The sequence below is a fragment of the Bacillus sp. NMTD17 genome (genome assembly GCF_002998735.1).
Taxonomy (GTDB): Bacteria; Bacillota; Bacilli; order Bacillales; family Bacillaceae; genus Bacillus.
Genome location: NZ_PVRH01000004.1, coordinates 115343 through 346028 on the forward strand (window position 1 = coordinate 115343; position 230686 = coordinate 346028).

Here is a 230686-nt window from a genome sequence, read left to right on the forward strand (position 1 = left end):
GAAAACGGAAGCGATGAAAAAGGTGCTTGAAGGTCTAGTGAAAGGGCAATGTCCTCTTTTTCAGCCCGCTCAAAAAAGGAGTGCAGGGTTGAGGCCAAATAAGCATTTTCTCCTTTAATCCATGGGAAATGTTTCACGTATTGCTGAATCAAATCCTTGATCTCATGTTCGTCGTTCGACGCGGAAAAGGCATTTAAATGTCTAGCTGTTTCATGATGTTTACTGCGCAGCTCAAGCAGCAATTCATTGGTTCTTGATTCTGCGTTGATCAGCTCTTGAAGCCGTCCATTTAACCGTCTCTCCGTCTGCATCATCTTCAATGAAAGGATATCTGCTGTCATGATGATTATAAAAGCCAAAAGAGAGCTCAGCCCATTTCCTTGCGTCAGAAAAAGGGAAAGACCTGCACAGGTGAAGAGCACAAAAGCGCCCAGCATCACATAACCACTCACATGAGACAAAAACCTTTTGTACATGAAGAATGTATAAAGACAAATCACACAAAAGGTGAGGAGCCACAGCACCCCAGATGATAGCGGCAGAAAAGCTTCAACAGCTGCATGAAATGCAAGACCTAGCCATATGAGAGCATACATGCGGAATCCAAGATAGAAAGCGTTCACGTTCGTTCTCCTTAAAAATAGTATTTCTTAAAGTATTCTAATTGCTGCTTGGTCATCATGGCTTTTTTATCCGTACCTTCAAAAGACACGATAAACGAATTTTTGGCATACGCCGAGAAGTTCTTAATGTAATGAATATTGATGATAAACGATCGGTGGGAGCGGATAAAATCTCTTTCAGCCAGATCGCCTTTTAACTCGTTTAATGTCTGATATGTCTGGATATCTCCTGTTGTTGTGACAATGGTGGTTGACCGTCCTGTTCGCTCAACAAAAATGACATCCTTCTTTTGCAGCACATGAATATCTGACTGCTGCTTAATGAGAAGCCGTCCATGAATGCTTTTCTCCTGCTTGGTGGACAGATAGCGATCTAAGGATTTGGCAATTCGATCGGCTTGATAGGGCTTCATAATATAATCATGAACATTTAAATCAAACGCATGGACCGCATATCCGCTGTTTCCTGTCACAAATACAACATCGACATTCAGTGCGTGAGAGTGAATGAGATCCGCTAATTCATAACCGGACATTCCGGGCATTTCAATGTCTGCGAACAACAGGTCAATGTCTCCCTGTTTGACCTTCTCGTATGCATCCTCTGCTGACTGCGTGACAAAGACAATGTCCACAGCCTCCATTCTGCCCACAATGGCATGCAGTTTTTCTAAATCTACTCGGTAATCATCAACGAGACCTACTTTTATCATAAAAATCACCTGTGACTCTTCTTATTATTTGTCTATTTTACCATTTGTTTTTTTAAAATAGATCATTTCAAGACAGAAAAAGGACGTTTCGCGACATTTTTATGTCAGGGAAGCGTTATTTTTTCTATCATAGACTTAGAAAGTTGAAAGGGGCGAACCAAATGATTACTCTCAGCGATTGCAGCTGCTGGTTTAAAGATAAGAAAAAAGTCGTGAAAGCAATGAAACACATGACGTTCTCTGTGAAGGAAGGGGAAGTCGTTGGCATCTTAGGAGAAAATGGTGCAGGAAAAACCACATTATTGCGCGCCGTAGCCACATTATTAGAGCCTACGCACGGAACAGTCACTGTCGCAGGCTTTGATACGGTGAAAGAAGCAACTGAAGTGAAAAAGCGAATTGGTGTTTTGTTTGGCGGTGAGACGGGGCTTTACGATCGTTTGACGGCACGAGAAAATCTTGAATACTTTGGCAAATTATATGGCTTAGATCAGCATGAAATCAAAGCAAGAATAGAGGATCTGGCAAAGCGTTTTGGGATGAGACAATATATGGATCGCAAGGTGAAAGGATTCTCAAGAGGAATGAAACAAAAGGTGGCAATTGCCAGAACCTTGATTCATGATCCTGACATTATCTTATTTGATGAGCCGACAACAGGCTTGGATATCACATCAAGTAATATTTTCAGAGACTTTATTCATCAGCTCAAGCAGCAAAATAAAACCATCCTTTTTTCAAGCCACATCATGGAAGAAGTCAGCCAGCTTTGTGACAGTGTCATGATGATTCATCAAGGAGAGCTTGTGTACAAAGGAACACTTCCAGAATTATATACACAGGAACAAAGTGATGACTTGAACTATATCTTTATGTCGAAGCTCGCTAGGGGGATTTCATAATGTGGAAAACCGTATTTTTAAAAGAAATGACAGATGCGCTAAGGGACCGAAAAACCTTACTCTTAACAGTGCTGATTCCTCTTTTGACGATGCTTGGACTGGTGTTCTTTTATGAAAGCATGATTGCAGATCCAGGGGATGAAACCTATACGGTCGCAATCAATGAAAAGCTTCCAACTGAAATGAATCAAATGATCAAAGAGGTCAAAAACCTCACGCTTGAAACATTTGATGACCCGCAGCAAGCTGTCAAAGAAGGGAAGGCGAATGCTTACCTGGAAATGCCGAAAGAGGCTGACGACATGCTTCAGCATCAAAAATCATTTGCGATTAAAATTCATGGGTACACAACAGATGATGATTCGGTCATCGCGGTTCAAATGCTGCAATCCTTACTGGAGCAGTATCAAAACCAAATCGTAGAAAAGCGTTTAGCCGCTGATCAAATCAATACATCTGTTATTCATCCATTTCAGGTGCAGGCCGTTGATGTAGAAGAAGGCGATGAAGGGGAAAATGGAATGACCGCTATGCTTTTGTCGATTCTCCTTCCGATGATTTTGGTGACCTCCGTTATCTCAGGAGCTTTGCCAGCTGCGCTTGATATTGTAGCGGGTGAAAAAGACCGGAAATCCATTGAAGCGTTGTTCCTGACACCTGCCAGCAGACTTCATATTCTCATAGGAAAATGGCTTGCTGTCTCCATGTTCGGGATTTTAAGTGGAATTGTGGCGATCGGCATGCTGCTTTTATCCACGCTGCTCTTTACAGAAAAGCTAAAACAAGCACTGAACTTTGGTGATCAAATGTGGAGCATTATCGCCGTCATGTTTGCGGCGCTTATCATCTTCTCATTCATGGTATCGATGATTGAACTGCTGCTCAGTGTCGTTTCAAGCTCAGTGAAAGAAGCGCAATCGTACATGTCCATGATCATTACATTAGGTGTGATCCCAATGTTCTTTACCATGAGAGCAGGTGCTACGCAGCTAGATACGTACTACTTTGCTGTCCCATTCCTTAATATTCATGCATTGTGTAAGCAATTGATGTTTGGCATCATCGATCCGATGTCCATCACTCTGACACTCGGCTCCTCAGCCCTCGCAGTCGTCATCTTGTTTGTCATCGTGAGAAGCTTGTTTATGAAAGAAAAGTGGATGCTTGCAAAATAAAGAAACGCCCTCTATGATAGAGGGCGTTTTCAAGTGAATGCCGATCACCGTATGTTTTAGTTTAAGAAACCGAATTGATCCAAGTTCTCTAAATAAAATTGAAAATACTCGTTATGAATATCAACTGGATATTCTTCTAACTCATTTTCAATAATTGCACCTACAATTAAAGCATTTAAATACCTATCAAGCTTTTCGCAGCTAGCTCTTACTTGAGATTCTGAAATATATAATCCATCTTTACTTTCTAAAATGATATCAATTCTTCTACCTTCTTGTTCATCAAGCAATAAGTGATTATACTCCCATTCTTTGACTCTCTTGGGGTTTAAGGGATGTTCACGATTATCAAGTATTTCTTCACGATGATTCTTTTTTTCCTCATTTGAAAACAATTGAATCAATATACTTGGATCATCTATGACAAAACATTTATATATCTTATTATACTCAAAGTGATCATCATTTACTAAATCTAAAATTTTTGTTTTTGAAAATTCTCTAGCTTTAAATTTAGACGTTATCATCTCAGCAACTCGTTCTTTAGTAAAAATCAATTGATCTTTTTTATATAAATACTGTTTATATAGCTTTTCGTAATTATACATGATTCACCTCTATTAATTATTTAACAGGACCTCCGTAGAATGAATGAGCTTTTGGAGTTCTTTTATAGGGATGCCAGTGATAATAATACCATGAGAGCAGGAGCTACGCAGCTAGATACGTATTACTTTGCTATCCCATTCTTAATATTCACGTACTATGTAAGTAATTGATGTTTGGCAGCGTGAGAAGTTTGTTTATGAAAGAAAAGTGAATGCTTGCGAAATAAAAAAGCTAAAAACTTGTAGATTTTTTCTGCAAGTTTTTTTATATCCAGAGATTCATATAAAAGAGGTTCACGATCGGACAAAAGAAATGGCATAATAGAAGGCGAAATGACATTATGATCCTAATTTAATTAAAGAGGTGATTGGTGTATGTCTTATCAAACAGATGATGATGATGTGCTAGAGTTATGTAATATATATGCTCAACAAACACACCATTTTGAAGCGTTTATTTTGGGAAACAGGAAAGGGTTATTGGAATTAAGAAAAGCGATAGATGAGGCATTAGAAACGGGTAGTTCCGTTGCACATTTATATCCATCTGATTTTGAAGGATATGAAACGTATGTTGCTTTAGTAGATGATGAGCAAAAGTTTGAGAAATTAATGGACCCTTATGTAGAGGAATACGCACAAGAGGAGGATGCGGTTGATCCGGTTGAGGTGATAAAAGAGTATGAAGCTGTAAAAGAAAATCCTTCATAATAGACCGTATCTTACTTTCTTGGCTGCAATTCGGAACTAAATATAGGGATCAAACAAAAAACCCCCGGCATCGGGGGTTTTTCATTAGTTCTTGATGAACTTTTCAACTAATGAGCTTGTTTTGTAATCGTTCAAATCAAGTTTCCATTGGTCGATGTCATTTTTCTTCATGTTGACTTCTACTGTTTCTTCAGAAGATGAAGGTCCTAATTTTTTGAACTCTTCTGGGTAGATTGAGAGTAAATATTTTTGTGCTTCATCATAAGAGGCTGTGCGGTTTTTGCTGTAGAACTCAGTCGCTTTTTCTTTTAAACGATCAACAAGCGGGCTTGCGTCAATTGGTGTGAGAGTCACAGTCACGACGGCTTTATCACCGCTGATTGATTTTGTTTTTGTTGAAACTTTTGATTTTTCAGCTAATGTTTCTTTCACAGCTTTTAGCAGCTTATCAAGGTTTTCATCTTTCGCTGAACTAGAAGAAATACCTGATGACGTGATGTAGCCTTGTTTGAATGATTTATTAAATTCGTTGACAACGGTTGATTTGTTATCACCTGTTAGTTTTTCGAACTCGTCGTTATTCTTACCAAAAATCATCACATCAATATAAGAAGAAAGGGCTTTTGCAGATGCTTGAAGTGTATCTGCTTTTTTCATTAAGTCTTTCCCTTTAATATCAAACTCTAGTGTTTTGTCATCTTTTTTAGAACCAGTGCCTGGCTCTGTGTATACAAGCTGATAGTCTTTGTCTTTATCAACAACAAAGAAAAGACCGCCTTTTGATACTTTGTCTGCATTTAGAGAGCTTGAAGATAATACTTCGTTGTAGTCATCTGGAGAAATCGTAGACACCTGTGCGTCATCTTGGTAAAGCGTAAAGTTGCTTTTATCAACATTGAGAGGCTCTTTGCTGATATTTTTTACAGATACGTTCACTTTTAATACATACTGATCATCCTGTACAGATGTATCGTATTGAGGTGGTAATGTGTATTCAGCACTTTCTACCTTTACCTCTGCTGCATCAAGGGATTTTGTATCTTTTTCCTTTGCAGCTGACTTTTCTTTTCCACCACTACAAGCAGCAGCGACAACAGTGACACACAAGATCAGAAGAAACAGGGATAATTTCTTTTTAAACATGACGTGTTTTCCTCCTCGGGTTTATGATGAATTTCATTGGAAAGCTTTAGTTCATATCGTTCTTTTTGCACAAAAAGAAAAATACTGTATGTTTTTTACTGTAGAATGAAGCGAAAGTACTGTCAATACTTCAGTGCGTTTCAAAGGTCGCACAGCTTCAAGTAGTAAAAATGACACTAAGTTGAGAGGAGAAACTTGTAATTTATTATTTGATATCTCCTGTAAAAACTCAACATTTTATATTTTAAGGTTTTGAGTCGGATTATTGAATAGGTTCAAATGACTGTTTTTGACGAAGGTGTAGCAATTAGAAGGATTTTTATCACTTGTAAATGAGTCTATAGTAATGAATATTTTTTCCTGTTATGTGTATGATCACTTGGTTTGTGTGTTGTTGGCAGAGAGACACATGTCCAGCAAAATGTTGAGGTGTTTAGACAGGCTCTCGACACTGAATGTGTCTTTTCCCGTCAAAATGGCAGTCATCTAGACAGAAAGACCACATAAAATAAAAGAGAAACGAAATGGAGGTGGATGTATGGCAGTGGTAAGAGCGACAAGCTCTGATATTGATCTAATGGCCAGACTGCTGAGAGCGGAGGCAGAAGGTGAAGGGAAGCAAGGGATGCTGCTCGTAGGAAATGTAGGCATCAACCGGTTGCGTGCCAACTGCTCTGACTTTAAAGGGCTGCGTACGATTCCACAAATGATTTATCAGGAGCATGCATTTGAAGCGGTCACGCATGGTTATTTTTATCAGCGAGCACGAGAAACGGAAAAAGCACTAGCGCGGAGGAATATTAACGGAGAACGATTTTGGCCGGCAAAATTCAGCCTTTGGTATTTTAAACCGCCTGGAAATTGTCCACCGACTTGGTACAATCAGCCGTTTGTGGCAAGGTATAAGTCGCATTGCTTTTATCAGCCAACCGGTGAAACATGTGAAAATGTCTATAACACCTTTTAGCTTGATGAACAGCACAATCCTCTTAGTCAACGATTGCAGAGGGTTGTGTTTTTCTTTTTTTCAAAATGGGTAACCATTGTGTATCAACAAGATGAAGCACGTGATTGGGGGAAATGAAGATGTATCAAGATTTAAAAGGAAAAACAGCCATTGTCACAGGTTCTTCAAAAGGAATCGGACAAGCCATCGCATTACGATTTGGACTAGAGCAAATGAATGTGGTTGTGAACTATAAAGGCGATGAAGAGGGTGCTGAAGAAACGGTACAAGCTATTCAGCAGCGCGGAGGTCAAGCGGTGAAAGTACACGCAGATGTCTCCAAAGAGGAAGGAATTCAAGCCATCATGGATACAGCACTGGAGCATTTCGGTACAGTAGATGTGTTCGTTAATAATTCAGGCTTTAATGGCGAAGAAGCGATGCCGCATGAGATGACGCTTGAACAATGGCAAAAAGTCATTGATGTCAATATCACAGGCGCCTTTTTAGGAGCAAAGGCTGCGATCGCCTATATGATGGAGCATGACATCAAAGGGTCCATTTTAAATATATCCAGTGTCCATCAGGAAATACCGCGCCCGTTCAATGTTCACTATTCCACTTCCAAAGGTGGAATGAATATGATGACGAAGACGCTGGCTCTTGATTATGCGGAAGCAGGGATTCGGATCAATGCGATTGCACCAGGTACAATGGGAACCGAATCGAATGATGATTTGCAGGATGAACAGAAAAAACAAAAGCAGCTTGAAAAGATTCCGATGAGAGCCTTTGGCGAACCGAAGGAGATTGGGTCCGCCGCTGCATTCCTCGTATCTAAGGAAGCTTCGTATATCACAGGCACCACCTTATTTGTGGATGGAGGAATGACGCTTTATCCTTCTCAAATCAATGATTAATACAAAAAGCATCCGCCCGATCAGCCGGCGGATGTTTTTTGTTCGTAGCGGTGTGCTGTTTTGGCTGGTTTGCCGAGCAGCATCGGATACTTGCTCAGGAAGGAGATACACGGCACCATAAGCAGCAAAGTCCCGATTGTATAAAAGAGTGTCCAAGAGAGCTGCGCTGTATCCGCAATATTGATACCAAGTCCATAATAAACAAATGCTTTCATGATATCGATGCCGGCAAACTGCAAGACAAGAATAACAATAGAATTTCGTCCGAGATACGTCAAAATTGGGGACGTTTTGAATTTAAAGCTTAAATAAATCACGGCAGCTGAACCGAGCAGTGCACATGCATAGAAAAGAAAGAGATCGCCATAGTCGTTAACGCGCATATCGATCCGTGAATTCAAGCTTTGCATGTAAGCCGTCAGTACAAGCAGACCTGTACATAGAAGAAGGGTTGGATCTGTTTTTAATTCCACAAACCATTGCTTTGCCAAAAATCCAATTGAATAAAACACAACAGCCGTCAAGGCGACATTGGCATTCCAAGGAAGACTTTGGTCTAAAAGCAATGTAGAGACATATCCAGCACCTCCGCAAAAAACGGTCAGTAAGATCAGGACAGCAGGTTTCCCTTTTGTCAGACGGTGCATAAAGAAAAATATAATTTCCACTAAAAAGAGCGTCGTTAAAAACCAGATGGCTGGGTTATGCGTGAGTCTAGCTTCATCTGCATTGGATATAAAAATACCTGTAAACGGAACGAAAGGGTCAATATCCGTTTGTCCCTTAAAGGCAAAAAAACGAGTAACGGAGAACCAGAAAACATACGTAATGATGGAGAAATAGAGATAGGGTAAGAGTAAGCTCTTGGTTTTCTTCTGAATAAATGACAGAGCAGGGTGTGAGGATGATCGAAACATCATGCCTGATAGTAAAAAGAAAAGCGGCATATGAAAAGAGTAAATGAATTGCTTTAAAGAATCTGGAATGGGCACATGCGCCATGACCACGAGCAGAATGCCGATTCCTTTAGCCGCATCGACCCAATCGAGTCTCTTTTTCATGGCCTGTCATCTCCTTCCTTCTAGCGTCGTAAACGATTCTTTGAATATGTACCTCTACTATATAAAAGGTACACCCCTTATGCGTTTACAGTTCGCTAACGATTAGAAGACACATTTGCGATCAGATGACAGACGGAAGGATTTTGACATCTTGATGTTACATTTCCCATTTTCTATGACAATGATAAAAAGAAGCCAAGGGGATTGGCTTCAAAATAATTCTGCGATTCGTTTGAAGGAGCGCTGTTTTTCGATCGGATCAAAGGAATTGTTTAGAATCATGATGTCATCCGTTTGATAGCGGTCCATCAAGCTAAGTAATTGGTCTTTCACCGTTGCCTTTGAGCCAACAATCATCCGCTGGCGGTTTTGTAACACTTTTTTCTTTTCCTGCGTGGTGTAGTGATAGGAACTGGCTTCTTCTATAGAAGGTACGCGGCTGTCCAGTCCTTTTTCAACACGCAGCAGCCATAAATCTGTACTGCTGGCGATCTGGTCGGCCTCTTCATCTGTTTCACCACAGATGACAAAAACAGCAAACATAGCGTGCGGCTGCCCGGAAAAGACAGATGGAGAAAAGTGAGACCGGTACGTCTCAAATGCTTGCTTGCCGCGTGCAGGGTGGATAAAATGACCAAAAATATAGTTGATCCCAAGCTCCGCCGCCTGCATGGCACTATTTTCTCCTAGCCCAAGCAGCCAAACCGGCGGATGAGCATCAACAAGCGGAGAAGCTTTGACTCCTGCATGCGGGTGCCCAGAAGGCAGGCTGTCTGATAAGTAAAATAGAAGATCCTTCAGCTGGCGGTCAAACTGAGACAGGTCTTTATGCACGCCGTCCGTCAAAGCCAGTCTCGTCCTTTCAATCCCGCCCGGAGATTTGCCGACACCGATTTCAATTCGTCCAGGATAAAGGGCCTCAAGCTGCCGCGTGACCTCTGCTACTTTAAAAGGGCTGTACTGCGGAAGTAAAATGCCGCCAGACCCGGTACGTAAGGTTGATGTATGAGCGGCAATATGAGCCATTAATATTTCAGGTGCTGTACTAGCGAGCCCTCTTGTGCTGTGGTGTTCAGCAAACCAATAACGCTCATACCCAAGAGTTTCCGCAAGCTGAGCCAGCTGCGTTGTGTGAATCAATGTCTCTTGGGCTGTCTGACCTTTAGGAATAGCGACTTGATCTAATATGTGAAGTGATGGCATCATCAACATCCTTTCATCGACACGGTCAATGTTCTTCATCTCAAGTATAAAGAAATCCATGAATAGAAGGAAACGAAAGGGTTTATCTCTCGATCGCAAGCTTTTATATTTTCTATATCAACATATAAAACCAACGTGAAATGATGCCTACACTTCGTTCATTCAGCTAGAGCTGCTTACCGGGAACATTCGACAATGTTTCACATGAAACACTTCATTTACGACATGAACCATTTTCAACATGGATCTTTCGTTAAAAAAATATCATCTGTTTGAAACCTATCTTGAACATAGATCGTATATACTAGTAAATAGAAAAAAGAGTAAGAGGCTCCAATGTCATATCATGAATTTTGTCGAATTTTCATGTATGATAATTTTAATAGGGTCCATCGCTTAATAAATAGATTTTTATTATGCTGGAGGAGTGATTGATTTGGCGATTACATTAGAAAAAGGTCAACGTATTGATTTAACAAAAGGCAAAGCAGGGCTAACGAATATTCTTGTTGGACTTGGCTGGGACCCTGTATCACAAGGCGGCGGATTTTTAGGAAAGCTGTTTGGCGGCGGAGGCGGCGCTGATGTTGATTGTGATGCTTCAGTTCTCATGCTGAAAAATGATAAGTTTACGGAAAATAAAGATTTGATTTATTTTGGCAACTTGAAAAGCAAATGCGGCAGTGTCGAGCATACAGGTGACAACCTAACTGGTGAAGGAGACGGAGATGATGAACAAGTCCTCGTCAACTTGAGCAAGGTGCCAGGCAATGTGAATAAATTGGTGTTTGTTGTGAACATCTATGATGCACTAAGAAGAAATCAACATTTTGGTATGATTCAAAATGCGTACATTCGCATCGTGGATCGTTCAAACAATCAAGAATTAGTGAAATATAATTTAAAAGATGAGTATGCAGGGAAAACATCGTTAATCGTTGGAGAGCTTTATCGTCATGAGAATGATTGGAAGTTTGCGGCTGTTGGAAACGGTACAAATGATGCGAAGCTTGCCGATATTACGAGAAACTATATTTAATCAGAAGGGAGAGATTCCTAGTGGGAATTTCTTTAGCGAAAGGTCAAAAAATTGATTTAACAAAAACGAATCCAGGTTTAACAAAAGTGGTCGTCGGTCTTGGCTGGGACGTCAATAAGTATGACGGCGGACATGACTTTGATCTAGACGCAAGTGTATTTCTTTTAGATGCAGCAGGTAAGGCAAGCTCTCCATCGGATTTTGTCTTTTACAATCAAACAACTGGCGGTGGCGGCAGTGTCGTACATACAGGCGATAACCGCACTGGTGAAGGAGACGGAGATGACGAGCAAGTCAATATCGACTTATCAGCTGTACCAGCGAGTATTGAGAAGATTTCATTTGTCATTACGATTCATGATGCGGAAGCGCGCAGTCAAAATTTCGGACAAGTAACGAACGCATATGTGCGTATTTTAAATGCGGCATCAAATGAAGAACTCATTCGCTACGATTTGGCAGAGGACTTCTCCATCGAGACAGCGATTATTGTAGGTGAATTATACCGTCATGGCGGGGAATGGAAATTCTCAGCTGTCGGATCGGGCTATCAAGGCGGACTTGCCCGCATTGCAACGGACTTCGGTTTAGATATCGGGTAACGGCTAGTTTCATATTTTCAAAGACAGGAGAGGTACGAATATGGCGATTCAGCTTTCAAAAGGACAACGTGTCGATTTAACAAAAACCAACCCAGGGCTGACGAAAGTGATGATCGGTCTTGGCTGGGATACGAATAAATATTCTGGTGGAGCCGAATTTGATTTGGACGCTTCGGCTTTCTTAGTCGATGCAAACAATCGTTGTCAGCAAGACACAGATTTTGTCTTCTATAATAACCTTCAGCACCCAAGCGGCAGTGTCACTCATACAGGTGATAACCGGACGGGCGAAGGAGATGGAGATGATGAGCAAATTCTCGTTGATTTCTCAAAAATTCCTGCTAACATTGATCGTATCGGAATTACAGTTACGATTCATGATGCAGAGACGCGCAGCCAGAATTTTGGACAAGTCTCTAATGCGTTTGTTCGTGTTGTAAATGAAGAGGGCGGGGAAGAATTGATTCGCTTTGATTTAGGGGAAGACTTCTCAATTGAAACAGCTGTTGTGGTATGTGAGTTGTACCGCCACGGAAGCGATTGGAAGTTTAACGCCATCGGAAGCGGATTCTCTGGCGGACTTGCAGCTCTTTGTCAAAATTATGGGTTAGAAGTGTAAACGATAGAAACAAATCGATTCAAGTGGCGCTGCCAATGACTCATATGAGGGCCTTTTCCAAAGTGAGAAAGAAACAGCGGTCAAGAATAACAGCAGGCGAAAGCCTGCTGATGCTTCTACACTTATAGGAGGAAAACCAGTTGGATATTTTGAAACATATGTTGGACACGTATGCCTCGTTTTTTGATTGGCATATGTGGGCAGAGGTATTAACAAACCCTGTCTCTTGGGGGCTTATTGGGACCCTTGTTGTGCTTGAAGGATTGTTATCAGCAGATAACGCGCTTGTATTAGCTGTCATGGTGAAACATTTACCAGAAAAGCAGCGTAAAAAGGCATTAACCTACGGATTAATTGGCGCTTATTTCTTCCGTTTTCTATTCATTGGCGTAGGGATGCTGCTTATTAAGTTCTGGTGGATTAAGGTCCTCGGAGCTGCATATTTAGCATGGCTTGTCATTAAGCACTTCTGGTTAGGTGACGGCGATGACGAAGCGAAGGAATTGAAAAAAGAAGGCTGGATGGTTCGTGTATTTGGCGTGTTTTGGGCAACTGTTATTTCTGTGGAAATTATGGACCTTGCCTTCTCGGTGGACAGTATTCTTGCGGCATTCGCTGTATCTGAGGAAGTATGGATTCTGCTATTAGGCGGAATGCTTGGAATTCTCATGATGCGTACAGTGGCACAGTTATTCCTTGTCCTCATTGACCGTATTCCAGAGCTTGAGAATACAGCGTTTATTCTCATTGGAATTATTGCCATCAAAATGGGCTTAAGTGCTGCTCATATTGAAATTCCGCATGTCGCATTCTTTGCAATTATTATCCTAGCATTTATCGGGACGTTTATTGTTCATAAAATCAATAAGAAGAAACATCAAGATGTGACAAACGAAGCTGCGGCTTCAAAAGAAGAATAGGACGATCAAAAAGGAATGGAGTTGACTAGCGGCTCCATCCTTTTTTGAATCATCAGGTCATTTATTTTCTCTAAACAACAGGAGGTGGCACAGCATGCGGTATTTTCGATTTTTATCAGAGGCGAGGCAGCACGATCTTTTTTTCAAGCGGCCAGGGGCGATGCATTCACTGACACCGAGGCATGTACTTGCGCATGCATTAGGTGCTACTTTGTATATGCCTGCGACAAGACAAGATATAGCAGATATGCTGCTGTCGCAGAAATATGAAGCGCTTTGCTCTGTTGTATTTTGCTTGGAGGATGCCATCGGTGATCAAGAAGTGGACATGGCCGAACAGAATCTAGTGACACAATTGGCCAGTCTCAAAGAGAAAGTAACGCATGCTCCTGAAACGGCTGAACAATTGCCTCTTTTATTTATTCGAGTTCGTTCGCCGAAACAGCTGCTTAAAATGGCAGACTTGCTCGGTTCCTCTCTTCAATTACTTACCGGTTTTGTGTTCCCGAAGTGTTCAGTTCATAATGCGAAGGATTATTTGGACAGTCTGAAACAGGCATCGTCCCAAACGCGGACAACACTTTATGGGATGCCCATTTTGGAAACACCCGATTTATTAGAAAAAGAAACAAGATATACGGTGTTGTCTGAGTTAAAGCAGATCTTGCTGAATGATGAAGAATATATTTTGAATATTCGCATTGGGGCAACGGATCTTTGCGGTTTGTACGGTATTCGCCGTGATCGTGACACGACCATCTATGAGATCAAATTGATTGCAGATTTAATCACAGATATCATCAATTATTTTGGGCGTTCCTTTGTAATTTCTGGGGCTGTGTGGGAGCATTTTGGCCCTGCTCGAAAGGAACAAAAGCCATTCATCCGTGCGCTTTCTCATAGGAGCGGTGAACCGTCTTTATCTGAATTTGATGACGTACAAGGTTTACTCAAGGAGACAAAACTCGATGTGGCTAACGGCATTCATGGAAAGACGGTCATTCATCCAACACATCTTAAGCCGGTGCAAAGTATGTATGTTGTGACGAAGGAAGAGTATATGGATGCATTAAGCATTCTTGAACATGCAGACGGTACAGTTGGCGTAATGAAGAGTACCTTCTCTAATAAAATGAATGAAACGAAGCCGCATTACCGGTGGGCAGAGCACATTTTAATTAAGTCAGATATTTACGGGGTGTTTCATGAAAATAGAAGCTATATCGACATACTCACAGAAGCACAAGCCGCATACGCTGAGCATCTTGGAACATATGGAAGTTGAGCTTGATCTCAAAAAAGGTGCGCTTCAGCTGGAAAAAGAGCATCTTTTTGACATGGCAGCAAGAGTGAACAAAAAAAGAGCCTTTTTATTCGTTAGTAAGGTGCTCGGTAAGCATATTCCTGTTCATCCAGTAAAACCGCTTCTTGTCTCGGGTCTTTTAGCCATGGCGTATGCACAAGAGCAAACAGGCAAGACGTCTCCGCATCAAGACCTTTTAGTAGAAGCACTCAAGACGGATGACCACACGGCATTAACTAAAGCCTACGAAGCACTCAAAAAAGAGAAGCTTTCATCAGGAAAACAGCCGATCGTGATCGGCTTTGCAGAAACAGCAACAGCACTGGGTCATGGTGTGTATGACGTAATAGAAGGAGCATCTTACATCCATACGACACGTGAACAGCTGCTGGACCTTGATCCTTCATTGGTATTTGAAGAAGAGCATTCGCATGCAACGGATCAGCTTTGTTATGCAGACGAAGCATTACTTCGCACAGACCGTCCCATCGTGCTAGTAGATGATGAAGTCACGACAGGCCGTACGAATATCAATATCATTCGGGACCTTCATGCAAAGCATCCGCGGCATTCTTACACGATTCTTTCTATTTTGGACTGGCGGACTGAGGAGCACGAGAAAGCCATGTGTGAGCTTGAAGAGGAGCTTGGTATTCACATCACATCATTGTCTTTATTAAAAGGGCAAATGGTCTTTCGGGGCAAAACGCTGGATGAGCCAGCTTATTCGTATGAGATTGCTGAGCAAAAGGATCTGCCAAGTCTCTCTGTTCACTCTCTTCAATCTTTCTTTAAGCACGAGCCGTATGCACTTTCTCATGCAGCAAATTCGGCGGGTCATTCGCCATATATACATGAAACGGGCCGTTTTGGTTTAAACGCAGCAGATACGGCAGCCATCGACCAAGCAGCTGCAGAGGCTGGGCTGAAACTGAAGAAGGAACGTAAAGGAAAGCAGACACTTTGTTTAGGAACAGGTGAGCTGATGTATGTGCCAATGAGACTGGCTGCACATATGGGAGAAGGCGTTCTCTTTCATTCAACGACGAGAAGCCCAATTCACCCTGTTGAAAAGGATGGATACGCTGTTCAAAATGGGTTTACCTTTGTGAGTCCAGAGGATGCCCGAATTCAGCACTACGTGTACAACATACCAAAAGATCAATACGATGATGTATTTCTCTTTTTTGAGAAAAAGGTCTCTCAGGAGGCATTGCGTCCGCTTGTTCACTTATTTGCCGAGCGGCATGTGAAGCATGTGCATATTGTGACTTTATCAGACGAGGTGAAGGTGAATGGCTAATGTGTATACAAAGATGGGAAGCTATCCAGAGCAGGATGTAACCTTCTTACTCAAAGATTTATCATCCATTGAGATGGAGAAAAGTACAGAAGAGCGGGAGCGTTCGATTCAGAGCGGTGCGCATTATTCAGAAATGCTGCCGATTGAGTATAAACCAACGGAATCTTATATGGATTTATTCTATCAATCTCTGAAAGAAAGTAAGGAAAAGGTAGCAGAAGCAGTAGCTGTGGTAGCAGAACAGATTGTGAAAAAGCGAGGCTTCCAAACGGTTCTTTGCAGTTTGGCTAGGGCGGGAACGCCGATCGGGGTGCTCATCAAACGATATATTCGAAAGACATATGGTCTTGAACTGCCTCATTACAGCATCTCTATTATTCGTGACCGAGGAATAGATGAGAATGCGCTGCATTATATGCTCAAGGAACATCCGGGCTTTGAGATTGCCTTTATTGATGGATGGACCGGAAAAGGTGCGATTTCGAGAGAGCTCCAAAAAGCTGTGATTGATTTTGAAAGAAAGTATGATATTCGTCTTTCTAGTGAACTGGCTGTACTAGCTGATCCAGGCTATTGTACAAATGTCTACGGAACGAGAGAGGACTTTCTCATTCCAAGTGCCTGCCTGAATTCGACGGTATCAGGACTTGTCAGTCGAACGGTACTAAACAACCGCTGGATCAATGCCGATGATTTCCATGGGGCGAAGTATTATGAAGAGCTGCTTGATGAGGATGTGTCCAACCTGTATGTGGATACAATTGAAGAAGCATTTTCTAGCCTCGAACCAAATGTACGAGAGAAAGCAGAGACCATCCTCACACAGGGAATGCCTGCGGACTGGCGGGGGATGGCTTCCATTGAAGCGATCGGTCAGGAGTTTCAAATTAAAAATACCCATTTGATTAAGCCGGGTGTTGGTGAGACGACCCGTGTGCTGCTTAGAAGAATCCCTTGGAAAATCCTGATTCAGCCGGGGTCTCAGGAGAAGCTGAAGCATATTTTGCTTCTGGCAGAGGACAGAGGCGTTCCTGTCATTGAATATGCCAATATGTCCTATACGTGCTGTGGACTTATTCGTCCGATGGAACAGACGTCATGAAGACATGTGCGTTTGCCAGTGATTTAGACCGGACGCTGATTTACTCACATCGAGTGCTGGACCAGTATGAGTATGAAGGAGATTATGATTTAGTTGAGGTGCTGGACGAACGACCGCTTTCCTATATGTCGGTTGAAACGAAAAAATCCTTGCAGACAATTCATCAATTAGGCTGGTTCATTCCAGTGACGACAAGAACGACTGCTCAGTATGAACGGATCACCTTCTTTCAGCAAGAGCTCCAACCGGAGTATGCCGTCACGACAAATGGGGGCTGTATCCTTCATCACGGCAAGCCGCTTGAGGATTGGCAGGCCATCGTTGATGAGAGGCTCAAAGCGTGTATGTCAGTCAGAGAGATGCTAAGAGCCATCTCCGACCTTCCAGTTGCGGCATGGGTGAAGCGTACCCGGACAGCAGAGGGGAAATTTCTTTATTTGATTATGAAAGATGAGTATTTGTCTCACATTCCACTTGCTGAATTGAAGCTGTGGGGCGAGGAGAGAGGCTGGCAGGTTTCTCTTCAAGGACGGAAGCTTTATTTTATTCCGGAGCCGCTTAATAAGTGGGATGCTGTTGCTTTTTTAAAGGAACGGCTGGAGCTTGAATATGTATATGGTGCAGGCGATTCCCTTTTAGATGCAGGTCTTATTCGTCAGGCGGATATGGGCTTTGCCCCGAGGCATGGGGAAGTGCTTGACTTTGACCCATTACTTGAGCCGACAGCAGCATCTGGCATGGCAGCAGCAGATGAAATCACCGCTTGTGTCAAGAAGCAGATGACGACCGTAAAAAAGCCTTCGATTCGATAGCAGAAGTAGAAGGGTGAATGATATGATAGTAGTAGCTTTCGAGAAAATATAGGAGAAAGGAAGGAGCGGCGTGAGTTATAAAGAAATCGATGTCAACCATACACGGGCGGAGCAGGAAGCCTGGAAAAACGTGCTGAAAAAGCCGCTCCCTGAAAGAGACGGTTATGTAAAGGACGAGCATACATTGTCCTTGCCGCGTCTCGCCGCCCGGGTCCTTGGAACTCCGCATGATGCAACCGATTATTTTATTTATTTACATGAATTATATGAAACAGATGGCGTTCATATTTTAAGTGAAACGCTCAATCGTCATATTGAGCCGGAGCATTTTCAAGCGCTTCAACGCATTCATTTGATTAACCAAGAAGAAAAGGGATTGTCCGTGAATCGCTTTGTGGCTTTTTTAGATGGTGAACAGCTGATTGTACGCCATCCAAACCCTGTGATGAACCGGCATATCCGCCTTTCATTGATCAAGGTGTTTGAGCATTTCAAACAGATGCATGAGGGTGGATTTCAGCATCCCGATTTCCGCCGGGTTCTGCTGGATGTAGTGAAGTTTTCAAATAATCATCTAGATCCATGGCTGAAGGAAGTCAATATAGAAGAAAAAATGCCGGCTGTCATTTGGTATGGAGAGGCGAATAAAAGTCAGCTTTATTTTCTTTACTATGTCATGCTGATTGGCTGTGATGTTGTGCTATTTCATCCAGAGGGCGAGGATTCGTTCCGCGAATTAGATCCAGAAGAAAAGCTGACTTTTATTGATCAGTATCCGGGAAATTCAAAGCTTGAACCGTTCCCTACTGAAAAGCCTGAGAGGAAATCAACGGTGGCGTACCGCTCGACAAGAGAGCTTGAAGAGGTGCTCCACACGGAAGATTCAATGCTGTATAAGCCGTGGCAATTCAGAGATCATACCCCTCATTCCATTACGCTGAAGACAACGTATGATGAGCTGTTTTTAATTGCAAAGGAACGTTCCTTTATTCGCCCTAATTTTCAAGCAGACCGGGACACGATACAGATTCCGAATCTCTTTGCGAAAATGATGGGGATCACACGAGACAAGCGTGAATACTGGGATCGTATCCATACGTTAATGGAAGGGAAAGAGACGAAGACCATTCGCCATTTTCCTTTTACGAAAGAAGTGTCTTCGAATTATCAATTTCATTATCAGCATGCCCTTTCTTCTGCTGGAGAGATTGATCCTGAATTATTAATGAAAAGCAATGTATGGCAGTTTTCTCATCTATATGAGGGCGCGCAGCGTGCGATAGCAGAGGCGATATCTCGAATCTGTCACCATCCAAAGCTATTAAAAGAAGGCAATGAGACCGAATTAGATGTCCGTATTTATTTATTCAAACAGATACTGCATATCGGCCAGGAGCTCATTGAACTCATTCAAACCTTTGATTATGCACAAACCGTACCGAAAGTGATTTTATACCATACGGAATATAATGGTGAGCTGACTCGTTCTGATGCGGCTGCCCTCATTTTCCTAAACGAAATGGGGGTGGATCTCTTCGTGTATCATCCGGCGGGATACCAGTGTATCGAGCGGTATATAGATGACCAATTATTTGATACCCATTGGCTTGATGAGATGGTCATGAATCAGGAGTTTAAAGAGCCATCCATCGTCAGAAAGTTATTTCAATCCATTAAAAATCGATAAGGAGATCAAAGCTTATGACAAATACAAACGGAAATGACATCATTTCAATTGATAAAGAGGAAATCTCCATTGAGAAGGCAGACGATATCCGCGTTCAGCTTCGAAATGAACCAGAAGTGCAAAATATTGCGAGACAGATCGATGCGAAAAATCAGCTGGAGCTGCTTGAATACGGAAAACAGCCGGCCGTTGAAATCTCTAAGTTCTCTGATCGTATTCTTTCGATGATGCGTTCAACAAGTGTCACTGACTCAGGAACGATGCTGACGCAGCTTGGAAAAATTATGGATCGTTTTGATAAAAATGATTTTGACGAGCCAAAGGGTGGTTTGTTGTCAAAAATCTTTAAGCGCGGCGGCAGCATGATTGAAAAGATTTTCAGTAAATATCAAACGCTCGGTGCAGAGATTGAAAAAATTAATGTAGAAATCAGTAAATATAAAGACGAAATGACTAAATCGACTGTGACGCTTGAAGAAATGTATGAGCATAACATTCAATACTATATGGAGCTTGAAAAGTATGTTGTTGCAGGTCAAATGAAAATCGAAGAATTAAAGCAATTGGTTCCTTCTTATGAAGAAAAAGCGGCTAGTGGAAACCAGCTGGCACAAATGGAGCTTGATACACTTCGTAACGGCATTCAAGCATTGGAAGAGCGTGTATATGACCTTGATATGGCACGGATGGTGGCTCTTCAAACGGCACCGCAAATTCGTTTGCTGCAGCGTGGGAATACGAAATTAATCGGTAAAATCAACTCAGCGTTCATCATCACCATTCCAATTTTTAAAAATGGGATCATTCAAGCTGTTACAGCGAAGAGACAAAAGCTTGTGGCTGATTCAATGAGTGAGCTGGATAGAAGAACAAATGAAATGCTGAAACGAAATGCTGAAAACATCTCAAGTCAAAGTGTGGAGATTGCCAAATTGTCTGGACGTCCAAGTATCGACATTGAAACGATCGAATCTTCCTTTAATACGATTGTACAAGGGATGAAAGAGACGAAACAGATCGAAGAAGAAAACAAACGATTACGCGAAGATGGAACAAAACGTATGCTTGAATTGCAAGATAATATTAAGCGGGCTGCCCTAGAGTCCTAAAAAATAAGCTGTCTGTAACTAAAGTTGCAGGCAGTTACTCATGAATTTTATTAAAATTTGAAGAAAAAAGGTTTTTATGTGACCATTTTCGGGTAAATCCTGTTCAGGGGAATGGTTCGCCCATGTTTGAAAAAGTCCGCTATGGTGAGGATTCGAGTTATTTTTTAGCACAATTAGGAATTTCCAGTAAAATATTGTCTGATGAGAGGAAATACCCCGTAAAATATGTAGTTTATGAAGCATTCTATAGGATTTACGAGTAATACGGCGTATAAACTCTAATCACCAGACCTCTATATGGAATTCATACATATTGTGCGGAAATAAGCGAATTCTAAAGATTGTTCGCATCATAACGCTTATGTTACGGTTATAAAGATGCTAATTTGGAGGGAAAATATGAATTCTGAAGAGAGAACTATCAAAATCAAGATAAATAATGTATCTAAAATTTTCGGTAAAAATGCTAAAAAAGCATCTCAAATGCTTGGAAAAGGGAAAACAAAAAGAGAGATTCTAAAAGAGACCGGCGCAACAGTTGGTGTCAATCGAGCAAATTTTGATGTGTATGACGGCGAGATATTTGTCATCATGGGGCTATCAGGGAGCGGAAAGTCCACACTTGTGCGGCTGCTAAATAGGTTAATCGAACCAACCTCCGGAGAAATATTTATTGATGGGGATATGATAACAAATATGTCAAAGGATCAATTGCGTGAAGTCAGACGGAAAAAGATCAGCATGGTCTTCCAAAACTTTGCATTGTTCCCCCACCGTACGATTCTTGAGAACACCGAGTACGGTCTTGAATTACAAGGTGTAGACAAAGAAGAGCGCCGCTCAAAAGCGCTTGAATCCTTAAAGCTTGTTGGACTTGAAGGCTTTGAAGAACAGTACCCAAACCAATTAAGTGGCGGGATGCAGCAGCGTGTTGGATTGGCACGTGCATTAGCAAATGACCCTGATATTTTATTAATGGATGAAGCATTCAGCGCACTCGATCCATTAATTCGTAAAGATATGCAGGATGAATTGCTTGAGCTTCATACATCTGTAGGAAAAACGATCATTTTCATTACCCATGATTTAGATGAGGCGCTTCGGATTGGCGACCGCATTGTGCTCATGAAGGACGGAAATATCGTTCAAATCGGAACACCAGAAGAAATTCTGATGAACCCATCGAATGAATATGTTGAACGTTTCGTTGAAGATGTCGACCTTTCTAAAGTATTAACCGCTGGTCATATTATGAAACGTGCAGAAACAATTCAGATCGACAAAGGGGCACGTGTTGCGCTCACGCTCATGAAAAACCTTGGGATTTCGTCTATCTATGCAGTAGATAAGAAAAAGCATTTATTAGGTGTTATTTCTGCACAAGCAGCGAAAAAGGCAGCAGAAATGGGAGCGTCGCTTGAAACAGTTCTCGATAAAGAATTCACGACAGTATTGGAATCTACGTATTTGACAGAAATCTTTGACGCAGTGTCTGATGCAGCAAACATTCCGATTGCCGTTGTCGATGAGAAAAACAGAATGAAGGGTATTGTGGTCAGAGGTGCATTAATTGGTGCGTTATCAGGTAATGATGAGTATATCAACATGTCTTCTAACAAACTTGAGGAAATTAAAACACAAGAGCCTTCTGCACAGGAGGTAGAATAAGATGTTTAGTATGAGTGATTTACCTAGAATTCAGTTCGCGGATTACATTGATCGATTTGTTGACTGGTTAACATTAACGTTTGGTGGTTTCTTTGATGGCATCACAAATGGATTAGCAGGCACAGTAAATGGAATTGTGGCAGCACTTGGTGTGATTCCATCTATTATTTTAACCCTTATTTTTGCCGGCATTGCCTGGTGGATCAGTACAAGAGGAGTTGCTCTTTTCACACTTATTGGATTTTTGCTGATCGACTATTTAGGCTACTGGCATCCAATGCTACAAACACTTGCGCTCGTTTTGACAGCTGTGGTCATTTCCATCGTGATCGGGGTTCCGATCGGTATTTGGGCATCACAGAAGGAAACTGTGCGTAAGATTGTAACACCTATTTTAGATTTAATGCAGACAATGCCTGCATTCGTTTATCTATTACCAGCAATCTTCTTCTTTAACATTGGCGTTGTGCCTGGGGTTGTGGCATCAGTTATTTTCTCCATGCCGCCAACGATTCGTATGACGATTCTCGGTATTAAACAAGTACCAGCTGATTTAATTGAAGCAACAGAAGCATTTGGTTCAACGACATTCCAGCGTTTATTCAAAGTTCAGCTTCCACTTGCAACAAAAACCATCCTAGCTGGTATTAACCAAAGTATCATGCTTGCTCTATCAATGGTCGTCATTGCGGCAATGGTAGGTGCTCCAGGACTTGGTTCGGAAGTATATAGTGCGGTAACGCAGCTGAAAACAGGAATTGGTTTTGAAGCAGGTATTGCCATTGTGATTGTGGCGATTACACTCGACCGTATTACACAAAACATTAAAACGAAAAAAACCAGGGGGAATGCTTAATGTGGAAAAAGTCTCTCTACATTGGGATGACCGCCCTGCTTGTCTTTTTACTAGCCGCTTGTGGCGTGAAGTCAGATTCAAATGCGAGTGCAGCACAGCAGGTGAATAAAACCATTATCGGCATTGATCCGGGTTCAGGGATTATGGCGCTAACGGATCAAGCGAAAAAGGATTACGGCTTAGAGGATTGGACGGTTGTGTCTGCATCAAGTGCAGCTATGACCGCAACGCTCAAGAAATCTTACGACCGTAAAAAGCCAATTATTATCACTGGCTGGAATCCACACTGGATGTTTACTCGCTATGATTTAAAATATTTAGAGGATCCAAAGAAATCTTACGGTGAAGCGGAAGAGATTCATACGATTTCACGTAAAGGTTTTGCAAAAGATCAGCCGGAAGCAGCCAAAATGCTTAGTCAATTTAAATGGTCTCAAGATGACATGGGCGAAGTCATGATGGATATCCAAGATGGTATCAATCCAAAGGATGCCGCCGTTAAATATGTGAAAAAACATAAAGACCAAGTAGCGAAATGGACAAAAGGCGTGAAAAAGTCGAATGGTGACAAAGTCAATCTTGCCTACGTTGCGTGGGATAGTGAGATTGCAAGTACCAATGTCGCTGCAGAAGTACTGCGTGAGCTCGGATTTGAAGTGACCTTGACTCAGGTGGAAGCAGGTCCGATGTGGACAGCAATTGCAACTGGAAGTGCAGATGCATCGTTATCTGCTTGGCTGCCAAATACGCATAAAACGTATGCAGCGAAGTTTAAAGGGAAATATGATGATCTAGGCACAAGTATGAAAGGTCTTCGTATGGGGCTAGTTGTTCCGACATATATGAAGAACGTCAACTCGATTGAGGATTTGAAAAAATAGCCTATAGTGATGAGGTTCCCTTATAATAGAAGGGAGCATATGAAAAAGCAGTCTGCTCAAAAAGCGGCTGCTTTTTTCTTATATAAGGATGGTGGACGAGTTGTCGATGATGGATAAGCCAATCATGATTTTCCTGCATGGCGGAGGAGTCAGCAGCTGGATGTGGCAGGAGCAGATGGAAACATTCAAGGAAGCGTATGAATGCTATACGCCTGAACTGATTGGTCACGGGACAAGAGCAAATGAACAGTCATTTTCCATGCGAGAAAGCGCTCTTGAAGTCATCTCGTGGTTCAAGCAGCATGCGCACGGCCGTAAAGTGATACTCATTGGATTCTCTCTAGGTGCACAGGTTGCCGTTGAAGTGTTATCGAATGAGCCTGATATCGTAGACATAGCCGTCATCAACAGCGCTCTTGTGATGCCGCTGCCATGGCTTTACTTGATGGTGAGACCTCTTCTCCCTCTTACGTATCCATTATTAAAGAAAGATTGGTTTATCCAGCTCCAAGCTGAAAAGATGGGGCTTCCAAACGATGTACTGAATGACTATGCGGCGGATTCGAAGAGTTTGCAGAAGAAAACCCTTCTGACGATGTTTCAAGAAAATCTCCATTACAAGCTCCCAGACACGTTTCAACAAGCGAAGGCACGGATTCTTGTCACAGTGGGAGAAAAGGAAAAAGGTATCATGAAACGGTCAGCAAAGAAAATAACGACATCACATCCGAAGGCAACAGGTGTCGTCGTTCCTGATATTGGACATACATTTACGTTTGAAAAGAAAGAACTGTTTATTGATATGATTCAATCCTTTATAGAAGAGCGTGCGTTACCGGTGGAATTAAAGGAAATCAAGTAGCCGAAAGTGAAGACAGGCATAAAAGAGGCAGTTAGATCTTAGAACCTATATGATATAGGCATAAAACGCTTACAGATGAGCTGCAGTCTGACTGAAAGCTCATGAGCCGTAGAAGGAGGAGCTATGAGTAAAAACTATATCATATTCGGTGCGAGTCAAGGCTTAGGGGATGCTTTTGTAAAAGGTCTTCCTTCAAGTGGAGATACAGTTTGGATTGTGTCTCGAAGTGAACCGAGCAGTTTGAACATAGATGACGGTGTACATAGAATTTGGCTGAAAATTGATTTATCAAGCCAAACCCACATCCCTTTTATGCTCGAAGCATTGGAGAATAAAACCATTGATGTTCTCATCTATAACATTGGTTTATGGGAAAAACGAGGCTTTGAAGATGATTATTCATTCGATCACGATCAGCCAGAGGATATCGCTCATTTAATCAATGTGAATGTCACCTCTACGATTACTTACATCCAAGCACTGCTTCCGCACGTAAGGAAATCGGAGAATGGAAAAATCATCGTGATTGGCTCAACGGCGGGACTAGATCATACAAACCTGCCGCAGGTTTCTTTTGTCGCTTCTAAATTTGGCCTGCGCGGAATTGTGAATGCACTGAGAGAACATGTGAGAAAAGATAAAATATCCGTCACCTGTATCAATCCAGGAGAGCTGGCGGCAGAGGTTCCATATGAAGATGGAGCCGAAAAAGCCATCACTCTATATGGTGAAACGAGAATCCCTGTACAGGATATTGTAGAGCTTGCGAGATGTGTGATTCATTTATCAAGGGTATCCTGTGTAAAAGAAATCAACGTCCCAGCCATGACAGATTTGAATGCATAATATAAAGCATACCACCCGTTTAAAGAAAAAACGGGTGGTTTTTTGATTTTATGATGAATGCTGCTGAAGGGTTTGATAGACAGCTTCCGTCAAGATCTCAATGCCGGTAAAGATAGCAGAGCGGTCGAATGTCATATATGGATGATGTAGACCGGGCTCTAGATCACAGCCTAAACCAAGCATCGTGGATTTGATATGCGGAACCTTTGCTGCATAAAAGTGAAAATCCTCTCCGCCTGTCGTGACGATCGGGGGATCGAGCTGCTCTTTGCCTAAAATCTGTTCAATTGCATTAGACATGATCTGGACAGCTTCCTCATTTAAGGTTGCGGCAGGCAGACGGTGATCGGTTGAAAGTGTAATGGAAGCGCCAAAGGCATCCGCTACAGCATGTACGGCTCTTTCAATTTCTTTTTCTAGTTCATCCATCACATCATTTGTTTGTGCCCTGACATCTAATGTAAAAGAAGCTTTGCCAGGGATGATGTTTGAACTGCCCCCGCCAGCATGTAGGTTGGTCATTTTTACAGAATGTGCAACTCTTGGGTCGACATGGATATGCGCGAGTCTCTGCACGAGGGTAGAAGCCACTTCAATGACGTTGACCCCAAGATGCGGGCGTGCACCGTGGGCTTCCTCTCCAATAATTGTGCCGATGTAATGATTACTCGATCCATGTAAAATTGCAGGTGCACAGCGTCCGTTTAATGTTTCTTGAATTGGGCGCACATGCACTCCGTATAAGTAATCAACGTCTGCTAACATACCTTTTTCAATCATTTTCAGCGCGCCGCCGCCTTTTTCCTCAGCAGGCTGAAAAATGAAGCGGATGGTGCCGTTCGGGAGCTCCTTTTCCTTTAATGCCATGAAGGCGCCGAGAGCCATTGTCATGTGTGCATCGTGACCACATGAATGATTGGGTTGAAACTCACCATCTACTTCCTGCCAAAGTGCATCAATATCGGCTCTCACAGCGACCACTGGTGCGCCTTCTCCAATTTCACCAATCACTCCTGTACAGTCGTCAAATGTTCGAGTCTTGCAGCCCATTTTTTTTAATATGCCTTCAAGATAAGCCGTCGTATTCGTTTCTTCCCAGCTTATTTCTGGGTGGGCGTGCAGGTGTTCAAAGATGTCTGTCACGGTCTGTTGCATTTCGTTTGTCAAAGTTGTCATGAGTAGCCTCCTTGCTGACAGAAAATCTGCCAAAACATTCTTTTAGTGAAATAATATTGATCTTAAATATCATCAGTGTTTATAATATAACACATCATTTGATTATTCTGAAAATTAAGTGAAATTCCGATCGGGACAAAGGGGTTTTGACACATGAAAACAGCGGCAGTATCAGCACCAGAGAAACAAAAACGAAAACTTCAAATGCCGGATGCGTATGTTCTCTTATTTATCATTGCGCTCATTTGTACCATTGCAACGTATTTTGTACCAGCGGGTGAGTTTGACCGAAAGACATCAGGGGAAATCACAACAGCTGTTCCTGGTAGCTATCACCGCATTGATCAATCACCCGTAAGTCCCGTTGGCTTTTTTACAGCCATTCAGGAAGGGATGGTAGGGTCCTCTTCTATTATTTTTCTCATTCTATTTACTGGCGGAACCATTGCCATTTTGGAGAAAACAGGTGCCATTAACGGAATGATTCACCATGTCATCAGCAGGTTTCAAACGAAGCAATTATTGTTTATTTGTATTGTTGGAGGATTATTTTCGGTGCTTGGAACGACCGGCATTGTCGTGAATTCTGTTATAGGATTTATTCCAATCGGGATTATTGTGGCAAGGTCCTTGAAATGGGACGCTGTGGCAGGAGCAGCGGTCATTTACATCGGCTGTTATGCTGGATTTAACGCAACCATTTTGTCTCCATCTCCACTAGGTTTATCTCAAACGATTGCAGAGCTGCCGATCTTTTCTGGCATTGGCCTGCGTGTCATTATTTATCTTTGCTTTCTTATATCTAGTATTGTGTACATCTATTTATATACAAGACGCCTGAAGAATAAAGAAAAGGGAAGTCTTCTTGGTGATCAATGGTTTCCTGCGAAGGGGCTTGGCGGATCTGATGCAGAATCTGTGGACAAGCCTGCATTTACCGGCAGACATAAGCTGATTTTAGCGGTGTGCGGATTGTCTCTTGGGGGCTTCTTATATGGCGCGCTTCAGCTTGGCTGGACCGATAAGGAAATGGCAGGTGTGTTCATTTTTATGGCCATTGCTGCTGGATTGCTTGGCGGATTAGCAGCCAATGATATTGCGAAAACATTTATTGTCGGCTGTCAAAGCCTTGTGTACGGCGCACTCATTGTCGGAATGGCACGCTGCATTTCTGTCATTTTAGAAAACGGTAAGCTGCTTGATACAGTGGTCAATGGCTTGGCGAGTATGCTGACAGGATTTAGTCCAATTGCTGGTGCGATTGGGATGTATATTGCGAGTGCACTTCTTCACTTTTTGATTTCATCAGGATCAGGAGAAGCGGTTGTCTTTATTCCAATTCTTGCGCCACTGGCTGATTTAATGGGCATCACAAGACAGGTAGCTGTTGAAGCGGTTATGCTTGGCGAAGGGGTGGTCAACTGTATCAATCCGACGTCAGGTGTGTTGATGGCTGTGCTTGCTGCAAGTGGTATTCCTTATGTGAAGTGGCTGCGTTTTATGGTACCGCTTGCGCTCATTTGGTTTGTCATTGGTCTTGTCTTTATTTGTATCGGCGTTATGATCAACTGGGGACCTTATTAAACATGTATAAAGCTGCTGACAATTGTTTGGCAGCTTTTTTCTTGTGGAAATATGCATGGAGACAGCGCTTTGAAAGCACAATAAGTGTGTTCACAAATTCGCTACATATTTTTTTTGAGCAACCCCCTTGCAAAAGTTTGTGAAGTATTGCACAATAAGAATGTGAAATACTTCACATACGAAAAACAACCTAGTTTTACTCAGGAGGATGAGATAAATGACAAACGAAAAAGTAAACAAAGTAGCACTTATTGGAGCAGGTTTTGTAGGCAGCAGTTATGCCTTTACATTAATAAATCAAGCGATCACAGATGAATTGGTTGTCATCGATTTAAATCAAGATAAAGCAATGGGTGACGTCATGGATTTGAACCACGGGAAAGCATTTGCTCCGCATCCTGTGAATACATGGTATGGAGATTATGAGGATTGTAAGGATGCAGACATTGTATGTATCTGTGCTGGTGCGAACCAAAAGCCAGGTGAAACGAGACTTGACCTTGTTGAGAAAAATTTAAATATATTTAAAGGCATTGTAGACAATGTGATGAAAAGTGGATTCGATGGTATTTTCTTAGTCGCCACGAACCCTGTTGATATTTTGACATATGCCACTTGGAAATTCAGTGGCCTGCCAAAAGAGCGAGTGATTGGCAGTGGAACCACACTTGATACTGCAAGATTTAGATACATGCTCAGTGAGTACTTTGAAGCAGCGGCACACAATGTGCATGCGTACATCATTGGAGAGCATGGGGATACAGAGCTTGCTGTGTGGAGTCATGCGAATATCGGAAGTGTACCCATTACAGAATTAATGAAGAGAAATGATCAATACAAACAAGAAGATTTAGATGAGATGATGGAAAATGTCCGCCATGCCGCTTACCAAATCATTGAGAAAAAAGGCGCCACTTACTACGGCGTAGCGATGAGTTTGGCCCGCATTACAAGAGCGATCCTGCACAATGAAAACAGTATTTTGACCGTTAGCACTTACTTAGATGGAGAGTATGGAGCAGAAGATGTCTACATTGGTGTACCTGCCCTTGTGAATCGAAATGGCGCAACAGAAGTGATGGAGCTTGCACTTAATGATACAGAAAAAGAACAATTCGCACACAGTGTGAATGTGTTAAAAGAGATTTTGGCTCCTCATTTTTAATCAAAAGCAACCTATCTGAGCAGAAAAGGATGAATCACTATGTGGCAGCAAATATATAATCCGTTTGGTAATGAGTTCGTGAGTGCATTGGTAGCAATGCTTCCAATTTTGTTTTTCCTGCTTGCATTAACTGTATTTAAGTTAAAAGGTGTTTTAGCCGCTTGTTTTACCTTAATCGTCAGCTTTGTAACAGCTGTTTTCTTCTTTCATATGCCAATTGAAAAGGCATTATCTGCTGTGCTGCTCGGTATATCTAATGGGCTGTGGCCGATTGGATATATCGTCATCATGGCGGTATGGCTCTATAAAATTGCTGTGAAATCTGGTAAATTCGATGTCATTCGTTCTAGTATTGCAGGAATCTCTCAAGATCAACGTCTTCAGCTCTTATTAATTGGTTTTAGTTTTAACGCATTTTTAGAGGGAGCCGCTGGGTTTGGTGTACCGATTGCGATCAGTGCCGCTCTCTTAACAGAGCTTGGGTTTAAACCGCTGAAAGCTGCGATGCTCTGCTTAATTGCCAATGCTGCGTCTGGCGCATTTGGTGCTGTGGGTATCCCAGTCATTACAGGGGCGCAAATGGGCAATATGACGCCGCTTGCGTTATCTCAAACCCTTGTGTATACGATACCGTTTATTTCATTCTGTATTCCGTTCCTCCTCATTCTCATTGTGGACGGATTCAAAGGGATTAAAGAAACGCTCCCTGCCTTGCTTGTTGTAAGTGGAAGCTATGCCATTTTACAAGCTGTCACAATGGTGACAATGGGTCCTGAGCTTGCCAATATTATTTCAGCTTTAGCAAGTATGGGCATTTTGGCTTTATTTCTTCGAAAATGGCAGCCGAAACACATTTATCGTGAAGAAGGAGCACCAGCCATTGAACAGAAACAAACGTATCGCGGCATTGAAGTGCTGAAAGCATGGTCTCCGTTCTATATTTTAACCGCCGTTATTACGGTATGGAGTCTGCCAGCATTTAAAGCATTGTTTGCTGCAGGAGGCCCGCTCAACTGGACGACGATTTTAGTGAAGATGCCGTTTTTGCATCAGCAAATTGTGAAATTACCACCAATTGCACAAACAGAAACACCTATTGATGCAATCTTTAAAATTGATGTCATCAGTGCAACGGGTACTGCCATTCTGATTGCGGTGATGCTGACAGGGTTGTTTAGCAGACATATTACATTAACAGAAGGCGCTGCCTGCTTAAAAGCATCAGTGAAAGAGCTTTGGGTACCTGTTCTTACCATTTGTTTTGTCATGGGCTTTGCCAACTTGGCGAACTTCGCTGGACTAAGTTCAGCCATTGGGCTTGCACTTGCCAAAACAGGCGATTTGTTCCCGCTTGTCAGCCCGGTGCTTGGCTGGATCGGGGTGTTTATTACAGGATCTGTCGTGAGTAACAACGCCTTATTCGGCAACCTTCAAGCGGTCACTGCTTCTCAAATCGGCTCACAGGCAGGTTTGTTAATCGGGGCAAATACAACTGGCGGGGTCATGGCAAAATTAATTTCTCCACAATCCATTGCCATAGCTACAGCAGCTGTTGGAGAAACAGGTAAAGAATCTGAGCTCTTCCAAAAGACTGTGAAGTACAGCTTCATCCTGCTCGTTATTGTGTGTATATGGACATTCATTCTTGCTCAATTTGTATAGGTTTAAAAAAAGACTGAGACAGCTCTCAGTCACAGCGTGTAGATAAACCCTCGCATTCTTTGTCAGGTCTGTGCTCCGGTGCTCACGAATGTAAAATTCGCTCCGCTCCGGTGCTCGCCTTTCCTAGACTGCAAAGGTTTTCTATCACGCTGCAAGAAGGAAGACAAAGGGCTAAAACAAAGATCATTTTAGCCCTTTGTCAACAAAAAAGACTGAGACAGCTCTCAGTCTTTTTTGTTTATGTCGATTCCCTTGTCACAAGCCGGGTAGGCAGATGGATATGTTCACGCTGTAATGGTTTTTGGTCTTGCAGGATCTCGATTATTTGCTGCACAGACCGCTGGCCAAGCTCTACGATCGGGATGTCAATTGTGGTGATTGTTGGAGCTGTCACCTCGCAAATGTCTTGATTGTCATAGCCGATCACCGCTAGATCCTTAGGGATTTGATAACCGTATGAAATGGCCTGTTTAATGAGCCCTGCTGCGACTTGATCATTACCCGTGAAAATGGCATCAGGTGCATTCTTCATGTCATGGATGACATCCATTAAGCGAAAACCGTCTTCAATGGTGAAGGCCTCCCCAAAAAGCCAATCGTCATGCAGCGGCAAGCCGTGTGCAGAAAGTGCATCAAGATAGCCCTGTTTCCTTTGTTTTTGTGCTTCACTGCTTTCAGTATCAAAGCAAAACCCAATCGATCTTCGCCCTGACTGAATCAAGTAGTCAACCGCTTTATAGGCGGCTTCCCGCTCATCGTATCCAATAATCGGGATGTCTGCTGTTTGATGATATTCGTTCGCCATGACAATAGGGCCGTTCGTTAAAAATGGCTCGATCTTTTCCCACGGATTTTCTAATGCCCCTAATATGACCCCATCTACTTCTCTTTTTTTTAATAATTGAAGCCCTTCAAGCTCTAACGATTCCTGATAAAACGTCTGAAGCACGATGGCTTTATAACCTTGATCCAGTACTTCCTTTGATATGCCTTTAATCAATTGTGCAAAAAAAGGATGGTCCACAGCCGGGACAGACACAGCAATGGTTTTTGTCTGATGTGAACGAAGAGTGCGAGCCGCTGAACTTGGTGTATATTCCATTTCTTTCATCACCTGTAAAATAAGCTGACGCTTTTCCTCTGACACATATGGATGATGATTCAGCACTCTGGAAACGGTGGTGGTTGAAACCCCGCAGCGTTTGGCAATTTCATAAATTGTACACATATTAACAAATCCTTTACACAAAGTTATTGTTCTGAAATCGATAACATCATTTACAATGTGAAACAAGTTAAATATTAACAAATGGAATTGATTAATTGGAGGGAATGGAATGCAAATATTGACGAAGATATCAGGTAAAAGCAAGGATTATCTTCCTTTGCTGGATATGATCAATCAAGGTGTTCAAGTAAAGTCTGATTCAGTTGAGAAGCACCTAGCAAATGAAAAGCTGGTGACGTTCCTTGAGCAAGATATAGGGCGCACAGGCTTGGAAAAAATTCTCTTCCATTATAAACAAAATAAGGAAAAAAAGATACCGTTTCTGCCAGTTGATAAACTGATTTCAGAGGATGAGATCGATGATATCATGCAGGTGTTGAAAGAAGTATTGAGTTCTGGCCGTTTTACTTCAGGGCCATATATTCCGGCGTTTGAAAAGCAGCTCGCTGAGTACTTAGGGAAGAAATATGTCATTGCCACGTCAAGTGGAACAGATGCCCTAATGATCAGCCTCATATCAGCAGGCGTCCATCCGGGAGACGAGGTCATTTTGCCAGCGAATAGCTTTGCTGCAACAGAAAATGCAGTGCTTGCGATTGGGGCTGTTCCGGTCTATGCCGATATTGATTCAGATACTTACTGCTTGGCACCGAGTGAAATTGAGAAGCATATCACAGATCAAACGGCATGCATTCTTCCGGTTCATTTATATGGAAAGCAAGCGGATATGAAGGCCATTTCGGCGATTGCGAAACAGCATGGGTTGAAAATCATTGAAGATGGCTGTCAGGCGATCGGCAGCAGCGGCCTTGGTGCATATGGAGATGGACTTGTTCTCAGCTTTAATCCATACAAAAACCTTGGCGTCTGCGGTAAGGCAGGGGCTATCGCCACAAATGATGAAGCCTTAGCGGAAAAATGCATGGAGATCAGCTATCACGGCTTTGAAGTAGGAAAGAAAAATGTCAAACGCAGTGACTATGGATTTAATTCTAAAATTGATAATTTGCAGGCAGCGATCGGACTCGAACGCATGAAGTATTTAGGATTACAAAACTTTAAACGCTTTTACTTAGCAAAGCGATACATTGACCAGCTGCAAACGCTTGAGGAAGAAGGATACTTGAAGCTTCCGAAGCTGACGGATGATCATGTCTGGCATCTGTTCCCGATCAGAGTGCTAAAGGGCGAACGAGATGAGCTTGCAGCGAAATTGCTGGAAATGGGCATAGAAACAGATGTTTATTACCCGATTCTATCGCATCAGCATCAAACAAATCTTGTTTCTCAAAAGTATAAACGTACGACACTTCCACACACGGAAAAAGCAGCACAGCAATTACTTCACTTGCCGCTGTATCCAGGCATGCCGCTGCAAGATCAGGAGAAGGTCATCGAGGGGGTTCATCATGTTATCAAGTCTTCCATTCAATAAAAAGCTGCTGAATCAGCCGGAAAATCCGAAGTGGATCGTCTTCTGTGACTTTGATGAAACCTATTATTCTCACGGAATGACCAATGAGCAGAGAGAGGATGTAAAGCGGCTGGAAGCCTTTGTGGCAGAAAAGAGCGAAGCAGGACAGCTCATGCTTGGCTGGGTCACGGGAAGCAGCCTCGATTCTGTCACAAGTAAAATGGAAAAAGGAGGTTTTCATCAATTCCCGCATTTCATTGCGTCGAACTTAGGAACTGAAATTGTGTATACATCGGAAGCCCGTTTTGGACAGCCAGATGCGGAATGGATGAAGCGGCTGGATGCGCAGGGCTTTTCAGATGAAAAAATTGAAGACATCCTGGAAACCGTACGTGAAAAGGGAATTCATCTCAGACCGCAAACGCAGCTGGGCAGCTCAGGGTATAAGAAGAATTTCTATTATCAGGAGCAGGATGAACGGACAGATCTTCATCATCTATCATTCATCCAAACACTTGCCAAAGAGCGCGGGGTGGCGGTCAACATTAACAAATGCAATCCGCTCGCAGGAGACCCTGCGGATTGCTATGATGTCGATTTTTTACCAGTCGGCACAGGGAAGGATGAAATTGTCCGCTTTATGCTGAACCAATATGATCTATCAAAAGATCAAGGCTTTGCCTTTGGAGATAGTGGGAACGATTTGCGGATGCTTCAATCCGTCACGCATGGTTTCCTCGTCCAAAATGCGACGGCCGAAGCCAAGCGGCACCATCATCAGATTTGTCATCATGGGTATGCAAAAGGAATCTATGAAACACTGAAAACAGTGATGTATAAACATGAGGAGGCACATTCATGAAGAAAATTGGAATTGTTGGAGCAGGGAATATTGCAAAAGCTCATGCAAGAGCATTATCAACAATCAAAGGTGCAGAGTTATCCGGTGTCTATGATTTGCACGAGTCAGTTGCACAGGGATTCATTAAACAGTACGGCGGACGTGTGTATTCAAGTATCGAAACACTAGCAGATGCATCTGATGGGTTGATCATTGCCTCCCCTAATTTTTGTCACAAAGACCATGCCCTTCAGGCACTAAGAGCAGGACAGCCCATTTTATGTGAAAAGCCGATGGCTGTGTCGCTGAAGGAAGCGAAGGAAATGGTGGAGACAGCCAAACAGTTCCAGGTTCAAGCCAGTATGGGCTTTAACTATCGTTACTTATCCTTTGTGAATATTTTGAAGAACTTGATTGCCAATGGTGAATTAGGCCGCATTTTGACCGTCAGGACTCATTTTAAGAAAAACAGTGCCCTCAGAAGAAAGACATTTTCATGGAGAGACGGCGGTGAGAGTCTGCGCACGAGCGGTGCATTAGGGGATCTTGGTATTCATTTAATTGATATGCTGTGGTACTTATTTGGCAGTGACATGAAGAAAGAATCACTTAATACCAAGATGCTGACACATGTAAAGGAAAAAGAAGAGAAAAAGGTGCAGGTGGATGATCATACAGAAATTTTCGGTCAGATGGAGAATCAAGTATTCTTTCACTTGGTCACATCCAAAAGCACGCAGCCTGAGGAATGCGGATTTAGTGTAGAAGTCGTTGGTCATGACAAGGTATTCAAATACCATACGAACATGAAAAACGAATATGAGATCAGTGATGGATTGTGTGTGGAGCGTCATCAAATGCCGCAAACCCTGCTGACAGATCCGCCAAATGAATTTTACGGATGGTCTGATACGTTCCGTGATCAGCTAATGCACTGGGTGAATACTGATCCATATCCATGTCATATGAAAGTGGCTGATTTTGTAGATGGGTATCGCGCACAGGCTGCGCTCAATACATGCTTCGAGAGGGAAGAGGCTGTCAAGTCTGCCCGGGCATATTAAAGAGGTGGAGCGGAGGATGTCATGACTCCGCTCCTTTTTAGAGGAAGTGAAAAGATGAAAAAAGTATTTTATTTTGGCTGTGTCTTTTATTTTTTTATTGGGACCATTCATGTGTTTTTTGGCAGCTTAACTCCTTATTTACTGTCAAGTTACGATAAGGGTCCCGGGGAATTATCTTCTTTAATCTTTTTTCAGTTTATTGGTTTTTTGACAGGTGTTCTGTTATCCCCCATTCTTGTGAGGAAAAAAGGCTATGGCGCTGTTCTGACCATGGGTCTTTTGCTGATGATCGCGTCACTTCTCCTTGGGCTTTTGGTGCCGGGCTGGACAACACTTGTACTGGCAGGTTTTTTTCTTGGGAGCGGTGCAGGCAGTCTTGAGACCACAGCCGGAGCGTATGTGATTTCGATGGCAAACAGTGCGAAGCGAATCAGCATCATGGAGGTCTTTTTTGGGTTAGGAGCGCTGTTATTTCCACTTGTGATTCTGCTCACTGTCACTGAACAGACGTGGCACTATGTGTTTTTATTTCAAGTCGGTGCACTGACTTTCTTTCTTATGCTCTGGCTTGCCTTTATGAACAAATTGCCTCGTGGGCAGATGGATTCTTCTTCCAATTCCAATGGGATGAGAAAACCGTCCTTACTTGTTGATCGAAACAATCGAATGATTGTGGTGCTCATGATCTGTTTTGCTTTTTTCTACGCAGGGATTGAAACGAACTTTGCGAACTTTTTGCCGTCGATCATGCTGGAAAAAGGGGGAGACAACTGGAGTCTTTTTGCGGTTTCTACCTTTTGGACAGCGATCGTCATTGGCAGAACTGTCATTGCGAGAAAAGCTGATCAGCTGCATCCGCTGCGTTTTTTAAAGCTAAGCGCAGCACTCATGATTCTGCTGCTCGTTGTATTTGCCCTGACAACCCACATCGCCGCGCAGCTGCTTCTCATCTTTTTCATCGGCCTGTGCGCAGCTGGCATGTTCCCAATCGCACTGACTGCATCTGCATTAATGATTGAAAATGCCATCGACGAGGCAACGAGTTACTTTATTGCAGCCGCAAGTTTAGGCGGAGCCTGCTTGTCCTTCTTGATTGGCTTTAGTCTTGAATGGGCAGGAGCAGCAAGTGCCGTCTTTGTTTTCGCCTTCTTAGCTGTTCTTCTGTTTGCAGCTGCGATTCAAATGAATCGTGCTAAGAAAAAGGATACGGTTCTGTCGCAGCAATCGGCGCTGAAAGCCGATCGGTAAGCAATATCCAATGTCTCCTTGAGTCCACCTGAAAAGATACAAAGGACTTGTACTAAAACACAGAACGTTTGAATAATATGTACAAGTCAGCATCAAAAGGAGGACGTCTATGTGGCGGTGTTTTTTGGTTATATCTTTTTAGGGTTGTCACTTTCAGCGCCTGTTGGGCCAGTCAATGCAGCCCAAATCGACAGAGGGATTAAAAGTGGATTTTGGCACGCGTGGATTTTTGGTGTGGGGGCGATGGCCGCGGATATTGTCTATATGCTCCTCATCTATTTTGGTGTCGCCCAGCTTTTGACTGCACCTCTAGTGAAAACCTTTTTGTGGCTGTTCGGCTTTTTTGTTCTGACCTATACGGGCATTGAAAGTCTGCGTAAAATCAATTTGCAGGAGAGCCCGAAAAAGGATGGTGGAAACACTTCGGTTGGTCAGTCGTTCATGACGGGGTTTTTCATTTCTCTTTCCAATCCGCTCAGTATTTTATTTTGGCTTGGCATCTACGGCAGTATTTTGGCTAATACGATTGAAAAGTATGGGGCATCTCAAATGCTGATGTACAGCATGGCTATTTTTATCGGCATGCTGATCTGGGATTTCAGTATGGCGCTTCTTGCTAGTTCGTTTAGGCGCTATTTAAGTGAACGTGTCTTACATGGCTTATCCGTTCTTGCAGGCTTATCTTTACTTGGTTTCGGCGCCTATTTTGGGTATCAAGGGATCATGGCGTTGATTGGGTAGAAAAACAGACTGATACATTCAGTCTGTTTTTTTGTAAGGATTGACAGACATAACACATTCTTGAATAATGGTGGGATATTGCCATCCGTATTTTTCTTCCAGTATTCAACTATGTGTGCATGCTGATCTTATCAGTTATCACAGCAACATTGTCTATCTATTTAGCTTTTGCTCAGCCCTCATTTATTGGGTGCTTGATTCTGTCTTTTTGATGAAGAACAGATCATAGGAATGATACAAAAGCGCTCTATTAAAAGAAGCAGTTTGACGGCTGCATACACTTGTCTGTTCATGCATCATGGAGTGAAAGACACACATACATGCTCAATTTGAACGAGAATATCCACCTCTTGCGTGCGCAAGGAAAGTCGTTGAAGGACAGTCACCACAGCCTTTTTTTCTCATAGGCTATGGAGAAGACGCTAAAACGAGGTGGAAGAAATGGCCCAGTTGTATGCAAAAAGTTGCCTTGATCAAAATCTACGATCACTAGAAGAATGGAAGCAGGATGCTTTTACTCAATTTGGAGAGATGGTAGGAGATGAGGCAGATACATTCCCTTGTGTACCGGGAAGACAGGGGTTTTTTCTCGATCATTTACGCTATGGGTTTGTTGGTGATCCGAGGAAAGAGGAAGCGGTTGATGAATTAGCCCAGCTGCTGAGAGAATATCAAAGCTGTGCGAAAGAAACGGGTCAATATGCTTCATTTATTTGTTTTTTTGAAACACCGCAGGATTTAAAAGAAAGTTCACTTGAACAGTTTGAGCAGCAGTTTTGGTCACTGCTTCAACGACTGCACCAGAAAGATGAAGTGCCATGGCCTGAGGATATTCCACTAGATACTCATCATCATGAGTGGGAGTATTGCTTTCACGGGGAAGCGTATTTTATTTTATGCTCCACACCGGCTCATAAGCTCAGAAAAAGCCGCCACTTCCCTTATGTCTTGATGGCATTTCAGCCTAGATGGGTGTTTGAGAAATTGAATGGATCGACCAAGTTTGGTCAAAAAATGAGCCAGCTCGTTCGCAAGCGGCTCAAAGCGTATGATGAGGTCAGCGTTCACCCATCATTAAAATGGTACGGTGATCCGACCAATCATGAATGGAAGCAATACTTTCTCCCAGATGAAGAGGCGGAGAAACCAGCCTCCGCCAAATGTCCTTTTACTGCATTAAAAAACATGATGAAATTATGATGCGGTCTGATCCTGCTGCTTCCACTTTTTTCTCATAAATAGCACCATGATGGCAATCACTGCAATGATCCCAAGGCTGATAAAAAAGCCAGGTCGTCCGCTTGCCTCTGTTAAAGTGCCTGAAATGGCGGCTCCAATCAAGAGAAGCGCAAGAATCATTTCGCACGTTTGGCGAGTGGATGGCTTTGATAGCTTTTTACTTGAGAACAGAATGAATACCCATGTGTACAGAAGGGTAAGGCCGGCTGCTGTTGTGAGATGCTCGTAGATGTGTTTAGACAAAAAGAGCGCAAGCAAAATCGAGACAATTAAGCCAGCAGCAGTTAAGATAATCGAAGGCCATCCGACATGAGTTGGGTCTTTTTGTTTAAAACAAGCAGGTGCATCTTGATGCTCCGACATTGAGCCAAGCAGTGTCGTGACCGCATAAAGAGAGGCAACCAATGTCGAAAAGCCGGCAATAATGAAGATGCCATTAAAGATATGAAGAAAGATCGATAAATGAAACGGCTCCAATGATGTAATAAATGGACTGCTGTTCTTGTCAAAGGCTGTTACTGGGACAAGCAAGAGAGCAAGTCCAATTGAGACGATATAGATGACCGCTAGAATGATCAGCATGACGCGTCCAGACTTTGCCGCATCCTTCGGGTCCTTTAAATGAACCGCCATCAGCCCCATGACTTCAATTCCCCCAAATGCATAAAACGCGTAAATCAATCCATTCCAAAGACCAAGCGGACCGAGGGGCATCCATTCGTGATCTTTGTTTGGCAGATGCGGGGTCGGTTTATGATCTGTCAGAATGCCGAATAACACAAGCACAGCAAGGATCATAAATAGAAAAATCGCCGCTGTCTTCAGTACTGCAAGGACATTTTCTGTCTTTTGAAAAGAAGAAAGCCCTATGATAATCACGAGCAGGGCAAGAGCGGAATAAATCGCAGAAAACACCCAGAGCGGAACAGATGGAAACCAGTGGCGGGTAAAAAGAGAAATCGCTGTTAACTGACTTCCCGTAATCAACATTTCTGCAAACCAATACACCCAGCCATTGCTAAACCCTGCCCAGCGTCCATATGCTTTACGAGCATAGGAACAAAATGACCCTTTATCAGGGTTATCGGCTGTCATCGCAGCCAAATGTTTAAAGACGAGATAGGTTCCGACCGCAGCAAGCAAAAAAGAAATGCAGACGGAAAAACCGGACTTTGTAATGGCAATGCTGGAACCAAGGAAGAAACCAGTGCCAATTGTACAGCCGACTCCGATGAGAGAAAGCTGCCACCAAGATAAAGTTTGTTCTTCTTTCAAAGCATGTGCAACACCTTTCGATTTCAATGACATTAGCTTGTGACCGCCGTCTTTTTTTATACATGATCAAGGGGACGTTTTGGGCATACTGACATGGAAAGGAGTGCATGTGATGAACGGAGAATATGTCATTTTACCAAAGGATGGACACGGCTTTCGCTTAGGAAAAGGCCAATGTATGCGGGTCGTTGATATTGAAGGTCAGCAAGTAGCAGATGTCATGGCCTATCATGAAAAGGATTTTTATGAAAAATTTGACCAAGGCGCGACAATGGACAGCCTATTTTCGTCAAAAGTGAAAAAAGGGGATAAGCTCTATTCTAATTTATATAAACCGATGTTTACGGTCATTGAAGACACAGTCGAATGCCATGATTTATACATGCCCGCCTGCCGGCAAGAAATGTATCAGCTTTTATACGGACGGACGCATTTAGAGGTCATGCATACATGCTACGATAATTTGCGGACTGCCTTTGAGCCATTTGGGATTCCTAAGGAGGATATGTACTATCCTTTTAATGCCTTTATGAATACAGTCATTGATGAAAAAGGAAAACTGTCTGTGGAGCTCCCAAAATCTCTTCCCGGTGATTACATTCGTCTGCGAGCCGAAATGGATCTCATTGTGGCCGTATCCGCATGTCCTTCTGATATTGGGAATTGTAATGGCGCAAGCTGTACATCTATACGGGTAGAAATTGATTGAAAAAGAAAAGGGCCAGTCCATATAGACATGGTCTTTTTCTTTTGTGAATGTTTGATCATTGATGAAATAGGGGAACGTCTAACAAAATGTTCTTCCTGAAAACATGGTATAATGAAGACTTAAAAAACGTTGTCAAACCAATGAATTCAGAGTAAAACCTGTTCTCTTCATGTAGAGGATGCTTAGGAGGAAAAGTGTATGAGTTTGCAGAAAAAGATCAGCCAAGAGTTGCATGTGCAGCCCTCAATTGACCCAAAGCAAGAGATCGAAAAGCGGGTTGGATTTCTAAAGGAATACTTGAAAAAAACTGGCGCAAAAGGATTCGTCCTCGGCATTAGCGGCGGACAGGATTCAACGCTCGCTGGCCGTCTTGCACAGCTGGCTGCATCTGAGCTGCGTCAAGAAGGAAAAGAAGAGGCAGTCTTTATTGCGGTGCGCCTCCCGCACGGTGTGCAGCAGGATGAAGATGATGCACAGCTCGCTTTATCATTTATTCAGCCGGACAAGTCGTGGAAATATGATATTGCGCCTGCCGTGACGGCATTTAGTGAACAATATCAAAAGGACACAGGCGGCCCGTTGTCTGACTTTAATAAAGGAAATGTCAAAGCACGTATGAGAATGATCGCGCAGTATGCTGTCGGAGGAGAAGAAGGATTGCTTGTCATCGGTACAGATCATGCAGCTGAAGCAGTAACCGGCTTCTTCACGAAGTATGGCGATGGCGGTGCAGATGTTCTTCCGCTCACAGGTCTGACGAAACGCCAAGGCCGGATGCTGCTAGAAGCGCTGCAAGCACCTGAGCGCCTATACTTAAAGAAACCGACAGCGGATCTGCTTGATGACAAACCTCAGCAAACGGATGAAACAGAACTTGGCATTACGTACAATGAAATTGATGATTACTTAGAAGGTAAGCCAGTGTCAGATCAAGCAGCAGAAGCGATTGAAAAGCGCTATGTTCAATCAGAGCATAAACGCCAAGTACCAGCTTCCATGTTTGATGACTGGTGGAAATAAGAAAATGCAAGAGACCTCTCCTGTGATGGAGAGGTTTTTTATAGTAAAAATACTGTTTGGAAAATATAAAATTATTTATAATGGTCTCTTATTGAATATGTATTTAGGATGATAATCAGCAACTTTAACCAGCAGATATTGCTTAATCATTTAAGAAATAAAACAAACCTATATTATTTACTAGAAAAATGAAATTGATTGTATTTTTATTTGAATAATAAAAATTTTCTAAAAATTTAGTTGACAATCTCCGTTATGTCATTTTATGATTGTTTACGTAAACGCTTACCGTAAACGTTTACTATAATCGAAAGGGGAGGAATTTGTTGATGAAAAATAAAGAAAAATGGAGCGGTGTATTCCCGGCTGTCTTAATTCCTTTTAAAGATGACTATTCAATTGATGAACCTGCTTTTCGTAAGCTTGTCCGTTGGGTGGCGGAGCACAAAGGGATTAACGGTATCGTTGTCAATGGACATACTGGCGAGATTATGACTTTACTGCCACATGAACGAGCTGAGGCTGTGCGCATTGCAGCCGACGAATTAAAAGGGGAAGTACCTGTCATTTCTGGGGTTTCTGCTGAAGGGACAATTGAAGCGATCCAACATGCAAAAGCCGTTGAAGAAGCTGGCGGAGAAGGTATACTTCTCATGCCGCCACATTCATGGCTAAGATTCGGTATGCAGCCTGAGTCACCTGTCCAATTCTTTAAAGAAGTTGCAGAAGCGATTGACATTTCAATCATCGTACATCAATATCCAACTTGGACAAAAACCTCATATACAACCAATCAATTACTAGAAATGTCGGAAATTGAGAATGTTGTCTCGTTTAAAATTGGTCAAAGAGACATGGCACAATACGAGGTCGATGTGCGGGCATTGAAAAAACATGCACCAGATGTATCGTTACTCACATGTCACGATGAATATTTATTGCCAACATTAATTCAAGGGATTGATGGAGCACTTGTAGGTTTCGGCTGTTTTGTGCCAGATTTGATCGCTGAACTTGTGAAATGTGTGGAAGAAAAAGATCTTGTAGCGGCCAATAAAGTTTACGATAGAATCTTCGAATTAAAGCATGCTGTGTATAAAATGGATGAACCTTCATCTACCTCTCATCTGCGAATGAAGGAAGCGATGTACCAGCGAGGTCTAATCAGTAGTTCGCTTGCTAGGAAGCCGGTCTTACCTTTAACTCATAAGGAGAAAGAAGAGATTCGCCAGGGCCTTCAAAGTGTTGGTTTGCTTAAGGAAAACGTCAGTAGATAACAGACCATTAATTTCATGATGAAGGTGAGTCAGGTTATAATAGAGGACAAAACAACAGACTCCCGGAGGTATGAAATGTGTCAGTAAGTATTAAAGATGTAGCATTGAAAGCTGGAGTGTCTATAGCATCTGTTTCCCGAGTATTAAGTGGTAAACCAGGAGTAGGTGCTCAAACGGCTGAAAGAATCAAACAAGTAATTGATGAATTAGGCTATCGTCCTAATTTAGGAGCTAGAGGGCTCGTCAAAAGGAAGACTGGGAATATAGCTGTAGTGGTTCCGCGTGGTTCATATATTTTGAATAATCCATTTTTTTCAACGATTCTAGATGGAATAGCGAAGGAATTAGATGAGACGGAATTCAATATGTTGATGTCGTTTACATCTGTACAACAGCAGCGATTACTTGAAACGCAGGCAGTAGATGGAGCCATTCTATTTTCACCAAGAAATGAAGAACTAAGCATGGATTGGTTAAAAAGTTTAGCCATTCCCATTATAGTTGTCGGAAGTTATCTAGAGGATTCTCCATTTCCATGTGTCAGGCCAGATGATGAAGAAGGTGTGTGTCAATCAATAACGGCCTTATTTGATAAAGGTCATCGAACCATTGGGCTGGTCAATGGTCCAATGAGTTCGATGCATAGTGTGAGGTATTACAAGGGATATGAGCGCACACTTAAAAATTTAGGGTTAACAATAAACAAAGAACTTGTGTTTGAGTTAGATGAATTTGATGGGGGAAAAGTAGTAGAAGTGGTTTCTCAATTTCTCCAAGGAAACCAGCACATGACTGGAGTTGTTTGCTCTTCAGATTTTTTGGCGATGGGGGTCATGAAAGCGGCAAATAACGCAAATGTGTCAATACCTCATGATTTGTCTGTCGTTGGTGCCGATGATGTGCCCATTGCAAGTTTTCTAACCCCTTCTTTATCTTCAGTTCATGTTGATTTAGTTGGAATGGGAAGAAAAGCTGTTTCTTTACTAACACAGTTATTGGAAGGAGAACAGTTAGATGCGATGGAACATATCTTCCCTATGTACTATATAGACCGGGGCACCACGGGAACGCCAAAAAAGAAATGATAGATGCTGAAAACTCGTATGAACGCTTTAGAATGTCTCTTGGTTTAAAATGTAAGCGATTTCTTTAGCGCTCTTTGGCATGTACTTTTGCATCATTTCCTCTAATAAGGAGGAGATAACATGACGTTAGAATTCAGCGGAAATTCAAATTCTCATGATGGAGAAGTTGTTGATAGAGCTTCACAATTATTGACTAGGATGGAAAGTGTACCTTTTTCTAGATGGCATTTAAAACCTCGTATCATTATGGGATCTGCTACTTTTTTTGATGCTTTTGATGCTCTATCTTTAGCGTTTGTTCTCCCAGTTCTCATCGGAATGTGGAGTTTATCACCTGCTCAAATTGGTCTTCTTATTGGGTCTGGTTATATAGGACAAGCGATTGGTGCTATTTTCTTTGGCTGGTTAGCAGAAAGGCGCGGCCGTGTATTTAGTGCAAAGTGGACTGTACTCCTCATGTCCGTCATGAGTATTGCATGCGTGTTTTCAGGTAATTTTATGGCCCTGTTTATTTTTCGTTTTATACAAGGGATTGGGGTAGGAGGAGAGGTGCCGGTAGCAGCCTCATATATCAATGAGCTGTCCCGGGCTCAAGGGAGAGGCAGATTTTTTATGCTTTATGAGATGATTTTTCCTTTAGGATTAATGATCTCAGCTCAAATAGGCGCATTTGTTGTACCTAGCTTTGGGTGGAAGTGGATGTTTTTGATTGGGGGCATTGGAGGTTTAATCGTCTTTGTATTCTTTTTCATGTTGCGCGAATCTCCAAGGTGGCTTATTTCGAAAGGCAGGTTAGATGAAGCCGAAAGAATTATTGAAGAAATTGAAGCTAGTACTGACAAACGAATGCCTGTAGCAAAGCAAGTATCTAGTAGTACTGAAAAAGGCGACTGGAAAGAGCTTTTTTCAACTTTTTATCGTAAAAGAACATTGATCGTATGGGGACTATGGTTTTCTGCCTACTTTGTTTCGAATGGTTTAAATAACTGGTTACCGAGTCTTTATAATACTGTTTACAATTTGCCAGTTGGAGATTCATTAAGGGCAGCATCTCTAACAAATATTTTACAGACCATAGGGGTATTCGCTTGTGCATTTTTAATTGATAAAGTAGGACGAAAGCGCTGGGCAACCATTGCATTTATTGTAACAGGTGCTTTATTAACTGCTTTATGGATCAGCGGAGCTAATTCTCCAGAAAGTGTTATATATTTAGGGTCCGCTGCTTACGGAATGATGGGGACAATTACAGTTCTTCTCTATCTATATACACCTGAAATTTATCCAACACGTATGAGGGTGATTGGAACGGCATTTGCTACAGCGTGGCTTAGGCTGGCCTCAGCGATCGCTCCTATTATGATAGGCTTTATTTTAGAGGTAAGCGGTGTTTCAACTATTTTTATTCTTTTCGCAAGTGTGACTGTAGTGGGAGCAATTCTTGCTTTTAAAATGATCGAAACGCGCGAGAAAGTATTAGAGGATATTGCACCGTGAGTTACGCACGCAGTGAAGAACTTATTCCAAAGAGGGTAGGTTCTTTTTTCTATGCAGATGATCTACGTACAATTTTTCAAATTGCCTATCTTTTCGCGCGCCATTTATCATATAATAGATACATTATGTAGCATTCCTTGTCGTAAGGAGGACGTGTCACGAATATGAAAAACAATAGAGAAATCCCTGTGAGACAGCGAAATATTGTCCTCATTGGCTTTATGGGTGTTGGGAAAACAACCATTGGGCAGCTGGTTGCCAAAAAGCTATATAGAGATTTTATTGATGTGGATCAGGAGATTGAGAAAAAGTATAACATGACGATTCCAGATATCTTTCAGCAAAAAGGAGAAGCATTCTTCAGGCAGGCTGAAAAAGATTATATCGTCGATTTATGTGAACATACGCAGCTAAAGATCGTTTCTCTTGGAGGCGGCGCATTCAAACAGGAAGAAATCAAACGCGCCTGCTTGAAGCATTGTACGGTTCTTTTCCTTGATTTATCCTGGGAGAATTGGAAACAGCGGCTGGATATTTTAATTGAAAACCGCCCTGTTCTTCACAACCGGACGCTCGATGAGATGAAAGAGCTGTTTGAAGAGCGCCGGGAAATATATGCCCTTCATAACTCAAGAGTCGAAACAGATCATCTAGAAGCTGAGGAAGTCGCCAATTATATTGTGGACACACTCAAGCTTGGCTGGGATTTATACTCGAAATAAAAAAGTCTACCAACGAGGGTAGACTTTTTCTATAAGTTCAATTCTTCATTCCTTGAATGAGTGCAGCTTTTAAACAGAAGGAAATAGGCTGCTGCTGTGCATCGAATTGAAGTTGAAACAGCTGCTTTGTATCAGGGTCTGCGGATTGAAGATGGGAAACGATCTCTTTTTGAACATTCTCTGGTGTGCGTCCACGCATCATCCAGTCCTGATAATCAATTTGCAGATCCCAGTAACGCTTTTCTTTTTGAGTCAGTTGGTTGGCAGCGAAGAGCTCTTTCCATTCTGATAACGAGCTTTCTCGCACATGAGAAGGATCTCTGAGTCTATTTAAGTGATTAATGAATGAATCCTGTGCAGTGTTTTCGGGTGCGTAATGATCGACGAGCAGGAATGTGCCGCCTTTTTTTAAGACACGGCTGATTTCAGACATGGCTGCCGGCAGGTTTGGAAAGTGGTGAGCGGCAAAGCGGCACGTCACGATGTCAAATGATTCATCAGCGAAGGGCAGTGCTTCTGCGGCTGCCCGCTCAAAAGTAATATGTTTCAGTTGGCGTTCTTCCGCAAGTGCTGCTGCAACCTCGATCATTTTTTGCGTGACATCAATGCCGATTCCTTTAGAAATGATATCTGAAAAGGAAAAAACGGTATGTCCTGCCCCGCAGCCGATATCAAGTAAATGCTCGTGACCCTTCGTATTGGCTGTTGCTTTCATCCATTCCAGCTCTTCTCCGGCTGCAAATATAGGTGAATCTCGATAGTTCTCGGCATTTTGTGAGAATTGGTTTTCGGCTTTAGCATATGGATTCATTTCTTCTCCCCCTTTGTTGTCTCTTTATCGTAAAATTCATTTTGTTATTTGTCTAAGACATAAAAGATATGACATGAATAGTTAAAACCTATGAGGTGATGAAAGTGGATATACGAATGATGGAATATGTCATGGAAGTGTACCGGCAGAAAAGTTTTACAAAAGCAGCGGATCAACTTCACATTGCACAGCCTTCTTTAAGCCAACAAATGAAGAAGCTGGAAGAGGAATTAGACACACCCCTCTTTATTCGAAAGTATGGACAAGTCACGCCCACACCTCAAGGGAGTCGATTCATTAAAAGGGCTGAGAACATTTTGAAGGAAAGAGATGATTTGCTGCGTGAAATGGGAGAAGCAGCTTATGAGGTGGGGAAAGAGCTGAACATTTGAGCGCCAGCAGTCACAGGGGGCTATGTCTTGCCCGGTTTATTAAAAACCTTTTGTCGAACGTATCCTCATGTTCACGTTCAACTAATAGAAGAATCACCTCGTGAGCTAGAAAAACTTCTATTGGCTGGAAAGCTGGATTTGGCTATTTTATCTATGCCTGTCGAGCATGAATCATTGAAAACGAAACACATGCTGACAGAGCCGCTTCTTCTCGCAGTTCCGCAAACTGCCCAGCCCTGGTCAACAGATGAATTGAACGAAATCATCAATCAAGCAGATCAGAAAGGGTCTGTTCCGTTTCGCCTTCTGGAAGACGCCGCATTTATTATGTTGAAAGAGGGATATGGCTTTCGGCAAGTGGTCATGGAACTATGTCTTCATCATGGTTTTCAGCCGAAGATTACCTTTGAAACAAGTCATATTCAAACAGCGCAGGCATTGGTCAAAAATGGACTAGGTATGACAGTTGTGCCGAAAATGGTGGCACAAGAGGAAAGGAACGAAGTCACTTATTTGAAAATTGATTCATGCCCAACCCGCACTCTTGTGTTTGCATATGTGGAAGAAAGGTATTTAACGAAAGCCGCTCAAGCCCTAATGGACCTTTACCAGAATCAAGCTTAAACAAACGTTTAATTAAATGCAAAAAGCAGGGGAGCACCCTGCTTTCTAATAGATATCCAGACGCTGATCCGTCATCACAGGAATTTGCTGTCTCACTTCATCCACTAGCTGAAGATCAATTTCCGCATAATAAATGTCTTCCTCATGGCTTGTTTCAAGCAGAATACGGCCAAGTGGATCAATCACCATGGAGTGGCCAGGGAATTCAGTGTCTCTGCTTGTGCCTGTTCTGTTAACAGCAATCATAAATGACTGGTTCTCAATCGCTCTTGCGATGAGCAGGCAACGCCAATGATCCACTCTTGCTGACGGCCATTGCGCCGTATTGATGAGCACTTTCGCCCCTTTGTTTACAAGTGTTCTGGAAAGCTGCGGAAAGCGAAGGTCGTAGCAGATCATCGCACCGATCTTCACATCCTCATCATAGTCAAATAAACCAAGCTGATCACCAGCTGTTAAATAGTTGTGCTCATCCATTAAGCGGAATAAGTGAATTTTATCATAATCCACTAAGAGCTCACCTTGGCGGTTAAAGACATACATCGTGTTGGTGATGTTGTCATCTTCTGTGCGCTTGTTCAATACACTTCCTGCGATGAGAACCACTTGGTGTTTGCGGGCAAAGGAAGAGAAGAGCTGTTTTGTGCGTTCACCGTTTACATCTGCAAGCTGCTCGGCTTGTTCAAGATCGTAACCGGTATTCCACATTTCGGGTAAAATGATCAGATCAGGCTGCTGATGGATGGCTTCTTCTAAAAACGCTTCTGCTTTTTGAAAGTTCACATTAGGTTCTCCAATTTGTACGTCCATTTGGACAAGGGCGATTTTCATACAGGTTCCTCCTTTATTCGATGGTGTAAATGTGAAAATCCATGAATGTCTATCGATTTGTTTTGCCTGAGAACATCTAGTCTTCAAGCCAGTTTCTTTATCATAAAGGTTTCAATCCTCTTTGCCAATAGAAATGTCAGAAGGTTTTGTCTTTTGTAGTGAAAATGACTTTCTAAGTCAAGAAAACAGTGATATGATACTCATAACTAATAAAACAAAGGGGAATAGTATGGTATGCAATTGTTCGATTTACCACTAGAAGAGCTAAAAGTATATAAACCGAAGAAAACAGCACGACCTGATTTCTCAGACTTTTGGAAGGCGTCGCTCGAAGAACTGCGCCAAGTGGAGGCTCAGCCAGCACTTGAACCTTATGATTATCCAGTGAAAGGCGTCAAGGTGTACCGCCTGACGTATCAAAGCTTTGGTCATTCTCGAATTGAAGGCTGGTATGCGGTACCAGATCAAACAGGTCCGCATCCAGCGCTCGTTCGTTTTCATGGCTATAATGCCAGCTATGACGGCGGCATTCACGACATCGTCAACTGGGCACTGCATGGCTATGCGACATTTGGTATGCTCGTCCGCGGTCAAGGCGGCAGTGAAGATAAGACAGTGACACCAGGCGGGCAGGCTTTGGGATGGATGACAAAAGGCATTTTATCGAAGGAGACCTACTATTATCGAGGTGTTTATTTAGATGCGGTTCGTGCACTCGACGTTATTCAGTCCTTTCCGGAAGTGGATGAACACCGTATCGGCGTGGTGGGTGGAAGCCAGGGAGGTGCACTGGCGGTTGCAGCTGCGGCACTTTCAGACATTCCAAAGGTCGTCGTGGCAGATTATCCTTACTTATCAAATTTCGAGCGTGCAGTGGATGTGGCATTGGAGCAGCCTTATTTAGAAATCAATTCATACTTTCGAAGAAACAGTGATCCAGAAGCGGAAGAAAAGGTATTTGAGACATTGAGCTACTTTGATTTGATCAATTTAGCCGAATGGGTGAAACAGCCCACATTGATGGCCATCGGTCTGATCGACCAAATCACCCCGCCATCTACTGTGTTTGCGGTATACAACCATTTAGAAACAGATAAAGATTTAAAGGTGTATCGCTACTTTGGACACGAGTACATCCCGGCTTTTCAAACAGAGAAGCTTGCCTTCTTACAAAAGCATTTAAGGATCTAAAAGAAAAGAGGCCGCTCTAGGAGGGCCTCTTTTTTAATAGCTCGTATTCTGTCTCGTTTTTTCATCAGGCACTAACGCAGTGATAATCAGGGCAAGGGCAGTGATGATATGAAGAATGAATCCGAGAATTGGAATCCAAGCAAGGCAGGATGTGACAATTCCGATGATGCTTCCAATCATTGGTCCCTGGTCTCGCTTCGATAAGACGAGTGTGATAATATGCAGAATAAGCATGACCATGAGCGGTGAATAGCCATTGCTGATAACGAATAGACCTCCGATCACAGGGATGGCAAGGCAGGCTTCAAAAATCCCGGTGATCCATTTCATAATGCGAGATATAGACATCAGATCCAACTCCTTTTTTATATGTCTTATTCGTATTTTCCCAAAACGTGAAGAAGTCATGCAGAATTCTATAGAAAGAGTTGATGGATGTTGAGAGAGAGAATCAAGGAAGAGCTGAAAATCATCGAAGAAACGTATGACGTAAAGATTTGCCTCGCCGTTGAATCAGGCAGCAGGGCATGGGGATTTCCCTCGACTGATAGTGATTATGATGTTCGTTTTTTATATGTTCCCCGGAAAGAATGGTATTGGGCGATGGAAGAGCATCGTGATGTCATTGAACGGCCGATTGATGACGTGCTTGATATCAGCGGCTGGGAGCTTAGAAAGGCACTTCGCTTATTCAATAAATCAAATCCATCCATCATGGAATGGCTATCTTCTGACATCATCTATGCTGAATCTTTCTCTTTAGCAAAGCAGCTAAGAGAATTAAAGGATCGAGCGTTTTATCCTGCAGCATTGATGTATCATTACCTCAATATGGCGAAGCGGAATGAAAGCCGGCATTTACGAGGGGAGCAGGTGCGAATCAAGAAGTATTTCTATGTGCTTCGTCCGCTATTTGCCTGTCAGTGGATTGAACGCTACCGGACGGTTCCGCCGATGGACTTTCATGAACTGCTCGAGGAGCTAGTGGAGGAAGGCCCGCTTTTAACAGAAATTCACGAGCTGCTCAAACGTAAAATGGACGGAGAGGAAATGGATGTAGAGAACCGTCTCGCCTATGTCCATCCATTCATCGACAAAGAGCTGGCGCGTTTTGATGAATTGGTGAAAAGCTACAATCAGCCGAAAGACAATCTCACGCTAGAATTAAATGAGCTGCTGCAGTCTACCCTTGATGAGGTGTGGGCGTAGGAGGGAAGAGCCAGCCGGATAGCGGCAGGCTCTTTTTTAACTCTTATTGTGATAAAACCACAAAAAAAGTCAGAATTTTTGTCATCTTCAAATATTGTAGCGGACAGCTTATGAGCCTTACAATAAAGACATAGCTTACAAAGAGTGGGAGGTGCCCTTTATGGAGTCGGTCACAAGAAATTTCTTCTTGTTTTTGTCAAAGAGCAGTCTCTTGAACCATATTGCTCGTAATTGGGGAAGTGCTGTTGCATCTAAGAAAATCATCGGTGGGAAGGATTTTGAGAGCGCTATCTCTGTCATCAAACGATTAAATGATCAAGGAATGGCTGTAACAGTTGATCACCTTGGTGAGTTTGTCACAAAGGCAGAGATTGCAAATGAGCGGACGAATGAGTGTATTCAAACCATTCAGCGGATTGCTGAGGCGGGACTCAATTCCCACGTGTCACTCAAAATGACATCACTAGGCCTGGATATTGACGATGACCTTGTGTATCGCAATATGAAAAGCATTTTAGATACGGCAGAGAAACACCGTATCATGGTGACAATCGATATGGAGGATGAACAGCGCTGTCAAAAAACGCTGGACATTTTTAAAGAGATGAAATCTCAATATGAGTATGTCAGTACGGTCCTGCAGGCGTATTTGTACAGAACAGAAAAGGATCTTGATGACCTAAATGAGCTTCAGCCATTTTTAAGACTTGTAAAGGGTGCCTATAAGGAATCCGCTGAAGTGGCGTATCCAAACAAAAAAGACGTCGATCAGAATTATCAAAAGCTGATCGAAAAGCAATTACTCACAGGGAACTATACAGCCATTGCGACACATGACGATCAAATGATCGAGTTTACGAAAAATATTGTGAAAAAACACAATATACCGACAAGTCAGTTCGAATTTCAAATGCTGTATGGCATGAGGTCAGAAACGCAGCAGGCACTTGTGAAAGAGGGCTATCAAATGAGGGTCTATACCCCGTATGGACGAGAGTGGTATGGCTACTACATGAGACGTCTTGCAGAACGGCCGGCAAACATTGCCTTTGCTTTAAAAGGGATGACGAGAAAATAATTTGAAACGGGAGCGTGACAAAGATGACAACACCTTACAAACATGAACCATTCACGGATTTTAGCCAGGAAGAAAACCGCAAAGCGTTTGAACAAGCATTAGCAAAGGTAACAGAATCACTTGGTCAAACCTATCCGCTCGTGATTAATGGAGAAAGAATCGAAACGAAAGACCAGATTATCTCGATCAATCCAGCGAAAAAGGATGAAGTCGTTGGAACCGTATCAAAGGCCGGGAAAGAAGAGGCAGAGCAAGCGGTTCAAGCTGCGGCGAAAGCATTTGAAACATGGCGCTATACGTCTCCAGAAGAAAGAGCCAGCGTCATATTCCGTGCTGCGGCAAGCATCCGCCGTAAAAAGCATGAGTATTCAGCCCTTCTTGTAAAAGAAGCAGGTAAGCCTTGGAACGAAGCGGATGCAGATACAGCAGAAGCAATCGACTTCCTTGAATACTATGCCCGTCAAATGCTGGAGCTGGCGAAAGGCAAACCAGTGAACAGCCGCGAAGGGGAACGCAATCAATATGTTTACACACCAACTGGCGTGACGCTCGTCATTCCGCCGTGGAACTTCTTGTTTGCCATTATGGCAGGAACAACAGTAGCACCAATCGTTACAGGGAACACAGTTGTCTTAAAACCAGCGAGTGCAACTCCTGTGATTGCGGCACGTTTTGTGGAAGAGCTTGAGCAAGCAGGTCTTCCAAAGGGTGTGGTGAACTTTGTACCAGGAAGCGGAGCAGAGGTCGGAGATTACTTAGTCGATCATCCGAAAACAAGCCTGATTACATTCACTGGCTCAAGAGAAGTAGGGACACGTATCTTTGAACGCGCGGCAAAAGTACAGCCAGGTCAGCAGCATTTAAAGCGCGTCATTGCTGAAATGGGCGGTAAAGATACAGTGGTTGTAGATGAGGATGCAGACGTCGAATTAGCGGCTAATGCCATTTTCACATCAGCCTTCGGTTTTTCAGGTCAGAAATGTTCGGCTGGATCTCGGGCTGTCGTCCACGAGAAGCTGTATGACCAAGTGGTCGAGCGAGTGAAGGAAATCACAGAAACAAAAACAACAGCGAATCCTCTTTCTGCGGATGTCTACATGGGACCTGTCATTGATCAAGCGTCCTTTGACAAGATCACGGATTATATCGAGGTGGGCAAGGAGGAAGGCCGTTTAGTGACTGGTGGAACGAGTGATGATTCGGAAGGATACTTCATTCACCCAACCATTTTTGCAGATCTTGAGCCAACATCTCGCTTGATGCAAGAAGAAATCTTCGGACCAGTCTTGGCCTTCTCGAAAGTGTCTAGCTTTGATGAGGCACTTGAAGTAGCCAACAACACGGAATATGGTTTGACAGGTGCTGTCATTACCAATAATCGTGATCACATCAACCGTGCGAAGCAGGAGTTCCATGTAGGGAATCTCTACTTTAACCGTAACTGCACAGGAGCCATCGTGGGATACCACCCATTTGGCGGATTCAAAATGTCAGGAACCGATTCAAAAGCAGGCGGTCCAGATTACCTAGCTCTACACATGCAGGCGAAAACGATTAGTGAAATGTTTTAAGATGGAAAAGCATGAACCTGTGCACACGGGTTCATGCTTTTTTTGCTTGTCTACGACTTGTTTCTATACAAATCTGTCCGGAAAGAAGTATGATAAATGTATTACTTAATCAGGGAGCAATCGGGATGGAAGAGATATTAGAAAAGCTTCATACATTTTTTGATGTCGATAAGTTAATTGCATTTATTAGCGGGTATTTAAAAAAACCAGTCATTTTAGAAAGCACAGAGTGCCAGCTCCTTGCTTATAATTCTTACAGCATTCAGCAGTTTGACCCAGTCAACCAGCAAACGATTTTCTCAAAGGAATGCCCGGGGTCTGTAGTCGATTGGTTAAAGAAAACAGGGGTCATCGAGCGACTTCACACGGATTCAAAGCCTTTTTATGTGAGCGGTCATGACGAGCTCGGGTTTAATCGGCGGGTGGCTGTGAGCGCCAAGCATAAACAAGAAGTTGTGGGCTTTATTTGGGTGCAGGACATTGAGGATTCCCTCTCTCAGGAGGAGCTGCAATTTTTGCACGAAGCTTCCTTTCAAGTGGGAAAAGTGATTTATAAGAATAAGAAACAGCTGGAGAAAAAGGAAGGCAAGATTGAAGAATTTTTCAAAAAGGTCATGGATGATCATTTTTATACAGAAGAAGAACTGAAGTGGGAGGCTGAGAATTTAAGTATCCCATTGCCGGCAGTATTTACTGTCATGGTCGTACATGCTGCCGATAACAAAAGTGAGACGGCAGAAGACGTGAAGGATGTCATTCGAACGTATTTGCAGCTAGAAGATAAGGTGAATCACGTATACTCCGTTCAAGCCGACATTGTCGTGATATTGGGCAGCTTGTCAGACCGGCACTCACCGAAAGCAACTGCTGCCGACGTCATCGCTCATCTGCAATCGAAAACGCATGCCCATCCTTCGCCGCTGTATATCGGGATGGGAAGAGAGTATCGAGATGTCATGAAAATGAGTACAAGTCGATTTGAAGCGATAGAGGTCGTGAAGGCTGTGAAAATTGTTGGGGGACAAGAGCTGATTCCATATGATTACGAGAATCTGGGGGTTTTCCGGTTCTTAGACTCGATTTACAGCCATCAAAAAAAGAAAAATGATTTCAATCCAGATTTGTTACGTTTGAAGGAAAAAGACCGTGACAGCCAAACTTCTTTTTTAAAAACGCTTGAAGTCTACTTATTGAATAACTGCAAGCTAAAGCCTGCTGCAGAGCAGTTGTTTATTCATCAAAATACATTAAACTATCGAATGAAACAAATCTTTGATATGACCTCAATCGATTTAAGTCACTTCAGCCAGCGATGTGAGTTATTTATTGAATTGATGCTGATGAAAAAAGATCAATAGTCATCGAATCCGCAGGTGCCCGGGATCACCTGCGGGTTTTCATGTGAAAATGGCATACAACTGCTGCGTTACGTTGTATGATAGATAAGGATTTTATGAAAGGGGGGCCACCTTTGGGAGCAGTCACCTTGGCCATTTTGATTTTTATCCTGACCCTCGTCCTTGTCATTTGGCAGCCAGGACGTTTAACCATTGGATGGTCAGCATGTGGAGGCGCCATTCTTGCACTTGTCTTTGGTGTCGTTCATCTGGGCGATGTGTGGGAAGTGACGCATATAGTATGGAACGCGACATTTGCGTTTATTGGCATCATTATTATTTCGTTAATTTTAGATGAAATTGGGTTTTTCGAATGGGCTGCACTGCATATGGCAAAAGCCGCAAAAGGGAACGGTGTCCGCATGTTTATTTATTTAACATTGCTCGGCGCTGTCGTGGCTGCTTTTTTTGCGAACGATGGAGCGGCACTGATTCTGACCCCGATCGTCTTGTCTGTGGTGAGAGCGTTAAAACTGGATGAACGGATGATCCTGCCTTTTGTGATGGCGAGCGGCTTTATTGCAGATACAACCTCCTTGCCATTTGTGATTAGTAACTTGGTTAATATCGTATCAGCCGACTATTTTCATATTGGATTTCTAGAATATACAGCAAACATGTTCGTGCCAAACCTTGTGTCGCTTGGAGCGAGCATGCTAGTGCTTTATGTGTTTTACCGGAAGCTCATCCCAAAAACATACGATCTGTCACAAGCGAAAGAGCCGGCATCAGCTATCCGAGATATCCGCATGTTCCGCTTGTCTTGGTATGTGCTTGGCTGTCTGCTTGTCGGTTATTTTGCAGGGGAACTCATTGGGGTTCCGGTCTCCATCATTGTGGGCGGTATTGCTCTTGTCTTCTTGTGGCTGGCGAGAAGAAGTCCGCAAGTGGCGACAAAACGCGTCATAAAAGAAGCACCGTGGTCCATAGTCTTTTTCTCAATTGGCATGTATGTCGTCGTATATGGACTAAAGAATGTCGGTCTCACAGAAATATTGGCGGCATGGATCGAACAAGGCGCATCGCATGGCTTGCTTGCGGGAACGATGTTTATGGGCGTGCTTGCCGCAGTGCTGTCCTCTGTCATGAACAATCTGCCCACTGTGTTAATCGATGCGATTGCGATCGGTCATACAGATACAGCAGGCGTCATGAGAGACGGACTGATTTATGCCAATGTCATCGGCTCCAACCTTGGTCCGAAAATGACCCCTATCGGCTCATTGGCGACATTGCTGTGGCTTCATGTTCTCAAGAAAAAGGGCGTCCATATTTCTTGGGGTGCATACATGAAAGCCGGAATCATCCTGACCATCCCAACCTTGATCCTTACTTTACTAGGGTTATATGTGTGGTTATGGCTGATACATTAAAGCTAAATACAAAAGAGAGCAGATCCATGAGATCTGCTCTCCTTTATTACAGATATTTCGCATAGCGCTTTTCTAAAAAGTCTTGAAGCAATGAGACTACGCTGCAAATGCCCCAGTATATGAGTGCGACCAAAATATACATGGTCATATAATCGAATTCGCGTCCACCTACAATTTTTGCTTGCTGGAAGAGCTCGGGTACAGTAATCATCGCAGCCAGTGAGGAGGCTTTGATTAAATCGAGCATGACATTGGTTAAAGGCGGCAGTGCGATGCGGACAGATTGAGGTAAAATGACACCGCGCATCGTTTGCCAATAGCTGAGACCTAGTGACTTGGCAGCTTCCACCTGTCCACTCGGAACAGAGGAGAGGGCCGCCCGGTTGATTTCTGCAATATAGGCAGCGCTATTGAAGCTGAACCCAATAATGGCAGCGGTGACCGCTGTAAACTCAATCCCGATATAAGGGAATCCAAAATAAAGAATAAACAAAATCACCAGAATGGGCACGCCTCGCATGAATGAGATATACAACCGTGCAGGCAGGCGAAGCATCCACGTGTTCGCCATTCTGGCAAGCGCAATAAAAAAGCCAAGAATTGTACCAAAAAACATGCTCACAAAGGAAATGAGCAGCGTCAGCCAGATGCCTTTCATGACAAATGGAAATGACGCCTTTGCCAGTGCAGGATTAAATATATATTCTAAATGAATATCTCCCACGATTGCGGCTCCTTATTTAGAAATGTCGACATCTTCGACATCAGCATCTATTTTCTTTGAGACGTCTGCATGATTAAAGAATTTTTCGGAAATCTTTTTCATGGTTCCGTCTTTTTTCATGTCTTTTAAGACACGATTTAATTCTTTTTGAAGCTCTGTGTTGTCTTTCTTCATCACAAAACCTTGTTCGTTTGGCATGTATTTTAAGTCAGGGTGAATTGTAATATTTAGTTTCGGGAATGCAGCAAGAGCTAGTGTCTGCAAGTAATAATCATTTAGAATGACATCTGTACGACCATTAGCGACATCCTTTAAGTATTGCTCGTTTGTCGCATTATCATAAATGACTTCCTTCGCACCGTACTTGCGAGCGACATCCATGTAAATCGTTGTGGCAGCTCCAGCTGCTTTCTTTCCTTTTAAATCTTTTAACGTCTTAATGCCAGACAAATCATCTTTTCGTACGATCGCCGTGCCATAGGAATATTTATAAGGAGTTGAAAAGGCAAACTTATCTTTTCTGTCATCTGTGATGTCAATGTCGTTTGCAGCGGCATCCACTTGACCAGAATTAATGGCGCTCAGCATGCCATCATAGCCCATTTCTTTAAATTCTACTTTCACATCAAGGCGTTTAAACGCTTCTTTGACCACTTCCACTTCATAACCAGTCAATTGATCCTTGCCATTAGATGTATCATGATATGACGTTGGATAAAGGGTGCCTGAAGTAGCAACCACGATTTTCCCTTTCTTTTGAATCTCATCCCACTTTGAATCTCCAGACTGAGAAGAGCTTGATTGACTGCAAGCAGACATGACAAGTATGAAAGCAGACACAACAAGCATCAACCATATCGATTTTCTATGATAAAAACGACTCATTTAAGAATCCTCCTCTATTTTTTATACAAAACAAAACATAGCACGCTTTTTCTGTTAGGACAACGTTTTCAGAAGAAAAGCGAAAAAGTAAGAATATTATGTGCAATTTGCGTGGTGAAATAATGTATAAAAAAGGAAAGTGCGTACAAAATAATTGCGAATAAAGGAGGGAATAACAATGATGAAAAAAGTAAGTGGCTTAATCATATTATCGATGATGCTGTTGTCTGGTTTTTATATGGAAACAGCTTATGGTGAAACACCCCAAATGGAAAAGCGTCCAGTAACGCATCAAGTAAAATTAACGACAGAACAACAAAAACAAATTGAAATGCTTGAGCAGCAAATTCTTTCTAAACGAAAAGAAGTGATTGAGAAATACGTTCAATATGGTGTGTTAACAAAGGAACAAGGTACACATATTACCAAACGAATGGATGAGCATTACAATCATTTGGAAAATAACGGATTTGTTCCATTGCTGAAAAAACCACAGCACCATCGACCATAATGATGAAACCGGCAGCGAGGTGCCGGTTTTTTATTATTTATGAATCTTTTCAGAAGGTGAGACTTTCACCATCTTTAGGGACAAAAATGGCTTGATCTGCATGATGCTCCTGAATGTAAGCTTGTAAAGAAGCTCTTGTTAGCAAGCAATGGTTCACTGCCTCAAGGTGACAAGCGACAATTTGTGCTTTTGGCTGAGAACGGTGAACGTCTAAAATATCTTCCTTCGTCATGGTAATCGGATCGCCTTCTAAAAATTGAGCAGCTCCGCTATTAACCACAATGACATCTGGCTTGCATGTATTGACAACCTCCTTCGGCTCATCACACCAAATGGTATCACCTGCAATGTAAAGGGTAGGTTCATCAGGGTGAGAGAAAACAAAACCGCTGACCTGTCCCATCCGCTTCGCAGTTTCTCCTGTCCCATGCTGTCCACCTGTCCGCTTAATATGAACACCGCAAATGTCTATTTCATCTTCAATGCATGTGACATGCTGGAAACCGGCTTCTTCAACTTCTTTTTTGTCATTCTCCGATTGCGTATAAATGGGCTGGTCTTGAGCTAATTTTTGTTTTGCCTCGTCATCAAAGTGATCCACGTGCAAATGAGTGAGTAAGACAGCATCTGGGTGTAACATGTTGTCTAAGTCAATGTTTACAGGCAGATCAACAATAGGATTGTTCAAATGTTGATTGGCTGTATGAGGAAACGGTGGATATGTTCCTTTTGCTGCTAAAAAGGGATCAATGAAGAAAGTTGCCTGACCATATTGAAGGTATAAAGTAGCATTCCGAATGAGCGTGATTTTCATGAAAGGCCTCCTTTTTTTCTGATTAAGTTTACAGTATATTAAAAGAGTTCCATATGACAGAGGGTAATGAAAGTCTTTCAGCAGAAGGACTTGATTTTTGAAAGAGGTGAGTCAATGTTAGACCAAACCGATATGGATATATTAAAAGAGCTCTCTAAAAACAGTCGATTGACCATGAAAGCGCTAGGTGAAAAAGTTCATTTAACCGGTCAAGCTGTTGCAAATCGTGTGTTAAAGCTTGAAGAAGAGGGTGTGATTGAAGCATATACCATTTCGATTGACTGGCGGACTCAAAAGACCATCCAAACATTTATGCAGCTCTATACCCGCAGTCATCATCACGAACCACTTCTGTCGTTTCTCGACCAACAGGAAGAGATCAAGAACTTGTTTAAAATAAGTGGTGAGGGCTGTTATATGGCTGAAGGCCATTTTTCCAGTCATGATGAACTGGATCTGTTTTTAACGGAGCTGACAAATTACGCAAATTATAAACTGTCTATTGCGGTTAAACGTCTCATTCATCAGTAATAGAAGAGACGCAGGAGGAAAAGGAACGATGAAAAAATTAATCAAAAATCAAGCTGAACCGATGACAAAGGAAAGAATCAAAGCAGACTTGGTTCAACTTGGTGTGAAAAAAGGCATGATTTTATGTGTTCACTCATCTTTATCATCTATCGGCTGGGTAAACGGAGGCGCTGTTGCCCTCATACAAGCATTGATGGAAACCTTATCAGAAGAGGGGACACTGATCATGCCGGCACAAACGTTAGAGCTTTCTGATCCCGCTGATTGGATCAATCCGCCTGTTCCTTTTTCGTGGTGGAAATCGATCAAAGAGACGATGCCTGCATTTGATCCAGCATACACGACGCCAACAGCAATGGGAAAGGTAGCGGAAACGTTTTGGAAATACCCAGGCGTGGCGAGAAGCAATCATCCTCATTTTTCATTCACAGCCTGGGGCAAAAGGAAACATGAGCTTCTGAAACACCACGCACTTTCTTTTGGATTAGGAGAACATTCGCCTCTAGCCCGCATGTATGATCTTCAGGCTCAGGTGCTGCTGATTGGTACGTCATTTGAGAGCCTGACAGCTTTCCATCTTGCTGAATATCGCATCCCTCAGCAAGACCTCATGACAAGAGGAGCTCCCATCTTAGAAAATGGATGGAGGGTATGGAAAGAGTACCAAGATATTATCACAAGAGAAGAACTATTTGAGCAGATCGGTCGTGATTTTCTACAATCAGGAGGCACTCATGATCACGGTCAAATCGGACTTGCCAGTTCATATTTATTGCCGGTGAGAGAATCAGTAGACTTTGCGGAAAAGTGGCTTGATTTGTACGATCAGTCGTGATCTACACAGTTTGGAAATTTATATGATAAAGGTCTTGATCAGGCTGCTGTGAGGTATAGCAGGTGAGCTGATAGTCTCCCTTTGGAATAGGGAAAGACAGCACCTGAGCCATGACGCTTGTGATATAAACTTGATCGCTTGCATGCGTAAAAGGCACTGTAACTATTCTGTCAGCCGAGGCTGGGGGCATATCGCTATTTAAAGTTACGGTAACAGATGCTTTTCCGTTGTTGACCCCTTCAAAGGACACACCCTGATCTCCCATGGCGAATCCTTGAAGAATGTCATCATCTGACCAATCAATCACAGGTGGTGTTTTGCTTCCGGTGTATACGGTGATTTGGTGATAAGAGATAGATAGGGAATAGGCTTGGTTTAACTTATTCATTTAAAAAACTCCTTTATACATAGATTTTCGTTGGAATGTGAATGGTTGAAAGAATGATTCTTGAAGAGAATGTTAGGCAGCAAGACGATTGTCGCCGTCTTGCGCTTCTATTTGAGGAATCTAGATGTGAAATTGCGAAACCATTGCTTTTAAATCTCCTGCTAAATGGGCAAGAGCTTCTGATGATGCTGTTACTTCTTCCATTGCGGCAAATTGTTCTTCTGTTAAACCGGCTACTTGCTGTGAATGTTCACTCGTTAGTATAACGCCTTCTGTGATAGTGGCAAAGGATTGTTTCGCATCGTTTGTATAAGCTGCGATTTTTTGTGATGCACTAGATAAATGTTTGATGCCATCTGCCATTTCTCTCATTGACTGTTGAATATCAATAAATGATTCTTCTGTATGAGAAATAAGTACAGTCCCTTGAGCCGCTTCCTCTTTTACTCGTTTGATGGCATTCGTCGAATGAGTCATCTCTTTTTGGATTTCAGAAATGAGATGGGAAATCATATTTGATGATGCTTGAGATTCTTCAGCGAGCTTTCTCACTTCGTCTGCGACAACCGCAAAACCTTTTCCATGCTCGCCTGCTCGTGCTGCTTCAATTGCTGCGTTAAGAGCAAGCAGGTTTGTCTGATTAGCGATGTCTGTAATAACATTGGAAATATGATCAATTTCAGCTGAACGTGTTTCTAATGCTTGAACGGCTGTCCCATTTTCCTCGATTGATTTTGCAATAGATGTCATTTGTGAGTTTACTTCCCCAATATTCTGTACACCTTTTAGGGCCATTTCTTGTGCAAATTGACTTCTTGAAGCCATTTGTTCCGCATTTTCCGTGATGTTTGCCAGCTCGTTAGATACTTGAATCATCGTGTGCTCACTTGTTGTCATTTGAGCTGATTGTTCTTCTGATGATTGAGCTACTTCTTGAATACTGTGGGTGATTTTTTCTGATGCTGCACTTGTTTCTTCTGCGCTAACTGAAAGCTGCTCAGATGAGGTGGCCACTAATTCAGATGTGTTCATGACATTAAGAATGGTTTGATTTAATTTTTCCCGCATCTTATTGAAATGACCAGCCAGGTCAGACAGTTCATCGCCTGCCGTATCCGACACATTGATGGTTAAATTTCCTTCGCCTGCACTTTTAATGGCAGAAGCTATGCACTTGAGGCGTGACTGAAACCGCTTTGTGAAAATAGAAATAATGATAACTGCAACAATTAAACTTAACAACAGAACAATGACAAATTGAATATAGAATGACTGAAGCATTTGTGAAATCATGCTTTGATTGGCGCCCGTATAAAAAATACCAATCGTTTTGCCTGCTTCATTTTTGATCGGCATATAAGCCGTTTGATAGTCTTTCCCGGCAACATTTGCTGTGCCGTAATAGTTTTCTCCTTTATCTAATACAGTGGCCTTCACTTCAGGTGAGACTTCTGTACCGACAGCTCGTTTTCCGTTTAACATGACATTCGTCGCGACACGGGTATTCCCTTGGAAAATTGTGATGGTATCATCGGTATATTCAGCTAATTGGTCAACCAATGTATCATGATCATTGATTTGGGTATCCCCTTTATAAAGCTTGCCATCTTTTATCTGCCATGAGCCTGCCACTTTTTCATCTAGGTAGGCATAGCCTAGCTTTAAATCACTTTTTGCTTTTTCAGTGGCCATGTGCTTGATGTTTTCTGTCATTTCACGATTCACCACATAACCAACAACTGCTGAAAAGATGATGAGGACACTTAAAAAGATCAGCAAAATTTTGGCACCAAGCCTCAGTTTTCCCTTTTTTTTCATGCTTTTTGACTCCTTTAGGTATAAGGTAGGTTAAACCTCCTTAAGGATTATCGGCATGAAAAAAATGTTTGAAATACCTGTATGCAGTTACGAGAAAATTTTTTTAGATAGAAAAAGGAAATGGCGTTAATCGATGATAAATTGTATTCTTGTGCCGTCAGGATCATCCGATAATTGATGACCGACCCATGAGCCTGCTCCCCTATTATCTGAAGGACTGATATATTTGACAGAAGCTCCTGTTCCTCCTTCCTTACACATCGCCATCGGCCATTCGTCCCGATCATACCCGCGCTTTGTTGGGATGCCATGAAGTGATTGGTCTCTCTGTTCATCGCTATGTTTACGGTCAATCGTACATACGGATGAATGGCCTTCATCAATTGCCTCTTCTATGTGCTTCGCGGTTTCTGGGTAACGATCTGATGGGAAGTGAATGGTTTTGTCATAAGATGAATTCGTCGTCTCTTGTTTACTTTGCTCCAGCTGAATATAGCCTGTTGTTACACCAACGACGATTAGTAAAAGCAAGAGAATGATTTTAAGAAGTTTCATAGATGCTAGCTCTCTTTCTTGTTTGCGTATTTTGTAAACAGAAGTATAGCAGAATTACTTACCAATTTCTCCTGGTTTTGAAAAAACGCCTTTTAAAGTTCGAAAAACGGTTTTTATCCGTTTTCTTGCTTTTTATATTTGTAAAAATTCATAAAAATTTTAATTTTGCTGGTCAAAAAAAGATTATGCTTTATCAAAATGGCTTTATCACTGCTTTTTGGGCTAATTTCAAGAATTTAACACACAGAAATTTTAAAAAAATAAAATTGACTAGACCGATATGCTTTAATAATATGGAGTCAAATATCAAAAAATGTCGTAATTTATCAAAATATGATTCTATTTACATTGCAGGAGGGGAGTACAAATGGCGGATGTCTCTTATCGGCTTGGTATAGACATAGGAGGAACATTTACTGATTTATCGCTGATGAATGAAGCAACAGGGGCGCTGACTGAACTCAAAACACCCACAGTGACTGACGACCCAGCCCAGGGAATTATCAATGGGCTAAAACTTCTAAAAGACAGGGGTGTTGATTTATCTAAAATCCAATATCTCGTACACGGAATGACAATCGGTCTTAATACATTATTGCAGCGAAAAGGAGCAGACTTAGCCCTTTTTGTGACGGAAGGCTTTCAAGACATATTGTCACTACAACGTTTACGGTTACCCATTCCTTATGACTTCAATTCTCGTTTGCCGGAACCATTGATACCACGAAAGCATGTATACCCAATCTCTGAAAGGTTGATACACGATGGTACGATCAAAAAACCTCTCCATCTGCAGCAATTAGATCATGCTGTCCAGCAGGTCATGTCTAAAAGGCTAGCAGGTATTGTCATTTCTTTTTTACATAGTTATCAAAATCCAGTTCATGAATTACAGGCAAAAGCCTATATCAAACACCATTATCCGCAATTAGAAGTTCTTACTTCATCTGAATTATGGCCTCAAATGAGAGAATACGAGCGTACTGTGATGTCTGTTGTCAATTTGTACATTCAACCAAAGGTAAAACAGTATTTACAAACATTGAAAAGCCGTTTGAAGGAAGAAGGTGTACCAATTTCTCCATACATTACACAATCAAATGGTGGTTTAATGGATGCAGAAAGTGCAGCAACCTCACCTGTTAAAACACTTTTTTCTGGTCCAGCAGCTGGTGTCATTGGTGCGGCAAGAATCGCAGCCTCTGCAAACGAATCCAACCTGATCACTTTTGATGTAGGGGGGACGAGTGCAGATATCTCCATTATTCAAAAGGGGCAGCCTACAATGGCTCAGTCTAATCAGCTTTCAGGTTTTCCTATCATTCTTCCATCTGTTGCGATGTATTCAATAGGGGCAGGCGGAGGTTCTGTCGCGTGGATTGATCAGGGCGGGCTTCTCAAAGCAGGACCAGAATCAGTTGGCTCACAGCCGGGACCAGCTTCGTATGGTAAGGGAAAGAAAGCCGCCTTAACTGATGCGTTCCTCATATGCGGTTATCTCAATCAAGAGCGTTTTGCCGGAGGACATTTACAACTACAGCTGTCCGCGGCGGAAAAAGCCTTTCAGCCAATTGCTGACCAGCTCAACAAAACGGTAGAAGAAGCGGCTGACCAGCTGATTCAAGTAGCTGTCGCCAATATGTACACAGAATTAAGCAATGTCATGGAGCAGCAGGGGTTTGACCCAAGAGATTTTAGTTTACTAGCGTTTGGCGGAGCAGGACCGGTTGTGGCGAATTTCCTTGCGCGAGAAATCCATGCGAAAAACGTGGTCGTTCCTCCAGGTCCAGGAACATTATGTGCATTAGGTGCTCTGACCGCTGATTTTATTCATGATGCGGTGCTGTCGAAGAAAATATGCTTACAAGACTACTCGATAGATCAACTAAAACAAGATTATGAGATGCTTTCGCGAAAAGCGACTGATTGGTTCAGTCGGCAGAACATTCAGCATATTAAACAGACATCCATTCTATTATTGGCAGATGCACGTTATCAAGGACAAGCCTTTGAGATTGAATTACCATTATCAGCTGAATGGCTGAAGCAAGAACAAGATATCCACCAACTCATTGAAGCCTTTCACAAACTGCATCAGCGTCAATATGGTCATAGAGATGATCAGGCGAACATCGAGTTTACTCATTTACGAGTTCGAGTCATAGGCGAGACGCCGCCGCTGCCTTTCACACCTGTTCATGAAAGCAGCGGACAATCTTTGAAGCCATATGAATACAGGCGAATCTTTATAGAAGAAAAAGAACATGAAGCAGCTATTTATTACAGAGATACTTTGTCAGTAGGTTCTGTCATCAATGGACCTGCCATTATTGAGCAGGATGATACGACAACATTGATTCTGCCAAATTGGACAGGCAGCATTGATCAATCAGGGAACTTGGTGATTTCAAGGGAGGCGGCTTTACATGAGAACTGATCCAGCAAAGCTTGAGATGATGCGCAGTTATTTTAATGCAATTGCGTCTGGCATGGGACATGTCATTGAGCGGACGTCTTTTACGACTTTCGTCAAAGAATCAGCTGACTTTGCGACAGCGTTAGCCACGCCTTCTGGAGATTTCTTTGTTTATCCGAAGACAGTGGGTGTAACGATCTTTTTAGGGCTGAGTCTTAAAAAAGCGATTGAAGAGAGCGGGGCGATGCAGCCGGGAGATATTATCATCACAAATGACCCTTATACGACAGATGGTTTAGCGACTCACCTGCCGGATGTCCATATCATTAAGCCAATTTTCGTAGATGGTGAAATTGTCAGCTATGCTTGGTCTTTTGTTCATGTGAGTGATGTGGGCGGACTTGTGCCCTCGAGTATTTCACCGACAGCAACAGATGTCCATCAAGAAGGATTAAGAATCCCGCCAGTGAAAATTTATGAAGGCGGGAAAGAGAATCAGGTCGTTCGTACCTTTTTAAGAGCCAACAGCCGAGCCAGTCATTTAAATGATGGGGATATCAATGCGATGATTGCTGCAGTAAATACAGCAGAAATTCGGTTAAAAGAAATGATCGGCAAATTTGGAAAAAATGAAGTGAAACAAGGAATGATGGACCTGCTGAAGCAAGCTGAGATACGTGCAGGAAAGGTCATTGAAGCCATTCCGGATGGAACGAGTGAATTCGCTGATTATTTAGATGATGATATGATCTCGGATGTGCCGATCCGATTGAAAATCAAGTTAACGGTCAAAGGAAAGCGGCTGACGCTGGATTTCTCTGAGTGTGACCCGCAAGTGAAAACAGCTTTTAACCTTGTCACTAATGGTCAGAAGCATTCCTTCCTATATCAAGGGTTGATTAATTACATTATTAGTAAAGATCCCTTTATACCGATTAATGGCGGAATAACATATCCGATTGAAGTGATTTCACCTAAAGGGACGCTGGTGCATCCAGAATACCCGGCCTCTGTTGGTATTCGGCATTCGATTACGATGAGGCTGTATAATGTCGTGCTAGGCGCCATTGGTAAGCTGTTACCTGAAGCAGTGCCGGCAGCAGGTGCAGGTCAATCTGCTATTGTTGTTCTCTCTGTTCCTGATGATCAAACAGGTGGCAGGAAAATGTCTGTTGTCGAACCATTAGGCGGAGGCGGCGGTGCTCAAAATGGAACGGATGGAGTAGATGGCATTGATCATTCATCTGGCTTTTTGAAAAATACACCCATTGAGAGTTTAGAACAGCATATTGATATTCATGTTCACCGATATGAGCTTTTGCCGAACACAGGCGGGGCAGGAGAAAACAGAGGTGGACATGCGATTGGTTTGGAATTTGAAATGATCAAGCCTGAATCTATGGTGACCGCACGAGGAATGGAACGAATGAAGTTTCAGCCTTGGGGGTTAATGGGCGGCCGAGCAGGAGCTGTTGGTGAGGTCAAGCTGATCACAGCAAAAGGTGAAAAACAAGACCAGCCAAAAATAGATGTCCTGCGTCTTGAAAAAGGCGATATTGTGCAATTAATATCACCAAGTGGAGGCGGCTGGGGAAATCCATTTGCTAGAAATAAAGAAAAAGTCCTTCAGGAAGTGGAAGCAGGTCTATTAAGTGAAGAAAGAGCGCTGCAGCAATATGGCGTTAAAGTGTATCTAGACCAAAATGAATGGAAGATTGATGAAAAGCAAACGAATAAGCTTCGTGAAAAGGTTGATCATCCTGCTGATATCATGTGGGATTTCGGAGAACACAGAGAAGCTTATGAGAAAGTATGGACGGATGAAGCCAGCAGCGAGCTTGCCGTGCAGCTGCGTTCTTACCCAGCTAATGAACGTACGCATTATAAACATGCAGTTCATCAACATTTCAGTCATAGAAATGAGCCGTTAACAAAGAAAGATATTATTCAAGCACTTCGTCATATGGATGGACAAAAAGGGGGAAATCAATCATGAAAAGAAGATTAATCACTATTTTTGCAGGTGTACTATCAATGATTCTACTGCTGACAGCTTGCGGTGGAAATGGACAGGATCAAGGTAAACAGCAGCAGACTGTGATCGTTGGCGTATACGGAGGCGATTGGGAAAAGAATATCAAACCAATCCTCGAAAAGTTTGAAAAAGATACGGGAATTAAAGTCCAAACCGTCTCTGGAGCGGATTCTGAATGGTTTACGAAATTAAAAGTGTCCAATGGAAAAAATCCACCGTATGACCTGCTTATTTTACAGCCTGATACGATTCAAAGAGGCATTGCAGCAAATGTTCTTGCGCCGATTGACGAAGAGCAAGCACCGAATGTCAAAAAACTTTACCGTTCTGTCCAAAAGAAGCTCACTATTGATGGGAAACAATATGCAGCAGGCTTTAGCATGGGGCAGCTAGGAATTGCTTATCGAAAAGATCTTGTGAAGCAGGAACCAAACAGCTGGACAGACCTATGGAGCAGTCAGCTAAAAGGGAAGGTGGCGATATCATCTCCGACTTATTCAGCCGGTTTGCAATTTTTCTCTGCGCTTGTCCATGCTCAAGGTGGGACAGAATCAAATCCTAAGGATATTGATAAAGCCTTTAAAAGCCTTTCACAATTAAAAGGACATGTAGCTGCTTTTCCAGATAATCCAGGGTCTATTCAAACCTTGTTAGAACGTGGTGACGTGGCAGCAGTTCCATATTGGGATGGACGAGTATTTGCACTTGAAGAAGAAGGAATGGATATTGGTTTCTCATATCCGAAAGAAGGCGCTGTTGCAGCTGTTGCGAGCTGGGCTTTAACGAAGGGAAGTCAGCATGAAGAAGCGGCTTACAAACTATTAAACTATTTAAGTGGAAAAGAAGCTCAGGAGGCTTTCTCGGAAAAATCTTATTATGGCATGTCGAATTCTGATGTGAAATACGGTGACAAGATTAAGGGGAAGGTCAAGGTTGGAGAGAATTATTATAGCAAGCTGACTTGGGTAGATTACGAAACAGCAACTTCAGAGCTTGGCAATTGGACAAATCGATGGAACGAAGTATTAGGCGGAGGAAAATAGGTGATCGCATGAGTGGAATCCATTTAGAACATATCAGCCAGCATTTCGGCGAGCAGATTGCTCTTAACGATGTCAGTCTTACGGTGAATGAGGGAGAGTTTTTCTCCCTTCTTGGCCCTAGCGGCTGCGGAAAATCAACGTTATTAAACATCATTGGCGGTTTTTTAGAGCCAACAAAAGGTGTCGTCTATATTGGTGATCAGGATGTGACGACTTTACCGCCTTATCAAAGAAAAACGGGTATGGTCTTTCAAAGCTATGCACTCTTTCCGCATCTGACCGTATTTGATAATGTGGCGTACGGGTTAAAGGTTCAAAAGAAAAAGAAGGCAGAAATCAAAGAGAAAGTAATGGAATGTTTGTCTCTTGTGCAATTAGAGGCGTTTGCGAAACGTATGCCGCATCAATTAAGTGGTGGACAGCAGCAGCGGGTAGCGATTGCAAGGGCGCTTGCGATTCAGCCGTCTGTTCTTCTTCTTGATGAACCGCTCAGTAACCTAGATGCAAAACTTAGAAAGAATATGCAGACAGAGCTTCGAAATATTCAAAGGAATGTCGGAATTACAACCATCCTCGTGACCCATGACCAAGAGGAAGCATTAAGCCTTTCTGATCGGATTGGGATTTTAGGTGAGGGAAGAATCCAGCAGATTGGGACGCCTTTAGAGGTGTATCGCCAGCCAAACAATCGATTTGTTGCTGAATTTATCGGACAGGTGAACCTATTTGAAGCAGTATATGATGAAGCTAAAGCTGCATTTATCGTTCCTCATTTAACCCAGTCAAACGGGCAGCATGTTGAGTTAAAGGCTGCGGCACACCAAGAGAAGAAGGGGAATCATTTACTCATGCTCCGTCCAGAAAGAATCGGCATATCTTCTGAGTGGGAAGACGTTCAGCCCAACCATGTATCAGGCGTGCTGGCAGATGTCAGTTATATTGGTCACTCATTACGTTTGGTGGTGGGGCTCGATAGCGGTGAAATGATTGTCCATGCTTCTGATGCAGCATTTCCTGAACTGCCGAAAGCTGGAGAAGCTATTCATATCAATTGGCAGCCTGAAGATATTGTTTTCCTAGATTCGAAGGTGCACACGTGATGCGTATCAAGAAAAAGAATCAGCGATTTCATTGGTTCATGCTGCTGCCTGCGTGTTTGTTTCTTGTTGTATTTCTTCTAGCGCCGCTTGTGATGATGTTCGTCCTCAGTTTTCGCGATGTGGATTCAATGATGAATACATTACAAACATATAGCTTTTCTCAATATATTCATGTGTTCACGACAGATGCGTATGTGAAGGCGATTGGAAGTACAGTGTGGGTAGCCTTGCAGACAACGGTGATTTGTTTATTGATGGCATACCCCGCAGCATACGTGCTCGTCAAGGCACCTCATCCGCGTCTGCGGGCATTTTTCTATATCTTACTTGTCTCGCCGCTTTTGACAAGTGTTGTGATTCGGACGTTTGCATGGATTGTCCTTCTTTCGCAAAATGGTCTGGTCAATGGCATGTTATTAGATTTACATGTGATTGAAAAGCCGCTCTCTATGCTGTGGAATATGAATGCGGTGATTATTGCTTATGTTCAGGTCATGCTGCCTTTTGCAGTGCTGCCTATCGCGACGAGCTTAACCGATATGGATCGTCATTTACGACCGGCTTCTATGAGTCTAGGAGCTGGACGTATTCGAACCTTCTTTCATGTGACCTTTCCACTGACCATTCCAGGTATGGTGACTGGAGCTATTATTGTCTTTTCACTGGCGGCTGGGAGCTATATCACCCCGCTGTTAGTCGGCGGAAGGATGCAGCCTCTGCTGCCGCTGTCTATTTATCAGCAGGTCATGCAGGTGTATAACTTGCCTCTTGCTGCAGCGATGTCCTTTACGTTATTGGTTTGTGTGCTTGTGGTGGTCAGTTTATTAAGCTATCTATTGAAGCGTTGGGAGGCGAGGATGCATGCGTAAAAAATCATTAGGTGACCGCTTGCTTTCAATCCTGATTTGGACTGCTGGGTCATTGGTTTATCTCTTTTTAACCATACCTGTTCTTGTCATCGTCTTATCTGCTTTTAGTCCAAATGCCTTTCCTGAATTTCCGCCGACTTCGTTCTCCGTTCGTTGGTTTCAAGAGGTCGTGTCGAATCCAGAATGGATGGAGTCTCTGCGTATTAGTGTGATTTTGCTATTCATCGTAACGCCTCTCACGGTTCTTTTAGGCACGATGGCTTCGTATGCTTTAGCAAGGCTTTCCTTTAAGGGAAAGGAGGCCATCCAAGCCTTCATTTTGTCACCTCTTATGATTCCTCAAGTGGTGTTAGGGATTGCCATGCTTTATTTGTTTACGGCTATGGGGTTTACGGGATCTTTGTGGGCGCTTGTCATAGGTCACGTCATTATTGGCTTTCCCTATGTGGTTCGAACAGTAGGCGTCAGTGTCTCGAATTTGGACCCGCGGCTTGAGCTAGCTTCAATGAATCTTGGCGCAGGACCCATTCGCACATTCTTTCGAGTGACGCTGCCTTTGATTAAGCCAGGAATTATTGCAGGCGGGGTGTTTTCAGCTGTGACGTCATTTGGGGAAATATCGATCAGTTTGTTCGTTTCCTCTCCCCAAACCATTACGATTCCCATCAGGACGTTTAATTACATTGAGCAAACCTTTGATCCGAGTGTCAATGCGATATCTGTCATATTTATTATCATTTCTATCATTGCGTTGCTCATCATTGAGAAAACGATTGGCCTGTCTAAGGTGATGTAAATATAATGAAGAAACAAGGGAGCTGTCATTTGAAATGGCAGCTCTTTTTGTGTTGTTTTTACGGTAAATATTTTCAATTTTTCAGGGAATATAGTTCTTAAGATTTAAGAAATTTTGGAGAATGAAAGGAGACCTCTATCCTGCATTTTCGGTCATATTTGCAAATTTTAAGGGGAAACATGAAATTTTTGCGGTATTTAGTCGATTATTTTCGGTTGAACGCAACTATTATTAGTTATTTTCGGTAAATATCGTAAATTATCATGTGATTCATTCGGTATAACGCATGAATCTTTACACCCATTTTTCGGTGAAAAAAACAATAATTTCATATAAAGTGGACGTAAATAGAAAATATTTAAAAAGAAAAGAAGAAAAAGGCAAATCTATGGAAACGTAGAGACGCAAAGCCATGTCCTAAGGTAAATGTTGCTTTTTTACTATGGTCGGCAGGTTACCGAATCAAAATGGGAGTCCCTCCGTTTTATTCGGGGTGGGCTTCTTTCCGTATTGCGTCTATTTAATCAAATAGACTTGGTTCTTTTGATATAGAGGGTTCAGGGTGTCACATTGGTGGAGAAAACATAGAAGAGGCGGAGGATAAGAATGAATACAGTTTATTACCCCTTAACACATGCGCAAAAGCGAGTATTCTACACGGAAAGATTTTATCCAGGTACAAGTATTTCTAATTTGGGTGGATTCGCCAGATTGAGATCGGTATCAGGTTTAGATCCATCTTTAGTCGTTGACGTGCTTCAAGCGTACATTCGCCAAACTGACTCCCTTCGTTTGAGGCTGGTGTATCGACATGAGCAGGAGGAGCCTGTTCAATATATGAAGCCTTATGAAGAACAGCCGATTCGCATGGAGAAGGGCTGGAGTGAAGAAGAAGTGAGGGCTTGGGCGAATGAGCAAATCCGTGAGCCAATGCCGTTAATTGACAGCCCCTTGATTGAATTTACGGTCTTTCAAATCAGTGATCAAGAGTGCTGGCTGTTCTGTAAAGCACATCATATTGTGGCGGATGGTATCTCGATTATCTTGATGGGAAATCGCATTATCGACTTATACCAGGACATGCTGCACGGGGTAGACATCTCACCGGTTGAGGAGATTTCCTTCGTTGATCACATCATGAGTGAGCAAAGCTATGAAACTTCTAAACGTTTTCAAAAAGACCAAGCCTTTTGGAATGAGCAATTTGCCAATATTCCAGATTTCGCTTCTTTAAAACCGCATAAGGGATACGAGATGAGTTTACATGCGCAGCGATTTTCGGGGGATATTCCAGATTCTTTGAAGGAGAAACTTCGTGCTTTTTGTGAAGAGCAGAAAGTCAGTATGCTCTCGATGTTTATGTCCACTGTTTATGTATATTTACATCGTTTTAGCGGCATGGAGGATGTTGTTCTTGGAACCTTTATGGGCAACCGAACGAATGCCAAGGAAAAAAAGATGATTGGTATGTTTGTTTCCACGATTCCAATGCGTGCATCTGTTCAGGGGTCGCAAACATTTCTTGATTTCGTAAAACAGGTCATGGCGGATCAAATGAAGATCTTGCGTCACCAAAAGTACCCTTACAATCTCCTCATGAATGATTTGCGAGAAAGAGAAGGGTTTACAGGGCGCCTTTTTGATATTTCTTTAGAATACCAGGTCATGCAGTGGCAGAAAAAAGAGAATCTGTCTTTTATTACTGAACCGATTTTTAGCGGGAGCGGAATGAATGATATTTCAATCCATGTAAAGGACCGCTGGGATACAGATACATTGACCATTGATTTGGACTACCGTACAGATGTATTCACCGAAGAAGAAATCAGTAAGATGTTTGATCGATTTTTGATCATACTAGAGGCGGCGGTCTCTCAGCCTGACCAGCTGATCGGGACACTTCCTTTACTTCCATCAGATGAACAAAAGGAACTGCTGCAACTATCTGAGAGAATCCCGTTTGAAAAACCAGCTGAAAAACCGGTTCACCACATGTTTGATGAGACAGCAAATAAGTATGCAGAGCGGACAGCCGTTGTAGCGGAAAATGGAGCATTTACTTATGGAGAGCTGTATCAAAAGGCAGAAAAGCTGGCGCGGTTTTTACAAATGAAAGGTGTCTCGCGTGATGTGCCTGTTGCTGTCCTAATGGATCGGAAGGCAGATGCTATGGTGGCGATCTTCGGCATATTAAAGGCTGGCGGGGCGTATGTACCGATTGATCCGGCATTACCTGAGGAGCGCATTCAATATATTGTGGAGGATTCTGGTGCTTCCATTGTGTTAACAGAGGAATCGTTCGTTTCAACATACCGTGCCCTCTCGGAAAAAATGGTCGTTCAGCAGCAAATCGAATTAGATGATGGTCTGCTGCCTGAGCTTGTAAATCAGTCGGCACCTGAGGATTTGGCTTACATGATTTATACATCAGGTACGACTGGAAAGCCGAAAGGCGTCATGATTGAGCATCTTCAGCTGCATCATTTGGTCCATGCCTTGCATCATGAGATTTATCAAGGGGCGAGTGAGCTTCAAATGGCGCTTCTTGCACCATTCCATTTTGATGCATCGGTGAAACAAATCTTTGCTGCTCTTTTATTTGGGCATACGCTTCATATCATCCCGCGAGAAACGACGAGAAATGGTGTTCAATTAGCGGCTTATTATAAAAAACATCAAATTGAAGCAGCAGACGGAACACCGGCGCATGTGCAGCTTTTACTTGCAGCGGATTTGGACGGGCTGTCATTGACACACATGTTGATTGGGGGAGAAGCATTGCCTGCGAAAGCAGCACACTCTCTTATCGAAGCGCTTCGTATGAGTGAGCCTGATTTTACTTTGTGGAATGTGTATGGTCCGACTGAGACGTGTGTCGATGCGGCGGTTCATCGTCTGGAACTAAGTGAGCTGCGCGAATCATCTGAACAGCAGCGTTATGTGTCGATCGGAAAACCACTCGGTCATCACCGTCTTTATATTTTAAATGACCATGATCAATTACAGGTGCAGGGGGCTATTGGAGAGCTATGCATTGCAGGGATAGGTGTTGGACGAGGCTATGTGAATCAGCCTGAATTAACGGAGAAGGTATTCACGACAGATCCGTTTTCTCCACACGAGCGGATGTATCGAACGGGGGATCTAGTCAGATGGCTTCCGGATGGCACCATTGATTATCTTGGCAGAATGGATGATCAAGTAAAAATAAGGGGTTACCGCATAGAAACAGGCGAAATTGAAGCAGTGATGGAGCAGGTAGATGGAGTCGATCAAGCTGTCGTACTTGTGGTTGATGAAGCGGATGGGGAAAAGGCGTTAAGTGCTTACTATCAAGCTCGTCAAGAAGGTGTGTCAGTTGACATGCTGCAAGCCGCTATCAAACATCAGCTTCCAGCTTACATGATGCCGCTCTATTTCAAAGAGCTCGATGCATTTCCACTCACAGTCAGCGGTAAAGTCGATCGTCGTGCACTTGCTGCTTTAAAAGGCGACAAAGCAGTTCATGCTGTATATGTTGCACCTAGAAACGATCTCGAAACGAAGCTTGTGCGTTTGTGGGAAGAAATCCTTGGTCAAGAGAAGATGGGTGTATATGATTCTTTCTTCGAGCGAGGTGGTCATTCACTTAAAGCGATGACAGTACTCACACATGTTCAGCGAGACTTTCAGGTGGAAGTGCCGCTCTCCATTTTATTTGAACAGCAGACCATTGCTGCTTTGGCTGCCTACATTGAGCAAGCGGAAACATCTTCTGAAACGGTGATACCAAAAGCGCCGGCAGCAGACCACTATCCATTGTCACCTCCACAGCAGCGCGTTTATATGGTGAGTCAATTGGAACAAAGCACCGCTTACCATATGCCAGCTGTTGTGAGGTTAAAAGGAACACTGCAGCGAGAGAAGCTGACTGAAGCCTTTGAAAGACTCATCACACGTCATGATATGCTGCGTACTTCTTTTCATACGTTGAAAGGTGTTCCATGTCAGCAGGTAGCTCCATCAGTGCCATTTCAAATAGAGCAGCTGACAGGCGGCACGATGGAAGAAAATATGCAGCAATTTGTCAGACCTTTTGACCTTGAGTGTGCACCACTTCTTCGTATTGGCTTGAAGTCATTACATGATCAGGAGCACCTGCTCTTTTTCGATATGCATCATCTCATCTCAGATGGTCTTTCGATTGATTTAATGCTGCGTGAGCTGTCAGATGCTTACGAGGGATCGGTCAAAGCACCATTGAAGCTTCAATATCAAGATTATGCTGTTTGGCAAGAACAGCAAGATTTTCAAAAAGAAGAGGCATTCTGGCTGCAGGAATTTTCGGGTGATCTTCCTGCTTTACAGCTGATGACCGATTATCAACGCCCAGCGGTCCAGTCTTTCACAGGGGATCGTGTGATCAAAGAAATAGATGAAACGTTAAAGGAACAATTGCAGGGGCTTGCGGCAAAACACCACACGACACTGTATACGGTTCTGCTTTCTGCTTACTATACAATGCTTGCGAAGTGCACGGGTCAAAAGGAATTCGTGGTTGGAACACCGGCGGCAGGGCGTGTGCATGCAGACCTGGATGACATGATCGGCATGTTTGTCCAGACACTTGCTTTGCGGTCAGAGGTTGATCCGAATGGAACCGTGTCGCAGTTGATCGAGCAAGTTAAGGAAAAGACGATGCATGCATTTGAGCATCAGCAATATCCATTTGAACGGCTGCTTGAAAAGCTGAATGTACCAAGAGATTTTAGCCGTCATCCTTTATTCGATACCGTTTTTACACTCATGCCAGATCATGGAGCAGCCCAGCATATTGGAGAGATGCAAGTTGAAATTGAAGAAACCAATTTCCATATTGCAAAGTTTGATTTAACGCTGCAAGCGATGGAGTCAGATCAAGGTTTATCCTTTGTCCTCGATTACAGTACGGCGCTATTTAAACGAAGTACAGCCGAGCAAATGCTACATTATTATATGTATTTGCTGGAGCAGATGGTCCAATCGCCGGAGGAAGCGATTCGATCCTATCGATTACTGTCTGAACAGGAAGCGGAAGCTCAACTGAATCTGTGGAATCCGTTACCGACGCCTTATCCGGCAGAAGAAACCATTGTGACGCAGTTTGAAGCACAGATGCAGGAGCATGGTCATAAGTCTGCACTCCAATGTGAAGGTGTGATTCTTTCTTACCAAGAACTGAATGACCGAGTGAACCAGCTGGCTCATTATTTGCGTGAACATGGGTTTGAAAGAGGGATGAAAGCGGCCTTATTCTTTGAGCGATCTAATGAAATGGTACTCTCTGTTCTAGCTGTACTTAAGGCGGGCGGCGTCTATGTACCAATTGATCCTGATTTCCCTGATGAGCGCGTGAAGCACTTTTTGACAGACAGCGGTGCGCGATTCTTATTGACACATCAAGTGCTGCGCCATCGCTCGGTACTCGCTTCTTTCGAGGGAACCATCATCGAAACAGAAGATCAGGCAATTGACCAGCAATCAGACAGCCCTATAGATGTTGGTATTTTACCAGAGGACTTGGCGAATTTGACCTATACATCTGGTACAACAGGAAAACCTAAAGGAAATATGGTGACACACCGGAATATTTTGAGAACGGTGAAGCAATCAAATTATCTTACCATTCATCATGAAGACACGGTGATGAGTCTATCAAACTATGTATTTGATGCTTTTATGTTCGATGTGTTTGGTGCTTTATTAAACGGTGCGAAACTGATTGTTCTGCCAAAGGATCATATCTTAAACATGAATGAGCTTTCTGGAGCGATTGAGAAGGAAAAAGTCAGTATTTTAATGATCACGACAGCTCTTTTTCACTTACTCATCGATATGAAAAAAGACAGCCTGAAGAACGTCAGAAAAGTTCTGTTTGGCGGAGAGCGAGCTTCCGTGCCTCATGTCATGACTGCACTTGAAACGGTGGGGGAAGGCAAGCTTGTTCATATGTACGGTCCTTCTGAAAGCACGATTTTCACTACGTATTATCCAGTGAATCACATTGAGAAGCAGGCGTTATCCATTCCAATTGGAAAGCCAGTGAGTCAAACGGCTGTTTACATTGTAGATGAATTTGGACATGTGCAGCCGCCGGGTGTTGCGGGAGAGCTATGTGTCGCTGGTGATGGACTGGTGAAAGGATATTATGGGCAGCCAGAACTCACAAGCGAAAAATTTGTGGAAAATCCTTTCCGCCCTGGTGAGGTCATGTATAAAACGGGTGATCTTGCACGATGGCTGTCAAATGGAGAGATTGAATTCATTGGACGGATTGATCATCAAGTGAAGATTCGAGGTCAGCGTATTGAACTTGGAGAAATTGAGCATCAGCTGCTTCGCCATCCGCAATTGAAGGAAGCCGTCGTCATTGCAGCTCCAAATGACACATTATGTGCATATTTTACAGCCGAAGGGTCCGTCTCATTAACTGATTTGCGCGAGCAAGCAGGGCGTGAACTGCCTGTGTATATGATGCCGTCGTTCTTCATGCAATTAGACGAGCTTCCGCTGACGAATAACGGCAAGGTAGATAGGCGCGCCTTACCGGTGCCTGACCTAAGTGAGCAGGGGGTAAATGAGTACATCCCTCCTCAAACCGAAACAGAGCATCACGTAGCGCGCATTTGGGAGGAAGTTCTTGAAGTGCCGAGAATCGGCAGGGACGATCATTTCTTTGAATGCGGTGGCCATTCGCTGCGCGGCATGAAAATGCTGAACAGGCTGTATGAAGAGATGCACGTGGAGCTCACTTTGAAGTCTTTATTTGAATCTCCAACATTAGAGGCGTTTGCCTTTGCGGTTGAACAAGCGGATCAAACGGAGATCAAGCGGGTGGAGGTTGCAGAAGAAGCGGCCTATTATCCAGTGACATCTGCTCAGAAAAGGCTGTTTGTATTGGAGAAAATGACCGATGCGGAGCAAAGCTATCATATGCCGGCTGCTTTAAAGCTGGAAGGGGCCTTTGATGAAAAACGATTTGAAAAGGCGATTGAACAGCTTGTCCATCGTCATGAAGCATTCCGAACAAGCTTTGATTTCGTTCAGAATGAACCTGTTCAGCGGATTGAAACAAATATCTCTGTAGACATTGAAAAAATCGAAGGGAACGGACGAGACATACAGGAATTGATGAATGACTTTATCCGTCCATTTGATGTAGGAAAGGCGCCTTTACTCAGAGTAGGTCTAGTTTCTGTTTCCGTAAATGTCCATTATTTACTGATTGATATGCATCATATCATTTCAGATGGCGCATCTGTTGGCATTTTAATTGAGGAGCTTTCAGCCTTGTATCGAGGAGACAAACTAGAGGAATTACCTGTTCAATATAAGGATTATGCGGTTTGGTCAAAAAGTGAGACGTTTGCTGCACAAAAAAGAGCTGAAGAGGCATTTTGGCTGGAGCAATTACAAGGAGAGCTACCTGTACTGGCACTGCCGGAAGACCTGCCAAGACCAAAAGTGCAAACATTCGCAGGAGCGCGCGTCTCATTTACAATCAATGGGCCGCTTAAAGCGAAATTGGATGAGCTGGTCAGAGCGCTCAACAGTACGACGTATACAGTCCTACTCACTTGCTACAGTACCCTTTTAAGCAAGCTATCAAGACAAGAAGATATCATCATCGGTTCACCGATTGTGGGCAGAACTCACCCTGATATTCAATCTGTCATTGGTATGTTTGTGAACACGCTGGCACTTAGAACAAAGCCAGCAGGACATCTGACAGCTGCAGAATTTGCGTCAAATGTTCATCAACTTGTGTTAGAGGCAAATGAGCATCAGTTGTACCCATTTGAAGAATTGGTAGACCAAGTACAAACGGTTCGAGACACTAGCCGTCACCCAATCTTTGATGTGGTGTTCTCGATGGAAAATGCGGATATCCGTGATTTAACGATGGATGGACTTCACATCGTTCCAGAGCCATTTGAAGAAAATATCGCCAAATTTGATTTGACCTTAACTGGAAACGAATCGGCTGATCACATTGAGCTTGTGTTCGATTTTAATACTTCTATCTTTCAACAGTCTTCGATTGAAAAGTGGAAGGAGTTTTTCCTTCATTTATTGGAACAAATGGTATCAGCGCCAGATCAATCGCTAGATCAAATGCAGCTATTATCACCGAAGCAGCAGCAAAAACTGCTCAGTGAATGGTCAGGTCCTGTCCTAGACGTTCCGTCAGATCAAACCATTCATAAACTGATCGAGGCTAAAGCATTTGAAGCACCGCACCAAAAAGCGGCAACCTTCTGCGGAACAAGCTGGACGTATGAAGAACTGAACAGTCGGGCGAATACAGTCGCTTCAAGGCTCATCTCAAACGGCATAAAACGTGGAGATCGCATCGGCATTCTCACCCGTCCGTCCCTTGATATGACGGCAGCTGTCCTTGGCGTCTTGAAGGCAGGTGCGGCATTCGTTCCAATCGATGCGGATTATCCGGATCAGCGCATTACCTACATGCTGGAAGACTGCGGGGCAGAGGTTCTTTTGATGCAAAAAGGATTGACTGCACCATCTTCATTCACAGGTCATTTCCTATTGATAGAGGATGCCGTAAAAGGTGAAGCGCAAGAAATTCAGATTCATATGAAACCGACTGATCTCGCCTATATGATTTACACGTCTGGAACAACAGGACAGCCGAAGGGTGTCATGGTCGAGCACCAGTCCCTTGTAAACCTAGCGTTTTGGCACAATGATGCCTTCCAAGTGACCAATGCGGATCGAACCGCCAAATATGCCGGCTTTGGCTTTGATGCCTCCATTTGGGAAATGTTCCCGACATGGATCGCCGGCGCAGAGCTGCACATCATCGATGAAGCGATTCGTCTCGATATGATCAAGCTCAATGCGTATTTCAATCAAGAAGGTATCACCATTGCGTTCCTGCCGACCCAGCTATGTGAGCAGTTTATGTCGATGGACAATCACTCCTTGCGTTACTTACTAACAGGAGGAGACAAGCTAAAACAGGTAAAACCAGTTCCATATCAACTCGTGAATAACTACGGTCCGACGGAAAATACAGTCGTGGCGACAAGCGGGATTATCAATCCAGATCAAGGAACGCTTCCAATCGGAACAGCGATTGCCAATACACGTTTTTACATTATGGGTTCGTTATATGACCTCTCGCCGCCAGGCGTACCGGGTGAGCTTGTGATCGCAGGAAAAGGACTGGCTAGGGGGTACTGGAATCTTCCGGAGGAAACAGATAAACGATTTGTCCCAGATCCATTTTATCCAGGTGAGCGCATGTATCGCACAGGCGACTTAGTGAAATGGACAGAGGATGGCGAGCTGATCTATCTCGGCAGAAAAGACCATCAGGTCAATATCCGAGGCTTCCGTATTGAACTGTCAGAAGTTGAGGCGCAGCTCCTTGCGCTGGCGGAAGTCAAAGAAGCAGTCGTGACAACGGTCAAAGATGCCAGCGATCAAGATGCCCTTGCCGCTTATGTCATCACGGATGAAGAAACGACAGATCTCAAAGAAAGTCTAAAACGCACGTTGCCAGACTATATGGTGCCTTCATGGATCATCAAGCTAGACCAACTGCCGATGACGGCAAATGGCAAAGTCGATCTGAAAGCATTGCCAACACCAGATATGGAAGCCAACCAAACGGCTTACGAAGCGCCAAGAGACGAAGTCGAAACGCTTCTATGCGGCATTTGGGAAGACGTACTTGGCGTGAGCCAAGTCGGCATTCACGATCACTTCTTCTTCCTTGGCGGAGATTCGATTAAAGGCATTCAAATGGCAAGCAGACTCACACAAGCGGGCTGGAAGCTCGATATGAAACTACTATTCCAGTACCCAACGATTGCAGAGCTACGCCCATATATCGAAGAAGCTGATCAACTGACAGCCGACCAGTCACCTGTCGAAGGGGAAGTCATTTTCACACCGATTCAGCGCTGGTTCTTTGAGCGAAACTTTACGAGTCAGCACCATTGGAACCAATCGGTTATGCTCCAAGCGCCAAATGGTTTGGATGAAACCATCGCTCAGCAAGTGTTGGAGCAGCTTATGATCCATCACGATGCCTTGCGAATGGTGTATCCGATTGAAGAAGGACGCGTGATCCAGCGTCATCGAAAAATCGAAGAAAACTTGGTGGCTGTTGATGTAATGGAAGTACGAGGGGAACTGTCGGAGCAAATCCTGCAGGTAGAAAAGCTGGCAAATGAAGTGCAGGCGAGTATATCGCTAGCAGAAGGACCTTTAGTAAAGCCAGCTATTTTCCGAACGGATCAAGGGGATCATTTACTGCTCGCTGTACATCATCTTGTCATCGATGGTGTGTCATGGCGTATTTTCCTTGAAGATTTTATGGCTCTTTATGAACAGTCGAAGCGCGGGGAAATCCTGACACTTCCTGAAAAAACACACTCTTTCCAAGAATATGCCCAGAAGCTGACGGAATACGCGATGTCAGATGAGTTGCTGTCGGAAAGAGCCTATTGGAAAAAGGTACTTGCGCATTCCGTTACACCGATTCAAAAGGATTATGTGACAGAAGATCAGCGGATGCTTCATACACAGACCATTCGTTTTACATTGTCTGAGGAGGAAACACGCAGTCTGCTGACAGATGTACATGAAGCATATCAAACAGACATCAATGATATTTTGCTGACAGCACTTGGATTGTCCATGAAAGAGTGGACAGGTGAAGACAGACACTTTATTCATCTTGAAGGACACGGGAGAGAGAACATCCTCCCTGCAATCAATGTATCACGGACGATTGGCTGGTTTACAAGTATGTATCCTGTGTTACTGGATATGTCGCATGCAGACGATCTTTCTTATCAGATCAAGCATTTAAAAGAGGAACTCAGGCACATTCCGAACAAGGGAATCGGCTATGGCATATTAAAATATTTAACCCCTGACAAGATGAAGGACGATATCTCATTTGATCTCGCGCCAGATATCAGCTTTAACTATCTTGGTCAGTTTGATGAACAGATCAGCGGTGAGTTAAGCCGCTCAACGTGGCATCCAGGACAATCGCTGAGTCCTGAATCAGAGAAACCTCATGCACTTGATATTGTGGGATTCGTCGAACAAGCCATGTTCCATGTGACGATTTCTTATCATCAACTTGAATTTGAAGAACGTACGATGGAACAATTCAAGGATCTTCTTGAAAAGAATGTGAGGGCGCTGATTTCACATTGCGTATCACAGGAGGAAACCCAGATGACACCTAGTGATGTAGGGGATGAAGATCTCACGATGGATGAACTTGAAAAGCTAATGGATATATTTTAAGCAAACGAAGAGGTGGACATATGAGCAAGCAGAAGATTCAGAAGGTATATCCTTTAACACCCATGCAGGAGGGCATGCTGTATCATGCCATGCTAGACCCTAATTCCTCCTCTTATTTCACACAGCTTGAGCTTGGAATAAGCGGAGAGTTTGATCTCGCTCTTTTTGAAAAAAGTCTCAATGAGCTCATACGGACATATGACATTCTCCGTACAGCCTTTGTCTATCAACAATTGCAAAAGCCTCGTCAGGTTGTACTGGCTGAACGTCATCTAGATGTGTATCGAGAGAATCTATCTCATCTGAATCATCAAGAGCAGCAAAAGGTATTGGGTCAATATAAAAAGCAAGTGAGAAAGCAAGGATTTCACTTAACAAATGATCTGTTATTGAAGGTCGCTGTTTTTCAACTAAATGAAACAAACTGGCATCTAATTTGGAGCAACCATCACATCATCATGGATGGTTGGTCCATGGGTGTTTTAATGAAAAAACTGTTTCATTACTATGAATCTTTTCGGAACGATCGAACGCCGGATCGCTCACAGGGAAAGCCTTATGCAGATTATATCCAGTGGCTTGGAAAGCAAAATAAACAAGAAGCGGAAAGTTATTGGCAGGAGCGTCTAGATGGAGCGGTTCAGCATCAAGGGCTGCTGCAGCAAAATGAAGCGAACGGACAATACGACCATCAGGAATGGACGTTTACATGGGATGCTCAAACGGTACAAGCCATTCAAAATGTAGCAAGAAAATGCCAAGTGACAGCCCCGAACCTGTTTCAGGCTGTCTGGTCTGTTCTATTAGGCACCTATCATGCAGCTGATGATGTCACATTCGGCACCGTTGTATCGGGCAGACCTCCAAGTGTATCTGGAATTGAGCGCATGGCAGGGCTGTTTATCAATACGATACCCGTTCGAGTGACATTGGATCAGGGGCAGACGTTCAAACAGTTGTTTCAAAAGGTTCAGCAGCATGCACTGGAAGCGGAAAACTATGATTTTATGCCGCTTTATGACATTCAGCAAAAGACAGCTGCTGGAGGGCAGCTCTTTGATCATTTGGTTGGGTTTGAGAACTATCCTTTAGATCAGGAGCTGTCTGGTGATACCATGTCTGCACGGCTTGGTTTTTCCATTGATGTAAAGGACGGATTTGAACAAACGAATTTCGACCTAAATGTCCTTGTTTATCCAGGTGAAACGTGGACATTGAAAATCAAATACAACGCCATAGCTTTTGAAGAAAAGATCATTGAAAACATATCAAAACATCTGACCAATCTCATGAAGCAAATCATCCAGAACCCTGATGTACGCCTTCATGAAGTGACATGTATCACAGAAGAGGAGAAGCAGCAGATTGAAGCTTGGAATCAGACAGAGCGAGATTATCCGAAGCATCTGTCTATTCCTGAGCTGCTTAATGAACGTATGAAGGCGCAGCCTGACCATCTGGCATTAGTTGAAGGCGATCGAACATTCACGTACGAGGAGCTTGGACAAGAAATCCGTCGTTTAGCCGGCAGTCTTGTTGAAAACGGCGTACAGCCCGGAGATGCTGTCGCGGTGTATATGAACCGATCAGCAGATGCGGTGATCGCCATTTTAGCAGTTCTGCACGCAGGGGCAGCTTATGTGCCGATTGATCCTTCCCAGCCTGAGGAGAGAATCCGATGGATGCTTGAAGACAGCGGCGCATCCATTTTGCTGCATGCTGACAATCAGCCGCCAGTTGATGAACATATCAAGGCTGTACATGTGACCAGCATGCCTCATCGCTCACACGTGGATTTCTCAGTCCGGACGTCTCCATCTCAATTGGCGTATATCATGTATACATCAGGATCAACTGGACAGCCCAAAGGGGTTCAAATTGAGCATCAGCATATTGTGAGATTGGCTTGCTCTCAGGAGAAATTAGGCTTGACCAAGTCGGATCGTATGGCGCATACAGGGGCCGTCAGCTTTGATGCTATTACCTTTGAGATATTTACCACGCTGCTAAATGGGGCGACGCTTTATCCTGTTGACCGTGATACTTTATTGGATATCCATCGATTCGAACAATTTATCCAAACACATCAGTTGACGGCGCTCTTTTTAACAACTGGATTATTTAATCAGCTCGCTCAGCAGCGGCCGCAAATGTTCGAAGGATTAACCACATTAATTACAGGCGGTGACGTCATCAATGTGAAGAGTGCGGAGCTTGTGAAACAGCATCATCCAGCACTTGTTTTACTGAATGCCTATGGTCCAACTGAAAATACAACCATCTCGACCATTTACGAAGTAACAGGAGATGAAACGGGTCCGATCCCAATTGGTCAGCCGATCAACCATTCGTCGGCTTATATTTTAGATGATGATCAAAGATTGCAGCCAATTGGAGCGCCAGGAGAGCTGTATGTTGGCGGAGATGGTGTCGCAAGAGGGTATCTCCATCGTCCGGATTTGACCAATCAAGTGTTCATGGCAGATCCTTTTAAACCGTCAGGCCGTTTGTATCGAACAGGGGATTTGGCTAGATATGGCGCGGATGGCCAGATCGAATTCCTCGGCCGGACAGATGATCAGGTGAAAATTCGAGGCTTCCGTATTGAGCTTGGTGAAATTGAAACAGTGCTTCAGCAAAAAGCGGGCATAGATGATGCGGTTGTGCTTGTCCATTCGTTTTCCTCAGATGAAAAGGAAATCACCGCTTACTTCACAGGGACAATGACAGAAGAAGAGGTGCGGGATTTATTCAATCAAGAGCTGCCAGCTTATATGGTGCCGCACCATGTGATGAAGCTGGATGCTTTTACGCTCACATCGAACGGGAAGGTAGATCGAAAAGCTTTACCAAAGCCGGACGAAGCGCATCAGGAGAAAAAGGAAATCATTTCGCCTGAGACGGAGACAGAAAAGGCACTTGCTCAAATTTGGGAGGAGCTCCTTGGGAAAACGGTAGGAGTAGATGAACATTTCTTCATGGCTGGCGGGCACTCTCTCAAAGCAATGATGATGTCCGCGAAAATTCAAGAGGTGCTTCAAAAGGAAGTACCGATTCAAGTGATTTTTGAGAAGCCGACGATTCGTTCATTAGCGGCATATATCGATCAGGATGGTCAAGAAGAAAAAGGACATCCCATCTTACCAGCAGAGCAGGCGGACGAATATCCGGTATCACCAGCTCAGCGCCGTTTATACATTTTGCAGACACTCGAACCTGACAGCACGAATTATCATATTCCGATCGTCTTAACGCTTGAAGGGGCACTCGAATATCAGCGGCTCAGATCAGCGTTTGATCAGTTGATCCAAACGCATGAAATCTTAAGAACGAGTTTTCATATAAATGGAGAAGACATCGTCCAAAGGGTGAATGAATGGACTGCATTTGACCTTCCCGTTCATGACATCAAAGAAGAAGAGGCAGAGGCATTCCTTTCTGAACGTCAAACACCATTTGATTTAACAGCTGCGCCTCTATTGCGAGCTCAGTTGTTGAAGGTCAGTGAGAACCGTCATCTTCTCGTCTTGGAAGCACATCATCTCATTACAGATGGCAGCTCCATGAAGACGTTCATTCAAGATTTGGCGAAGGCCTATGATGGAGAAGCTCTTGCAGAAAGAGCCATTCATTATAAAGATTACGCTGTCTGGCAGTTAAGTGAAGAAGAGACGGAGAAACAGAAGGAGCATGAAGCATATTGGTTGAAGCAATTCGAAGGAGACTTACCGGTATTAGAGCTGCCAACTGATTATCCGCGTCCAGCGGAACGTTATTTTTACGGAGAACGATTCATGTTTGGCTGTGATCAAGCGACGACTCAGCGGATTCATGAATTGCTTCAGAAAACAGATACGACCATGTACATGTTCTTGTTATCTGCCTTTCAAGTGCTGCTTGCCACCTATAGCGGCCAGGAAGATATCATCGTTGGTTCCCCTGTTGCAGGACGGACACACCCTGATATACAGGACATGCCGGGGATGTTTATCAACACTGTTGCGATGCGCGGAAAACCAGAACAAACGAAGACATTTTTACAGCTGCTTGAAGAAATAAAAGAAACGAGTGTTGACGCTTTTGCTCATCAAAGCTATCCACTCGAAGAGTTAATTGCACGTCTTCCGCTAGATCGTGATACAACCCGAAGCCCGCTCTTTAGCGTGTCATTTAACATGCAGAACATGGAGGTTCCGGCGCTAAAGCTCGGCGATCTGCACATTTCGCCTTATGCCATTCAGCATCACTCTGTCAAATTTGACTTGTCTCTAGAAGCATTTGAACGAGAGGGAGCATTAAAGCTGAGCTTTGACTATGCAGCGGCATTATTTAAAGAAGAGACGGTCCGCAGGTTCGGAACTCATCTTCTAGCGATTATTCGTGAAGCGGTCCAACACCCGGATGAACAGATCGGCTTGCTCCGTATCCTTGATCAGCATGAGCAAATAGAGCGATTGGAGAAAAAAGACGAAGTGCAATCGAATCGTCATGAGCCCTTCCATGTCCAATTTTCGCGTCAGGTAAAGGAAACACCAGATGCCATTGCGGTGATGGATGATCAACGGAAGCTCACTTACCGCGAGCTGGAAGACATGGCAAATGCGCTTGGCAGTGAACTGAAGGTACGAGGCGTCGAGAAAGAAAAGACTGTAGCACTGATTCTTGACCGCTCTGTCTATGTCATCGTCTCAATGCTTGGTGTGATGAAAGCAGGTGGTGCATTTGTACCAATTGATCCGGCCTTCCCTGCGGAACGTATCCGTTACACATTAGAAGATTCAGGTGCACAAGTGATCGTGACAAATGAGTCTCTTGCAGGTTCCTATCAAGATCACAAGTCGATTCAGGTGGTGCAGGTTGAAAAAGCAGTGCAGCAAAGCCGCTCGCTAGATCTGCCGGAAGGCTCAGCCGATCAGCTCGCTTATGTAATATACACATCTGGTACAACAGGGAAGCCGAAGGGTGTACAGCTCACACATCGTAATCTATCACACTATGTCAACTGGCTGACAAATGAGGTGACATTGCAAGAATGCGATCGGACGGCACTGCTTTCTTCTTATGCATACGATCTCGGTTACACAAGCATTTTCCCTGTTTTAAAAGCAGGGGGGACACTCTATGTGCCTCGTGAAGATGTGTATACAGACCCGGTGCGTCTCATGCGTTTGATTGATGAACAAGAGCTGACGTATATCAAAATGACACCATCCTTATTTCATATGATGGCAGATTCGAAGGATCATGCATTTAATGCTTTACGCCTTGTGATACTTGGAGGGGAACCGATTGTCTCTGAGGATGTTGAAACGTTTATGGAGCAGCACCCATGTGTGGCAGTGATGAACCACTATGGCCCGACAGAGACAACTATTGGGACTGTGACCAAGCTGATCACACCGCAAGAGCTAGGCGCTTTGATGGATCGCTCTGTGATCGGGCAGCCAATTGCTCACACAAGAGCGCTCGCACTCAATCGTCAGCAGCGCCTTGTCCCTTATGGCGCACCTGGAGAGCTTTATATATCGGGGGAAGGTGTATCGAGAGGGTATTTGAATCAGCCTGAATTAACAGCAGAGCGTTTTCTTGAAAATCCATATTATCCTCAGGAGCGAATGTATCGCACAGGGGATTTGGTCAGACAGCATGCAAATGGAGACATTGAGTTTCTCGGAAGAATAGATGATCAAGTGAAAATCCGCGGTTATCGTATTGAGAAACAGGAAATTGAGCATGCCGCGCGTGCACGATTATCCATTCAAGAGGTGTATGTCAAAGTAATTCACATGTCCCGTTTACCGGAGCTTGCACTCTATTACACAGCGCCTGAGCCAATTGGAACACTGACGTTTAGAGAAAAGCTTGCGGAGACACTGCCGGATTATATGATTCCAACGTACTTTGTCAAAGTCGACCACATTCCGCTCACACAAAACGGAAAGGTAGATGCGAAGTCTATGCCGCTTCCGCACGAGGTGCATATGAACCGCGCGGTGCATGCAGCACCAGAAACGGCACTTGAGCAGTCGCTGTGTGACATTTGGTCAGAAGTACTTGGGGTTGAACAAATAGGTGTTCATGATCACTTCTTTGAATTGGGAGGTCATTCTCTCAAAGGCATGGTGCTCATTTCGAAGGTACAAGCCAAGCTGAACAAGCATGTGCCGCTCAAAGTCCTTTTTGAAAAGCCAACGATACGGGCGATGGCAGCCTATTTGGAAGAAGTGGATTCTTCGGACATCACATCCATTCATCCGGCGGAGAAGCAAGATTTCTATCCTGTCTCTTCCGCTCAAAAGCGGATGTATGTGTTACAGCAGCTGCATCCAGAAGCAGTTACTTACCATATGCCAGCTGTTTTGATGATGGAAGGCAGCCTTGATGTGAAGCTGCTAGAAGAAGCGCTGCAAGCCTTGATCGAACGACATGAATCATTGCGGACAGCCTTTGTAGAAATTGACGGCGTACCAGTTCAAAAAGTCTATCGCCGAATGCCGTTTACGTTAGAGGTTGTTGAAGTAGAGAGAGGTCATGAACAACCTGTCATAGACGCATTCATCACCCCATTCTCATTACATCAAGCACCATTAATGAGGGCAAAGGTGGCGAAGCTTTCTAATGAAGAATATGTGTTCATGATGGATATGCACCATATCATCGCAGATGGTGTCACACGCAGTTTGCTCATTCAAGAATTGGCAGAGTTGTATGAGAAAAAGACATTACCGCCAGTTCAGCTGCACTACAAGGATTATGCGGTATGGCAGCAGGAAGAAAAGCAGCAAGCGCTGCTCGAGAAACAGCGTCAATATTGGCTAGAGCAATACGCTCAGCCGCCTGAAGATTTGGCGCTGCCACTTGATTTTCCGCGCCCTCATGTTCAGTCATTTGAAGGAGACCGAGTCGATAGATGGTTATCTGCTGAAAAGGTGCAGTCCATTAAAACGCTCATGGCTGAAAAAGGTGTAAGCTTGAACATGGTCATGCAAACGGCATTTGCCATTTTCCTTTCCAAATTAACTGGGCAGACAGATATCGTTATAGGCGCTGTGACAGCAGGACGTACGCATGCTTCAATGGAACGGGTTCCGGGCATGTTTGTGAATACACTGGCTCTTCGACATGAAGTGCAGCTGGAGGAAACGACAGCACAATTGCTTGAAAAAATGAAAGATCGCAGCCTATCAGCCTATGAACATCAAGATTTCCCGTTTGAGGAATTGGTGGCACAGTTAGATCTTCCGACAGACACGAGCCGCAATCCATTGTTTAGTGTCATGCTGACAACGGATGACCGAGACCTGACGTTACCGGATCTGGATGGACTCAAGCTTTCGCAAAAACAGCAAGAGACAGTTCAAGCAAAATTTGATGTAACGCTCGGTGTATTTGAAGAAAAAGACCAAGTGGGCCTGCGTTTTGAGTATGCAGCGGCACTGTTTAAAAAGAAGACCATTCAGCGTTGGAGTCAATATTTTGAACAAATCATAGACGAAATGCTGGCTAAGCTCAATCAGCCAATTTCAGCGCTATCGATCTTAACTGAAGAGGAAAAACGAGAACTGATCAATGAATGGTCAGGTCCTGTCCTAGACGTTCCGTCAGATCAAACGATCCATGAACTAATTGGAGCTAATGCGCACAAAGCGCCTCACCAAAAGGCGGCGACATTCTGCGGAACGAGCTGGACATATGAGGAACTGAACAATCGGGCGAATGTAGTTGCTCAGAAATTGATCTCTCTTGGCACAAAACCCGGAGATCGCGTCGGCATACTCACCCGTCCATCGCTTGACATGACGGCAGCCGTCCTTGGCGTCCTGAAGGCAGGTGCGGCATTCGTTCCAATTGATGCGGATTATCCGGCTCAGCGTATTGCGTACATGCTAGAGGACTGCGAGGCAGAGGTGCTTCTGATGCAAAAAGGACTGACTGCACCAACTTCTTTCACAGGTCATGTTCTGCAAATAGAAGATGCCGTAGAAGGAGAAGCACAAGAAATTCAGGTACATGTGAAACCAACAGATCTCGCCTATATGATTTACACATCGGGAACGACTGGACAGCCGAAGGGTGTCATGGTCGAGCACCAGTCCCTTGTCAATCTTGCTTTCTGGCACAATGATGCCTTCCAAGTGACAAATGCGGATCGAACCGCCAAATATGCCGGCTTTGGCTTTGACGCCTCCATTTGGGAAATGTTCCCGTCATGGATCGCCGGCGCAGAGCTGCACATCATCGATGAAGCGATTCGTCTCGATATGATCAAGCTCAATACGTATTTCAATGAAAAAGGGATCACCATTGCGTTCCTGCCGACCCAGTTATGCGAGCAGTTTATGTCAATGGACAATCATTCACTGCGCTACCTACTGACTGGCGGAGACAAGCTGAAACAGGTAAAGCCTGTTCCATATAAACTCGTCAATAACTATGGCCCAACAGAAAACACAGTCGTAGCGACCAGCGAGATCATCAACCCAGATCAAGGCACACTTCCGATCGGAACAGCGATTGCCAATACTCGTTTCTACATCATGGGTTCGTTATACGACCTCTCGCCGCCAGGCGTACCGGGTGAGCTCGTGATCGCAGGAAAAGGACTGGCAAGAGGGTACTGGAATCTTCCAGAGGAAACAGAGAAACGATTTGTCCCAGATCCATTTTATCCAGACGAGCGCATGTACCGTACAGGCGACTTGGTGAAATGGACAGAGGATGGTGAGCTGATTTACCTCGGCAGAAAAGACCATCAGGTCAACATCCGAGGCTTCCGTATTGAACTGTCAGAAGTTGAGGCGCAGCTCCTTGCGCTGGCGGAAGTCAAAGAAGCAGTCGTGACAACGGTCAAAGATGCCAGCGAACAAAATTCGCTTGTGGCATATGTCATCACCGATGAAGAAACGACCGACCTGAAAGAAAGTCTAAAACGAACGTTGCCAGACTATATGGTGCCATCATCCATCATCAAGCTTAACCAACTGCCGATGACGGCAAATGGCAAAGTCGATCTAAAAGCATTGCCAGCGCCTGATATGGAAGCAAACCAAACGGCATACGAAGCGCCAAGAGACGAAGTTGAAACACTGCTTTGCGATATTTGGGCAGATGTCCTTGGCGTGAGCCAAGTCGGCATTCACGACCACTTCTTCTTCCTTGGTGGAGACTCAATTAAAGGCATCCAAATGGCAAGCAGACTCACGCAAGCGGGTTGGAAGCTCGATATGAAGCTATTATTCCAGTACCCAACGATTGCGGAGCTGCGCCCATATATCGAAGAAGCCGATCAATTGACAGCTGACCAATCACCAGTTGAAGGGGAAGTCATTTTGACTCCAATTCAACGCTGGTTCTTTGAGCGAGCATTCAGTGACCAGCACCATTGGAATCTCTCGATGATGCTTCATGCGCCAAACGGATTTGACCTTTCGATTACAGAACAAGTGATGCAGAAATTACTTTCACATCATGATGCACTGCGTATGGTATACAGGCAGGAGCATGATGACATTCTGCAATACAATCAGCGGGAGCTCACGGAATCGATTGCGATTATTTCTCATGATGTCTCTAAAGAGCACGACGTGAAAAAGGCCATTTCCACATATGCCAACGAGTATCAGCGTCAGCTGAACCTCGAAACAGGTCCACTCATGAAAGTGATTTGTTTCCGTGCAAAAGATGGCGATCACTTACTCATCGTGACACACCATCTTGTCATTGACGGTGTCTCATGCCGAATTTTACTAGAGGATTTTATGTCTCTTTATCAGCAGGCAGCTCAAGGACAAACGCTCGTCCTTCCGCCAAAAACCCATTCCTTTAAAGAATGGGCAGAGGCAATCGAACGATACGCACAGTCCAAGCCGTTAAAAAGCCAAAGTGAGTACTGGACAGAGATTGACACTCTGCCATTGACCACTTTACCTGTTGATCATGAAGTAACGAAAAGAAAAGTTGCTCAAACAAAAGCAGTACAGATGCAGCTTTCAGAGTCCGAAACCGAGCATCTCTTAACCGATATTCATCTACCGTACACAACGGAAATGAACGATATTCTTCTATGTGCTCTCGGGCTTGCCGTTCAGGAGTGGACAGGGAAGTCCCATGTACATGTGCAGCTTGAAGGTCATGGAAGAGAGGATATTTTATCAGGGCTGGATGTCTCCCGCACGGTTGGCTGGTTTACGAGTATGTATCCAGTTGTTCTTGAAGCAAAGCCGGATCAGACCATAGCTGATGCTATTAAAGGAACGAAAGAGATGCTGCGGCGTGTGCCAAATAAAGGAATTGGCTACGGGATTTTGAAATACATGACAGCCACTGAGCCGTCAGGACAGCACGTACATCCTGAAATCAGCTTGAACTATCTTGGGCAGATCGATCAGGAAGTGACGACAGAACTCTTTGGACCGTCCACCTATGATATGGGACGACAAGCAAGCCCTGATTCAGAAGCTGTCTATAAGCTGAACCTCAGTGGTCTTGTTCAACACAATCGATTCATGTTGTCGTGTTCCTATTGTACAGATGAATATGAAGAACAAACGATACAGCAGTTCATGGCATTGTTGAAAGAAAAAATCCAATCCATCATTACCCATTGTTTAGCGCAGCACGAAAGAGAATTTACGCCAAGTGACTTCTCTGCGGCTGATCTTGAAATGGATGAAATGGACGACATTTTTGACATGCTTGAGGAAAAATTGACCTAACAACACGAGATCAGTCATACAAACGGGAAGGGAGGATGAAATAGATGAGTTCATTTAAAAGGGATCAAGTTCAAGACATGTATTATCTGTCACCGATGCAAGAAGGAATGCTGTTTCATACCCTCCATCATCAAGAAAAGGGCTTTTATGTAGAGCAAATGGATATGAACGTAAAGGGCACACTGCGTCATGACTTACTTGAGAAAAGCATGAATGTCATCGTGGAACGGTACGATATTTTTCGTACCGTATTTCTCCACGAAAAAGTGAAGCGCCCTGTCCAAGTTGTGCTGAAGAAACGCCCTTTTACGCTTGATGTGGTGGACATGCAGGATCTTTCTGAAGACGAACAGCTTGTACGTATTGAGACATTTAAACAACAGGATCAGCTGAGAGGATTTGATCTCTCGAAGGATTCTCTCATGCGGGCATCCGTTTTCCAAACGGGTCCTGCCAGCTATCGCTGGATATGGAGCTATCACCATATCCTCCTTGATGGCTGGTGCTTTGGGCTTGTGGTGCAGGAGTTATTTGCAATTTATCATGCACTTTTGCATGACGTCCCTTACAAGCTGGAACCGGTTAAACCATACAAAGAATATATTCAATGGCTGGAAAAACAAGATAAACAAGCATCACTTCAATATTGGCAGCAATCATTAGCCGGGTTTGATGGACAATCAACCTTTAAAGAACAGAGAAAACAAACGAATGAACATGAATTAGGCGAAATGGAATGGTCGATGAGCAAAGAAGAAACGGCTGCTTTATCAGAGTTAGCGTTGCAGCAAAATGCCACGTTAAGCAGCGTGCTTCAATCGGTGTGGTCAATTCTGTTGAGCAGATATCAGCGTTCAAATGATGTGTTGTTTGGCACGGTTGTGTCGGGACGTCCGGCAGATTTGGCTGGTGTTGACAGAATGGTTGGCTTGTTCATCAATGTCATCCCAAGAAGAATTCAGCTGACAGATGACATGACATTCCGTTCTCTTCTATCAGAGACTCAGCAGCAGTCTCTTGCAGCCGAGCCGCACCAATATATTCCGATTTATGATATTCAGGCAAAGACAGGTCAGCAGCCACTCATTGATCATATTGTCGTGTTTGAAAACGTCCCAGCCGCAAAGAAGGACGAGCAAGAGGCGCGATTAGGGTTTACTGTGGAAAACATGAATGTGTATGAAAAATCGAACTATGATCTCAATTTGCTGGCATCACCAGGAGAACAATTGCAATTGAAGCTGGCCTTTAACCAAAAAGCATTTGATCCTCAATTTGTCCACCGGTTAAAGGAGCAGCTGAGTCTATTGATGAGCGAGGCGATCAAGCATCCTGATCAATCGGTTCATACACTTACACTCGTCACGAAACAGGAAAAGCAGCTGATTCTTGAGGAATGGAATGCGCCTGAGCTTGAGCATGACCAGCTGTATTTGTCGAAATGGTTTGAGCATAATGTCCGCAAACAGCCGAATGCAGTGGCATTATCAGCAGGTGAGCACACGATGACATATGCGGAGCTGAATGAACAAGCCAATCGATTGGCAAGGCATTTGCAAAAAAATGGGGTCACGCATCAAACGGTCATCGCCATTTTAGCCGACCGCACGCCTAAACTTATTGTCAGCCTGCTGGCTGTCTTAAAAGCAGGCGCAATCTATGTGCCAATTGATCCCGATTATCCAGAAAGCCGCATTCAATACATGCTTAAAGACAGCGGGGCAACGCATCTTCTGACTCACTCATCCTTTATCGGTCAGGCGAAGGCACTTGCGTTTGATGGTACGTATCTGTTTGCGGATGATCAGGAAATTTCACTGATGAGCTCAGAGAATCTTCTGCTAGAAGCAGGCTTACACGATACGGCTTACATCATGTATACATCTGGTACAACAGGTCAGCCAAAAGGCATCATGACGACCCATTCCAATATTGCCCGGGTGGTCAAAAATACGAACTACTTAACCATTTCAGAAACAGATACACTGCTGTCACTATCCAACAGCGTATTTGATGGCTTTACATTTGATGTATATGGCGCACTTTTAAACGGAGCAAAGCTTGTCTTGCCGAAAAAAGAGACCATTTTAAACATGGGCGAGCTGACGGGGTTGATTAAAAGGGAAAACATTTCTGTCATGTTTGTTCCGACGGCATTATTTAATCTCCTCGTTGATGAAGAAACCGACTGGATGCGCAGTGTGCGCAAGGTGCTGTTCGGAGGAGAGCGGGCATCGGTACAGCATGTGAGGAAAGCCTTTGATGTCATGGGGAAAGACAGACTGATCAATGTCTACGGTCCAACCGAATCAACGGTCTTCGCCACCTATTATCCAGTAGATGAGGCTCTGCCGGTAGAGACGCGTTCGATTCCAATCGGAAAGCCGCTCAACCAGACGGGTGCTTATATATTGAGCCCGCACGGACAGCTTCAGCCGATTGGAATGGTCGGAGAACTATGCCTGAGCGGAAAAGGGCTTGCGAAGGGGTATTTGAATCGTCCTGATCTGACAAAACAAGCCTTTATCGCCCATCCATTTGCTGCGGGAGAAAGGCTGTATCGTACGGGAGACTTGGCCTATTTTCGAGCAGACGGTTTGATTGAGTATGCAGCCAGAGTGGATGACCAGGTGAAAATTCGCGGTCATCGAATTGAGCTGACAGAAATTGAAGCCCACCTTCTCATGCATCCAGGCGTAAAGCAAGCTGCCCTTATAGCTGATCAGCATAACACGCAGCATACAAGGCTGCTCGCCTATATGACGTGTGAGGAGGAGTGGAAGGACAAACTCGATGTGATCAAGTCAGGGCTGAAGGAAAAACTTCCGGCTTACATGCAGCCTCATGAGCTGATCAGACTTGAGAAAATGCCGCTTACGCCAAATGGAAAGGTTGATAAACGTCAGCTGCCAAAGCCAGAGGCGCCTCAAGGAAACCGCCATGTGAAGCTTCCAGTAAATGAGGTAGAACAAAAGTTGCTTGTGATGTGGAGGGAAGTGCTTGAAAGAGATGATATCAGCACAGATGACCATTTCTTTGAGCTTGGCGGGCATTCATTAAAAGCGATGTCGCTTTTATCCAAGGTGTCGAAGGAATTCGATGTTCAGGTGCCCATTCATTTGCTGTTTGAGACGCCTACCATTGAAGCAATCAGCCGTTATATTCAACAGCAGGATCAGGAAGCCGCAGGCTATCTTGTGTTCAATGAATCTCAAACGCCAACAGTCTTTGCTCTCCCGCCATTACCAGGCTATGGCTTTATTTATCAGGAAGCCGCAAAAACGCTTGATGGTGTTCGTTTGATCGCCTTTGACTTTATTGAAGCCGATCATCGAATTTCGCAATATGTTCAGCATATCCAGCACCTTCAGCCTGAAGGACCGCTGACTTTGATGGGATACTCTGGCGGGTGCTACCTAGCCTTTGAGCTTGTTCAATCGCTCGAACAAGCAGGGCGGACCGTCGAAAAGGTCATCATGATCGATTCCTATAAGAAAATAGGAGAAAGTGATTTAGAAGGACGATCCATTGATGACGATATAGCAGCGATCGTCCATCAGTCGCAGCAAAGTGAACTTGCCCAAGCGGAGCTCATCCAAGACGCGCTGGCTCAAAAAACGAGAGCCTACTATGAAACTTTTGTTAAGGGGGTGAACCAAGGAGAGATACAAGCAGACATTGACTTCATCCAATCCGAAGAGCAAATTGCGATACCAGACTGGATGGAAAATTGGGAAGCTGCGACGACCGGCGCTTATCGACAATATCAAGGCTATGGTCAGCACGCTGACATGTTCAAAAACAAAGAATGTGCCGCTCAAAATGCACAGCTGATCCAAAAGATAGTCCATCATAAAAATAGAGAAGCAGTCTTGTAAACTTTAGATTAGGCAGGGGTGCACACTGGCAGCCCTGCCTGACAAAAAAGGAAAGGAACTCATATGAAACCATCAACCATCAATCAATCGAATGTACATGAATCAATGGATACGATTTTACAAGATGTACAGAAAACCATTTTACAAACCAACGAAATCGAACGCTTCGCTGTTTTTTCTCGTGAAAAAACCATTCGACCTCGGCCATATCACCTCTCTCATTTATTTCTCGACCATCACATGGAGCAGGAGGCCGCAGTTGAATGGATACAGACGCAAATGGCTTCGCCTATTTTAGCGGACATGCCCCCAGCCATTTCCTATGGGGGGGATATAGATGTTAGTGCAGGAGCTCAAACCTTGCAGGACGCTCTAACTGAGGCAGCCAAAACGACAAACGGGCTGACTTATATCATCAATAGTGAAAATGAACTCACGCAATCCTACGCACAGTTAAAGGAGGATGCCGAACGGGTTCTGACGGGTTTAAGGGCACTAGGGCTTGAGCCAGGTGATCCTGTCTTCTTTCAATTTTCATCGAATCATGCGATGGTCACGGCCTTTTGGGCATGTGTGTTAGGCGGATTTGTCCCAACACTTGTATCGGCAGCCCCGACCTATCGGGAAATGAATGCCTCAGTGAAGAAGCTTCATCACGCTTGGAACCTGCTGGAACACCCGCTCATTCTCACGGATGACTCGCTGATTGATGAGGTGCAAGGCTTAGCTTTACTGTGGCATACAGATCAATTACGTGTGGCAGCCGTTGAACCGATGCTCACTTTAGAAAGAGATCTAGAAGCACATCCAGTCACGCCTGATGATTCAGTCTTTTTTATCTTAACGTCTGGAAGTACGGGGATGCCTAAATGCGTAGAGCATTCTCATAGAAGTGTGCTGGCGAATGTCAAAGGGACAGTGGCAGCCAATCAGTTTACACAAGAGGATGTCTCGTTAGACTGGATGCCATTAGATCATATTGGCGGCATTGTGATGTTCCACCTTGTCAATGTGTACACAGGCTGTGAACAGATTCGGGCAAGGACAGATGACTTCATCGCTCAGCCGCTGCGCTGGCTTGACTGGATGGAACGCTATCGTGCAACGAAGACGTGGGCACCTAACTTCGCATTTGCGATGATCAATGATTATGAGAAAGACATTTCTTCAGGATCTTGGGATCTTTCTGCCATGACGTGTATGATCAATGGGGCAGAAGCGGTCGTACCGAAGACAATTCACCGGTTTTTACACCTGCTCGCTCCGCACGGCTTAAAGGGAGACGTCATCAGACCGGCTTTCGGCATGTCTGAAATCTCATCAGCCGTTGTCTTCTCTTTTGCGATTGAGCGGGGAGATGAAAACAGCGGGGTTCTGACCTTTGAGGAAACGTCGCTGACAGAGCAGCTAAGACCAGCGGAGGCACGTGAGACAGGAACCGTCAGCTTTACAGAGCTGGGGAAACCGATTCCGGGTATCACGATTCGTATCGTCAACCATCAGCATGAGCTTCTTCCCGAAGATCATATTGGCAGCGTGCAAATCAAAGGGCCGACGACAATGAAGGGCTATTACAAGAATGACGAAGCGAATCAAGAGGTTTTTCAAACAGAGGGCTGGTTTCACACGGGTGATTTAGGTTTTCTGCACGAAGGAAGGCTGACATTAACCGGTAGAGAAAAAGATATGATCATCATCAACGGGAAAAATTATCACAACTATGAGATTGAAGCCATGGCAGAGGAAGTACCAGGCGTAGAAACGAGCTTTGTGGCTGCTTGCTCCGTTCGGATGGAGGCATCTGCATCCGATGAACTGATTCTCTTTTTTACACCGAAGCTGTATGAGCCTGCTTATATCATGAGGGCTAGCCAGCATATTAAAACCCATATTGCGACAAAAATGGGTCTGTCTGCATCAAAGGTTATCCCTGTCCAGAAGCATGCCTTTCCGAAAACAAGCTCTGGAAAAATAGAAAGGGCACAGCTCAAGACAAGGTGGCAGGAAGGTGAATTCGACGAAATCATCAAGGAACTGGACATCAGACTTGAAAATGAACACACCTTGCCTGATTGGAGTTATCAAAAGAAGTGGACACCTGCTCCGCTTCATGAAACTGAAAAGCAAACAGCAGGGGACATGGTGATCTTTGCAGATGCATTAGGGCTGGCAGATCAATTGAGATCCCTCTCAAACAATGAACAAACCTATATTACGGTTGAACCGGGTCAAGCATTCACACAACTCACACATACTCACTTCATCATCCACCCGAATCGGCCGTCAGACTACGAACAACTCTTTGAGACGCTCCGTTCGTATGGCGTTTCGGTGAAACAAATCATTCACCTTTGGAACTACACAAACAAGGAAGACACACTTCAAGCGGCAATGGCGAAGGAAGCGCAGAAAACTGGCAGCATGAGTGCATTATATGTAACAAAAGCGATTGCCACCTATGAGGAACCTGTAGAGATCACCTTTGTCTCAGCTCATGCGATGAATTTGCCAGAAGATCAAACGCATCATGTGGAAAAAGCAACGACAACAGGATTGATGACAGCTGTACAGCATGAATGGCCGTTTATCAAGGTGCGATGTCTTGATTTTTCTCTAACAGAACCGGCTGACCGTTCTCATGCATCAGCGATCATGACAGAGCTTACACATGACACAAGCCATCATATCGCTGCTTACCGTGAAGGTGTTCGTTATATTCCTCTTTTATCACCGCTGCATCTGGAAAAAGATCAAAAGAGGAAGAAACCGCCATTTGAATCATCTGGGCTTTACGTGATGACAGGAGGGCTTGGCGGCATTGGGCGGATGCTGAGTGAACACCTTCTGACGTCCTATCAAGCGCATCTTGTGCTGCTTGGAAGAAAAGCACGAAAGGCTTTATCTGCGGAGCAGCAAGACGTTTTGACCTCACTTGAGAAACAAGCGAAAGACCATGGCGGCACAGTTTTTTATGAAGAAGTGGACATGACGGACGCAAAAGACATTGAAGCGCTCATCTCAAGACAAGAGGCGGCTCAAGGAAAAAGGCTGCATGGCGTGATTCATTTCGCTGGCATCATTCAAGAGGAGCTGCTTGCTGACATGACGTCTGCGTCCTTACATGCGATGTACGAAGCGAAGGTATATGGCACGATTGCGCTTCATGAAGCGGCTTCTAAACGGCAGAACGTCTTATTTCTATCTAGCTCGTCAGCACGAACGTTAAAGGGCGGGATGACCGTCGGCGCTTATTGCGCTGCCAATGAGTTCGTTGAACAATTTGCTCATTATCAAAGGCTGACATCTACAGTGAAGCCGTATTGCTTTAGCTTTAGCATGTGGGATGAGGTCGGCATGAGCGAGGGTTCGATGATCAAAGGCATGTTAAAAGAAAGAGGCTATCTTCCGATTCCAAAGCGGGCGGGCTTCCAGACAATGCTGGCATGTTTGATGACAGATGCACCTCTCATTTATATGGGATTAGATCGGTCAAAGCAGGACATTCAAGAAATGAGCCAAGCGGAGAGGCAAACAGAGCAAGCCATGTATGTCTTTTTTAAAACCGACAAAACAAAGGCTATTGAAGAACGGCTGTATCAGTCCATTTATACGTGTTTGCAGTCTCATCTATCTGGTGAATATTCCGTACATCTATTTCCTGAGGAATACTGGAAAGAATCAGAGGATGGCATGCCGGATGAAGCGTATTTCAAAGCATTCATTGAGGAAAGTGGACAGGAGGCAGAGGACAGAGCGCCTCAAACGGAGACGGAGAAACTTTTGGCAAACATTTGGTCCGAGCTGCTTGATGTCTCAAATGTCAGCTGCGGTGATCATTTCTTTCTACTCGGGGGTCATTCGCTCAAGGCAACGCAAATGCTGTCTGCGGTGAGACAAAGAATGGGATTTGACGTGCCGCTCGCTGTTCTTTTTGAGCATACGAGACTTGGGGAATTAGCGGAATGGATCGATTCGCATGCAAAAGTGGATGAAGCGGTTCCGATGCGGAAAATGGAAAAGGGTCAGGAGATTCCGATGTCTTATGCCCAGCAAAGGCAGTGGTTTCTCTATCAATTACAGCCCGATCTGCCATTTTATAATAATACAATTTCCTTTCGGATGAATGGACCTTTAGATGTGAAGGTGCTTCAGAGGAGTCTGCAGCAAATGGTGCAAAGGCATGAATCGCTCAGAACTTCCTTTACCATGAGCGGCGATGAACCAGTGCAGATCATACATGAGCATATGACTCTTCCAGAGCTTGAAGTGGTGGATCTATCAGATCTGACAGCACAGAAAGAAAAAGAACAAAAAGCGGCTGAATGGGCAAAAAGAGAGGCGGGCACACCTTTCCGCTTAGAACATGATCCGCTCTTTCGAGTGAAACTGATTCGGCTGTCGGAAACAGATCATTTGCTGCTGATGTCCATTCATCACATTGTGTCAGATGGCTGGTCGGTTGGGATTGCCGCAAGAGAGCTGTCTGAGTGGTATACAGCGATGATTGACAAGAGAGCGCCTGATCTTTCGCCGCTGCCAATTCAATATGCGGATTACGCACTATGGCAGAAGAAGTATTTGACTGGAGAGACGCTGCATAAGCAGCTTTCCTATTGGAAGGAGCAATTTGCGGTTCCTGTAGAAGATTTGGTTTTGCCGTATGACTACCCGCGGCCAGCCGTTCAATCCTACAAGGGAAAAACGAAAAAATACCACTTGTCGAAGTCGCTATCTGAGCAGCTGGCTGCCCTTTCTAAAAAGACAGACAGCACCCTTTATATGACGTTACTGACTGCCTTTTCTACCTTGCTGCATCGATTGTCTTCACAGGATGAGTTTGTGATTGGATCAGTCATTGCTGGGAGAAATCGGACGGAGATGGAGCATCTCATCGGATTTTTCGTAAATACGCTGGCACTTCGGATCGATCATAGCGGGAATCCTGCTTTCACTGAACTATTAGAGCGGGTGAAAGAAACAACAATGGGCGCCTATGCGCATCAGGATGTGCCGTTTGAGATGGTCGTAGATGAGCTGAATATTGTACGTGAGGCTGGCAAGCAGCCGCTGTTTCAGGTCATGTTCGTTCTGCAAAACCTACCGCTTGAAGCTTCTCCGATGGGGGAGGCGACATCCGTTTTAGCCATTGAAGATAACGATACCGCCAAATTTGATCTATCCCTGTTTGTTTTTGAAGGGGCGGAGGGTCTTCAATTAAAACTGGAGTATGATGTGGACTTATTTTCTGACGACACGATGGATCGGTTCCTTCGGTACTACGAGCATCTGCTTGCGTGTATTTGTGAAAATCCAGCACAGCCGATCAGACAAATGAATTACCTGCCAGAGAAAGAAAAGCATCAGCTGCTCTATGAATGGAGCGGTAAAACCAATCAGCCTGCAGGCCCGCTTCTCATCACGGAACGGTTTGAAGCGCAGGTGAGAAAGTCACCCGATGCGATTGCTCTCGAATTCGGGGAAGAGCAGTGGACGTATCGTGTGTTACAAGAGAAAGTCGACCGGCTTGCTGCTTCTCTGCAACAGCGAGGTGTGACGCCGCATGAACCAGTAGGGCTGCTCATCGACAGGTCGCCTCAAATGATTCTTGGGGTGCTGGCGATTGTGAAAGCAGGAGGCGCCTACGTGCCAATTGATCCTGAATATCCAGATACACGGATTGATTATATGCTGAGGGATACAGGTATTAAGCTGTTACTGACAAAAAATGAATGGCTCAAAAAGGTGTCCATCAGCCAAACCGAACTCATTTGTCTTGATGAGGGATATGAAGAGTTTTTATCAGAAGCAGAACTCATACCTGCTGCCCTAAAACCTGATGGACTCGCTTATATCAATTACACGTCAGGATCAACTGGACAGCCAAAAGGGGTTTTGATCCCGCATCAAGCAGTCATCCGGCTTGTCTGTGAAACAGATTATGTCACCCTTGATGAACATACGCGTATTTTACAAATCGCCAGCTTCTCCTTTGATGCCTTTACGTATGAAATATGGGGAGCCCTGCTAAATGGGGGAAGGCTGATCCTGACCGATCGAGATACGATTTTATCAATGGATACGCTGGCTGACACGCTGACATCATACAAGATCACAACAGGATTTCTGACGGTGCCGCTGTTCAACCGGTTAACAGAGGAACATCCTGAAGCCTTATCTGGATTCGATGCATTATTGGTTGGTGGTGATGCGCTCTCAGCTGCTCATATCCGCAAGGCACTGCCGTATTTACCTGAAGGGCTTTTAAACGGCTATGGACCAACTGAGAATACGACGTTCTCCTGTGTGCATCACATTCGCTCATTAGACGAAGGGCAGGCGACAGTTCCTATCGGTCAGCCAATTGCTTATTCACAAGCCTATGTATTAGACGACCAGCTGCAGCCGGTTCCGCAGGGTGTTATTGGAGAGATCTACGTTGGCGGAACAGGGCTGGCACTCGGTTACCTTGGAGATGAAGAAAAAACATCGCAATCATTTATCCCGCATCCTTTCCAAAAAGGAGCGCGTTTATATAAAACAGGCGATATGGGCCGCTGGCTCCCAAATGGCATCATCGACTGCCTTGGAAGAATGGATCATCAAGTGAAAATACGCGGACACCGCGTCGAATGCGGAGAAATTGAAGCCGCTATGCTGAGTGTTGAAGACATCATAGAATGTGCGGTCATTCCGCTTCAGCACGAGAGTGGTCATAAGCGCCTCATCGGTTACTTTGTCCAAAAAGGTGCATGGACCCAGCAAGACATTCGCGGCGCCTTGAAAGACATGCTGCCAGATTATATGGTACCAAGTCTATTCATAGAGCTAGAGGAACTGCCGCTCACGCCAAACGGCAAGGTAGACCAAAAGCGTCTCCCGCCGCCAGAGTGGAGACAGGAAGAAGCAGACAAACCAGCAGATAAGGCACTCAGTGAGGAAGAACGAGTGCTGGAAAAAGTGTGGACTCAGCTTCTTGGCACTCCTTCAATTGATGTACATGATAACTACTTTGAACTAGGCGGAGATTCCATTATTGTCATACAGATGGTGGCACGCCTAGCACAGGAAGGCTACATCATTCAGCCAAGAGATGTATTTGAAAAACAGACCATTTCACAGCTGGCACGCGCTATGAAAAGAGCGGATGTGTCTGTGTCCTATGATCAATCGCCTGTTACAGGAGAAGCTCGTCTGCTTCCAATCCAATCTTGGTTCCTTGAGCAATCGATGACAAACCAAGATTATTGGAATCTATCAGCGCATATTGAATTCAAGCTATCCGTACAAGCCGAACAGTTGTCACAGGTTCTCTCAAAGCTTGTCGACCATCACGATATGCTGAGAGCCATTTATACAAAAGCAGCAGACGGCACATGGATTCAAACCATTCGTGCGCCTGGCATCATCCCTTGTGTCACATTCTTTGATTTGACGGATGTTTCTCATGAGGAAGCGCTAGAGCAAATTCGTTTGGAGACAAGCGCTTGTCAAGGAACATTGTCATTAGAGCGGGGAGAAGTGATCAAAGCCATTCTTTTTCAGACAAGTGATCGTACGTCTGAACTCTTTATCGCAGCCCACCATCTTGTGATGGATGGAATATCGTGGCGCATCATACAGGAGGATTTATTAAATGGATTGAAGCAGCTTGCGGCACGGCAGGAGATCGCGCTTGCAAAGAAAACCGCTTCCTATCAGCAGTGGGCAGATGCACTCTATGAATATGCACAAACCGATCAATTACAAGAGCAGGTTCCTTTTTGGCAAAAGATCATGGATCAAGAGGAAGAAGGTTCTCCTTTTCAAACACCTGCGCTTTTCAATATAGAAGAACATGCAGAGATCCTGACTGTTCAATTGACGAAGGATCAAACAGACATTTTACTAAGGCACGCATCACAAGCGTACCGAACTGAGGTCAACGATTTACTTTTATCAGGACTTGCGCAAGCTGTTGGAAAGCCAATATTGATCACGTTAGAAGGGCACGGACGCGAGGATTTATTTGAACAGATGGATTTGTCACGGACAGTCGGCTGGTTTACAAGCTCTTATCCTATTTTTATTCCTTTTATTCAAACCGATGTGGAGAGACAAATCAAAGATGTCAAAGAAACCTTAAGAGCTGTGCCGCAAAAGGGGATCGGCTATGGCTTGCTTCAATACATGACAGCATCTCGCTTACTCAAAACGGCAGCGCCGCAGATGAGCTTTAATTACCTTGGACAGTTAGATCAAATAGATGGTGAGGCAAATCTGTATTTAGCAGATGAACGAAATGGACATGTACATGATCCAAAAGCAGAAAGACAGCATTTAATCGATGTGTACGGATACGTTGTCAGTGGTCAGCTTCAGATGAATTTTATGATCAATCGTGAACTGCTTCAGCATGAAGAGGTGCGTCATTTACCTGAACGGTTCAAAGAAAAAATGGAGGACATTCTGACGCATTGTATAGAGACAAAAGGCGGCTTTACGCCATCTGATTTTCCAATGGTCCAGCTGACGCAAAAGCAAATAGATGAGCTTCCAGATCATGTGGTGGATGTGTATCCACTATCTCCGATGCAGCAAGGGATGCTGTTTCATGCACTGTTAGATCAAGCGTCACAGGCTTATTTTGGTCAGGTGCATATGACGCTCGAAGGCTTAACGGACGGCGAAGCCTATGAAAAAGCATGGAATCTGCTTGTAGAACGTCATTCGATTTTGCGGACAAGATTTGCTTGGGAGGGGCTAAAGGAGCCTGTCCAATTGATTCAATCAGAAGGAAGCATTCACCTCACTCAGCACGATGTGCGCCACCTGAGTGAAACGGATCAGAAGAAAACCATTGAGCGTTATTTACAATCCGATCGTTCAAAGGATTTCGAATTAGAGGATGCGGCTGAACCGCTCATTCGTATCGCTTTATTCCATCGTGACGAGAAAACATGCACGTTTGTTTTTAGCTTTCATCATATTTTAATCGATGGCTGGAGCCTGTTCGGCTTGATTGAGGAATCCTTTTCAATGTATCGCTCTCTTGTGGATGAACGAGAGATAAACCTTCCTGTTGTACGTCCGTATAAAGATTTTATCGAATGGCTGCAAAAGCAGGATCAAGAGAGGGCGCAAGAGTTCTGGAAACATTATATGTCAGGAGTGGAGGAAGCCACACCACTTCCTGGGGACGGAGAGCAGACTTCGAATGAAGGAGCAGGTATTGATCAATTTAGTATCAAACTGACGCCTGAAATGCAGCAGAAGCTGGAGAGGATGACAGGCACACAGAAGGTCACGATGAGCACACTGATTCAGGCGGCATGGGGGCTGCTCTTGCACCTTCATTCAGGCTCAGAGGATGTCGTGTTCGGTGTCACAGTATCTGGGCGGCCGGCGGACTTACCAGAGGTTGAAAGCATGACAGGGCTCTTTATTAACACCTTGCCGCTCCGTTTGCCGATCACACCAGACAGGACCATTGCCGAGCTGCTGGCACAGACGCAGGAAACGGTTTTTCACATGCGAGAATTTGAGTATACCGTACTGCCAGATATTCAGCAGATGACCAAAATCCCGAATGGAGAATCATTGTTTAACAGCATTGTCGTGTTTGAAAACTATCCGATTGAATCTGTAGAGCCGTATGGTGTACGGATATTAGACATTGCAAGTCATGAAGAAACAAACTATGACCTGACCCTTGTGGCTGTCCCAGGAGATACGCTGGAGCTTCGAGTCACATACCGCTTCAATCAATATACAGAAAAACAAATACAATCGCTGATGCAGCAGCTGATCCACACACTTGAAGCCATGACAGAACAAGTGGAGACACCACTCTCTGATTTCACGATGGTGACAAATGAAGAAAAAGAGCGGATGATCACCGATTGGTCGAAAAACGCACAAGTCAGCGTGCTGTACCCAGATCAAGAAGAGGTCTACTCAGGTGTGCACGATCCTTCCTGTGAGACGGAAATATTTGTGCTAAGCGAAGAGCATCAGCTCATGCCGGTAGGATTTTCTGGAGATATTTTTATCGGCGCGAAGAATATCAAAGCACTTTGCGGGGAGCTTGCCGATTGGATGGAGACGCATAAAATTCCGCATCCATTCAAACATCAAACAGGCGAATACCTTTATCCGACAGGGGATGTCGGCGTTTGGACTGAAAAAAACAAGATTCAGATTTTGGATTGGATGTAGGAGGAGAAGAACGATGTTAGTTAGTAGACGAAAAGGACATGCAGCAAATCATATCGTCAGAATCAACGGAAAACGAATCGATCTGAAAGCATTAGAGCAAGTCATGATGCTTCATTTTCCGCTAAAGGAATGTGTGTTAATCCCTAAGAAAAATCAAGAAGGCAGCCTCTCGCTTGTGCTATTTGCACAGGCGAAGGACCCTTCGCTGACAAGAGAGGACTTGATGAAAGGCCCGCTTCATCCCCATGAAGTACCAGCCGCTCTCGTCTTATTGCCTTCCTTGCCAAGGGCAGAAAGTGGAGCCATCGATACAGAAGCACTGCTTTCGATCGACATCATTGATGAAGAGGGTTTAAGAAAGATAGAAGAGCGTACGAAAGCCATAGATGGAGTGGAGGAAGCGGCCGCTCTCATTGAAAGTCAGACAGAAAAACAAATGCCTTATCACCTAGATGATCTGTTTCCTAATCGGCAGCGTGCGCAAGGGAACATATCGATCTCGAAGAATGAAGAGGGCGAAACAAAGCAAGCATCCGCTCATGAAAAGCCGCCAGCACTTGTGTATGGCGGGGATGTCATCAAAAAACCAGGCACACCTGTCACACTGACAGAGGTGCTGATTCGATCAGCCTTTATGTCACCTGACCGCGGGGTGACCTATATCAAAGAAGGCGGGCGCACATTGACCCAAACCTATCCTGAGTTACTCACAAACGCAGAACGGGTTCTGTCTGGTTTAAGGAAAGCAGGCCTGACAAATGGCGATCAAGTGTTATTTCAATTAAAAGATCATCACGATTTCATCACCGTGTTTTGGGGCTGTATTCTCGGTGGCATCATTCCGACTCCAGTCTCTGTTCCGCCTGTTTATGATGAGATGAATCAAGGAGTGAACAAGCTCAAGGGCGTGTTTCAGCTGCAAAATGAACCGTTTATTATTACAAACGAAGCAAGTGCTGAAGACATTGCTGGGCTGCGTGAGACATTTGAGGCAAAAGACATGCCTATTTTAACAATCGAAACATTGCTCTCGTGTGAACCTGATGAACAGCATTATGAGCCAGAGCCGGATGAGCCTGTGCTTCAGCTGCTCTCTTCAGGAAGTACGGGTGTGCCTAAGTGTATCCGTCACAACCATCAAAGTATTTTATCTAGAATCATCTCCTTTGAGCAGACAAATGGCTTTACGCATGAGGATGTGTCGCTTAACTGGATGCCGCTTGATCATGTAGGAGGCATTGTCATGTTTCATGTGCATGACGTCTACCTTGGCTGCCAGCAGATTAGTCCATCCATCGATCAATTTATCGAGCGGCCGATGGTGTGGCTGGATTGGATAGAAACATACGGCGTCACAAGGACATGGGCACCGAATTTTGCTTTTGCCATGATGAATGAATATGAGGACGACATTCGCAAGGGGAGCTGGGATCTCTCCACACTGACTTATATTATGAATGCAGCCGAAGCGGTTGTTCCAAAAGTGACGCAGCGCTTCATGCATATCATGGGTCAGCACGGATTAAGCCGCCATGCGATGGTGCCGGCGTACGGCATGTCTGAAACATCCTCAGCCATTGTTCAATCAAAGAAATTCATGCGGCATGATGATCAGGATGGACAGCTGACGATTGATCAGACCTCGTTAACAGGTGAGATCCAATACGTGGAGCAAGATCATCCGCACAAAATGACGTTTACAGAAGTCGGCGTACCTATTCCGTCTGTATGGATTCGGATTGTAGACGAGCATCATCATGTGCTGCCAGAAGATCAGGTCGGGCGCTTACAGGTGAAGAGTCCAACGATTATGATGGGCTATGATCAAAATGAGGAAGCCAATCAAGAGGTATTTGCGGAAAATGGCTGGTTTCACACAGGGGATTTAGGGTTTATTCACGAAGGGCGTCTTGTTCTGACAGGCCGGGAAAAGGACATCATCGTCATCAACGGAGCCAACTATTTGAATTACGAAATTGAAGCGGTTGTGGAAGAGGTGGACGGGGTTGAAGTCACCTTTGCCGCTGCGTACGGCATTTACAATCCCGAATCAAGCAACGACACGCTTGCCGTCTTTTTTGTCTCGCAAAAAGATTCGATAGAGGAACAAATCACGATGATTCAGCAGATTAGAGAGGCCATCATCCGAAAAATCGGGATAGAGCCTGATCACATCATTCCGGTGAAAAAAGACCAATTTCCGAAAACAGAGAGTGGGAAAATCCAACGTGCCCAGTTAGGTGCAGCGCTAAAAGAGGGAGTATTCCGTGACATTGAAAGGGCACTGGATCTTGCTTCTGAAAATGAACAAACACTCCCAGATTGGTTTTTCAAACGCACTTGGGCAAAGGAGCATATTGGTCCGTCTCAGCCTTCTGCTGATCATGTACTCGTTTTCGAGGATGAAAAAGGGCTGTACCAATCGCTTTACGCACAATTAGAACAAAGAAATCAGTCCTATGTTTCTGTGAAAAAAGGGCATGAATTTTTGCGTCTGTCCAAAGGAATGTATCAAATGAACCCGAGAATCAAGGGGGATTATGTCAGGCTCGCTGCAGCACTTGAAGCAGATGAATTAAAGACCGGGCAGGTGCTCCACCTGTGGAATGTGACAGACAAAGAAGCCATCGTTGAGCCTGCGCAGTTCAAAGAAATGCATGCGAGTTTCAATCAATCTATTTTGTACTTGTATCAAGCATGGAGACAAGAAAACAAAGAGCCGATCCGGCTTGTCGTAGTGACAAAGGGTGGTCAATTTGTAAGCCCTGAAGACGATCTTCATGTGGAGAAAACGTCGCTCGTTGGTTTATTAAAAACCATCCCGCAAGAATGGGAAGGAGCAGAGGTGTCCCATATTGATATTGAAGCGGAGCATGTGGAACAGGATGCAAAGCACATTGCTGAAGAGCTGTCAGCGATTCATATAAAAGCAGAGGTGTCATACCGAAACGGGCACAGGTTCGTACCAAAGCTGGAAAAAGTCAATATGATGAAAGCACCTCAAACAGAAGGGTTTTTAGAATATGAAGGTCTTTATTTGCTGACTGGAGGTCTTGGCGGTATTGGATTTGAGCTGTCTAAGCAGATGCTCCAATTTGGCCTAAAGCTCGTATTGATTGGAAGGACATCTCTGGAAGGCAGCTTGGAAAAGAAAGAGGCGCTCTCACAGCTAAAAGACTTCGGTGACGTCATCTATGTACAAGCGGATGTGACCGATTTAGCTGATGTCGAGCGGGCGATTTACAAAGCAGAAAAACATTTTGGTCAATCGATCCGAGGCGTGCTGCATTTAGCTGGGGCTGGCAATGTGTCAGAGCATTTTCAGCATGCGGATAAGTATGCATTGGCTCATACGTCAGAAGAGGATTTCACAAAGGAGCTGTCAGGGAAAGCAGACGGAGCGTTTGTCCTGCAGGAAGCCTTCAAGCATGACCCGGCAGTACCACTCGTCTTTTTTGGATCGGTGAATGGCTTTTTTGGCGGCACAACATTCGGGGCATACTCTGCAGCCAACAGCTTTTTAGATGGACTTGCGCACGCTCTCACCTTTCAAGAAGGAAGACGGGCAATCTCTTTGAACTTCAGCATGTGGGATAATCTTGGTTTGTCTAAGGGACATACCGGCGCAGCGCTAACCGTTCGCAAGGGATTTCAATTGATTGGAAAGAAGCAAGGTCTCCATTCATTATGTCTAGGTGCCCGGCTGAATGAAGCGCATCTATTTATCGGCCTAGACGGAGCCAATCCAGAAATCGCTGAGTATCTTCAGCCAGCACCAATACCGACTTTTGAGAAAAAGCTTTTTTACACGGTTCAGTCTGGCAAAGAAGTGCATCTTGAAGATATCGCAGGCGTAACAAAAGGTGACTGGGATATTCAGCAAGTACAGGAAATACCGAAAAAACAAGATGGCTCTATTGATCATGAAGCCCTCAAGCTGAATCATCACAAAAATGGACAACCCCTTGAAAAACAATTGCCAGAAACGAAAACAGAGCAAATTCTTGCTGCCATATGGGAGGACATTTTAGACGTAGATCGTGTGTACAAAGAGGATCAATTCTTTGACCTTGGCGGACATTCATTAAAGGCGACTCAAACTATTTCTCGGATCAATCATGAATGTTCAATCAAGGCGCCTTTAAAAATATTATTTGAAAGTAAGCATCTGGCCCATCTGGCGCAAATGGTTGATGACATCAAAGGGGCACCGGCTGTTCAGGAAGCCAAGATTCCAAAGCTTGAAAAGCGAACAAGCTATGAGCTGTCACATGCTCAGAAGCGCATTTGGTTCTTATCCACATTAGAAAAGAGCCATCATTACAATATATTAGGTGCTTGGAAGCTGACAGGACAACTGCACATTCAAGTGTTAACAAAAGCGATTGGTCTCTTAACGAAACGTCATGAAGCACTGCGTGCAACATTTAAATCGCTTGGCGGCAAGCCAGTTCAACTGATACGTGAAGACCTTCCGCCATCCGTCACAGTTGCGAATTTCTCATTATTTAATGAAAAAACGAGAACGAGAAGACTCAAGCAGCTTATTCAGCAAGAGGCAAACCGCGTCTATGATTTAGAAAGAGGACCTCTTGCGCAGTGGACGATTGTGGATATGGGCAATGAGGAATTTTATCTTCTTTGCGCGCAGCACCACATCATTTCAGATGCATGGTCGCTCAGCCTGCTCATTCAGGAGTTAGAAGTGGCATATGACGGGCTTCTTTCAGATGAATCGCCTCAGCTCCTTGCGCTGGAAATCGAATGGACAGATTATGTTCATTGGGAAAATGAGCAACTAACGCATCATCAAGCAGACCAAACCTATTGGCTCGATACCTTACAAGGTGAACTTCCAGTGCTAGAGCTGCCGTTTGACCGCCCTCGTCCGCCGGTTCAAACATTTAACGGCGCTACAGAGCAAATCGTCTTGGAAGAACCGCTTATCCGCCGTTTGCAGGCTTTGTCCAAGCAGCAGGGCACAACGCTGTTCATGACGATGCTGTCAGCATACTACGTCCTGCTTCACAAGCTGTCCGGACAGACAGATATCATCATTGGCTCGCCGATCGCAGGGCGAGATGCCAAACAATCAGAGAAGCTCGTTGGGATGTTTGTGAATACACTTGCGCTGAGGCAGGATATTTCCACAGCAGATACGTTTGCTGATGTCATGGAAAACGTGAAAGAGCTGACGTTAAAAGCATTTGAGCATCAGCGTTATCCATTTGACAAGCTTGTCGATGATCTTTCGTTGGATAGAGATTTAAGTCGATCGCCTATTTTCCAAGTGGCCATGGGGTATGTAACAGATTCGCTCAATGTAAACCTCAAAGGGCTGACAAGTGAACATGTGATGGTCCATCATACAGTGTCTAAATTTGATCTCACCCTGCATGTATTTGAACAGGGAGATCAGCTGTCGATCCATGTGGAATACAATACAGATTTATTTGATCAAGAGACCATCCATCGTTATATGAATTATTATCTTCATCTGCTAGATGGTATGACGGCTCAGCCTGAACGTACATTTTCTGACTATTGCTTAATGGACAAAGCGGAACAGGCCGCCATGATCATAGGAAAAAACCAAACGGCTACATCATATCCAAAACGGACCCTTCAAGAGCTGTTTGAAGAACAGGTGCAGCGTGATCCGCACCGTATTGCCTTGTCCTATTTGGAAGAGCACATGACGTATCAAGAGTTGGATGAGAAGGCGACACAGCTTGCTGCTTACTTGCAGTCTAAAGGAGTTGGACCAGGTTCACTGGTACCGATGCTTTTTGATCGTTCCTTTGACATGATTGTCTCGGTGCTAGGTATCGTCAAGTCTGGTGCTGCGTATGTTCCGATGTCACCTGAATATCCAGATGCACGCATCCGCCTCATCGTTCGCGATACGCAAAGTGATGTGATCATCACTCAGTCTCATTTTGCGAGTCGTCTAGTAGGCTTTACAGGTACAAAGATTAACATGGACAAGCCGTTATCAGAAACAGATGCAGTGTATCAAAGAGAACAATCGATCATAGGGGAAGCCCAGCTGGCCTATGTCAACTACACATCAGGCTCAACAGGTACACCAAAAGGCGTGATGCTCCCTCATGCAGGAGTTGTCCGCCTGGTTAGAGAAACAAACTATATTGAACTAGGTCCAGATGACAAGATGCTTCAGCTCTCAAACTATGCTTTTGATGCCTTTACATTTGAATTATGGGGAATGCTGCTGAATGGCGGTCAGCTGATTCTGATCCCAAAATATGCCGCACTGAATATGGATGAATTATCACGGTTGATCAAAACGCATCAAGTGACAGCCAACTGTCTGCCAACCGCATTATTCAATCGGCTGGTGGAGCACGATCCAAAAAGTGTAGCAGGCTACCGCACATTACTTGTTGGCGGAGAAGCGATGTCTAGTGAGCATGCACGAAAGGTACTCCCACATATGGAGGGTGTGCTCATCAATGCTTACGGTCCAACAGAAAACACGACCTTAGCAGCAACACATCAAGTCACGCACATGCCAGAGGGTGCAAGATCAGTTCCAATTGGTGTCCCGGTATCGAACTCAACTGTCGTCATACTAGATGAAGCGCTCAACCCAGTGCCAGCAGGCGTCAAAGGAGAAATCTATATCGGCGGCACAGGGCTGGCAAAAGGATACCTTCATGATCCAGAGCGAACGCAGGAGCGTTTTATTGACAATCCATTTCCTGAACTAGAGGGAGACAAGCTGTATCGTTCAGGTGATCTTGGTACATGGCGTTCAGATGGCACCATTGAATATCTCGGCCGAAAAGACAACCTCGTAAAAATTAGAGGCTACCGGATTGAATGTGGGGAAATTGAAACAGCTCTCCTCAAGCATCCGCAAGTAAAGGAATGTACAGTCATCGCCAAAACGTATGGCAGCTCTAAACGGCTGGCAGCCTACCTTGTCACAGACGGGGAGAATCCTGTTCCGGGCTGGAAAGCATTTTTGCAGGAAAGCCTGCCAGGCTACATGATTCCAAGTTACTTTATTGTAATGGACGAAATGCCAGTCACAACGAACGGAAAGGTTGATCAAAAAGCACTGCCAGAGCCGACAGAAACGATCTCTCTTTCCCAGGGTGATGACAAACCAATCACCGAAACGCAGCAGCGGATTGTCACAGCTTTCAAGGAAGTGCTTGGTGTCAAACAAGTAGGCATGCATGACTCCTTCTTTGATTTAGGCGGCGATTCGATTATGAGTATCCAGGCTGTTGCCAAATTAAAAGAAAAGGGGATTCGTGTTGATCCAAAATGGATTTTCATGCATCCAGCACCGGCTCAGCTAGCCGCACATGTAGACGCAATGCCAGAGGCCGGGGAGCATGTCGAAAGGTCTCCGAAGGACTATGTGATTGAGCTGAAAAAAGGCGATCCAGCTGAACCGAGAATATTCTTTGCACCGCCTGCCGGTGGAACGGTCATGGGCTATATCGATGTTGCTAAGCTGATGACACATCAAGGCGCTGTTTATGCCATGCAGTCTCCTGGCTTATATGAGGATGAAGAACCGCAATTCCTTCATTACACAGAGCTTGTCACCATTTTTATTGAAGCCATTGAGACCTTCTATCGACCAGGCATTGACTATCTAGCAGGGCATTCAATGGGCGGGCATCTTGCCTACGGAATGAATCAGCGGCTCTGCCATGCAGGAAAAGCGCCGAAAGGATTGATCATTTTAGATACGGTGCCCGTGCTAAGAGATGAGGCAGATCAGGCGCTCCATGCCGATATGAACGAAGAAGAAGTGAAAATGCTTGCGCTTGTCCTTGGAATGGGAAATCTCGTCGGCATCCAGCCAGAAGCATTACAAGGGCTGAGCTTCCAAGAAGTGAAACAGACAATACTCAAAGAGGCAGAAAAGGATGAAGTGGTTCATCAATTTATGAATGATCAATATTTAGATAAATATTTGCAAATGCAAACGCATAATACGATCATGTCACAAGCCATTGAATTAGAAAAAGAACCATTCCCTGTGCCGTTTTATATTGTACAAAGCAGTGATCACGCCATCGATTTCCAGAAGAAGTTCTCAGACTGGGAGGCTTATACGAAAGGAACGTGCTCGTATTATCACATCAAAGGAGACCATGTCACCATGATGAAAAGGCCGCAGGCAGATGAACTGGCACGGATTCTTCAAACGATTATAAAGGGGTAAGGACGTATGAATCAGTTATTTAAAACCTTTGAAAAAAAATCAGACCTTATTCAGCTTATTTGTTTTCCTTTTGCAGGCGGTTATTCCGCCTCGTACCGTCCACTTTTTGAACAGCTAAAAGGCTCTGCCGAAGTAACAGCAGCAGAGCCCCCAGGACATGGAACCAATCTCATGCCGCTCGAAACGAGCATTGACCAATTGGCTGAGCTGTACAAAGAAGGGCTTACAGGCAACCTGAACCGCCCATTTATCCTGTTCGGACATTCCATGGGAGGACTTGTCGTGTATAGACTGACGCAGCTGCTAGAAAAGGAAGGGGTCTATCCGGCAGCAGTTGTGATCTCGGCCATTCAGCCGCCGCAAACAAAACGGCAGATCCTGACCCATTTATCCAATGAAGCATTTGTTCAGCATATTGCCGAAATGGGCGGGATTCCAAAGGAATTATTAGAGAACAAACCAATGATGGATTACTTTACGCCGTCCTTACGTGCAGACTATCAGGCGCTGGAAACCTTCCAGCACAAAGATCAATCCGTCATCGAAACACCGGTTTATTTATTCAATGGAACACAAGATGAAAAATGCATGCAAGATGCAAATGGCTGGCTGCCATGGGCAAAGACCATCAAACGCACCAATTTCGATGGAGGCCACATGTACATCAACACACACCTCGAGCACTTCGCAGAACAGATGAGACATGTGATTGACCTTGCAGCCAAACAACACTTCATCAGACATTAAAAGAAAGCGGTCCTCGTTTGAGAGACCGCTTTTTCTTATGAATTCCGCTTCTTCACTACATTCCCGCCAATCACTCCGCCAATGACCAGCACACCTCCGATGAGATGATACCAATCGATTGTTTCATGTAAAATGAGAACCCCAGCGGCGACCGTAATAAACGCAGATAAATTGTTAAAGATGCTGACCTTTGCCGCTTCAAGCTGAGAGAGGGCATAGTTTGATAAATATGCCGTGAGAAGTGAAGAAAGAATGCCTAAAAAGAGCATCGACCATACAAAGGATGCTTGTGTAAATGGGCTGAAAAATTGCGGCATTGTCCCGTTAACCGAATGCCGAATGAGCGCAGCGGCATTGAAGAAGACAAACCCAAAGAATGTCATCACGAAGGTGAGTTCAATCACATGGAAGCGCCGTGTAATCACCCGGGCAAATACACTATATGCACTGGAGGATAAGGCTGAAAGCAATATCAGCACATAGCCGATCATGTGTGAATGCTTTACATCAATTCCCTTCATGACAAAGAGAAGCATCACCCCGCACACAGAAAGAAGGGTAAACAGTACTTGTATCCATGTCGCGCGTTCCTTTAAAAACCACGCGGCCAGCACCATCGTCAGAATGGGAATCGTTGCCTGAATAATACCAGCCTCTGACGAAGAAGTATACATCAGCCCCCATACTTGAAAAGCAAAAAACAACACAGGGTAAAGCAAGGAAAACGGTACGATGTAGAGAAGGTCACGCCATTGAATGGAGAAGCGGTTCTTCTTTCGTAAAAATGGATACAGCAATAGTGCGGCTGCAAAAGAAATCGTAAAGCGGTGTGCCAATAAATCGATCGGGTTTGCTGATTCTAATGCAATTTTGACAAACAAAAATGAAAAACCAATAATCGTGGCGTAGCCTATCGCGGCAGCATACGCTTTCTGTTTTGAAATGTTCACAACTTGACTCCTTACACGAGCATGCATGCTTCAGTTGAATTGACCGGTTCTGTTCTTCTATCGTAATCGGATCATCTAAGGTGTACAATAAGAGAACATGATATCTGTACCGGTACAAGGAGGAAGCGGTGTGAGGAAATATGATCAGCTTATTCTCAGCTTAAAAGAGAAAATGGCGTCTGGTGAATACAGTGCTGGCATGAAGATCCCTTCCATTCGTCATTTAGCGGCTCAATATGGAGTGAGTAAAAGCACTGTCATCAAAGCACTGGACACATTAGAACGTGAACATCTGCTGTATTCTGTAGAAAGAAGCGGCTATTATGTCGTGAAAACGAAGCAGTCAGCGGGTAAACAGGACAGCACATGGATTGATTTTGCTTCATCTGCACCTGATCCCGTTGTGTTTCCATATGTCGATTTTCAGCACTGCATCAACCAAGCGATTGATTTGTATCAAAATGACTTGTTTATTTATGGCACAGCCAACGGCTTACCATCGCTGCTGCCAGTCATTTCTAAGCGATTAATGGATTATCAAGTATTTGCAAATCCAGAACAGATCGTCATGACCTCTGGTATTCAGCTGGCGTTATCCATTTTAAGCACCATCCCTTTTCCGAATGGAAAACAGACCATACTAGTCGAACAGCCTGGCTATCACCTATATCTCCAATATTTAGAGAAAAATCAACTGCCTGTGCGGGGGATTCAGCGGACGGAAAAGGGAATTGATCTTCAGGAATTGGAGCGTATCTTTCGAGAAGAGGAGATTCGTTTTTTCTATACGATGCCAAGGTTTCAAAACCCGCTTGGAACGAGCTTGTCAAAACAGGAGAAAAGAGCGATTGCAGCCCTTGCTGAGAAATATGATGTCTATATCGTTGAAGATGATTATATAGCCGATTTAGAATTCGACGCAAAAAGAGACCCGATCTATTCGTATGATCAGGCGGGTAAGGTCATTTATTTAAAAAGCTTCTCCAAAATCATCTTTCCAGGACTTCGAACAGGAGCAGTCGTTTTACCTGAGGAACTGATTGGACCTTTTAGTGAACACAAACGGCTCATTGACATCGACAGCTCCATGCTGTCACAGGCAGCCTTAGAAATATATTTAAAAAGCGGGATGTTTGAACGGCATCGAGACAGAATGCAGACAACCTATCGCAACCGATCCAAACAGCTGGTGACTTGTCTGAAAAATGATCAAATCGCTTATCAACTGGGAGAAGAGGAGCCAGCTACCCATACACATCTTCGTGTCGATCGATCAATTCCGATGAATCAGCTCATTCAGCAGCTGAAAAAGGCATCTGTTTCCGTTCAGTCAATCGGCCGCCACTACCTGTCGACCCATCAAAAAGACCCCATTCTTCAGCTGAACATCTGGCATGTGAAAGAAGACCAAATCACACGTGGAGTCGAATTGCTAAAGACAGCACTTCAGCAAATTGGGCGATATTAAAGACGGGACAGTACATCTTTGCAAGAGAGTATCTCAACACGTTCAGCCGCAGAAGGTTTTCGTGTGCACACCGCCATTTGGTAGGCAGGATCGAGTGAGTATGTTTGAACAAAGCAGGGCGCTTCATGATCAGGTAATGTCAACGTCGCCTGTCCATCCTCTGACAGACGGGCTGTAAAGGACGAAAGACCATAAGATAATCCCTTTCCAGTCAGCTTGATAAAGGCCTCCTTCATTGACCATAGATGAAAGAAGTAGGCTTCCTGCCGTTCTGCCGGTTGTGAAAGTAAATCCTCATACTCATCTGCTGAAAAAAATCGTTTAGCAATCGCTAGATCAATCGGTTTGATCTCCTCAATATCAATACCTACAGGTGCATCATCTATTGCGCATACGACCCAATCACCAGAGTGAGAAAGATTAAAGTGAAAAGAAGGAATGTGCCGGACGACAGGCTTGCCATTGCCCTCTGTTGCAAAAACGATTTGATCAATAGGCAGATCGTACATATCATGGATCATTTGACGAACCAGCACCTCACCTAACAGGGTCCTTCTTGCATCGACAAAAAAACGAAAGCGCTCAGCCGCAGCACGCTTTGCAGGTGATACAAAGGGTTTCAGGCAATCGATTTGTTGTCGTGCACCTATTTCATCTAAGTGTAGTAATTGGATAGCAAATATCTTCATAACGAACCTCAATTTTTTACATTGATTGTAACATTGGTGAGCGCCGTACAAAAGGGAAACAGCCTCCTTTTCACTGAAAGCCTAAAATGACAGATGTAGGCTTATTTCATCTTATGAATATAAGAAAAATCTGTTTATTTATTTCAGCACAAGAAAAGCCATTCTTTTTGTAGAATGGCTTGTTCTTATCTGATAAGCGTTTGAACAGGTTTCTCTGCTGTTTTAGTAATAAGCAGCTGCAGGAGCCGTGTAGACTGCGGCAAGGAGAAACGAAGGACGATACCTGTAAAAATAGCAGTCAGAATCGTGCCAATGCCAATCGGTCCGCCGAGCATCCATGCAAATAAAAGCACTGTTAACTCAATGCCATTTCGAACCCACTGCACGTTCAATCCTGTTTTCGCTGAGATGAGCAGCATTAATGAATCTCTTGGCCCGGCGCCAAGATTGGCTGAGACATAAATGCCAACACCATACCCTGATACCACAACGCCTGTAATAAACACATATAAAGCGGGTAAATACCCATGTGGTGCAGGCAATACCGCATTAAAGAAATCTATAAACACGCCAATCAGCACCATGTTCAATAATGCGCCGATCTTTGGAAATGATTTCGTAAAAACAGAAGTCAGTGTCACGATCAGTGCACCAATAATGATGGACCACTGTCCAATCGTGAGTCCAAAGTGCTGAAACAGTCCGTAGTGGAAAGCGTCCCAAGGACCAATCCCAAGAATCTTTCCTTTCACTGTCAGCGATAATCCAAAAGCTAGTACGATCAATCCAACAAAATAAAAAAACCAACGTAAAAGATGTTCCCGCTTCAAAAGCATTCCCTTCTTTCTTAAACACTCGAATTCAATCGTAACATACTCCCACGCCCCTTTAAATGGCTTTGCTCAATTGTAATCGCTTACTTTTAAAAATATGAAAAAAGGCTGCTCTCATCACGTGAGAACAGCCTTTTTTCATCATACTGGATTCAAAATCCGGTTTAAGAATTGTTTTGTTCGTTCTTCCTTCGGTCGTTTGAAGATTTCTTCCGGAGGGCCTTGTTCGACGATGACGCCGCCATCAATAAAAATCACTTCGTCTGCCACTTCTTGGGCAAACTTGATTTCATGTGTGACAACTGCCATGGTCCAGCCTTCTTTCGCTAGATCCTTCATGACCTTTAAGACTTCCCCGACAAGCTCAGGGTCAAGTGCAGAGGTTGGTTCATCAAAAAGCATGAGCTCTGGCTGAATGGCAAGTGCACGGGCGATCCCGACACGCTGCTTTTGACCGCCTGAGAGCTGGAATGGATACAGATCCTTTTTATCTTCAAGACCGACCTTTTGCAAGAGCTGGATGGCTTCTTTTCGAACCGTTTCCTTTGGACGGCGCTGTACTTGAACAGGACCTTCCATCACATTTTCAAGCACTGTGCGGTGTGGAAACAGGTGATAATCCTGAAACACCATTCCTGATTTTCGGCGAAGTTTCAGCAGGTCAGCTGATTTATTTTTTTTCGAAAAATCTATCGAGAAATCATCGAAGGTAAAGGAGCCGCCATTTGGTGTTTCAAGTGCATTTAAACAGCGAAGCATCGTTGTTTTTCCTGAACCTGATGGGCCAAGAATGGCTACAACCTGCCCTTTGTTGATCGTAAAATCTATTGACTTTAAAATCTCATTTTCACCAAAGGATTTCTTAAGACCTTTGACTGTTAGCATGTCGTTCCCTCCTTACCTTGCGACATATCGATCAAGTCGTTTTTCAATTTGATGCTGAACGAGCGATAGAATGAAGCAGAATACCCAATAGATCAGGGCTGCTTCCATATAAATGAACAATATCTGATCCAAGTTCGCTGCAGCAATTTCCTGAGACTTACGGAAAAGCTCTGCCACGAGGATTTGAGAGGCAAGAGATGTATCCTTCACCAAACTAATGAATGAATTAGATAGCGGCGGAATCGATACACGCACAGCCTGCGGTAAAATGACGCGGACGAGTGTTTTACGATGCGTCATCCCGATCGAATAACCAGCTTCCCATTGTCCTTTTGGAACAGACAGGACGGATGCACGAATAATTTCCGATGCATACGCACCTACGTTTAATGAAAAAGCAATAATGGCACTTGGATATGGATCCAGTGTGATATTAAATGTCGGAAAGAAATAGAAAATAATAAACAATTGCACAAAAAGCGGCGTTCCACGAACGGCCGACACATAGATGGAGAAAATCCATCTGAGGGCTTTGATTTTAGACATTCTAGCAAGAGCTGTCACAAGCGCGATAAAAATACCAATGATAAAGGCAATGATGGCGAGGGGAATTGTATAATAAATCCCCTGCATCACCATTGGCCAAAAAGATTGCTGAAGAAGATCCCAAGGAATGACGACTCCCAGGGTATTACTTTGTAACATCTTCACCAAACCATTTCTTAGAAATCTTAGCAAGTGTACCGTCTTTTTTCATTTCTTTTAATGCGCCATTCACTTTGTCAACGACTTCGCCGCTGCCTTTTCTGAATGCAAAGTAAGTTTCTTGAGGATCTCCTGTTTCAAATGCAACTTTTAGGTTTTTGTTCCCGCTTGTTTTCAAGTAATTCAATACAGCCAGCTTGTCATTGAACGTCAGATCAGCACGTCCTTGCTGAATCAATTGAATCGATTGTGCAAGGCCTTCAACGCCTTCAATTTTAGCACCAGCATCTGTAGCTAGTTTATTGTAATTACTTGTTAAAGATTGTGCTGCTTTTTTGCCTTTTACATCAGATAGTTTCTTGATGTCGTTGTTATCTGATTTTGTCACAACAATGGCTTGAGACGTTGTGTATTTATCAGAGAACTCATATTGATTTTCACGTCCAGTTTTACCAACTTGGTTCGCTACCACGTCAAAACGTTTTGAATTCAGTCCAGCAAACATGCTGTCCCATTGTGTTTCTTTGAATTCAGGTTTTAAGTCAAGACGTTTTGCTACTTCTGTGATGACTTCTACATCGTAGCCAGTTAATTTATCTGTCTTTTTGTCATGGAATGTGAAAGGAGCATAAGTACCCTCTGTTCCGATCGTCAGAACACCTTTATCCTGAATGGATTTCCAAAGGTCACCTGATTCCTTAGACCCAGATTGTTTATTCGCGTTGTCGCTTGCACCAGATCCACATGCCGTGATCAATGCAACACAAGCGCCTAACATAATGGCAAAGAACATTTTTTTCATTTTATTCCCCACTTTTCTTGTTGGTATTTACAACATATGATCTTACAGAGAAGCAACCTAAAAGTAAAGCATTTGAAACTAGCTTGAGCGAATCTCACCAACTTTATGCCCGCAACCCATTTCTTTCAAACCTCTAACGTCTATAAAGCCTATCATCTTTTATTTGTGCGAACATTACTAAAATAAAGACTTTGAGACAGTGACCATAGAAGGAAGAATATTTATTATAAAAGATGTATAATTAGTAGGTTGTTTTGAAAATGGAATGAATCACATGGAGACATGTTTTGATAACTGAGCATCTTAGAAGAAGGAGGGCATCATTGTGGATGTTGGACAAAATCAGCCCGAACAACTGAAAAGGGCGATGACCTCCCGCCATTTATTTATGATTTCACTTGGCGGTGTCATTGGGACAGGCTTTTTCTTAGGAACGGGCTATACGATTGGACAAGCAGGGCCAGTTGGAGCCGTTCTTTCTTATATTGTGGGCGGATTGATTATGTATTTAACCATGCTGTGTCTTGGAGAGTTGTCGGTCGCACTTCCTGTGTCGGGGTCGTTTCATACGTATGCGACGAAATTTGTCAGCCCTGCAGCGGGTTTTGCTGTCGGCTGGATTTATTGGCTTGGCTGGGCGGCAACGGTCGCCCTAGAATTCTTATCAGCAGGACAGCTGATGAGGCGCTGGCTCCCGCAAGTGGATGTGTGGATTTGGTGTCTCATATTTGGAATGTGTCTTTTCTTATTAAATGCCCGGTCGGCGAAAGCGTTCGGGGAGTCGGAGTTTTTCTTTTCAACCATTAAGATTATTGCGATTTTACTCTTTATAGGTGTAGGCGGAGCGGCGATGTTTGGTTTTATTGAAACAACGAGCGGTGAACCTGCCCCTTACTTCAGTCATTTTGTGAGTGATGGTTTGTTTCCAAATGGATTGCTCGCCGTTGTGGTCACGATGATCACCGTGAACTTTTCATTCCAAGGAACAGAGCTGATCGGGATTGCGGCAGGGGAAAGTGAAAACCCTGAAAAAACCGTTCCTCGTTCGATTCATCAGACGGTTTGGCGTACACTCGTCTTTTTCGTCTTATCCATCTTTGTCTTAGCGGGTATGGTGCCTTGGAAGGAAGCGAGTGTGCTGCAAAGTCCATTTGTTACTGTATTTGAGAGAACGGGAATTCCTTTTGCGGCAGACATCATGAACTTTGTCATTATCATCGCTTTATTATCTGTTGCCAACTCTGGCTTGTATGCATCGACGAGAATGCTGTATTCCTTATCGAAGGAAGGAATGGCAGGAAAAGCATTTAGACGCGTGAATCAGCGCGGTATTCCAATGAATGCCTTACTGCTCACGTTCCTGTTTACAGGGATTTCGCTATTATCCGGGTTCTTTGCAGAGAAAACAGTATTTGCCTGGATCGTGTCCATTGCCGGCATGAGTGCCCAGACTGGCTGGATCACCATTACATTATCACAGATGCTTTTCCGCAGAAGATATCTTAAAGCAGGCGGAAAGCTGGAAAACTTAAAATTTAAAACCCCTCTCTATCCGGTTCTGCCAATTATTGCGATTACACTCAACACAATCGTTTTAATCAGCCTTGCCTTTGATAAGGAACAGCGCATTGGGTTATATGTCGGCGTCCCTCTCATGATCATTGGGTATGTCGTCTATCACCGCTATGTGAAAAAGCATCAGGCGAAAAGTGAACCGCTTAAGCTGCAAATCCATGGAGATGATGAGATCCGGTTTTAAACCAGAAAAAGAAGCCAACCCAATCGGGAGGCTTCTTTTTTCATTTAATGAATGCCTTTCATTGCTTTCTTGATCACTGGTGTTAAGAGCAGCATCACACCGCATAAAACGATGGCAAGCATTCCGATGATACCGAAATAGACGGTTTCTGGCACTTTATCAAACAGTTTGACCACTTGCGCATTGATCGCCTGTGCCATCGCATTTGAAAGGAACCAAAGGCTCATCGTTTGCGCTGAGAAGGCAGCAGGTGCAAGCTTTGTTGTTGCTGACAGCCCAACTGGTGATAAGCAGAGCTCTCCGATCACGACAAGGAAGAAGCTCAGAACGAGCCATAATGGGCTCACAAGTGTATTCGGACCAGACATGTAGGCAGGAATGATCATGATGATGAAGGATAATCCTGCAAACAGAAGGCCAAGTGAGAACTTAATCGGGGTAGACGGCTGTTTCTTTCCAAGTCTAATCCACAACCAAGCAAACACAGGAGACAGCAGCACAATAAAGATTGGGTTCAATGATTGGAACCACGAAGAGGCAAGTGTCATCCCTAGGAAATTCAAGTTTGTTCGTTGATCTGCATATGTGGCTAAAATGTTTGAGCCTTGTTCTTGAATTGCCCAGAACATCACCGCAGCAAGGAACAATGGAATATAAGCGAGAACCCTGGATTGCTCCACTGAGCTCGTCTTTTTACTGAAATACATGACGATGAAATACACAATCGGAATGAGCACACCAAGCACACTGACAAACCAAGTGAATAGATTAATCGTGAGTGCGCCTGTTTGAATGCCAATGACAACAAAAACAGCGAGCACAATGATGATCAATGTTCCGAAAATTTTGAAGTTCTTGCGTTCAGCAGCTGATAACGGATTTGTCACATAAGTGCCGGCAAGACCAAGGTTCGGTTTTTTCGTGATCACAAATGTAATAAGTCCAACAAGCATCCCAACGGCAGCAAGTGAGAATCCGAGGTGGAAGTTCACTTTTTGACCGAGTGTTCCGACAATTAATGGGGAAATAAAACCACCCATGTTGATGCCCATGTAGAAAATACTAAAGCCAGAATCCCTGCGAGGGTCCGTTTTGGTATACAGGTCGCCAACAATGTTTGAAACGTTCGGCTTCAAAAGGCCCGTCCCAATAATAATCAGTCCCATACTAATAAAGAGCGCTGTTGCTCCGCTTGGCAAAGCTAAAATGACATGTCCAAGCATAATGAAAACCCCGCCATAAAAGACCGTACTGGACGAACCGAATACTCGATCGGCGAGCCATCCTCCAATAATGCCTGACATATAGACAAGCGCACCGTAGACAGACATGATCGAATTGGCTGTCGTCTGATCAAAACCAAGACCGCCTTTTGTCACCTCTGTGTACATATAATAAATAAGCAGTGCACGCATGCCGTAATAAGAGAAACGCTCCCAAAATTCAGTGAAAAACAGTGTGTAAAGTCCTTTAGGATGTCCAAAAAACCCTTTTTGAGGAACACTTTTAACAATTTTATCGTGGTCAATTGTAGACATGGCATAGATCCTTTCTTAAAAAAAGAGATATGAGAAAAATGATATTCTTGTATAGTTCTTGTGTCAATATAAAACTATTCTAAAACAGGAAAATGTTAGTTCAATAGGCGTAAAGACTCAAAAAAATGAAACATTCTTTCAAGTGAGAATGGTCAGAAAGTTATATCGGAAGAATTTACTTAAAATTTGAAGAATTGTACAAGCAAACCTTTTACACATGCATAGGATGACAAGAGGACTTGTGTGAAAAGGAGGGATTTAGGTTGGGGGAATTGAATGAATCTGATCTAAAAAAACCTGTTGTCAATGTACAAGATTTTGGTGTGATTGCGGATGGGGAAACGGACTGTACAGCGAGGCTCAATGAATGCTTAGAATGGACGAAAGCACAGGGGTATTCCCACGTCTGGCTGCCGAGCGGCACGTATGTAATCGATGCAGTGTACAGAGGTGATCGATTTTTTCCTTTCCGAGGTGCAGGCATACGGGTGCCAAGTCATATGTACATTGAGATGGCGCCGGATGCCGTGATTAAGGTAAAACCAAATGATTCGTGGGGGTATGCGGCCTTTTATATAGGAAAGGTTCAGCATGTGACCATCAGGGGCGGGCGAATCGAAGGGGATCGTCATGAGCATGTGTACAAGTCGCTTCCCCCTGAACGAAAAACCCATGAGTGGGGCTTTGGGATATGTATTGAAGGGGCCTCCCATGTGGAAGTGAATCGTGTGCAAATCAAGAATTGTACGGGAGACGGCATCATTGTCAGTCCCCACGGTTTATTATCACAAGCTGAATCGTACTCGCCTGCTTCATCTATTCATATTTCTGGCTGCCACATCACAGATTCAAGACGAAACAATATCTCGATTACAGGCTGTGATGGGGTCATTGTGGAGGACTGTCTGCTGGAGAGAGCAGGAGTAAACGGAGTCGAGCCGAGAATGGGTATTGATATTGAAGGCTACGGAGAAAAAGCAGTTAATATGGAAGAACCGCTGAATATTCAAATTCGAAACAACATTGTAAGAGGTGGTGCTGCAAGTTCCATTTATAATTTCAACGGCTATGGTGTCATCATTGAAGGCAATCATACAGACAGCAGTATCTCCTATGGCTTTGCCACCGAAACAATCATTGCCAACAATTTGATCCGTGCAGTGGGAGGAGGCGTTACAAAAGCAGGAATTACGAGCTTAGGTGTCTCTCTTGGTCAAACGGAAAACAATGTGATCATTATTGGCAATATGATTGAGGGATTTGAAAAAGGGATTGATGTGAGGGGCGACAGCGTTCACATTACAGGAAATAAGATCAGTCTATTTGAAGATGCGGCTGTGTCCGTTTATATGGCGAATCGTATTCTAATAGAAGGAAATCATATTGAATCGGGGACGAATACAGGGCAAAGAAGCGCAGCGCTGCGTATCTATCAATCGGATAGCGTCGTCTTTTCAAACAATACAATCTACTCGGTGATCGATGGGGCGATGGTGAGAGGAACGAATATCCTGATCCAGCACAATCAATTCAAAGATTTCAGCAGAGGGATATGGGTGCAGGAAGGGGAAACTGGAATCAACGGCAACCACTTTATTCAAGAAGGACACCCAGAGCTTGCGTCTTCGTATACGATCAGTATCACTGGGAGTGCAAAGGCTTTCATCTGGCAGAATCGCTTTAAGCACTACCAAAATTACGCCTTATACAGCAGCACGACGGGTCCATTAGAAATTAAAGATAATTCCTTTGAAGAAACATCTTTATATGTGGTGATGTATATTAAAAATGGTTCACCGCAAATTGGAGATAACCGCTTTTATTTAAATCGTTCGTTCGGACAGCCGACGGCGATCTTTATCGATCAAGCCGCCTCAGCCCGTGTGCTGCGGAATAACATCATTAATTTATCTCCTCAAAAAGCGATTGCCGTCCGCACTATATCTTCCACTCATTCTGTGATCGCCCATAACATGCTGGAACGCAGCCAATTGGTAACACATACCACAGACCGGCTCATCGGAAATATTGAAATCGACACACCATGATGAACGGGTGAAATCCCTAATTTTGGAGGTTCAGAAGGCGGTTGACAATCCTGTAAAAAGGGCATATAGTAATAATTATTTTTCATTTTTCGCAACATTTGCCCTTTTTTTATTGATAAAACCGATTAATTCAATCAGAAAAATGTATCTTCTGAGGACTTCAGTTTGATACAGCAGGATATAGAAAGGATGAAGAACAAGTGTCACAGCCGAAAAGGAAGCTCAAGCTAGGCGTATTCATCGCAGGAACTGGACATCATGTTGCCTCTTGGAGACATCCGAACGCCGTATCAGATGCAGCCATGAACCTGGATTATTTTAAACAATTAGCGAAAAAAGCAGAGGAAGGAAAGCTAGATTTACTCTTTTTAGCCGACAGCTTATCCATTAATCAAACCTCTCATCCGAATGTACTCACGAGATTTGAACCGCTCACCCTGCTTTCGTCCATTGCTGAGTCTACTTCATCAATTGGTTTAGCAGCAACAGCATCCACTACATACAGTGAGCCCTTCCATATTGCAAGACAGTTTGCCTCCCTTGATCATTTATCAGGCGGAAGAGCGGCATGGAATGTGGTCACATCTTCTATTGAAGAAACAGCGAAAAACTTTAGCGGGGAAGAGCATTTAGCACACCATAAACGGTATGAGCGAGCAGAAGAATTTGTCGAGGTCGTGAAAGGTCTTTGGGATTCTTGGGAGGAAGACGCCCTTGTCAGAAACAAGGCAACGGGAGAATTCTTTGAATCTAGTAAGCTTCATGAGCTCCAGCATAAAGGTGAGTTCTTCTCAGTACGGGGTCCTCTCAACGTATCACGCACGCCTCAAGGGCAGCCAGTGATCATTCAAGCAGGATCATCCGAAGATGGTCAAAAGCTTGCAGCGAAAACAGCTGAGCTCATTTTCACTGCACAAAACGATCTCGAAAAAGCGAAGGAATTTTATCAAAGCTTGAAGGAGAAAGTTGAGGCTGCTGGTCGTGCTAGAGAGGACGTCAGCATCATGCCGGGTATCTTCCCGATCATTGCTGATACAGAGGAAGAAGCCAAAGCAAAATATGAAGAATTACAGGAGCTGATTGTTCCTGAGATTGGGCTGAGCATTCTGCAAAACTACTTAGGTGGGATTGATCTGTCTCAGTATCCTTTAGACGGACCGCTTCCAGAGATTGATCCAAGCACGTCAAATGCGGTGAAAAGCCGCTTTGATCTTGTGATGAATATGGCGAGAAAGGATAACCTGACCATTCGCCAGCTCTATCAATCGGTTGCCGGCTCTCGTGGTCATAATATTTTCATTGGAACACCAGAGCAGCTAGCAGATGTGATGGAAACATGGATCAATGAAGAAGCAGCAGACGGCTTTAACGTCATGCCGCCGCTCTTGCCAGAAGGGCTGGATGTGTTCGTAGACCGCGTTGTCCCGATTCTTCAGGAACGTGGCTTATTCAAAACAGATTACACAGGACAAACCTTACGAGAAAATCTTGGGTTAAAACAGCCAAAAAATCGCTACACGACATAAGGGTGAGGTGACTAACGTTGGGATACACGTTTCGTCTGGCAACAGAAGCAGATATAGAGGCGCTGCTTGAACTGACAACAAGAGCCTATGAGCCAATTCGTGAGCTCGGCATCCAGTTTCAAGCAGCACATGCCGATTTCGCTCTCGTTCAGAAAAATGTACAAAAGAATCTTTGCTATGTGATGGAAGAAAACGGAGAACTTCTATCTACCTTGTCGCTCCGTATGCCTTGGGGAGAGCAGCCAGGACCGTTCGACGTCCCTCACATTTGGTGGTTTGCTTCAGAGCCTTCCGCCAAAAAAGGGACAGGCTCTGTCTTGCTGGAATGGGTGGAAACTGAAGTGCTAAGGGATACCCTGAAGGTGCCATACGTATCTCTTGGTACAGCTGATAAGCATCCGTGGCTCATGGACATGTATGAGCGCAAAGGCTACGTCAGAGCAGGAGAAAAGGATTTAGGCAAGGGTCACATCACGGTTTATTTTAAAAAACAACTAAGGTCAGATATGACACAATTATAAGAAGAAAGAAGGGTTTACGAACATGAAAAACAAAAAGTGGCTAGTCGTTCTATTTGCAGCAATGCTGGCAGTTTTAGCAGCTTGCGGCGGCAACAATCAGAGTGAAGGCAAAGACGAAAAAGTGTTAAAAGTAGGCGCCACAGGGCAAAGCTATCCGTTTGCTTATAAAGACAATGGCAAGCTTGTTGGCTTCGATGTCGAAGTAACTGAAGCCATCGCAAAAAAACTCGGCTACAAACTAGACTGGCAGCTGAGTGAATTCAGCGGACTGATGGGACAGCTGACATCTGGTAAGCTGGATACAGTGTCAAACCAAGTCGCAGTCACAAATGAGCGTAAACAAACGTTTAACTTTACAGATACGTACGCTTACGCAGGAACACAAATCATCGTGAAAAAGGACAACAACGACATCAAAGGTCTTGATGATTTAAAAGGAAAAACAGTAGCGGCGGTTCTTGGCTCTAACCACGCCAAAAACCTAGAGAGCAAAGACCCGGACAAAAAAATCAATATTAAAACATATGAAACGCAAGACGGTGTATTAAATGAAGTGGCAAATGGCCGAGTAGATGCTTATGTCAACGGACGCAGTGTATTACTTGCTCAAATTGAAAAAACAGGTCTGCCTCTCAAAATCGTTGGCAACCCAATTGTGTATGAAGAAGTAGGCTACCCATTTGCCAAAGATAAAAAGCATGACAAGCTAAGAGAAGAATTTAACAAAGCGATTAAAGAATTAAGAGAAGACGGGACACTGAAGAAATTGTCTGAGAAGTATTTCAAAGACGATGTCACGGTGCCAATTAAAAAATAACGACAGCGGCGGTGAAGAGCAGACATGAACAAAATTGATTGGCAGTATATGGTGACGGTTTTTCCGACATTGATTCAATACTTGCCGATAACGATCTTCATGGCGATTGTCTCCATGGTATTTGCCATTATCATTGGTGTGGTATTCGCTCTCATTACGAAAAACCGGATACCTGTTTTATACCAATTTGCCAAGCTGTATATTTCTTTTTTCAGAGCGGTTCCAACCTTGGTTCAGCTCTTTCTCATTTATTTTGGTCTTCCGCAGCTATTCCCTGCGATGACCTCAATGGATGCCCTAACAGCGGTCATTATCGGATTAAGTATTAAAAACTCAGCATACTTAGCAGAAATTTTCAGAGCGGCCCTCAATTCTGTAGATGAAGGGCAGCTAGAGGCATGTCTATCTGTCGGCATGACAAGATGGCAGTCTTACGTCAGAATTATTTTCCCGCAGGCAGTCAGAAATGCGATTCCAGCGACGGGGAATACCTTTATCGGTCTTTTAAAAGAAACATCTCTTGCCTTTACCATTGGGGTGGCAGAAATGTTTGCACAAGGGAAGATGATTGCGTCCGCGAACTATAAATACTTTGAAACCTATTTAGCCGTAGGGATTGTGTATTGGGTTATGACCATCATTTATAGCTTCCTTCAAGACCTATTTGAACGAAAAATCAGCAAACCTTACCGGAATTAAGGAGGTGTGGACATGATCAAGCTCACCAATTTGAAGAAATCATTCGGCGATCTTGTCGTCTTAGACGGAATCAATCTCGATGTGCAAAAAGGGCAGGTTGTGGCCATTATCGGACCTTCTGGCTCCGGTAAATCCACCTTGCTGCGCTGCTTAAATTTATTAGAAATACCAGATGAAGGCATGATTGAAATTGGCGATGCGAAGCTCGATGCGTCCAAGTATACACGTAAAGAAGCCCATCATCTGCGTCAACAAACGGCCATGGTGTTTCAAAACTATAATCTATTTAAAAACAAGACAGCACTGCAAAACATCACAGAATCACTGCTTGTGACGAAAAAAATGACGAAGCAGCAAGCAAATGAGATTGGGATGAAGCTGCTGAAGCAGGTAGGATTAGAGCAAAAGGCTGACAGTTATCCAGTCACGTTATCTGGCGGACAGCAGCAGCGAATCGGGATTGCCCGCGCATTAGCGGTTGATCCACATGCGATTTTACTCGATGAACCAACGTCAGCTCTTGATCCAGAGCTTGTCTCAGGTGTGCTTCAAGTGATTAAATCCATTGCAATCCAAGAAACAACGATGATCATCGTCACACATGAAATGGCGTTTGCAAGAGAAGTGGCAGACCATGTGATTTTCATGGCGGATGGTCATATTATTGAACAGGGCACACCAACTGAGCTATTTGATGAAACGAAGAATGAACGGACAAAACGATTTATCCAAAAAGAAGCAGCGGCTGAAGAAGCATAAGCTGCTTTTTACTCTTTAGAGGGGTGAGTATCAGTGAAATCAATAGGAAATGAAGCTTTAAACAAACGTTTAATTAACATTCGCCGAGCACTTCATGAGCATCCAGAGCTGGCGTTTGAAGAATATGAAACGACAAAGAAACTGCGCGGCTGGTTAGAAGAAGAAGGGATCACCGTACTCGATTTTCCAGCTCTTCAAACAGGTGTTGTCTGTGAAATCAAAGGAGAACAAGAGGGACCAACGATTGCCCTGAGGGCTGATATTGATGCACTTCCAATTGAAGAAGCATCAGGCGAACCATTTTCCTCAAAGATACCGGGGAAAATGCATGCTTGCGGTCATGATTTCCATACAGCTTCTATCTTTGGAGCGGCTCTTTTATTAAAAGAGCGGAAACACGAGATGAAAGGAACGGTCCGCATTTTGTTCCAGCCGGCTGAGGAAGTCGCCCAAGGAGCGAAACATGTCATAGAGGCAGGCGTATTAGATGGAGTGGATGCGATTTTTGGTATGCACAACAAACCTGATCTGCCAGTAGGCACCATTGGTATTAGAGAAAAAGCATTAATGGCAAGTGTTGACCGGTTTGAAATCGATATTAAAGGGACGGGTGGCCATGCAGGTATTCCGAATCACACGGTGGACCCGATTGCCATCAGCGGGCAGATCACAAGTGCTCTTCAGCAAATCGTCAGCCGCCGCATCAGCTCCTTACATCATGCAGTAGTCAGTATCACACGCATTCAAGGCGGTACATCATGGAATGTGATTCCTGATCGTGTTGAGATGGAAGGAACCGTTCGGACGTTTGAGCCTGAAGTGAGAGCGATGATTCCAGAGCTTATGAAACAAATCGTGAGTGGGATTGCCGAAGGATTTGGGGCAAAAGGCGAAGTGAAATGGCATCCGTATTTGCCTTCTGTGTTGAATGACGAGCGTTTGACAAAGGTGGTCGAAGAAACGGCAGATGCGCTGGATCTCACAGTAGTTCAGGCAGAGCAGTCACCGGGCGGAGAAGATTTTGCCCTTTATCAAGAACACATTCCAGGCTTTTTCGTATGGATGGGGACTAGTGGTACCAAGGAGTGGCATCACCCTGCGTTTACATTAAATGAAGAAGCACTTCCAGTTGCCGCTGCCTTCTTTTCCGAGCTTGCCGTTCAGGCATTGGAGTCACGATCATGGAACTAACAAAACAATTGGCAGAGGCTGTACTGTCTGCTAATCCACTTCAAGATCAGCGGGCGGTAGAAATGGCTCGAAATGGTCTGTTAGATGCTGCTGCGGCGGCGCTTGCTGCGAAAGAGGATGAAGGAATTCAAAAGCTCATGGCGCTTGTGGAACAAGAAGGCGGAGCCGCTCAAATTCCTGTCATTGGACAAGGGAAGAAGGTCAGCCGTCAATCAGCAGCGATGCTGAACGGCTACCTGATCCATGCCCTTGATTATGATGATGTGCATTCAGACGTGAGAGGACACCCAAGTGCGGTTATCATTCCAGCATTGCTATCACAGCTATCAGACGGCAAAGGGTTTGGCGATCGATTTTTAGCTGCCTACATCACAGGTGTTGAAGTGATGGCAAGGCTTGGCGAATCCATCGGCAAGGCGCATTATGAGCGGGGCTGGCATAATACCGGAACCCTCGGAGCCATTGCAGCAGTATGTGCCATTGGGTATTTAAAACAAGTCTCGCAGGAAGAGCTGGCGAAGGCAATCGGCTTTGCCGGAGCGCAATCAGCCGGAATGAGAAAGCAGTTTGGCTCTGATATGAAACCATTACAAGCCGGCTTAGCGGCTAAAACAGCCGTCTGGTCTATGGACTTAGCTTGTTCAGGTTTTGGCGGGAATGAATCGGTTCTTGATGGTACGCTTGGTTTCTTTTCTCTCTATGGAGATCAGGAGCGCGCGGAAAGTCGTTTACTAGAGGGATATGGTACAACGTGGCGTATTGTCTCGCCGGGGCTGTGGTTCAAAGTATACCCGTTCTGCTCAGCAGCGCATCATGCAGCAGATGCGATTCTGTCCTTAATGGAAGAGCATACTTTCTTTTCGGATCAGGTGAAACAAGTAGAGGTCATATTCCCGCCTGGCGGAGATGCAGCGCTTATTGAGCGGACACCTTTGACGGGCGAAGAAGGACGATTCAGTGTCGAATACGTCATCGCACTTGCCGTATTTGGACAGACGCTTACGCTGGATGCCTTTACGAAAAAAACCATTCCATCAGACATGCGCACATGGATGAAGCGGATGAGCAGAGAATATGATCAAACGACAGAACCCCATCCAGACGCTGTCCCAAAAGGTCGCTTTACGATTGTGAAGCTTACCTTATCTGATGGCACCACCATTAGCAAACGAGTCGATCTTCCGCGGGGCGCACCAGGCCATGCACTATCGAAAGAAGACATCATGCAAAAATTAAACAGTATCACAGACACATCGCATGCACAGCAGATTTTACAAGTTATTGAAGACGGAAACGATTCTTCTTATTTGCAGCTGCTGGCATGATTTAAAAAGAAGAAAAGGGCTAAAATTTATTTAGCCCTTTTTGTGTCTCATTCCTTATTCCATTTTAGTAAACGTCAAGCCAATATGAGCAAGTGCCTGCGGCAAGTCTTTCCGGATGGTGATGTCTTTAAATGAAATATTCGATTGAATCGCACTTAGAGCAAGATCTTGTTTAATCCCTGTTAAAACAGCCGAAATCCCTAAAAGTCTCAGCGTTTGTGCATAGCTGACCAGATATTGAATGCTCTGTTCATTCAGGCGTTTTGTTCCCGATACATCAATGACCAAATGAGAGAGCGACAGTCTGTAACTTTCCTGTAAAATGGTTTCTAAAATATGCTGAGCACGTGTCTCTTCGATATCACCTAGGAGAGGAAGCACGGCGACACCGTCAACAACTGGGACGATCGGTACAGATAATTGCTGAATCTGCCGGTTGGCACGGTCGAGTTCGAGGACGTAGCTTAATAGAGAAGCCATCGTTTCAAACATATGCACATGCTCTTCTGTGAATTGCTGTGGTCTTAGATCAAGCCCGCAAATCGTTCCGTAGTTTGTGCCATCAGTAAAATTAATCGGCACTCCGATGAATGATCCGCCTTGAAGACGTTTCGTGACTTCTAAGTATTTAGAACGATCATCCAATGATATATCAGGAATCACAAGCGTATCCTGATGATCGACCGCCAGTTTGCAAAATGTCTTCTCGTAAGGAATTTCTTCTCCTTCTTCAAGAAGCTGCTCATCATGATTCAGCACCTTTACAATCTGATTGGTGGTTTGATCGTTTTTAGCAATAAACAGTGTGTTTACATCAGTGAATTGACTCATCATATTTAAAATACTCGTAGAAGCATCATGAAAATTGCGAAACTGTTTTAATAGTTGTTGACGAGGCATTGTTTTAGGACTCCTTGTAGCTCCGATCATAGACCGGAACAATAGTTGATTTGTCTCTATCATACAAAATGAAACGAGAAATAGATATATTTTAATGCGCAAATCCATGTGAATCGGGCGAGAACAAAAAGGACTGCCGATCCTGAGATCTGGCAGTCTGCTGGTTAAAGGGAGACAGGGACGGTAGACATAGAGAAAAATTCTTCATACAACGCTTGAACGGCTTCTTTTTCTTGAGCCGCTTTGACGCCAAACATCATGCTGACCTCTGAAGAGCCTTGATTGATCATTTCAATATTGACCTTCGCTTTTGACAGCGCCTCTGCTGCTCTTGCTGTGGTGCCAACATTGTGACGCATCGCTTCTCCTACAACCATAATGAGTGAGAGATTCGGCTCTAAAACGACCTCATCTGCATCAAGCACAAGCTTCAAGCGGTCGAGCAGCTCTTGTTCAATATGCTGCTCCTCCAGCTGATCCTGTCTTAAAATAATGTTCATATCGTCAATGCCAGAAGGAACGTGCTCATACGTAAGCCCATATTCCTCTAACGTTTGCAGCACCTTACGTCCAAAACCGACTTCTCTGTTCATCAAATACTTGCTAATATAAATGCTGCAAAAACCGCTGTCTGAGGCGATTCCGACAACTGGTCCATTTGTATGATCTCGCTGGTTCACAATTTTTGTGCCTTTTGCTGAGGGATTATTGGTGTTTTTAATTTGCACAGGAATGCCTGCACGGAAGGCTGGAATGAGTGCTTCATCGTGGAACACAGAAAAACCAGCATAGGATAGCTCGCGCATTTCCCGGTACGTCAGCTCTGTAATTTCCTTCGGCTCATGAACGATCGTCGGATTGACAGCGTAGACAGCATCCACATCTGTAAAGTTTTCATACACATCTGCTTTCAAACCGTTTGCCAAAATGGAACCGGTAATATCGGAGCCGCTGCGAGAAAAGGTGACGATGTCCCCCGATAGACTAAAGCCAAAAAAGCCAGGGAAGATGATGATGCCAGAGCGCTCTCTTAATTTGTACAAATGATCATATGACTCTGGAAGGACTTGCGCTTGACCAGGCTCATCGCTCACAAATAAACCAGCTTCCTTTGGGTTCACATAGTGAGCTTCGACACCTTGATAGCGGAAATAGGCGGCAATGAGTTTTGCGTTATTGTCTTCACCGCTTGCTTTGATGGCATCAAGATATCGCTCAGGGTGAGACGAATCTGCCTGTAAGAGGGCATCTAGATCTTCCAGAATGGTGTCAATCACGTCATGACTTAACCCGAGTTCATCCGCAATCGAGGCATACCGTTCGATGACGGCTTTCTGTAAATCCTCTGCTTCCCCTAAACGTAAATATTGCTCACCACAGCTAATTAATAGATCGGTGACCTTCGTATCCGTTGAATGCCGTTTTCCTGGTGCGGAAACAACGACTGCTTTTCGAGCTGGATCTGCTGTTACAATGTCAAATACCTTTTGCAGCTGCTTGCCAGATGCAAGTGAACTGCCACCAAATTTAACGACCTTCAATGCATACATCTCCTATAGTAAAAATTTTCTCACAAATTGAATAGTTCCTATTATCAACTCTTTTCTTCAAATTATCAAGGTTTTTCTTCACTGTAAATACAAATGTCCTTTTGAAGAGGACGATATAATGTGAATATATGAAAAAAGAGCCGGCCATATGCCGAGCTCTTTTTCTTATGAAGAAGATGAGGAGGAAGATAGCTCCTGCTTCATCACTTTATTATCGCGTTTTTCCTTTAAGAAAAAGGAGAGGACGAGTCCAAGGACCGCAATCAATCCAGACACGATAAACGACGTGTTCATGCCGTGAACGGCTGATTTTAATGGGCTGGCTAATTCTGCATTTGCAGCAGAGCTGCTCATGATGGAGACAAGCACAGCCGTCCCAATGGAGCCGCCCATTTGTCTCATCGTGTTATTCATCGCTGTCCCATGCGGGATCAAATGAGGCGGTAAAGAGTTAATACCTGCGGTTGTCAGCGGCATCATGATCATCCCAACCCCGATTAAGCGAAGCGTGTAGGCGACCGTAATGAGGGCGATGGATGAATCAAGGGTGAGCAGCATAAATGGCAAGGTCGTAACGGTAAGTATCGTAAACCCGCCTAATGCCAGCCCTTTTCCACCGACTTTATCAAAAATTCGTCCAATAATTGGTGAGAGGAGCCCCATAAAGAGAGCACCAGGCAATAAGATCAGTCCTGTATCAAGAGCAGACAATCCTCTGACATTTTGCGTATAGAGCGGCAGAATCGTCTCTGTCCCAATCAATAAAGCAAAGACAAGCATCCCAAGAAAGGTCGTTAAGCTAAAGATTGCAAACTTAAAGACACCAAATTCAAGCATCGGTCTTGTCAAATTCGACTGGCGCAGAATAAAGAAGAACAAGCTCACAGCGCCGACAATCAGCGAAATGAGGACAGTCGCACTCGTCCAGCCATATGTTCCGACACTAGAAAATCCGTAAAGCAGTCCGCCGAAACCGAAGGACGACAAGATGACAGATAAAACATCAATTCGTGTCTCTCTTTGTTGCGTTACATTTTTCATTAAGAAGAAAGCAAGAATGAGATCAATGATACCGATTGGCAGTACAATATAGAACAAGAACTTCCAGCTGAAGGAATCGACAATCCAGCCGCCAAGTGTCGGTCCAAGAGCTGGTGCAAACGAAATGACAAGTCCGACCATACCCATTGCCTGACCACGTTTTTCTTTCGGGAAAATGGTTAAAAAGATCGTTTGCATCAGCGGCATTAAAATTCCTGCGCCGGCTGCCTGCACAATACGCGCTGCAAGTAATACAGGGAAATTCGTTGCAAACGCGGCAAGAATTGTACCGGCTGTAAAGATGCTAAGCGCCGTTAAAACTAAAGAACGGCTTGAAAATTTCTCGATTAAGAAAGCCGTGATCGGGATGAGAATCCCGTTTGTCAGCATAAAGGCTGTGGTGAGCCACTGTCCTTTGCTGACATCAATATTGAATTCCTCCATGATATGTGGGATCGCTGGAATGAGCAGCGTTTGGTTTAAAATCGCGACGAATGCCCCAACGAGGAAAATCCCAACAATCACAGATCGATTATACGATGTTGTTGATTGGTTCATGTTATCCCTTCTTTATCTATAGAATGATGCTTTTCAGCTGTGACACGTTTTGTGATAAAACGCTGTTTTTACCTAAATAATCGAGCAATGAGCTGATTAAAAAGGTTCTCGGTTGGTCCTTTGATAATTCTTGACTCAGCAGCTCAAACGCAGAGAGGAGATCGTCCTTTTCTTCTCCGTTTGGCAGTGCGTGAAGCTCTTGTTTGATCTTCGTTAAGGACGAGATGACAAGCTTTTCTTCATCATATTCGTCCTGTGAAGAAAGCAAATAAGAGTCCATCAGCTGATCTGTTAACACAGGCTCAATGGAACAAGGCTTTTTCGACACACGGTCCATCACGCCAATAATCATTTCGGCGGCATTTTCTAATTGGATGTTCTTATGCTCAATCGCCAGCATTAAGATGAATTCTCTCATTAATCCGTTGAGGACGATCACAAGATCCCAGACATAAGGAGCGACAGATTCACCATATGTGCTTAAAATAATGTCTCTGTGCCGCTGCATGATAATGGAGCGTGTCTCGCGTAAATGTTTAATGACAATGGGCGAATGCTGCGAAAAAGCTTCAAAGGACAGCATATTCAAAAATTTATGATTCTCTTTAAACTCTTCAAGCTCAAGTTTGATCTTCTTTGTGAATTTTTCCTTTTTGGACAGCGTCGTTTCTGAATGAATGATCTGAGAAATCTCTCTCATTTTGCACTGATTGTATTTAATCAGTTCTAATAGAAGAGCTTCCTTTGAATCAAACAGTTTATAAATAGACGCTTTTGATATTTTACAGGCATCGGCAATTGACTGCATGGAGACACTCATATAGCCTTTTTGAGAAAACAATTTCTTTGAAACCCGCAAAATCTCTTCTTGCTTTTCGTTCATCTACATAAGTCCTTTCCGAATCGGCAAAACCATATGGTCACAATGGAAACCGAGTGGTCACTTTTGCAATGATAACAAAACCAATGACCTATGACAAGAAAAGAAACTTAAAAAACACCTATCTTATGACAGGTATTTTATCCTTCCGCATGTGCGGCATATATGATGATCTGTCCGTTAAATTCGGCGATCAAAAGGTCTTTTCGCTCCTTTACAGAGTAAATCGCTGTCCCTTTTTTCAACTGGGAAGCTGTGCCGTGATCAAAATGTTCGGCAGCTGTTTTCTGAATGATACCTACTTGCTGATGTTTTGTGACGGTTAGTTGATGGGTCAAATCTACATTTGTTTGATAGACAGTTCCTTCCCTTCAAGACAGCTTTTATATAGTCATAGTCGTTTCCAAAGGATGTATCGTTACTTTGTATGAGGCGAGTCATGAGATTGTATGTTGGCACAAAATACGATACATTTATCGTATGAATAATCCAATCCATCCAACTCAAGAAGACATAAGACTGATTTCTGTGCTGCACGCATTGGCTGATCCAATCCGGTTAGAAATTGTCCGCTGCTTAGCAGAAGCGGGCGAGAGGACATGCGGTACGTATGAGATGAATATTGCCAAATCTACGCTTTCTCATCACTTCAAAGTGCTGAGGGAGGCAGGCGTCGTGAAAGTGAGAATTGACGGTAAACACCGCTACTATTCTTTAAGAAAAGAAGACATCGAGACCGCTTTTCCTGGACTCGTGTCATCCATTTTAGCCGTAGATAAAGAGCGGTGGTAAGCCAGCTGTCTAGTAAAGCAGCTGGCTGTTTTATTTCCCATAAATCGACTCATACAGTCTTTTCACCGCCGGCTCAATATCCTCTGGCCGCATATGAGAGAAGCCGAGGACGAGTGGAACAAAGCCTTCCTGATGCCCCGGCAATTGCTCATCAAGGGTAAAACGGTCCATCCCGTACATTTTAAGCTTTCTTTCTTTGGCTCGCTGTAAAATCTCATGCTGCGTGCGGTTTGAGCGGAACTCTGCGATAAAATGAAGTCCAGCATTTTCCCCAATAATCCGTACATTGTCAGTAAAAACCGTGTCGAGCTCTTCAATGAGCTGCTTCCGCTTTTCCTCATATAAACCATTCATTCTTTTAATATGCCGCTGATACGCCCCATCTTTTATAAAATGAAGAAGGGTGTATTGTGTAAAAAGGCTGGCTGTTTGAATGAAGAAGTGCTGTTCTTCCTTATAGCGTCTCAATAAATGCTGCGGGAGCACCATGTAGCTTAGTCTTAAGCCTGGCAGCAATGACTTTGAAAAGGTCCCCATATAAATGACTTTGTCATATCGATCCAAACTTTGCAGCGCTGGAATGCTGTCTGTACCATACTTGAATTCACTGTCATAATCATCCTCGATAATATAACGGCCGGGCTGATCGGCTGCCCAGTTTAAGAGTTGAATCCGCCGGGAAATCGGCATAATCACCCCTGTTGGGAATTGATGTGAAGGGGTAATGATTAAGACATTCGGCTGTTTTTTGTGAATGTCACTCATCCGCACCCCTTTTTGATCAATGCCAATCGTTTCAATTCGGTGATGATTGTTTTTCAGCATTTGATAGAGCCGGCGATAGCCAGGGTTTTCTAATCCGTATACTTGATCGGCTGGAAGAATGCTTGATAAAGAATGGATAAGTGATTGCGTGCCTGCGCTTAAAATGAGCTGTTCTGGGTAGCATTTGACCCCTCGCGCAAGCCCGATCAACCGGGCAATCGTTTCCCGAAGCTCGTACACACCTTGTGGATGCGGAAGCTCACCAAACGCTTCTTGATGGAGGCTGATCGCCTTTTGTTCACTTTTCAGCCAGCTTTTAAATGGAAAATTGGCTGTATCAACAGAGATATGTGAAAAGGAATACCAGTCGTCCCGTGCAATCGACTCCTCTTTTAAATCGGCTGGAAGGGACGAGGGTTCCAGCTGACCTGACTCATGAAACGTTTCTAATGACTCCACAAAAAAACCTTTGCGTTCGACCGAATATAAATATCCCTCAGCAAGCAGCTGCTGATACGCGCCATTCACTGAATTCACGCTGACGTTTAATGTATCTGCTAACTCTCGTTTAGAGGGTAATTGATCGTGCGGCTGAAGGTTTCGATTTAAAATTTCACCTTTAATTTTCGTATAAATTTGATGATAAATAAATCCGTTTGCCCCTGTTTGATCTAGTTGAATTGTCAGCATCTCGTCATTCCATCCTCTCTGGTACCATGAAAAAAATGATATTGGTACTTTCTATCATACCAAAAAATATTCAGAATAATAAAAAAAGACATAAAGGGGATGGATGACAATGAGTCAAACGACAACAAACCGTTTTTCAACAGAAGAATGGCAGGGGAAAAGAGATCAATACGTCGCAAGAGGCGTGAGTAATGGCAACCGTCATCTTGCAGCGAAGGGGAAGGGTGCCGAGCTGTTCGATATCGATGGGAAACGTTTTATCGATTTTGCTGGCGCTATCGGTACTTTAAATGTAGGTCATTCACATCCAAAGGTTGTGGAGGCCGTCAAAGCACAGGCAGACAGTCTGATTCACCCAGGATTCAACGTCATGATGTACGAATCGTATATCGAATTGGCAGAAAAGCTATGCCGCCTCACACCAGGCGATCATGACAAGAAAGCCATTTTTCTCAATTCAGGTGCAGAAGCTGTTGAAAATGCGGTGAAAATTGCACGTAAATATACGAAAAGACAGGCCGTTGTGTCGTTTACAAGAGGCTTCCACGGCAGAACGAATATGACGATGAGCATGACGAGCAAGGTCAAGCCATATAAATTTGGGTTCGGACCATTTGCGTCAGAGGTGTATCAAGCACCATACCCTTATTACTATCAAAAGCCAGAAGGATTAAGCGATGCAGCCTACGATGAGTACATCATTGATCAATTCAATCAATTCTTTGTCGCAGCCGTTGCACCAGAAACCGTTGCATGTGTGGTCATGGAACCAGTCCAAGGGGAGGGCGGATTCATTGTACCATCGAAGCGTTTTGTTCAGCATGTTGCTTCATTCTGTCAGCAGCACGGGATTGTCTTTGTTGCAGATGAGATCCAAACAGGCTTTGCGAGAACGGGGAAATACTTTGCGATTGAGCACTTTGATGTGGTGCCGGACTTAATCACGGTGTCAAAATCTCTTGCTGCTGGATTACCACTGAGCGGTGTTATTGGCAGAAAAGAACTGCTTGATGCGGCAGATCCAGGTGAGCTCGGGGGGACATATGCAGGAAGTCCATTAGGCTGTGTGGCAGCACTAGCAGTTCTTGATATTATTGAAACGGAACAATTGAATCAACGATCTGAACACATTGGACAAGTCATTGAGGACAAAGCAAATGATTGGAGAACAACGTATCCATTCATTGGGGAAGTCCGCCGATTAGGGGCAATGGCGGCGATTGAAATTGTGGAAGATCAAAAAACGCGTACACCAGATAAGAAAACAGCCGCAGCGATTGCAGCATATGCAAATGAGCACGGGCTGCTCTTATTAACGGCAGGGATTAATGGGAATATTATTCGCTTCTTAACACCACTTGTCATCACAGATGAGCTGCTGAATGAAGGACTGGGGATCATCGAGGACGCCTTCAAAGCACGCTAAACAACAAAGGGGGATGGTTGTATGCAAAAACAACAAATGGCAAAAACCATGTCGCAGTCTGACGTACTGTTTTTATCCATTGGTGCAATGCTTGGATGGGGCTGGGTTGTACTTTCGGGAGATTGGATTTTAACAGCAGGATTTTTAGGCAGTGTCATCGCCTTTGTCATCGGCGGTATTCTCGTCATCTTTATTGGACTCACGTATGCTGAGCTTTCGTCTGCCATTCCAGAGACGGGAGGAGGGCTCGTCTTTGTCCAGCGGGCATTTGGGATGAAATCAGCGTTCGTCTCAGCATGGGGCGTATTGTTTGGTTATGTGTCCGTCATTACGTTTGAAGCTGTTGCCTTGCCAACTGTCATTGATTATGTCATTCCAACACAGCATGTTGGCTTCCTATGGAATATAGGGGGATGGGACGTTTATTTCACATGGGTGTTGATTGGATCTGGTGGTGCTTTATTTTTAACAGCGCTGAACTACATTGGCGCCAAGCCAGCTGCTATTTTTCAATCTGTTTTTACAGTGGCCATTATCCTGACAGGTTTTCTTCTTTTAGGCGGCGCAACATTTAACGGAAATCTAGCAAACCTTGAGCCGATGTTTCAAGGCGGAGTTGGCGGTCTCATGGCGGTTTTAGTGATGATTCCCTTTTTATTCGTTGGTTTTGATGTCATCCCGCAAGTGGCGGCGGAGATCAATGCGCCGAAGAGAATTATCGGGAGAATTTTGATTATCTCCATCGTGAGTGCCGTTGTGTTTTATCTGCTCATTGTCTTTGGGGTAGCTGCTGGGCTGTCAAAAGGACAGCTTGAAGCCTCTTCATTGGCGACAGCAGATGCGATGGTGCAGCTGCTCGGTCATCAGGCGTTTGGAACAGTGCTTGTCATTGGCGGTGTAGCAGGAATTGTGACGAGCTGGAATGCTTTTATCATCGGTGCAAGCCGCATCTTATACGCTATGGCGGAAAGAGGCATGATTTCCAAATGGTTTGCGTATATTCATCCAAAGTATAAAACACCGACACATGCGATTTTATTTCTTGGTGCATTGGCCTTTTTCGCTCCATTATTAGGGCGTCCTGCCCTCGTGTGGATTGTCAATGCGGGCGGTGTCGGAATTATCGTAGGGTACTTAATAGTGTCCATTGCCTTTATGAGACTTCGCAAAGCAGAACCAGAGCTTGAGCGTCCATACCGCATTAAGTATTGGCGGACGACAGGCGTTTTAGCTATCGGGCTGAGTCTCCTTTTTCTTTCATTTTATTTTCCAGGAATGCCGGCCTCCTTATCATGGCCAGCTGAATGGATATTGCTTTTAGGTTGGGCACTCATTGGGTATATACTATATGTAATGAATCCAAGAACGAAGGAGACGGTAGAGCATGACAAACGAACTCAAAGTGTATAATCCTGCAACAGGAGAAGAAATTGCTTCAGTTGCTCAGCATACAAAAGAACAGATCGAAGACGCCATTACCCGCTCACATAAAGCATTCAAAGCATGGGCAAAAACGTCTGCGCATGAACGTGCCAATATCATTCGCAAGTGGTTTGATCTCATGATTGAACATAAAGAAAGGCTCGCGAAAATCATCACGGAAGAAAACGGGAAGCCGTATCAAGAAGCATTAGGCGAAATCGTCTATGCGGCTGGATACATTGAATGGTACGCAGAGGAAGCCAAACGGATCTACGGCAGAACCATTCCGTCTCATACGACGAACAAACGCCTTTTCGTCACAAAGCAGCCAGTTGGTCCTGTTGCAGCCATTACTCCTTGGAATTTCCCTGCAGCCATGATCACGAGAAAGGCTGCACCAGCACTTGCAGCGGGCTGTACGTTTATTGTGAAACCTGCTGAAGACACGCCGCTGACGGCTATTGAACTTGTGAAATTAGGCCACGAAGCTGGAATTCCAGAGGATGCCCTGCAATGGGTGGTTGGAGATGGAAAAGAAGTCGGTGAAATATTCACAGATAGTCCATTGATTCGCAAAATCACGTTCACAGGCTCAACGCCAGTCGGAAAGCATCTGATCAAAAACAGTGCGAGTACAGTCAAGCACGTATCAATGGAGCTTGGCGGCCATGCTCCGCTCATCGTAGACAAAGATGCCAATCTTGAACTAGCTGTCAAACAAGCAGTGGCGTCTAAGTTCCGTAATGCAGGACAAACCTGTGTCTGTGCCAACCGCTTAATTGTGCATGAAGACATTCATGAAGCATTTGCTCAAGGCTTCAGCAAAGAAGTAGAAAAGCTAAAAGTGGGAAATGGCTTTGAAGAAGGCACATCCATCGGCCCAATTATCAACAAGCGCGGCTTTGATAAAATTGTCGGCCAAATTCAAGATGCAGTCGATAAAGGGGCGAAAATCCTTGTCGGCGGAGATACGCATTTCGATGATGAAAAGTCGTATTATTTTGTCCAGCCAACGGTTCTCACACATGTAGACCCTTCCATGAACATCATGCATGAAGAAACCTTTGGACCAGTGGCGCCGATTACGACGTTCAAAACGCTAGATGAAGCGATTGAATTAGCCAACGATACACCTTTTGGTCTTGCAGCTTATTTCTTTACAGAAAATTATCGAAACGGCCTCTACATCTCAGAGAATCTTGATTACGGGATCATTGGCTGGAATGATGGCGGCCCATCGGCTGTTCAAGCACCATTCGGAGGAATGAAAGAAAGCGGAATTGGCCGTGAAGGCGGCATCGAAGGGATCGAACCGTATTTAGAAACCAAATATGTATCCATTGGTTTAGACGAATAAACGTGAAAAAGACTGCCTGAGGAATCTTGGCAGTCTTTTTTATGTTAAACAGCCGGCGGAAAAAGCTGCTCCACCGTTTCTTTCGTTTCTTTCAGAATTTCGTGGATGTAATCTGCTGGTGCCTGCTCCATGCTGCTGAACAAAAGTCGTTCAACAGGCTCAACACCAATAAAATTGAAGACTTCTGTATCTGTTGTCATGCGATGGGAGGCGGAAATGATCCGCTTAGAGTCAAGAAAGGTCCTTGGAGCATCGTGCGTGTTGATAATGACACCTTTTTTGTGCCGAAGCAGGTTTTCAATAGCCCCCTGCTCATTGATTTGATAAGCGAAGCCCTCAGAAAAAACGCGTTCTACATAGCCCTTTAGCATAGCGGGTAAGCCTGTCCACCAAATGGGAAAAATAAACGTTAGGACATCTGCTTGCTGAATCAGCTTCTGCTCTGTTTGAATGGCAATTGGGACATTACCCCGTTTGATCGCAGCCTTTTCCAACATGCTTAGCTCTGGCGAAAAACCAAGAGCATAGACATCACGAACAGTCACTTCATGACCATTGTTCAAAAGAGTGCTGACAACAAGATCTAATAAGGTTTGATTTAAGCTTTGCTGGGGATGAGCAAATATAATTAGATGGTTCATCTTATAGCCTCCTAGGTGGTCATGTGTCTCATTATGGCATGCACCATTACCCTATTCAATCCTATGTTGGTAATAATAGGTTGGGAAAATGGAAGTTGATCGTCCTAGTTTGCAGGCAAAGCCTTGCATCTCGTGTTCAAATAAGGTGGATAGAAATGAAAGCGATCGTTTCCGTGAAAACGATCGCTTACGAATCAATTATTTCTTTCTAAAAGCAAGTCCCAGTGCAATCAGTGCTACGACTAGAGCAGCAATGGACAACCCTAGCCCAAGTGGTGAGGAAGAGTTGGAGGCTGTTTCAGATGCCTTTTCTTCTTTTGGTTTTTCTTGTCCATGTGAATCCGTTACCGTATTAGATGCCACAATGTTTGTGATGGAATGCGGCTTATCAGCATCTTTATCGCCTGTCCATTCAACGACCGTTCCATCTTTATAATATTGATATGCATCCCATGCAGCTTCACCTGCTTTTTCAGGGTTTTTCGCTACAAAAACGAATTGCTGGAACTGTCCGGCAAGCACGCCTTTACCCGTTGCTTCCCAAGTCACTCTTGTCACCTTGCCATCTTTTTCTTCAGTTGACGTTTTCCATCCAGGGACTGGCTCATATTGCTGGAATTCTACACCTTTAGGTATTGTCACGACAACCTTAGTGGTTGGACTGTCACTCTCAGAAGGAACTTTTAACGTATAGGTTTCCCACGCATTTGTCGCAGACGTATCAGGCTTGACTGTGACATGAGCACTCACAGGAATCGCCAATAAAAATGAAGCGAGAAGCATTGGTAATAAAGCTTTAACGTATTTTTTCATATGGTATGAACTCCTTTTAGTTTCTTCTAATAAATGTGGTATCGATATTTTCAAAAGAACCAGTTAATGCATGGATTTCAATTTTCCAAGTACCTTTTTCATTTAACAAGAGGTTTTCAGCAGAGAAATGACCATTTTTTAATCGTTTCAGCTGAAATTCACTCGGTTTCTCTTCCCCGAATAAGGCGACTTTATGGATCTTGGCTGACACAGATTGAATATCTGTAATCGTTTGTCCATCCTTCTTCGTAAATGCGACCTCGAATGTGTTTTTCCCCGGAGCATTCGGGGTAATGCTCATGGACACAATGTCACGATGCTCCACTTGGTTTGCGCCGAAGAATGGCTCAGGTTCAGGCGGAGGAGGGCTCGGAATATTGGTAAACACAGCCGTTAATAACAAAATGGCGATTCCGATAATCCACTCAGCTCGTAACGAAACGTTTTGTTTCTGTTTCTTTTCCCATCTCAGCATCAAGTAATGGACAAGTCCTAGAAGGCCCATCAAGATAAATAAACCAAGCTTGATTAAAAAGGTTCGTCCATACGCTGATTCGAAAAGAGCATCAAACGATTGCAAAATGAAGATGGCATTCACAAATCCTGAAAACACAATGAGTCCAACAGAGAGCAGCGCCCAAGGGTGAAACGCTGTTAACGTACTCCGTATGAGCGGCTGATCTTCATTTGGCAGCTTCTTCAACAATAAAAGCACAATGGCTGTTAAACCACCGACCCAGATCGATGCAGAAACGAGATGGATGAAATCAAGTGACGTTGTCAGTATTTTATTATCGGTTGCTGCTGGATGTCCGATTTGTGCCTTCAGCCAGAGAAGCACTGCGAATAAGAGCAGTGGAAACAACCAGACCCGAAAAGATGTGAAATCCCCTTTTTTCATCGCGACTATGCTCCAAATGGTCAGAAGAACAAATGACACCATGAGCATCATCCACAAACTACCGCCAGAAGTCGACGCAATGGTTTCTTGTAAGAGGGATGGTTGAAATGCCCCCAAAAAGGACACGTCTGCCGCTGATTTTGTTTGAATTGGCAGCTGGAACACGAGTGCTCCGCCCATCATGATCAGTGACAAAGTCAAAAGCCGTTTCATTCGTTTCACTAATACAGGAGAAATGGCTGTTTTAAACCAAAACAGTCCAAACAAAATGGTCCCGAGAAATAAGCTAAACGACGTATAAAGTAAGGCTTTATCAATGGTCGAGGCTACATCGATGGATTCATTCGTTTGACCTTGATCTAATTGGTCAAAACCGCCACCCGCTTTGCCAATACTAAACGGGATCATGCCAGAGACAGAGTGTCCGTCTGCTGATACCGCATTCCACTGAATGGTATAAATCCCCTTTGGTAAATCCTTTTTTAAAGCAGCTTCCATGATTTTTTGATCTTTAATGACCGTATCTCCTTTATCCACACGATCACCTTTTGCATTTAGCACCTTAATGGCATGAAATCCACTTTCGATTCCTTCACTAAATGTGATAGAGACTGAAGGAGGCTGCTTCTCCAGCTCTTCATTTGCCGCTGGATTTGAGCTGACGACGTATGCATGAGCAACTGCTTCCTTTGGAATGAAAAAAGCGAACGTGACGATAAGGAGCAGAATCCACTTACTATGTTTCAACAAGATAAATAACCGCCTTTCTACCTATGAAAATGTCTCATGTATCAGAAAGAAAGCGGCAGTAAACTGTGAGTCACAGAAAAAACCGCTCCTCCTATTGTGCCGCTCACTCTAAAAGGTAAACGAAACAAACAGCAAGATGGTTCACTTTTTCTGTGTCATGTCTGCGCAGACATTTCTTGATTGAATAGGTTTGATCATGTATAAGCCTAGTCGATTTAAGAAGAGGAAACAAGAAGAGACTATTTGAAAGTTGTGAAATTCCAATGAATTTTGCATCAAAACCACGGCACGTCAACCTTTTTACTCCATTTGTCCTATGCTCTGACAGAGAATTCACATCATATTTCAATTTTGTCACACACTAAGTGACAAAGTGACATTTAGTTTCAATTGAAGGGAAAGTGAAAGCGTTTTACGATAAGGTTAAGGGCTTCACTGACACTTGTTCTTATATCTTTTGACCTATAAAGCCCTGAATAAAGGGAGAGAAGAAAGGAGTTTTCATAGATGCAGGAAAAAAGCGGATTCCGCGTAAAAGTACAGCGCTTTGGAAGCTATTTAAGCGGCATGATTATGCCGAATATTGGAGCATTTATCGCTTGGGGACTCATTACGGCATTGTTCATTCCGAGTGGCTATTTGCCAAATGAACAATTAGCTTCACTTGTTGGTCCAATGATCAACTACTTACTGCCGCTCTTAATCGGTTACACAGGCGGTAAGCTCGTATACGACCACCGAGGCGGGGTACTCGGTGCAACCGCGACGATTGGGGTCATTGTCGGTTCGGACATTCCAATGTTTTTAGGTGCCATGATCATGGGACCACTTGGCGGTTACTTGATTAAGAAAATTGATCAGCTGTTCAAAGATCGAATCAAATCGGGCTTTGAGATGCTTGTGAATAACTTTACGGCAGGGATTCTAGGTGCCATTCTTGTCGCGATTGCCTTCTACGCCATCGGCCCAGTGGTACTTGGTCTAAATAAAGCCCTTGCAGCAGGTGTAGATATCATTGTGAATGCACATTTGCTTCCGCTGGCAAGTATTTTCATTGAACCAGCGAAAGTCTTGTTCTTAAACAATGCGATTAACCAAGGAATTTTAGGTCCTTTAGGGGTGGAGCAAGCGGCAAAGACAGGGCAGTCCGTTCTGTTCTTGCTTGAAACAAACCCAGGACCAGGGTTAGGTGTTCTACTTGCGTACATGTTCTTTGGTAGAGGAAATGCGAAACAGTCTGCACCGGGTGCGATTGTCATTCAATTCCTAGGAGGAATTCATGAGATTTACTTCCCGTACATCTTAATGAAACCAAAGCTCATTTTGGCGGTTATTGCAGGGGGAGCAAGCGGCGTTCTGACCTTTACCCTGTTAAATGCAGGCTTAAAGGCTGTGCCGTCACCAGGAAGTATTATCGCCCTCATGCTGATGTCACCAAAAGGCGGACACCTTGCCGTTCTTGCAGGTGTTGTCGTGGCAGCCGTCGTATCATTCCTTGTCGCTTCTGTGATTTTGAAGGCTTCAAAAGCTGTTGATGAGGATCTAACAGCAGCAACAGAAAAGATGCAGGACATGAAAGGGAAGAAAAGCGCTGCAGCCGCGGCTCTTACAGCTCAAAAAGAAGATGCTGAAGCAAATGAGCAAGCAGCATCTCCAAGTGATGTCAATCCAGATGACGTGAACAAAATCATCTTTGCCTGCGATGCAGGAATGGGCTCAAGTGCGATGGGCGCATCCATCTTAAAGAATAAAGTCAAAAAGGCAGAGCTTGATATTGATGTGACAAACACATCCATCAGCAACATCCCAGATGACGCCGATGTGGTCTTTACTCATAAAGATTTAACAGACAGAGCCAAGGCGAAACTGCCGGGCGCTGTGCATATCTCAGTTGATAATTTCTTAAACAGCCCGAAATACGATGAGCTGATTGAGAAATTGAAAAAATAACATGACGAAACGGGTTGAGTTCAATTTTTCTTTATTGAACTCCCCGTTTTGGTTGTTTTTCTGATTTTCCATTCTAAAAAAGGTGTGTGATCATTCATGAAACAAGTACTTTCAAAAGACAATATTTTTCTAAACGAACAAGCAGGCTCAAAAGAAGAAGCCATTAAAAAAGCGGGCGAGGTCCTAGTGGCAAACGGCTATGTCACAAGTGATTATGTTGACAAAATGTTTGAAAGAGAAAATATCTCATCTACATTTATGGGCAACGGGATTGCGATTCCTCATGGAACAGAGGATGCGAAAGCGGCTGTCCTTCATTCTGGGATTTCCATCATTCAAATTCCAGAAGGTGTTGAATACGGAGAAGGAAATATCGCCAAAGTTGTCTTTGGCATCGCTGGTAAAAACAACGAACACCTCGATATTCTTTCTCAAATTGCGATTGTCTGTTCAGAAGAAGAAAATGTAGAACGCATCATCCATGCAAAGGATCAGGATGAACTGATCGCCATCTTTAACGAGGTGAACTAATATGAAGGCACTTCATTTTGGAGCAGGAAATATCGGCAGAGGGTTTATCGGATCTTTGTTAAAAACATCAGGCTTTGAGCTTGTCTTTACCGATGTAAATGAAGCGGTCATCAACGAGCTGAATGAAAGAGGAGAATACACGGTTGAACTCGCAGCGCCAGGTCAAAAACAAGAAGTGGTCGGCCCTGTGACAGCGATCAATTCTGCACAAGACACAGCGGCATTAACAGAGGCCGTCGCATCAGCCGATTTAATTACAACAGCTGTTGGACCAGCCGTTTTGAAGATCATAGCTTCATCGATTGCTGAAGGATTAAAACAGAAAAAGCCTGACCATATCATCAACATCGTGGCATGTGAAAATATGATTGGAGGCAGCTCTCATTTAAAAGAAGCCGTTTTCTCTCATATAACAGAAGAGGAACAAGAAGCGTTGTCACAAACAGTTGGTTTTCCAAACGCTGCTGTGGACCGCATTGTTCCGATTCAGCACCATGAGGACATTCTGAAAGTATCAGTCGAGCCTTTTTTCGAGTGGGTCATTGATGAGACTGGCTTTATTGGTGACGTTCCTCAGATTGAAGGAGCAACCTTTGTAAAAGATTTGACGCCGTATATTGAGCGCAAACTCTTTACTGTCAACACAGGGCATGCACTAGCTGCTTATGTCGGGTATCAGCAAGGCGTTCAAACGATTAAAGAAGCCGTCGATACACCAGAGATTCGCCGAGTTATTGAAGGAGCACTTCATGAAACAGGCAGTTATTTAATCGACACATATGGCTTTCAGAAAGAAGAACATGATGCGTATATTCAAAAAATCATCAAGCGATTCGAAAATGCTTTTATCTCCGACGAAGTCACTCGTGTCGCACGATCTCCTCTTAGAAAGCTGGGAGCAGACGACCGTTTAATCGGTCCAGCGAAAAAGATCAAACAGCCAGTGTACTTAATCAAAGGCATCGCTGCAGCTCTCGCTTATGACTTTGCCGAAGACGAAGAAGCGGTTCGTTTGCAGGCATTAAGAAAAGAAAAAGGAATTGAAGGTGTGCTGGAAGAAGTATGTGGCCTCACACCAACAGACGATCTCTATCAAGCCATTCTGAAAGAAACAGCTCGATAATCAGAAAATCCCTTTCCAACGAGTGAAAGGGATTTTTTTATGACTTTTTTAATAGTTTTCCCCGCTTGACGATATATGATGTAAGGGGGAATTTGTATATGAAAAAGAAAACGTTTGCGTCAAGAAGTGTCTTTTTTCAATTAATGTCTGCCATTATCGTGATCACGATCTTAACCGGCGGACTTGTAGGCACAACGGGGTATTTGTTAGCGAAACATGTCTTAATTGATGCCGGGAAAGCAGATTTAAAGCACATCGTCAGCGGAGCAATGGCTACACTTGCACAGTTGAATGATCGTGTAGAGAAAAAAGAACTGACGCTTGAACAGGCACAGGAACAAGCCCGTATTTACTTGAGCGGGCCTAAAAATGACAACAGGAAAGGGTACCAATTTCAAAAATCAGATTTTATTTATAAAAATAAAGGCTATCTCGTCGCATATGGAGCAGATTATTCCTCTCAAGTCCATCCTGTCAATGACATTGGCGTCATTCCAGATAATACGACCAATCGTGAAAAAATGGTCGCTGGAGCCAAATCAGAAGGCGAGGATGCACACTATGTGACCTATTTAGATAAGGACGATGCCACCGGGGAAGAAAAACAAAAGCTTGCCTATATGAGTCAGTTCACGCCCTGGAATTGGAGTATCGGTATCGCCGTCTTTCAGGATGAATTTTATAAAGAATTAGAGCAGATGAAGCTCTATATCATGCTCATTACAGCAGGTGTTGCTCTTCTCAGTCTTGGCGTCTTTTATTTAGCTGCTCGAGGAAAAGTCAGGCTGCTCAAGCAAGTCACTGCTGCTTCAAAAGAAATTGCGGCGGGGAATCTTGAACGCACGAGTTTAAAAGAAACAACAGATGAAATTGGACAGCTGGCAAAAGGCTTTAATCATATGTCAGGAGAACTCAGGACACTTGTGAGCGGTCTACAGGAAACGAGCAGCCAGCTTGTTGAATCAGCGACAGATTTATCGGCGATATCTGAAGAAACCTCAGCCAGCAGTGAAGAAATTGGCCGAGCCATTGGCGACATATCGACCGGAACGCTTCATCAGGCATCTGACCTTGATGCAGCCAATCAACAAATGACCCAGTTCAATCAATCCATCGAAAATGTCAAAGAACAAAGCGATCAAATTAAACGAATCTCTGACCAATCGAGTCAATCATCGCAGCAGGGCCAGCAAATTGTTCAGCAATTAAAACAATCAAATGAACAATCCATACAAGCGTCTCAAGGCATTAGAGCAGGCATTGAGCAGCTAAGTACAAAAGTACAGGATATCTCTAAAATTACAGATACGATTGAAAGCATTTCAAATGAGACAAATTTACTAGCGCTGAATGCAAGCATTGAAGCAGCACGTGCAGGAGAGCACGGCAAAGGCTTCTCGGTTGTGGCGAGTGAAGTGCGGAATTTAGCTGAGCAGACAAAGCAATCAGCCGTTCAAATTCAGCAAATGGTACAAGGCATTAAAGAAGAAACGACGGCAACAGCCGGTATGATGTCCAAGACAATGGATCGTTTTGCTGAGTTAGATAAAGCGGTACATGCCACAGAACATGAATTCAATGCCATCTCTACGTCGATTTCACAAACCATCGTTGAAACAGACGCAATGGCAAAAGAGCTGAATGCATTGCTGGAGCAAAACGACCTCATCACAAAAGCCATGCAAGGCGCAGCCCATATTTCTCAAGAAAATGCCGCTGCGATCGAAGAGATCACCGCATCCACAGATGAACAAGTGACAGCCATCTCCAATGTGGCAAAAGCAGCAGAAAGACTCAATGAGCTGAGTATGCGATTGAATCAGGATATTGCACGTTATCGTCTATAAATCATTTTGACTACGTGTCACTTGTCAGGTACTATGTAGTTAATCTAAAAACCTTGCTCACGCAATCAAAAGGAGTGTACCGGTCATGAAAAAGAAAATATTGATGTTCTTACCTTGTGGCTATGGATACTCCACTGCTGTTTTCTTTTAGAATAGATAGAAATTGGTGAAGTCTGTCTACATGAGGAAGAATCTAGCAGAAAAATCAAAGTGAGTGAGGGATATAACATGGAAAAAATCACGAGAAAAAACCCAGAAAGTATGCCGAAGCCCGTTGGCAGCTATAGTCATATCACAAGAGTACCAAAGGGCGCGGGATTATTTGTTACATCGGGTCAAGTCGGAACAGATATGGATGGACAGGTCCCATCAAGTTTAAACGACCAAGTAACCAATACATTTGAAAATATTAAAAAAATCCTTGAATCAGAAGGATTGAATGAAGAGCATGTCATCAAGGTCAATATATGGGCAACGGAAGAAATCGACTGGGACCATCTATATCCTCAGTGGGATACGATCTTTAAAACAGCTTACCCATCAATGACGGTTGCTTATGTATCAGCTTTAGGATGGCCCGAGCTGAAAATTGAAATTGAGCTATGGTGCGCCGATATATGATCAAAAAAAAGAACAGTGCAAACTGTTCTTTTTTACTTGAATCGAAACCGCTTTGTCATCCATGCAGCGATCAACGTAAAGACGGTGTAGATGACGACCCAAATGAGAAAGGATTCATCCCCGCCAATGTATGTGTACATAAGAATGACGCTGGCTAACAGGACAATCAAAGTTGGCATCCAAACATTCTTCAAAAGCATTGTGCCAAAAATGCCAATCAGCACGGAAATAATGGGGAAGCCAAATACAACGAATAAGACAAAAACAGCCATATCACGAACTCCTTTTAACAAGTGTTTACATCAAAACATAAAAGATCGACACTGCCATGTGCGGAAGTGCAAAGATCATAATGAGAAAGGCCGTATCAAGACGCCATATGCGGTGCTCTTTTGTTTCAGAATGATAGGCTGCCCGCGTTTCTTCCCCGCTTGTCCAAGCCCCCATTAGAAGTCCAGACATCATGACGCCAATAATAGAGATTCCACCACTGATCCACCCTATCCACTCATGGTGCTGCAAAATAATAGCGGCACTGCAAATCACAATCATTGAGCAAACACCGGCGATAAAGGCATGTTTTTTTCTCATGCTGATTCACTTCCTTCAAAGAAGATTAGGAGATGGCATCACATATTTCAATGAAATGCCCATCAGGATCAGCGACATAAGCGACGGTTTGACCCCATGGTTTCTTTGCAGGTTCTTTGATGATCGGAACCCCTTTTTCCTTCATTGATGCAATGGTTTGATCCACGTCATCCACAACAAACCCTATCTCAAACGTTTGAGAGGATTGATTTGCTTCAGGGACAGGTAATCCAAGTGCATCTTTGACATCCTGGCGTGAATTAATTGATAATGTCACGTCCCCCGTGTCAAACTCAACATAGGATTCAACCCTGAGTTTCATAGGAAAGCCAAGTACATGTTGATAGAAATGAATACTTGCCTCAACATCGTTTACATATAGAATGGTATATTTCATTTTCATGTGAAAAACTCCTCTTTTCATATACGTGTCAAAAACGGAAAGGTTTCCCACTCATTGTACCACATAGGAGATAAAGCACATTTTATTCCAAAAAAATCATTTTTTTTAGCGCAATAGTCTTGAAAAACAAAAAGTGGTGACATATGATAAAAATGTAAAAATAGAAAAAATAGGGGGATCATACATGTTGAAAAAAATCATGGTGGCTGTCTTGTCATTAGGTCTTTTACTAAGCTTTACACAAGTCGACACCCACACTGCAGATGCAAAAACGGTCAAGTCCTACAAAAACTGCAAAGCACTGAACAAAGTCTATAAAGGCGGCGTGGCAAAAAGCAAAAACACGAAAAACAAAGGCGGCAAAACAAAGTACAAGCCGTATGTGTCAAAAGCACTTTACCAAAAAAATATGCGACTTGACCGTGATAAAGACGGCATTGCGTGTGAACGCTAAGCCAATGCAAAGAGACCTGTAACAAGGTCTTTTTTCTATGGGATCAAACTCGTCCCTTTGTGCCAGCTTCCTCTTTATATTAAAATAAAGATAGTTACAAAAAATGATACAAAGTGGGGTACTCAATTTGTCCATACAAGCTGATAAGAAAGACATCCGATTGATTGCCATTGATATGGATGGCACGCTGTTAAACAGTGAACACGTCATTCCAGAGGAAAATAAACAAGCCATTAAAGATGCTGAAGCAAAAGGGGTCCATGTGGTGATTAGCACAGGGCGGACGCTGATGACATGCCGAGAGCTGGTTGAGCCGCTTAAGCTGTCTTCTTACCTTGTGACAGCAAATGGAAGTGAAATCTGGGATTCAAACTTCCAACTGATCGAACGAGATCTGCTGCATCCTGATCACGTCCAAATGATGTGGGATCTAAAAAATAGGTTCGAAACCGATTACTGGGCTTCCACTGTGGAGAAAGTGTGGAGAGGTGAATTCCCAGAACGAATTCATGACCATGAATGGTTGAAATTTGGCTTTGATATTCATGATGATGACGTTCGTGAGGAAGTACTTAATACATTGAAAGCAAATGAGCATCTAGAGATCACAAATTCAAGTCCGACCAATATCGAAGTCAATGCGGCAGGGATTAACAAAGCTGCGGCTCTTGCAAAGGTAGCAGAACGCATTGGCTGTACGATGGACAATGTCATGTCACTTGGCGACAGCCTAAATGATATGGCCATGATTCAAGAAGCCGGATTAGGAATTGCGATGGGAAATGCGCAAGAAGTGGTGAAAGAAGCCGCTGATTGGATTACAGCTCCTAACACAGAACATGGTGTAGCAAAAGCCATCCAACATTGGGTGCTATCTAAATAAAGAACATGATGAAAAAGCGAGAGGCGATATCCTCTCGCTTTTTTAATTTCTCCTAGTTCTATTGTTATGTTTTCTGACAATGTCATGTGCAATCTATCCAAAATTGATATAATCAATATAAATTCGAATATTCGGACTTTATATTCCGTTATTCGGAACAACAAGGAGGGATCCTATGTATCAAGTGGATATCAACTGTGATTTGGGAGAAAGCTTTGGTCAATACACAATCGGTGCGGACGAACAAATTCTTGAATATGTCACGTCAGCCAACATTGCTTGCGGTTTTCATGCAGGAGATCCAACGGTCATGAGAAAAACGGTCAGAATGGCGCTGGATAAAGGGGTCCAAATTGGTGCGCATCCAGGTTTGCAAGATTTGGTCGGCTTTGGCAGACGTCCAATGGCGATCTCGGCAGAGGAAGCCTATGATCTCGTCGTCTATCAAATTGGCGCTCTATCAGCCTTTCTCAAGGCAGAAGGCGGCACTATGCAGCATGTCAAGCCGCACGGCGCCCTTTACAACATGGCGGCTAAAAATACTGAATTATCTGAATCGATTGCAAAGGCTGTGTATCATGTCGATCCAAGTCTTGTGTTATTCGGTCTCTCAGGCAGTGAACTTGCGTTAGCAGGTGAGAGAATTGGCCTTCAAGTGGCTCATGAAGTATTTTCTGATCGGACCTATCAAGCAGACGGGACGCTGACATCCCGCCGCGAACCACATGCACTCATTGAAGATGATGAACGGGCAGTTCAGCAGGTCGTTCGTATGGTGCGAGAAGGGAAGGTTCGTACCGTTCAAGGGGAAGATATTTTGCTTAAAGCAGATACGGTCTGTATTCACGGAGACGGCAGTCATGCGCTTCAATTTGCCAAAACCATTACATCAAAACTAAAAGAAGCGAGCATTCATCTCAAAGCCTTTCAATAAAAATCGTCATCAAAGGGGGAAACAGCATGAAAAAAGAGGAAGTCAAGCACACGAAGGCACCAAAGGGGAATCGTTCTATGCTGATGGGCGCAGCCTTTTTAATGGCGACGTCCGCAATAGGACCGGGATTTTTAACACAAACGACTGTCTTCACACAGCAGCTTGCGGCTAGCTTTGGGTTTGTCATTCTCATCTCTATTTTGTTGGATATTTTTGCACAAACGAATGTATGGCGCATCATCGCCGTGTCAGAAAAGCGAGGTCAGGATATTGCGAATATGGTTCTGCCGGGGCTCGGTTATGTGCTGGCCTTTTTGATTGTCATTGGGGGACTTGCCTTTAACATCGGAAATATCGCTGGTGCTGGTCTCGGTTTTCAGGTCATCTTCGGAGTCGATCCGCGAATCGGAGCAGGGGTCAGTGCTGTCATTGCCATTCTGATCTTTGTGATCAAAGAGGCTGGAAAAGCGATGGACCGTTTCACACAGGTAGCAGGCTTTGTCATGATCGGCCTGATGCTGTATGTGGCGATTTCAACAGCGCCGCCCGTTGGGGAAGCAGCACTCAGAACATTTGTCCCAGAAGAAATTGATATTTTATCGATTGTGACACTTGTCGGGGGGACAGTTGGCGGCTATATCGTTTTTGCTGGCGGACATCGTCTATTGGATGCTGGAATTAAAGGGAAGGATGCACTTCCTCAAGTGACAAAAAGCTCTGTTTTCGGCATCCTGATTACATCTGTGATGCGTGTCGCTTTATTTTTAGCCGTGCTAGGAGTGGTCTCAAAGGGTTTACAGATTGATCCAGCGAATCCGCCTGCTTCTGTATTCCAGTTAGCGTCTGGAAATGTTGGATATAAAATGTTCGGGATTATTATGTGGGCTGCGGCGATTACATCGGTTATTGGAGCGGCTTACACATCTGTTTCTTTCTTTAAAACCTTCTCGCCAAAAATTGAGCAAAATCAACGTGGCATTATCATCGGCTTTATTGCCCTCTCTACTATTTGTTTTATTACGATCGGACGACCTGTGAACATATTAGTTTTAGTTGGGGCGATCAATGCATTGATTTTACCTCTCGCACTTGGCACCTTGCTGGTTGCGGCCTATAAGAAAGAAATTGTCGGCGATTACCGTCATCCATTCTTTTTGACAGCGTCAGGTGCATTGGTTGTCGTCATCATGGCTTTGATGGGCGGATATACCATTATGAATGAAATCCCGAAACTATGGAGTTGATTTGATTGAGTATTGATCAAACATATGAGCCTTCACAGATCAGAGAGTTGATTCGTAAAAAAGAAATCACAGGACCAACGGCGGGTTTAGCAGAGGGATATGCTCAAGCCAATTTAATGATCGTTAAAAAGGAACTTGCCTTTGACTTTCTTTTGTTTTGTCAGCGCAATCCGGCTGCATGCCCCTTGCTTGATGTACTGGAGCCGGGTGATCCAGTGCCGAGACGGTCGGCACCCCAAGCGGATATTCGTACGGACTTTCCTAAATACCGTATTTACCGAAAAGGGATTCTTCAAGAAGAGGTTTCAGATATCTCTGCTTATTGGGAGGATGATATGGTTGCCTTTCTCATCGGTTGCAGTTTTACGTTTGAGCATGCGCTCATGCTGAATGATATCCCTGTTCGCCATATTGAAAACGGTCATAACGTTCCGATGTATCAAACGAATATCTCTTGTGAAAGAGCAGGGGTGTTTCATGGCCCGATGGTTGTCAGCATGAGGCCCATTCCGGCGCATCAAATTACAAGAAGTGTACAAGTGACGTCTAGATTCCCGTCAGTTCATGGCGGCCCCATCCATATAGGCGACCCAGCGATGATTGGAATTGCCAATGTGGATCAGCCGGACTTTGGAGAACCATCTGTGATCAAAGAAGGAGAAGTCCCGGTGTTTTGGGCATGTGGTGTGACGCCGCAGGCCGTTGTCATGCATACAAAACCAGACATTGCAATTACCCATGCACCTGGGCATATGTTCATCACAGATCAAAGAGATCAACAGCTCGGTGTGCTTTAGAAAGAGAGGGATCCTCAAGTGGCATTTTCAACGATAAAAGATTTTATCACCTTCCACCCGCTAGGAGATGCAGCGATCGTTATCCAAGCAGGAGCAGACATATGTGAAGAGATTCACGAGCGTGTTGTGCAGCTGTTTTCGTGTATTGAGCAGTATCCATTTGCCGGATATGTGGAAGCTGTTCAAGCCTTTACAAACGTGACTGTTTTTTACGAGCCATATACCGTTTATCAATCTGCCCACCTTCAAAAAATGGACTTGTCTCCGTATGAATGGGTGAAAAACTATATTGAAACACTTCTTGAAGAGAAATGGCAGGAGGGGGTTCAGTCGAAGCGCCGCATCGTCGATATTCCAGTCTGCTACGGGGGAGAGCTGGGACCTGATTTAGAAGAAGTCGCCCGGATCAATCGTTTAACGACTGAGGAAGTCGTGCGTATTCACACTGCAGGGACGTATCTTGTCTATATGATTGGATTTGCCCCGGGGTTTCCATTTTTAGGCGGGCTGTCTGAAAAGATCGCAGCCCCGCGCAGGGAAACGCCGAGAATGTCCATTCCAAAAGGATCTGTCGGCATTGCGGGAAAGCAGACCGGCGTTTACCCCATTTCCACACCCGGCGGCTGGCAGCTCATTGGACAAACCCCGCTGCCACTCTTTTACCCAGACGAGAAAGTCCCAAGTCTATTGAGAGCAGGGGACGAGGTCAGATTTGTCCAAATGTCTGAAAAGGAATTTTTCAGCATGAAGGAGGCAGAACGTTGAGTATTCATGTCATCAAGTCAGGAATGTTCACAACCATTCAAGATAAAGGGCGGAAAGGCTATCAAAAGTATGGCGTCTTAACGAGCGGCGGCATGGACCCGCTCTCACTTAGAATTGCCAACATTCTCACAGGCAACGAGGTAAACGAAGCTGTGCTGGAAATGACATTAATGGGGCCGGGTCCTGTGTTGACGTGTCAAAAGGATGAGCTTATTGCAGTGACTGGCGCTGATGTGGAAATCGACATCGATGGAGAGCCAGCCCCTTTATGGAAGCCGCTCTTTGTTCGATCAGGAAGCACGATCACCTTTGGTCCTTGTAAGAGAGGCTGCCGCGCTTACCTTGCTGTGGCAGGTGGATTCGATGTGGAGCCGGTCATGCAGAGCAAAAGCACCTATGTGAGAGCAGGAATAGGTGGACTGAACGGACGTCCGCTTGAAAAAGGAGACGTCCTGTCCATTGGAAAGCCTTCAATCGTAGCGGATCGATTGTCTGATAGGCTCAAAAGCGAAGTGAAACAGGCGGCGTACAGCGCACCCGATTGGACTGTAAGTCATACGCATTTTTTGCCGCTGCGGAAATCGCCCGTGATTCGGGTGCTGCCAGGGAGACACCTTTCTTTTTTTCAAGAAATATCTCAACACACCTTTTTCGAACAGCCTTACCAAGTCACGCCTCAATCAGATCGCATGGGCTGCCGCTTGAAGGGGGAGCCGGTTCATTTGAAAGAAAAGCTTGAATTGATTTCAGAGGCGGTTGCCTTTGGTTCTATTCAAATTCCTCCTGACGGCCAGCCGATTATTCTGCTGGCAGATCGGCAAACAACAGGAGGATACCCGCGTATTGGAGAAGTAGCGACGGTCGATCTGCCGCTCATTGCACAAGCGATGCCTGGGGCGAATCTGTATTTTAAGCGAATCGATCATCAGGACGCAGAGCAGGCGCTATTTAAGCAAGAAGCAGAATTGAAGGAGCTGGCTGCCAGAATCAAGCTGGAAGCATTCGTTTAGAAAAGGGGATGGACATGCAAAATACAAATAAAACCGTGGTGAAATCAATGGAGATTTTGCGGCTGTTTATCGCTCGTGACCAATTAACGTTAAATGAAATGATCGAGCTCTCCGGCATGCCGAAAACGTCTGTGCACCGCATGGCGAGCTCGTTAGCCGATATGGGATTATTAGAAAAACATGATTCAGGTGTTTATCGTTTAGGCCTGATGTTTCTTGAATACGGTCAGCTTGTGGCGGACCGCCTTGATATTCGGAGAATTGCAAGACCATTTATGGAAGGCTTGCGGGATGAAGTGGGAGAAGCTGTACAGCTCATCGTTCGTGAAGGAGACGAAGCCATTTACGTGGATAAAATCGAAGGGACGCAGCCTGTTCGTCTCTACACCGCCGTCGGCAGGCGCTCTCCCCTATATGCAGGTGCTTGTGCAAGAAGTATTCTCTCCTTTTTGCCAGAGCACGAGAGACTCGCTTATATTGATTCGATTGAGCTAGGGAAAATCGGAATCGGGACCATTACAGATAAAGAGGTTCTTCGAAACATACTGGATGAATCAAATGAAAGGGGCTATACGTTAAGCTATTCGGAGCTTGAAAACTATACCGCTGCGGTTGGAGCCCCTATTTTCAATCACCTTGGAGAAGTCGCAGCAGGTATTAGCATTGCAGGGTTTGAAGCAGGCTATCAAAAGGAACGCCTTCCATATTTAATTGAGCAGGTCAAAAAAGCCGCGAGTGGTATCTCTAGAGAGTTAGGCTTTCATCTAAACAAATAAAAAGCCAATGACCGTTAAGATCATTGGCTTTTCGCGTTCAGTTTATTAGAAAGTTTTTCCTAAAGCTTTTGCACGTTCGATCGCATCTGCTTTAATTTGCTCTGCTTTCGCAGGTTCAGCATTGTGACCTTCAACGATAAGACCTTCGAAGGAAGGAATTCCGAAGAAGCTCGCAATTGTACCAAGGTAACGGTGGCCTGCTTCAAGTTCAGCAGCAGGACCTTCAGAGTAGTATCCGCCACGTGCTTGGATGTGTAGAGCTTTTTTGTCTGTTAATAATCCAACAGGACCTTGCTCAGTGTATTTGAATGTTTTACCAGCTACAGCAACAGAGTCGATGTATGCTTTAAGAACTGGTGGGAATGAGAAGTTCCAAAGTGGTGAAACAAATACATATTTGTCAGCAGAAACGAATTGATCGCTTAATTCGTTTAGGCGAGCAACTTTCGCTTGCTCTTCAGCTGAAAGTGTATCGAAGCCAGCACCTGATTGCAGCTTGCCCCAGCCAGCGAATACATCTGCATCAATGTGAGGGATGTTTTCTTTGTACAAATCGATATGTACAACCTCGTCATTTGGGTTTGCTTCCTTATAAGATTCGATAAATGCTTTAGCAGTAGCCATACTGTAAGAAACTGTTTCATCATGCGGATGTGCAGTGATGTATAAAACTTTTGCCATGTTCATTCAATCCTTTCTGTTTCAGTGTTTTTTTTAGTGTATCCCAAAGATACACTGAATATGTGGCATCTTTAATCATATTGGAATGCTATGAAAAAGATGTAACAAGAACAGTTACATAAAAACTGATATTTTCATTGTAATCACAATGTAGTTTGAAGTCAAGGTATAAAGTCTCGAAATCAAGATAAAAAGTTTGTAAATTTTTTTGAAACGCTTGGAGATACGGATTTCATCATAAAAACCTACTCCTATTGAACAAAAAAACAGTCGATCTCGCAAGTAAAGAGTTTGTAAAGACGTCTCACGAAAAAAAAGATGAATGCCCCTAAGCCATCTGCTACAAGCATCTGTTCTCCGATTTCGTATATATAAGAGAAGGCAGGAGAGAGTGAGGGATAAGAGTGGGACGATCCTATGTTGCGACTGGAGATTCCTTAACAGTGGGAGTGGGGGCACGTTTATTTGGCGGAGGCTTCGTTGAGCGGTATCAATGGATGCTTGAAAAAAAGACACAGGCGTCAGTCGAGCTGTCCGTATTTGCAAAGTCAGGGTTAACGACGGATCAGATTTTACAGCTGTTCAAACGATCTGATGTGAGGCGTGCTATTGCACCAGCTGACATCATCACCATCACAGGCTGCGGGAATGACCTTGTTCAAGCGATTCAGCAGTATGAAAAGGGTGAAGATGAAAAGAAACTGCTGCAAGCGACGCTGCATTGCCAAGCAAATTTCAGCAAAATGATTCAAGAAATCGCTCAGATCAAAAGAGGGCAGAAGCAGCCCTATTGCGTGTATCTCATGAATTTATATAATCCTTTTCCGCAAATACCAATAGCCGGGCGGTGGCTTCAGCAATACAATCATCAGCTTTGCTCGCTTGCGACAAATCCGCATGTAGAAGTTGTGGATGTGTACCGGGCGTTTGAAGGACATGAAAGAGAGTACTTATCGATTGATCAATTTCATCCAAACCATAAAGGATATGAAGCGATGGCAAAAGCATTGTTTCAACAATCCTGTAAAAAACTGTAATCCGTTGGGGTTGCAGTTTTTTTCATCCTTTTCAATAAATGACGGTTTCGATATGATAAAAGAAACGAAGGCGAAAGAGGTGTGCAGGCATGGAGGAGATCAGTGCATATTTTCATGAAATGACAGGAACCGCTTATGAAGTAGGAAAGCAGCAGGCTGTCTGGCTTAAGGAGAACCCGTTGCTACAGACACAATATATTCGAACAGAACCGCTAGAAAAAGAGGCTGTGAAGGAAACGAAGCAGCTGATGCGCCCTTATCTTCCTCAGTTAGAAGAAGAGATAGCTGGATTTTGTGATGAACTGCAATTAGATGAGCGTTATTTGACCTTTTTCTATTCATCTCATCTTCAGCCAGGCTGTTCCCACTGCGTGAGGCAGGGGAATATGGCGGCCGGTCAACAAACGGTCATGCTGCGTAACTATGATTTCTCCCCGATATTTGATGATATGCGTCTTGTGACGACACATGTGAAGGGCTTGGCATGTCATACAGGCTCGTCGCTGCTCTTGTTTGGCAGATCTGATGGGATGAATGAGCATGGTCTTTCTGTCACATTCTCTGCTTGTGGTCCGCCGGTTGGAAATGAAGCCGGTTTAAAGGTTCCAGCAGTTGCCGGTTTGCAAGTGTATCATGTGATTCGATCTGTTCTGGAAAACTGTAGAACGGTTGAGGAAGCCATTCACTCTATTCAGGAAATGCCCGTTGCCTCAAATGTTCACCTCATGCTTGCCGATCGAAAAGGAGAAGCGGCTGTGATTGAAATCATTGATGGTCGCAAAATGGTCAGAAGACCGGAGGCAGGTTATATTGCAGCCACAAATCATCCGATTGCTGATCAAACAGCAAAAGGGATGACAAAACATCATTCTATTGTCAGATACGACATGTTAATGAAGGCTTTAGAACAACGACGACCAAGTGATTCTCTTGCTAAGCTGTTCAAGACAGAATATCCTGATGGTCTGGCTGTGCACAATTATGAGGAGCTGTTCGGAACAATGCGAACCGTCATCTTCCGCCCGGAGGAAGGAACGATGGATTATTGCTTTGGCTCTCCAGTATACAACCCGACGTATTCTTTAAAAGCTGGGGGTTCACTGCCTTTTCATGAACAAAAGGTTCAATTTCATCAAAAGGATCATGGACCGTCATTTTGGAGAAACGTATGATCGGACGTTGTATTTAATTTTGTCACAGCCCATTTGCCAAAGTCAGATCAACTTAAGATTGCATCGTTTGTTGAAAGCGTTTTATATTAAGGTGTGACAATAGACCTATTTTTGCAGAAGGAGGCATTTCATGTACATAACGGCACGAGAACAGAAGATCATCAAATACATCATTCAGCAAAATCGTTATGTCACCATTCGTGAGATAGCCGATTCTGTTCAGGTGAGCACAAGAACCATTCATAGAGAACTAAAATCGATTAAGCCCATATTAAAGAATTATGATCTTTCACTAGATAAACAGCCGGGGAAAGGCTTGAAGGCAGTCGGTGAACAGGAGGATAAACAGCGGCTTCTTGCTCATATATCAAATGAGGATCAAATTGAATATAGCTCTGACGAACGGAAGCTCTTAATCCTTTGTGCATTGCTTGAAGCAAAGGAACCGGTGAAATTATATACACTCGCCGCCGATTTGCAGGTTACAAATGCGACCATCAGCTATGACTTAGATGAACTGACGGAGTGGATCGCTCCTTACAGTTTGCAGCTGATCCGAAAACGCGGGTATGGCATTGAATTAAAAGGACCGGAAGAAGCAAAACGAAAGATTGTCGGGAACCTTATTGTTGACCGGCTCGATATTCAATTATTTTTAGAAACAATTGAAATGAATATCAAACATCGAACGAAAGCGACGGAAAAGGTGTTTGGCGTTGTCAGCAGAGGGCAGCTGCTTAAGGTAGAAAGACTGCTCTTTCATTTGAAAAATAGACTGTCACTCTCCTTATCTGATAGTGCCTATATTGCCCTTGTCGTTCATTTAACCTATGCCATTGAACGGATTCAGCTTGGTGAAACCATTCGAATGGAAGAGGAAGAGCTGCTTGAACTAAAGCGGACGAAAGAATTTGAATCATCTCAGCGAATCGCAAGAGCACTTGAACGCATGTTTAATGTGGAGATCCCTGAAGCAGAGGTCGGTTATATGACCATCCACCTGCGCAGTGCAAATCGCAGCTTTGGGGCAGAATACCGTATTGATGAGATCGAGCTGGATATAGCGATCAGAACGAAGAAGCTCATTGATTTTATTTCAAATAAAACCGGCTACCATTTAAATGAGAATGATTCATTGTATGAGGGACTCGTGTCTCATCTCGAACCTGCCATGAACCGTTTAAAGGAAAAAATGAGAATCTATAATCCACTTACACAACAAATTAAAAAGGACTACTTTTTGCTTTTCATGGCGATTGAAGAAGGAGTCGAGCGTTTCTTTCCAGAGATTGAATTTCCAGAGGATGAAATTGCCTTTATAGTGCTTCACTTTGGCTCAGTGCTTGAAATCAAAAAAGAAGAAACAAACATTCATGCACTAGTCGTTTGTTCAAGCGGGATTGGTTCCTCCAAAATGCTCGCCTCGCGGCTAAAAAAAGAATTACCGGAGATCGCCAAATTCGATTTATCCTCCTTAATGGAGCTAAAGGAAATTGATGCATCGAGCTATGACATGATTGTATCGACTGTTCCGATCCCATATGACCATATCGATTACATCATGGTCAGTCCGCTCCTAAACGAGGATGACGCCATGCGTGTGAAAGCTCATATTAAACGGAAGATCCCTTATATGATCGAGAAAAAAAGAACAAAAGAAGCTGTTAAAGAATCTGTGCAAGAAACGGTTGATATGATGGCGGTTGCAGAGCAGGTGACGAATTATATGTCTGTGATTCGCAGCATCTTGTCCCATTTTACCATCGAAAATAGAGAGACGCTGCCGCAGCATGAGGCAACAATCAGACAGCTGCTTCGTCATCTTGAAGAAGAAGGATCTATCACACATGCGGATGATGTAGCGAGCGGCTTACTGGAACGTGAACAGCAAGGCGGTTTAGGCATACCTGGTACCGAGTTTGCTCTTTTTCATTTAAAGCATGAATTCATCAAGGAACCAATCTTTCATATTTACGATCTTGATCAGGCATACGAGGTGAAAAGCATGGACGGCGGGCAGCAAATGATGTCACGAATGCTTATGATGCTGGCGCCGCAAAAGCTTGGCAAGGAAGGGTCTGAAATGTTTAGTCTGATCAGTTCATCCATCATTGAAAGTGAGGAAAGCATGGTGCTTTATGGACAGGGATCAAAGGAAGAGATTGAACAGAAATTGCATCAGCTGTTCTATCAATTTGTAAAAGAAGCAAAATGGTAAGAAAAAAAGCCGAGAGCTTATTCGCTTCTCGGCTTTTTGGCTGTGACACAGACAGCAAGTGTTGGACGAATTTCCTCATACTCAACAGAAAAATGGTCAAACCCCGCAAACTGTAAGTCATTCAATATGTTTTCACCCATCTCTTTTGTCCGGCTCGCATCAGCACCTTTTTCTCTTGGCTGCATCACAATGACGAGTTTTCCGCCTGGTTTCAACGTGTGATAAAGGTTGAGTAGGCCAGTCTTTGGATCATCCCAAATCGTAAAGTTGTTCACAGACAGTACTTTGTCATACTGCTCTCCCGGCAAACGTGTTTTCTCGATTTTTCCTACATACAGCCGGACCTGTTTGTCCTTTGACCGTTTGCTCACGCGGGACTGTGCTTGCTCTTGCATGGTGGAGGAGGCATCCAAACCATCAATGTGAAGATCTTCATAATGCTTAAGCATATGTTTGATGCTGTAGCCGGGCCCATAGCCGATTTCCAAAATGTTTTCACTATCTGTCAGATCTAAGTGCTGGATGGCCCACTGATTCAATGCTTTATTTTCATTTGCCATAATGAAGCCTGCGATGCTACCGAGCCAGCCTTTTGGTCTGCTAAAGGTTTTCGAAATGGTTGACAGCATTTGAGAACGCTCCTTTTTAATGATCATGTAACCGATTTTTCCCATCTTGAAACATGCCGATTTTCAAAACGCATCTGTGCAGTAAAGGGATGTTTGAGTAAAAAAAAGAGGTGGTAATGAAAGGATACATCAACAAATCAAGGAGGAGCTTACACATGGATTTACGTGAATACTTAACAAATGGCATTCCGCGCCAAACACAGGATCAGCAGCCAGGCAGTGAAAGAGAAATGAATCCTGCGCCGATCTTTGAGGATGAATCATATCAAGGGTCTGGCAAGCTCAAAGGGAAAGTCGCACTGATTACAGGCGGAGATAGTGGAATTGGACGTGCTGTATCTGTTGCCTATGCAAAAGAAGGTGCACACGTCGCCATTGTGTACTTAAATGAACATGAGGATGCAAAGGATACGCAAAAGCGCGTAGAACAGGAAGGCGTTAAATGTTTAACGATTGCAGGAGATGTCGGTGACGAAGCCTTTTGCGAGAAAGCGGTAGAAAAAACAGTTGAAGCCTTTGGGCAATTAGATATTTTAGTGAATAATGCGGCTGAACAGCATCCGAAAGAACGGATTCAAGATATTTCTAGTGAACAGCTTCACCAAACCTTTAGAACCAACTTCTATTCTTATTTTTATTTTACGAAGAAAGCACTGGATTACTTAAAACCGGGAAGTACAATTATTAATACAACATCCATTAACCCATATCGAGGCAACAAAGTGCTGATTGATTATACGGCGACAAAAGGGGCCATCAACGGCTTTACGCGTTCTATGGCACAGTCGCTTGTGAAAGATGGGATTCGGGTGAATGGTGTAGCGCCAGGTCCAATTTGGACGCCGCTCATTCCATCTACATTTGATGAGGATAGTGTGGAAAGCTTCGGGGCAGAAACCCCAATGGGAAGACCAGGACAGCCTGTAGAGCATGTCGGCTGCTATGTGCTGCTTGCTTCTGACGAATCGTCTTATATGACAGGACAAACACTTCACGTCAACGGCGGTTCCTTTATGAATACATGATCAATAGCGCCACCGCCCAGCTTTGATTGGGCGGTGTGTTTAGTATTTCTTGCGATTCTTCTGCACAGATGAGACAGACCATACGATAATGCCCACAACAACTGCCGCAATGACAAGTGAACTCAAATGGAACATCGTTTCATGATGCATGTTCAACTTCTCCCTTCATTGAGCCTGTTTTCTATAGCATCAGCCAGAAGATCTCTTTTTATGAAAAACACATTTCTTTGTTTAATGAATGGATTGTCGTGGAAACCTAAGAGTACGGATGAAATTTGAAGGAGTGAAACGATATGTCACAAGAAGAATTAAAACAAAAGGTACTCAACCTATTAGATGAACAAAAGGTCGGGACACTGGCGACCGTTGAACAGGATAAGCCGCATACCCGCTACATGACTTTTTTCCATGAAGGGCTGACATTATATACACCAACGAGCAAAGAAACACATAAAGCAGACGAAATTGAAAAAAACCCGAATGTCCATATTCTCATTGGTTATTCAGGTGAAGGATTCGGTGACACGTATGCAGAAATCGCAGGTACCGCAACATTAACCGATGATCCAGAACTGATCGACCGCCTTTGGTCTGAGGAGATGGAGAAATGGTTTAAAGGAAAAGATGATCCGAATCTAGTGATTCTGAAGATTGATCCAACCTCCATTCGTTACATGAATGAAGGAAGCCGTACGCCAGCAGAATTATCACTTTAACACTTGCGTAAGCTGGGGGTATGTGTTATAGTTTTATATTAAGTGTTGAAATAAGCAAATAAATAAAGAAAGTAAACTTTCTTTTTTCTATGACATAATGAGAAGCAATAGAGCTTCTACTTGATAAGAACGAGACGCTGTCAAAGCGAACAACTTATTCTTTTCCTTCTGCACCCGCCCCCTATAAAAGCGGAAGAGTGGAAAAAAGACGTTTTGATTTACAATTCACACTGGCACGGCTTCGGAGCCGTAAGGACGAATGAGAGGTAGGGCTTTCGTTGTCTTGTTATCCAGAACTTCCATGGCGTTTACTTTCAAACGTAGGTTCACTCGGAACACATATGACACACTGATATGATCGAATCTTAATTCATACACTCCGTAACGGAGATCACACATTGATTATTTATTTGCATGAAAAGAGCAAGGAAAAGGCTGCCATCTATTTGGCAGCCTTTTTCATTGGGTTCATTTCATGATCACTCACTTCTTCCTTTCTTCTGATAATGCCAAATCCGCCCGATAAAAAAGAACAGCACTGCAAACAAAATAGAAAAGACGAACATGTCCAAGAGTGTCACGCCTCTATTTGGGTGCACAATGCCAAACCAAACCCATTGCAGAACAAAAGAGATAGCAAAATAACTGATGGATTCTTTCATGATTTTCCCCATTTCACTTATTTTTTTGACCTTTTAGCCACAACATCCAAATGAAGAAGGAAGCAATGACACACGTAAGCAAAGTGATGGGCGGCAAGGTATGCCAGCTAGTCAGCCCCTTTACAAAACACATATAAAAAAAGAAAATGGAAATGGATACGAGCACCCATTGCTTGAACCAACGAGGAACACGCAGCCAAGCCGCTAGAAAGATAGAAGATAGCTTATCCAATGAGAAAAACTCCTTTTTTGAATCTGATTGGATTTTATCGCAAACAACGAAGTTTGTAAAATATGGAATTCGAAGGCTGGAATGGTATTCTTCTAGCACGAAACATTCTCGCTGCATTGACGTATAAGATAAAGGAACCTCATGAAAGGAAGCGATCAAGTGAAAAGAATACCAGTGATTTTTCTACGATATATTGTCTTCTTTATTCCAGCGATCATTATCAGTTTCATGGTGTGGAACCATTACCAAGATGATTTGTCGGATGGGAAAGTAACAGAGTATGACGTCAAACGAATTTTTACATTTGATGAAGGAAAACGAGTGGTGAGTGCTGTATCAAAAGACCAACAACTCCATTTTGGAATGTATGATCCTCAATCAGGAAAAAGAATCAGTGAATGGACCACGGAAAGCGATACGTTTAATGAAATGTTTCCATCCATTCAAGGTAACAATCTCTTACTTGCTTTAAAAAATAAAGAGGGGCAGCTGTTGATCGAGAAAATAACTCCAAGCGGAGAAAAGAAAGAGCTCGTTCAACAAAAAATAGAGATCCCCTCATTTTTAAAAACGAATACATATCAATGGAATGGACAGCTCGTGTTTACAGGAGAAATGGAAGGCGCCGCTGCAGTCCTCGGTGAGCTAAAGAATGGTCAGTTTCATGTGCACAATCTCAACGAGCTAAAGCTGCCAGCAAGGCCAGTCTCCATGGATGTCGTCATGAATTCCTTTAGAGGGCAGACGCCTATTCCTATATTTGAATTGACTTTGAAAAATGACCAGAAGGCATATGTTAGCGGTATCTCAAACGAGAAGCATCAGCTTGGTGTCTATGTCTCCAAAAACGCTGATCCGTTTAGCCTCATTGAAGATACAGTTGAGCAGAGGCTGCAAAAAAAGATTGGATCATCACAAAACTTTGCTGTCGCCGTAGAATCGAATTATCCAAAAAGGGCAAGGAAAGTGAATGCAGAGGGAAGGCTTGGGGAAGTCGTCCCAACACCAAAACCAATTTATCAAACCTATATCTACCAGCTTAATGAAGAAGAAGTTCTTATTGCAGGCTCTACTGCAAAGGACGAAGCAAAAGGCAAACTGACTGGATATATTTATAACCATCGCACGAATAAGGCGACGTCTGCCAGCAAGCTTTTTCAATCGTTGTCATATGAATCCTTACAAAGAGAAGAGCTCACTTTCAATAAAAATGTGAAGAGCGATTGGATCTATTATTCATTCGACAATCAATTAACGGGTGCATATGAGACGACGAGCAGCCAGCTAAAGGAATTTCCTTTGAAAAAAGTCATCTCAATCGAAAACGCGAGTCCTGCTCACCAAACGTCTGTTGACACCTTTATGCAATATGTCATGAAAGGCGGGCCACTCATTCTCAACTGGGCGATATGGCTGTTTATTCCACTACTGTTATTTGTACTAGCCATCTTCCTGCCGCCGATTTTGAGACTGGTGAGAAACAACAAGATTAAAGACAGTGTCACATTAGAAGCCAATATTGTATCTGTCAAAGAAACGGGCACCTACATCAACGAACAGCCGCTTGTCAAAATGCAGCTGCAATTTCAATATGATGGGGAAAACATCGAGAAGACGGTTAAAACAGTTGTATCCTTTACCCAGATACCGCAGCCGGGTCAGCGTATCGCCATTCTCTACAATCCGAAGAAGAAAAAAGCGATGCTCTTAAAAGAGGGGGACTTCTCACAGACAAGTGAGCCAAAGTTCATCAAAGGCGCTGTTTTAAGAAATATAGAATCATATGAAACCGTAGGACGAGGCACTGTCTTATCGCTTACATTTGAAGCAGATCAGAAAAGGTATACCATTCCGATGATTCAAGCCGCTGGTTTTGAATTTAGAAAAGGAGAAAAAGCCGATCTCGTCGCCATCAGCGGTCAGTTGAAAATGGCAGCCTATGGCCATGAAGTGCGGAATCGATCGGGGAAAGATGTGACGTTAACAGGAACCATTCAGCGAGTGAAGCAATATCCAGTCACGATTCATGGACAAAAGCCTGTCATGCTGGATGTGACGGTTTCAAGCGGAGATCAGTCTATTACAAAAACGGTCAGCCAATTCATCCCTGATCATATGCAGGTCGCACCAGGAACTCCAATCACGATCCAGACAAAGAAAGAAGAGCTGGATAGAGAAATCGGTCTCATGCAAGAGAAACAAGGAAGTGCAAAAGTGACCCATGTCGCATTTGCTGGCGTCATCGGCAACCAGCCGCTAGCAATCATTCAGATTGAGAGAGATGGCATGCTGTATGAAGTGAAACAGCCAATCGATCCAATGACTAGTGTACTGCCAGGTGATGAATTATGGGTGGCGTATGACGAAATGACGCGTCAAGCAGCCATTGTGAAATATGCATCAATTTAAAAAAGCGTTCCTTTAACAGAACGCTTCAGCGTGTAGACAAAGGGCTAAAACGACATTCGATTTAGCCCTTTTTTGATTAAGCCTTTGTATCATACTGGCGGAGCACCTTATCATAGGCGAAGTTGCCGAAAGGAATGAACGCTGCAAAAAAACCAGCGATGGACCATTTCAAATGCCAGCGAACTTTAAAAGTCACATATGCCAAAACAAGCATATAGATGACAAACAATGCGCCATGAAGAGAGCCTACAATGGTGACTGCCATCGGAATATCCGCAAAATATTTCAGAGGCATGGCAATTAAAAGAAGGGTTAAAAGAGACATACCCTCAATAAAACCCGCCTGTCGAAGACGGCTAATACTTGTATGCATATACAAATCCTCCTGTATAAAAGCTAGTTTCTCATCTTCTAATATAAACGAAAGATCGTCTGGACATGCTAAAATCTACGAAAAATTCAAAATATGTTCATGTAATGCTTAAAAAATGGGAAAAAGGAAAAATCACTTAATCCTTGTTTGTTTCAGAGAGTACTTGCTTTAAGTGCATCACATCATGTAATAAATGATCCGTCATCGCTTGAACGGCTTCTGTGGAGCGGCGCTCTTTCATTTCAGAATAAATGGCAGCATGCTCTTTTTGAATCGTCTCAGCACGCGCTCCGCCGCTAAAATGAAAGATACGGCAAAAATGAATGAGTGCATTCACATGATTCAATTGTTTACATAAGCGGTGATTGTGACTCGCTAGAATAATTTTTTGATGAAAGGCTTCATGTAACTGGACGATTTCTTTAGATGGCAGCTGCTGCTTGATTGCTCCGTCTGCCTGCTTGAGGACCTGCTCAATATCATCCAGCTCTCTTTGCGCGGCTTCCTTGCATGCAAGCTCAACAGCTAGCGTTTCTAGGGCGATTCGAACTTGATAAAGCTCCTCGACATCTTTTTCCGTTAACGTATAGACAGAGTAGCCTGACCGATGATCAGCGATCAAGAGCTCATCTTTTTCTAAAAGCCTCATCGCCTCTCTAACCGGTGATCGGCTTACACCAAATTGTTTGGCAAGCTGTGTCTCATTGATGCGTTCCCCTGGCTGAAACTGCCCATCAAATATCATTTGCTTCAGCTGTTCATAAAATTGCATATGGTATGGTGCTGGTCTTTTCATCTCGAATGAATTCATCCCGTCATTCCCTCATTTACACATCATCTTTTGTCTCATGTTATCCAAGTTTTTCCCTCTAGGCAAGCCTGCATCGGAAAAGTCAATATCGTACAATTCAAGAGAAAAAGGGTGTGCTACACTAATGATCAGTTCAGTGAAAGAGGGGATCGACATGAAAACACAAGAAGAACGAACGGTACATTTTGATCAGGACTTGCAATTAGAGGCGTATCGCTTTCATGGCATCATGCAAAAGTTCCCGAATCATTTTCATACATACTATGTGATTGGATTTATTGAGGACGGTCAAAGACGTTTGATCTGCCAAAATGAAGAATACATCATTGAAAAGGGAGACATCCTTCTTTTCAATCCATATGACAATCACGCATGCGAGCAGATTGATCACAGGACACTAGATTATCGTTGTTTAAATATAGAAGCAGATGTCATAGAGAAAATGTTTCAGCACAAGCCACATTTTAAAGCCCCTGTGTTTTCACAAAGTGAACTGACAAAGCCATTATATGATCTTCATCAAATGATCACAGAAGAAGCTCCAGCTTTGAATAAACAGGAAACGTTTTATTTCTTTATGAAGCAGCTGATTGAAGCCTATGCTGATACATCAGAGGAAAAAGCGTCAGCAGCGCATGCCGCCGAACAGAAAGTCCAAGATGTACAGCAATATATTGAAACATACCGCACGGAAAATATTTCGTTAGACGACTTAGGAGAGCTTGTGTCTATGAACAAATACTCCCTTCTTCGTGCTTTTACAAAGTACAGAGGGATCACGCCGTATCGTTATTTACAGACAGTGAGAGTGAACTATGCGAAGGAGCTTCTCGCCCAAGGAGTGAAGCCTGTAGATGCGGCAGTCTCCGCTGGTTTTTCTGATCAAAGTCACTTGAGTCATTTCTTTTCAGAATTTATAGGGCTCACCCCAGGGCAATATCAGCAAATTTTTGCAAAGCAGGTAACAGCAGATGAAAAATAAACAGCTGCTTGGTCATCTAGCGGCCATGTTCACTATTTTTCTATGGGGTTCGACCTTTATCTCAACCAAAATATTATTAACTGCTTTTTCTCCCACAGAGATATTATTTTTTCGCTTTTTTATTGGGTATCTGGCTCTGATGATGATCTATCCGGTCACCATGAAGGTGCAGCGTAAAAAGCATGAAGCGATGTTTGCGCTCGCAGGATTATGCGGTGTGGTCTTATACTATTTTTTAGAAAATGTCGCACTCACCTATACGTTCGCTTCGAATGCAGGTGTCATCAGTTCAGTTGTGCCATTCTTCTCATTTTTATTGGCTTATTTTTTATTGAAAGATGAGCCGCTGCATCGCCGATTTTTCATAGGCTTTTTTATCGCGATGACAGGAATTGTGCTGATTAGCTTTAATGGAATGACGACGTTCCAATTGAATCCACTCGGTGATGTGCTAGCATTAACGGCGACCATTGTCTGGGCCTTCTATTCTATTTTATCGAAAATGATCAACCAATATGGATACCATATCATTCAAGTGACGAGGCGTGTCTTTTTTTACGGCTTGCTTTGGATGCTTCCCCTGATCTGGCATTTTAAGATTCGTTTAGACTGGGAGCGATTGACGAACCCGTCGTTTGCCTTTCACTTGCTGTTTTTAGGCCTGTTCGCATCTGCCATTTGTTTTCTAACATGGAGCTTTTCGGTGAAAACGCTCGGTGTGGTGAAATCGAGTGTGTATATTTATGGCGTTCCTATTATTACGATGGTCATTTCAATGATCGTTCTTCATGAGAGATTGACCCTCATGTCTGTACTCGGAACGGCACTGACCTTAGGAGGACTGCTGCTTTCAGATAAAAAAGATGCGGGGAGGAAGAAACAGAAACCCTCGATGCTTTTCCAGGATAAACAGGCGCTTTGATCAAAAAAGCGTCTTTTGTCCATTGAAAGAACATGAACTCTCTAGTAAACTCAAATTTAAACGGTCGACGGTCGACCGACGATAAAGGGGGAGAAATGAATGAAGCATGTTTCAATTGCGGCGATACCAGGTGACGGGGTTGGGAAGGAAGTTGTACCTGAAGCCATACGAGTATTGAAAGCGGTGTCAGAATTACATGGCGGTTTGTCTTTTACCTTTCAGGATTTTCCGTGGAGCTGTGAATATTATTTAGAGCATGGCGAGATGATGCCAAAGGATGGATTACATCAACTGAAAACCTTTGACAGCATTTTCTTAGGGGCTGTCGGAGATGCCAATTTAGTGCCGGATCACGTATCGCTTTGGGGACTGCTTATTAAGATTAGGCGGGAATTTGAACAGGTGATAAACGTCAGACCTGCAAAACAGCTGAGCGGCATTCGCTCACCGCTTACGCAGCCAAAGGATTTCGATCTTCTAGTTGTCAGAGAAAACGGTGAAGGTGAATATAGTGAAATTGGAGGCCGTATTTATCAAGGAGAAGATCAGCTTGCTGTTCAAAATGCAGTGTTCTCAAGAAAAGGGACAGAGCGTGCGATGCGTTTTGCCTTTCAATTAGCAGAAAAAAGACGAAAGCATGTGACGAGTGCAACCAAATCGAATGGGATCGTCCATACCATGCCTTTTTGGGATGAAGTGTTTCAAGACGTAGCAAAGGATTATCCAGAGGTGGCAGCAGACTCTCAGCACATTGATGCGCTCTCAGCCTTCTTTGTAACAAGACCAGAAAAATTCGATGTGATTGTGGCCAGTAATTTGTTTGGTGATATTTTGACGGATCTTGGGGCAGCCATTATGGGGAGTATTGGCGTGGCGCCTGCCGCCAACATCAATGTAAATGGCAAATACCCATCCATGTTTGAGCCTGTACACGGATCAGCTCCAGACATTGCGGGAAAAGGAATCGCCAACCCAATCGGTCAAATTTGGACCGCTAAACTGATGCTTGATCATTTCGGAGAAGAAGAGCTGGGTACGCACCTTCTCAGCACCATCGAATCAGTCACAGCAGACGGCTTTTTAACAGCGGACATCGGCGGATCCTATCAAACACAAGAAGTCACAAACGAAATCATCAAACGATTGAAGAAATAATCCGTCATTAGAACCGCATCTCCACGTCTGCTATAATAAAAGGATGGATAGAAGAAAGAGATGTGAAATCTAGTGTCAAAAACAGTTGTATTAGCAGAGAAACCTTCAGTAGGACGTGACCTTGCGCGTGTGCTGAAGTGTCATAAAAAAGGAAATGGTTTTTTAGAAGGAGATCAATACATTGTGACATGGGCGCTTGGCCATTTGGTCACACTGGCTGATCCAGAAGGCTACGGAAAAGAATTTCAATCCTGGCGTTTAGAGGATTTACCAATCATTCCAGAGCCGCTTAAGCTTGTTGTGATGAAAAAGACAGGAAAACAATTCCAAGCAGTGAAAGCGCAGCTTGCGAGAAAAGATGTCAAAGACATTGTCATTGCAACAGATGCTGGACGTGAAGGGGAGCTTGTCGCAAGATGGATTCTTGAAAAAGCACATGTGAAAAAGCCCTTGAAACGACTATGGATCTCATCTGTCACGGACAAAGCCATTCAAGAAGGCTTCAAACGATTAAAAGACGGCAGAGAATACGATAACCTGTATCGCTCAGCAGTTGCACGTGCAGAAGCAGACTGGATTGTCGGCATCAACGCAACAAGAGCGCTGACAACCAAGTTCAATGCACAGCTTTCCTGCGGACGGGTACAAACACCAACGATTGCCATGATCGCCAAACGAGAAGAAGACATTCAGCAATTTCAGCCGAAGCCGTTCTATGGATTGATTGCACAAGTAGATGGACTGACTTTGACCTGGCAGGATGCCAAAACAAAGCAAAACCGGACATTCCAAGAGAATGTGATCAAAGAGCGCTTGGCAGCATGCGAAGGAAAACCAGCAGTGGTTGATGCGTTGAAAAAAACAGCGAAAAAAGCTTTTGCACCGGGCCTGTACGATCTGACTGAATTACAGCGTGATGCGCATAAACGCTATGGCTTCTCAGCAAAAGAAACATTATCTACACTTCAGCGATTGTATGAGCAGCATAAGCTCGTGACATATCCACGTACAGATTCACGGTTTATTTCAGCGGATATCGTTCCTACATTAAAAGATCGTTTAAAAGGAATGAACGTCAGACCATATGCGCAGCATGTGAACCGGATTTTACAATCAGGTGTAAAAGCGCACAAAGGCTTCGTCAATGATGCAAAAGTGTCAGATCACCATGCGATCATTCCAACCGAGGAAGAGCTGTATCCAGGTGCATTAAGTGATAAAGAGCGTAAATTATATGACCTTATTGCCAAACGATTCCTTGCGGTACTCATGAATCCTTTTGAGTACGAAGAAACAACGGTTATCGCCAAAATAGGCAGTGAAACGTTCACAGCAAAAGGGAAAATCGTGCAATCAGCTGGCTGGAAAGCCGTGTACGATGATTCCTATGAAGAAGAGGAATCAGCCGAGGTGGATCAACATTTGCCGCTGCTTTCAGAAGGACAGTCACTAGACGTACGACAGCTGAAAGAAACAAGAGGAGAAACGAAACCTCCTGCACGTTTTAATGAAGCGACCCTATTATCTGCCATGGAAAACCCAGCGGCATTTATGCAGAAAGAGGAAAAAGACTTAGTGAAAACCCTTGGTGAAACAGGTGGTCTAGGGACAGTAGCAACAAGAGCAGATATTATTGAAAAGCTGTTCAATAGCTTCCTAATCGAGAAAAAGGGCAAAGACATCTTCATCACATCGAAAGGAAAGCAGCTGCTCTCTTTAGTGCCTGAAGACTTAAAGTCTCCTGCGTTAACAGCGGAATGGGAACAAAAGCTTTCTAAAATCGCAAAAGGGCAATTGAAAGCTTCTCAATTCATGAGTGAAATGAAATTATATGCGAAACAAGCCGTATCTGAAATCAAAAAGACGAACCAGACCTTTAAGCATGACAATGTCACTGGCACCCATTGTCCAGACTGCGGAAAACTGATGCTGAAAGTGAATGGAAAACATGGAACGATGCTTGTTTGCCAGGACCGGGAATGCGGCCATCGTAAAAATGTGGCGAAGAAAACAAACGCACGCTGCCCGAACTGTCATAAAAAGCTCGAGCTGCGCGGAGAAGGCGATGGCAAAATCTTTGCTTGTGTGTGCGGCCATAGAGAAAAACTGTCTGTCTTCGAAAAACGCAAATCTCAATCCAATCAAAAGAAAGCCAGTAAGCACGATGTGTCTAAATATTTGAAGAAACAAAAGAAAGTGGAAGAACCAATTAATAATGCACTAGCTGAACAATTAAAGAAATTAAAATTAGATCAATAGTTTTATAAAAGCCCGTGCGGAAACGCATGGGTTTTTTAGTTTTACCGAGCATATCGATATATTGTTTTTCTGAAAATGGGAATAAATGTGCGAAAAGACTCGTAATTTGGTATAAAATATTTATTTAAATTTATACAAAAACGCTCTATAATAAATCGTTAGATGCTTAGAGAACGGGGAGTTGAAAGGGGACACGAATGCACACACGCATATATCGTACAGCAATTGTTTTACTCATTGTCATTCTACTAGGCGGATGTACCTGGAAACAACAGAAAGAATCAGCTGATCCAGTATCAACACAGCCTGTTTTGCCTGGAGAATATTTTATCACTCACCACTTAATGACAGATGAAGGCTTGATTCGTACCTCTTTTGCAGAGGAACATATCTACTTATCTGAATCACTTGGACTTTGGATGGATTATCTTGTTCGAAAAAAAGATCAAAATTTATTTGACCAACAGTTGAGTGTTTTACAAGATCAATTTTTACTTGACCATCATCTTCTCAGCTGGCAAATTGAATCTGAACAAAAAAGTAAGGCCAATGCTTTAGTTGATGATTTACGTGTAGTGGCGGCACTTCAAAAGGCAAATCGTTTGTGGAAGAAGTCAGCGTATCAAACGACAGCAAAAGAAATCGCTCAAGCGTTAAAAGAAAAAAACATGTTCAAAGGCATATTGTCCGATTACTATGATGCATCAACAAATCGAACTTCACACACAATCACACTCTCTTATATAGATCCAAAAGCAATCAAAGAATTGGAATCCCTCCAAATATTCACGAAACAAATGACCAGTAACCAATTAGCCATTCTAAAACAAGCACCGAGAAAAAAAGGATTCTTTCCTAAGTCCTATGACATAAAGAAAAAAACATATTCATTCGACCAAGAAATTAATATGATCGATCAACTTTATACAGCTTTACATGCACACCATGCAAAGGTAAATACGTCCGAGATCATGAAATGGCTTAAAACGTCGTTTAAACAAGAAGGAAAACTGTACGGAAGATACAAACTGAGCACATTGCAGCCATCTGTCACATATGAATCGCCTTCGGTATATGCACTCGTCATTTTGTATGCCCTTAAACAAAATGAGCTGAAATTCGCAAAGACTGTCTATCAACGCATGAAAGAATTACAAACCCAAGATCCTCTCAAGCCTTATTACGGAGGATACATGAACGAAAAAGAGACACACTCATTTGATAACTTATTGCCTCTGATTGCAGAAAGGGAGCTTCTAAATGAATCGGTTGTTCAGTAAAACGTATCGCTTGTACTATTCTCTGCTCCTCACGTTTGCAGGCCTTATTTTGTTTATGGGCTACCTTAACGTACAAGATGCGGAGAGCTTTATGATCATCGCACTGACATTTGTCGTGTTAGGCTGCGGTATTTTATTTGGTATCCTACCAGCATTAATTTTCACCTTACTGATTTTGTTCTTTATAGGAAGCGCCATGTTCTTTACAGAGCTTGGCCATGAAAATTCCCTTTTTTCAAATCAAACATTGCAAGATGTAGTGATTTGGGGCGTAGCACTTCTTTTTTTCGCTATTTCAGCGGGAAGCTTGCATGAACGGATTAATACGCTGCGTCACACCATTGAACAACAAAAGCAGGCCATCAAACAATTTGTGGCGATTGACTCGACAACAGGATTTGACAATGCTGAGCGGATGAAGCTCGAATTGTCTGAGGAAATGAAACGGGCAGAACGGTACAAACAGCCATTTGTCTTTATCCTTCTTCATATGAATTACGCAGCGGAATTCAAATCGTTATATGGAGAAAAAGAAATGCAGCACCTATTTCAGCAATTAAGTCTCAAGATTCGTGAAAGCGTAAGAGAAACCGATAAGAAATTTCGATTATCCGAAGAGCGAATAGGCTTGCTGTTAACTCATACACCAGAAGAAAATGTGTCAGTTGTCCTTGATAAGCTAAAGGGTAAATTGCAAACGCATGTCCTATTAAACGGTCGTGAAGTGACCTTGACATTTCATGTCTGTCATTTAACAAGCAGCTCGGATTATCGTACGCCACAGCAGTTTTTAAAAGAACTAGAAAAAGAGATGATGATGAATGAACTGTAATTCTTTGATGAAATGTTGTTTGATGATCACGCTTTTTACGATTCTTTCGTTTAAACACATTACTTCAGCCGATGCTCTTGTCACGCAGCCAAATACACTGATCGTTTATTCCACACCATCTGGGGAAGTGACTCCAGCCGTTCATATGCTGGATCTACTCGCCGGTCATTTTTCAAAACAGACGACGATTGTATCCGATGAACATTTGGCTGAAAAGAGGATCAATGAATTTCAGCAAGTCATTTATCTTGGTGAAATAAAGAGAACCTTGTCAAAACAAACCATTCGTGCGATGAACGAATCACAGCAGGTCATCGCCATTGGATACAATGCGGAACAGCTTCGCCCATTCTCCAAGCTTACTTTTCACAAACAAGATCATATCAGTCAATTGAAACATACACATGATCAGACATACCGTCAGCTAGAGAGAAGTATCAATGTGTTAACGGTTCGAGGGGCGGACTTGGAAAATGAATTTCTAGTGAAGAAACGTCAATCTGATCTGCCATTTGTGACTCAAACAAAAGAAGGTGCAGCATATATCGGTATCTTAGATGTCATGCAACACAACAAGCTTCTTGCAGAAGTGCTAGAAAAATACATGCCATCTTCTGCGCAAATGGCGACAAAATACTTAATGCTCGGGAACATCAGCCCAGCAAGTGATGAGAAAAAGCTGCTTGAACTTGGACAATACGTATCCGCACAGCATATTCCTTATCAAATTGCAGTGACCCCTGTTTGGATAGATCGAGCAACAGGTGATGAAGTCACACTGAGTGACCGCCCGAAGCTCGTGAATGTGTTAAAACAAATGCAAGAAAATGGAGCGAGTATCATTCTTCATGGCTTTAGCCGTACGTATCGAACGGAGGAATCTGGTCAGGGATTTGAGTTCTGGGATGCAAAATATGATCAGCCCATCGCGTCAAATGACCCCAAAAAAGCTGAGAAGAAACAAAGTAAAAGCCAATTCCCAAATGAAAAAGACTTTCATACGTATACCAAATCGTATCAGCAGCAAGAAATCGCCTATACAGAAGAAAAACTGACAAAGGGCATTGAGCTTCTTGCTAGGCAAGGCTTATATCCTCTTGCGTTTGAGGTGCCGCATGATGCGATATCACAACAAGGGTATGAAGTAATTTCAAAGCATGTGTCCAGTCTATTTGGACAGGTGCAGCTGTCAGACCGCACTTGGAAATCAGTCAGCGCATCGCCGCTTGTGACGTCTCCTGCCATGTTACATGGCATGACTTTATATCCTCAGCAGCAAGTTGAGCAAGCGTCTAATAAAGAAGGTTCAAATGTTTTAACTGAACAGACGATTCAATCCGTGCAGCATCTGCAATCAGCCGCAATGGGCCTGTCCTATGACATGGAGTTGGGGCTAGCAGGATTACAGGATTTGATCACACAGATGGAGGCAATCCCTTCTAGCGAATGGCTGGATGTAAAAAAAACAAAACAGACGGTCCAAACTGCACATGTAAAAATCCAAACATCACGGAATGGACATATTCAAGTAGAGGAATCCAACATCGCCGAAACAAAAACAATCAAACGAAGTGGCATGGAAAATATGCTGCGAATTCTTACAGTCGTGGTGATGCTATTTATTGCGGCATTTGCTTTATACACATTGTATTTAAGACTGACAATGAAAAAACGAATTTTTAAGGAGAGAAAATTAGGTGGCTGATGTCTTATTTTATCTTTCATTACTACTGATTTGGACTATGCTCCTATACCACATGTTTCTCATGCAGGGCGGCTTTCAGCATTACCTCACCTATGAAAAAGTGCTGCCTAAATGGTCAAAACAAGGGAAAGAGCTGCCAACCGTCAGTATCCTGATTCCTGCTCATAATGAAGAAATTGTCATTCGGCAGACGTTAAAAGCGATGGTCCAGCTATCTTATCCTAAACACCTCCTTGAAATCATTGTGATTAATGACAATTCCTCTGATCGCACAGGAGATATTGTGCAATCATTCAGTGAGCAATATGATCATGTCCATATGATTGAAACGAAGCCGCCATTTGCAGGGAAGGGAAAATCTACTGCACTGAATGAAGGATTGAAGGCTTCGACAGGAGAAGTGATTTGCGTATACGATGCAGATAACATGCCGGAACAAAAGGCTGTCTATCATTTGGTTCTTGGGTTATTGAATGATCCAAAAGCAGGCGCCGTTGTCGGGAAATTCAGAGTGATCAATGCAGCCCAAAATTTGCTGACCAAATTTATTAATATTGAGACCATCTGCTTCCAATGGATGGCGCAGGGCGGGAGATGGAAGTGGTTTGGGATTGCGACAATACCAGGCACCAACTTCGCTATCCGCAGGCACATTTTAGAAGAACTCGGCGGCTGGGATGTTCAAGCTTTGGCCGAGGACACCGAATTAACGATCCGTGTGTATAACCTTGGATATGTGATTCGATTTTTCCCAGCTGCGATCACATGGGAACAAGAGCCTGAGACATGGAAGGTCTGGTGGCGGCAAAGAACGCGCTGGGCTAGAGGTAATCAATATGTTGTACTCAAATTTTTAAGACAGTTTATGAAGCTGAAACGAAAACGAATGATTTTCGATTTGTTTTATTTCTTCTTTACGTATTTCTTATTTTTCTTCGGTGTTCTGCTCTCAAATGGCATCTTTATTGTGAACCTATTTGTTGACCTTCACTTATCTGTAGGGGCTGTCGCACTGATCCTGTGGGGATTAGCCTTCTTCCTCTTTCTAACAGAAGTGATGATTACATTAAGTATTGAGAAAACAGAGCTCACCAAACAAAACATTCTCATTGTGGTCCTCATGTACTTCACCTATTCTCAAGTATGGATTGCGCTTGTCGTGTACTCCTTATGTGTAGAGGTGAAGAGCCGATTATTGAAACAAGAAGTGAAATGGTACAAAACGGAGCGTTACGATCAACAACAAAAGAAAAGCGGGTGACAAATTGAAATCGGTCAAATGGATGATTTTTATATTAGCGCTATCCCTTGCCATTCAGCCTTTTTTCATGGCAAGTCAAGCAATGGCGCAATCCAATCGAGTACAAGTGAAAGACGATTGGGTTCGCTCATCAAAAGGAAGTCAAACAGAAACGCAGCATCTATCAGAAGATGTGGTGACCTTGTATGGACAAGAAGACCGCACTGAATTTTCCTATCAAATGGAGAAAGGAAAAGTAGAGTCTAGCACTCTTACATTAAATATAGAGGCTTCACCATTACTCATTTTGCCATCGTCTTTCACAGTGATGATCGATGGAGAGATTGAAAAGACAATCCCTGTATCAGGGAAAAACCAAAAAAAATCGATTCAAATCAAATTGAACAAAGCGCAATTGAAAAAAGGATCTCATCAAATTCAGCTCGCATTTTATGGTGTGTTAAAAGAAGGTGTGTGTATCAACCAAGAGACACCTGCCAATTGGCTGAAAGTATATCCTGAAAGTGAGCTGGCGTTCAAAGGAGCTCAAACGAAAGACGTGACGTTAGACAGCTTCCCTTCACCTTTTATTCCATCAGGTGAGCAGAAAGAACAAACAGATATTGTGATTCCAAATACACCGGAAGCGGCTGAATTAGAAGCGGCTATGAAAATCTATCGTACGTTGAAAAACAAAGACCGTCTAGCAGACCTCAAACTCGTTCAAGAAAAGGACCTCAAGCAAATTGCGCATCCAACCATTGCTGTGGGAGCAAAAGGAAGCTGGAAAGGACGTATGAAATCGATCGAGCAAGCTGCGGGCATTAAAACAGAAAGCAATCAACTTACGTTAGCGGTGAGAACCCTGACAGCAAAGAAAAAAGAACAGCCCATTTTATTTGTCTCTGCTGAACAGCCAAGGACAATTGCTGAAAAAATCAATGTCCTGACTCAACCAGAACTGACGGGTCAGCTCACTGGTACCGACTTGCTGCTGCAAAAGGTGACAGCTAATGCTTCTAAGCCATCGCATCATATTCGTTTAATAGATTTTGGCGGAGATGATGTCACAGTTGGAACCAAAAAGACGGCATCTGATCACTACTATTATCCGAAAGCATTAATCGCTCAACAAAAATCAGGTGCAAAACTAAATCTATCATTTAAAAAATCGGATCCAGCGAACAAAGCGGAACGTCTAACAGTGATGATCAATAACGAACCGCACGACATACCGTTAACAAAACTAGGAAACAAAGATGAGAATGGATTCTATCATGTGTCCATTCCAGTAGACTCGCAAGTACTTCAAAAGAACGAGTATGTGGACTTGCAATTTGTCACAACGGGTTTTAAAAGCATGGAATCGTGCAGACATACGGATGAAGAAGGCTGGATTTACATTGACAAGAACAGCTCTCTTCAAATACCAGAAGGAACAAATAGTGATACACCGGATTTAGCCGCATGGCCGCTTCCTTACACTTCAAAAACGCAGCAAGGAAACACATTGATCATTATGCCAGATCAAATCAATCAAGCAACGATCAATCAAATGGCGATGCTGACAGAATCATTTAGTCAGCCGGAAGCTGCTCAATATCATTTGATCGAAGCATCGAATGTGACAAATGAACAATTGAAAAATAACTCTCTCATTTTTATCGGGGGCATCCAGACATTCTCTCTTTTAAAAGAAAAAGCAGACGATCTCATCGTTCCGGCGAAAAAGGGTCAATATGATGTATCCTCATTTGGCATGATCAACGAAACAACAGCTCGTATTGTATGGACGCAGCCATCTGTATGGAATAAAGAACAAACCATGACCGTTTTTGCAGGAATGATGGCAGCTGACGCTGATGTATCAAATGAAGTGATACGTTTCCTTCAAACAAATACGGAGACCGCAACAGTTGCAATAGAAAGCAAGAACAAAGATATGTTTTCTAACAATCAAACAGTCAGCAATGCAAAAAATGATCTTAAAAAAGGTGAAAAGCAAGGCGGCGGTGAGTCTTGGATTTACTTTGCCTGTATCGCTGTACTGATCATTTTTGTCGCTTTGATGATTGTTTATTTCGTACGAAAAAACCGCAAAAAGACTGATGAATAAACGGTCAAAAGACCTCGAAAAAATCTCTTTACTTTGGTGTCAAACGGGAGTATGATCTCTTTTATAAAAGACCAATCGCTGAATCATTTCGATGAGCGGGGGAACCAATTGTGGTGCAAGGCACCACGTGGGGTGAATCCTTTTTAGGTAGGGCAAAGTCTCATGCGCCCGAATCCGTCAGCTAACCTCGTAAGCGTTAAAGAGAGCAAAGACCAACCTGTGATCTAAAGAATAGGCACAGGGGCATTCTATTGCCTCTGTGTCTTTTTGGCGATCCATCTTTTGCAACTTAAATCGTTTGACACTAAAGGAGCGGGCATCACATGTACAGTTTGATGAAGCGTATTTTAATTGGTAAACCATTAAAATCACAAGCAGCAGGAGAACAAAAACTATCAAAAATCAAAGCGTTGGCATTATTGTCATCAGACGCATTGTCATCAGTTGCATACGGTACAGAACAAATTTTAATTGTTCTTTCCGTGGTTAGTGCAGCAGCATTTTGGTACTCACTCCCGATTGCAGGTTGCGTATTAATTCTTTTAATGGCGTTAATTCTATCTTACCGCCAGATCATTTATGCTTATCCAGAAGGCGGAGGGGCATATGTCGTCTCTAGCAGAAACTTAGGTGAAAAACCAGGATTGATCGCTGGAGGATCATTGCTTGTAGACTATATTTTGACTGTAGCAGTAAGTATATCAGCAGGTACTGATGCCATCACATCGGCTTTTCCAGCACTATATCCATATCATGTCTTGATCTCAATTGTATTGGTCATCGTAATTATGGTGCTCAACCTTCGTGGATTGACAGAATCGGCATCTATTTTGGCTTATCCTGTCTACTTGTTTGTATTTTCACTCCTTATATTAATTGGAGTCGGCGGATTTAAATTGTTAACAGGCGGCGTACCGCCAGCACCTGAGCATGCAGCGGTAGGCACACACGTACAAGGCATTACATTATTTCTGTTATTAAAAGCTTTTTCATCTGGCTGTTCTGCTCTGACTGGAGTAGAAGCCATTTCAAATACCATTCCATCCTTTAAAAAACCGGCTGCTCAAAATGCAGCAAGAACATTATTGATGATGGGTGGATTACTAGCCGTTTTATTTGTGGGAGTCACATTGCTTGCGTTTGGTTTTGGCATCTCGCCAAAGCCAGAAGAAACGGTTGTATCACAAATTGCATCAGACACTTTTGGACGTACGTTTTTCTATTACGTGATTCAGGCTGTCACAGCGCTAATCTTAATATTAGCGGCAAATACCGGCTTTTCAGCCTTTCCATTATTGGCTGTCAATTTAGCAAAGGATAAATATATGCCGCGTATGTTTACTGTAAGAGGAGACCGGCTTGGTTACTCCAATGGCATTATCTTTTTAGGCGTAGCCTCTATGCTGCTCATCTGGTTGTTTGATGGGAAAACAGAACACCTCATCCCGCTATATGCTGTCGGTGTGTTCATTCCATTTACCCTGTCGCAGACCGGCATGTGTGTGAAGTGGATTCGAGAAAAACCGCAGGGCTGGAAAACGAAAATGCCAATCAATATCGTCGGAGCACTGATTTCTTTTACAGTTTTCATGATACTCATTTTGACCAAGTTCCATCTCGTATGGCCAGTATTCGTTTTCATGCCTATTGTTCTATTTATCTTTCATTCCATTAAAAAGCATTACCTGTCTGTTGGAGAACAACTGCGTTTATTGAATGAAACAGAGCCTGTTGAGATTAAAGGGAATGTGGTCATCGTACCGATAGCAGGTGTAACACGTGTCGTCGAACAATCTGTCCAATATGCAAGGTCTTTGTCAGATCAAGTCATAGCGGTTCATGTATCCTTTGATAAAGAAAAGGATAAGAAAATTGAAGAGGATTGGGAAAAACTAAACAGCGGTGTACGGCTTGTGATGCTGCATTCTTCCTATCGAAGCCTCATTCACCCGCTTGATAAATTTCTTGAAACCATTGAGGCAAAAGCAAATGCACATCAATATAAAGTGATGGTGCTCGTGCCTCAATTTATCCCGAAAAAAAGATGGCACACCATTTTGCATAATCAATCTGCCTTTTTATTAAGATTCCGCCTATTATGGAAGCGTGATATTGTGGTGGCGACCCTTCCATATCATTTTAAAAAGTAGCAAAAGCAAGTTGAAACGTTTGATCAAAAGGATGCGGTGGTATGGAGTAAGAAAAAAGGAGTTTTCTCACATGCCGCAAAGAACCGCAGGAAAAGAAGTAACAGCGCTACTGGAAGAGTGGGGCGTGAAACATATTTATGGAATGCCCGGCGACAGCATAAACGAATTGATTGAAGAACTTAGGCATGAATCAAGCCAAATACAATTTATACAAACGAGACATGAAGAAGTGGCAGCACTTTCAGCGGCGGCTGATGCCAAACTAACAGGTAAACTCGGTGTCTGCTTATCAATCGCTGGACCGGGTGCTGTCCACTTATTAAATGGACTATATGATGCAAAAGCAGATGGTGCACCAGTTTTAGCAATTGCAGGGCAGGTTGCTTCAGCCGAAGTAGGCAGAGACGCATTCCAAGAAATCAAATTAGAGCGGATGTTTGACGATGTCGCTGTCTTTAATCAGCAGGTACAGACAGCAGAAGCGCTGCCTGACTTATTGAATCAAGCCATCAAAGCAGCTTATACCCATAAAGGTGTGGCAGTTCTCACCGTATCGGATGACTTATTTTCTCAAAAAATTAAGCGTAAACCCGTTTATACATCTCCTCTTTATGTGGAGGGAGAAGTACGGCCAAAGAAAGATCAACTGCTAAAGGCAGCTCAGCTGATTAACAATGCGAAGAAGCCTGTCATCTTAGCAGGTAAAGGATTAAGACATGCAAAAGAAGAGCTTCTTTCATTTGCAGAAAAGGCAGCTGCTCCTATCGTCATCACACTCCCTGCAAAAGGGGTTGTGCCAGACAGGCATCCATACTTTTTAGGTAACCTAGGTCAAATTGGAACGAAGCCGGCATATGAAGCGATGGAAGAATGTGATCTCTTAATTATGCTTGGAACCTCCTTTCCATATAGAGACTACTTACCAGAGGACACGCCAGCCATTCAACTGGATATTAAACCAGATCAAATCGGTAAAAGATATCCGGTAGATGTGGGAATCGTGAGCGACAGCAAGAGTGGTTTACATGAACTGACTTCCTACATTGAATATAAAGAGCAGCGTGGTTTTCTTGAAGCTTGTACAGAGCATATGATGAAGTGGCGAGAAGAAATGGATAAGGAAAAATCCGTTGCTACTTCACCGATTAAACCACAGCAAGTCATTGCTAGACTAGAAGAAGCAGTCGAAGAAGACGCCATTCTTTCAGTTGATGTTGGTAATGTGACGGTCTGGATGGCGCGTCATTTTGAAATGAAACAGCAGGATTTCATTATCTCCAGCTGGCTTGCCACAATGGGCTGTGGTTTACCTGGTGCGATTTCGGCTAAGTTAAATGAACCGAACCGACAAGCCATTGCTGTCTGTGGTGATGGAGGCTTCACAATGGTCATGCAAGACTTTGTGACAGCTGTAAAATATAAGCTGCCGATCGTTGTCGTGATTTTAAACAACAACAATTTAGGAATGATTGAATATGAGCAACAGGTAAAAGGAAACATGAATTATGGTATAGAGCTGGAGGATATTGATTTTGCTAAGTTTGCAGAAGCATGTGGCGGCAAAGGAATCTCCGTGTCATCACATGAAGAACTAGCTCCAGCCTTTGATACAGCCCTTCAATCGGATAAACCAGTCATTATTGATGTCACTGTCGCCAATGAACCCCCGTTACCTGGAAAAATCACGTACACCCAAGCAGCAGGCTTCAGTAAATATTTATTGAAAAAATTCTTTGAAAAAGGTGAGCTGGATATCCCTCCACTCAAGAAAAGCCTCAAACGCTTTTTCTAAACACAAGGTAGTCGGTCTTCTGAAAAGAAGGCTGACTTTTTTTTGTGATGATTAGGGAAATCATTTCAATTGTCACTTGCCTTCATCTCTATTAAAATATTTGGAAATTAATTTTGTAACTTAAAGCCTATTTTTCCAATTCGATGAGAAAGGTAAAATAGACTTTATGATCAATAATGGAGGGAGTGACTTCTTCTGGGCAAGATACTTGATGCAAAAGCACTAACAAGTGCCACGGACACAAGGGCAAAACACTACCAGGAACTCCGCGAACAAATGGTAGATTTAAAAAAAGCATTACAAGGTGTTTCTAATCTCGGTGACGACTTCACTGGGAAAGGTGCCGATAACATTAAAAGCTTCTACAAAGAGCTCGCTGGAAATGTAGACATGTTTATCAGCTTCATTGATAAGCAAAAGGCCTTTCATGAAGGTGTTTCTGGGACACTCGATGATACAAACTTTGGCGGCGATACCTTCGTAGAAGAACACTTTTTAGACAACGCAGTACATATGGGCATCAAAAACGCCAAAAGCATTGTAAAGGATCAAAAAAAGGCACTTAAAACCATTTTTCAGGACATTGATGACCTCATTTCTCTAGAGGTATTTGACAGCAAAACCTTTGATGAAAAAATTGCAAATGCAGAAGATGAACGAAAAAAGACAGTAAAAGACCTAAGAGAGCTTGATCAAAATTTAAAAGATGAATATGCTTTGTCAGAGACGGAGCAGCAGGCTACATTGGCATTGTACGCAGAAATGATGAATGCCACAAATGACGGAAAAGCGATTTCGCCTATGAATTTTGACAAGAAAGCGTATCAAAATAGCGAAATCTACAAGGCAAAAAGCGATATTGAGAAGCAAACTTCTGAATATCTCAAAATCAAAAAAGAACAAGAAGAAGCTAGAGAAATCGCAAAGGAACAAGAAGCACTCGCCAACCGCCCTTGGTATGAAAAAGCACTTGATTATGGTGGAAATATCGTGAATGAACTGACTGGAGTAAACGATGCAAAACGCGCCGCAACGGGCGTTGACCCGATCACAGGCGAAGAACTTACCGCAGGACAGCGCGTCGCCGCAGGCGGCATGGCAGCAGCGGGTTATATCCCAATCGTCGGCTGGGCAGGTCGCATTTTCAAAGGCGGAAAAGCTGTTTATAAAACAACTCAAGCCACCTCGGCCGCAGTCAGAGCAGTCGATATTTACAAGACATCGCAAAAGTCTTTTGACGCCTTAAAAACATCGCAAAAAGGCTTATACGGCCTCACCGCCACCAACGGATTCAGCGAAGCAATTACAGGTAGAGACATGTTTGGGAATAAGGTCTCGAAAGAACAGCAGGAAGCGAGCATGAACGCAGCGCTTGGAATGCTTTTGCCGTTTGGGGCGAAAGGGTTTCATGGGAAGATGGGGGTTAAAAGTACTGCTAAAAATGTAGATAATGGTACAGTGTGGAGGAATATAAAAGTTACTCAACCACTTTATGAAGGTACAAAAATCCCAAAATCTTTTGAATTAGCAACAGTTGATGGACAGTTCTGGGTGCACCCTAATGGAACAAAACATATGGTTGAGTATATAACTAGAGATGCAACTACACATGGTATGCCGATAAATAGTCAAACTTTATTGTCGAGTTTCCAAAGCTCTGTTAACAATGCTGCTAAGCAAGGAATTAAATATGAAGAAATTATGAAGGTAGGTAATTGGGAATTAATATTTAGTAAACCCCGGGGAGACGGATTACTACCAGTAATAAAGCATGCTGTGTATATGCCTTAAAAGGAGAAATGATGATGTTAAAAGTAATAGATTATAAAGACAGTCAACCTATAAACATTGAATATGATCTTTATACACCGATTAATATAGAATTTGGTAGTTGGAATATATCAAAAGAGCCAACGATATATTGGAGAACTGGAGATTTCAAGAAATCTTTAATTGAAATAGGTTTAGGGAAATATACAGGTAATATTCGTTCAATTACACTAACGTTAAGTGAAAATGTACACAAAATGGAAAGTTTGAAATTAGATATGGAAGATATAAATATGGTTAAAGGTGTACCGAGTTTTCAGATAGAAGAATCTAATGATAATACCTATATAGACGAAAAAGGTAAATTAGACGTATATATAGGGAAGGATAGGGTATTAATTTCATTCTCAGAAAATGATGCAGTGTCTATTTTACAAAATGATACAGTAGGATTTGTTTTGGATAAAGAAGAAGTAGTTTGTGGTATTCTCATAAGTGGTATGTTAGAACATGAAAAGAAAACATTAGAAGATGCATTGAATTAGAGTGTTATGAAATACAAAAACCTTAATGGCTAAATGTCTTTAAAGGTTTTTTGTGTTTATCGGAGTTTAGAAAATGATTCGATAGTGATGAATAGGGTGAAGGAACTTTGATTTATTAAAAGAATCTTTGGAATAAACGTCACATACAAAACTAATGGTTTATATTATTTCAAAAGATCAAATGAATTATCAGTTAAAAAAGCTTAAAATGAGAAGAAATCAAGTAGAAATCATTACAAATTGAAAAGGAGAAAAAACCATGCTATGGATCCTCACACAAAACCAGCAAACTCTGATTCATGTCCAAGAAGTCTCAGTAAGCGGCAAAAAAATTGAAGGGATGATCTTGGGAAGTACTTCTTGGGCAAAGATGCTCGGCAAGTATGACTCAAATGATCGCGCAGCCGAGATTCTTCAAGACATGATGAAGACGATTGAAGAACATCCAAATGCCACGATGACATACCGAATGCCACTTCAATAAAAAAGAAACCACCTTTCATCGCGAAAAGGTGGTTTTTGTTTAGGATGGTGTTTTTCCAAAGGCTAAGAATAAAGGGATGCCTGTGCCGACAAGGGTTGTGGCAAATAGGAACATACCGCAAATAAATAGAAAATGGCTGGCTGAAAAGACGAGTGCCAGAATGAGAAAAACGATGCTGAGTCCTACCATGCTATAGGATGGGACAAAGCGGCGTTTGTAGGTGGCTTTCTTTGTTAGGAATGAGAAGAAAATACCAAATACCAAAGGGACAATCCATAAGTAAAATAAAATAATAAGAGACATACATCATACCTCGATTTTTCCTTCTATTTTATCAGATGCCGATCACAACGGATACTACAAAGCTTCACTTTGTAAAATAATTCATGCAATCGACACAATTAAGTAGGCTGATTCATCGAATACGTTTTTTGTTTCATATATTCAGGCTGTAAAAGGGCGTACACACAATGATCGGTAAAGCGATTGCCCAGCCATTCACATTGCCTTAATATTCCCTCAAGCGAAAAGGATAATCTCTCTGCAATGCGTCTGCTTTTCTGATTGTCGACAGCAGCCCTAATCTCAATACGGTGCAGTCCGCACTCTTCAAATAAATAGCGAATGACCGCTTGGCAGGCTTTTGTCATGATGCCTTTTCCTTGATAGCCTTCTCCGAGCCAATAGCCGATTGAAACGGTCCTATTGATCCAATGAATTTGATGGGTGCCAATGATGCCGACGAGTTCTCCATGTGACCAGATGCCCGCTTGAAAACCGTTGTTCTGCATCGCTTGCTGCATGGCGCCTTGGATAAACGCCATACTGTCTTCCTCTGTCTGCGTTGAATCCACCCAAAGCATCCATTCACGTAAATGCTCTCTCGACCGCTGAATGAGCAAATACAGACTTCTTGCGTCTCTTGGCTCAAGCAGCCGCATGGATATCTCTTGATCCTGATAAACAAACATGAACCCACATCCTCTCAGGGGAATTCTACCATAACCAAATGGAAAGAAAAAGACAGCTCAACACTGTCTTTTACATAAACGTATCTACAATTAAGAAAAGATTAAGTGCTACAACAAGAGCTGCTATCACCCAAGATATTCCTGTCACCCAGCGGGCATTCGTTAATTCGCCCATAATTCGCTTTTTACTTGTAAATAAAATGAGCGGAATTAAAGCAAAGGCAATACCAAAGGATAAGACGACCTGACTCATCACAAGCGCGGAGGTCGGGTTCACCCCAGATGCAATGATCGCAATAGGGGGAATGATGGTAATCAGCCGGCGGACATATAGCGGGATTCGGTATTGAATAAAGCCCTGCATAATGATATCGCCTGACAGTGTACCAACAGAAGAGCTGGATAGTCCGGCTACAAGCAGACCTACACCAAATAAGATGGCTGATACAGGCCCTGCGAGTGTATCAAAATGCTGAAACGCAACATCCAGATCTTCAACAAAGAGACCATTTTTATAAAATAAAGCGGCTGCCACAATCAACATGCTGGCATTGATGGCCCCGGCGACTATCATCGCAATGAGGATATCTAAAAACTCAAAGCGGAAAATCTGCTTTTTCTCCTTTTCCGTTCTGCCGACGACTCTTCTTTGGGTTAAAGCTGAATGTAAGTAGATTGCGTGAGGCATCACAGTGGCGCCTAAAATTCCAGCTGCAAGCAGCACGCTGTCTGCGCCATCAAATTTTGGAATGAACAGTCCGCCAGCGACACTTGCGATATCTGGTTTGGCGACAAAGGTTTGCACAGCGAAAGCGATCACGACAACGAACAGCATGCCTGTAATACCTGCTTCTAATGCTCGATAGCCTCGTCTTTGCAGCTCTAATATCGCAAATGAACCGATAGCGGCGATAATAGATGCTTCAAGCAGAGGGATTCGAAAAAGCAAGTATAAACCAAGTGCCGCCCCGATAAACTCAGCTAAATCCGTGGCAATAATGACGAGCTCTCCCTGAATCCATAAACCGATTGAAACGGGTTTTGGAAACTCTTCACGTGCGATTTCAGGTAAGTTTTTACCTGTCGCGATTCCAAGCTTTGCGGATAAGGACTGGATGAGCAAAGCCATGAGATTTGATATGAGAATGACCCATAAAAGGAGATATCCGTATTTGGAGCCAGCCGCAATGTTGGTGGCGAAATTTCCTGGATCAATATATGCAATGGCTGCGATAAAAGCAGGGCCGAGAAAAGGAAGGAGCCTTCTAAATCCTTTGACCTTTCCTTCAAGTGCACGCTCAGCTGCCGCTGACATGTGTGCCTGTGCCTCGATGTATTTGTTTGTCATATGTCATCACCTAGATTCTACAAAAGTTTTGCTTTGGCACAAAAAGTTTCCTTGATGCAATTTTTAATCATCATATGCCCATCTTCATGAAAAGTCAACTATCTGAACTAATAGGTTTGTTTATCATATGTAAGTGAAAAAATAGATACCTTGTCAATCCATCACATAAAAAACACCGCCTCTTAGACGGTGTCCCTACTGCTTCCTCTGTTATTCGTTTTTTTTAAGATACCCTTGATCCCACACTACGGAAGATCAGGCTTAAGATAATGACAAAGATCGCTGCTCCTAAGATTGCTGGAAAGATCGCAAAGCCTGCCAGACTAGGACCCCACGTTCCAAGTAATCCATGACCAATCCAAGCACCTGCAAGCCCGGCAATCATTGAACCGATCCATCCTCCTGGTACACTACCTCCAGCGAGTGCACTGCCAATAAGGCCGATGACAATCGCCACAACTAATGAAATCAGAAATCCTAACATGTTGATCACTCCTCTTTTTGTTTGTGTATTAAGCAATAACCGTTTTGAAAAAGTTTCAAACCTTTCGAAACCGCTTCAATGTTCTATACGTATGATGAACAAGGATTGTGTATAATAACAAACAAATACTTGAGCGGCATCTAAGGAGGCAAATGGCATGGAGGAAAGAGAGTGGCTAAAAGCACAATTAAAGGAGATTGAACAGTGGGAGAAAGACCAGCAAAAGGTATGGTTTTGGGAGAAACTCAGCCGCCTTCCATTTCAAATGCTGGACAAGCTGACGCCTGCCTTTATTCAGAAAAAAATTGGTGTACTGCTAGATGAAATGGGGCATTACATTCAATCAGGCGGTGCCTATTTGACATCAGAAAAAGGCATCATCCATCAATTTCAAAAGAAATGTGCTGATGATTCCATTCAGCGCATAGAAGATATTGAAAAAGCTCCTATTGAAATCATGGATGCCATTAGTGAACATATGGGGAAAAACAGGACGAACCTCGCCACGGTACAAGGTGCGACAACTGGTGTCGGCGGTATGTTTACGCTGGCAGCAGATATTCCTGCGGTACTGGGTCTTTCCCTTAAAACATTACAGGATATTGCCGTCACCTATGGCTATGATCCTAAAAACAAGGAAGAGCGGGTCTTCATCATAAAATGCTTACAGCTGAACTCTGCTGATGTGGTGGGGAAGAAATCTATATTAAAAGAGCTGAGGAGCTATCAAGCTTCAGAAGGAAAGCACGAAAACATGATTTCCCAAATCCAAGGGTGGCGTGAAGTGGTGTATAATTACCGGGATTCGTTTGGCTGGAAGAAACTGTTTCAGCTTGTTCCCATAGCAGGCATTTTGTTTGGCGCAGTCTCCAACCGCTCACAACTAAAAGGTATTGCCGAAACAGGCATGATGCAATACCGAAAGCGAAGAATTGTCACAAGATTAGAAGAGCTCACGCAGCAAGAACAGAGTGAATCTGGTGCATAAAAATCCCTTTCTCAAAGGGATTTTTTATTTGGTCTCATCCTCATCTTGAAAAGCATGGATAGGAGAATGTTCATAACGCGCACGCAGCTCGCGAATCTGCTTGATTAGGGTGGAACCAATGGTTTTTTCGGCTTCCTCATACAAAGGATCGAGGGCTTTCACCCATTTTTGTCTTTCTGCTGGCGTCAATTCATGAATGGCAATCGGCGATTCCCGTTTAATGTCCTCTAGCTGATCTTTGTTCATCTGTTCTGCATGTTTTTCATTCCAAGCTGTTGTTTCTTCCATGGCTTCAAGTAAAATTCGTTTCGTTTCAGGTGTCTGGCGTTCAAAGAAGGATTGATCTGTTAAGACCACATAGCCCAAATACCCGTGATTACTGATCGTCATATAGTCTTGTATATGATAGAATTTTTTTGAATAAATATTTGAAATGGTATTTTCTTCACCGTCTACTTTTTTTGTCTCTAATAGCTGGAACGTTGAATTAAACGATTCCTGATAGGGCTTTGCGCCAAGAAGTTTGAATTGTTTTTCAATCATGTCGCTTTGCATAATGCGGAGAGATTGGTTTTTTAAATCACCAGGCTGTTTGATTGGACCTTTATTAGAGGTGATTTGCTTAAAGCCATTTGTCCAATAGGCCATTCCCTTTAGCCCGTCTTTTTGCAGGGTGCCAAACAATCTTTGGCCAATTGCACCGTGTAGGCCTTCTTGAACCGCATCATAATTAGAAAAAGCAAAGGGAAGGTCAAGAGCCAGCCACTCAGGGGACAGCATGCCGAGCTTCGAGGTAGACGGGGCGATAAATTGAACTTGATTCTCTTTAAGTGCATTAATTTCTTCTATATCAGAATAAAGACTCCCGTTGGAGAAAATCTGAATGCTGATCTTCCCATCGGATTTTTCGTGCACAAGCTCAGCAAATTTCTTTGCGGCAAGTCCTTTTGGTGTATTATCTGCCACGACATGGCTAAATTTGAACACAAGCTGATCCTTCAGCCCTGTCTGTTCATCATCAAAGGTCGTCGCTGATTTTGGCATCATATGATAAAAACCAAAGTATAAAGCGGTTACAAAACCGATTATGAGCAATAGTGTATAGGCGAGTAAATTCTTCATGCGTCCGATCCCCCTTATGTCAAGCATACTTGACCGAGGAAGAATTCGTAAAGATACAGGTGAAAAAATGATGAGAAATCGATTGAAATTACAACAATTATCTATTAGATGGAAGCTCACCATTCTCACATATTTCGTTGTCATTTTCGCCCTTTTAATCGGAGGAATTGTCCTTGTTGGGGGAATCCAGCAAACAGAGGAACGAGAGCTTCGAAAAAGGCTCATGAACACGGCGAGAACAGTGGCTGAGATGAATGAGGTGAAGCAGGCGTTAGCTGATCAAACAAAGGAACGTAACCGATTACAGCATGCCATCGAAGAGATTCGGATTATTCAAGATGCTGACTACATTGTCGTCATGGATATGGATCATGTGAGATTAACGCATCCAGTAAAAACAAGGATTGGTCAGCGCTCGGAGGGGACAGATGAAGAACCTGCTTTTGCAGAGCATATTTATTTCTCAGAAGCAGAGGGAGAGCTTGGGACAGCCATCAGAGCCTTTTATCCAGTGAAGGATGATCAATTTAATCAAACAGGGGTTGTCCTTGTAGGGAGAACGCTGCCAAGTATGATCGATATATTAGGAGAAATGAAGCGGGATATCCTCATGATCCTTCTGCTGACGCTCAGCTTTGGGCTTGTAGGCTCATTTTTGCTCGCCCGTCATATTAAACAGCAAATGTTTAAGCTGGAGCCGCATGAGATTGTCAGAATGCTAGAGGAGCGCACCGCAACCTTCCACTCTATTAATGAAGGGGTCATCGCCATTGATAATCAGCACATGATCACCATTTTTAATGAAAAGGCGAAGCAAATTTTTGGTGTGACAGGGGATGTCGTAGGCCGGAATATTTGGGATGTGCTGTCTGACACAAGACTCCCTGAGATCATTGATCGCGCTGAACCCGTTTACAATGAAGAAATTCATATGAGTGGAAAGCGGATTATGAGCAGCCGGATTCCGATTGTCATGAAAAAGAAAATTATCGGAGCGGTCGCCATTTTTCAGGACCGGACAGAAGCGGCAAAATTGGCAGAGGAGTTAACCGGAGTCAAGAACTTTGTTGACGGTCTGCGGGTGCAAAACCATGAGCATATGAACAAGCTTCATACGATTGCCGGGCTGATTCAGCTTGGTAAACCCGATCAGGCGCTCGATCTAGCCTTTCAAACGACGGAAGAACAGGAACATGTGATGGACTTTCTTCACCGCGTCATTCAGCATGATGCCGTTGCGGGATTATTGATGAGCAAAATCAGAAGGGGCAAGGAGCTAGGCATAAAGGTCGAAGTAGACGAACATAGCTGTCTGCGTGATTTCCCTGAGCGTCTAGATCAGCATGATATGACGAAGCTGCTTGGCAATCTGATCGAGAACGCCTTTGCCTCGTATGATACTGTAGAAAGAAACACAAAACGCATTTCTATTAGTATTGATCAAACCGAGGATGTCCTCGCGATGTTAATTGAAGACAATGGCTCCGGGATTGAAGAGGAAATGATTCCTTATATTTTCGATAAAGGTTTCACACACGGCAAAGAAGGCGGAACAGGCTATGGCCTGTATATTGTAAAAACGATTATCGACAAAGGAATGGGAAATGTAGAAGTCACATCAAGCATCGGCATTGGTACCACCTTCTCAATCGAATTCCCAATGACAATAGAGGAGAGAGACAGATGACTCAGATTAAGGTGCTATTAATTGAAGATGACCCGATGGTGCAAGAAGTGAATAAAGAATTCATTAAGAGTGTTCCTGGCTTTCAAGTTGCGGCAGTCGCAGGTAATGGGGAGCAGGGCATCCAGCTGATCAAAGAAATTCGTCCAGACCTTGTTGTCCTCGATGTATATATGCCAAAAAAAGATGGCGTGAAGACGCTTCAAGACATTAGAAAGCAAAAGATACAGGTGGATGTGATCGTTATTTCTGCGGCAAAGGACAAAGAGACCATTGGCATCATGCTTCAAAATGGCGCACGAGATTATATCATCAAGCCGTTTAAGTTCGAACGTATGAAAGAATCACTTGAAAACTATAAAGCGTTTAAATCTAAAATTCGCACAGCAGCAGAATTTTCTCAGGAGATGCTGGATGATATCATACGAAAGCCTGCTGTTAAGCAGGAGGATACTTGGCTCCCTAAGGGGCTGAATGTGCATACGATGAATGAAATTAAAGCTTATATGGGCTTGCAGGAAGGCCCGCAGTCTGCAGAGGAAGTTGCCAATGCACTCGGCATTGCCCGTGTCACGGCACGCCGGTATTTAGACTTCTTAGTGAAAGAAGGCGAGCTGAAATTAGATATGCAATATGGCGGGGTTGGCCGGCCTGTCAATAAATATATCGTACATTCTGACTAATAGACCAAAAAGACCAAAATGTACGATATGTCCATAAGCTTCACAGCCTTTGGTGAAATCGCTATCATTTAGCTACAGATAACAGTTAAGCGTTTACATCAAAGGGTGAGGGAGTTGATTTTTTATGAAGAGGCTTTTGAAGAACCTGACATTTCAGGTGATTGCAGCTGTCATTATCGGGATCATTGTCGGGATGGTTTGGCCAAACGTCGGAAAAGAAATGAAGCCGCTTGGTGACACCTTTATTAATGCCGTTAAAATGGTCATCGCGCCAATCATTTTCTTAACCATTGTTCTTGGTATTGCCAAGATGGGGGATATGAAAAAGGTTGGAAAAGTTGGGGGAAAAGCATTTATTTATTTTGAAGTCGTCACGACGCTTGCTTTGGTCATCGGTCTTTTTGTGGTAAATATCATGAAGCCGGGTGCAGGTCTGGACTATAGCAAGCTTGAAAAAGGGGATGTTTCACAGTATACCCAAAATGGGGGACAGGGTATCGACTGGATGGAATTTGTCACACACATCGTACCATCTAATATGGTAGATGCTTTTGCAAAGGGTGATATTTTACAGGTCTTATTCTTCTCTATTTTATTCGGTGTTGCGCTTGCTGCACTTGGCGAGAAGGGGAAAGGAATCATTGAGTGGCTTGATAAGCTGTCACTTGTTTTCTTTAAAATCATTGGATATATCATGCGTGCTGCGCCGCTCGGTGCATTTGGGGCAATGGCTTATACGATCGGACACTTTGGTTTGGCATCGATTAAACCGCTAGCGAGTCTGATGCTCTCCGTATATATGACCATGTTCCTGTTCATCTTCGTTGTGCTGAACATCATTTGTAAAATGTATGGCTTCAGCCTGTTCGGTTACCTGCGGTTCATCAAGGATGAAATTTTAATTGTTCTTGGCACAAGCTCATCAGAATCCGTGCTGCCAAGAATGATGGATAAAATGGAACGCTACGGGTGCTCTAAGTCTGTGGTTGGTCTTGTCATCCCAACAGGGTATTCCTTTAACTTAGATGGAACCTCGATCTACTTATCGATGGCTGTGGTCTTCTTGGCACAAGTGTTTGGTGTAGACTTGTCCATCGGTCAGCAGATCACCATCATCCTTGTCCTGATGCTCACCTCAAAGGGAGCGGCTGGGGTGACAGGAAGCGGATTTATCGTGCTGGCTTCTACACTCGCTGCACTACAGGTCATTCCGCTAGAGGGGCTTGCACTGCTGCTTGGGGTAGATCGATTCATGAGCGAAGGAAGAGCCATTACAAATCTTATTGGAAATGGAATTGCAACAATCGTTGTTGCGAAAAGTGAAGGTGAATTTGACGAAGCGAAGAGCAAAACAGCACTTCAAGAAATGCGCAATATGAAGCAGGCTGTATAGTATAAAAACAACCTAAAAACCGAAACCTTATGTTCTACATGGGGTTCGGTTTTTTCTTGTGCTGAAAAGAAAAAACATTAAAGCTTGATAAAATTAAAACGAATCGTAAGACCTTATTGACCTTTTATTATATAATTTACAGAAAGATCCGATATAATGTATATCAGATCCGATGAAAAATAGACTTTAGTCCTGGCAGGTGTGTAACGTAATGGCGGCATTTTTTAAATTGTTCGAAAAACCCGGTGTTAAGCGGTTTTCTGTATTTGTAGTATTAGCCACAGCCTTATATCTATTAAGAGGAATGATGAATTTAATTCTCTTGACCTTCATATTCACCTTTTTGATGAATCGGTTAGAAGAGGTCATTAGAGGTTTTTTAAGTCACTTCCTGAAAATAGGACAGAAATCGGTTATCACCATTTTGTATATTCTTTTGGCTGGTGGATTGACGTTTGGCGGATTCGTGTTTGTGCCAATTATCGCCAAACAGGTTGAGCAGCTATTTCATTTAGGAAAGAAAATTGCAGATCATCCACAAGATTTACCCTTCTTTGATGTCATCACCAACGTATTCGGAGATTTTAAAATATCAGCTTACTTTGAGAAAGGGTTTAATTTCCTCTATACATACTTAACAGATTTCAGCACGTTCAGTATCCAGGTCATTATGTCCTTAATATTAAGCATGTTCTTCCTGTTCGAAAAGGAACGCCTCATTCAATTCATGAACAAGTTCAAAACGAGTAAAATCTCAGTGTTCTATCATGAAATAGCCTTCTTTGGACGTAAATTTTCCAGAACGTTTGGAAAGGTACTCGAAGCACAGTTTATTATTGCAACCGTTAACTGTGTCTTAACAACCATTGCGCTAGGCATTATGGGATTCCCGCAATTATTTGGATTAGCGGTCATGGTCTTTTTGCTAGGCTTAATCCCAGTAGCGGGTGTGGTCATCTCACTTATTCCACTCAGCATCATTGCGTATACCCTTGGAGGCGGCATGTATGTCCTTTATATTGTGCTGGTGATCGTCATCATCCATGCCATTGAAGCCTACTTCTTAAACCCGAAACTCATGTCAGCAAAAACAGAACTCCCTATTTTCTTCACATTTATTGTGCTGATCTTCTCTGAACACTACATCGGGATTTGGGGACTCATTATTGGTATACCAATCTTTGTGTTTATCCTAGATATTTTGGAGGTCACCAACAAGGAGGAAAGTAGTTAAAAAGTTCATTTGAACCTGTTTACAATTTTCTAAAAATAAGGTATAAATAGTATGAAAATATCATAATAACCACACGCTTAATCCTTCTAAAGGAATGGGGGACCCACTATTTTGGGGTGAATTTTTCTCTGTTGAGAAAAAAGGACATCTCTTCGTCCTAACCCGTCAGCTAACCTCATCGGCGTGAAGAGAGTAAACGGTGGTATATGTAAGGACACGCAGACCCACGAGAAAACTCTCTCGTGGGTCTTTTTGACGAGGAAGGGGAGATTTTATTGAAGCTGGCTACAAAAATTATTATTGCCCTTATTGCAGGTGCAATCACGGGACTTTTGCTTAACATTTTCGCTCCAAATGTATTCAAAGTGTTAGATCCTTATCTATTCACACCTCTAGGTCAAATCTTCTTAAATCTAATCAAAATGCTGGTTGTGCCAATCGTCTTCTTTTCCATTACACTTGGTGTGGCAGGCCTCGGAGATCCAAAAAAACTAGGCCGTATTGGAGCAAAAAGCATCTTATATTTTCTACTGACCACAACCTTCGCTATTATCATTGCGATGTCTTTAGCATTATTAATTAAACCGGGTTCCTTTGGTTCATTCGATACAAAAGGGGCAGAATACGAACCTCAAGAAGCACCATCTACGACAGACACTTTATTAAACATCATTCCATCAAATCCAGTTCAATCTTTAGTTGAAGGAAATATGCTGCAAATCATTGTTTTCTGTGTATTCTTAGGACTAGGAATTGCAGTGCTAGGCAAAAAAACAGAAGGATTACTCAAAATATTAGAACAAGGCAATGAACTCATGATGTACCTTGTAGGAGTGGTCATGAAATTTGCTCCATACGGGACATTTGGCTTAATTGTGACGGCTATTGGGAGTCAAGGTCTTGATGCCATTAAAGCCATGGGACTGTATTTTACAGTGGTGTTAGTAGCACTATTGGTGCATTTCTTTCTCACATATGGCTCAACCTTGGCTTTATTTGCAAAACGAAATCCATTTACATTCTTTAAAGACTTTTCGCCTGCGATGGTCGTAGCCTTTAGTACGTCTAGCAGTAGTGCGGTTCTCCCTGTATCAATGGAAACCGCTCAAAAGAAACTGAAAGTACCTGAGCCGATTTCTAGTTTCGTGCAGCCGTTAGGCGCTACGATCAATATGGATGGGACAGCCATTATGCAAGGGGTTGCAACCATCTTTATTGCACAAGTGTTTGGTGTGGAGTTAACGCTGATGCAAATGCTCACAGTTGTATTAACCGCCGTATTAGCCAGTATCGGGACAGCCGGCGTACCGGGAGTAGGCTTGATCATGCTCGCAATGGTCTTGAACTCGGTTGGGCTTCCTGTTGAAGGTATTGCGCTCATCCTTGGCATAGACCGCTTATTAGATATGGCAAGAACCGTTGTCAATATTACAGGTGACGCCGCATGTGCGGTGATTGTGACAGAAACTGAGAAAAAACACGAGAAAGACGCAGCATCACCGAACCTATCCATGTAATGTAAAAGAAGGGCTGACTCGATCAGCCCTTTTTTTCATGGGCCTCTTGTCTTGCGTGATATACTTTTAAAAGAATGAGCGGTCTTATTTGCCGCCATAGGCTTTACATCAGAAGGAGGAAACACGTTGCAGTCTGCTGTTCTAAAAGTAGAGAAAGTCGATAAACGAATTGGTCGGAAATTGATCTTACAAGATATATCTATAGAAATAGGGAAAGGAGAAATCGTCGGCTTACTAGGACCAAATGGGTCTGGAAAAACAACCTTAATTCGCTTGATCGTTGGTTTGATGAAAAAAAACAATGGCCGAATCATGATCAATGGATATTCACAGGATGAGGATTTTCTACACGCAATGTCATCTGTTGGTGCGATCATAGAAAATCCCGAATTTTATTCTTATTTAACAGGCTTTGAAAACCTTGAACTATATGCGGCGATGCACGATGGAGTGACGGAAGAACGCATGCAGGAAGTGGTGAAAAGAGTTCGTCTGGAGCACGCCATTCATCAGAAGGTGAAGACGTATTCACTGGGGATGAAACAAAGGCTTGGGATTGCACAAGCCATATTACATCAGCCGAACCTGCTGATTTTAGACGAACCGACAAATGGACTTGATCCTGCAGGTATGAAGGAATTCAGGGAGCACTTGCAAATGCTCGTACGAGAAGAAGGAACGTCCGTGTTATTTGCCACACATTTATTGCATGAGGTAGAAGAGCTATGTGACCGCATGATCATCATTCAAAAAGGACAGATCAAAGCCAGTGCGAAGCTCCGGGACATGGAGGGGAAAGAACAGATACTCATGAATATTCAGCCAGTGGAAAAGGCGGTTTCGTGGCTCGACACGCAGGCCTATACATATGAACGAAATGGAGCGCGTGTATTACTTCATTTGAACAAAGAACAAGTGCCTGAGCTGAACAAACAACTTGTTCTGGCTGGGTTTGATGTACTTGAAATGACGCCTCAAAAGCCATCAATTGAAGAGGCATTTATGAAATGGACGGAAGGCGGGACGGCAGATGCTTCAACTCATCAAGAATGAGCATAAGAAAATGATGAGGAAAAAGATCACATTCATTGCTCTTGGATTGATCGTTGTGTTTCAATTGGCGATGGCTCTAGCGTTGAAACGAGTCATTTCCAGCTTTGGTGGACAAGACACTGTCGCCAACTATTTTGCTTATTCCACGAATGTCGTATTTATTTTACAGGTGCTCGCAGTTGTCATTGGCGCGACCTTGATCTCAACAGAATTTCAAAAAAGAACAATCAAGTTTTTATTGATCCGGCCCAAAACAAGGCTGCAAATTTTTCTGTCAAAATACATCACACTTGTGCTGACGGTCATATATTTGTTTGTTTTTTATTATGTATTAGCTTTTTTATTTGGCTTTATTTTCTTTGGTACTGAATTTGATGAAAGTACGGGACGATTATTTCAGCATACGTTTGCTGTTATCGGATCTCAGTGGGTGGAAGTGATGATGATGGCAAGCTTCGCTTTTATGTGTTCCAGCTTGTTTAGGAACAGCCTCGTTGCGCTTGTGACCTCGTTTTTTGTTTTATATGCGGCGAAATCACTTGTGCCTATTATGTCTCTTTTAGAAAATCAGTGGGGGAAAATCCTGCTTTTTGCTAATACGGACTTTACTCAGTACAGCTTTCAAGGACCGCCGCCCTTTCATGGCATGAGTCCTTTGTTTTCTCTATTTATGGTAGGGGCGCATTTTGTTTTCTTTGTTGGCACGGCTTGGGTTCTTTTTTGGAAGCGTGATGTAAATGTGTAAAAATTGTGTCAAATAACAAGAAAAATTCGTGACATCTTTGTGAAAACGAGTCTGCATTTCACGATAACCGGCTGATTTTGTCTTATAATAAGAGGGAGTCTTGGAGGTGGCACTATCGTGAAAAATTTCATTACGGCTTTACCCATTTTGTTGTTGCTATCGTTTTCGTTTGTGTCTTTTGCCTTCCAGTTTGATCATCTTATTTATTTCAGACTAGCGCTGGGGATCTTTTCGTTAGCGGGTCTTTTCTTTCTGTATACACTTAAAAGAAACATGAAATGGTTCATGGTTTATTTATATGCGAGCTGGATCATTCTTGCTGCCGTCACAACCTTTGAGGAGCCTGTCTTTTCTCAGTTCTTCTTCGGTGGTTTAACAATGACAATGGGTTATCTCACATATATGCTCATTTATTTAGGAATGAAGCAGGACCGTGTAGCGAAATCACATTAAAACAAAAGCCGATAAAATCACATCATAGATTTTATCGGCTTTTTTCTTTTTGTTGAAAAAGACAAAAGAGACGAGCAGCCAGCTGTGACTGCTCGTCTTATGTTTATGATTCACGTCCAGCAGCTGCAAGCTGCTCCTGATGCTTTTTGTCGATTGTTTCGTATATACTTTCCATCATTTTAGGGTCGCGCATGATGGCCTTCTTGTTCTCTTCAATCAATTGCTGATATGTTTTGATTTTCTTCTTAGACATGTGACTCATCGCTCCTTTATATAAGTATAGACGTCTATAGGATTTTATATAGATGAAATTGATAATCATTATCAATTAGCAACTCTATTATACAAAGCAAAATGTCAGAAGTAAAGAATCTATTCAGAAAATTCACGTAACCGACAAATTCGAAGCCTAGTCGACGCTCATTCTTTCCCAGGAAATAATTCCTGTCATTTCTTGTCGTAAGTGAAACATCTATATAAAACATTCTTTTGCTCATTGAAACGTTTTGGATGTGCAACTCGTCTTATGGAGAGATTTGATGTAAGAGATGGGGAAGAAAAAAGACACCAGCAAGCGTTTGCTGATGTCCTTCGTTTAACCAATTAAGAAACGTGCCCTTGAAGAAACTCTGTCACTTCTTCAGGTGATTTTGCGTTTGCGCTGTGTAAATGACCTGTTTTTTCGCCATTTTTGAAAATCAACAGGCTTGGAATACCCATGACCTGATACGTTTCTGCTAATTCAGGAAAATCATCTTTGTTTATTTCAAACCATTCATGATGAGCATAAGCCTCTAAGATGTCTGGAATGAACATGTCCATTCTTGTACAGTCAGGACACCATGTTGCAAAGAATTTAACGATGACTTCTTTGTCAGATTGAATGATTTCATTGAATTGTTCAGTACTTGTGATTTTTTTCAATTTGTCACAACTCCTTTTCAATGTCATTTTAATATAAAATAATGGCGAATGACATACAAATGCTCGGGAGGCGCTTACAACCTTTACAAATCATTTCAATTCCGTAACAACAAAAATTAATTAGAGCATTTTTGCTTGAAAGTGATAAGATAGTAAAGATGAATTTTAGTGGGGGGAGTATCCATTGAAAATAAGTTTAGGATTGATTTACGGCGGAAAGTCAGCCGAACATAATGTATCACTGCAAACAGCCCTTGCAGTTACAAAAGCACTTAACACTGAGAAGTTCGATATACATCCAATTTATATTACAGAAGAGGGCGAATGGCTAAGAGGAGAAAAACTCACTGAACCAGTTTCAAACGTCAAAATGCTTCAATTTGAACAGAACGCAAAGACGTTTTTACCAACTTCTTTAAATGAGAGCATGTTCCCGCAGCCTGCATCTGCTGATGAGAAGATTGATGTTGTCTTCCCATTGCTGCATGGGCCAAATGGTGAAGATGGAACGATGCAAGGATTACTTGAACTGCTAAATATCCCGTATGTCGGCAACGGCGTTCTTGCTTCTGCCGCGGGTATGGATAAAGTCATGATGAAAGATGTTTTTGCTCAAGCAGGACTTGCACAAGCAAAGCACCTTTCCTTCAATAAAAAAGACTATGAAAAGGCCACACCAGACAGCTTAGAACAGGTGGAACAAATACTTGGCTATCCATGCTTTGTGAAACCTGCCAACATGGGGTCAAGTGTTGGAATTAGCAAATGCCGCAGCAAAGAAGAGCTGCAAACCGCATTCGACTTGGCTTTCCAATATGATCGTCGTGTGGTCGTCGAAGAAGGCGTCGTTGGAAGAGAAATCGAAATTGGTGTATTAGGAAATGACGAGCCGAAATGCTCTGTCGTTGGTGAAATTGCACCTAAAACAGATTTTTATGACTACAAAGCAAAATATGAAGATGGCGATACAGATTTGATCATTCCTGCAAGCGTGTCAGAGGATGAATACAAGACGATTCATGATATGGCGATTAAGGCATTTAAAGCCCTCGATGGATCTGGTCTTGTACGTGCAGACTTCTTCCTCACAGAAAAAGGCGAAGTGTTGATCAATGAAGTGAATACAATGCCTGGATTCACACCATTTAGTATGTTCCCGCTGCTTTGGAAACACACTGGTGTAGAGTATCCAGAGCTGATTGAAAAGCTAGTGTCACTTGCAATTGAACGCCATCAAGAAAAACAAACCATTAAAACGACTTTTTAATGTGAGCAACAAGCAGACACTATCCTTAGGTAGTGTCTCTTTTCCTTCAAACGTGAAATGAGAAAGAGAGGCGAAAAAATCATGATCAAACGTACAGTGAAACAAATCGCCCAAATGGCTGGTGGGACACTATCTAATCAAGCTTTTGGCGAAGAGCAAATTCACGGAGTGACAACAGATACACGAAAAGTATCAAAAGGTGCATTGTTTATCCCCCTAATTGGAGAACATTTTAACGGTCACACATTTGCTTCTAAAGCAGTGGAGCTTGGAGCCGCAGCTGTTCTTTGGAATCAAAAAGAAGCCAATCCACCGTTCGGTGTACCTGTCATTCTTGTAGAGGATACACTGGCAGCACTACAACAGCTGGCAAAATCATACTTGAAAGAAGAAAAACCTCGTGTTGTCGGTATTACAGGAAGTAATGGAAAAACCACAACGAAAGACATGATTCATTCCGTCTTACAAACGGCTTATCAAGTTCATAAAACAGATGGTAACTTTAATAATCATATCGGTCTACCGCTCACCATTCTTGCAATGCCGGAAGGAACAGATATTGCTGTGTTGGAGATGGGGATGAGTGCAAAAGGTGAGATCGAGTTTTTGTCAAAACTCGCTGAGCCTGATGCAGCAGTCATCACCAATATTGGAGAATCTCATATGCAAGATTTGGGATCAAGAGAAGCCATTGCTGATGCAAAATGTGAAATCACAAAAGGATTAAAAGAGGATGGCATCTTTTATTACTTAGGAGATGAACCCTTGCTGCGCGAGAGAGCGACTGCACTTTCGCAGCGTGTGAAAACCTTTGGAGAAGCAGAAGACTGCGATATCAAGGTAACGCATATCAACCAGCTTGCAGAAGGAACTGAATTTCAAGTCGAAGGGTATGCCCAGGGGTTTCTCATTCCTGTATTAGGAAAACATAATGTAAAAAATGCCCTTGCTGCAATTGCCATAGGCCAGCACTTTGAACTGAATGAAAGACAAATCGCCCAAGGACTCATGCAAACAAAGTTGACAGGGATGCGTCTTGAGCTGTTTAAAACAGAGAAAGGAATCACTGTTATCAATGATGCGTATAATGCAAGTCCTACTTCCATGAAAGCTGCAATTGATCTTGTAGGAGATATGGACGGCTTCGCTAATCGCATTCTTGTCCTTGGAGACATGCTCGAGATGGGCAGCGAAGAAGAAAGGTATCATTATGAACTAGGCCGCTACATCAAGCCTGAATTTATTGATCATGTGATGACGTATGGCCGCCTAGGTGCATTCATCGCTGAAGGAGCAAAGAAATCATTCGGTGACGCGCGCGTGTCCTCATTTATGGACAAAGAGGAACTGAAGAAAAAACTTGCTGACGTAGCAGGTCCTGACGATGTTGTTCTAGTCAAAGCCTCACGCGGCATGAGATTAGAAGAAGTCATTACTGCACTATAAAGAGTGAGCGGCAAAGAAGGTGACAGAATGATTGGCTGTCTATGTATACATGGATTCACTGGCGCGCCCTATGAAGTGGAACCGCTGGCGCAATATTTAAAGCAGAAGACAGATTGGAACGTTCAGTCAGTCACGCTTCCGGGGCATGGAGATGAGCTTCAGCTCAAAGGCATTTTCTATCAAGAATGGATTGCAACAGCTGAATTAGAACTGCTATCTCTTTACCGAACATGCGACACCATTTTTTTGATCGGCTTTTCCATGGGGGGAATGATTGCTTCTTATCTAGCAGCGAAGTATCCGGTTGCTCGTCTCGTTCTTTTAAGTGCTGCGGCTAAATATGTGAATCCAAAACAAATGATTCAAGACACAAGGCAGATGTTGAAGGAATCACTGTCTGGGCTGATTGATACGAATCCTTTGTATGATAGATACCGCCATAAGCTAACGAGCACGCCGCTGTCAGCTGCTGTAGAATTTATGAAGCTGGTGAAGCAAACGAAGAGCTCCCTTGAGAAGCTTCACCTCCCTGTGTTAATTGTTCAAGGTGAAAGTGATGGGATTGTGCCCGCTTCAAGTGCAGAATTTATTGATCATAAAATCCCGTCTCGTCAGAAAGAAATGTTTTATTTACCTGATTGTAAACACCATGTTTGTCACGAGCCATGTGCACAGCAATTGTTTGAAAAAGTAGAGCAATTTCTAAAAAAAACAATTTAATCTATAGAAAAGCGAAAATGTGGCTAAACTAATATAAATTGAATCCCACTTGTTAAAAATTGCATCATTTTTGTCGAATGAGTGACAAGCCTATGGTACAATAGGAAAGAAAAGGTGGTTGATTCGGTTGTTTCATTATGACGGAAAAACCTTTGTCCCGCAGTCTAATTCGAGTAACGGAGAAGTATCGGCAGGAACCATATTTCAATATCGTCAGGACGGGAATATATTAACGGGCACATATCAAGGCGGCAGTATTGTATCTGGTGTACTTGTAGGAACTGTGAATGAGGATGGAACACTTCATTTTAGGTACCACCATGTCAGCAAAGACGGCAGCATGAGAAGCGGGTCTTGCAATTCTACACCTAAGCAGTTGGATAACGGAAAAATTCAACTGTTCGAAAAGTGGAAATGGATGGATGGAGATCAAAGTGATGGTGAATCTGTCATTGTGGAACAGTAGATATATCCATTTCTGTCTTGTTGAAAAACAAATAGTGTAATGGTAAGATATAAGGTAGGGTAATTCGGGCTTTGTATATAATGGACCTGTCCTTTCGGAAAAGGGCAGTTTTTAATGATCATTCACGAGATTACTGAAACAGCAATTAGAAGGAGTTTGAATAATTTGACTATAACGTTTCAAGATTTTCAATTAAGCGAAAGTCTCATGAAAGCTATTAACCGCATGGGATTTGAAGAAGCAACACCGATTCAAGCGGAAACAATTCCTCTCGGTCTTCAGAATAAAGATGTCATTGGACAAGCACAAACAGGAACAGGAAAAACTGCAGCATTTGGTATTCCTCTTGTAGAAAAAATCGACCCAGCGTCTCCAAATATCCAAGCGATTATCATTGCGCCAACAAGAGAATTAGCGATTCAAGTATCTGAAGAGCTATACAAAATTGGCCAAGACAAGCGTGCGCGCGTACTTCCGATTTACGGTGGACAAGATATCGGCCGCCAAATCCGTTCGCTCAAGAAAAATCCTCATATCATCGTAGGGACTCCAGGACGTTTACTCGATCACATTAACCGTCGTACAATGCGTCTTCAAAATGTTGAAACAGTTGTGCTTGATGAAGCAGACGAAATGCTAAACATGGGTTTCATCGAAGACATTGAATCGATCCTTTCAAATGTACCAAGTGAACACCAAACACTTTTATTCTCTGCGACAATGCCTGCACCAATTAAGCGCATTGCAGAGCGTTTCATGACAAACCCAGAACATGTAAAAGTAAAAGCAAAAGAAATGACTGTCTCTAACATCCAACAGTTCTACTTGGATATCCACGAGCGTAAGAAGTTTGACACATTGACTCGTCTTCTTGACATTCAATCACCTGAGCTTTCAATTGTCTTCGGCCGTACGAAACGCCGTGTTGACGAATTGACAGAAGCGCTTAACCTTAGAGGTTATACAGCTGAAGGAATTCATGGTGACCTGACACAAGCAAAACGTATGGTTGCGCTTCGTAAATTCAAAGAAGGTTCAATCGATGTGCTTGTAGCAACAGACGTTGCAGCACGTGGACTTGATATCTCAGGCGTAACACACGTGTATAACTTTGACGTGCCACAAGATCCAGAGAGCTACGTACACCGTATTGGACGTACAGGACGTGCTGGACGTACAGGTATGGCGGTGACATTTATCACACCGCGTGAAAAAGATATGCTTCGTGCGATTGAGCAAACGACTAAACGTAAAATGGAACGTATGAAAGAACCAACTCTAGATGAAGCAATTGAAGGTCAACAGCAAGTAACCATTGATCGTCTGCGCACAATCATCAGTGAAAACAACTTAAACTTCTACATGACAGCTGCTGCTGAATTGCTAGAAGATAATGATTCTGTCACAGTGGTTGCGGCTGCCATCAAAATGATGACAAAAGAGCCAGATGCAACGCCTGTTCGTTTGACAGATGAAGCACCAATGATTTCAAAACGCAATCGTAACAACCGCAGCTCTTCTAAACGTAGAGACGGTGGCGGCGGAGGCGGCTATCGCGGGAAAAGCCGTTCATCTTACGGTGATAAAAAGCGTTCTTCAAATGACCGCAATCGTTCTTCTAACGATCGTCGTCAAAAGAAATCTTATAACAACTAATTCAAGAGCGAATCCTTTGCAGGATTCGCTTTTTTTAACAGGTTTGTTGAAACTTTTTAGGCTTTGTTTCGTAATATATTGATAGAAAAGTAAGAGAATGGGGGAAGAATGTGAGAAAACAGCCGCAACGTCAAATTAGTTTAAATGGTTTAAAGGTATGGCGTCTTCAAAATGGAATTATCTCATTGATTTTCTTACTCATCATCATTGGGGTATTTGTTGCTAGTTATTATCTTCAATGGCCATATTGGATTGGCGCCATCCTCGCCGGTTTATGGGTCTTACAGGTCATTTTTGGCATTTGGCTTATACCGAAAATCCGTCATCGCATCTGGCGCTACGAAGTATTCGAAAATGAAATTGAAATTCAGCATGGACTCATTCGTGTCACACGTGTGATTGTGCCGATGGTGCGAGTCCAGCATGTCGATACATCGCAAGGACCGCTTTTAAGGCGCTACCGTTTGGCATCTGTTCAAATATCGACTGCTGCTACAGTTCATGATATACCGGCGCTAGAATTAGAAGAAGCAGATGAGCTTCGTGATTACATATCTCGTTTAGCAAGGGTGACGGAAGATGATGTCTGAACCAAAACGTGTACATCCAATCTCGATGTTCATTGATTTTATATCAGATGCCGTATCCATGATCAAAAACTTCATTATCCCTTTTTTCGTGCTTATTTTTGTGAACTCGAATTCGAGCATTCGTTTTTATGCATTTATCATTCTTGGTGTGCTTCTTTTATGGAAAGCTGTTTCAACCGTTTTAGCATGGAGGCGATTCACCTACCGGATGGAAGATGATGAATTTCGCGTGGAATCGGGCGTCATCACAAAAAAGAAAAAATATATTTCGTTAGAACGAATTCAAACCGTGAATACAAGTGAAGGTATCTTCCAGCGGATTTTCGGCTTGGTGCGGGTCCAAATCGAAACAGCAGGCGGAACGGACGGTCCGGAAGTGAGCCTGACGGCGATTACAAAAGCAGAAGCGGAACAATTAAAGCAATCAATTTTCAACCGGAAGAAAAGCTTGCAGCAAGAAGAGGTGTTGGATGAAAATAGGGATGTTCCGCATGATCCTCTGACAGCGCAACAACCTGTAGAAGAAATGAATGTTTCCTATCGGATGGGTGTACCAGAGCTGCTTTTGGCTGCGACCACTTCAAGCGGAATCGGAGTCATTATTTCCGGGTGTCTTGCCATTTACACACAAATAGATGAAATTCTTCCTTTGGACGGATTCTTTAAGCGGTTCTCTTTTTTAAGTCATGCGAGTGTTGAGATTTATGCGATTCTCATATTTCTTGCCGTATTGATTGCGTGGATTCTTAGTGTTGGGGTAACAGCCCTTCAATATGCGAATTTTACCGCAAAACGAAAAGGGAAAGACATCATCATCACAAGAGGGCTCATCGAGAGGCATCAAATGACCATTCCACTTGCGAGAATTCAAGCAGTGAAAATCAAAGAAAATATTCTCCGTGAGCCTTTTGGCTTTGCGACGGTGATGCTTGTGAGCGCAGGAGGTTCTATTACAGAAAAAGAAACCTCTTCCGTCTTATTTCCGCTTATTCGGAAGAAAAAAATCAACGAACTGCTGTCTCAATTCACAGATCATTATCACTTGGCGCCAGAAGCTGAACTGAAAAAGGTGCCAAAGCGTTCACTCAAACGCTACCTGATCTCTTTCGGTTTTGTGCCATTACTTGTCGGCGTGATCCTATCTGTACGTTTTCCGCCATGGGGGTATTTGGCACTTATTCCGCTTCCTATTGCTTTGGTTTTTGGCTATTTAGCTTATAAACAATCAGGCTATACGATCAAAGATCCATTGATTCAACTGACATCAAGAGGCATTGGCAAAACCACTGGCATTGTCTTGAGAAAACGAATGCAAAACTATACGATGACGCAATCTTTCTTCCAAAAGAAAGGCCGATTGGCGAGTATTCACACCTTTGTGAAATCCTCTGCACTGCTTGATTCCTTTGGTGTGCATCACCTTGAGGAAGAAGATGCTGCACGTGTAATGGATTGGTATTCGTATGAAAAAAATAAATCTTCTTAAACAAAAAATGTCGATCAGCTTCCCGTTCATAGGAGTGATCGACATTTTTTATGAGGTTAGTAGCGTCTTTTTTTTGAATGGAAAAATAGCGTAAGAGGTGCTAGGAGCATGCCGCCGATCAATCCAAATAAGTGAGCCATAATATTGATGTTTGAGTTAACGAAAGTCATGATGACAGAGACTGCAAGAATCGTTATGATCACCTGAGAATTGCCGCGGTCCATCATGTGCGGTTTAAATAGAACAAGGTATAAATAAACGCCAAACAAACCGAAGATGGCACCAGAAGCGCCGACATGTACATACTCTAAAGGCTCTACCCAATAGGTTCCGAGATTGCCAATGAACCCTGCACCAAGATAGATGATCAGAAATCGAACCTTCCCAAGCAAATACTCAAGCGCTGGAGCGAATAAGAACAAGGACATAGAATTGAACAAAATATGGGTCAGACTTCCGTGAAGGAAAATAGGTGTGACGAGCCGCCACCATTCTCCGGCAGCTACCCCATAATTGAAACCGACGAGATGGTCGTGACCAAGCTGTATAAGAGGGATAGGAATCGCAAATATAAGCCACAGACCAATTTGCAAAGCAAGGATCGTTGTTACGATTGGATACGATCTAATAAATTGTTGAAAGCTCTCCGTTCGAATAAACATAACAAACCCCTTTTGACTAGATAATGGTAAGTTTATAGTAACACGTTTATGAAGAGAACATCCAAATTAGTACGAGTATCATAGGAGGTACCTCATGATTAAAGGAATAGGCATTGATATTGTAGAAATCAACCGGCTCGCGCGAGTGCTTAACAGACAGCCTCGTTTACCAGAACGAATTTTAACGTTAAGTGAACAAGACATCTTTAACGAACTCAGTGAAAAGAGGCAGCTGGAATTTTTGGCGGGAAGGTTTGTAGCAAAGGAAGCTTTCGCTAAAGCTTACGGAACGGGAATCGGCCGGCATTTAAGCTTTCATGACTTGGAAATCCAGAAAGACGAACATGGAAAACCTTTCATCAAAAGCAAGAAAACGATGGGCGACCAGGTTCATGTGTCCATCACTCACACGAAAGAATATGCTGCTGCACAAGTTTTAATTGAAAGGTTGTCAAGCTAGTCTGCATATTGTTTGTCCCCCCTTCATATATTGGGTAGTGCGATAAGGAAGGGCGAGTTGCTAACAGGCTTTGATGGTTCGCGGTACACAGTTAACTCTTGAGGCGTACTGTTAAAGTCAAACAAGCGGTTTCTTCCTTTTAACACAATTAACGAAGGGGTTGAAAAGGGTGAGAAAAAGCTTTGTTTTGCTTGTAACGGGAATCCTTTTTGTACTGATTCTCTCCGCATGCGGTCAAAAATCTCAGCAGGATATCGTTGGAGATTTAAACAAAAAGGCAGAGGAAATGACATCATACAAAGCCAAAGCAAAAATGACCATTGAGACAGGAAATGACCCGCAGGAGTATCGAGTAGAAATTTGGTACAAGAAGCCGGAACTTTACCGTGTCTATTTAGAAAATCCGAAAAAGGATCAGAGTCAAGTCATTTTAAGAAATGGCAATGGTGTGTTTGTGCTGACACCTTCATTGAACAAGAGCTTCCGTTTCCACAGTGATTGGCCAAATAATAGCAGTCAGGTCTACTTATTTGAGTCACTCGTGAAGGACATTAAAAATGACAGTGCAGCTCAGTTCAAAGCGAAAGATTCAAAGTATGTGTTCGAAACCAAAACCAATTATCAGCACAACCAAATGCTGCCTACCCAAGAGATTACCTTTCATAAAAAAACAATGGCGCCTGCCAGTGTGAAAGTACTGGATAGCGACAAAAAGCCAATGGTGAAAGTGGAATTCTCTCACTTTGAATTCAATAAATCCTTTGACAAAGATGCATTTGATGAGAAGAAAAACATGACACTCTCTCAAATGGATGTAGCCACAAGTGCAGACTCATCTGACAGCTTTGCGGTGAAAACGCCAGTTGATATGCCAGAGGGCGTGAAGAAGATGGAAGAGAAAGAAATGATGACAGATGCTGGGAAACGTTATGTGATGACGTATGGCGGTAAGAAATCCTTCACACTCATTCAGGAAAAAGCGAGAGTAGCTGAAGCATCTACGCCTGTGACGATGAACGGCGAGCCAGTCGACCTTGGCATGACAGTTGGGGTTCTCACAGATCAATCCCTTTCATGGACATCTGACGGAGTGGACTACTTGATTTCTTCAAGTGATCTATCGAAGGAAGAGCTCTTGATGGTTGCAAAGAGTGTAGAAGGCCAGTCAGCTAAATAAATAAATATCTCAGGCGAGAGCCTTGGAAATGAAACATCAGCCCTATGCAAGGGCTGATGTTTTTTGATTTGTTTCACATTATTCTTGATTTTTAGTATCATAATGAAGGTATTGAATCATTCAATAGGGAAGTGTGACGGATGGACACAAATGCCTTTTATAGAGACACATGGGCAGAAATTAATTTAACAGCAATTAAGCATAATGTTTCACATATGAAAGATCATATTGGTCAAAGTGTTCAACTGATGGCTGTGGTGAAAGCCAATGCATATGGACATGGAGATATAGAAGTGGCAAGAGCTGCCCTCAAAGCAGGAGCAGACTTATTAGCCGTAGCCTTTTTAGATGAGGCCGTTTCTTTAAGAAATAAAGGCATCAAAGCACCGATTCTTGTACTCGGCGCCGTACCGCCGGAATATGTCAAAGCCGCCGTTCGATACAATGTCATCATGACCGCTTACTCCATCGATTGGCTGAGAGAAGTCACCACAATGATGAAAGGGCAGATGGGACAACCTATACGTTTTCATTTGAAAATAGACAGCGGAATGAACCGATTAGGTGTGAAAACGATAGAGCAAGTGAACGAAGTGAAAAAGCTTGTCAGTGAACACTCTTATTTACAGCTGGAAGGCGTATTTACTCACTTTGCGACAGCAGATGAAAAGGATGAGGCCTACTTTGATCGGCAGGTCGATACCTTTCAAACATTGCTCGAGCCGCTTCATACGGACAAGCTGCTCGTTCATTGCGCCAACAGTGCAGCAGGTCTAAGGTTTAAAGACGTTTTGTTTAATATGGTTCGCTTCGGCATCAGTATGTACGGGCTGTCACCGTCAGAAGAAATCAAGGATGAATTGCCTTTCAAGCTGGAAGAAGCCATGTCTCTTCATACAAAGCTTGCCCATGTGAAGCACATTCAAAAGGGTGAGAGTGTCAGCTACGGGGCGACGTATACAGCCAATCAAGATACGTGGATCGGCACGGTTCCAGTCGGCTATGCAGATGGGTGGATCAGGAAGCTGGCAGGAACGGAAGTGCTCGTTGGCGGAAAGCGCCGGAAGATCGCAGGAAGGGTTTGCATGGATCAATTCATGATTGAACTGAAAGACAATCTTCCAGTAGGGGAGCCGGTCGTTTTAATTGGTAAGCAAGGGGGAGACATGGTATCAGTCGATGAAATCGCAAAAAGGCTTGAAACCATTAACTATGAAGTCACTTGCTCGATTGGCCACCGCATCCCAAGAGTATATATGGAGGACGGCAAAAGAGTGCATGTACGGAATCCGCTGCTTCAAAGCGGGCCAAGCTTTTTATAAACAGTGTTCAAAAGAACGATGGTCAAACTGACTTCGTTCTTTTTTATTCGACAAAAGTAGGGTAAACATTCTCCCTTTTTTAGAGATTTTGGAAATACCGTATGATTTTCGGAAAAAAGCGTATAATGGGAAAGAGGAACTCCATTATCATCTTGATTTACGGGTGGCGAGCCGCTTCATGTTCTAATAAGAAATCATGAAAAAACAGCTTTGCTTGTGCATTGAATAATGGTATGATTAGTCTTGGAATGGATCGATACGGTATCCGTAAGTTTTGTGGAGGTGTATGTTTTTTGTCTGAATCCAGCGCAACAAACGAAATGAAGATTCGACTGCCGGAGACTTTAATGTCTGAGATCGAACGAGTAGCAGAGCAGGATAAGGTAACAAGAAATGAATTGATCTACCGAGCGACAAAAACGTATATTCGTGAACGTAATATTCGACAAAATCGTGAATCGATGAGACGCGGCTACATGGAGATGGCGAAAATTAATCTGAATATCTCTTCAGAGGCACAATACGCAGAGTTTGAGGCTGAGAATACAGTTGAGCGATTAGTCAGCGGGGGTTAAACATTTGATTGTTAAACGCGGTGATGTTTACTTTGCTGATTTATCTCCTGTTGTTGGCTCCGAGCAGGGCGGGGTTCGCCCAGTATTGGTGATTCAAAATGACATTGGAAATCGCTTCAGCCCGACTGCTATCGTTGCAGCCATAACAGCCCAAATACAAAAAGCGAAATTACCGACTCACGTCGAAATCAATGCAAAGCGCTACGGCTTTGAACGAGATTCTGTCATTCTTTTGGAACAGATTCGTACAATCGATAAACAAAGATTGACAGATAAAATCACACATCTTGATGATGAGATGATGGAGAAGGTTGATGAAGCCTTACAAGTTAGTTTGGCTCTTATTGATTTTTAATATGGTGATATTTGGTTGCTCTCCTGTGAGCAACTTTTTTTTGTGTTCATTTTTTATTAAGGCTATAATGGAGAGAGAATGAAAGTTATTGTTTTTTATGTATGTAGGGGGTAAAATATGTCGAATCATATCGTGTTAGCTTTTGCGAGAGCGCACCAAAAGGAATTAGAAAAAGAATGGACTGACATCTTCAAACGACTCGGAGAAGAAGAAACGGACATGATGCTAAACGATAAAATGTATGAAACGATTTGTTCCGAATATGTCCAGCTTATTCTAGCATCCCTTTCAGAGGCGAATGCTGAGGATTTTGAAGAAAAAGTGCAATCTTTTGCTTTAAAAATTGTACAAATGGGTATATCACTTAAGTTACTGGCAAAAGGGCTAACGGAAATCCGTTCACACTTATATCACAAAATGAACAGTGACAAAAATACTGAACAAGGAAGTAATGAGCTCATATGGGAAATTGATCGGTTCATCTCACCAGTTCATAACGAAATATTGAATCACTACTCCATCTCATGGGAGAAAACCGTCAACCTTCAAAAAATTGCGTTACAAGAACTTTCTGCTCCGCTGATTCCGGTGTTTGAGCACATCACTGTCATGCCTCTTGTCGGAACAATTGATACAGACCGTGCGAAGAAGATCATGGAGAATCTGTTAAATGGCGTTGTGAAGCATCGGTCACAGGTGGTCTTAATCGACATCACCGGTGTACCTGTCGTCGATACAATGGTGGCACACCATATCATTCAAGCGTCAGAGGCTGTGAGATTAGTAGGTGCAAAATGCTTATTGGTCGGTATTCGTCCAGAAATCGCCCAAACCATCGTCACCCTTGGAATTGATTTATCTCAAGTTACAACAAAGAATACCCTTCAAAAAGGAATTCAAACTGCTTTAGAAATGACAAATCGAAAAATTGTTTCATTGGAGGGGAAACCCAGTGAGAAATCACCCGAAGATTCCAATCTTAAAATTATATAATTGTCTTCTAATTTCGATACAGTGGGAGCTTGATGACCAAACAGCCCTTCACTTTCAAGAAGATTTGCTGAATAAAATTCATGAAACAGGAGCGAACGGCGTTGTCATTGACCTAACATCTGTTGATATGATCGATTCATTTATCGCAAAAGTATTAGGCGATGTCATCACGATGTCAAAGCTCATGGGGGCAAAAGTTGTATTAACAGGAATACAGCCGGCAGTCGCTGTAACACTCATTGAACTTGGTATATCACTGGAAGAAATTCAGACAGCATTAGATCTTGAACAAGGGCTTGAGACATTGAAGCGGGAATTGGGGGAATAGATATGAAAGACCAATCCTGTGTGAAAATTTTGACGGAATGGGACATAGTTGCGGCAAGACAACTGGGACGAAATGTTGCTAAAGAATTAGGCTTTGGAACAGTTGACCAAGCAAGAATTACGACGGCTATTTCTGAATTAGCACGAAACATCTATTTATACGCTGGTAAAGGTCAGATTTGTATAGAAGAAGTGATGGAGCGCGGAAAGCGTGGACTCAAAATCATTGCAGCCGATGAAGGACCTGGCATCATGGATATACGTAAAGTGATGGAAGACGGTTTTTCTACATCAGGCGGACTCGGAGCAGGTCTTCCGGGAGTCAGAAGACTGATGGATGATTTTAAATTAGATTCTACACAAGAACAAGGAACGGAGATACAAGCTGTCAAGTGGCTTCGCTAGGAGGGAAACCATGGATTTTAAGGAGGTAATGGAGCAGCGGTATCATCAGCTGCTCAGTCGTTATATCAGTGATCTAACTGAAACATCGCTTTATCAAGCTCAAAAATTTAGCCGAAAAACCATTGAGCATCAAATACCTCCTGAAGAAATAGTGAGTGTTCACCGAAAAGTGATTCAGGAGCTATACCCTGATTTGCCGGAAGATGTCTTTCATTCACTAGACTTCTTAATTGAAGTCATGATTGGGTACGGACTTGCCTACCAGGAACATTTAACACTCAGAGGCATCCAGCAAGAAATTAAATCAGAGATTGAAATTGCTGCAAATGTTCAGCAAACCCTTCTGGAAACGAAAATACCAGAAGGTGACACCTTTGATATTGGTGCCATTAGTGTGCCGGCAAAACAGATGAGTGGAGATTATTTTCACTTTGTCACCGATCACGATACAATCAATATCGCGATCGCAGATGTGATTGGGAAAGGCATCCCGGCTGCGCTCTGTATGTCGATGATTAAGTATGCGATGGATTCCTTGCCGGAGTCAGGGAGCGGCCCAACAAAGGTCCTAAAAACCCTTAATCGTGTTGTCGAACAAAACGTAGACCCAAGCATGTTTATCACCATGTTCTATGGCAGCTATAATACAGAAACACATGAATTTAAATACGCATCGGCTGGTCATGAGCCGGGCTTTTTCTATTGCAAAAAAGAGAATCAATTTTACGATTTAGATGCTAGAGGACTTGTCCTTGGAATCGCACCAGACTTTGACTACAAGCAGTATGAGAAGCACTTGGACGCAGGAGATATGGTGATCTTATTCTCTGATGGTGTCACAGAATCTAAGTCAGAGGACGGTTTCTTAGAGCGGGAGGATATCAAAGCGCTTATAGCAGAGCACCTATCCTACTCAGCTCAGGAAATGGTCGATGCCATCTATGCCAGCTTACTCAAGCTGCAAGATTTTCAGCTTCACGATGACTTCACTTTACTTGTGCTCAAAAGAAAGGTTTAGAAAGTGAAGATGCGGGTATATAAAATTCTAGGAAACAAGAATTTCGAGGTGAATGCATAATGAATATGACAGTGAAAGAGCATCAAATAGATCAAAAAACGAAAATTAGTGTCAGCGGAGAAATCGATGTGTACTCCGCACCTGAGCTAAGAGAAACGCTCATGCCTAAAGCCGAGGCGGGAGAGCATCTTGAAATCTGTTTGAAGGATGTTACGTATATGGATAGTACAGGATTAGGTGTATTTGTTGGGCTGTTTAAAGCGGCTCAAAAAGCAGGTGGAACATTAAAGCTTGAGAACTTGTCAGATCGGCTTGTAAGGTTGTTTGAAATTACTGGACTAAAGGACATCATTGACATTTCTGCAAAGACAGAGGGTGGGGTACAATGAACGAATCAGTAGATCTAATCGAGATGAAAATCCCAGCGAAACCAGAATACGTAGGCATCATTCGCCTGACTCTTTCAGGCGTAGCAAGTCGAATGGGCTATGTTTACGAAGAGATTGAAGACTTAAAAATTGCCGTCAGTGAGGCTTGTACAAATGCAGTTCAGCATGCCTACAAAGGTGAACATGGCGAAGATGGAGAGGTAGCTGTTCGCTTTCTTGTCTACGAGGATCGTCTAGAAATCATTGTCGCGGACAAAGGCGGTAGCTTTGACTTTAAGCAAAAGCAGGAAGACCTAGGACCGTACACATCTGCTCATACGGTCGATCAATTGGCAGAAGGAGGTCTTGGTTTATACTTAATGCAAACATTGATGGATGAAGTCGAGGTGCAAGCAAACTCCGGAGTTACCGTTGCGATGACAAAGTTTTTAAACAGGGAGCGAGTTGACCATGACACAACCATCCAAAACTATGAAACTAACTAAAGATGAAGTGGATCGTCTCATCCAAAGCTATCAATCCAATCAAGATGAGCAGGCGCAGCTCACGCTGGTCGAATGCTATACAAACTTGGTCGATATGCTGGCAAAAAAATATTCCAAAGGAAAAAGCTTTCATGAAGATCTCAGACAAGTTGGAATGATTGGTTTACTCGGCGCTATTAAGCGATATGACCCGCTCGTCGGTAAATCATTTGAAGCCTTTGCCATTCCAACCATCATCGGAGAAATCAAACGCTTTTTACGAGATAAAACATGGAGTGTCCATGTACCAAGGCGAATCAAAGAGCTTGGACCAAGAATCAAGATGGCAGTTGATCATCTGACAACGGAGACGCAAAAGTCACCTAAAGTTCAAGAAATTGCAGAATACCTAGATGTCACAGAGGAAGAAGTACTGGAAACCATGGAGATGGGCAAAAGCTATCAAGCGCTGTCTGTTGACCAAGGCGTAGAGGCTGATTCTGAAGGAAGTACAGTCACCATTTTAGACGTTGTCGGCTCACAAGAAGAGGGCTACGAACGTGTAAACCAAAAAATGATGCTTGAGAGTGTGCTTCATGTTCTGACAGATCGAGAAAAAGAGATTATCAATCTGACTTATTTACAAAATAAGAGTCAGAAAGAAACAGGCGATTTACTCGGGATATCCCAAATGCATGTATCGAGACTGCAACGGAAGGCAGTTAAAAAGCTACGAGATGCATTATCAGAAGATGCGTCTATGGAGCTAGGGTAATGAAGCAGATTGAACAGCATGAGCATGTGAATGCTATTATCTATCAATCGAATAAAGAAGGGAAATCATGCTGCGGGGACAGTTTTTTTATTAAAGCAGATGATGAAGAACTAATTTGTGCTGTGGCAGACGGATTAGGCAGCGGTCAGTTCGCCAATGAATCATCTTCTTTAGTCAGCGAAATTGTCGAAGAATATGGACATGAGGATATGACGACCCTCATCGACAGATGCAATCAGGCTATGAAAAATAAACGCGGGGCCACAGTTGCGATCTTAAAGGTGAATTTTTCCCAGCAGCAATTTACCTATTGTTCGGTTGGTAATATTCGGTTTATCTTGAATGCCCCTTCTGGCGACTATATTTATCCACTTCCGACATCAGGATACTTATCAGGGAAACCTAGAAAATATAAAACTTACACCTATTCCTACGAAAAAGGATCGACATTCATTATGTATTCAGACGGACTGAATGTGCCAAACATGAGAATGTGTTTAAAGCATAGTCATTCAGTTGCAGACATTGCCAAACAGCTTGAAACATACACACAAGACAAGAAAGACGATCTCACCTATGTACTTGGTCAGCTCATGTAAAATAGCTGACCTTTTTTCTGTTTTGCCGGTTTTTTTGATACACTAAAAGAGAAGACACAGTGAGAGGATGCAAAGTATGAAGACATCTGACTTTTTATTGAAACAAATTGCAACAGAATTAAAGCTTTCAACAAAACAAATTGAAAGTGTCATCAAGCTCTTAGAGGATGGCAACACCGTCCCGTTTATTGCCCGTTACCGGAAAGAGCAGACAGGCTCACTGGATGAGGTGCAAATTCAAACCATTTCAGAGCGCTATACATATATCCAAAATGTCATGAACCGAAAAGAAGAAGTCATTCGCTTAATCGCTGAACAAGACAAACTGACGGATGAATTAAAACAAAAAATTGAACAAGCTCATAAACTGCAAGAGGTCGAAGATTTATACCGGCCATTCAAACAAAAACGTAAAACAAAGGCGAATGTAGCCAAAGCAAAAGGGCTCGAGCCGCTGGCGGAATATGTACTCGCGCTGCCAAGCGATGAGATCGAGAAGAAGGCTGCTTCTTTTATCAACGAAGAAAAGGAAGTAAGAAGTGTAGACGAGGCACTTGAAGGCGCGCAGCACATCATTGCTGAACAGCTGGCTGATGATCCTGATATGCGGAAATGGATTCGCAGTGAAACGTACCAAAAGGGCAGTCTGGTCACATCAGGAAAAGACATCGAGAGCGATGAGAAAAACGTCTATGAAATGTATTACGATTATCAAGAGCCCATCAAAAAGATAGTGCCCCACCGTGTACTAGCGGTCAATCGTGGAGAGAAAGAAGGCATCTTAAAGGCAGCCATCGAACCACCTGCTGAAAATATTCGTTTCTATCTCGATAAGCAAGTCATAAAAGGCAAGCAGACGACGGCGAGACCGTTTATTGAAGCGGCAATTGATGATGCCTATAAGCGCCTCATTCAGCCTTCAATCGAACGAGAAATACGCAAAGAGCTGACAGAAAAGGCAGAAGAGCAAGCGATTCATATTTTTGCTGAAAACTTAAGAAAACTGCTTCTTCAGCCGCCGATGAAAGGGAAGCGTGTACTAGGAGTCGACCCTGCATTTCGTACAGGCTGTAAGTTAGCCGTCGTGGATGATACGGGCAAAGTCCATCATATTGGCGTCATTTACCCGCACCCGCCTGTGCAGAAAAAAGCGGAAGCCAAACAAAAAGTGAAAGAGATCATTCAATCATCAAACATTGAAGTCATTGCGATTGGAAATGGAACAGCCTCAAGAGAGACCGAACAATTCATCGCAGACCTGATTCAAGAGCTGGATCAGCCGGTGTCCTATTTAATCGTGAATGAAGCAGGGGCAAGTGTATACTCTGCGTCTGCACTGGCGCGAGAAGAGTTTCCAGACCTGCAAGTCGAAGAACGAAGTGCCATATCAATTGCTAGAAGATTACAAGATCCTTTAGCAGAGCTTGTGAAAATTGATCCCAAGTCTGTCGGGGTGGGCCAATACCAGCATGACGTGAGCCAAAAGCAATTAAACAGCTCGTTAACCTTCGTGGTGGAGACTGTCGTCAACCAAGTCGGTGTGAACGTCAATACGGCCTCACAGGCGCTGCTGCAATATGTGTCAGGTCTTTCAAAAGCTGTCGCAGGAAATATCATCAAGCGCCGCGAAGAGATTGGGAGATTCACAAGCAGAAAAGAGCTCAAGGATATTCCAAGACTTGGTGCTAAGACTTATGAGCAGTGTATCGGCTTCCTGCGCATCGCAGACGGACAAGATCCACTTGATCGTACAGGCATTCACCCAGAGAGCTATAAAGAAACAAAACAATTCTTACGCATGATCAAGATGACGCCAGACGATCTTGGCACAGAGCAGTTAAAGGAGAAAATTGCAGAGGTCAAACTGGACGAAGCAGCAGAGCAGCTTGATATTGGTATCATTACACTTCAGGATATCATCGATCAGCTGACAAGACCTGAGCGTGATCCGCGCGATGAAGTCCCAAAACCTCTTTTGAAAACAGATGTGTTGAAATTGGAGGACTTGAAGCAAGGAATGGAGCTGCAAGGAACGGTGCGAAACGTCGTAGACTTCGGCGCATTCGTTGATATTGGTGTAAAGCAGGACGGGCTTGTACATATTTCAAAGCTAAGCAACCGTTTTGTGAAGCATCCGCTTGACGTTGTATCAGTTGGTGACATTGTAACTGTATGGGTGGACTCCGTTGACCAGGTAAAAGGCCGCGTTGCCCTCTCCATGCTGAAACCAGAGTAAACAAAAAACGAGGCGCACCTTAGGATGGGGTGTGCCTTGATGTGACTGAATGTTTTTTTCTGTAGAAGTACCAGCATTGATTCAGCAATTTGATTTGGTAATGATTTTTTTCAAAAAATGCCTTCTGCATCTGATTTTTCAGCCAGTTGGGCATCGCCCATTCCTCCTTTGATCGAAACAGTGGGTGTACCTTCAATGTATGCAAAGGGGAAATTGTCCCGTTCGAGGTTTTTATAGAAAGGAACGATCTTGATTGAAGGAGAGGGAGTTACAGCAGTTAACAGAGCATATTTCTGAGCAGTTCTTTGGTAAGGCATTCCGCCATCAAGCTGTTTTTAATGACCGTCTCAAAACGACAGGCGGAAGATATTTGCTTGGTACACACAATATTGAGTTAAATCGCCGATATTTAGAGGAGCATGGAAGAGACGAATTGATCGGTATCATTAAGCATGAACTGTGTCATTATCATCTGCACCTTGAGGGGAAGGGCTATCAGCATCGTGACCGTTCCTTTAAAGAGTTATTAGAACAAGTAGGAGCCCCGCGTTTTTGTACACCGCTAAAGACGGTACAAAATAAACGGCGTGTACAGAAACGTCATGAATATGTCTGCACAGGATGCGGTCAGTATTTTATCAGGAAAAGACGATTTGATACCTCTCGCTATGTATGCGGCGTCTGCAAAGGAAAATTAAAATGGCAGCGTACAATCGATACAGAATGAAAAGCATTCCTTTATGGGATGCTTTTTTTGTGGCCAATGGAACTGATCATCGTGATATGTAGGAGATGAAGTAGACATATTGAGACAAAAAGAGACGCAAGTCTCATTTTGTCTCTTTTTTGATCGGTGTGAATCGTTCAAAACCTAAGTTTTCAAGTGCCATGATGTTGGCACGTTTTTTGCTTGTATATAAGTGCAAGCAAAAAAAGATAGGAGGTTTTACCATATGGAAATGGCACTCACAAAAGAAAAAGCCGTTTGGATGTATCAAAAAATGCAGGAAATCCGCCAATTTGAAGATCAAGTACACACGCTTTTTACAAAAGGGATCTTACCAGGTTTTGTCCATCTTTATGCTGGCGAAGAAGCTGTTGCTGTAGGAGTCTGCGCTCATCTGAATGAACAAGACAGTATTACAAGTACACACCGCG

At 43.4% G+C, this 230686-nt stretch carries 187 protein-coding genes, 1 pseudogene and 3 riboswitches (2 of these 191 cut by a window edge); of the genes and pseudogenes, 136 read left to right on the forward strand and 52 right to left on the reverse strand.

Annotated elements, in window-relative coordinates; all coding sequences use genetic code 11:
* On the reverse strand, positions 1-623 hold the 5' portion of the coding sequence (locus tag C6347_RS13025; RefSeq protein WP_060595469.1) for a sensor histidine kinase. It extends 343 nt beyond the left edge of the window; 623 of the gene's 966 nt are visible here — the first part of the coding sequence; it begins with the start codon at positions 621-623; its stop codon lies beyond the left edge, outside the window.
* 11 nt (positions 624-634) lie between these two features.
* Entirely contained in the window at positions 635-1336 is a 702-nt protein-coding gene (locus C6347_RS13030) for a LytR/AlgR family response regulator transcription factor (RefSeq protein ID WP_060595470.1), read from the reverse strand.
* Positions 1337-1497: 161 nt separating this feature from the next.
* On the opposite strand from C6347_RS13030, the gene C6347_RS13035 reads away from it, so the two are divergent.
* A complete protein-coding gene (locus C6347_RS13035; RefSeq protein ID WP_024427223.1) occupies positions 1498-2238 on the forward strand; it encodes an ATP-binding cassette domain-containing protein in 741 nt (246 codons plus the stop codon).
* The gene (locus C6347_RS13040; protein WP_060595471.1) at positions 2238-3413 is read left to right on the forward strand and encodes an ABC transporter permease; all 1176 of its coding nucleotides are present in this window, start codon (positions 2238-2240) and stop codon (positions 3411-3413) included. Before C6347_RS13035 ends, C6347_RS13040 begins: the two co-directional genes overlap by 1 nt.
* Positions 3414-3469: 56 nt before the next feature.
* Here C6347_RS13040 and C6347_RS13045 read toward each other — a convergent pair whose 3' ends face one another.
* Positions 3470-4021, reverse strand: coding sequence for a hypothetical protein (locus tag C6347_RS13045; protein ID WP_106037061.1), 552 nt, complete (start codon positions 4019-4021; stop codon positions 3470-3472).
* 375 nt (positions 4022-4396) lie between these two features.
* On the opposite strand from C6347_RS13045, the gene C6347_RS13050 reads away from it, so the two are divergent.
* Positions 4397-4732, forward strand: coding sequence for a hypothetical protein (locus tag C6347_RS13050; protein ID WP_060595472.1), 336 nt, complete (start codon positions 4397-4399; stop codon positions 4730-4732).
* A gap of 84 nt (positions 4733-4816) precedes the next feature.
* On the opposite strand, the gene C6347_RS13055 is transcribed toward C6347_RS13050, so the two are convergent.
* A complete protein-coding gene (locus tag C6347_RS13055; RefSeq protein ID WP_060595473.1) occupies positions 4817-5875 on the reverse strand; it encodes a DUF4352 domain-containing protein in 1059 nt (352 codons plus the stop codon).
* A 538-nt stretch (positions 5876-6413) separates the two neighbouring features.
* Between C6347_RS13055 and C6347_RS13060 the strand changes: the two genes are divergently transcribed.
* Together C6347_RS13060 and C6347_RS13065 are read left to right on the forward strand one after the other, a co-directional pair.
* Positions 6414-6842, forward strand: coding sequence for a cell wall hydrolase (locus tag C6347_RS13060; RefSeq protein WP_034664257.1), 429 nt, complete (start codon positions 6414-6416; stop codon positions 6840-6842).
* 119 nt (positions 6843-6961) lie between these two features.
* Positions 6962-7741, forward strand: a complete 780-nt coding sequence (locus tag C6347_RS13065) for a glucose 1-dehydrogenase (protein WP_106037062.1) — start codon at positions 6962-6964, stop codon at positions 7739-7741.
* A 20-nt stretch (positions 7742-7761) separates the two neighbouring features.
* Here the strand turns inward: C6347_RS13065 and C6347_RS13070 are convergent, their stop codons facing one another.
* Positions 7762-8802: an acyltransferase family protein gene (locus C6347_RS13070; protein ID WP_106037063.1), complete on the reverse strand. Its 1041-nt coding sequence runs from the start codon at positions 8800-8802 to the stop codon at positions 7762-7764.
* Between the two features lie 210 nt (positions 8803-9012).
* Positions 9013-10005 (reverse strand): LLM class flavin-dependent oxidoreductase, encoded by a 993-nt coding sequence (locus tag C6347_RS13075; RefSeq protein WP_106037064.1) that lies wholly within the window; start codon positions 10003-10005, stop codon positions 9013-9015.
* 436 nt (positions 10006-10441) lie between these two features.
* Here C6347_RS13075 and C6347_RS13080 point away from each other — a divergent pair, with 436 nt between their 5' ends.
* From C6347_RS13080 to C6347_RS13150, 15 genes are all read left to right on the forward strand, one after another.
* A complete protein-coding gene (locus C6347_RS13080) occupies positions 10442-11044 on the forward strand; it encodes a TerD family protein (protein WP_034664249.1) in 603 nt (200 codons plus the stop codon).
* 20 nt (positions 11045-11064) lie between these two features.
* Positions 11065-11646, forward strand: a complete 582-nt coding sequence (locus C6347_RS13085; RefSeq protein ID WP_034664247.1) for a TerD family protein — start codon at positions 11065-11067, stop codon at positions 11644-11646.
* 40 nt (positions 11647-11686) lie between these two features.
* Positions 11687-12265, forward strand: a complete 579-nt coding sequence (locus C6347_RS13090) for a TerD family protein (RefSeq protein WP_034664245.1) — start codon at positions 11687-11689, stop codon at positions 12263-12265.
* A gap of 140 nt (positions 12266-12405) precedes the next feature.
* The gene (locus C6347_RS13095) at positions 12406-13185 is read left to right on the forward strand and encodes a TerC family protein (RefSeq protein WP_034664243.1); all 780 of its coding nucleotides are present in this window, start codon (positions 12406-12408) and stop codon (positions 13183-13185) included.
* A gap of 94 nt (positions 13186-13279) precedes the next feature.
* On the forward strand, positions 13280-14470 hold the full coding sequence (locus C6347_RS13100; protein WP_106037066.1) for an HpcH/HpaI aldolase/citrate lyase family protein: 1191 nt from the start codon (positions 13280-13282) through the stop codon (positions 14468-14470).
* The gene (locus C6347_RS13105) at positions 14460-15791 is read left to right on the forward strand and encodes a phosphoribosyltransferase family protein (RefSeq protein WP_066031366.1); all 1332 of its coding nucleotides are present in this window, start codon (positions 14460-14462) and stop codon (positions 15789-15791) included. Before C6347_RS13100 ends, C6347_RS13105 begins: the two co-directional genes overlap by 11 nt.
* A complete protein-coding gene (locus tag C6347_RS13110; protein ID WP_066031365.1) occupies positions 15784-16893 on the forward strand; it encodes a cysteine protease StiP family protein in 1110 nt (369 codons plus the stop codon). The genes C6347_RS13105 and C6347_RS13110 overlap by 8 nt, the downstream gene beginning before the upstream one ends.
* On the forward strand, positions 16890-17705 hold the full coding sequence (locus C6347_RS13115; RefSeq protein ID WP_106071724.1) for an HAD family hydrolase: 816 nt from the start codon (positions 16890-16892) through the stop codon (positions 17703-17705). Before C6347_RS13110 ends, C6347_RS13115 begins: the two co-directional genes overlap by 4 nt.
* Positions 17706-17775: 70 nt before the next feature.
* Entirely contained in the window at positions 17776-19392 is a 1617-nt protein-coding gene (locus C6347_RS13120) for a YceG family protein (protein WP_060595481.1), read from the forward strand.
* A gap of 14 nt (positions 19393-19406) precedes the next feature.
* Positions 19407-20501 carry a toxic anion resistance protein gene (locus tag C6347_RS13125; protein WP_003217200.1) on the forward strand — a complete coding sequence of 365 codons (1095 nt, stop codon included), beginning with the start codon at positions 19407-19409 and terminating at the stop codon, positions 20499-20501.
* Positions 20502-20900: 399 nt separating this feature from the next.
* Positions 20901-22169 (forward strand): glycine/proline betaine ABC transporter ATP-binding protein OpuAA, encoded by a 1269-nt coding sequence (gene opuAA / locus C6347_RS13130; RefSeq protein ID WP_034664221.1) that lies wholly within the window; start codon positions 20901-20903, stop codon positions 22167-22169.
* Positions 22170-22179: 10 nt separating this feature from the next.
* Complete coding sequence (gene opuAB, locus C6347_RS13135) at positions 22180-23025, forward strand: glycine/proline betaine ABC transporter permease subunit OpuAB (protein ID WP_034664471.1); 846 nt, start codon at positions 22180-22182, stop codon at positions 23023-23025.
* Positions 23025-23906: a glycine betaine ABC transporter substrate-binding protein gene (locus tag C6347_RS13140; protein ID WP_034664219.1), complete on the forward strand. Its 882-nt coding sequence runs from the start codon at positions 23025-23027 to the stop codon at positions 23904-23906. Before opuAB ends, C6347_RS13140 begins: the two co-directional genes overlap by 1 nt.
* 106 nt (positions 23907-24012) lie before the next feature.
* A complete protein-coding gene (locus C6347_RS13145) occupies positions 24013-24768 on the forward strand; it encodes an alpha/beta fold hydrolase (RefSeq protein WP_223253307.1) in 756 nt (251 codons plus the stop codon).
* A 123-nt stretch (positions 24769-24891) separates the two neighbouring features.
* On the forward strand, positions 24892-25614 hold the full coding sequence (locus C6347_RS13150) for an SDR family oxidoreductase (RefSeq protein ID WP_106039352.1): 723 nt from the start codon (positions 24892-24894) through the stop codon (positions 25612-25614).
* 48 nt (positions 25615-25662) lie between these two features.
* Here C6347_RS13150 and C6347_RS13155 read toward each other — a convergent pair whose 3' ends face one another.
* Positions 25663-26790, reverse strand: a complete 1128-nt coding sequence (locus tag C6347_RS13155; protein WP_066031361.1) for a M20 peptidase aminoacylase family protein — start codon at positions 26788-26790, stop codon at positions 25663-25665.
* A 153-nt stretch (positions 26791-26943) separates the two neighbouring features.
* Between C6347_RS13155 and C6347_RS13160 the strand changes: the two genes are divergently transcribed.
* The 3 genes from C6347_RS13160 (at position 26944) to C6347_RS13170 (ending at position 31201) form a co-directional block, all read left to right on the forward strand.
* Positions 26944-28374, forward strand: a complete 1431-nt coding sequence (locus C6347_RS13160) for a YfcC family protein (RefSeq protein ID WP_060595483.1) — start codon at positions 26944-26946, stop codon at positions 28372-28374.
* Positions 28375-28591: 217 nt separating this feature from the next.
* Positions 28592-29539, forward strand: coding sequence for an L-lactate dehydrogenase (locus C6347_RS13165; RefSeq protein WP_060595484.1), 948 nt, complete (start codon positions 28592-28594; stop codon positions 29537-29539).
* Positions 29540-29578: 39 nt separating this feature from the next.
* Positions 29579-31201 (forward strand): L-lactate permease, encoded by a 1623-nt coding sequence (locus C6347_RS13170; RefSeq protein ID WP_060595485.1) that lies wholly within the window; start codon positions 29579-29581, stop codon positions 31199-31201.
* A 238-nt stretch (positions 31202-31439) separates the two neighbouring features.
* On the opposite strand, the gene C6347_RS13175 is transcribed toward C6347_RS13170, so the two are convergent.
* Positions 31440-32429, reverse strand: coding sequence for a LacI family DNA-binding transcriptional regulator (locus C6347_RS13175; RefSeq protein ID WP_060595486.1), 990 nt, complete (start codon positions 32427-32429; stop codon positions 31440-31442).
* A gap of 109 nt (positions 32430-32538) precedes the next feature.
* Here C6347_RS13175 and C6347_RS13180 point away from each other — a divergent pair, with 109 nt between their 5' ends.
* From C6347_RS13180 to C6347_RS13210, 6 genes are all read left to right on the forward strand, one after another.
* Entirely contained in the window at positions 32539-33864 is a 1326-nt protein-coding gene (locus tag C6347_RS13180) for a DegT/DnrJ/EryC1/StrS family aminotransferase (RefSeq protein WP_060595487.1), read from the forward strand.
* Positions 33839-34705, forward strand: a complete 867-nt coding sequence (locus C6347_RS13185; protein ID WP_060595488.1) for an HAD-IIB family hydrolase — start codon at positions 33839-33841, stop codon at positions 34703-34705. Before C6347_RS13180 ends, C6347_RS13185 begins: the two co-directional genes overlap by 26 nt.
* Positions 34702-35748: a Gfo/Idh/MocA family protein gene (locus C6347_RS13190; RefSeq protein ID WP_060595489.1), complete on the forward strand. Its 1047-nt coding sequence runs from the start codon at positions 34702-34704 to the stop codon at positions 35746-35748. The genes C6347_RS13185 and C6347_RS13190 overlap by 4 nt, the downstream gene beginning before the upstream one ends.
* A gap of 54 nt (positions 35749-35802) precedes the next feature.
* Positions 35803-36996, forward strand: coding sequence for an MFS transporter (locus C6347_RS13195; RefSeq protein ID WP_106071725.1), 1194 nt, complete (start codon positions 35803-35805; stop codon positions 36994-36996).
* Between the two features lie 111 nt (positions 36997-37107).
* Complete coding sequence (locus tag C6347_RS13200) at positions 37108-37737, forward strand: LysE family translocator (RefSeq protein WP_034664197.1); 630 nt, start codon at positions 37108-37110, stop codon at positions 37735-37737.
* Between the two features lie 441 nt (positions 37738-38178).
* On the forward strand, positions 38179-38937 hold the full coding sequence (locus C6347_RS13210; protein ID WP_106037070.1) for a YqcI/YcgG family protein: 759 nt from the start codon (positions 38179-38181) through the stop codon (positions 38935-38937).
* Here the strand turns inward: C6347_RS13210 and C6347_RS13215 are convergent.
* Positions 38932-40284, reverse strand: coding sequence for an amino acid permease (locus C6347_RS13215; protein WP_106037071.1), 1353 nt, complete (start codon positions 40282-40284; stop codon positions 38932-38934). The genes C6347_RS13210 and C6347_RS13215 overlap by 6 nt on opposite strands.
* Positions 40285-40363: 79 nt before the next feature.
* Here C6347_RS13215 and C6347_RS13220 point away from each other — a divergent pair, with 79 nt between their 5' ends.
* From C6347_RS13220 to C6347_RS13245, 6 genes are all read left to right on the forward strand, one after another.
* Positions 40364-40960 (forward strand): DUF1989 domain-containing protein, encoded by a 597-nt coding sequence (locus C6347_RS13220; protein WP_060595493.1) that lies wholly within the window; start codon positions 40364-40366, stop codon positions 40958-40960.
* Positions 40961-41158: 198 nt separating this feature from the next.
* Complete coding sequence (gene nadE / locus C6347_RS13225) at positions 41159-41980, forward strand: ammonia-dependent NAD(+) synthetase (protein WP_034664190.1); 822 nt, start codon at positions 41159-41161, stop codon at positions 41978-41980.
* Positions 41981-42309: 329 nt separating this feature from the next.
* Complete coding sequence (locus tag C6347_RS13230) at positions 42310-43257, forward strand: dihydrodipicolinate synthase family protein (protein WP_060595495.1); 948 nt, start codon at positions 42310-42312, stop codon at positions 43255-43257.
* Between the two features lie 77 nt (positions 43258-43334).
* Positions 43335-44342 (forward strand): LacI family DNA-binding transcriptional regulator, encoded by a 1008-nt coding sequence (locus C6347_RS13235; RefSeq protein ID WP_060595496.1) that lies wholly within the window; start codon positions 43335-43337, stop codon positions 44340-44342.
* A 120-nt stretch (positions 44343-44462) separates the two neighbouring features.
* Positions 44463-45839 (forward strand): MFS transporter, encoded by a 1377-nt coding sequence (locus C6347_RS13240; RefSeq protein ID WP_060595497.1) that lies wholly within the window; start codon positions 44463-44465, stop codon positions 45837-45839.
* Between the two features lie 164 nt (positions 45840-46003).
* The gene (locus C6347_RS13245) at positions 46004-46561 is read left to right on the forward strand and encodes a shikimate kinase (RefSeq protein ID WP_066031352.1); all 558 of its coding nucleotides are present in this window, start codon (positions 46004-46006) and stop codon (positions 46559-46561) included.
* Positions 46562-46598: 37 nt separating this feature from the next.
* Here C6347_RS13245 and C6347_RS13250 read toward each other — a convergent pair whose 3' ends face one another.
* Positions 46599-47372: a class I SAM-dependent methyltransferase gene (locus tag C6347_RS13250; protein WP_106037072.1), complete on the reverse strand. Its 774-nt coding sequence runs from the start codon at positions 47370-47372 to the stop codon at positions 46599-46601.
* Positions 47373-47488: 116 nt separating this feature from the next.
* On the opposite strand from C6347_RS13250, the pseudogene C6347_RS13255 reads away from it, so the two are divergent.
* Positions 47489-48388, forward strand: a pseudogene (locus C6347_RS13255) (LysR family transcriptional regulator).
* 45 nt (positions 48389-48433) lie between these two features.
* Here the strand turns inward: C6347_RS13255 and C6347_RS13260 are convergent.
* Positions 48434-49219, reverse strand: coding sequence for a carbon-nitrogen family hydrolase (locus tag C6347_RS13260; RefSeq protein WP_060595500.1), 786 nt, complete (start codon positions 49217-49219; stop codon positions 48434-48436).
* 234 nt (positions 49220-49453) lie between these two features.
* On the opposite strand from C6347_RS13260, the gene C6347_RS13265 reads away from it, so the two are divergent.
* Positions 49454-50410 carry an acetylxylan esterase gene (locus C6347_RS13265; protein WP_106071726.1) on the forward strand — a complete coding sequence of 319 codons (957 nt, stop codon included), beginning with the start codon at positions 49454-49456 and terminating at the stop codon, positions 50408-50410.
* A gap of 33 nt (positions 50411-50443) precedes the next feature.
* Here the strand turns inward: C6347_RS13265 and C6347_RS13270 are convergent, their stop codons facing one another.
* Positions 50444-50758, reverse strand: a complete 315-nt coding sequence (locus C6347_RS13270; protein WP_012008865.1) for a hypothetical protein — start codon at positions 50756-50758, stop codon at positions 50444-50446.
* A gap of 90 nt (positions 50759-50848) precedes the next feature.
* Here C6347_RS13270 and C6347_RS13275 point away from each other — a divergent pair, with 90 nt between their 5' ends.
* The 5 genes from C6347_RS13275 (at position 50849) to C6347_RS13295 (ending at position 57038) form a co-directional block, all read left to right on the forward strand.
* The gene (locus C6347_RS13275) at positions 50849-51619 is read left to right on the forward strand and encodes a nucleotidyltransferase domain-containing protein (protein WP_066031789.1); all 771 of its coding nucleotides are present in this window, start codon (positions 50849-50851) and stop codon (positions 51617-51619) included.
* Positions 51620-51779: 160 nt separating this feature from the next.
* Positions 51780-52697 (forward strand): proline dehydrogenase family protein, encoded by a 918-nt coding sequence (locus C6347_RS13280; protein WP_034664177.1) that lies wholly within the window; start codon positions 51780-51782, stop codon positions 52695-52697.
* A gap of 23 nt (positions 52698-52720) precedes the next feature.
* On the forward strand, positions 52721-54268 hold the full coding sequence (gene pruA, locus C6347_RS13285; RefSeq protein ID WP_060595502.1) for an L-glutamate gamma-semialdehyde dehydrogenase: 1548 nt from the start codon (positions 52721-52723) through the stop codon (positions 54266-54268).
* 125 nt (positions 54269-54393) lie between these two features.
* The gene (locus C6347_RS13290) at positions 54394-55626 is read left to right on the forward strand and encodes a PucR family transcriptional regulator (RefSeq protein ID WP_034664173.1); all 1233 of its coding nucleotides are present in this window, start codon (positions 54394-54396) and stop codon (positions 55624-55626) included.
* A 113-nt stretch (positions 55627-55739) separates the two neighbouring features.
* Positions 55740-57038 carry an arsenic transporter gene (locus C6347_RS13295; protein WP_060595504.1) on the forward strand — a complete coding sequence of 433 codons (1299 nt, stop codon included), beginning with the start codon at positions 55740-55742 and terminating at the stop codon, positions 57036-57038.
* Between the two features lie 46 nt (positions 57039-57084).
* Here C6347_RS13295 and C6347_RS13300 read toward each other — a convergent pair whose 3' ends face one another.
* Both C6347_RS13300 and C6347_RS13305 read right to left on the reverse strand, forming a co-directional pair.
* Positions 57085-57762 (reverse strand): amino acid ABC transporter permease, encoded by a 678-nt coding sequence (locus tag C6347_RS13300; RefSeq protein WP_034664171.1) that lies wholly within the window; start codon positions 57760-57762, stop codon positions 57085-57087.
* A gap of 12 nt (positions 57763-57774) precedes the next feature.
* On the reverse strand, positions 57775-58647 hold the full coding sequence (locus C6347_RS13305; protein ID WP_106031572.1) for a transporter substrate-binding domain-containing protein: 873 nt from the start codon (positions 58645-58647) through the stop codon (positions 57775-57777).
* Positions 58648-58828: 181 nt separating this feature from the next.
* On the opposite strand from C6347_RS13305, the gene C6347_RS13310 reads away from it, so the two are divergent.
* Positions 58829-59158 carry a YckD family protein gene (locus C6347_RS13310; RefSeq protein ID WP_106031600.1) on the forward strand — a complete coding sequence of 110 codons (330 nt, stop codon included), beginning with the start codon at positions 58829-58831 and terminating at the stop codon, positions 59156-59158.
* A gap of 49 nt (positions 59159-59207) precedes the next feature.
* Here the strand turns inward: C6347_RS13310 and C6347_RS13315 are convergent, their stop codons facing one another.
* Positions 59208-59972, reverse strand: coding sequence for an MBL fold metallo-hydrolase (locus C6347_RS13315; RefSeq protein ID WP_060595506.1), 765 nt, complete (start codon positions 59970-59972; stop codon positions 59208-59210).
* Positions 59973-60086: 114 nt separating this feature from the next.
* Between C6347_RS13315 and C6347_RS13320 the strand changes: the two genes are divergently transcribed.
* Together C6347_RS13320 and C6347_RS13325 are read left to right on the forward strand one after the other, a co-directional pair.
* On the forward strand, positions 60087-60503 hold the full coding sequence (locus C6347_RS13320) for an Lrp/AsnC family transcriptional regulator (RefSeq protein ID WP_034664465.1): 417 nt from the start codon (positions 60087-60089) through the stop codon (positions 60501-60503).
* A 28-nt stretch (positions 60504-60531) separates the two neighbouring features.
* Positions 60532-61338: an AAC(3) family N-acetyltransferase gene (locus C6347_RS13325; RefSeq protein WP_095285948.1), complete on the forward strand. Its 807-nt coding sequence runs from the start codon at positions 60532-60534 to the stop codon at positions 61336-61338.
* Between the two features lies 1 nt (position 61339).
* On the opposite strand, the gene C6347_RS13330 is transcribed toward C6347_RS13325, so the two are convergent.
* The 3 genes from C6347_RS13330 to C6347_RS13340 form a co-directional block, all read right to left on the reverse strand.
* Positions 61340-61726 (reverse strand): competence protein ComJ, encoded by a 387-nt coding sequence (locus C6347_RS13330; RefSeq protein ID WP_106031574.1) that lies wholly within the window; start codon positions 61724-61726, stop codon positions 61340-61342.
* A 120-nt stretch (positions 61727-61846) separates the two neighbouring features.
* A complete protein-coding gene (locus C6347_RS13335) occupies positions 61847-63544 on the reverse strand; it encodes a methyl-accepting chemotaxis protein (RefSeq protein WP_106039339.1) in 1698 nt (565 codons plus the stop codon).
* Positions 63545-63670: 126 nt separating this feature from the next.
* On the reverse strand, positions 63671-64099 hold the full coding sequence (locus C6347_RS13340) for a NucA/NucB deoxyribonuclease domain-containing protein (protein ID WP_060595509.1): 429 nt from the start codon (positions 64097-64099) through the stop codon (positions 63671-63673).
* A 367-nt stretch (positions 64100-64466) separates the two neighbouring features.
* Here C6347_RS13340 and C6347_RS13350 point away from each other — a divergent pair, with 367 nt between their 5' ends.
* The 12 genes from C6347_RS13350 (at position 64467) to C6347_RS13405 (ending at position 117414) form a co-directional block, all read left to right on the forward strand.
* The gene (locus tag C6347_RS13350) at positions 64467-66536 is read left to right on the forward strand and encodes a hydantoinase/oxoprolinase family protein (protein WP_106037079.1); all 2070 of its coding nucleotides are present in this window, start codon (positions 64467-64469) and stop codon (positions 66534-66536) included.
* Positions 66526-68511 carry a hydantoinase B/oxoprolinase family protein gene (locus tag C6347_RS13355; RefSeq protein WP_060595511.1) on the forward strand — a complete coding sequence of 662 codons (1986 nt, stop codon included), beginning with the start codon at positions 66526-66528 and terminating at the stop codon, positions 68509-68511. Before C6347_RS13350 ends, C6347_RS13355 begins: the two co-directional genes overlap by 11 nt.
* Positions 68508-69593, forward strand: coding sequence for an ABC transporter substrate-binding protein (locus C6347_RS13360; RefSeq protein ID WP_106061725.1), 1086 nt, complete (start codon positions 68508-68510; stop codon positions 69591-69593). The genes C6347_RS13355 and C6347_RS13360 overlap by 4 nt, the downstream gene beginning before the upstream one ends.
* 8 nt (positions 69594-69601) lie before the next feature.
* Positions 69602-70693 carry an ABC transporter ATP-binding protein gene (locus C6347_RS13365; protein WP_106037081.1) on the forward strand — a complete coding sequence of 364 codons (1092 nt, stop codon included), beginning with the start codon at positions 69602-69604 and terminating at the stop codon, positions 70691-70693.
* Positions 70693-71562, forward strand: a complete 870-nt coding sequence (locus tag C6347_RS13370) for an ABC transporter permease (RefSeq protein ID WP_034664145.1) — start codon at positions 70693-70695, stop codon at positions 71560-71562. The genes C6347_RS13365 and C6347_RS13370 overlap by 1 nt, the downstream gene beginning before the upstream one ends.
* On the forward strand, positions 71555-72358 hold the full coding sequence (locus C6347_RS13375; RefSeq protein WP_106031578.1) for an ABC transporter permease: 804 nt from the start codon (positions 71555-71557) through the stop codon (positions 72356-72358). The genes C6347_RS13370 and C6347_RS13375 overlap by 8 nt, the downstream gene beginning before the upstream one ends.
* Before the next feature lie 369 nt (positions 72359-72727).
* Positions 72728-72820, forward strand: a riboswitch (cyclic di-GMP riboswitch).
* A 144-nt stretch (positions 72821-72964) separates the two neighbouring features.
* The gene (locus C6347_RS13380) at positions 72965-83671 is read left to right on the forward strand and encodes a non-ribosomal peptide synthetase (protein ID WP_181185467.1); all 10707 of its coding nucleotides are present in this window, start codon (positions 72965-72967) and stop codon (positions 83669-83671) included.
* 20 nt (positions 83672-83691) lie between these two features.
* On the forward strand, positions 83692-94386 hold the full coding sequence (locus tag C6347_RS13385; RefSeq protein WP_106071728.1) for a non-ribosomal peptide synthetase: 10695 nt from the start codon (positions 83692-83694) through the stop codon (positions 94384-94386).
* 44 nt (positions 94387-94430) lie between these two features.
* Entirely contained in the window at positions 94431-98264 is a 3834-nt protein-coding gene (locus tag C6347_RS13390; protein WP_106071729.1) for a non-ribosomal peptide synthetase, read from the forward strand.
* Positions 98265-98327: 63 nt separating this feature from the next.
* Positions 98328-108458, forward strand: a complete 10131-nt coding sequence (locus C6347_RS13395) for a non-ribosomal peptide synthetase (protein ID WP_106071730.1) — start codon at positions 98328-98330, stop codon at positions 108456-108458.
* A 13-nt stretch (positions 108459-108471) separates the two neighbouring features.
* Positions 108472-116667 (forward strand): non-ribosomal peptide synthetase, encoded by an 8196-nt coding sequence (locus tag C6347_RS13400; protein ID WP_106071731.1) that lies wholly within the window; start codon positions 108472-108474, stop codon positions 116665-116667.
* A gap of 6 nt (positions 116668-116673) precedes the next feature.
* On the forward strand, positions 116674-117414 hold the full coding sequence (locus C6347_RS13405) for a thioesterase II family protein (protein ID WP_106031584.1): 741 nt from the start codon (positions 116674-116676) through the stop codon (positions 117412-117414).
* A gap of 35 nt (positions 117415-117449) precedes the next feature.
* Here the strand turns inward: C6347_RS13405 and C6347_RS13410 are convergent, their stop codons facing one another.
* Positions 117450-118364, reverse strand: coding sequence for a DMT family transporter (locus tag C6347_RS13410; RefSeq protein ID WP_060595524.1), 915 nt, complete (start codon positions 118362-118364; stop codon positions 117450-117452).
* Positions 118365-118494: 130 nt separating this feature from the next.
* Here C6347_RS13410 and C6347_RS13415 point away from each other — a divergent pair, with 130 nt between their 5' ends.
* Positions 118495-119832, forward strand: coding sequence for an aminotransferase-like domain-containing protein (locus C6347_RS13415; protein WP_106071732.1), 1338 nt, complete (start codon positions 118495-118497; stop codon positions 119830-119832).
* Here C6347_RS13415 and C6347_RS13420 read toward each other — a convergent pair.
* The 5 genes from C6347_RS13420 to tcyA all read right to left on the reverse strand — a co-directional run bounded on the left by C6347_RS13420 (position 119829) and on the right by tcyA (position 123746).
* Positions 119829-120521, reverse strand: a complete 693-nt coding sequence (locus C6347_RS13420) for a 4'-phosphopantetheinyl transferase family protein (RefSeq protein ID WP_106071733.1) — start codon at positions 120519-120521, stop codon at positions 119829-119831. The two genes, C6347_RS13415 and C6347_RS13420, sit on opposite strands and share 4 nt — an antisense overlap.
* Before the next feature lie 185 nt (positions 120522-120706).
* Positions 120707-121351, reverse strand: coding sequence for a YczE/YyaS/YitT family protein (locus C6347_RS13425; protein WP_034664112.1), 645 nt, complete (start codon positions 121349-121351; stop codon positions 120707-120709).
* A 144-nt stretch (positions 121352-121495) separates the two neighbouring features.
* The gene (locus C6347_RS13430; protein ID WP_003214030.1) at positions 121496-122239 is read right to left on the reverse strand and encodes an amino acid ABC transporter ATP-binding protein; all 744 of its coding nucleotides are present in this window, start codon (positions 122237-122239) and stop codon (positions 121496-121498) included.
* A 12-nt stretch (positions 122240-122251) separates the two neighbouring features.
* Complete coding sequence (locus C6347_RS13435; protein WP_034325166.1) at positions 122252-122944, reverse strand: amino acid ABC transporter permease; 693 nt, start codon at positions 122942-122944, stop codon at positions 122252-122254.
* The gene (gene tcyA / locus C6347_RS13440; protein WP_003213831.1) at positions 122931-123746 is read right to left on the reverse strand and encodes a cystine ABC transporter substrate-binding lipoprotein TcyA; all 816 of its coding nucleotides are present in this window, start codon (positions 123744-123746) and stop codon (positions 122931-122933) included. The genes C6347_RS13435 and tcyA overlap by 14 nt, the downstream gene beginning before the upstream one ends.
* 325 nt (positions 123747-124071) lie before the next feature.
* Between tcyA and C6347_RS13445 the strand changes: the two genes are divergently transcribed.
* The gene (locus C6347_RS13445) at positions 124072-125505 is read left to right on the forward strand and encodes an amino acid permease (RefSeq protein ID WP_081311447.1); all 1434 of its coding nucleotides are present in this window, start codon (positions 124072-124074) and stop codon (positions 125503-125505) included.
* A gap of 44 nt (positions 125506-125549) precedes the next feature.
* Here the strand turns inward: C6347_RS13445 and C6347_RS13450 are convergent, their stop codons facing one another.
* Complete coding sequence (locus C6347_RS13450; protein ID WP_060595527.1) at positions 125550-127043, reverse strand: peptide MFS transporter; 1494 nt, start codon at positions 127041-127043, stop codon at positions 125550-125552.
* Between the two features lie 263 nt (positions 127044-127306).
* Here C6347_RS13450 and C6347_RS13455 point away from each other — a divergent pair, with 263 nt between their 5' ends.
* The 8 genes from C6347_RS13455 (at position 127307) to C6347_RS13490 (ending at position 135929) form a co-directional block, all read left to right on the forward strand.
* Positions 127307-129091 carry a right-handed parallel beta-helix repeat-containing protein gene (locus C6347_RS13455; protein ID WP_066031332.1) on the forward strand — a complete coding sequence of 595 codons (1785 nt, stop codon included), beginning with the start codon at positions 127307-127309 and terminating at the stop codon, positions 129089-129091.
* A 200-nt stretch (positions 129092-129291) separates the two neighbouring features.
* Complete coding sequence (locus tag C6347_RS13460) at positions 129292-130617, forward strand: LLM class flavin-dependent oxidoreductase (protein WP_060595529.1); 1326 nt, start codon at positions 129292-129294, stop codon at positions 130615-130617.
* 17 nt (positions 130618-130634) lie between these two features.
* A complete protein-coding gene (locus C6347_RS13465; RefSeq protein WP_106071734.1) occupies positions 130635-131138 on the forward strand; it encodes a GNAT family N-acetyltransferase in 504 nt (167 codons plus the stop codon).
* Positions 131139-131160: 22 nt separating this feature from the next.
* Complete coding sequence (locus C6347_RS13470; protein ID WP_060595531.1) at positions 131161-131955, forward strand: amino acid ABC transporter substrate-binding protein; 795 nt, start codon at positions 131161-131163, stop codon at positions 131953-131955.
* Between the two features lie 24 nt (positions 131956-131979).
* On the forward strand, positions 131980-132654 hold the full coding sequence (locus C6347_RS13475; RefSeq protein WP_060595532.1) for an amino acid ABC transporter permease: 675 nt from the start codon (positions 131980-131982) through the stop codon (positions 132652-132654).
* 12 nt (positions 132655-132666) lie between these two features.
* Positions 132667-133413, forward strand: a complete 747-nt coding sequence (locus C6347_RS13480; RefSeq protein WP_060595533.1) for an amino acid ABC transporter ATP-binding protein — start codon at positions 132667-132669, stop codon at positions 133411-133413.
* Between the two features lie 42 nt (positions 133414-133455).
* The gene (locus tag C6347_RS13485) at positions 133456-134604 is read left to right on the forward strand and encodes an amidohydrolase (RefSeq protein ID WP_181185469.1); all 1149 of its coding nucleotides are present in this window, start codon (positions 133456-133458) and stop codon (positions 134602-134604) included.
* Entirely contained in the window at positions 134595-135929 is a 1335-nt protein-coding gene (locus C6347_RS13490; RefSeq protein WP_106031588.1) for an MmgE/PrpD family protein, read from the forward strand. Before C6347_RS13485 ends, C6347_RS13490 begins: the two co-directional genes overlap by 10 nt.
* Before the next feature lie 54 nt (positions 135930-135983).
* On the opposite strand, the gene C6347_RS13495 is transcribed toward C6347_RS13490, so the two are convergent.
* The 5 genes from C6347_RS13495 to C6347_RS13515 form a co-directional block, all read right to left on the reverse strand.
* Positions 135984-136829: a GAF domain-containing protein gene (locus C6347_RS13495; protein ID WP_044140502.1), complete on the reverse strand. Its 846-nt coding sequence runs from the start codon at positions 136827-136829 to the stop codon at positions 135984-135986.
* 164 nt (positions 136830-136993) lie between these two features.
* A complete protein-coding gene (locus tag C6347_RS13500; RefSeq protein WP_060595543.1) occupies positions 136994-138370 on the reverse strand; it encodes an aspartate kinase in 1377 nt (458 codons plus the stop codon).
* Positions 138371-138544: 174 nt separating this feature from the next.
* Entirely contained in the window at positions 138545-139978 is a 1434-nt protein-coding gene (locus C6347_RS13505; protein ID WP_060595544.1) for an MDR family MFS transporter, read from the reverse strand.
* A gap of 16 nt (positions 139979-139994) precedes the next feature.
* Positions 139995-140861: a TetR/AcrR family transcriptional regulator gene (locus C6347_RS13510; protein ID WP_066031326.1), complete on the reverse strand. Its 867-nt coding sequence runs from the start codon at positions 140859-140861 to the stop codon at positions 139995-139997.
* A 137-nt stretch (positions 140862-140998) separates the two neighbouring features.
* Positions 140999-141196 carry a hypothetical protein gene (locus C6347_RS13515; protein WP_223251112.1) on the reverse strand — a complete coding sequence of 66 codons (198 nt, stop codon included), beginning with the start codon at positions 141194-141196 and terminating at the stop codon, positions 140999-141001.
* 142 nt (positions 141197-141338) lie between these two features.
* Here C6347_RS13515 and C6347_RS13520 point away from each other — a divergent pair, with 142 nt between their 5' ends.
* Complete coding sequence (locus C6347_RS13520; RefSeq protein WP_034664461.1) at positions 141339-141650, forward strand: ArsR/SmtB family transcription factor; 312 nt, start codon at positions 141339-141341, stop codon at positions 141648-141650.
* 30 nt (positions 141651-141680) lie between these two features.
* Here the strand turns inward: C6347_RS13520 and gabR are convergent, their stop codons facing one another.
* Positions 141681-143105: a MocR-like transcriptional regulator GabR gene (gene gabR, locus C6347_RS13525; RefSeq protein WP_106071736.1), complete on the reverse strand. Its 1425-nt coding sequence runs from the start codon at positions 143103-143105 to the stop codon at positions 141681-141683.
* Between the two features lie 109 nt (positions 143106-143214).
* Between gabR and gabT the strand changes: the two genes are divergently transcribed.
* The 3 genes from gabT to C6347_RS13540 are packed head-to-tail and all read left to right on the forward strand — an operon-like array spanning position 143215 to position 147310.
* Positions 143215-144531: a 4-aminobutyrate--2-oxoglutarate transaminase gene (gene gabT, locus C6347_RS13530; RefSeq protein WP_066031324.1), complete on the forward strand. Its 1317-nt coding sequence runs from the start codon at positions 143215-143217 to the stop codon at positions 144529-144531.
* A gap of 21 nt (positions 144532-144552) precedes the next feature.
* Positions 144553-145941, forward strand: a complete 1389-nt coding sequence (locus C6347_RS13535; RefSeq protein ID WP_066031323.1) for an APC family permease — start codon at positions 144553-144555, stop codon at positions 145939-145941.
* Entirely contained in the window at positions 145916-147310 is a 1395-nt protein-coding gene (locus C6347_RS13540) for an NAD-dependent succinate-semialdehyde dehydrogenase (protein ID WP_106071737.1), read from the forward strand. The genes C6347_RS13535 and C6347_RS13540 overlap by 26 nt, the downstream gene beginning before the upstream one ends.
* 44 nt (positions 147311-147354) lie before the next feature.
* Here C6347_RS13540 and C6347_RS13545 read toward each other — a convergent pair whose 3' ends face one another.
* From C6347_RS13545 to C6347_RS13555, 3 genes are all read right to left on the reverse strand, one after another.
* Entirely contained in the window at positions 147355-147951 is a 597-nt protein-coding gene (locus tag C6347_RS13545) for an NAD(P)H-dependent oxidoreductase (RefSeq protein ID WP_060595549.1), read from the reverse strand.
* 198 nt (positions 147952-148149) lie between these two features.
* Positions 148150-148764: a YcnI family copper-binding membrane protein gene (locus C6347_RS13550; protein WP_106071738.1), complete on the reverse strand. Its 615-nt coding sequence runs from the start codon at positions 148762-148764 to the stop codon at positions 148150-148152.
* A 16-nt stretch (positions 148765-148780) separates the two neighbouring features.
* Positions 148781-150415 carry a copper resistance CopC/CopD family protein gene (locus tag C6347_RS13555; RefSeq protein WP_106071739.1) on the reverse strand — a complete coding sequence of 545 codons (1635 nt, stop codon included), beginning with the start codon at positions 150413-150415 and terminating at the stop codon, positions 148781-148783.
* Between the two features lie 507 nt (positions 150416-150922).
* On the opposite strand from C6347_RS13555, the gene C6347_RS13560 reads away from it, so the two are divergent.
* The 5 genes from C6347_RS13560 (at position 150923) to C6347_RS13580 (ending at position 156487) form a co-directional block, all read left to right on the forward strand.
* Positions 150923-152365: a PTS mannitol transporter subunit IIBC gene (locus tag C6347_RS13560; protein ID WP_034664061.1), complete on the forward strand. Its 1443-nt coding sequence runs from the start codon at positions 150923-150925 to the stop codon at positions 152363-152365.
* Positions 152366-152461: 96 nt separating this feature from the next.
* A complete protein-coding gene (locus tag C6347_RS13565; RefSeq protein ID WP_034664060.1) occupies positions 152462-152896 on the forward strand; it encodes a PTS mannitol transporter subunit IIA in 435 nt (144 codons plus the stop codon).
* Between the two features lies 1 nt (position 152897).
* On the forward strand, positions 152898-154019 hold the full coding sequence (locus C6347_RS13570; RefSeq protein ID WP_106061868.1) for a mannitol-1-phosphate 5-dehydrogenase: 1122 nt from the start codon (positions 152898-152900) through the stop codon (positions 154017-154019).
* Positions 154020-154117: 98 nt separating this feature from the next.
* Complete coding sequence (locus tag C6347_RS13575; protein ID WP_106071740.1) at positions 154118-155866, forward strand: methyl-accepting chemotaxis protein; 1749 nt, start codon at positions 154118-154120, stop codon at positions 155864-155866.
* Between the two features lie 228 nt (positions 155867-156094).
* Positions 156095-156487 carry a RidA family protein gene (locus C6347_RS13580; RefSeq protein ID WP_060595555.1) on the forward strand — a complete coding sequence of 131 codons (393 nt, stop codon included), beginning with the start codon at positions 156095-156097 and terminating at the stop codon, positions 156485-156487.
* A 32-nt stretch (positions 156488-156519) separates the two neighbouring features.
* Here C6347_RS13580 and C6347_RS13585 read toward each other — a convergent pair whose 3' ends face one another.
* From C6347_RS13585 to C6347_RS13595, 3 genes are read right to left on the reverse strand one after another with little or no spacing between them, the layout of a single operon-like run.
* A complete protein-coding gene (locus C6347_RS13585) occupies positions 156520-156759 on the reverse strand; it encodes a DUF2651 family protein (protein WP_066031316.1) in 240 nt (79 codons plus the stop codon).
* Between the two features lie 25 nt (positions 156760-156784).
* Positions 156785-157078: a DUF5316 domain-containing protein gene (locus C6347_RS13590; protein WP_066031315.1), complete on the reverse strand. Its 294-nt coding sequence runs from the start codon at positions 157076-157078 to the stop codon at positions 156785-156787.
* A gap of 25 nt (positions 157079-157103) precedes the next feature.
* Entirely contained in the window at positions 157104-157481 is a 378-nt protein-coding gene (locus C6347_RS13595) for a VOC family protein (RefSeq protein ID WP_066031314.1), read from the reverse strand.
* A 184-nt stretch (positions 157482-157665) separates the two neighbouring features.
* Between C6347_RS13595 and C6347_RS13600 the strand changes: the two genes are divergently transcribed.
* From C6347_RS13600 to C6347_RS13635, 8 genes are all read left to right on the forward strand, one after another.
* Positions 157666-157935 carry an excalibur calcium-binding domain-containing protein gene (locus C6347_RS13600; RefSeq protein ID WP_080769491.1) on the forward strand — a complete coding sequence of 90 codons (270 nt, stop codon included), beginning with the start codon at positions 157666-157668 and terminating at the stop codon, positions 157933-157935.
* Between the two features lie 103 nt (positions 157936-158038).
* Positions 158039-158818, forward strand: a complete 780-nt coding sequence (locus tag C6347_RS13605; protein WP_370876201.1) for a Cof-type HAD-IIB family hydrolase — start codon at positions 158039-158041, stop codon at positions 158816-158818.
* 175 nt (positions 158819-158993) lie between these two features.
* Entirely contained in the window at positions 158994-159752 is a 759-nt protein-coding gene (locus C6347_RS13610; RefSeq protein WP_034664046.1) for a LamB/YcsF family protein, read from the forward strand.
* Positions 159753-159778: 26 nt separating this feature from the next.
* The gene (locus C6347_RS13615) at positions 159779-160996 is read left to right on the forward strand and encodes an NRAMP family divalent metal transporter (protein WP_060595560.1); all 1218 of its coding nucleotides are present in this window, start codon (positions 159779-159781) and stop codon (positions 160994-160996) included.
* Positions 160997-161001: 5 nt separating this feature from the next.
* On the forward strand, positions 161002-161793 hold the full coding sequence (locus tag C6347_RS13620; protein ID WP_106071741.1) for a putative hydro-lyase: 792 nt from the start codon (positions 161002-161004) through the stop codon (positions 161791-161793).
* Between the two features lie 18 nt (positions 161794-161811).
* On the forward strand, positions 161812-162558 hold the full coding sequence (gene pxpB, locus C6347_RS13625) for a 5-oxoprolinase subunit PxpB (protein WP_106071742.1): 747 nt from the start codon (positions 161812-161814) through the stop codon (positions 162556-162558).
* Positions 162555-163568, forward strand: coding sequence for a 5-oxoprolinase subunit C family protein (locus C6347_RS13630; RefSeq protein ID WP_060595563.1), 1014 nt, complete (start codon positions 162555-162557; stop codon positions 163566-163568). The genes pxpB and C6347_RS13630 overlap by 4 nt, the downstream gene beginning before the upstream one ends.
* A gap of 14 nt (positions 163569-163582) precedes the next feature.
* A complete protein-coding gene (locus C6347_RS13635; protein ID WP_106031653.1) occupies positions 163583-164344 on the forward strand; it encodes an IclR family transcriptional regulator in 762 nt (253 codons plus the stop codon).
* A gap of 45 nt (positions 164345-164389) precedes the next feature.
* On the opposite strand, the gene C6347_RS13640 is transcribed toward C6347_RS13635, so the two are convergent.
* The gene (locus C6347_RS13640; protein WP_060595565.1) at positions 164390-165025 is read right to left on the reverse strand and encodes an FMN-dependent NADH-azoreductase; all 636 of its coding nucleotides are present in this window, start codon (positions 165023-165025) and stop codon (positions 164390-164392) included.
* 404 nt (positions 165026-165429) lie between these two features.
* On the opposite strand from C6347_RS13640, the gene C6347_RS13645 reads away from it, so the two are divergent.
* The 3 genes from C6347_RS13645 (at position 165430) to C6347_RS13655 (ending at position 169452) form a co-directional block, all read left to right on the forward strand.
* Entirely contained in the window at positions 165430-166062 is a 633-nt protein-coding gene (locus C6347_RS13645; protein WP_060595566.1) for a GDSL-type esterase/lipase family protein, read from the forward strand.
* 89 nt (positions 166063-166151) lie between these two features.
* Complete coding sequence (locus tag C6347_RS13650; RefSeq protein WP_060595567.1) at positions 166152-167234, forward strand: C45 family autoproteolytic acyltransferase/hydrolase; 1083 nt, start codon at positions 166152-166154, stop codon at positions 167232-167234.
* A gap of 130 nt (positions 167235-167364) precedes the next feature.
* Positions 167365-169452, forward strand: a complete 2088-nt coding sequence (locus C6347_RS13655; protein WP_106071743.1) for a BglG family transcription antiterminator — start codon at positions 167365-167367, stop codon at positions 169450-169452.
* 17 nt (positions 169453-169469) lie between these two features.
* Here the strand turns inward: C6347_RS13655 and C6347_RS13660 are convergent, their stop codons facing one another.
* Positions 169470-170081, reverse strand: a complete 612-nt coding sequence (locus C6347_RS13660; RefSeq protein WP_106071744.1) for a class I SAM-dependent methyltransferase — start codon at positions 170079-170081, stop codon at positions 169470-169472.
* Positions 170082-170236: 155 nt separating this feature from the next.
* Between C6347_RS13660 and C6347_RS13665 the strand changes: the two genes are divergently transcribed.
* Together C6347_RS13665 and C6347_RS13670 are read left to right on the forward strand one after the other, a co-directional pair.
* A complete protein-coding gene (locus C6347_RS13665) occupies positions 170237-171106 on the forward strand; it encodes an SDR family oxidoreductase (RefSeq protein WP_034664026.1) in 870 nt (289 codons plus the stop codon).
* Positions 171107-171399: 293 nt separating this feature from the next.
* Positions 171400-171822, forward strand: coding sequence for a pyridoxamine 5'-phosphate oxidase family protein (locus tag C6347_RS13670; RefSeq protein ID WP_034664024.1), 423 nt, complete (start codon positions 171400-171402; stop codon positions 171820-171822).
* Between the two features lie 479 nt (positions 171823-172301).
* Here C6347_RS13670 and C6347_RS13675 read toward each other — a convergent pair whose 3' ends face one another.
* Entirely contained in the window at positions 172302-172484 is a 183-nt protein-coding gene (locus tag C6347_RS13675) for a hypothetical protein (RefSeq protein WP_106071758.1), read from the reverse strand.
* Between the two features lie 13 nt (positions 172485-172497).
* Entirely contained in the window at positions 172498-172716 is a 219-nt protein-coding gene (locus tag C6347_RS13680) for a hypothetical protein (protein ID WP_060595569.1), read from the reverse strand.
* Between the two features lie 159 nt (positions 172717-172875).
* Here C6347_RS13680 and C6347_RS13685 point away from each other — a divergent pair, with 159 nt between their 5' ends.
* Complete coding sequence (locus tag C6347_RS13685) at positions 172876-175125, forward strand: hypothetical protein (protein ID WP_258182071.1); 2250 nt, start codon at positions 172876-172878, stop codon at positions 175123-175125.
* A 76-nt stretch (positions 175126-175201) separates the two neighbouring features.
* Here the strand turns inward: C6347_RS13685 and C6347_RS13690 are convergent, their stop codons facing one another.
* Positions 175202-175498 carry a DUF3817 domain-containing protein gene (locus C6347_RS13690; protein ID WP_034664017.1) on the reverse strand — a complete coding sequence of 99 codons (297 nt, stop codon included), beginning with the start codon at positions 175496-175498 and terminating at the stop codon, positions 175202-175204.
* Between the two features lie 136 nt (positions 175499-175634).
* On the reverse strand, positions 175635-176309 hold the full coding sequence (locus C6347_RS13695) for a GntR family transcriptional regulator (RefSeq protein WP_060595571.1): 675 nt from the start codon (positions 176307-176309) through the stop codon (positions 175635-175637).
* Between the two features lie 154 nt (positions 176310-176463).
* Here C6347_RS13695 and C6347_RS13700 point away from each other — a divergent pair, with 154 nt between their 5' ends.
* The 14 genes from C6347_RS13700 to C6347_RS13765 all read left to right on the forward strand — a co-directional run bounded on the left by C6347_RS13700 (position 176464) and on the right by C6347_RS13765 (position 195541).
* Entirely contained in the window at positions 176464-177291 is an 828-nt protein-coding gene (locus tag C6347_RS13700; RefSeq protein WP_106039311.1) for a helix-turn-helix domain-containing protein, read from the forward strand.
* Complete coding sequence (locus C6347_RS13705; protein ID WP_060595572.1) at positions 177281-178213, forward strand: DMT family transporter; 933 nt, start codon at positions 177281-177283, stop codon at positions 178211-178213. Before C6347_RS13700 ends, C6347_RS13705 begins: the two co-directional genes overlap by 11 nt.
* A 99-nt stretch (positions 178214-178312) precedes the next feature.
* Positions 178313-179368 carry a tartrate dehydrogenase gene (locus C6347_RS13710; RefSeq protein WP_066031305.1) on the forward strand — a complete coding sequence of 352 codons (1056 nt, stop codon included), beginning with the start codon at positions 178313-178315 and terminating at the stop codon, positions 179366-179368.
* A gap of 72 nt (positions 179369-179440) precedes the next feature.
* The gene (locus tag C6347_RS13715; RefSeq protein ID WP_106071746.1) at positions 179441-181627 is read left to right on the forward strand and encodes a DNA topoisomerase III; all 2187 of its coding nucleotides are present in this window, start codon (positions 179441-179443) and stop codon (positions 181625-181627) included.
* A gap of 197 nt (positions 181628-181824) precedes the next feature.
* Entirely contained in the window at positions 181825-182907 is a 1083-nt protein-coding gene (locus tag C6347_RS13720) for a glycosyl hydrolase family 8 (protein WP_066031303.1), read from the forward strand.
* Positions 182888-183739: a GGDEF domain-containing protein gene (locus tag C6347_RS13725; protein WP_060595574.1), complete on the forward strand. Its 852-nt coding sequence runs from the start codon at positions 182888-182890 to the stop codon at positions 183737-183739. The genes C6347_RS13720 and C6347_RS13725 overlap by 20 nt, the downstream gene beginning before the upstream one ends.
* Positions 183729-185444 (forward strand): DUF2334 domain-containing protein, encoded by a 1716-nt coding sequence (locus C6347_RS13730; RefSeq protein WP_106071747.1) that lies wholly within the window; start codon positions 183729-183731, stop codon positions 185442-185444. The genes C6347_RS13725 and C6347_RS13730 overlap by 11 nt, the downstream gene beginning before the upstream one ends.
* Positions 185445-185481: 37 nt before the next feature.
* On the forward strand, positions 185482-186705 hold the full coding sequence (locus C6347_RS13735; RefSeq protein WP_374955738.1) for a glycosyltransferase family 2 protein: 1224 nt from the start codon (positions 185482-185484) through the stop codon (positions 186703-186705).
* Between the two features lie 4 nt (positions 186706-186709).
* Positions 186710-188800: a cellulose biosynthesis cyclic di-GMP-binding regulatory protein BcsB gene (locus C6347_RS13740; protein ID WP_106071748.1), complete on the forward strand. Its 2091-nt coding sequence runs from the start codon at positions 186710-186712 to the stop codon at positions 188798-188800.
* Positions 188801-188866: 66 nt separating this feature from the next.
* Positions 188867-189011, forward strand: a riboswitch (cyclic di-AMP (ydaO/yuaA leader).
* A gap of 112 nt (positions 189012-189123) precedes the next feature.
* The gene (locus tag C6347_RS13745; protein ID WP_034663998.1) at positions 189124-190950 is read left to right on the forward strand and encodes an APC family permease; all 1827 of its coding nucleotides are present in this window, start codon (positions 189124-189126) and stop codon (positions 190948-190950) included.
* Between the two features lie 70 nt (positions 190951-191020).
* Positions 191021-192742 carry a pyruvate oxidase gene (locus C6347_RS13750; protein WP_106071749.1) on the forward strand — a complete coding sequence of 574 codons (1722 nt, stop codon included), beginning with the start codon at positions 191021-191023 and terminating at the stop codon, positions 192740-192742.
* A 195-nt stretch (positions 192743-192937) separates the two neighbouring features.
* Complete coding sequence (locus tag C6347_RS13755) at positions 192938-194533, forward strand: ribonuclease YeeF family protein (RefSeq protein ID WP_106071750.1); 1596 nt, start codon at positions 192938-192940, stop codon at positions 194531-194533.
* Positions 194534-194547: 14 nt separating this feature from the next.
* A complete protein-coding gene (locus C6347_RS13760; protein ID WP_060595579.1) occupies positions 194548-195057 on the forward strand; it encodes a hypothetical protein in 510 nt (169 codons plus the stop codon).
* A 259-nt stretch (positions 195058-195316) separates the two neighbouring features.
* Positions 195317-195541, forward strand: coding sequence for a hypothetical protein (locus C6347_RS13765; protein ID WP_003214145.1), 225 nt, complete (start codon positions 195317-195319; stop codon positions 195539-195541).
* A gap of 39 nt (positions 195542-195580) precedes the next feature.
* Here C6347_RS13765 and C6347_RS13770 read toward each other — a convergent pair whose 3' ends face one another.
* The 4 genes from C6347_RS13770 to C6347_RS13785 all read right to left on the reverse strand — a co-directional run bounded on the left by C6347_RS13770 (position 195581) and on the right by C6347_RS13785 (position 198344).
* Positions 195581-195844 carry a hypothetical protein gene (locus C6347_RS13770; RefSeq protein ID WP_034663988.1) on the reverse strand — a complete coding sequence of 88 codons (264 nt, stop codon included), beginning with the start codon at positions 195842-195844 and terminating at the stop codon, positions 195581-195583.
* A 98-nt stretch (positions 195845-195942) separates the two neighbouring features.
* Positions 195943-196512: a GNAT family N-acetyltransferase gene (locus C6347_RS13775; RefSeq protein ID WP_034663987.1), complete on the reverse strand. Its 570-nt coding sequence runs from the start codon at positions 196510-196512 to the stop codon at positions 195943-195945.
* A gap of 70 nt (positions 196513-196582) precedes the next feature.
* A complete protein-coding gene (locus tag C6347_RS13780; protein WP_106037117.1) occupies positions 196583-197860 on the reverse strand; it encodes an Nramp family divalent metal transporter in 1278 nt (425 codons plus the stop codon).
* 223 nt (positions 197861-198083) lie between these two features.
* On the reverse strand, positions 198084-198344 hold the full coding sequence (locus C6347_RS13785; protein WP_034663984.1) for a GlsB/YeaQ/YmgE family stress response membrane protein: 261 nt from the start codon (positions 198342-198344) through the stop codon (positions 198084-198086).
* Between the two features lie 157 nt (positions 198345-198501).
* On the opposite strand from C6347_RS13785, the gene C6347_RS13790 reads away from it, so the two are divergent.
* Entirely contained in the window at positions 198502-199332 is an 831-nt protein-coding gene (locus C6347_RS13790) for an EcsC family protein (protein ID WP_106037118.1), read from the forward strand.
* Positions 199333-199356: 24 nt separating this feature from the next.
* Here C6347_RS13790 and C6347_RS13795 read toward each other — a convergent pair whose 3' ends face one another.
* Complete coding sequence (locus C6347_RS13795) at positions 199357-200454, reverse strand: DctP family TRAP transporter solute-binding subunit (protein WP_034663982.1); 1098 nt, start codon at positions 200452-200454, stop codon at positions 199357-199359.
* Positions 200455-200521: 67 nt separating this feature from the next.
* On the opposite strand from C6347_RS13795, the gene C6347_RS13800 reads away from it, so the two are divergent.
* The 8 genes from C6347_RS13800 to C6347_RS13835 all read left to right on the forward strand — a co-directional run bounded on the left by C6347_RS13800 (position 200522) and on the right by C6347_RS13835 (position 209216).
* The gene (locus tag C6347_RS13800) at positions 200522-202141 is read left to right on the forward strand and encodes an ATP-binding protein (protein ID WP_066031785.1); all 1620 of its coding nucleotides are present in this window, start codon (positions 200522-200524) and stop codon (positions 202139-202141) included.
* Entirely contained in the window at positions 202138-202821 is a 684-nt protein-coding gene (locus C6347_RS13805) for a response regulator (protein WP_060595580.1), read from the forward strand. The genes C6347_RS13800 and C6347_RS13805 overlap by 4 nt, the downstream gene beginning before the upstream one ends.
* A 124-nt stretch (positions 202822-202945) precedes the next feature.
* A complete protein-coding gene (gene dctP, locus C6347_RS13810; RefSeq protein ID WP_034666695.1) occupies positions 202946-204214 on the forward strand; it encodes a C4-dicarboxylate transporter DctP in 1269 nt (422 codons plus the stop codon).
* Between the two features lie 211 nt (positions 204215-204425).
* Complete coding sequence (locus C6347_RS13815; RefSeq protein ID WP_034663979.1) at positions 204426-205448, forward strand: AI-2E family transporter; 1023 nt, start codon at positions 204426-204428, stop codon at positions 205446-205448.
* Between the two features lie 64 nt (positions 205449-205512).
* Positions 205513-205646, forward strand: a riboswitch (cyclic di-AMP (ydaO/yuaA leader).
* Between the two features lie 77 nt (positions 205647-205723).
* The gene (locus tag C6347_RS13820; RefSeq protein ID WP_060595581.1) at positions 205724-206965 is read left to right on the forward strand and encodes a dicarboxylate/amino acid:cation symporter; all 1242 of its coding nucleotides are present in this window, start codon (positions 205724-205726) and stop codon (positions 206963-206965) included.
* Between the two features lie 126 nt (positions 206966-207091).
* On the forward strand, positions 207092-208018 hold the full coding sequence (locus C6347_RS13825) for an ABC transporter ATP-binding protein (protein ID WP_106048611.1): 927 nt from the start codon (positions 207092-207094) through the stop codon (positions 208016-208018).
* On the forward strand, positions 207996-208763 hold the full coding sequence (locus C6347_RS13830) for an ABC transporter permease (RefSeq protein ID WP_060595583.1): 768 nt from the start codon (positions 207996-207998) through the stop codon (positions 208761-208763). Before C6347_RS13825 ends, C6347_RS13830 begins: the two co-directional genes overlap by 23 nt.
* Positions 208764-208880: 117 nt before the next feature.
* Positions 208881-209216, forward strand: coding sequence for a hypothetical protein (locus tag C6347_RS13835; protein WP_003214381.1), 336 nt, complete (start codon positions 208881-208883; stop codon positions 209214-209216).
* Between the two features lie 103 nt (positions 209217-209319).
* On the opposite strand, the gene fbpB is transcribed toward C6347_RS13835, so the two are convergent.
* Positions 209320-209469 carry a Fur-regulated basic protein FbpB gene (gene fbpB / locus C6347_RS13840; RefSeq protein ID WP_106037120.1) on the reverse strand — a complete coding sequence of 50 codons (150 nt, stop codon included), beginning with the start codon at positions 209467-209469 and terminating at the stop codon, positions 209320-209322.
* Between the two features lie 350 nt (positions 209470-209819).
* Positions 209820-210140 carry a thioredoxin family protein gene (locus tag C6347_RS13845; protein WP_034663973.1) on the reverse strand — a complete coding sequence of 107 codons (321 nt, stop codon included), beginning with the start codon at positions 210138-210140 and terminating at the stop codon, positions 209820-209822.
* Between the two features lie 184 nt (positions 210141-210324).
* On the opposite strand from C6347_RS13845, the gene C6347_RS13850 reads away from it, so the two are divergent.
* From C6347_RS13850 to C6347_RS13880, 7 genes are all read left to right on the forward strand, one after another.
* Positions 210325-211407 (forward strand): D-alanine--D-alanine ligase, encoded by a 1083-nt coding sequence (locus C6347_RS13850; protein WP_060595585.1) that lies wholly within the window; start codon positions 210325-210327, stop codon positions 211405-211407.
* Between the two features lie 81 nt (positions 211408-211488).
* Positions 211489-212853 (forward strand): UDP-N-acetylmuramoyl-tripeptide--D-alanyl-D-alanine ligase, encoded by a 1365-nt coding sequence (locus C6347_RS13855; RefSeq protein WP_060595586.1) that lies wholly within the window; start codon positions 211489-211491, stop codon positions 212851-212853.
* Between the two features lie 27 nt (positions 212854-212880).
* Positions 212881-213573, forward strand: a complete 693-nt coding sequence (locus tag C6347_RS13860; RefSeq protein ID WP_034663968.1) for an alpha/beta hydrolase — start codon at positions 212881-212883, stop codon at positions 213571-213573.
* Positions 213574-213700: 127 nt separating this feature from the next.
* Positions 213701-214039, forward strand: a complete 339-nt coding sequence (locus C6347_RS13865) for an avidin-fold protein (protein WP_034663966.1) — start codon at positions 213701-213703, stop codon at positions 214037-214039.
* Positions 214040-214204: 165 nt separating this feature from the next.
* Entirely contained in the window at positions 214205-215695 is a 1491-nt protein-coding gene (gene cshA / locus C6347_RS13870) for a degradosome RNA helicase CshA (protein WP_060595587.1), read from the forward strand.
* Positions 215696-215805: 110 nt separating this feature from the next.
* Complete coding sequence (locus tag C6347_RS13875; protein ID WP_003214135.1) at positions 215806-216285, forward strand: PH domain-containing protein; 480 nt, start codon at positions 215806-215808, stop codon at positions 216283-216285.
* Positions 216275-217771 carry a PH domain-containing protein gene (locus tag C6347_RS13880; RefSeq protein WP_060595588.1) on the forward strand — a complete coding sequence of 499 codons (1497 nt, stop codon included), beginning with the start codon at positions 216275-216277 and terminating at the stop codon, positions 217769-217771. Before C6347_RS13875 ends, C6347_RS13880 begins: the two co-directional genes overlap by 11 nt.
* A 56-nt stretch (positions 217772-217827) precedes the next feature.
* Here C6347_RS13880 and C6347_RS13885 read toward each other — a convergent pair whose 3' ends face one another.
* Entirely contained in the window at positions 217828-218433 is a 606-nt protein-coding gene (locus tag C6347_RS13885) for a rhomboid family intramembrane serine protease (RefSeq protein ID WP_060595589.1), read from the reverse strand.
* Positions 218434-218527: 94 nt separating this feature from the next.
* On the opposite strand from C6347_RS13885, the gene acpS reads away from it, so the two are divergent.
* From acpS to C6347_RS13955, 14 genes are all read left to right on the forward strand, one after another.
* The gene (gene acpS, locus C6347_RS13890; RefSeq protein ID WP_034663960.1) at positions 218528-218893 is read left to right on the forward strand and encodes a holo-ACP synthase; all 366 of its coding nucleotides are present in this window, start codon (positions 218528-218530) and stop codon (positions 218891-218893) included.
* Between the two features lie 160 nt (positions 218894-219053).
* Complete coding sequence (locus tag C6347_RS13895; RefSeq protein WP_106037124.1) at positions 219054-220070, forward strand: LolA family protein; 1017 nt, start codon at positions 219054-219056, stop codon at positions 220068-220070.
* A gap of 140 nt (positions 220071-220210) precedes the next feature.
* Positions 220211-221392, forward strand: a complete 1182-nt coding sequence (gene alr, locus C6347_RS13900) for an alanine racemase (RefSeq protein WP_060595591.1) — start codon at positions 220211-220213, stop codon at positions 221390-221392.
* 293 nt (positions 221393-221685) lie between these two features.
* A complete protein-coding gene (locus tag C6347_RS13905) occupies positions 221686-221967 on the forward strand; it encodes a hypothetical protein (RefSeq protein ID WP_012008995.1) in 282 nt (93 codons plus the stop codon).
* Positions 221968-221971: 4 nt separating this feature from the next.
* Positions 221972-222322 carry a type II toxin-antitoxin system endoribonuclease NdoA gene (gene ndoA / locus C6347_RS13910; protein WP_003214169.1) on the forward strand — a complete coding sequence of 117 codons (351 nt, stop codon included), beginning with the start codon at positions 221972-221974 and terminating at the stop codon, positions 222320-222322.
* Between the two features lie 117 nt (positions 222323-222439).
* Positions 222440-223315, forward strand: coding sequence for an RsbT co-antagonist protein RsbRA (locus C6347_RS13915; protein WP_045210228.1), 876 nt, complete (start codon positions 222440-222442; stop codon positions 223313-223315).
* Entirely contained in the window at positions 223275-223643 is a 369-nt protein-coding gene (gene rsbS, locus C6347_RS13920) for an RsbT antagonist protein RsbS (RefSeq protein ID WP_003214235.1), read from the forward strand. The genes C6347_RS13915 and rsbS overlap by 41 nt, the downstream gene beginning before the upstream one ends.
* Positions 223644-223645: 2 nt before the next feature.
* Positions 223646-224047, forward strand: coding sequence for an anti-sigma regulatory factor (locus C6347_RS13925; RefSeq protein WP_060595592.1), 402 nt, complete (start codon positions 223646-223648; stop codon positions 224045-224047).
* Between the two features lie 10 nt (positions 224048-224057).
* Positions 224058-225065 (forward strand): PP2C family protein-serine/threonine phosphatase, encoded by a 1008-nt coding sequence (locus tag C6347_RS13930; protein WP_060595593.1) that lies wholly within the window; start codon positions 224058-224060, stop codon positions 225063-225065.
* 59 nt (positions 225066-225124) lie between these two features.
* Complete coding sequence (locus C6347_RS13935) at positions 225125-225454, forward strand: anti-sigma factor antagonist (protein ID WP_060595594.1); 330 nt, start codon at positions 225125-225127, stop codon at positions 225452-225454.
* Positions 225451-225939, forward strand: a complete 489-nt coding sequence (gene rsbW, locus C6347_RS13940; protein ID WP_060595595.1) for an anti-sigma B factor RsbW — start codon at positions 225451-225453, stop codon at positions 225937-225939. The genes C6347_RS13935 and rsbW overlap by 4 nt, the downstream gene beginning before the upstream one ends.
* Positions 225905-226693 carry an RNA polymerase sigma factor SigB gene (gene sigB, locus C6347_RS13945; protein ID WP_012009000.1) on the forward strand — a complete coding sequence of 263 codons (789 nt, stop codon included), beginning with the start codon at positions 225905-225907 and terminating at the stop codon, positions 226691-226693. The genes rsbW and sigB overlap by 35 nt, the downstream gene beginning before the upstream one ends.
* On the forward strand, positions 226693-227292 hold the full coding sequence (locus C6347_RS13950) for a PP2C family serine/threonine-protein phosphatase (RefSeq protein WP_034663944.1): 600 nt from the start codon (positions 226693-226695) through the stop codon (positions 227290-227292). The genes sigB and C6347_RS13950 overlap by 1 nt, the downstream gene beginning before the upstream one ends.
* 76 nt (positions 227293-227368) lie before the next feature.
* Complete coding sequence (locus C6347_RS13955) at positions 227369-229528, forward strand: Tex family protein (protein ID WP_060595596.1); 2160 nt, start codon at positions 227369-227371, stop codon at positions 229526-229528.
* Positions 229529-229547: 19 nt separating this feature from the next.
* Here C6347_RS13955 and cmpA read toward each other — a convergent pair whose 3' ends face one another.
* Positions 229548-229682: a cortex morphogenetic protein CmpA gene (cmpA, locus tag C6347_RS13960; RefSeq protein ID WP_095286213.1), complete on the reverse strand. Its 135-nt coding sequence runs from the start codon at positions 229680-229682 to the stop codon at positions 229548-229550.
* A 99-nt stretch (positions 229683-229781) separates the two neighbouring features.
* Between cmpA and C6347_RS13965 the strand changes: the two genes are divergently transcribed.
* Together C6347_RS13965 and C6347_RS13970 are read left to right on the forward strand one after the other, a co-directional pair.
* Positions 229782-230255, forward strand: a complete 474-nt coding sequence (locus tag C6347_RS13965) for a SprT family protein (RefSeq protein ID WP_060595597.1) — start codon at positions 229782-229784, stop codon at positions 230253-230255.
* A gap of 226 nt (positions 230256-230481) precedes the next feature.
* Positions 230482-230686: the 5' portion of a thiamine pyrophosphate-dependent dehydrogenase E1 component subunit alpha gene (locus C6347_RS13970; protein ID WP_060595598.1), read on the forward strand. 773 nt of this gene lie beyond the right edge of the window; only the first 205 of its 978 coding nucleotides appear in the window; it begins with the start codon at positions 230482-230484; the stop codon falls past the right edge of the window.

Excerpts from the sequence above, each read along its gene's own strand:
- C6347_RS13030 (WP_060595470.1), bottom strand. The coding sequence starts at position 1,336 with ATGATAAAAGTAGGTCTCGTTGATGATTACCGAGTAGATTTAGAAAAA.
- C6347_RS13035 (WP_024427223.1), top strand. The coding sequence starts at position 1,498 with ATGATTACTCTCAGCGATTGCAGCTGCTGGTTTAAAGATAAGAAAAAA.
- C6347_RS13040 (WP_060595471.1), top strand. The coding sequence starts at position 2,238 with ATGTGGAAAACCGTATTTTTAAAAGAAATGACAGATGCGCTAAGGGAC.
- C6347_RS13045 (WP_106037061.1), bottom strand. The coding sequence starts at position 4,021 with ATGTATAATTACGAAAAGCTATATAAACAGTATTTATATAAAAAAGAT.
- C6347_RS13050 (WP_060595472.1), top strand. The coding sequence starts at position 4,397 with ATGTCTTATCAAACAGATGATGATGATGTGCTAGAGTTATGTAATATA.
- C6347_RS13055 (WP_060595473.1), bottom strand. The coding sequence starts at position 5,875 with ATGTTTAAAAAGAAATTATCCCTGTTTCTTCTGATCTTGTGTGTCACT.
- C6347_RS13060 (WP_034664257.1), top strand. The coding sequence starts at position 6,414 with ATGGCAGTGGTAAGAGCGACAAGCTCTGATATTGATCTAATGGCCAGA.
- C6347_RS13065 (WP_106037062.1), top strand. The coding sequence starts at position 6,962 with ATGTATCAAGATTTAAAAGGAAAAACAGCCATTGTCACAGGTTCTTCA.
- C6347_RS13070 (WP_106037063.1), bottom strand. The coding sequence starts at position 8,802 with ATGAAAAAGAGACTCGATTGGGTCGATGCGGCTAAAGGAATCGGCATT.
- C6347_RS13075 (WP_106037064.1), bottom strand. The coding sequence starts at position 10,005 with ATGCCATCACTTCACATATTAGATCAAGTCGCTATTCCTAAAGGTCAG.
- C6347_RS13090 (WP_034664245.1), top strand. The coding sequence starts at position 11,687 with ATGGCGATTCAGCTTTCAAAAGGACAACGTGTCGATTTAACAAAAACC.
- C6347_RS13100 (WP_106037066.1), top strand. The coding sequence starts at position 13,280 with ATGCGGTATTTTCGATTTTTATCAGAGGCGAGGCAGCACGATCTTTTT.
- C6347_RS13105 (WP_066031366.1), top strand. The coding sequence starts at position 14,460 with ATGGAAGTTGAGCTTGATCTCAAAAAAGGTGCGCTTCAGCTGGAAAAA.
- C6347_RS13110 (WP_066031365.1), top strand. The coding sequence starts at position 15,784 with ATGGCTAATGTGTATACAAAGATGGGAAGCTATCCAGAGCAGGATGTA.
- C6347_RS13115 (WP_106071724.1), top strand. The coding sequence starts at position 16,890 with ATGAAGACATGTGCGTTTGCCAGTGATTTAGACCGGACGCTGATTTAC.
- C6347_RS13125 (WP_003217200.1), top strand. The coding sequence starts at position 19,407 with ATGACAAATACAAACGGAAATGACATCATTTCAATTGATAAAGAGGAA.
- opuAA (WP_034664221.1), top strand. The coding sequence starts at position 20,901 with ATGAATTCTGAAGAGAGAACTATCAAAATCAAGATAAATAATGTATCT.
- opuAB (WP_034664471.1), top strand. The coding sequence starts at position 22,180 with ATGAGTGATTTACCTAGAATTCAGTTCGCGGATTACATTGATCGATTT.
- C6347_RS13140 (WP_034664219.1), top strand. The coding sequence starts at position 23,025 with ATGTGGAAAAAGTCTCTCTACATTGGGATGACCGCCCTGCTTGTCTTT.
- C6347_RS13145 (WP_223253307.1), top strand. The coding sequence starts at position 24,013 with ATGATGGATAAGCCAATCATGATTTTCCTGCATGGCGGAGGAGTCAGC.
- C6347_RS13150 (WP_106039352.1), top strand. The coding sequence starts at position 24,892 with ATGAGTAAAAACTATATCATATTCGGTGCGAGTCAAGGCTTAGGGGAT.
- C6347_RS13155 (WP_066031361.1), bottom strand. The coding sequence starts at position 26,790 with ATGACAACTTTGACAAACGAAATGCAACAGACCGTGACAGACATCTTT.
- C6347_RS13160 (WP_060595483.1), top strand. The coding sequence starts at position 26,944 with ATGAAAACAGCGGCAGTATCAGCACCAGAGAAACAAAAACGAAAACTT.
- C6347_RS13165 (WP_060595484.1), top strand. The coding sequence starts at position 28,592 with ATGACAAACGAAAAAGTAAACAAAGTAGCACTTATTGGAGCAGGTTTT.
- C6347_RS13170 (WP_060595485.1), top strand. The coding sequence starts at position 29,579 with ATGTGGCAGCAAATATATAATCCGTTTGGTAATGAGTTCGTGAGTGCA.
- C6347_RS13175 (WP_060595486.1), bottom strand. The coding sequence starts at position 32,429 with ATGTGTACAATTTATGAAATTGCCAAACGCTGCGGGGTTTCAACCACC.
- C6347_RS13180 (WP_060595487.1), top strand. The coding sequence starts at position 32,539 with ATGCAAATATTGACGAAGATATCAGGTAAAAGCAAGGATTATCTTCCT.
- C6347_RS13185 (WP_060595488.1), top strand. The coding sequence starts at position 33,839 with ATGTTATCAAGTCTTCCATTCAATAAAAAGCTGCTGAATCAGCCGGAA.
- C6347_RS13190 (WP_060595489.1), top strand. The coding sequence starts at position 34,702 with ATGAAGAAAATTGGAATTGTTGGAGCAGGGAATATTGCAAAAGCTCAT.
- C6347_RS13195 (WP_106071725.1), top strand. The coding sequence starts at position 35,803 with ATGAAAAAAGTATTTTATTTTGGCTGTGTCTTTTATTTTTTTATTGGG.
- C6347_RS13210 (WP_106037070.1), top strand. The coding sequence starts at position 38,179 with ATGGCCCAGTTGTATGCAAAAAGTTGCCTTGATCAAAATCTACGATCA.
- C6347_RS13215 (WP_106037071.1), bottom strand. The coding sequence starts at position 40,284 with ATGTCATTGAAATCGAAAGGTGTTGCACATGCTTTGAAAGAAGAACAA.
- C6347_RS13220 (WP_060595493.1), top strand. The coding sequence starts at position 40,364 with ATGAACGGAGAATATGTCATTTTACCAAAGGATGGACACGGCTTTCGC.
- nadE (WP_034664190.1), top strand. The coding sequence starts at position 41,159 with ATGAGTTTGCAGAAAAAGATCAGCCAAGAGTTGCATGTGCAGCCCTCA.
- C6347_RS13230 (WP_060595495.1), top strand. The coding sequence starts at position 42,310 with ATGAAAAATAAAGAAAAATGGAGCGGTGTATTCCCGGCTGTCTTAATT.
- C6347_RS13240 (WP_060595497.1), top strand. The coding sequence starts at position 44,463 with ATGACGTTAGAATTCAGCGGAAATTCAAATTCTCATGATGGAGAAGTT.
- C6347_RS13245 (WP_066031352.1), top strand. The coding sequence starts at position 46,004 with ATGAAAAACAATAGAGAAATCCCTGTGAGACAGCGAAATATTGTCCTC.
- C6347_RS13250 (WP_106037072.1), bottom strand. The coding sequence starts at position 47,372 with ATGAATCCATATGCTAAAGCCGAAAACCAATTCTCACAAAATGCCGAG.
- C6347_RS13260 (WP_060595500.1), bottom strand. The coding sequence starts at position 49,219 with ATGAAAATCGCCCTTGTCCAAATGGACGTACAAATTGGAGAACCTAAT.
- C6347_RS13265 (WP_106071726.1), top strand. The coding sequence starts at position 49,454 with ATGCAATTGTTCGATTTACCACTAGAAGAGCTAAAAGTATATAAACCG.
- C6347_RS13270 (WP_012008865.1), bottom strand. The coding sequence starts at position 50,758 with ATGTCTATATCTCGCATTATGAAATGGATCACCGGGATTTTTGAAGCC.
- C6347_RS13280 (WP_034664177.1), top strand. The coding sequence starts at position 51,780 with ATGGAGTCGGTCACAAGAAATTTCTTCTTGTTTTTGTCAAAGAGCAGT.
- pruA (WP_060595502.1), top strand. The coding sequence starts at position 52,721 with ATGACAACACCTTACAAACATGAACCATTCACGGATTTTAGCCAGGAA.
- C6347_RS13290 (WP_034664173.1), top strand. The coding sequence starts at position 54,394 with ATGGAAGAGATATTAGAAAAGCTTCATACATTTTTTGATGTCGATAAG.
- C6347_RS13305 (WP_106031572.1), bottom strand. The coding sequence starts at position 58,647 with ATGAGTCGTTTTTATCATAGAAAATCGATATGGTTGATGCTTGTTGTG.
- C6347_RS13310 (WP_106031600.1), top strand. The coding sequence starts at position 58,829 with ATGAAAAAAGTAAGTGGCTTAATCATATTATCGATGATGCTGTTGTCT.
- C6347_RS13315 (WP_060595506.1), bottom strand. The coding sequence starts at position 59,972 with ATGAAAATCACGCTCATTCGGAATGCTACTTTATACCTTCAATATGGT.
- C6347_RS13320 (WP_034664465.1), top strand. The coding sequence starts at position 60,087 with ATGTTAGACCAAACCGATATGGATATATTAAAAGAGCTCTCTAAAAAC.
- C6347_RS13325 (WP_095285948.1), top strand. The coding sequence starts at position 60,532 with ATGAAAAAATTAATCAAAAATCAAGCTGAACCGATGACAAAGGAAAGA.
- C6347_RS13330 (WP_106031574.1), bottom strand. The coding sequence starts at position 61,726 with ATGAATAAGTTAAACCAAGCCTATTCCCTATCTATCTCTTATCACCAA.
- C6347_RS13335 (WP_106039339.1), bottom strand. The coding sequence starts at position 63,544 with ATGAAAAAAAAGGGAAAACTGAGGCTTGGTGCCAAAATTTTGCTGATC.
- C6347_RS13340 (WP_060595509.1), bottom strand. The coding sequence starts at position 64,099 with ATGAAACTTCTTAAAATCATTCTCTTGCTTTTACTAATCGTCGTTGGT.
- C6347_RS13350 (WP_106037079.1), top strand. The coding sequence starts at position 64,467 with ATGGCGGATGTCTCTTATCGGCTTGGTATAGACATAGGAGGAACATTT.
- C6347_RS13355 (WP_060595511.1), top strand. The coding sequence starts at position 66,526 with ATGAGAACTGATCCAGCAAAGCTTGAGATGATGCGCAGTTATTTTAAT.
- C6347_RS13360 (WP_106061725.1), top strand. The coding sequence starts at position 68,508 with ATGAAAAGAAGATTAATCACTATTTTTGCAGGTGTACTATCAATGATT.
- C6347_RS13365 (WP_106037081.1), top strand. The coding sequence starts at position 69,602 with ATGAGTGGAATCCATTTAGAACATATCAGCCAGCATTTCGGCGAGCAG.
- C6347_RS13370 (WP_034664145.1), top strand. The coding sequence starts at position 70,693 with ATGCGTATCAAGAAAAAGAATCAGCGATTTCATTGGTTCATGCTGCTG.
- C6347_RS13375 (WP_106031578.1), top strand. The coding sequence starts at position 71,555 with ATGCGTAAAAAATCATTAGGTGACCGCTTGCTTTCAATCCTGATTTGG.
- C6347_RS13380 (WP_181185467.1), top strand. The coding sequence starts at position 72,965 with ATGAATACAGTTTATTACCCCTTAACACATGCGCAAAAGCGAGTATTC.
- C6347_RS13385 (WP_106071728.1), top strand. The coding sequence starts at position 83,692 with ATGAGCAAGCAGAAGATTCAGAAGGTATATCCTTTAACACCCATGCAG.
- C6347_RS13390 (WP_106071729.1), top strand. The coding sequence starts at position 94,431 with ATGAGTTCATTTAAAAGGGATCAAGTTCAAGACATGTATTATCTGTCA.
- C6347_RS13395 (WP_106071730.1), top strand. The coding sequence starts at position 98,328 with ATGAAACCATCAACCATCAATCAATCGAATGTACATGAATCAATGGAT.
- C6347_RS13400 (WP_106071731.1), top strand. The coding sequence starts at position 108,472 with ATGTTAGTTAGTAGACGAAAAGGACATGCAGCAAATCATATCGTCAGA.
- C6347_RS13405 (WP_106031584.1), top strand. The coding sequence starts at position 116,674 with ATGAATCAGTTATTTAAAACCTTTGAAAAAAAATCAGACCTTATTCAG.
- C6347_RS13420 (WP_106071733.1), bottom strand. The coding sequence starts at position 120,521 with ATGAAGATATTTGCTATCCAATTACTACACTTAGATGAAATAGGTGCA.
- C6347_RS13430 (WP_003214030.1), bottom strand. The coding sequence starts at position 122,239 with ATGCTAACAGTCAAAGGTCTTAAGAAATCCTTTGGTGAAAATGAGATT.
- C6347_RS13435 (WP_034325166.1), bottom strand. The coding sequence starts at position 122,944 with ATGTTACAAAGTAATACCCTGGGAGTCGTCATTCCTTGGGATCTTCTT.
- tcyA (WP_003213831.1), bottom strand. The coding sequence starts at position 123,746 with ATGAAAAAAATGTTCTTTGCCATTATGTTAGGCGCTTGTGTTGCATTG.
- C6347_RS13450 (WP_060595527.1), bottom strand. The coding sequence starts at position 127,043 with ATGTCTACAATTGACCACGATAAAATTGTTAAAAGTGTTCCTCAAAAA.
- C6347_RS13470 (WP_060595531.1), top strand. The coding sequence starts at position 131,161 with ATGAAAAACAAAAAGTGGCTAGTCGTTCTATTTGCAGCAATGCTGGCA.
- C6347_RS13475 (WP_060595532.1), top strand. The coding sequence starts at position 131,980 with ATGAACAAAATTGATTGGCAGTATATGGTGACGGTTTTTCCGACATTG.
- C6347_RS13480 (WP_060595533.1), top strand. The coding sequence starts at position 132,667 with ATGATCAAGCTCACCAATTTGAAGAAATCATTCGGCGATCTTGTCGTC.
- C6347_RS13490 (WP_106031588.1), top strand. The coding sequence starts at position 134,595 with ATGGAACTAACAAAACAATTGGCAGAGGCTGTACTGTCTGCTAATCCA.
- C6347_RS13495 (WP_044140502.1), bottom strand. The coding sequence starts at position 136,829 with ATGCCTCGTCAACAACTATTAAAACAGTTTCGCAATTTTCATGATGCT.
- C6347_RS13505 (WP_060595544.1), bottom strand. The coding sequence starts at position 139,978 with ATGAACCAATCAACAACATCGTATAATCGATCTGTGATTGTTGGGATT.
- C6347_RS13510 (WP_066031326.1), bottom strand. The coding sequence starts at position 140,861 with ATGAACGAAAAGCAAGAAGAGATTTTGCGGGTTTCAAAGAAATTGTTT.
- C6347_RS13520 (WP_034664461.1), top strand. The coding sequence starts at position 141,339 with ATGAATAATCCAATCCATCCAACTCAAGAAGACATAAGACTGATTTCT.
- gabR (WP_106071736.1), bottom strand. The coding sequence starts at position 143,105 with ATGCTGACAATTCAACTAGATCAAACAGGGGCAAACGGATTTATTTAT.
- gabT (WP_066031324.1), top strand. The coding sequence starts at position 143,215 with ATGAGTCAAACGACAACAAACCGTTTTTCAACAGAAGAATGGCAGGGG.
- C6347_RS13535 (WP_066031323.1), top strand. The coding sequence starts at position 144,553 with ATGCAAAAACAACAAATGGCAAAAACCATGTCGCAGTCTGACGTACTG.
- C6347_RS13540 (WP_106071737.1), top strand. The coding sequence starts at position 145,916 with ATGACAAACGAACTCAAAGTGTATAATCCTGCAACAGGAGAAGAAATT.
- C6347_RS13545 (WP_060595549.1), bottom strand. The coding sequence starts at position 147,951 with ATGAACCATCTAATTATATTTGCTCATCCCCAGCAAAGCTTAAATCAA.
- C6347_RS13550 (WP_106071738.1), bottom strand. The coding sequence starts at position 148,764 with ATGAAAAAATACGTTAAAGCTTTATTACCAATGCTTCTCGCTTCATTT.
- C6347_RS13560 (WP_034664061.1), top strand. The coding sequence starts at position 150,923 with ATGCAGGAAAAAAGCGGATTCCGCGTAAAAGTACAGCGCTTTGGAAGC.
- C6347_RS13565 (WP_034664060.1), top strand. The coding sequence starts at position 152,462 with ATGAAACAAGTACTTTCAAAAGACAATATTTTTCTAAACGAACAAGCA.
- C6347_RS13570 (WP_106061868.1), top strand. The coding sequence starts at position 152,898 with ATGAAGGCACTTCATTTTGGAGCAGGAAATATCGGCAGAGGGTTTATC.
- C6347_RS13575 (WP_106071740.1), top strand. The coding sequence starts at position 154,118 with ATGAAAAAGAAAACGTTTGCGTCAAGAAGTGTCTTTTTTCAATTAATG.
- C6347_RS13580 (WP_060595555.1), top strand. The coding sequence starts at position 156,095 with ATGGAAAAAATCACGAGAAAAAACCCAGAAAGTATGCCGAAGCCCGTT.
- C6347_RS13585 (WP_066031316.1), bottom strand. The coding sequence starts at position 156,759 with ATGGCTGTTTTTGTCTTATTCGTTGTATTTGGCTTCCCCATTATTTCC.
- C6347_RS13590 (WP_066031315.1), bottom strand. The coding sequence starts at position 157,078 with ATGAGAAAAAAACATGCCTTTATCGCCGGTGTTTGCTCAATGATTGTG.
- C6347_RS13595 (WP_066031314.1), bottom strand. The coding sequence starts at position 157,481 with ATGAAAATGAAATATACCATTCTATATGTAAACGATGTTGAGGCAAGT.
- C6347_RS13600 (WP_080769491.1), top strand. The coding sequence starts at position 157,666 with ATGTTGAAAAAAATCATGGTGGCTGTCTTGTCATTAGGTCTTTTACTA.
- C6347_RS13605 (WP_370876201.1), top strand. The coding sequence starts at position 158,039 with ATGATACAAAGTGGGGTACTCAATTTGTCCATACAAGCTGATAAGAAA.
- C6347_RS13610 (WP_034664046.1), top strand. The coding sequence starts at position 158,994 with ATGTATCAAGTGGATATCAACTGTGATTTGGGAGAAAGCTTTGGTCAA.
- C6347_RS13615 (WP_060595560.1), top strand. The coding sequence starts at position 159,779 with ATGAAAAAAGAGGAAGTCAAGCACACGAAGGCACCAAAGGGGAATCGT.
- C6347_RS13635 (WP_106031653.1), top strand. The coding sequence starts at position 163,583 with ATGCAAAATACAAATAAAACCGTGGTGAAATCAATGGAGATTTTGCGG.
- C6347_RS13640 (WP_060595565.1), bottom strand. The coding sequence starts at position 165,025 with ATGGCAAAAGTTTTATACATCACTGCACATCCGCATGATGAAACAGTT.
- C6347_RS13650 (WP_060595567.1), top strand. The coding sequence starts at position 166,152 with ATGGAGGAGATCAGTGCATATTTTCATGAAATGACAGGAACCGCTTAT.
- C6347_RS13655 (WP_106071743.1), top strand. The coding sequence starts at position 167,365 with ATGTACATAACGGCACGAGAACAGAAGATCATCAAATACATCATTCAG.
- C6347_RS13660 (WP_106071744.1), bottom strand. The coding sequence starts at position 170,081 with ATGCTGTCAACCATTTCGAAAACCTTTAGCAGACCAAAAGGCTGGCTC.
- C6347_RS13665 (WP_034664026.1), top strand. The coding sequence starts at position 170,237 with ATGGATTTACGTGAATACTTAACAAATGGCATTCCGCGCCAAACACAG.
- C6347_RS13670 (WP_034664024.1), top strand. The coding sequence starts at position 171,400 with ATGTCACAAGAAGAATTAAAACAAAAGGTACTCAACCTATTAGATGAA.
- C6347_RS13675 (WP_106071758.1), bottom strand. The coding sequence starts at position 172,484 with ATGAAAGAATCCATCAGTTATTTTGCTATCTCTTTTGTTCTGCAATGG.
- C6347_RS13690 (WP_034664017.1), bottom strand. The coding sequence starts at position 175,498 with ATGCATACAAGTATTAGCCGTCTTCGACAGGCGGGTTTTATTGAGGGT.
- C6347_RS13695 (WP_060595571.1), bottom strand. The coding sequence starts at position 176,309 with ATGAATTCATTCGAGATGAAAAGACCAGCACCATACCATATGCAATTT.
- C6347_RS13700 (WP_106039311.1), top strand. The coding sequence starts at position 176,464 with ATGAAAACACAAGAAGAACGAACGGTACATTTTGATCAGGACTTGCAA.
- C6347_RS13705 (WP_060595572.1), top strand. The coding sequence starts at position 177,281 with ATGAAAAATAAACAGCTGCTTGGTCATCTAGCGGCCATGTTCACTATT.
- C6347_RS13710 (WP_066031305.1), top strand. The coding sequence starts at position 178,313 with ATGAAGCATGTTTCAATTGCGGCGATACCAGGTGACGGGGTTGGGAAG.
- C6347_RS13720 (WP_066031303.1), top strand. The coding sequence starts at position 181,825 with ATGCACACACGCATATATCGTACAGCAATTGTTTTACTCATTGTCATT.
- C6347_RS13725 (WP_060595574.1), top strand. The coding sequence starts at position 182,888 with ATGAATCGGTTGTTCAGTAAAACGTATCGCTTGTACTATTCTCTGCTC.
- C6347_RS13730 (WP_106071747.1), top strand. The coding sequence starts at position 183,729 with ATGAACTGTAATTCTTTGATGAAATGTTGTTTGATGATCACGCTTTTT.
- C6347_RS13735 (WP_374955738.1), top strand. The coding sequence starts at position 185,482 with ATGCTCCTATACCACATGTTTCTCATGCAGGGCGGCTTTCAGCATTAC.
- C6347_RS13745 (WP_034663998.1), top strand. The coding sequence starts at position 189,124 with ATGTACAGTTTGATGAAGCGTATTTTAATTGGTAAACCATTAAAATCA.
- C6347_RS13750 (WP_106071749.1), top strand. The coding sequence starts at position 191,021 with ATGCCGCAAAGAACCGCAGGAAAAGAAGTAACAGCGCTACTGGAAGAG.
- C6347_RS13760 (WP_060595579.1), top strand. The coding sequence starts at position 194,548 with ATGTTAAAAGTAATAGATTATAAAGACAGTCAACCTATAAACATTGAA.
- C6347_RS13765 (WP_003214145.1), top strand. The coding sequence starts at position 195,317 with ATGCTATGGATCCTCACACAAAACCAGCAAACTCTGATTCATGTCCAA.
- C6347_RS13770 (WP_034663988.1), bottom strand. The coding sequence starts at position 195,844 with ATGTCTCTTATTATTTTATTTTACTTATGGATTGTCCCTTTGGTATTT.
- C6347_RS13775 (WP_034663987.1), bottom strand. The coding sequence starts at position 196,512 with ATGTTTGTTTATCAGGATCAAGAGATATCCATGCGGCTGCTTGAGCCA.
- C6347_RS13780 (WP_106037117.1), bottom strand. The coding sequence starts at position 197,860 with ATGACAAACAAATACATCGAGGCACAGGCACACATGTCAGCGGCAGCT.
- C6347_RS13785 (WP_034663984.1), bottom strand. The coding sequence starts at position 198,344 with ATGTTAGGATTTCTGATTTCATTAGTTGTGGCGATTGTCATCGGCCTT.
- C6347_RS13790 (WP_106037118.1), top strand. The coding sequence starts at position 198,502 with ATGGAGGAAAGAGAGTGGCTAAAAGCACAATTAAAGGAGATTGAACAG.
- C6347_RS13795 (WP_034663982.1), bottom strand. The coding sequence starts at position 200,454 with ATGAAGAATTTACTCGCCTATACACTATTGCTCATAATCGGTTTTGTA.
- C6347_RS13800 (WP_066031785.1), top strand. The coding sequence starts at position 200,522 with ATGATGAGAAATCGATTGAAATTACAACAATTATCTATTAGATGGAAG.
- C6347_RS13805 (WP_060595580.1), top strand. The coding sequence starts at position 202,138 with ATGACTCAGATTAAGGTGCTATTAATTGAAGATGACCCGATGGTGCAA.
- dctP (WP_034666695.1), top strand. The coding sequence starts at position 202,946 with ATGAAGAGGCTTTTGAAGAACCTGACATTTCAGGTGATTGCAGCTGTC.
- C6347_RS13815 (WP_034663979.1), top strand. The coding sequence starts at position 204,426 with ATGGCGGCATTTTTTAAATTGTTCGAAAAACCCGGTGTTAAGCGGTTT.
- C6347_RS13830 (WP_060595583.1), top strand. The coding sequence starts at position 207,996 with ATGCTTCAACTCATCAAGAATGAGCATAAGAAAATGATGAGGAAAAAG.
- fbpB (WP_106037120.1), bottom strand. The coding sequence starts at position 209,469 with ATGTCTAAGAAGAAAATCAAAACATATCAGCAATTGATTGAAGAGAAC.
- C6347_RS13855 (WP_060595586.1), top strand. The coding sequence starts at position 211,489 with ATGATCAAACGTACAGTGAAACAAATCGCCCAAATGGCTGGTGGGACA.
- C6347_RS13860 (WP_034663968.1), top strand. The coding sequence starts at position 212,881 with ATGATTGGCTGTCTATGTATACATGGATTCACTGGCGCGCCCTATGAA.
- C6347_RS13880 (WP_060595588.1), top strand. The coding sequence starts at position 216,275 with ATGATGTCTGAACCAAAACGTGTACATCCAATCTCGATGTTCATTGAT.
- C6347_RS13885 (WP_060595589.1), bottom strand. The coding sequence starts at position 218,433 with ATGTTTATTCGAACGGAGAGCTTTCAACAATTTATTAGATCGTATCCA.
- acpS (WP_034663960.1), top strand. The coding sequence starts at position 218,528 with ATGATTAAAGGAATAGGCATTGATATTGTAGAAATCAACCGGCTCGCG.
- alr (WP_060595591.1), top strand. The coding sequence starts at position 220,211 with ATGGACACAAATGCCTTTTATAGAGACACATGGGCAGAAATTAATTTA.
- C6347_RS13915 (WP_045210228.1), top strand. The coding sequence starts at position 222,440 with ATGTCGAATCATATCGTGTTAGCTTTTGCGAGAGCGCACCAAAAGGAA.
- C6347_RS13925 (WP_060595592.1), top strand. The coding sequence starts at position 223,646 with ATGAAAGACCAATCCTGTGTGAAAATTTTGACGGAATGGGACATAGTT.
- C6347_RS13930 (WP_060595593.1), top strand. The coding sequence starts at position 224,058 with ATGGATTTTAAGGAGGTAATGGAGCAGCGGTATCATCAGCTGCTCAGT.
- C6347_RS13935 (WP_060595594.1), top strand. The coding sequence starts at position 225,125 with ATGAATATGACAGTGAAAGAGCATCAAATAGATCAAAAAACGAAAATT.
- rsbW (WP_060595595.1), top strand. The coding sequence starts at position 225,451 with ATGAACGAATCAGTAGATCTAATCGAGATGAAAATCCCAGCGAAACCA.
- sigB (WP_012009000.1), top strand. The coding sequence starts at position 225,905 with ATGACACAACCATCCAAAACTATGAAACTAACTAAAGATGAAGTGGAT.
- C6347_RS13950 (WP_034663944.1), top strand. The coding sequence starts at position 226,693 with ATGAAGCAGATTGAACAGCATGAGCATGTGAATGCTATTATCTATCAA.
- C6347_RS13955 (WP_060595596.1), top strand. The coding sequence starts at position 227,369 with ATGAAGACATCTGACTTTTTATTGAAACAAATTGCAACAGAATTAAAG.
- cmpA (WP_095286213.1), bottom strand. The coding sequence starts at position 229,682 with ATGCCCAACTGGCTGAAAAATCAGATGCAGAAGGCATTTTTTGAAAAA.